Origin of the sequence: Kutzneria viridogrisea DSM 43870 (assembly GCF_000525635.1) — a bacterium.
Classification (GTDB): Bacteria; Actinomycetota; Actinomycetes; order Mycobacteriales; family Pseudonocardiaceae; genus Kutzneria; species Kutzneria viridogrisea.
In genome coordinates this window covers 4183109-4413794 of record NZ_CP007155.1, presented here as the reverse complement: position 1 = coordinate 4413794, position 230686 = coordinate 4183109, and the positions used below count along the sequence as shown (strand labels likewise).

Below are 230686 nucleotides of genomic sequence, written 5' to 3'. Positions count from 1 at the left end.
CCAGACCCACCACGTCATGGTGCCGGACGGCCACGCCCTTCGGCGTGCCAGTGGAACCGGATGTGTACTCGACGTAGACCAAGTTGTCCGGCCGGATCGGCACGTCCGGATCGGTGTCCGGTCCGCCGCACTCATCCTCCACCGAGAGCAGCAGTCTACTGTGGACCTTCTGCGCGGTGTCCCGCCACACGTGGTCGGTGAGCACCAGTGCGGCACCCGACTCGGCCAGCACCAACCGAAGCCGGTCCAGTGGTGCTCGCGTGTCCAGCGGCAGGTACGCGCCACCAGCCTTGATCACGGCCAACACCGCGGTGATCGACGCCACCGACCGGTCTGCCAGGATCGCGACCCGGTCCTCCGGCCGCACGCCGAGCCGGATCAGTTCGTGGGCCAGGCGGTTGGCACGTGCGTCGAGCTGCCGGTAGGTCATCGGCCCGTCCGCGCCGACCAGCGCAACGGCCTCCGGCGTGCGGCGCACCTGTTCGGCGAACACCTGGGGCACGGATGCCCCCGGCAACGCCCAGCTGGTGTCGTTCCACTCCGTCACCACCTGGTACCGCTCCTCGGCCGAGGCCCAGGGCAGCGTGCTGAGCCGCCGGTCCGGTGTCGCCACGACCTGCGTCAGCAGTGCGACCAGGTGGCCGACCATGCGCTGGATCGTGGCCTCGTCGAACAGATCGGTGCTGTACTCCACCGACCCGACGAGTCCGCCCGGCTGCTCCTGGAATTGCAGGGTGAGGTCGAAGTTCGCGGTGCTGCCCGCCAAGTCCACGGGCTGCGCGTGCAGTCCGGCGAACTCGGGCAACGCGCCCTGGCTGTTCTGCAACAGCACCATGACGTCGAACAGCGGGTTGCGGCTGACCTCGCGCTCGGTGCGCAGGGCGTCGACCAGCCGGTCGAAGGGCACCTCGTCGTGCGCGAAGGCGTCCAGCACGGTGTTCTTCGCCGCGGCGAGCAGCCCGGTGAAGGTCAGCGCACTGTCCACTTCGGACCTGATCACCACCGTGTTGACGAAGAAGCCGACCAGTTCCTTCAGCTCCGCGCGGTTGCGCCCCGAGGTCACGGTGCCCAGCGCCACGTCCCGCTGACCGCTGTACCGGGCGAACAGCAGCTGGCAGGCCGCGATCAGGACGGTGAACAGCGTGGTGTCGTTGGCCTTGGCCAACTCCTCCAGCCGGGCCGAGGTCCCCGCGGGCAGGCGGAAGTCGTGGTTGGCGCCCGCCGAGGTCCGCACCGCTGGTCGCGGCCGGTCCGCGGGCAACTCCAACGGTCGCAGCCCGGCCAGTTGCCGCTGCCAGTAGGCGAGTTGCTCGTCCAGCGCGCTGCCCGACAGGCGATCACGTTGCCACACCGCGTAGTCCGCGTACTGGACAGCGGGGTCGGGCAGTTCGCCGCCGTTGTAGAGCGTGCTCAGCTCCGTGGTGAGCACACCCATCGACCAGCCGTCGGTGACTATGTGGTGTGCCGTGAGCAGAAGAACGTTCTCGGTGTCGGCGACCCGGACGAGCAGCGCCCGCAACAGTGGCCCGGTGCGCAGGTCGAACGGGGTCGCGTACTCGGTGGTGAGCACGTGGTCCAGGTCCGCGGGCGAAGCGTGCACAGTGACGACCGGGAAGTCCCCAACCGGGTGCACGACCTGGACGGGCTTGCCGTCCACGTCCTGGAAGGTCGTGCGCAGTGCCTCGTGCCGGGCGACCAACCGGGCGACCGCGGCGGTCAACCTCGCCACGTCCAGCGGCCCGGTCAGGCGAAGGGCGAGCGCGCTGTTGTAGCCCACGTCGCCGGGGTGGAGCTGGTTGAGGAACCACAGCCGCTGCTGGGCGAAGGACAGCGGCAGCGGCGCGGTGCGATCGGCGGCCGGGATGGTCTGCGCGCGGGCCCGTCCGGCCAGGCGCTTGCGCAGCTGTTCCCGCAGGTGCGGCGGCAGCGCGGAGATCCGGTCCTGCTTCGACGAGGTCATGGCGGTGTCTCACACTTCCTGGTCGTCGGCGTCGCCGAGGGCAACTCGTTCCAGTTCCAGCAGGACCTTCTCCTCGATCAGCTCCGCGAGTGCCGAGACCGTTCTGGTGGTCAACACGTCCTTGGGCGTCAGCTCGATGTCGAAGGCGGTCCTGGCCATCGAGGTGATGTGCAGGCTGCGCACGGAGTCGCCGCCGAGGTCGAAGAAGTTGTCCTCGACACCGACCCGGTCCAGGTGCAGCACCTCGGCCCAGATCTCGGCGAGCACCTGCTCGGTGTCGGTCCGCGGGGCCGCGTACCCGGCGCCGGGCAGGTCGGTGGAAGCCGGTTCGGGCAGCGCGCGCCGGTCCAGCTTTCCGTTGGGCGTCAAGGGAAGTGCCGTCAGCGTGACGAACGCGGCGGGCACCATGTGCTCGGGCAGGCTGGTGGCGGTGTGCGCACGCAGCTCCGGCGCACCGGCCGTCACCACGTAGGCCACCAGCCGCCGGAGGCCGGGCTGGTCCTCGCGGACGATCACCGCCGCGTCGGCGACCTCGGGGTGTCGGCGCAGCACCGCCTCGACCTCACCCAGCTCCACCCGGAACCCGCGGACCTTGACCTGGTCGTCGGCCCGCCCCACGAACTCCAACTGCCCGTCCGCCGTGCGCCGCGCGAGGTCGCCGGTGCGGTACATCCGGGTGCCCGCCGGGCCGAACGGATGGGCCAGGAACCGTTCGGCGGTCAGCCCCGGCCGGTCCAGGTACCCCCGGGCCAAGCCCTCGCCCGCGACGTACAGCTCCCCGACGGCACCGAGCGGCACCGGCCGCAACTGGTCGTCGAGCAGGTGCACACCGGTGTTCCAGATCGGGCGGCCGATCGGCGGCACGGCCCCGGGCACCAGCGGATCGCTCCAAGCCGCCACCACAGTCGACTCGGTGGGGCCGTACGCGTTGATCATGGCGCGCCCCGGTGCCCACCGGTCGACCAGTTCAGCCGGGCAGGCCTCGCCGCCCACCACGAGCGTGCGCAGCGCGGGCAGGTCGACCTCGGGCACGGTGGCCATGGCGACCGGCGGGATCAGCGCGTGCGTCACCTGCCTGGCGGCCAGCACCGCGGCGAGGTGCTCGCCCAGCAGCGGCCCCGGGGGCGGCACGACCAGCGCGGCACCGGCGGGCAGGGACATGCACAGTTCCAGGACCGAGGCGTCGAAGCTCGGTGAGGAGAACTGGAGTACCCGGTCCCCCGGCCGCACGTCGAAGTGCGCGACCTCCGCCGCCGAGAAACCGGCCAGCCCCGCGTGGCTGACCATCACGCCCTTGGGCTGCCCGGACGAGCCGGAGGTGTAGATCACGTACGCCGGGTTGGCCAGCCGCGCACGCGGTTCGACCGGCCGCGTGTCCGACGCACCGGTCAGGTCCCCGGGGCGCAGCACCAGCGCGGGTTTCGCGTCCTCCACCATGAAGGCGATGCGCTCCGCCGGGTACGCGGGGTCGACCGGCAGGTAGGCGGCGCCTGCCTTGAGCACGGCCAGTTGCGCGACCACGATCTCCACCGAGCGGGGCAGCAGCAACGCGACGACCTGCTCCGGCCCGACGCCCTTGGCGATCAGCTCACGGGCCAGGGCGTTGGCTCGCGCGTCCAGTTCGGCGAAGGTCAGCTCGACCTCGTCGGAGAGCACCGCCACCGCGTCCGGCGTGCGTTCGGCCTGTGCCTGCACCAGTTCGGGCAGGGTGGCCGGGGCGACGGGATGCTCGGTGGCGTTGAGCTCGACCACCAGGTGATCGCGTTCCGCCTGGGTCAGGATGTCGCACTGCCCCAGCCTCGGGTTGTCGACGATCACCGTCAGGGCACGGACGAGGTGGTCGGTCATCCGCTCGACCGTCGCGAGGTCGAACAGGTCGGGGTCGTGGCCCAGGCCCAGCGACAGCCGCCGCCCCGGTGCCGCCACCACGGTGAGCGGGTAGTTGGTGGTCTCCAACGCCTGCAACTCGCGCAGCGCCAACTCGTTCGTGCTGTCCACCGGGTAGTTCTCAAACACGACGATGCTGTCGAACAGCGCCACACCGCCCTCGACCCCGCTCCAGGACTGCACCTTCGCCAACGGCACGTGCTCGAACCGCCGCGCGTCGGCCTGTGCGTCCTGCAACCGGGACAGCCAGCTCACGGCGTCCGCGGTGTCGCCCACGCGCACCTTGACCGGCAGGGTGTTGATGAAGATCCCGGTGATGTCGTCGGCGCCGGGCAGGTCCACGGGTCGGCCGGACACGGTGGAGCCGAAGCAGACCTGCCGCTGACCGCTGTACCGGGACAGCACGAGCGCCCACGCGCCCTGCACCACGGCGTTCACGGTCAGCCGATGGCGCCTGGCGAACTCGTTGAGCCGCTGGGTGGCCTGCTCGGTCAGTTCGGCGGAGTGCCACCGCGCGGAGCCGGTGCCGTGCGCGCTGCCCGGCCTGCGGTCGAACGGCAGCGGCGTCGGTTCGGTGACGTCGAGAAGTTCCTGGCGCCAGTACTGTTCCGCCTGCCACTCGTCCTGACCGTGCAGCCACTTCACGTAGTCGCTGAACGGACGCCGGTTGGGCAGCACCGGTTCGGTGCCCGCGCGCAGCGCCGTGTAGCTGGTGACCACGTCGGAGAGCACCTGGAACACGCTCCAGCCGTCCAGCAGCACGTGGTGGAACGTCCACAGCACCTGCACCTCCTGGGCAGGCAGCCGGGCCAGGTTGATCCGCAGCAGCGGCGCGGCGGCCAGGTCGATGCGCACGCCCCGGTCCTGGTCGAGCAGTGCCGCCAGCGCGGCAGCCCGGTCGGCCTCCCGCCAGTCGTGGTAGGTCACCGGCACGGTCACCGCCCGGTTGACCACCTGGAGCGGCTGGTCCACTCCCTCCCACACGATGTGCCCGCGCAGCACGGGCGTGCGGTCCACCACGTGCTGCCACGCACGTCCGAGCAGCTCGGGATCGGGCACCCCGCCGAGCACGAAGCTGACCTGCTCGAAGTAGACTCCTTGCTGCTGCTGGGAAACGCTGTGGAACACCATCCCGGCCTGCATGGGCGTGAGCGGGTGTACGTCCTCAATGGACTTGCCGTTCCCAGCGATCCGGTCCACCTGGTGCTGCGCCAGACCGGCCAACGGGAAGTCGCTCGGCGTGCGGCCCCCAGCGGTGGGCTCGGCGCAGTGCCGGATGATCTGCCGCAGCGCCTCGGTCAGCTTCCCGGCGAGCGCTTCCACGGTGCTCCTGCGGTGCAGGTCCGGCGAGTGGTACCAGGCCAGTTCCAGCTGTCCGTCGACCACCTGGCCGACGACCTCCAACTGATGGGCCCGAACCTGCTCCGGGCTGACGCTCGATCCCAGGCCGCCGCCGCTGGCGAACTGCCCCAGGTAGTTGAAACTGATCAGCGGCTGGATCGCCGGGGCGGTGCCGGTCAGGTAGCGCAGTGCGCCGTACCCGATGCCGCGGCGTGGAATGCCGCGCAACTGCTCCTTGACCGCCTTCAACCGCGCGCCCCAGTCGCCGCCCGCGGCGTCCAGTGCCACGGGGAAGATGCTGGTGAACCAGCCCACGGTCCGGGACAGGTCCACGTCCTCGAACAGGTCCTCCCGGCCGTGGCCCTCCAGGTCCACCAGTACGCGGCTCTGCCCGGTCCACTCCCCCACCACGCGGCCCAGCGCGCTCAGCAGCACGTCGTTGATCTGCGTCCGGTACACGCCCGGAACCTGGTGCAGCAGGGCGTGCGTCTCGGCCGAGTCCAGCCGTGCGGTCACCGCACTGGTCGTCCGGACCAGGTTCGGGCCGTGGCCGTCAGTGGGCAGCATCGGTTCGACGTCACGAACTTGTTGCCAGTGAGGCAGTTCGTCGTCAAAGCCACCGGCGTGTGCGTGCTCGGCCAGCCTGTTCGCCCACTCGCGGAACGAGGTCGTCTTCGCCAACAGCGGACGCTGATGGTAAGCGGATTCCAGGTCCTCCAACAGGATTCGCCAGGACACACCGTCGACCACCAGGTGGTGCACGGTCAGCAGCACCACGTTGGGCGCGATCACCTCCGCCCTGAGCAACGGACCTGCCGCCAGGTCGAAGGTGGCATCCGCGAGCGGATCGGCCTGGTCGGTGGCGGCGTTGTACTGGCGCCAACTGCCGTCGACCAGCTCGAAGCGCATGCGCAGCGCGTCGTGGTGTGCAATCACGGTGCCGAGCGCGCGCCGCAGTGCGGGCACGTTCACCGGGTCGGGCCACTCGATCCGCATCGACTGGTCGAAGTGCTCCGGACTATCCGGGTTCGGGTCCAGGAACCAGTGCTGCACCGGCGTTAGCGGAACCGCACCCGTCACTGCCCCCTGCTCCGCAGTGGTCATGGCGGCCTTGGTGGCGTTGACGGCCAGGTCCGCCACCGTCTGGTGGGCGAACAAGTCGCGCGGCGTGAGGTTCAGCCCTGCCTGGCGGGCCCTGGACACGACCTGGATGCTCAGGATCGAATCCCCACCCAGCTCAAAGAAGTTGTCCTCCACCCCGACCCGAGACACGCCGAGGACCTCGGCCCAGATCTCGGCGAGCACCCGCTCGGCCTCGGTACGCGGAGCCACGAAACCGGCAGCCGACTCCCACTCCGGCACCGGCAACGCCCGCCGATCCAACTTCCCGTTACTACTCAACGGCAATGCATCGAGCGCGACAAAGGCGGCAGGCACCATGTAGTCAGGCAACCGGTGCTTGAGCCATTCACGCAGATCCGCCGACCCGGTGGTCACGACATAGGCAACCAGGCGTTTGCGGCCACCCTCCTCGTTGACCACCACAACGGCCTCAACCACTTCAGGATGAGCAGCCAGCGCGACCTCGACCTCACCCAACTCGATCCGGAACCCCCGAATCTTCACCTGATCATCAACCCGACCCACGAACTCCACCACACCAGTCGGCAACCACCGCACCACATCACCAGTGCGATACATCCGCCCACCGAACGGACACGCGATGAACCGCTCAGCTGTCAGACCGGGTCGCCCGATGTAGCCGCGCGACACTCCATTGCCAGCGATGAACAACTCACCGGCGATACCTGGCGCGACTGGCCTCAGATCGTCATCCAGTACGTAGACCCGCATGTTGTCCAACGGGCGCCCGATCGGCACCACATCCGGCACATCCTCCACAGTCGACATCGCAAACGACGTAGCGAACGTCGTCGTCTCCGTCGGGCCATAACCATCCACCACCGTCAACCCCGGATTCACCGCCAACACCCGACGAACCGCAGCAGCCGGAACAACATCACCACCCGTCCACACCCACGACAACCCCGCAAAACACCCCGGCGACTCCTGCGCCAACAACCGAAACAACCCAGCCGTCAACCACAACCCCGACACACCACACCCCACCGCCCACCGCACCACACCCGCATCCACACCACCCAACGGCGCAACAACAACCCGACCACCACCCAACAACGGCACCCACAACTCAAACGTCGACGCATCAAACGCCACCGCCGAATGCAACAACACCACACCACACCGCTCAAACCCAGAATCCAACGCCAAACCCACCACATCACACTGCCGAACCCCCACACCCTTCGGCACACCCGTCGACCCCGACGTAAACATCACATACGCCAAACTCCCACCATGAACCCGAACCACCGGAGACGTCTCGGGCTCGTCCAGCTCGGCGGACACGACCAAGCAAGGTCCACTGTGGACGTCGTTCGCAAGGGATTCCCGTGCTGTGTCGACCAGCGTGGCCACAGCCCCGGACTCGGCCAGCACGAGAGCGATTCGATCAGCAGGAGCCCTCAGGTCCACCGGCACGTAGGCAGCACCGGCCTTGACCACGGCCAGTTCGGCCACGACGAGGTCCGCCGAGCGCTCCACCAGCACGCCCACCCGGTCCTCCGGCCGCACGCCGAGCCGGATCAACCGGTGCGCCACCTGATTCGCCCTGCGGTCCAGTTCAGCGTAGCTGAGGGTCGAGCCCTCGGTGACCACTGCCTCCGCGTCCGGGGTCCGGCGCACCTGCTCCTCGAACAGGCTCGCCAGCGTGCCTGCCGGGAGCGGCCGTTCGGTGTCGTTCCACTCGTACAACACCTGGTGCCGCTCGGCAGGGGTGAGCAGCGTGAGGTCACCGACCAGTCCGTCCGGGGCCGCACTGATGCCGTCGAGCAGCATTTCCAGGTGCTGGGCGATCCTGCGCACAGTGGCGGCGTCGAACAACGACGGGTCGTAGTCGAAGGACACCGACAGCCGCGAACCAGGCGCGACCACCACGCTGAGCGGGTAGTTGGTCGGTTCGAGGTCACGCACCGCGTGCATGCCCATCCCGTGTTCGGCGATCGCGTCCTCGTCGAACGGGTAGTTCTCGAAGACCAGGATGCTGTCGAACAGCGGGCCGCCTGCCCAGTTCTGCAACTGTGCCAAGGAGACGAAGTCGAAGCCGCGCGACTCCACCTGCGCCTGTTGCAGTTCGGCCAGCCACCCGGACACTGTCTGTCCACGTTGGACTATGATGCGGGTGGGCACCGTGTTGATGAACATGCCGACCATGGATTCGACCCCGGGCAGGTCGGCGGGGCGCCCGGACACCGTGGTGCCGAACACCACCTCGCTCTCGCCGCTGTGCTGGGACAGCAACAGTCCCCAAGCGCCCTGCACCACGGTGTTCACGGTCAGCCCGAGCCCTTGGGCGACCTCCCTCAGCCGAGCGGACACCGTGCTGTCCAGTTCGACCTCCACGCTCGCGGAGGACCGCGCGCGGTGCGCCTCGACGGGTTGCCGGTCGAAGGGCAACGGGGTCGGCGCCGCGAACCCGGCGAGCGCTTCGCGCCAGTAGCGCTCGGCCTCGGACCCGTCCTGCTCGTCGAGCCAGCGCAGGTACTCGCGGAAAGGCGGCCGGTACCCGGAGGAGACCGGGCGGCCGGTGGTGATCGCCGCGTACTGCTCGCACACCTCGCCGAACACCTGTGCTGCGCTCCAGCCGTCGAGCAGCACGTGGTGGAAGGTCCACACCAGCAGCACTTCCCCGGCCGCCAGCCGGGCGATGCTGACCCGGACCAGTGGCGCGGCAGCCAGGTCAAAGCCCGCCGCCCGGTCCCGGTCGAGCAGTTCCCGCAGCAGTGGCGGCCATTCCTGACCGGTCCAGTCCAAGTGGGTGACCGGCAACTCGACCTGGCGCTGCACCACCTGCACCGGCTCGGCCAAGCCCTCCCAGAGGATTCGGCTGCGCAGCACCGGGTTCCGGTCCAGCACCCGCTGCCACGCGGTGCCGAGCGCCACCGGGTCGGTGACCCCGGTCAACCGGAGTTGCACCTGGTTGAAGTACGCGCCCGAGGAACCGTCCACCAGGCTGTGGAACACCATCCCGGCCTGCATCGGGGTCAGCGGGTACAGGTCCTCGACCGCCCGTCCGCCGCCGACGAGCCCGTCCAGCACCGCCTGGTCCAGCCGTGCCAGCGGGAAGTCACTCGGTGTGCGACCACCGACACCGGGCAGCGCACAGTGCGCGATGATCTCGCTGAGCGCCCGCACCACCCGATCGGCGAGCTGCCGCACAGTTGCCTCGGCGTGCACAGCCGTGGAGTAATGCCAAGTCAGTTCGAGCTGCTTGCGTTCCACCTTGCCCACCACGTCCAGCAGGTGCGGCCGGAGCTGCCCGGGAGCCGCCGACCCGCCAAGGCCCTCCGCGAGCGGTCGGAACAGGGCGCTGTCCCACTCGAACTGGCCGAGATAGTTGAAGCTGACCTGGGGCTGGATCGCCGGGGCGGCCCCGGTCAGGTACCGCAGCGCGCCGTAGCCGATGCCACGCCGTGGCACACCGCGGAGCTGTTCCTTGACCGACTTGAGCCTGCTCCCCCAGTCCGCCGCGGCCACGTCGAGCGCCACCGGGAAGACGCTGGTGAACCAGCCCACCGTCCGGGACAGGTCGACCCCGTCGAACAGGTCCTCCCGGCCATGGCCCTCCAGGTCCACCAGCACCCGGCTCTGCCCGGTCCACTCCGCCAGCGCGAGCCCGAGTGCACTGAGCAGCACGTCGTTGACCTGCGTCCGGTACACGCCCGGAACCTGGTGCAACAGGGCGTGCGTCTCGGCAGAGTCCAGCCGCACGGTCAACGAACTGGTGGAGCCCATCGTGTTCGTGCCCTCGGCGTCGACCGGGATCTTCGTGGCCCCGCTGATCGCCTGCCAGTGTGGCAACTCGTCCTCGAAGCCACCGGCCTGCGCGTGCTCGACCAGCCTGTTCGCCCACTCGCGGAACGAGGTCGTCTTCGCCGACAGGGGCTGCTGCCGGTAAGTGGTCTCCAGGTCCTCCAACAGGATTCGCCACGACACACCGTCGACCACCAGGTGGTGTACCGCGATGAACAGTTCGGACCCGTGCAGTGACGCCCAGATCAGTGGCCCATCAGCGAGGTCTACCGGCATCGAGCCGTCCAGCACCTGCGTGGGGTGGACCGGTGCGTTGTGCTGCGACCACCCATGCTCGTTGTGCTGGAACCGCATCCGCAGCGCGTCATGCTGGGTGAGCAGTTGCTCGAACGCGTTCCGCAGTGCGGGCACGTCCGGTTGCTCGGTGAGTTCCAGCAGCATCGACTGGTAGAAGTGCTCTGGCTGCACCGGGTTCGGGTCCAGGAACCAGTGCTGTACCGGCGTCAGCGGAACCGCACCCGTCACCGGCCGCTGCTCGGCTGCGATCTCCGCCGCCACGGTCGCGTTGGCCGCGAGCCCGGCGACGGTCGGGTGGCTGAACACATCACCGGGCATCAGTCCGAGCCCTGCCTGGCGGGCCCTGGACACGACCTGGATGCTCAGGATCGAATCCCCACCCAGCTCGAAGAAGTTGTCCTCCACCCCGACCCGAGACACGCCCAGCACCTCGGCCCAGATGTCGGCGAGCACCCGCTCGGCCTCGGTACGCGGAGCCACGAACCCAGCAGCCGACTCCCACTCCGGCACCGGCAACGCCCGCCGATCCAACTTCCCGTTAGCACTCAACGGCAACGCCTCAAGCGTGACAAAGGCAGCAGGCACCATGTAGTCCGGCAGACGGCCCGCCAGGTACGCCCGGAGATCCGCCGACCCGGTGGTCACGACATAGGCCACCAGCCGCTTGCGGCCACCTTCCTCGTTGACCACCACGACCGCCTCAACCACCGCAGGATGAGCAGCCAGCGCGACCTCAACCTCACCCAACTCGATCCGGAAACCCCGAATCTTCACCTGATCATCAACCCGACCCACGAACTCCACCACACCACTGGGCAACCACCGCACCACATCACCAGTGCGATACATCCGCCCACCAGGAACACCGAACGGACAGGCCACAAACCGCTCAGCAGTCAGTCCAGGCAATCCCACATAACCACGAGCCACACCGCTACCCGCGATGAACAACTCACCGCACGCCCCCGGCGGCACAGGAAGCAGATCGGCGTCCAGCACGTAGACCCGCATGTTGTCCAACGGGCGCCCAATCGGCACCACATCCGGCACATCCTCCACAGTCGACATCGCAAACGACGTAGCGAACGTCGTCGTCTCCGTCGGGCCATAACCATCCACCACCGTCAACCCCGGATTCACCGCCAACACCCGACGAACCGCAGCAGCCGGAACAACATCACCACCCGTCCACACCCACGACAACCCCGCAAAACACCCCGGCGACTCCTGCGCCAACAACCGAAACAACCCAGCCGTCAACCACAACCCCGACACACCACACCCCACCGCCCACCGCACCACACCCGCATCCACACCACCCAACGGCGCAACAACAACCCGACCACCACCCAACAACGGCACCCACAACTCAAACGTCGACGCATCAAACGCCACCGCCGAATGCAACAACACCACACCACACCGCTCAAACCCAGAATCCAACGCCAAACCCACCACATCACACTGCCGAACCCCCACACCCTTCGGCACACCCGTCGACCCCGACGTAAACATCACATACGCCAAACTCCCACCATGAACCCGAACCACGGGGCAGGTGTCCGCGACCCCGTCGTCCACCACGAGCACAAGTCCACTGTGGACCTCCCGTGCCCTGTCGGCCCGCTTCTCGTCGGTGACCAGCACCGACACTCCAGCGAGCTGCGACCGGATCCGGTCGGCTGGCGACCGCACGTCCACCGGCAGGTACCCGCCACCTGCCTTGAGCACAGCCAGTTGCGCGACCACGAGTTCCAGCGAGCGGTCCACCAGCAGGCCGACCGCCTGCTCGGGCCGTACGCCGAGAGCGATCAGCCTGTGCGCCAGGTGGTTGGACCGGCGATCCAGTTCGCGGTAGCTCAGCGAACCGGCGTCGCTCTCCACGGCGACGGCATCCGGGACGCGACGCACCTGCTCGGCGAAGCGCTGCACGATCGTGTCGGCGGGCACCTCCCGCGCGGTGTCGTTCCACTCCACCAGGACCCGACGCTGTTCGCCACCGGTGAGCATGTTCACCCGCCCCAGCGGGCGATCCAGGTCGCAGGCCATCTCGGTCAGCAGCACCCGCAGGTGCACGGCGAGCTGCTGGATCGTGCCCGCGTCGAACAGCGCGGGGTCGTAGCCGAAGGAGAGCGACAGCCGTTCGCCAGGAACGGCCACCACGCTCAGGGGGTAGTCGGTGGTCTCCACTCCGCGCAGCTCGCGAAGTTCCAGCCCGAACTCGGCGGCGGCCGCATCGTTGATCGGGTAGTTCTCGAAGACCAGGATGCTGTCGAACAGCTTGCCGCCGTTGAGGTTCTGCAACCGGGACAAGGGGACGTGCTCGAACCGCCGGGACTGGGCCTGCCCCTGCTGGAGATCCCTCAGCCAGCCGAGCAGATTGGCACGAGCATCCACAGTGGCCAGAACCGGCAGCGTGGTGATGAACATGCCGGTGATCTCCCCCGCGCCAGCCAGCTCCGAAGGCCGACCCGAAACCGTGGTGCCGAAGCAGACCGAGCGCTGGCCGCTGTACCGGGACAGCAGCAGCGCCCAGGCGCCCTGGACCACCGTGTTCAGGGTCAACCCGTGGCCCTGCGCCACCTCGCGCAGCCGGGCAGCGGGCAGCTCGACCTCGATCCGCGCGGTCGACTCGACGCGGTGATCGGCCAGCGGTGTGCGGTCGTAGGGCAGCGCCGTGCTCTCCACCCCGTCGGCGAGCACACCGCGCCAGTACAGCTCGGCGGCCTGCTGATCCTGCCCGGCCAGCCAGTGCAGGTAGTCGCGGAACGGCCGCCGGGCGGGCAACGTGGGCTTCGCGCCACGGTCGAGTGCCGCGTGGCTGGTGAACACGTCGGACAGCACCTGGAACAGGCTCCACCCGTCCAGCACCAGGTGGTGGAAGGTCCACAGGACCTGCACCTCGGTGCTGGACAGCCTGGCCAGCACGAGCCGCATCAGGGGCGCGGTGGTCAGGTCGAGCCCGGCGAGCCGGTCCTCCGCCACCAGTGCGGCGAGTTCCGCGCGCCGCTCTTCCTCGGGCAGCGAGGACCAGTCCCGGTGCCGCACGGGCAGCTCAACCTGGCGTCGCACCAACTGGACAGGCTCGTCCACGCCCTCCCAGACGACCTCGCTGCGCAAAGCCGGAGTGCGGTCCAGCACGTGTTGCCACGCCTGGACGAGCACCGCCGAGTCGGTGACCCCGCCGAGCACGAAGGTCAACTGCTGGAGGTAGGCGCCCTGCCCGTCCCGGGACAGCCGATGCACCAGCATCCCGCTCTGCGTGGGCGTCAACGGGTACACGTCCTCGACGGCCCGGCCATCCCCGACAATCCGGTCCACGGCGGCCTGGTCCAGGCTCGTCAGCGGGAAGTCAGAGGGCGTGCGGCCACCCGAGCCCGGCTGCGCGCAGTGGCTGATGATCGCTCGCAGCACCCCGGTCAGGTTCCCGGCCAAGGCGTCGATGGTCTCGGCGTTGTGCAGGCGGTCGGAGTAGAGCCAGGTGAACTCCAGGCAGCCCCGGTCGACCCGGCCGATCACCTCCACCTGGTGCGGCCGGACCGCGTCGGGACTCTGCGACAGGTCCAGTTCCCGGGCCAGGCCGTCGTACAGACCGGTCGACAGGTCGAACTGGCCGAGGTAGTTGAAGCTGACCGCGGGCCGCACCTCAGGCGCCGCACCGTGCAGGTAGTGCAGCGCACCGTAGGACAACCCCCGCTCGGGGACGGCACGCAGCTGTTCCTTCACGGCTTTGAGCGCGCTGCCCCAGTCCTTGTGAGTCATCTCCAGCGCGACCGGGAAGATGCTGGTGAACCAGCCCACCGTCCGGGACAGGTCGACCCCGTCGAACAAGTCCTCGCGGCCGTGCCCCTCCACCTGCACCAGCACGCGCTCGCGCCCGGTCCAGTCGCGGAGCACCCCGCCCAGCGCGGTGAGCAGCACGTCGTTGACCTGGGTCCGGTACACGCCGGGAACCTGGTGGAGCAACGCCTCCGTCTCCTCGGCCGTCAGCCGGACCGAGACCGAACGCGTGGACCCGGCGAGGTTGGGTCCGGTGCCGTCCAGCGGCACCGTGTTGTCACACTCGGCGGTTGCCCGCCAGTGGTCCAGGCCAGTGGACTCGTGCTGCGTCAGCCGCCGCGACCACTCCTGGCAGGATGTCGTCCGCCTGCCCAGTTGGACCGCCTGGCCCCGTACCGCCTGGCGGTAGGCGTTTTCCAGGTCCGCCAACAGGATGCGCCAGGACACTCCGTCCACCACGAGGTGGTGCACGGCCAGGGACAGCACCTCGGGCTCGACCAGCACAGCGCTGATCAGCGGCCCGGTGGCCAGGTCGAACTCCTGGTGCCGCCGGTGCAGCACCTCGACCGGCTCGAACGGCGGGACGACCTGCCGCCAGCCGGAACCGGTCCGTTCGAACCGCGTCCGCAGCGCGTCGTGCTGCCGCACCAGCGCGGTCAACGCCGTCCGCAGCGCCGCCTCGTCCGGCTCCTCGGTCAGACGTACCGCGAGCGTCTGGACGAACTGCTCGGGCCGCTCCGGCTCGGCGTCCAGGTACCAGTGCTGCACCGGGCTCAGTGGCACGTCACCGGTGACCGGTCCCTCGGGCGCCCGCTGGTCGGCGGCCGGTACGGCCACCGGCGCGAGCCCGGCGATCGTGGGATGCAGGAACACGTCCTTGGACAGCAGCCGCAGACCCGCCTCGTGCGCCCTGGACACGACCTGGATGCTCAGGATCGAATCCCCGCCCAGCTCGAAGAAGTTGTCCTCAACGCCCACCTGCGGCAGGCCGAGCACCTTGGCCCAGATGTCGGCAAGAACCCGTTCCACTTCGGTGCGCGGCGCCACGTGACCGGCGCGGGTGTCCGCGGCCCAGTCCGGAGCTGGCAGCGCACGCCGGTCCAGTTTCCCGTTGGGGTTGAGCGGAAGCCGGTCCAGCAGCACGAACGCCGATGGCACCATGTGATCCGGCAGCGTCTGGCCGAGAAAGCCGCGCAGCCCGGCGGAGTCCGGTCGGGCACCCGGCGTGGCCACCAGGTAGGCGACCAGCCGCTTGTGCCCGGACTCCTCCTGCCTGGCCACGGCGACGGCCTCGGCCACCTCCCCATGCCGCAGCAGGGCGTTCTCCACCTCGCCCAGCTCGATCCGGAACCCGCGGATCTTGACCTGCTGGTCGGCGCGGCCGAGGTAGTCCAGCTCGCCCTCAGCGGTCCAGCGCACCACGTCCCCGGTGCGGTACATGCGTGCCCCCGGCGCACCGAACGGGTCGGCGACGAACCGTTGCGCGGTCAGGCCCGGCCGGTCGAGGTAGCCGCGGGCCAGCGACAGGCCGCCCAGGTGCAGCTCGCCGGGTACCCCGGGCGGCACCGGGCGCAGGCCGCCGTCGAGCACGTACGCGCGGGTGGTGCCCAGCGGGCGGCCGATCGGCGGGTTCCGGTCCAGGTCGGCGCCGTCGGAGTACCAGGCGGTGGCGTACACGGTGGCCTCGGTCGGGCCGTAGATGTTGGCGATCCTGCTGCCGGGCAGGGCTGCGCGGATCTCCCGCACGGCGCGGGCGGTCAGCGCCTCGCCGGCCAGCACGATCGTGTCCGGTGCGACCGACACGGTGCCCTGCGCCAGCAACGTGGCGAAGGCCGAGGGAACGCCGCTGACCAGGCTGGCCGGCCACTCGGTGCCGGGGCGCTCGCCCAGCGCCAGCACGTCGCGCACCAGCTCGACCCGACCGCCGCACATCAGCGGGCAGAACAGCTCGAACACGGACACGTCGAAGTTCAGCGAGGTGGAGGCCACCACCTGGGCGAGTCCGGTGGCGCCGAACTCCTTGACGGCCCAGGCAACCAGGCCCACCGCGCTGCGATGCGCGACGACGACACCCTTGGGCTTCCCAGTCGACCCCGAGGTGTAGATGACGTAGGCCGGGTTGTCCGGTCGCAGCCCGACCTCGCCCAGATCCCCGTCGCAACGGTCGTCCAGCACCTGTTCGTCCACGGCCAGCCTCGGCACACCGTCCACGGCTGCCAGCCCGTCGCTGGTGGTCAACAGTAGTACGGGCCGGGAATCCGCCAGCATCACGGCGATCCGGTCCGCCGGGTACCTCGGGTCCACCGGCAGGTAGCCCGAACCCGACTTGAGCACCGCGAGCAGCGCCACCAGCAGGTCCGCGGTGCGCGGCATCGCCAGCGCGACGAACCGTTCCGGGCCAGCACCGAGTTCGACCAGCAGCCGCGCCAACCTGTTCGCACGCCGGTTGAGCTCCACATAGGTCAGTTCCCGGCCCTCGCACAGCACTGCGACCGCGTGCGGAGTCCGCCGCACCTGCTCCTCGAACAACCGGGGCAGCGTTGTCGACGGCGCGATCAGGCCGGTGCCGTTCCAGTCGGTGAGCACCTGGCGCAGCCCGGCGCCGTCGAGCAGCGGCAGTTCGCCGACCGTTCGGTGCGGGTCGGCGGCGATCCCCGCCAGCAGGGTCAGCAGGTGACCAGTCATCCGCTCGATCGTGGACGGGTCGAACAGGTCGGTGTTGTACTCCACGGCCACCGCCAGCGAGTCCCCGCGCGGCAGGAACTCGACCACCAGGTCGAACCGGCTCCTCGGGCGGGGCAGGTCCTGCTCGCCGATCCGCAGGTCGCCGACCTGCCCGGGGTGAACCATCCGTGGTTGCAGCACCACCAAGGCCTGCACGAGCGGGGTGCGGCTGGGGTCGCGCTCCGGTTGCACCGCGTCCACGACCTGGTCGAACGGCAGCTCACCGTAGGCGAACGCCTCCAGCACGGTTTCCCTGACCTCACCAAGGAATTCGCTGAAGGGACGCGCCGGGTCCACCCACGACCGCAGCACCAGGGTGTTGACGAAGAAGCCGACCACCTGTTCCAGCTCGGCGTGCCCCCGGCCGGAGACCGCGGTACCGACAGCGAGGTCCTGCTGGCCGCTATAGCGCGCCAGCAACACCTTCACGGCCGCGGTGAGCGTCATGAACAGGGTCGCGCCCTGCTCCTGGCCGAGCTCGGCGAGTCGGCGGACGAGGTCCGCAGGCAGCTCGCGGCGGTGGACCGCACCGGCTGTGCTGCGCAGCTGCGGCCGGGGCCGGTCGGTGGGCAGCTCCAGCGGCCCCAGACCGGCGAGCTTGCGCCGCCAGTACAGCAACTGCCGCTCACGCAGCCGGGCGTCCAGGTGTTCCCGCTGCCAGCGCGCGTAATCCGGGTACTGCAAGGACAAGGTCGGCGGGTGGGCACCGGTGTAGCGCGCGATCAGCTCGTCGACGAGCAGGCCGACGGACCAGCCGTCGGTGACGATGTGGTGCTGCGCCAACAACAGCACGTGGTCCTCGGCGGCCAACCGGACCAGCAGCACCCTGGTGAGCGGGCCTGCGGTCAGGTCGAAGGGCAGGTCGAGCTCGTCGGCGAGCACCTGGTCCAGCACCGAATCGTCCACAACGGACAGTTCGCGCAGCGGGATCGTCGGGTGCTCAGCAATCAGCTGCACCGGTTGCCCGTCAACGGTGTCGAACGTGGTGCGCAGGGAGGCGTGCTGTTCGGTGAGGCCGTGCAACGCGGTACGCAGCGCCTCGACGTTCAGCGGGCCGGACAGCCTGAGCCCGATGCCGGTGTTGTACTCGGTGCTGCCGGGAGTCAGCTCGTGCAGCAGCCAGAGCCGGTGCTGCGTCGGCGAGAGCGGGAGCTGCCCGCCGTGCGGTGTGGCGACGATCCGTTCACCTGAACTGGCCGCGGGCTTCGGGGGCAGCAGTTCTGCCAGCCCCGCAACGGTTCTGACGTCGAACACAGCTCTCGGCGACAGGGCCACGCCGAACTCGGACCGCACCCTGGACAGCAGCCGGGCGCCGAGCACGGAGTCCCCGCCCAGCTCGAAAAAGTCCTCGTCCACGCCGATCCCGGTCACGCCGAGCAGGTCGGACCAGATCCGCGCCAGCGCCCGCTCACCCTCTGTGCGCGGGGCCAGCCACCCCGTCCCGCGCCATTCCGGCGCGGGTAGCGCTTTCCGGTCAAGCTTCCCGTTCGGGCTCAGCGGCAGGGCGTCGAGCCGCACCACGGCCGCGGGCACCATGTACTCCGGCAACTGGGCCGCCAGCGCGGCGCGGAGCCCGGCTGGGTCGACCGTGCCGGGCGCCACCACGTAGGCCACCAGCCGTTTGACCCCAGGCTGATCCTCCCTGGCGATCACCACGGCGTCCCCGATCTCGGCGCGGGCCCGCAACAACGCCTCGATCTCACCGGGCTCGACCCGGAAGCCGCGGATCTTCACCTGGTGGTCGGCCCGGCCGACGAACTCCAGTTCGCCCCCGGCGGTCCACCGGACCACGTCCCCCGTGCGGTACATCCGCGACCCCGCCGCACCGAACGGGTCGGCCACGAACCGGTCGGTGGTCAGCCCGGGCCGCGCCAGGTAGCCGCGGGCCAGTCCGCAACCGGCCACGTGCAGTTCGCCCGCGACCCCCGGCGGCACCGGACGCAGGTCGGGGCCCAGCACGTACACCCTGGTGTTCCAGATCGGCCCACCGATGGTCACCGGTTCGCCGGGCACCAGCGGACGGCTCCAGGTGGCCACCACGGTGGACTCGGTCGGACCGTAGGAGTTGATCATCCGACGGCCCGGTGCCCAGCGCCGCACCAGCTCCGGGGTGCAGGCGTCCCCGCCGACCACCAGGGTCCGCAGGTACGGCAGCGGCGTGCTCGGCAGGGTCGCCAGGGCAGCCGGCGGGATCAGTGCGTGCGTCACCCGGTGCTCGGTGAGCACCTCGGCCAGGTGCTCACCGAGCAGGGGCCCGCGCGGCGGCACGACCAGGGCCGCACCGAGCGGGAGGGACATGCACAGTTCCAGGATCGAGGCGTCGAAGCTGGGTGAGGAGAACTCCAGCACCCGGTCGCCGGGCCGCACCTGGTACCGGTCCTCCTCCGCGGCCGAGAAGCTGGCCAGCCCGGCGTGCGGCACCAGCACGCCCTTGGGCCGCCCGGTGGAGCCCGAGGTGTAGATCAGGTACGCCGGGTGCGCGGGCAGCAGCGGCCCCAGCCGGTCGGCGTCGGTCGGGTCGTGCTCGGGGCCGTCGACCGGGTCCTCGAGCAGGACCGGCGTGCTGCACGGCAGCGAAGCGGCGAACTCGGCGCTGGTCACCACCAGCACCGGCGCGGCGTCCGCCAGCATGAACGCGATGCGGTCGGCCGGGTAGTCCGGATCGACGGGCAGGAAGGCGGCCCCGGTCTTGGTCACGGCCAACTGCGCGGTGACCAGTCCCGCGGACCTGGGCAGGGCCAGCGCCACGACGCGTTCCGGTCCGGCGCCGAGGGCGATCAGCCGATGCGCCAACAGGTTCGCCCGGGTGTTGAGCTCGGTGAAGCTCAACACGCCGTCCACGCCCACCAGCGCCGGGGCCTGCGGGGTGCGTGCGACCTGGCGCTGCACCAGCTCGGGCAGGACCGCCGGGGGCACCGGCCGGTCGGTCGCGTTCCACTGGTCGTGCGGAGCCATCGCTCTCGAACCTTTCGGGCGCAAATGATCGCCAGGGCTCGCCTGAGCCGCTGGAACGGACGGACCGGGGGGTGACTACTGGCGGCGGGCGAGCCGGCCGCTGAGCTGCATGCCGGTGATCCGCGCGGTGAACTGGTCGCGCAGGAAGCGCCCGGCCGGGATGCGTTGGCCGGTGCCCAGTTCGGTCAGGGTGAAGGTGAGGCAGTCGTGCACGGCCAGCTCGGCGATCGGGTTGCCGTCCACGACAAGCCGGGGCGGACCACCGGGTTCGGCGACCACGGTGTACTCGGTGTCCCCGTTGAGGTAGCGGCCGACGCACTCGACGGGCAGCGGGATCGCACGGCCCCGTCCGGGTGGCTCGGTGTACCGACCGGCAGGCAGTCCCAGCTCCGGCAGCTCCGACACCAGCGCCTCCCACAGGGCCAGACCTGTGGTGGAGTTCGTGGTGAGCGCGACAACCGTGCCCGCGGCCGGGTTGATCCGCAGGTGGCACCAGGTGCCGTCGGAGGTGCCGTCATGGCCGAGCCATTCAGTGCCGCCCTGGCGGAACAGGGCGAACCCCAGTCCCCACCCATCGGCAAGGCCGAACGGTCTGGCCCGCTCCACCGGCTCGCGCATCTCCTTGGCCACCGCGGCGGACAGCAGTTCCCCGTCGGTGTCGGCCAGGTGCAACCGCCCGAACGCGACCAGGTCCAGGGCGCTGAGCGCGAGGGCGCCCGCGGCCGCCTCCGCGGGCGCCAGCACCTGGTCCACGGCGCGGACCGAGCCCGTCACCAGGTTCACCGAGTGGCCGGTCACGATCGGCGCGGTCGGCCGGGCCGCGGTCGGTCCGGCGATGAACACCGGGTCAATTCCCAGTGGCCGCAACAGGATCGTGTCCACCGCCTCCCACCAGCTCATCCCGGTTGCCGCCTCGATCAGCCTGCCGACGAGCACGTACCCGGCCGTGGAGTAGGAGAACGACCGGCCGGGCTGGTCCACCAGTGGCAGGCGCTCACAGCACTCGGCGACGTAGCGGCGCGCGGAGAGGGTCAGTGCGAACTGCTCGTCCAGTTCCCCGGCCAGCCCACCGGTGTGGCCGAGCAGGTGGCGCAGGGTCAGCTGGTCACCGAGCCCATGGCCGAGTTCGGGCAGCGGGCCGTTCACCGGCTGGTCCAGGTCGAGATCCCCGTCGGAGACCAGGATCATCGCCAGGGTGGCGGTCAGCGCCTTGGTGATCGACCCCACCGGCACCTTGTCGTCCCGGCCGAGGTCGCGGCGGGTGGCGTGGTCCTGGACCCCGAACTGCGCGTGGCGCAGCCGTTCCCCGTGCAGCACCGCGAGTTGGGCGCCCGGCACGCCGTGCCGGGCGCCCAACTCGGCGAGTCTGGCGCCCAGGAGGTCCTGGTCGGTTCCATCCGGACGGTCCGCATCCCGCTGGGCAGCGGGCAGGCCCGAGCATGACACGTTCGACAACACGGAATACCTTCCCCAAGAGGTGGTCAAATCGCCGGACAGTCAGTGAGCTATTCACCACTGACCCCCAGGGCACTCGTCGGCCGTGACGATTACCTCGCCAACGGTCCGCCTCACGCCTTCATGCCCAGCGATCCGCACTACCGACAGTTGGGGCCACCACAACCGTCGCCGTCCACTTTCCACAGTCCCGTGCCGTTTCCTTGAGCGCTACCGCCGAACGGTGGAAATCGCTGCGCGAATAGCACATCTCAGGATTTCGCGACGCAAGTTGCTCCAGTCGGGTGGTTTTATCGCACGAAAACCGCATCCATGCAGGTAGTGACTCCGCAGGCATTCACAGCGACACTCCGTGCAGCGCAGGTCACATGAAGCCAACTTGACATCGACCAATGACGAGCAGTACTCGGAATTGTACCCCGTCAACGGTGAATGAGCGCCACTATTAGTTCCGAGGTGAACATTGCGTACCAGAACCGCACCCACCGCTTTCACCCGCAACCGCGAGCGCAGACTTCCGGAACTAGCCCGACCAGGATTCGTCAAGGAAGCGGGTGATTGATTCGAACACATGGCGAGTTTGAGCGGAACCCGAGGCGATTCCAGCGACACCCGCCCCGGGCCGCCACTCGACGAGTTCCCGCCGACCGTTGCCTAGTGGGCATCCGCCCACTAGAGTGGGCACATGCCCACTATGGAGAGCGAGCCTCATCGCGCACGGAAGATGGCGGAGTCGTTCGGGGTGGACGCCGACCGCTACGACCGGACCCGTCCCCACTACCCCGACGCACTGGTGGAGCGGATCACCGCCACCAGTCCCGGCACCGACATCCTCGACGTGGGCGCCGGTACCGGTATCGCCGCGCGGCAGTTCCAAGCGGCCGGGTGCACGGTACTGGGCGTCGAGCCCGACGCGCGGATGGCTGACTACGCCCGCCAGCGGGGACTTGAGGTCGAGGTCGCCCGCTTCGAGGACTGGGATCCCGCCGGGCGCGTGTTCGACGCGGCCATCGCCGCCACGGCCTGGCACTGGGTCGACCCGGTCGCCGGAGCAGCCAAGGCGGCCCAGGTGCTGCGTCCCGGCGGCAGGCTGGCGGCGTTCTGGAACGTGTTCCAGCCGCCGCCCGAGGTGGTGACGGCCACCGCCGAGGTCTACCGCCGGGTGGTGCCCGACTCACCGTTGAGGTTCAACGCCCAGTCGGCGGGGCAAGACTCGAACCCGTACCAGGCACTGCTCGACAAGGCCGCCGACGGGATGCGGCAGGCGGGCGGGTTCGGCGCCCCGGAGCAGTGGCGGTTCGACTGGGAGCAGAACTACACCCGGGACCAGTGGCTGGACCAGGTCCCGACCCACGGCTCCGCCACGCAACTCCCGCCGGACAAGCTGGCGGAGGTGCTGGCGAGCATCGGGGCCGCGGTCGACGCGGTGGGCGGCAGCTTCACGATGCACTACACCACGGTGCTGATCACCGCGGCACGAACCTGAGTGGCTCGGGTACGAGTCAGCCGTCCTGGTCCACCGCGGTGATCACGGCAACGCGGTCGGTATCCGAGGGATCCTCGGCTGCGCTCAGCACGGCGCCGCGAGTTGGAGGGCGGCAGCGGCCCCGTCGGCGTCGCCCAGCAACTCCTTGCAGAACGGCGCACTGCCAGTGGCCGACCTAGCATCGCTGGCCCGCCGCTGGCGGACAGGGAATACCACCTGATCCCGCGGCTGTTGAGCGGGAAGTGAGATCAACGCGGTTCTCGGTGCTCGACCGGTCCCTGGTCCGGCAGGGCCAACCGCCCGCGCAGGCCCTGCGCGACACCGTGCGGTTCGCCCAGCAGATCGAGGACCTGGGCTACCACCGGTTCTGGGTGTCCGAACACCACAGCGTGCCCGGGGTGGCCGGATCGGCGCCGACCGTGCTCGCGGCGGCGGTCGCCTCGGCCACCGCCACGATCCGGGTCGGGACCGGTGGGGTGATGCTGCCCAACCACCAGCCGCTCGTGGTGGCCGAACAGTTCGGCGTGCTGGAGAGCCTGTTCCCGGGGCGGATCGACCTCGGGCTGGGCCGGTCGGTGGGCTTCACGGACGGGATCCGGCGCGCGCTGGGGCGGGACAAGGCCGCGGCGGAGCAGTTCGGGACGCAGGTGGCCGAACTGCTGGGTTACTTCACCGGCGACCAGCGCAGCCATCCCGGCGTGCACGCGGTACCGGCCGAGGGGCTGTCGCCGGAGGTGTTCGTGCTGGCCACCGGGGCCGGGGCCGACCACGCGGCCGTGCTCGGGCTGCCGCTGGTGATCGCCGCCGTCGGCGACGAGCCGCGCATGCTGCGACTGATCGACCAGTACCGCGACCGGTTCCGGCCCGGCCCGTGGTCGGCGCAGCCGTACGTGGTGGTCAGCACCTCGGTGGCGCTGGCCGACACCGCCGAGCGGGCCTGGCGGATGTTGCTGCCCGAGGCCTGGTCCACGGTGTACTCGCGGACCCACGGGGTGTTCCCCCCGCTCCTGCCCGCCGGGGAGGTCCTGGCCTCGCCGATGACCGGCCGCGAACGCGAACTGCTCGACGGGGCCGTGCGCGGACAGGTCCACGGCACCGAGTCGGCGGTGGCCGCCGCGCTCGACGGGCTGATCAGTCGCAGCGGTGCCGACGAGGTGCTGGTCACCCTGTCGACCTTCGACCAGCAGGAGCGGCTGGAGTCCTACCGCCGACTGGCCTCGCTACTCCCGGAACTGCCAGGGCCACAACCACCGTCCAGGTTGGCGCTCGACACCCGGCCCGGTGTCCGGTGAGGCAGGGATGATCACCAGCGGGTGATCGACTGCGCTGTTCGGTTGCGGCTCCGGGTGATCCACCTCCTGGCCGCCCCACGCTCCCGGTGAGACGGCCAGGGTGAAGCCGACACGTCCCGGATTCCTGCTGGGACGGTGGTGAGGAGGATCCGCATGGTGACAACCAGGTTCGCCCGAGCGATCACGGCCGCCGCCGTGGCCCTCGCGACTGCCTTCACCGTCACGACAACACCAGCGCACGCCGACCCCGCCGCCGCCACGACACCAGTAACGACCCGGCAGCTCCCACCTCCCCCACCCGCCGCCACCGCGCGCACGGAGCTGGCCGAGTTGGTGATCGAGCCGCCGCATTCGATGGCCGGGTACTCGCGAAGCCGGTTCCCGCACTGGAGCAGCCAAGGCGGTCGCTGCGACACCCGCGAGGTCGTGCTCGCCCGGGACGGGCAGGACGTGCGGACCGACGCCGAGTGCCGCGCCGTGTCGGGCACCTGGTGGAGTCCCTATGACGGCAAGACCCTCACCTCGGCCTCGCAGCTGGACATCGACCACATGGTGCCGTTGGCAGCGGCCTGGCGCTCCGGTGCCGACACCTGGACCACCGACCGCCGCAAGGCCTTCGCCAACGATCTGGTGCACTCCCAGCTGATCGCGGTGTCGGCCAGCTCGAACCGTGCCAAGGGCGATCAGACACCGGACTCCTGGCGGCCGTCCAACACCGCCTACTGGTGCGAGTACTCCCGCGCCTGGACCGACGTCAAACACGTCTACGGCCTGTCGATCACGGAACCCGAGTATGCCGCACTGGACCTGATGCTCGGCTTCTGCTGAGCAACCGTCGGGAAGGCACTGGTTCGGCTCGTCCGTGGCGCCGCGGCTTGGCGTCACGGACGAGCACCACACAGGCTCGTCAATGGCATCATCCTCACCTGGAGAGGACAACCCGAGGCAGCAGACGGAGAGGGCCCCAGGTGGACAGACGCGCCGCGCTGTTGTCGACCAGCACTGTGATCGCGGTGGGGCTGCTCGCCGGATGTTCCCCGTCAACGCAGCCACCCGCCGCACCCACGGCACCACTCGCACTGCCCGGCGACGCGCGGTTCGACTACCAGCTCGGCGGGGCCTACCCTCCGCCCTACGGGACCCAGCTGGTGGTGCGCGACAGCACGGCCACACCGGCTGCTGGGCTGTACAACATCTGCTACGTCAACGGGTTCCAGAGCCAGCCCGCTGACCGCCGGGACTGGCTGGAACAGCGCAGGGACCTGGTCGTCAACGGGGTCGATGGTCAGCCGCTCGTCGACGAGAAGTGGCCCGAGGAGCTGATCCTGGACACCTCCACCGAGGCGAAGCGCAAGCGACTGGTCGAGGTGGTCGAGCGCGGCGTGAAGGTGTGCGCGCAGAAGGGCTTCCGGGCCGTCGAGATCGACAACCTGGACTCGTACAGCCGGTCCGGTGGCCAGCTCAGGGCCGAGGACAACCTGGCGCTCGCCACGGCGCTGGCGCAGGTCGTGCACGCAAACGGCATGGCGATCGGGCAGAAGAACGCCGCCGAGTTCAGTGCGAAAGGCAAGCAGGCCGGGTTCGACTTCGCGGTGGCCGAGGAGTGCGTGCAGTTCCAGGAGTGCGGTTCGTACACCGAGGTCTACGGCGACCACGTGATCGACATCGAGTACACGGACAACCTCGACGGCGAGTTCAGCCAGGTGTGCGGCCGACCCGGCACGCCGAAGGCGACCATCCTGCGGGACCGCAAGCTCGTCGCGGCGGGCGACCCGGCCCACGTGTACCAACGCTGCCACTGACCTCGCGGTGACGTCCGGGTGACGGTCCCGGTGAACGCTCTCCCCCGTGTCGACGGACACCAGTGCGTTGCGGGGAGGTCGGAGTCGCCGTGCCTGATCATGAGCCACCACGACCGGCCGACCACCTCCGAGCAGGCACCCCGGGGACACCCCGCACCCCGGCCTCCGCGTACGAAGCCAGCCGGATGGCCCAGGAGCTCTCCCGTGTCCTCCCGCCCCGCCCGGCGGCCGACATCGCCGCCACCACCCCGGCGGAGGTCAAGCGGGTCGAGGACTTCACCGGGATCTCGGATGCCAACCGGTTCCAGCTCATCCAGGTGCTGCTGGACCAGACCTGGGTCGGACCCTACGACGAGGCGGCGCTGGAACGCCTGTGGGACGGACTCGACGAGGCCGGGCTGATCCGGTTCACCGCGGCCCACCCGGGTCTGTGGCGCGACTGCGTCGACCGCGGCGCCGAACTGACCGAGCTGCGCGTCTACCGCGCCATCCAGAACCGGTTCCGTGAGGACGTCACCGCGCTCGCCCGGCACTACCTGTCCGGCAACGAGACGCTGGTGCACCACGAACTGGACGCGCTGGGCCCAGGCGAGGTGCGCCCCGGACCGCAGCAGACCAGTCGGATCAGCGCTGTGCAACAGGTCGCCGCCTCGGTGGCCAGGTTGCAGCACGCCCAGGAGGCCGCTCGCCAGGCGCGGGTGGGCTGGCGGATCGGCGACGGCGGCGAGGTCGACGCGGACTGGACAGGTCGGCAGGTCAAGTACCAGGTGCCGTTCCAGCCCGGCGCGCCCCCACCGCTGACCGTCGAGCCGGAGGACCTGCCCTACGGGGATGTGCTGGTGTACCGGATCAAGCCGTACGAGGAGCTGAACCGGCGCCACGCCGAGGCTTCCGAGCAGATCGGCAGGCTGGTGGGCGCCAACCCCGTGCTGTTCGGCCTGGCCCGCGAGCGCTCCAGCGCGGCGACCGGCGCCTTCGTCACCGAGTCCGACCCCGCGCGGGCCAGGAAACTGGTCACCGAACCGCTGCGCAAGGTCCTCGCCGACATCGCCGCCACCCGCACGGCTCTCGGCGGCGACCTGGACCCGCTCGACCTCACCCCGCTGCACCAGCAGCTCTACCGCGGTCAGGCCGCGGTCGGCGGTTCCACCTGGACCGAGGGGTTCCGGCACCAGGTCGCGGTCGACACCGTCGCCGAGCACGCCGTGCACCGTGCGCTGGTGCGGCAGCTGTTGCAGGCCGGGGAGCAGCTGGTCTTCGCCATCGCACTGGTCACCGGCCCGGTGCTGGCCCTGCTGCTGGTGGGTCTGGGCACCGCGGCCGCGGGCTGGCAGGCGCTCGACAGCTACCGGGAGGCCCAGGCGGCGACCGCCGCCGAGGGCACGGCCGTGCGGCCGGGTACCGAACTGGTCGACCCCGGCAGTGCGGAGTTCGCGCGGATGACCGCGGAGGCCGACGCCGTCGCGTTCGCGCTGGCGGTGCTCGCCCTGGGCGCGACCGCCGCGGCGGCGTGGGCCGCGCGCCCGGGTGTGCTGTCGCCGCACGAGCAGTTGCGTGCACGGTTCAAGCAGGAGGGGCTGTACACCGCCCCGGTGGGGCAGCTGTTCGCCGAGGCCGATCCTGCCATCATGGCCGCGGTGGAGCGGACCCTGGACCTGCCCGCCGCGCAGCGGGCTCCCCGGCTCGACGCACTGGTCCGGTGGGCGAGGAGTCGGCCGCCGGTCCCGCTGAACCTGGAGGAGGGCACCGTGTTCGGCAGGGGCGGCACGGGTTCGGTCGCCGAGGTACGCGGCCGACCCGACCTGGCCAGCAAGTTCGGCGCCGGTCGGGCAAGCAACGAGGCGCGGGCGATGGTGGAGCTGGAGCTGGCCGGGATCCCGACGGTGTACGTGGCGGAGGGACGCACCGCGACCGGTGCCCCGCGCCTGATCCTGCGCAGGATCGACGGGGTCGGCAGCAAGGAGATCATCGGACGGCTCAGCTCGCCCGCGGCCGATCCCGAACTGGCCCGGGTGAACGCCCAGTACGTCACCGAGCGGACCATCGCGGACCTGGAGAACATCCACCGGAAACTCAGCGAGGTACCGATGAACGTCGGTGACTTCCAGTTCATCATCCGCAAGTCCGACGGGGCGGTGTTCGTCAACGACCCGGTCGCGATCACCCTGGGCAGGCCGCCCAGCCCGAAGATCCGCGACATCATCAACAGGTTCCGCAGAGTGCTGCGACTGCGCAGGGAAGGGCAGGCACCGTGACCACGGACGCACAGCTCGCCGACCGGCTGCCGCTGGCCCGGCGCGAGCTGCTCGGCAGGGCGATCGGCCGCAGCCTGGTGGAGGTCGAGCGCGTGACGGCGACCCCGGTGGAGGAGTTCGTGCAGGACGGTGGTGCGGCGCCGGACTACCTGGCCAAGCTCTCCGGCCCGACCCAGCTGACCTTCTCCGGTGGCCTCGTGCACAGCCTGGCGGTCTGGCCGAGCCAGCTCTCACTCCTCGTCGAGGACAGTCCCCTGCCGGAGGACCCGTACGCCGACCGGTACCGGTTGTCCGAGCTCGGGGCGCCGTCCTGGTTGCGCGCGTTGGTCGGGCTGACCGTTCGTGACGTGCGGGTACACCTCTACCAGGACGAGGTCCCCTCCGACGAGGCCAGGCAGGCCGCGGTGTCCTACGTCTTCGACGAGGGCACGGAACTGTACTACTGCGTCTACCTGCACGGCCGCATGGACGGGGACGAACTGCTGCTGCCCGGCGAGGTGATCCCGGAGGCGGTCGCACGATCGGTCTCGTTGTCCGCCAGCACGAACTCACCGTGAACGGTCCGCGGGCACCGGCGGCCAGCGAGGATTCGCCGTGATCCCGAGCCGGTGGGCGGTCGAGCGGACGTTCGCCTGGCTGACCCCGCACCACCGCCTGGCCCGTGACTACGAACGCGACCCCGCCATCTCCGAGGCCATGATCCGCTGAGCCGCGATCAAAGTACCCTACCTCCTGATCGGCCGACTGCTGGCCCGCTGATCTAGTGTCATGCCAGTTCAGCGGGCCTTGGTGCCTCGAACCGCGTGACCGGAGGAGTCGATGCTGGGATGACGGCAGGGCGACCGATACCCACACAGGACGACGTGCTCGGGTACTTCGACACGCTGTCGAACTGGGGACGGTGGGGCGAGGACGACGAGCTCGGCACTCTGAACCACATCACCGACGACGTCCGGCTGGCGGCGGCGCGGGCCGTGCGCCACGGCAGGAGCGTGTCGTGCGCATGGGAGGTTGCCGTACCGGAGGACATGGAGCGGTCGACGACGACGTGCCCGTGCGCCGCCGACATGCCCGGTGCCGAGGACATGCCGCTGCCCGGATTCCGCAACGACCGGCGCTGGGGCTTTTCGCACGAGCGGCTCGGCATCACCTTCCACGGCAACACCCTGACCCACGTCGACTCGCCGTGCCACATCTTCTGGGACGGCACGATGTACAACGGGCGGTCGCACTCGTTGGTCGACGCCGCAACGGGATCGGCGTGGGCGGCCGTCACGGCGGCGGCGAACGGGATCATCACGCGTGGTGTCCTGCTGGACATCGCGAGGGTCCGCGATGTGCCGTGGTTGGAACCGGGGCAGGGTGTGTTTCCCGAGGATCTCGAGGAGGCCGAGCGTCGCCAGGGTGTGCGGGTGCGCTCCGGCGATGCGGTACTCCTGCGGACCGGCTATGGCCGGTTCCGGCACGAGGCCGGTGCGGCCAGCGGTGTCACGCAGGCCGGCTGGCACGCGTCCTGCCTGCCGTGGCTGCATGAACGGCAGGTCGCGCTGATCGGCGCTGACACCCCGCAGGAGGTTCAGCCGTCGGGGTACGAGGACGTGTTGATGCCGGTTCACGCCGTGAGCCTGGTTGCGATGGGTCTGTGGCTGCTCGACAACTGCGACCTGGAGGTGTGCGCGAGGACGGCTGCCGAGCTCGGCCAGTGGGACTTCCACCTCGCGGTCGCGCCGGTCCGCTTCGCCGGTACGTCCGGCAGCCCGGTCAACCCGATCGCCACATTCTGACCGCGGGACTCGCACCCGAGGGGTCGGCGCCCTTCACCGTCTGGGGGAGAACTCGCACATGCGTCACGCACTGCCGCTCGTCGCGGCCGTCGCCGCCCTGGTCCTCACCGGCTGCACCAACCTAACGGTCATCAGAACCGATGGTGCACCGAACACCACGACCGCGAAGACACCGGCGAGTGCTGAGGTGCCAGTGAAGTTCCACGACGCCAACAGCCAGGCGCCGTGGTTCCACAAGGTAAAAGCGGTCTCGGTCGACGGTAAGGGCGTGCTGGTGAGGACCATGCTCGACAAGGGCGACACGGCGACGGCGCTTGCCATGTGCGAGGCCGCGTACCAAGCCGCCAGGACCGCAGGCGCCGACTTCGTCAGCGTCACCGTGCGCTCGTCGGGAGACTCCTCGATCGCGTCCCGGAACGAGCTACGCAAGGATGCGGCGTGTAGCTAGCGATCTTGAAAGATCGGGGTCACGGCGGTGCTGAGTCGAGTGTCAGCCCGGTCTGGGCGAAGAAGGCACCAGCCAGCTCGGGTCGATATTGGCTGCGCTCGAGATGCGACCAGACCCGCTGGACCGGGTTGAGATCCGGGGCGTAGGCCGGCAACCGGATCACATGCAGCCAGTCCCGCGCCGGGATCAGCGCCTGCTCAAGATCTGTAAGGGGCGCCTGTACAAGGCCGGCTGGCAGACCGGCAGTAGGATTGGCCAATTCACCCCGGTGACCTAGACGAGTAAGTCCTAACTGATCAGTGGTCGTAGGCGATCAGGGATCGGGTGACGGGCTGGCCGGTGGCCCGGTTGTGCCAGATCGCAGCGGTCAGTGCGAGCAGGCGTTGGGCGATGCGCGCGGTCACGCCGTCGATGGTGCGGCCGCCATGCAACTCCAGGTCGAGCTGACCTTTGAGGCTGTCGTTGACCGACTCGATCAACTGCCGGACGGGTTTGAGCAGGTGCTGGGCCGGATGCGGAGTGCGGTTGCGATACGACGGGCGCAACAGCCGCACCCCGCGCTCGGCCAGGTAGGCGTCCAGCTCGCGGGAGACGTAGCCCTTGTCCGCGATGATCAGCAGACCGGGTCGGTCGGCCAGCACGGTGGGGTCGTGGTCCAGGATCGCCATCAGCACCTGGCGTTCGTCGAGCTTCGGATGCGCCAGCGCCCAGGTGATGGGGAGTCCTGCCGGGGTGCAGATCAGGTGTAGGCGCAGTCCCCAGAAGAACCGCGAGTGGCTGGAGCAGTAGCCGTAGCCTGCCCAGCCGGCGAGTTCAGAGCGTTTGGTGGTCTCGCGGGAGCGGCCGCACTCGACCGGGGTGGAGTCGACAATCCAGGTCGCGTCGGTCCACAGGTCGGTGTCCAGGGCCAGCAGCCGGATGATCCGTTTGAGCAGCGGGACGGCGGTGCGCAGCCGCTTGTTGTAGCCGGACTGCTGGGGCAGATACGGGAAAGCGCCGGGCAGGTGGCGGGGCAGGAACCGGAGCCAGCGGGCCTCGGAGCGGATGCCGAGCAGAGCCTGGGCCACGGCCAGAGTGAGTAGTTCGGCGTCAGTCAGCTTGGGCGGGCGTCCGGTCCGGGCGGGCCTGCCGAGGTGGTCATCGATCTTGACGTAGAGTGCGGTCAGAAGGGTGTTCAGGTCGGTCCTCACAAACTGATCTTGAACACCCTTCGTCCGTCTTCAGCCACCGCCCGGACTTAGGACTTACTCGTCTAGGTGGTTGGCATGGACGTGCGGATCCGCACTCTCGTCGAGTCGAAGGGCGAGCTGGTTCGCCTGGACGATGCCACCCCTGAGCTGCGCTTGCGGCGCTCTGAGCACTTTGACGGTGTCGTCTTGCTGCAGGTCAAGGATCGGCCAGTGATCGACGAGACCGTGGTGGATGACGTCGACTGGTTCTGGGGCGTTCTGTGGACCGCGACCAAGGACTTCGTCAACGGCTCCGACGTGAAGGTCGGGATGCCAACATTGCCGTACGAACTGGAGTTGATTCACCTGGCGGAAGGGAACGCGAAGATATCCTTCTCCGGTCGAGATGCCTCGGTGCAACGGTTCTGTGTGGCCAAGACGCTCGTCGGGGCCGTCACCGCCGAAGCTGATTCGTACTATCGGAACATGATCAGGTTGGCGAAGAAGCAGCAGCGGATCTGGCATGACATGCTGGATGAGATACGGACACTTCGAAGTTACTGAACTTGAACTGGTGATGGCGGTTGGTGTGATCATGACGGTATCTCGGTGATCAGTCCGGTCTCGGCCAGGCAACCCGCCAGCGACTGTGGCCGGTGCTGGATCTTCTTCAGCTTGCGTTTCACGACCCGCACCAGGTGGTCGAGGTTGGCGGCGGTGAAGTTGGCCAACGACCGTTTGACCAGCGACCACACCCCCTCGGTTGGATTGAGGTCGGGAACGTAAGAGGGCAGACGGAACACCCGCAGCCGCTCACCAGCGCGGCCCCGCCACAGGCGCAGCCGAAGCCACGTTGACCGAGGCGGCCCGCTGCGAGGGAATCCTGGTCGGTCGTAGTCAAGTGCGGCGGATCCTGTTGGCGGAAGGGGTGCGATGACGGATCGGTCACCTCAAAGGGCCGCATCATCTCGTTGCCCTCGTGCTCCAGTACGTGACAGTGCCAGACGAACAGTCCTGCCCGGTCGAACCGAGCCCTCACCTGGGTGATCTCCTTCGGCAGGGCGATGACGATGTCCTTCAGCCCGGTCGCCGGTCTGCGACACGAGCGCCCACCAGCGGCAGGTACACCTCGTCCACGATCTCGAGGATGACCTCGTCGGGCACGGACTGCATCCCGCGTGTGACGTACTCGTTGCGCAGCAATACCACGGCCACCGTGGCAACCCGAGGATGACAAGCTTCGGGCAGTGCCTCACCTCGTGCCACAGCGCGTTCGAGCATGGTCAGCCACATCCCACTCCCGCCGTCGCCGACCAGTTCCTGCAACTGAGCGAACAGTTCGGGATCCTCGCTGGCACTTGCCATCAGGCCACGGGCGATGTCGGCCCTGGGCGAGGACAGATCGCGGTTCATCTGCCGCAGCACCGTGAGCACATCGGCGCGCAGTTCACCCGTGTCGGGTGGCCCCAGCCTCTCTTCGACCAGTTGTCGGTAGGCGGCCACGCCGAGCGCGGCGCGGTTGGGCCACCGGCGGTAGATCGTGTTCTTGTTGGTCCCGGCGCGCCTGGCGACCCGGTCCATCGTCAGACCGGGATACCCGGACTCGGTGAGCTCCTCGACCGCCGCGCGCAGTATCGCCTGCTCCAGGACGGCCCCGCGCCGTCTCACCTGAGCCATGTCACCTCCCAGTTGCGTACACGCAGTACCTTAATCGGTTGATGAGGTACTGCACGTACCTTATGGTCGCGGTCATGCGAGCCAACGGCATCACCTACGACACTGGCTTCGTCAACGCCGGGATGATCACCCACGATCCCTTCGACCCCGAGGTCGTCAAGCGCGAGATGCAGATCATCCGCGAGGACCTGCACTGCACCGCGGTGCGGGTCACCGGCGGCGATCTCGACCGGCTGGAGATCGCCGCCACCCACGCGGCCGACGTCGGCCTCGAGGTCTGGTACTCCCCGTTCACCTGCGACCTGACCACCGACGAACTACTCATTTTCCTCACCGACTGTGCCCACCGCGCGGAGCGATTACGCCGTCAAGGAGCCGAGGTTGTCTTGCTCACCGGCGCGGAACTGAGCATGTTCACCGTCGGATTCCTGCCCGGTGAGACCATCACCGAACGGTCCGCGATCCTGGCCACACCCGAGCGACTGGGCGCGGCGATGGCGGGAGTTCCCGCTCGCCTCAACGACTTCCTCGGTCAGGCCGTGCGGGCTGTCCGCGAACGGTTCGGCGGAAAGGTCAGCTACGCCGCGATCCCCTCGTTCGAGGGCGTCGACTGGACGCCCTTCGACTTCGTCTCCTACGACCTCTATCGGTCGATCGAGTACGCGGACACATTCCCCGCAGCTGTCCGCGGCCTGGTCGCGGGCGGAAAGCCGGTAGCCGTCACGGAGTTCGGGTGCTGCACCTACCGCGGCGCCGCGGATCGGGGCGCGCACGGCGTGATGATCGTCGAATGGGAAGGCCCCATCGCGGCCCGGCTCGACGGCGACTACCTCCGTGACGAAGCCGAGCAGGCCACCTACATGTGCGAACTGCTGGACATCTTCAACGCTGAGGGCGTGGACTCCGCGTTCATGAACACCTTCGCGTGCTATCACCTGCCACACCGAGAGGGTCCACGTGCGGACCTGGATTTGGCCAGCTCCGGCGTGGTCATGGTGTTCGAAGACCGCCTCGGCGAGACCTACCCGGACATGGCGTGGGAACCCAAGGCCGCCTTCGCTGCGCTCGCAGACTACTACCGCCGCTGAGGAACTGGCCTGTCTGTCATAGACAGGCCAGCCAGCCTCAGGTTCGCGGCTGGCGGGGTGTCCCTTCCACCGCGGAACCCGCGGGCGCCTCCGCCAGCGGAACGAGCCGTACGAATCCACCCAACGCTCATGCCGCATTGAGCGCGTTCGCCGAACGTCCGACGTGGCTGTTGATCGCTGGGCTGGTGTGTTGACGGTCCGGTGGCCGCAGCCGGTTGATCTACCGGATCCTGGTTCACCACGGACGCAAGGGCGAACGACCTAGCGTCCCCGAGACCGGGCTGACACCCGACCCGGCACCACCGCAACCCCAATCTTTCAAGATCTGTAGCTACACGCTGCATCCTTGCGCAGCTCGTTCCGCGGCGCGGTCCGTGTCATGAAAGTGCCTTTCAGGACACCGGATGTCCCGAACGGCACTTTCATGACACCGCAGCCTCGGCCCGGATACCAGGTCAACGATGCGCGCCGCGCCACTAGTGTCCTGCGCCGGAAATCCGCCTACAAAATCGGGCGAGTGACTCGAGGATCTCTTCGGCGGTCTTGGTCCAGATGAACGGCCGTGGATGGGTGTTCCAGTCAGCGATCCAGACGCGGATGTCCTTCTCCAGCGCTTGGACGCTGCGGTGGGTACCTCGGGTGATCTTCTGGTCGCTGAGAAAGCCGAACCAGCGTTCGACCTGGTTGATCCACGATGATCCGGTCGGGGTGAAGTGCATGCGGAACCTGGGGTGCTTGGCCAGCCAGGCCTTGATCGCCGGGGTCTTGTGAGTGCCGTAGTTGTCACAGACCAGGTGGACGGCCAGCTCCGCCGGGACCGTCTTGTCGATCGTGATGAGGAACTTCTTGAACTCGGCGGCCCGGTGCTGACGATGCAACTCGGCGATCACCGTGCCATCGGCGACGTCGAACGCGGCGAACAGGCTGGTGATGCCATTGCGGGCGTAGTCATGTGTGCGCCGCTCAGGCATACCCGGCATCATCGGCAGCACCGGCTGGGAGCGGTCCAGTGCCTGGATCTGACTCTTCTCGTCCACGCACAGCACCACCGCCCGCTCGGGCGGATTGTGGTACAGGCCAACGACATCGACGACCTTCTCCACGAACAATGGATCGGTCGAGAGCTTGAAGGTCTCGGCACGGTGGGGTTTGAGCCCGAAATCGCGCCAGATCCGGCCGATGGTCGACTTGCTCAGCCCGGACTTCTCCGCCATCGACGCCCGAGACCAGTGTGTGGCGTTGCGCGGGGTCTCCTCCAGAGTCGCCACGATCACCTCTTCGACCTGGTCCACCGTGATCGACGGCGGACGGCCCGGCCGTTCCTCATCGACCAGGCCCTCCAGCCGATGCTGGAGAAATCGCCTGCGCCACTTGGTCACCGTCGACGGGTGAACCCGAAGATCCTCGGCGATCTGCTTGCCTGGCAGGCCGTCCGCGCACGCCAGCACAATCCTGCACCGCTGTGCCAGCACCTGCGACGACTTCGCCCGCCGCGCCCACCGTTCCAGCGTTACCCGCTCCTGCTCGGTCAACGTCACCTCAGCAGGAGGACGTCCAATCCGCGCCATCAACCCAGACTAGACTTATGTGGCGGATTTCCGGCGCACGACACTAGTTCGACGCGATCTGGTGGCCGTCGGGGTAGTCGGTGGAGCGCGACAGCTCCGCCCACTCCTGCAGGTCCTGCTCGACTGCCGAGCGGCCGGCCGCGACCAGTCGCAGCGCGTCCGAGCCCAGCACGAGATGCACAGGCGGATTCTCCGCCTCGACGATCTTCAGGACCGCCTCGGCCGCTTTGGCCGGGTTGCCCAACTGGTTGCCGCTGGCCGCCTGCCGAGCCGCGCGGATGGGCTCGAACAGCTCGTCGTAGTCCGGGATGGAGCGTTCCGTGCGTACCATCGAGCGGCCCGCCCAGTCCGTGCGGAACGAGCCGGGTTCGATGACCGTCACGCGCACGCCGAAGCCCGCGACCTCCTTGGCAACGGTCTCCAGGATGCCCTCCACGGCGTACTTGCTGCCACAGTAATAGGCCAACCCGGGCACGGTCATCAGTCCACCCATGGAGCTGACCGCGAACACATGCCCCGCGCGGCGCTTGCGCATGAACGGCAGTACCGCCTGCACGGTCGCGGCCACACCGAACACATTGACGGCGAACTGCGCTCGCAACTCGGATAGCGGCGACTCCTCGAACACACCCTCATGTCCATAACCGGCGTTCGCGATGAGCACGTCGATCGGTCCGACACCCGCCTCGACCTCGCCCACGACAGCGAACACCGCGTCGTCGTCGGTGACATCCAGTTGCCGCGCGTGCGCGCGTCCGGGTGCGAGCGCTTCGAACGCCGCGAGGTCCTCGGGCCGGCGGACCGTGCCGACGACGGTGTGCCCGGCATCCAGCGCCCCTTGGGCGAACGCCCGGCCGAGGCCGCTGCTGACACCGGTGATCAGGAAGAGCACGGGTTTCCTCCAGGTAGGACGCGGCACCAGATCTCGACCATCGTCTCGGTCATGTGGTCCAGGCCGCCGGGTTGTGTTGACGCGTGGTAGAAGTTGCGCTCGGTCATCCAGCACAGGGCCTGCGCGAGCGCCGCGGCACCGGTAGGACCGTCCTCATCGGGTAGCCCGGCCCGGACCAGGACCCGAGCCATGACCTTGGTGTTGTTGGCGATGGTGTCGCGCCACAGTTGGCCGATCTCTGGCACCTCTGGGCCGAACTCGACGGCCGCCCGCATCACGGTTGCGTGCTCACGCCACGTGCGGGCCGTGTTCCGCACAGCCTGTCGCACGATGTCGCGTACTGGCGCGTCCAGGTCGGCGGCTGGATCCTCCATGTGCAACTGGGCGACGGTGCGCGCGACCAGTGCCGCGAGCACCTCCTGCTTCGACCCGAAGTAGAAGTACAGCGAGCCACGCAGGATTCCCGCGCCCTTGGCGATCGACTCGACCGTCATCGGTTCGGCACGCTCCCGTTCGAGCAACACCTCGGCGGCGTCCAGGATCGCCTGGACTCGCTGGTCGCCCTTGCTCGGTGCGTCCCGACGCTTCGCTGCCATCACACCACTATGACACAGTGCAGAGAAAAATCTGCACTGTGTCGAAATTTTTCTGCGTGACGTAGAACGGAGCGAGGCGCCGGCGTGCACGCCGGGGCGGACCGGCTTGGCGGTCCGCGTGTCGCCTGCCCCGGTCTGGCCGCCGCACTGGCACGATCACGGCATGGAACGCGTGCTCGGAATCGGTGGCTACTTCCTCCGCGCTTCGGACCCGGCGGCTCTGGGCGCCTGGTACCGGGACTGCCTCGGCCTCGATGCCGATGAGAACGGCGTGTGGCACCAAGAGGCGGGCCCCACCGTCTTCGCGCCGTTCGAGGTTGGGACCGACTACTTCGGTTCCCGTTCCCAGCAGACCATGCTCAACTTCCGGGTCCGCGACCTGGACGCCATGCTCACACAGCTCCGCGGCAAGGGCGCCGACGTAGCCGACGAGACCGAGGATATGGCAGGCGTCGGCCGCTTCGGCTGGGTCACCGACCCCGAGGGCAACCGCATCGAGCTCTGGCAGTCCGCCTAGTACGCTGACTACGCACGTTGACCGGGTTTGATCATGCTGCTGTGGGGGCGGGGCCGGCCCCAGCGTGGTTGGCGTTGGCTGCGGATGCCGTGGGTACGGTGGTAGGTCGCAGGCACCCGGGCGGGGTGCTTCTCACGAGTCCAGCAGGTGCCCCGAACTGGTCGAAGGTGAAACACCGGTTGGGGAACCTGCTGGTCACCTCCTCGATCCGGTCCAGTTTGGCGTTCTTGCCGGGGCCCCTGGATTCCCTCCAGGTGCGGGTGCGCTGGAAGGAGATCCCGCGTTTGCGCAGGATCTGCCGCAGCCGTTCCCAGCCGATCTTCCTCTGTCGGGTCGGGTTGTCGGCCAGGTAGTCGGCGAGCTTCCGGAAGACCTGCTGCCGTTGGTCAAGGCGCGCATGGACACCGCCGGCGGCAGCCCGGATCCGCGGGCCCGCGCGGTGATCGCCTGCCTGGAGGCCGCATCAACGACGTGGGTCGAGATCATGGACCTCTACGACGAGTGCCTGGCCGCGGTGCGCGGCTGATCACCGGTCGAGCCAGCGCCGCACCGGCAGGGCGGGGACCCGGCGTCCGTACCGGCCGGCCATCTCCTGGTTGGCGGCCAACGCGTTGAGCACCGCCTCCTCCACGGCCTGCACCACGGCTTCCAGGAACGGGTCGATCCGGCCCCAGGGCACGAACCGCAGGCTCTCGTACTCTGCCTCGGCGGACCGGGGGAACCGGCTGCTCAGCGCGCCGGAGTTGGCGGTGGAGAAGGCGAGGAACAGGTCACCGGAGAAGTGCGAGCCGGTGGTGCCGGTGCGGGCCAGGCCGAGCGGCACCCGCCGGGCCAGCGCGGCGCACTGGCCGGGCAGCAGCGGGGCGTCGGTGCCGAGGACCACGATCACCGAGCCGGCCCCGGGCGGCCCCGGCCAGGGCTGTTGCTCCATCGGATTGTCGGCGAGCAGTTCCCTGCCGACCGGTTCGCCGGCGACGGTCAGCTCCCTGCGGGCGCCGAAGTTGGCCTGCACCAAAGCGCCCACCGTGTAGCGGTCGCTGCCATGGCGGACCAGCCGGGAAGCGGTTCCGGTGCCGCCCTTGTAGCCGTAGCAGGTCATCCCGGTGCCGCCGCCGACCGAACCCTCCGGCACGGGACCGCTCGCGGCGGCGTCGATGGCGGCCACCGCGTGCTCGGGTCGCACGGTGGGGGCGTTGATGTCGTTGAGGTAGCCGTCCCAGGTCTCGGCCACCACCGGCAGCAGCCATTCGGCGGCCACGTCGGGGCGTTCCCGCACCACCCAGTCGATCGCGCCGCGGTGGCACGGGCCGACGGCGTGCGTGTTGGTGATCAGCACCGGCAGGGTCAGCGATCCGGTCTCGGCCAGCCAGGCGGTGCCGGTCATCTCCCCGTTGCCGTTGAGCGCGTAGGTGCCCGCCGCGCAGGGCAGGTCGAAATCGGTCCGGCCGCGCGGCAGGATCGCGGTCACCCCGGTGCGCACCGAATCGCCCTCGATCAGCGTGGTGCAGCCGACCTGTACCCCGGGCACATCGGTGATCGCGTTGTGCGCGCCGGGTTGGCCGGGCAGCGAGATGCCCAGGTCGCGAGCACGGGTCATGACAGCTCCTCCAGGTCGCAGCGGGTCGCGGTGCGCGCGTAGGACAGGATCAGCGACTCGGCCGTGCCGGTGTCCATGACCGGCACGGCCAGGGTCAGGTGCAGGCCGTAGCCGTCCTCCAGGGTGACCAGGTTGCGCGCCACGGTCAGCGCCTCAGCGGTCAGCTCGAACACCCCGGTGGCCACGCCGGCCTCCAGGATCCCGGCGTAGATCCGCACCTGCCGTTCGAACAGCGCGATGTGCCGGGCAGCGTAGGCGGGGTCGCGGCGGGCGATGGTGCCCAGTTCGTAGAGCAGCACGCACAACTCGTCCTCCGGGCCGCTGGGCAGCCCGCTGCGGATCATCGCCAGCAGCCGCGCACGGGGATCGGACCGCGCGCTCGCGGCCTGTTCGCGGTCCGCGCAGAACCGCTCGACGGCCTCCCGCTGCACCTCCTGGAGCAGGTCCACCAGGGTCGGGAAGTAGTAGAGCACCGAGCCCGAGGACATCCCGGCGCCCTCGGCGATGTCGCGCAGCCGCAGGTTGAGCACCCCGCGCTCGACCACGGCCCGGCGGGCCACGGCCACCAGCTCGGCCCGGCGCTGCGGGGCCCTGCTCGGTCTTCCCATGTCCCCAATTCTTCGAAGAACGTTCAGAGAACGCAACCGGCGCAACCCAACCGTAACCCAGTGACACCTTGACCTGTGAGCAAGAGCACCCTTTGATACGTCCACCGCTGATTTTCGAAGGAGCTTCAAACAACTACCCACCTGGAGGCCAGCCGTGGCCGTGCCCGCCCTGCGCCGAGGACTGCGAACCCTCGGCACCCTGCTCATCACCCTGTCCGCGATCAGCCCCGCGTCCTCGGTGTTCATCATCGCCCCCGGAGTACTCGCCGGCGCCGGCTCGGGCGCCTTCCTCAGCTTCCTGGCCGCCGGCGTGGTCGGGGTGTTCATGGCCTTCGTCTACGCCGAGCTGTCCTCGGCCTTCCCGCTGTCCGGCGGGGAGTACGCCATCGTCGCCAGGACCCTGGGCAGGCTGCCCGGGTTCCTGGTGCTCGGGATGATGATGATCACCCAGCTGCTGATCGTGGCGGTGATCGCGCTGGGCGTGGGCACCTACCTGTCGGTGCTGCTGCCCGGACTGCCCGGCCCGACCGTGGCCGCGGCGACCTGCGTGCTGGCCGCCGTGGTCGCCGTGTTCGACATCAAGCTGAACGCCTGGGTGACCGGGATCTTCCTGGCCGTGGAACTGCTGGCACTCGGCGTGGTCAGCGCCCTCGGCCTGCTGCACCCCGCCCGCGCCTTCGGTGAACTGGTCAGCCACCCGGTGACCAGCACCGGCCCGGCCACGATCGGGGCCATCGCGATCGCCACCTCGGTGGCGATCTTCGCCTACAACGGCTACGGGTCGGCGGTCTACTTCGGCGAGGAGACTCAGAACGCCTCGCGGGGCATCGCCCGCGCCATCCTGCTGGCACTGGGCATCACCGTGCTGGCCGAACTGGTCCCGGTGACCGCGGTGCTGCTGGGCGCCCCCGACCTCGGCGCGTTGTTCGGCGCGGAGAACATGATGTCCTACTTCATCAGCACCCAGGGCGGCAGCACCCTGGACACGGTGATCAGCCTGGCCATCGCGCTGGCGATCGTGAACGCGGTGCTGGCGATCGTGCTGATCAGTTCCCGGCTGGTGTTCAGCAGCGGACGGGACCGGGCCTGGCCGGCCGCGGTGAACCGGGCGCTGTCGGCGGTGCACCCGCGCTTCGGCACGCCCTGGATCGCCACCCTGGGCACCGGACTGATCGCGGCCCCGCTGTGCTACGTCGACCAGCAGCTGCTCGTGGTCGTCACCAGCACCTCGATCGTGGCGGTCTACCTGGCGCTGTGCCTGTCGGCGATCCGCGGCCGGCGGACCGGCGCCACCGCGCATGCCCAGTATCGGATGCCCTTGTTCCCGGTGGCGCCGGTGCTCGCGTTGGCCGCGTTGGCGTTCGTGGTGTACCAGAACGCACTGGACGAGAAGGTCGGCCGGCCCAGCCTGATCGTGACCGTGGGGATGGTCCTGCTCGCGCTGCTGTACTACGTACTCGTGTTGCGGCGCAGGGGTGGCTGGCAGCTGGTCGAGCCGGAACAGACCTAGCTCGCGGAACCAGCCCACTGGCGCAGCGCGGCTTCCAGGCCGGCGGCACGGCCAGCGGTGTCATGAAAGTGCCGTTCAGGACACCCAGTGTCTGAAACGGCACCTTCATGACAGGTTCGGTCAGGAGTACGAGGGCCGCTCTACTACCTGACCGGCAGCCCGGACGAGGTGTCCGTTGACATTTGACACAGTATGATCACCGACGAGGTCCACTATGGACTGTCGGTGCCCCCGCTCCTGCCGAGCCGATCGGAGCAACCCTCCGTTTGGCGGAACCGCCCTGGTCTGTCTGACCCTGTGGCCGTCCGATCAGCCGGTGATAGCGTCGAATTTGTTGGTAACGAACAAAATTCGGGAAGCTGGCGCGAACAGAGGCAGGATTCCTTGTCCACGAACACATCCACGGTGACCACCGAGGTCCCGGACTACCCCTTCAGCGTCGCGAGGGCGTTGAAAGTCGACCCGGTCTACTCGCGCCTGCGGGCCGGTTCCTCGCTCACCAGAATCCGGCTCCCCTACGGCACCGGAGTCGTGTGGCTGGCAAGCACGTACGCGGATGTGAAGGCGGTGCTCGGGGACCCCAGGTTCAGCATGGCGGCCGCGACCAAGCCGGACACGCCGCGGAGCACGCCCTGGCCGATGAATTCCGACGGCCTCATGGGCAAGGACGGGCAGGAGCACGCACGGTTGCGGCGCCTGATCGGCAAGGCGTTCACCCTGCGCCGCGTCGAGGCACTCCGACCGCGGATACGAGGAGTCGTTGAGAACTGCTGTGATGCGATGGTCGTCCACGGAGCACCGGCCGACCTGGTGAACCTCCTCGCGCTGCCCGTTCCCGTCACCGTCATCTGTGAGCTGCTGGGAGTTCCGGTCGAGGACCGCTCGGTCTTCCGCGCCTTCGCGGAGGCGGCCGTGTCCAGCACCAAGTTCAGCCCGGAGGAGGTCGGCAAGCTCCACGCCGAGTCCGAGCGCTACATGGCGGAACTGGTCAGGCGCCGTCGCCGCGCCCCCGCCGAGGACCTGCTCAGCGCGCTCGCGCAGACCGAGGACAACCAGGACCTGCTCTCCGAGAAGGAACTGGTCGAGATGGGCTTGGGCCTGCTCGTCGCCGGCCACGAGACCACCGCGAACCAGATCGGGAACTTCGTCTACACGCTGCTCAGTCACCCGGGGCTCTACCAGGCACTGTGCGAGGACCCGTCCCGCATCCCGCAGGTGGTCGAGGAGCTGTTGCGGTGGGTGCCGCTCAGCGCGTCCGGCGGCCACGTGCGGGTGGCCACCGAGGACGTGCGGCTTCCTGGCGGCCTCGTGCGCGCTGGCGAGGCCGTGTTCGCCCAGCTGGCCTCCGCCAACAGGGACGAGTCGGTCTTCGAGGAGCCGAGCCGGATCGACTTCGACCGCCCCCGCGGGCAGCACGTGTCATTCGGGCACGGCCCGCACGCGTGCCCCGGCGCACACCTGGCCAGGCTGGAACTGCAAGTGACCCTGGAGGTCCTGGTCACCCGCTTCCCAGGACTGCGCATCGCCGTGCCCGAGAACGAACTCGACTGGCGCACCGGCGTCCTGCTGCGCGGCCTGGAGACATTCCCCGTCCAGTGGTGAGCCCCCCTCGCGGACCGTCCACCAGCGACTGGAACGCGAGCGTGTCTCATTGGGGCTGGGCGCCAGGCCGCTACTCCAGAGCGCTGAGCAACGACAGGGACAGGTCGGTCAAGTGGTCCACCAGCTTGTCCGGCGAGTCCGTCATGCCCCGGTGGAGCCAGTCGATGACCACCTCCGACACGCCAGCCACCAGCGCGAGGAGCAGCCGCTCGTACCGGAGCTTGTCGCGCTGCCTGCCCACCGCGCGCCGGATGAGGCGGCCGAACACCTCGGCATCCCTGCGCAGGACCTCTCGGCGGCGCAGCTCCATGCGAGGGGCGTTGACGTAGATGACGCGGGCGCGGTCCGGATGCTCGAACAACATCCGGACCAGCGCCCCCATCATCGGCCGTAGCTGCTCCTCGAGGTCCCGGGGCTGCTTCGGCGTCGCCGCGGCGATGCCCGCCAGCAGCCACTCGTTCTGCTCACGGTGCACGGTGAGCAGCAGGTCCGCGCGGTCGGCGAAGTGCTCGTAGAAGTAGCGCTTGGACACCTTCGCCCGCGTGCAGACCTCGGCGACGGTGATCTCCTCGTACTCGCGCGCGGCGAACAACTCCACCGCCGAGTCCACGATCCGGCTCCGCCGCTGGGCCGCCCGTTCCTCGCGCGACTGCCCGCCGTAGGTGTCCCCGCGCCTGGCCTGCTCGTTCACCGCGCACCCGTCCCCGTACTGGCTACGGTCGCACAGCATATCGGCGGACCACCCGGCCAGCCCGTCACCCGATCTGGAACCGGCGTGTTCCGTTCCGGTCCGACTTACACCGACAGCGTCACCCGACGGTCGCCGGGCGGTTCACCGGACGCCTAACCTCGCCCTCGTGCGACAACTCCGAACCCGATTCCCCTTCCAGGCAAACCGAATCCGGCCGCTGGTCCGCCGAATGGCCAAGGGCGCCGTGCTCGCCTCGAGTGCGGCCCTCGCCGTGTCCTGCGCCGCGGCCGACGCACCGGCGGTGAGCCGGACGGCGGCGGACCAGTCGGGGTGGCCACCAGCCCCGGTGGTCGCGCTCACCGACCAGCCCGAACCGTCCCTCGTGGTGGACACCCCGCTGGCCGACCAGCTGGCCATGGGGCTCGTGGTGATCCGCTACCGCGCCGAGAACCTGCACATCGTCCCGGTCTACGGCACCAACGCCGTCGACGTGTCACCGCGGATCGGCCACATCCACGTCACCGTGGACGACGCGCCCTGGCACTGGGCCGATGCCAGCGGGGAGCCACTGATCATCCAGGGCCTGCCGCGCGGGCCGCACAAGGTGTGGATCGGGCTGGCCAACCCCATGCACAAGGTCATGGACAGCAAGACCGTGGAGTTCACGATCCCCTGATCACAGCTTGTCGGCCTCGATGACGGCCTTGGCGAACTCCTCCGGTGCCTCCTGCGGCACGTTGTGGCCGATGCCGTTGAGCAGGCGGTGCGCGTACTTGCCGGAGAACTTCGCCCGGTAGGCGGCCCCGTCGGCGGTCGCGCCGTCGAAGTCGCTGCCGATGGTGATCGTGGGCACGGAGATGACCGGCGCCTGGGCGAGCTTCTGCTCCAGGGAGTCGAGCTTGGGGTCCCCCTTGGCCAGGCTCAGCCGCCACCGGTAGTTGTGGATGACGATGCTGACGTGGTCAGGGTTGTCGAAGGCCGCGGCGCTGCGGTTGTAGGTGGCCTCGTCGAAGTTCCACTTGGGCGAGGCGATCTGCCAGATGAGCTTGTTGAACTCGTGCCGGTTCTGCGAGTAACCGAGCACGCCGCGTTCGGTGGCGAAGTAGTACTGGTACCACCAGCCCCGCTCCGCCGCCGGGGACAGCGGCTGCTGGTTCGTGGCGAGGTTGGTGATCAGGTATCCGCTCACCGAGACGAGGGCCTTGCACCGCTCGGGCCACAGCGCCGCGATGACGTCGGCGGTTCGTGCTCCCCAGTCGTAACCGGCGAGGACCGCCTTGTCCACCTTGAGGGCGTCCATCAGGGCGATGACGTCGAGCGCGATCGCCGACTGCTGGCCGTTGCGGAAGGTGTCCTTGGACAGGAACCGCGTCGAGCCGTAGCCCCGCAGGTACGGCACGATCACGCGGTAGCCCGCCGCGACCAGCAGCGGCGCGACGTCGACGTAGCTGTGGATGTCGTAGGGCCAGCCGTGCAGCAGGAGCACCACTGGACCGCCAGCGGGTCCGGCCTCGGCGTAGCCCATGCTGACCTCACCGGCGTCGATCTGCTTCAGCGGGCCGAAGGAGGTGTTCTTCCCCGTGCTGGGGCTGGCGGCCGGGATGGCTTGCGCGGAGCAGCCAGCGAGTGAGGCCGTGGCAGCCGCCGCGGCCAGGACCTGGGAGAACTGCCTTCTGCTGATCATCGGAACTCCTCCTGCGTGTGGCACGGAGGGGAAGGTAGGTGCCCGGCGCAGGACGCGGCGACCGTCGGATGACGCCGTCGGTGTAAGTCACCCCACGTCGAGGGCCGCCCCGAGCTCGGTGCGGGAGCTGATCCCGAGCTTGGGGAAGATCCGGTGCAGGTGCGTGCTGACGGTACGGTGCGACAGGTGGAGCCGCTGGCCGATCTCCCGGTTGGCCAGCCCTTCGGCCGCCAGCTGGGCGATGCTGAGTTCGTGCGCGGTGAGCCGGTCGCGTGCGTCCGGGTCGCGTCGAGGGCTCGCCTCGCCCGCGGTGCGCAGCTCCCGGCGGGCCCGCTCGCCCCACGGCACCGCGCCGAGCGCGTCGAAGGCGTCGCGAGCCGCCCGCAGGTGCGTCCGGGACTCCACCGCCCGCCGCTGCCTGCGCAGCCACTCGCCGAAGGCGAGCTGGACCCGCGCGCGTTCGAGCTGCCACCCGGTCAGGTCCGCGCCCAGCGCCGCCTCGAACAACCCCTCCGCCTCCGTGCCCCGAGCGAGGACCGCCCGCACGCGGCGCAGACCGATGTGCAGGGCCGGGGACGGGTTGGCCGGCGCGAACCCGGCTCCACGCCTGTACGGCCAGCCCCTGGTCAGCAGGCCGAGCCTGCCCTGGGCGCGCAGTCCGGGCAGCGCGGCGGCGGAGACTGTGGCAGCGTCTGCTGGACCCATCCGGGCAATCTGAGCGGGACCCACCTTCGACCGTGGTTGGCAACTGTCTGGTTGCTCGCGGTGGAGGTTGCGGACGACGTCACGGGTGGAGCTGTTCGCGACGATCCGGCGCGATGCCCGGGTCGAGGGACTCTCGATTCGAGCGTTGGCGCGCCGGCACGGGGTCGGGCGGCGCACGGTTCGTCAAGCGCTGGCGAGGGCGGAACCGCCTCCGCGTAAGCCGCGGGTGCACACGGCGCCGCGGCTGGACCCGTTCAAGGCGGCGATCGACGCGATGCCGATCCAGGACACGACCGCCCCGCGCAAGCAGCGGCATACCGCTCGGCGGATCCACGCCCGGCTGGTGAACGAGCTCGTGGAGGCCACCAACGAGAAGATGCTCGCCCGCTACGGCCGCGTCGACCTGCTCTGCATCGACAAACATCGCGATCGCCAGCAACCAGGCCTTCTCTGGCTGGACCAGGACGTTCACCGACCCACGCCTGTGCGCCACCATCGTCGACCGGCTCATGTTCAACGGGAACATCATCGAGACCGGCACCGACTCCTACCACCTGGCCCACACCTAAGACCAGCAGGAGCGTCGATCCGAAGCCGCGGCCTGGCACTGAGCTCCGACTACAGACTACACCGCCGTCGCCGACAAGCGCGATGTCGCCGAGTACAGACAGCACCCTGCGATGGTGCCAAGACCGCGCCGAACCGGTACACGCCTCACGGCTACGGGCGCTATGTCGCGCGTCCCGAGGCCTGTCCGCACCTCCATCGGTAGGCCACTACTCACTGACAGGTCCTGGGCGATCCTCCTGTTTACCAGCGGTCCCCTGCTCGGTCCGGACACGGTCCTCAGCGAGAGCAAGCTGGCTGCGTGCTCGCGCGACGACTTGTTCGGCGCGCCGCAGTTGGGACAGCGCCCGATCGAGCCCCGCCCGGCCCAACTCCGCCGCGCGCTCGGTACTAGGCGGGTCCCGTCGAGAGAACTCGGCCTCGCGCTCGTTGGCGGTTCGCTCGCGTTGATCGGCCCGCACGTCGCGCTGATCGGCCCGCATCTCGCGTTGATCGGCCCGCACGTCACGTTGACCGACCTCCGCGGATTGCATCTCGACAGCCGTCTCCCGCATCTCAAGCGCGATCTCTCGGGCATCGGCGGCGGCCTCGCGCGCCGCGACGACCGCCTCGCGGAGCGTCACTTCCCGCTCGCGCCTCAAGGCCCGCCGGTCCTGCTCATTCAGATCATCCTTGTCTGGCTCAGGCGCGACCGGCATGCCTCTCAATATGGCCCTTGCCCTGGTGGGCTGTCGAGTGGGCCGCGCGGCCACGATCCACCCATCGGCATATCCGGACGATTCAACGCGGTCTCGATCGAGTCGAGTCGACACCGATGTCACGCTGACAGCCCGAACCCGCACCCAGGTGGGTCCCGCCTAGGTTGCCCAAGTTGACATTCCCAGCTGGGCAGCCGGTCGGCCACCGCCAGCAGGGCCTTGCGCGCCGACGGACCGGGCTCGGTCCAGAAGCAGCGCATGCCCGCACCCCAGAGGATGCGCATCGCCAGCTCGGTGTCCCCGTCCGCAGCGACCGATTCCGCCGCGCGGCCAGTTCCAGTGACCCTGAGGGGTCCTCGCGCATCCCGTCGTCGAAGCTGCTCACCAGCCACGCGGCCACGGCGTGCTGGCGCGGTGTGAGCTCGCACGTCCGCACCTCGCGCAGTAGCCGCTCGACCACGTCCAGGCGGCCGGACTCGACCGCCAGCTCAGCCGCCCGCAGCAGCCGCTCGGCCCGGGGCCTCACTCAGTCGCGCCGACTGCTCCAGCGCGGCGGTCGCGGCCGAGACGCCACCCCGTCGCTCGGCCCGGTCCGCGGCCAGCCCCAACTCGGCCGCGAGGCCCTCGTCCTGCCCGGCGGTGGCCGCCGCCCGGTGCCAGGCCCGCCGGTCCGGCTGGCCGTCCAGGGTCTCGGCCAGCGCCCGGTGGGTGTCCTGGCGCTCGCCGGGGCTGGCGGCCCACGGGATCGCCGAGCGCATCAGCGGATGGCGGAACCTCAGCGTGCCGGGGCCGAGCTCGACCAGCTGGGCGTCGACTGCAGGGGCCAAGGTCGTCACGTCGGCGCTGGTCGTGAGGGCGATCGTGGCGGCGTCGAGCGTCTCGACCAGTGAGGTGCTGTCGTTGAGCGCGGCGATCAGCAGACTGGTCCTGGCCGGCGCGACCCGCCCGGCGAAGGCCCGTTCGAGCCGGTCCGTCAGCGGCAGGACCGGGTCGGCGGCGTCCAGGTCGCGCGCGGTCCCGGGCAGCTCGGTCAGCGCCAGTGGATTGCCCGCGGCCTCGGTGAGCAGCCGGGCCCGGACCGCCGGGGGCAGGTCGGGCGCGACCGCGTCGAGCAGTTCCCCGGCGAGGTCTTCGGGCAGCCGATCGAGGGTCATCGTCGGCAGCCCCACGTCCTCAAGTGGCGAGCGCGGCTCGTCCCGGACGGTCGCCACCAGCACGACGGGCTCGGACTCCAGCCTGCGAGCCACGAAAGCCAGCAGGTCGGCACTGGCGCGGTCCAGCCAGTGCGCGTCCTCGGCGATCAGCAGCAGTGGCCTCTCGGCCGCGGCCTCGGCCAGCATGCCCAGCACGGCGAGCCCGACCTGGTACACGTTCGGCGCCGCCCCGTGGGCGAGGCCGAGCGCGGTGCGGAGCGCGTCGCGCTGCGGGGCGGGGAGCGCGTCGACACCTGCCCGCACCGGGTACAGCAACTGGTGCAACCCGACGTAGGGCAGGTTCTGCTCGGCCTCCGCCCCGGTCGTGCTGAGCACCCGCACACCCGATCGCGAGGCCTCGGCCAGCAGCGCCGACTTGCCGATCCCGGCCTCACCCCTGACGAGCAGGGCGCCGCCACGATCTCCGACCCCGTCGATCAGCTCCGCCAGGTGCTTACGCTCCAGGTCCCGACCGACAAGCGACATTTCCTCGCACTCCGCCCTCGAGCCGTGGCCACTGGGGCCAGGCTGCCCGATCTCCGGCGGAGGCGTTCACCACTGCTAGGTGCGCATCCGCAGGTTGTCGCGGGTGACGTGCCGGGCCGCGCCGAACAGGCCGACCGAGGTGAGCAGTACCGCCAGCGGGATCACGATCAGCAGGCTCAGGTGCAGGCCGTGGGCCGCGGCCTGGGGCCCGCTCAGCCCGGTCGCCGAGGCGGCGAAGCGGTCGGAGAGCGCGCCGGTGATCAACGGGCCCACCGCGCCGCCGAGCAGGTAGAAGGCGGCGAAGTAGATCGAGACCGCGGTGGCGCGCAGGCGGGGTTCGACCACGTCGGCGACGGCGGGGTAGGCGGCGGTGTAGTACATGTACTGCAACAGCCAGCCCGTGGTGAACAGGGCGACGAACAGGCCGACCGCCTCGGGCCCCAGCAGCAGCGCCCCGAGGATGAGCGGAGCGGCCAGCAGCAGGGCGAAGGCCCCGGTGTAGACGCGCGCCGCGGGCGACCACCGGCTCGCCCGGTCGGCGATGCGCCCGCCGAGCAGCAGGCCGACCAGGCCGCTGAGGCCGACCGTCACGCCGGTGAGCATGCCGCCGACGGCCAGGCTCGTGCCGAAGTAGCGCTGGAGCAGCGGCACGCTGAAGGTCGACACCGAGTAGGAGGCGATCTGCGAGCCGATACCGGCGAGGATCAGCCACCACAGGGTGGGGATCCGCAGCACCGACCGGAACGGGCGGTCGGCCCGCCCCGCCGACGTGCCGACCGGGTCCACGGCGCCCCGGCTCGGCTCGCGGATGAACAGCAGCAGCACCCCGATGACCAGGCCGGGAACCGCGGCGAGGAAGAACGGGGCCCGCCAGGTGCCGAACGCGTTGGTGATGGACCCGACCGTGAAGAAGGCGAGCACCAGGCCGACGGGCAGGCCGAGCTGGAGCAGGCTGGTGGCGCGAGCTCGCCGGTCGGCGGGGTACAGGTCGGCGAGCAGGGAGTTGGCCGCCGGGGCGAAGCTGGCCTCCCCCACCCCCAGCAGCAGCCGGACGAGGACCAGCGCCAGGAAGCTGCCCGCCAGGCCGTTGGCCAGGGTGAGCAGGCTCCAGACGACCAGGCCCACGGCGAGGATCATCCGGCGGGAGCCCCGGTCAGCCAGTCGCCCCAGCGGGAGGCCGAACAGCGCGTACACCACGGTGAAGCCGGTGCTGAGCAGGCCGATCTGCGCGTCGGACAGGGAGAACTCGGCCTTGAGCGGTTCGACCACGATCGCCGGGATCGCGCGGTCGAAGAAGTTGAGCAGGTTTCCCGCGAACAGCAGGACCAGGATCCACGAGGCCCGTGACACGAGCCCACCAGCGGCGGTGGCCACGGCTGCCGGACTGTCCTTGGTTGCCATGGGTCCTCCCGAGGGCCGGGCCGACATCAGCGGTGTGGCGTGGACCACGTTGGGAACGGCAGTGTTCCACATCAGTGCCGGTGCGCGGAAGGTGCGACCCGAGCCGATCGAGGAGGACCTACGGCTCAACAGGTCCGAACTCGGCCTCCAGTTCCTCGATCTCGGACTGGTCCAGGTGCGCCAGGGCGAAGTCGGGCGAGTCGGCGAGCTGGCGCAGCACCTGGAACCAGAGCTCGGCGAACTCGCGGACCTCGGGCTCGCCGAGCAGGTCACCGGGCCAGGTCCAGGTGGCGACGAGTTCGAGCGAACCCGCGGAGTCCTCGGCGTGCGCGTTGACCTCCAGGACGTGCGCCAGCGGCATACCGGGGTCGCTGCCGGGCGGCCCGGACAGGTCCTCGGCCACGCTCCACGCGGTGTCGGTGGTGGTGAACCGGCCCAGGTAGTTGAAGCCGATCTGCGGGGTCGGCGCACCGGCCAGTGCCGCACGGGTGGCGGGGTTGAGGTGGCGCAGCAGCCCGTAACCGATCCCGTCGTCGGCAACGGCACGGACCTGCTCCTTGACCAGGCTCACGGCGGTGCTGGTCCGCTCGCCGGGGTCCAGGCGCACCGGGAACAGGGTGGTGAACCAGCCGACGGTGCGCGACAGGTCCACTCCCTCGGCGATCCCGGTGACGCGGCCATGACCTTCGAGGTCCACGAGCACCTGGCTGTCGGCGCTGATCCCGCGAGCACGCCGCCAACGGGCAATGGCGAGGGCGAGACCGGCGAGCAGCACGTCCTGCACTCCGGCGTCGTACCGGGCGGGCACGGAGGTGAGCAGGGGCGTCGCGTGCGCCGCGGGCAGGCACAGGCGCAGTTCCGCGGCGGTGCCGGTGACATCGCGCTCCGGGTCCAACGGCCGGGTGGTCAGCGGCGGGTCGGGGGTGGCGGCCACGGCGAGCCACCGCTCCAGTTCGGCGACCCGCTCGGGGCGCCGGGCCTGGCCGTGCAGGTGCCGGGCCCAGGTCCGGAACGAGGTGGGCACCGGGGCCAGGTCACCGGCCCGCCACGCGGTGGCCAGGTCCTCGACCAGGATCCGCAGGGAGATGCCGTCCACGACGAGGTGGTGGGCGACCAGGAGCAGCCAACCGGGCTTGCCCGCGCCCGCGTCGAACCACACCAGCTGACTGAGCGGTCCGGCGCTCAGGTTGAGCCGGTCGCGTGCGGCGATTCCCTGTGCGGCAACGACTTCGTGCACGTCCTGCGCGGTGACGGGCACGCGGGTGATCTGCTCGGTGGCGTGAACCGCGCCCCGGTGGGCTACGACGAGTTGCCCGTCACGCAACACGGCGCGCAACATGTCGTGCCGGTCGAGCACGGCCTGCCACGCCGTGACCAGGCGCTCGCGGCCGAGGTCTGCCGGTACCCGCAGCACCAGCGACTGGGTGAAGCCGCCGACCGGTCCGCCGCGCTGCCAGAGCCACTCGGAGATCGGCGTGCCGAGCACCGGGCCCAGCCCTGCCTCGGCGGGCTCGACCACAACAGGACGTGCCCGGTCGGCCGCGGCGGCCAGGCCGCGGGCGGTGCGGTGCAGGAACACCTCGCGCGCGGTGATCACCCGCCCGGCGGCACGGGCCCGGGACACCAGCCGCAGCGAGAGGATGCTGTCCCCGCCGAGTTCGAAGAAGCTGTCGTCCACGCCGACGCCGGGCAGGCCGAGCACCTCGGCGATCAGTGTGCGGAACAGGTCCTCGGTGGGCGTGCCCGCCTCTCCCCCACTCGCCGCGACGACCGGGGCAGGCAGCCCACTGCGGTCGACTTTCCCGTTGGGCAGCAACGGAAGCGCGTCCAGCGGGACGTACACCGAGGGCACCATGTAGCTCGGCAGCACGCGCGCGAGGTGTGCGCGCAGGTCCGCTGGCCGCGCCTCGCCGACCACGTAGGCCACGAGGCGATCGGTGACGGCAGCCTGGACCACGCCGGGCGCCCGCGTGAGCGCGGACTCGATCTCGCCCAGTTCGATGCGGTACCCGCGCAGCTTCACCTGCTCGTCGGTCCGGCCCAGGAACTCCAGCTGACCGTCCACGGCCCACCGCACGAGGTCCCCGGTGCGGTACATCCTGCCGCCGCCGAACGGGTTGGCCACGAACCGCGTCGCGGTCAGGCCGGGCTGCCCGGCGTACCCGCGCGCCAGCCCCGGACCGCTGACGTACAGCTCCCCCGCCACACCTGGCGGGACCAGCCGCAGCGCGGGATCGAGCACGTACACCTTGGTGTTGGTGATGGGCCGACCGATTGGTGTGTCCGAACTGGACAGTGGGTCGCTGATGGTGGAGCAGACCGTGGCCTCGCTCGGGCCGTACGCGTTGAGCATGCGGCGGCCCCGCGACCAGGTCTCGGCCAACGCGGGCGGACACGCCTCACCGGCCACCACCAGGGTGACGCCGGGGTCGAGGCTGTGCTCGGGCAGCGCGGACAAGGCTGAGGGCGGCAAGGTGAGGTGAGTGACGCCGTGTTCGGCGAGCAGCACCGGCAGCGGCTCACCGACCAGTCGATCGACGGGACCCAGCACGAGGCAGGCACCGGTCAGCAGCGCCACGCACAACTCCGACACCGAGGCGTCGAAACTGGCGGAGGCGAACTGGAGCACGCGGCTGCCCGGTCCGATGCCGAACGCATCGGCCTGGGCGCGCACCAGGCTGGCGATGCCCTGGTGCGTCACGACAACACCCTTGGGGCGGCCCGTCGACCCGGAGGTGTAGATCACGTACGCCGTGTTGGCGAGGTCCGCGCTCGGGAGTTTCCCGCCGGGAGTGGTCAGTGTGGGCATTTCGGTGAGCACGACCGCGGGCCGCGCGTCCCGCAGCATGAAGTCGACCCGCTCAGCGGGGTAGTCCGGATCAACGGCGAGGAAGCCGCCACCGGACTTCTGCACGGCCAGGAACGCCACGACCAGGTCGATCCCGCGCGGCAGGGACACGGCGACGAGTCGCTCCGGGCCGACTCCACTCGCGACCAGCCAGTGCGCCAAGCGATCCGCACGCCGGTTCAACTCCCGATAGGACAGTTCCTCGTGCTCGAACACCACGGCCGCGGCGTCCGGCGTGGCGCGCACCTGCCGCTCGAACAGCTCTGCCACGGTCGCCCGCGGCACGAGCCGATCAGTGCGGTTCCACTCGACGAGCAGCCGGTGGGTCTCCTCTGGTGAACACACCTCGACCGCGCTGATCACAGCGCCCGGCTCGGCGACCACGGCGGTGAGCACGCGCACGAACCGGTCCGCGATGGCCTGCGCGGTGGCCGGTTCGAACAGGTCGGTGGCGTATTCGAGCACCCCGCCCATGCCGCCGTCCCCGCGGGTGAACAGGGTGAACGCCAGGTCGAACTTGGCGACCCCGGTGCCGACACCGACCGCGCGCACCTCGGCGCCAGGCAGCACGAGCCTGGCCGGACCGTCCTGCGCGACAGTCAGCATCACCTGGAACAGCGGGTGGTGCGCCAGCGAGCGCTCGGGATTGACGAGGTCGACGAGCCGCTCGAACGGCACGTCCTGGTGGCTGAACGCGGCCAGATCGGCTGCGCGGACCCGTCGCACCAACTCCGCGAACGGCGGATCGCCCGCGGTGTCCGTGCGCAGGACCAGGGTGTTGGCGAAGAAGCCGATCAGGTCTTCCAGCGCCACGTCGGAGCGACCCGACACGGGAGTGCCGATCGGGATGTCCGTGCCACAGCCAAGTCGGGACAACAGCACGGCGAGACCGGCCTGCACCACCATGAACTCCGTGCTGCCGGTGGATCTGGCCAGCTCGGTGATCCCGCGGTGCACGGACTCGCCCAGCTCGAACTCCACGTGGTCGCCGCGGTGCGAGGCCACGGCGGGTCGCGGGTGGTCGGTCGGCAGCGTCACCGCCTCGGGCAGTTCGGCCAACTCGGTGCGCCAGAACTCGACGTCGGGGTCCGGAGCGGTCCGCTGCCACAGGGCGTAATCCGCGTACTGCACGGGCAGATCAGTCCATTGTGGCGCGGAGCCGCCGAGCCGGGCCGCGTACGCGGTCGACAGGTCGCGCACCAGCGGTCCCTCCGAACCGCCGTCGCTGGCGATGTGGTGCATCAACAGCAGCACCACGTGCTCGCCGCCGGTGGCGAAGACCGTGACACGCAAAGGCAGTTCCGCGGACAGGTCGAACCCGTGGCCCAGGTGCTCGGCGAGCGCGCGGTCCAGGTCCTCGGTCTCCACCACGGTGAACTCGGGCGAGGCGTCGAGAACCACCTGGCGGGCCTCAGCCTCGCCGCGGATCACCGTGCGCAGGACCTCGTGCCGGGCAACAAGGTCGCGGACCGCCGACCGCAGTGCGGACAGGTCCAGGTCACCGGTCACCCGGAACACCAGCGGCAGGTTGTACGTGCTGCTGGGGCCTTCCAACCGGTGCAGGAACCACAACCTGGCCTGGGCGTAGGACAGCGGCACCCGGTCGGGGCGCGGCCCGGCGAGCAACCGCGGCCGGGCGCCTGCCGCCCCGGTCAGGCGGTGGGCGAGCGCAGCCGGGCTCGGGGCGAGGAACACGTCACGGATCGCCAGTTCGCAGCCGAGTGCGGTGCGGACCCGGTTGGTCAGCGCGCTGGCCAGCAGGGAATGGCCGCCCAGCGCGAAGAAGTCCTCGCCCACCCCGACCTCGGGCAGACCCAGCACCTCGGCGAACAGCCCGCACAGCACCTGCTCGCGCCCGGTCAGTGGTGCCCGGCCCGAGGTCTCGGCCCGTTCCGGATCGGGCAGGGCGGTGCGATCGACCTTGCCGTTCGGTGTCATCGGCAACGAGTCCAGCACGACCAGCGCGGAGGGCACCATGTAGTCCGGCAGCCACCCGCGTGCCTGCGCCAGCACCTCCTGCACCGGCACGTCCGTGCCCTGGAGGTAGCCGACCAGCCGCGCGCCACCACGCACGACGGCCACCGCCGCGGACACTCGCGGGTGGCGGGCGAGCACGGCTGCCACCTCGCCGAGTTCGATGCGGAATCCGCGCAGCTTCACCTGGTCGTCGACGCGGGTGACGTACTCCAACTGCCCGTCACCGCGCCAGCGGGCGAGATCCCCGGTGCGGTAGAGCCGACCGCCACCGAACGGGTTGGCCACGAACCGCGTCGCGGTCAGGCCGGGCTGCCCCGCATACCCGCGCGCGACCCCGTCACCGGCGAGGTAGAGCTCGCCGGTGACCCCGGTCGGCACCGGTTGCAGGGCACCGTCCAGCACGTACGCCCGGGTGTTGGCGATGGGCGCGCCGATCGGGGGCGCGTCGGCGTTCTCCGTGGTGATCGTGGCGGCGGTGGACCAGATGGTGGTCTCGGTCGGGCCGTACAGGTTGGTCACCGGCGCACCGGAGGCGGTGAGCCGTCGGGCCAGCGCGGCGGGCAGCGCCTCACCACCGGTCAGCACGCGGACCGGGTCGTGGCCGTGCTCGTGCAACGCCTGCCACAGGCCGGGTGTGGCCTGCGCGACCGTGACCCCGGCCGAGGAGATGAGCGCTGCGAGGGCGGCGGGTTCGCGCACGGCCGCGTCCTCGGCGATGACCACGGCGGCACCGGAGATCAGGGGCAGGTAGAGCTCCAGCGCGGCGATGTCGAAGGCGATCGTGGTCACCGCCAGCACCCGGTCGACCGGGGAGAGCGGCACGACCTCACGCATCGCCGCAAGGAAATTGACCAGGTTGCCCACCGTGACGAGCACGCCCTTGGGACGTCCCGTCGAGCCCGAGGTGTAGATCACGTACGCGAGCCGGTTCTCGGCGGCGGGCACCGCCAACTCCCCCGCCGGGTACTGCTCGATGGCGGGGTCCTCGGGGTCGACCACCAGCACGTCACCGGCCTCGACCCGGGCATCGGTGATCAGGCACAGCGGTCGCGCGTCGCCGAGCACGTAGGCGATCCGTTCCGCCGGGTGCGCCGGATCGATCGGCAGGTAGGCGGCGCCGGTCTTCTGGATCGCCAGCAGCACGACCGGTACGTGCGCGGATCGGCGCAGCGCCAGTGCGAGCACGCGTTCGGGACCCGCGCCGAGGGTGATCAGGTACCGGGCGAGCCGGGTCGCCCGCCGGTCCAGGTCCGCATAGGACAGAACGGTGTCGCCGCAGATCACCGCCGGGGCGCTGGGGGTTCGGCGCACCTGCTGGCCGACCAGTTCCGGCAGGGACAGGCCGGGTACCTCGCGGTCGGTGTTGTTCCGCGCCACCAACAGTTCGTGACGCTCCACATCGGACAGCAGCGCGAGCCCACTCAGCGGGGTGTCCGGGCTGAGCACGGCATGGCTGAGCAGACGGACCAGTCGCGTCGCGAGCGCCTGCGCGGTGTCCCGGTCGAACAGGTCCACGGCGTACTGCAGGACACCGTCGAGCCCGGCGGGTGATCCGTCCGCCGCGTGCTGCTCCACCAGGTCGAGTTCGAGGTCCACCTTGACCGTGCCGGTGCCGACATCGGTCACGGCGGCCTCGACCCCGGGCAGCCGCAGGGCCGCGGCACGGTTGTTCTGCAGGATCAGCAGCACCTGGAACAGCGGGTGCCTGGCCAGTGACCGCGCCGGGTTGAGGGCCTCCACCAGCCGCTCGAAGGGCAGGTCCTGGTGGGCGAAGGCCGCCAGGTCGGTGTCGCGGACCCGGGTCAGCAACTCGGCGAAACCGGGATCGCCGCTGGTGTCGGTGCGCAGCACGAGGTTGTTCACGAAGAAGCCGACGAGCTGGTCCAGCGCCTCGTCGGTGCGGCCCGCCACCGCGGTGCCGATCGGCACGTCCGTGCCCGCGCCCAGGCGGGTCAGCAGTGCGGCGAGACCGGCCTGCACCACCATGAACAGGGTGGTGCCGGTGTCGCGGGCCAGCCCGAGCAGGCCCCGGTGCAACTCCGCGTCCACGTTCAGACTGATCTGCTCGCCCCGGTAGGAGGCGACAGCGGGACGTCGGCGGTCGGTGGGCAGGTCCAGTTGCTCCGGCAGGCCCGCGAGCGTGCCCCGCCAGTAGGCCAACTGCCGGTCGTCGGCCAGCAGTTCCCGTTGCCACAGCGCGTAGTCCGCGTACTGCACCGGGAGGTCGGGCCACTGCGGTTGCGCGCCCTGCACCCGGGCCGCGTAGGCGGCGGCGAGGTCTGTCCACAGTGGATCCATGGACCAGCCGTCACCGGCGATGTGGTGCAGCAGCAGGAGCAGCACGTGCTGGGACGGACCGGTTCGGAACAGGGTGACCCGGATCGGCGGCTCGGTGAGCAGGTCGAACGGGGCACGCGCGGCCTCGGCCACCTGCTCGGGACCGCCATCGACCACCACCATGCCCGGGACCTGGTCCAGGACCTGCTGGTACGGGGTGTCCCCGTCGAGCGGGAACACCGTGCGCAGGCTCTCGTGACGGGCCACGAGGTCGCCGACGGCGAGGCCGAGCGCGGGCACGTCGAGGTCACCGGTGAGCGACACGGCCAGCGCGATGTTGTACGTGGCGCTGGGACCGTCGAGCCGGTTGAGGAACCACAGCCGGTGCTGGGCGAACGACAGCGGCAACCGCGCGGGGCGCGCACGGCGGGTCAGCGCGGGCCGGGCGCTTCCGGTGCCGGTCAGCCGGGGCGCCAAGCCCGCGGCGGTCGGCGTCTCGAACAGCGCGCGGATGGGCACTTCCACGCCGAAGGCCGTCCGGATGCGGCTGATCAACTTCGTGGCCAGCAGCGAGTGCCCACCCAGTTGGAAGAAGTCGTCCCGCGGGCCCACCTCGGCGATCCCCAGCACCTGGCCGAACAGCGCGCACAGCACGGCCTCCTGGGGCGAGGCCACACCCAGCGGACCGGCGGCCACAGCGGGCTCCGGATCGGGCAACCGGGCGGGGTCGAGCTTGCCCGAGGGCTTGAGCGGCAGCTCGGGCACGGGCACGAAGCTCGTGGGCACCATGTACTCCGGAAGCCGATCCCGCAGTTGCGCGCGCAGCTGATCCAGGTCGACCGGCTCGGCCGCCGGGACGACGTAGGCCACCAGCCGCAGCTCACCGAGGTGGTCCCGGCGTGGGAGAACGGATGCCCGCGCCACCTGTGCGCTGCCGAGCAGGCACGCCTCGACCTCGCCCGGTTCCACCCGGAAGCCGCGGATCTTCACCTGCTGGTCGGCCCGGCCGAGGTGTTCGAGGGCGCCGTCACGGTTCCACCGGGCCAGGTCTCCCGTGCGGTACAGGCGCTCGCCCGCCGGTCCGAACGGGTCCGCCACGAAGCGCTCGGCGGTCAGCCCAGGGTTGGCCGCGTAGCCGCGCGCGAGTCCGGTACCGGCGAGGTACAGCTCGCCGGTGACACCGGGCGGCACCGGCCGCAACCAGGCGTCCAGCACGTGGCAGCGGGTGTTGTCCATCGGCCGCCCGATCGGCGGTGCGGCCTCGGCCAGGTCGACCTCGAAGGCGGTGGCAAAGGTCGTGGCCTCGGTGGGGCCGTACACGTGCCCGATGCGGGTGTCCGGGCAGCGCGCGAGCATGGCACGCATCGCGTGCGCGGAGGCGGCCTCTCCCCCGGTCCAGATCCGGCGCAGCGAGGGCGGTGCCGTGCCGGGTTCCTCGGCCAGTACGGCGAACAGCGCGGTGGTCAGGAACAGGTCGGTGACGCCGTAGCGCTCGATCTGCCGCCACAGCGCCGCGGCGTCGGGGTGCCCGGTGTGCGCGGCGAGCACGACCTGCCCGCCGTTGAGCAGGGTCGTCCACACTTCGTAGGTGTTGGCGTCGAACGCCGTCGAGGAGTGCAGCAGCACCTTGCCCGGGTCGCTCATCCGGCGGTCGGCGGCGAGGTGCACGACGTTGCGGTGGGTGACGGTCACACCCTTGGGCAAGCCGGTGGACCCCGAGGTGTGCATGACGTAGCAGGCATTCGCCGGGGCCACCGGCACCTGCGGGCTCGTGGCGGGCAGGTCGGGTACCTGCTCCACGAGCACCACGCGTGCGGGGACCTCGGTGGGGCGGTGCCGCTGGTCGGTGAGCAGCAGGCTGATCCCCAGCCGCGTCAGCACGAGGTTCGTCCTGGCGACGGGGTGACGGGTGTCCAGCGGGACGTAGGCGCCGCCCGCCTTGAGGACCGCCAACTGCGCCACCACCAGCTCCACGGAGGGCGCCAGCAGCAGTGCCACCGGCTGCTCCGCGGTCACGCCGAGCGCGATCAGGTGATGGGCGAGCCGGTTGGCCCGCCGGTTGAGTTCGCCGTAGCTGATCTCCTCCTCGCCGTCGCACAGTGCCACGGCGTCCGCGGGCTGGGCCTCGACCAGTTCCGGGATCGTGCGGTCCAGCACCGGCCGCGCGGTGTCGTTCCACTCGCGCACAACGAGTTCCCGCTCAGTGGCGGCGAGCAGTTCGGCACGGCTGATGGGCGCGTCCGGGTCGGCGGACACGGCTCGGAGCACGCGGATCAGGCGGTCCGCCAACTCCTGGGCGGTCTGCCGGTCGAACAGGTCGGTGGCGTACTCCAACTCCCCGTGCAGGCCGGCCGCTCCGTGCTGCTCGCTGAGCGCGAAGGTCAGGTCGAACTTGGCCACCCAACTCGCCGGGGCGACCTCCCGCACGCTCAGGCCGGGCAGTTCGGGATCGGGCTCGGTGTCGTGCTGGAGTACGAGCATGACCTGGAACAACGGGTTGTGCGCCAGCGAACGGGCGGGGTTGAGCACCTCCACCAGCCGCTCGAAGGGCACGTCCTGCTCGGCGTACGCGGCCAGGTCGGCGTCCCGCACGCGGGCCAGCAACTCGGTGAAGCCCGGGTCGCCGCTGGTGTCGGTGCGCAGCACGAGCGTGTTCACGAAGAACCCGACCACCTCGTGCAGCGCCTCGTCCGGGCGTCCGGCGACCGGCGTGCCGATCGGGATGTCCGCACCGGCGCCGAGCCGGGTCAGCAGCACCGCCAACGCGGCGTGCACGACCATGAACAGCGTGGTGCCCGAGCTGCGCACGAGACGGGTCAGCGCGGCGTGCAGCTCACTGTCCACTGTGAACTCAATGGTGCCGCCCTCGTGGCTGGGTCTTGCGGGGCGCGGCCGGTCGGTGGGCAGGTCGAGCAGTTCCGGCAGGTTCGCCAACCGCTCGAAAGCCGAGTCCGGCAGCGCGGGCTGCCTCAGCACGTGGTCCGCGTACTGCACGGTGAGTGGCGGCCAGTTCGGCTCCTGACCGGCACACCGCGCGGTGTACGCCGTCACCAGGTCGCGCCGCAGCACGGCCTCGGACCACCCGTCGGTGACGAGGTGGTGCATCAGCAGCACGAGCACGTGTTCGGTGTCGCTGGCGGCGAACAGGGTTGGCCGGAACGGGACCTCGGTCTCCAGGTCGAAGGCGTGCCGGGTCTCGGTGAGCACCGCCGCGGCCAGATCAGCCGTCTCCACAAGGGAAGTCCGCACCGGGGTGTGCTCCAGCACCGTCTGCACGGGTTCGCCGTCGACCTCGGAGAACGCCGTGCGCAGTGTTTCGTGCCTGCGCACGAGGTCGTCCACCGCGGCGCACAACGCGGCCCGGTCCAGGGCACCGGTCAGCTTCAGGGCCAGCGGCACGTTGTAGGTCGTGCTCGGCCCGGAAAGCCGGTGCAGGAACCACAGCCTGCGCTGCGCGTGCGACAGCGGCAGCTTGTCCGGTCGAGGGAGCTGGCTCACCGGGCTCGCGGCACGGGTGACGGTCGTCAACTGGGCGGCCAGGCCCGCGGCAGTGGGCGCCTCGAACAGGGCGCGGATCGGCAACTCCACGCCGAACACCGCGCGGACCCGGCTCAGCAACTTGATCGCCGACAGCGAGTGGCCGCCCAGCTCGAAGAAGCTGTCCCCAGCGCCGACCGAGTCGTGGCCGAGCACGTCGGCGATCAGCCCGCACAGGATCTCCGCCTGCGGCGTGTCGACCGGTGCGGCGGGCGTCTCGGGCAGGACGGCCACGGGTAGGCGGGGCGCGGCCTCGACCGGGTGCCGCGGGTCGGCGAGCACCTGGCCCAGCAAGCCGGTGAACCGGTCCGCCAGCCTGGACGCGGTGCGGCGGTCGTAGAGGTCGGTGGCGTACTCGATGACCCCGTGCAGACCGGCCGGAACCTCGTCCGCGTAGCGCTCGGTGAACCGGAACTCCAGGTCGAACCGGGCCACCGCGGCGTCGACCTCGACCGGTTCCACCGCCAGCCCCGGCAGCGACAGCTCACCGGAGGGCTGGCTTTGCAGGCTCAGCATGACCTGGAACCACGGGTGGTGCGCGAGGGACCGGGTCGGTTTCAGGGCCTCCACCACGCGGTCGAAGGGCACGTCCTGGTGCGCGTAAGCGGCCAGATCGGCCTTGCGCACCCTGGCCAGCAGCTCGCGGAAGCTCGGGCTGCCGGACAGGTCCACGCGCAGCACGAGGGTGTTGACGAAGAAGCCGACCAACTCGTCCAGTGCCAGGTCGGAGCGCCCGGCCACCGGCACGCCCACGGCGATATCGGTGCCCGCGCCGAGTTCGGCCAGCAGCGCGGCGAGTGCCGCGTGCAGCACCATGAACGTCGTCGTGCCGCTGGCGCGGGCCAGGTCGAGCACGGCCTTGTGCAGACCGGCGTCGAGGGCGAACTCGATTTCCGCGCCGCGGTGTGAGGCCGCTGCTGGCCGGGGCCGGTCGGCGGGCAGCTCGACGAGCTCGGGCAAATCCGCCAGCGCGACGCGCCAGAACTCCAGCTGCCGGGACATCAGGCTGCTGGGGTCCTCCGGGCTGCCGAGCAGTTCTCGTTGCCACAGCGTGTAGTCCGCGTACTGCACGGACAGATCAGTCCACTGTGGAGCCGCACCGGCCCGCCGCGCCGCGTACGCACGGGCCAGGTCACCGGCCAGCGGCGCCATCGACCAGCCGTCGCTGGCCACGTGGTGCACGAGCAGGAGCAGGACGTGCTCGGTGGGCGTGTGCCGGACCAGCGAGCACCGCAGCGGCGGCTCGGTCGCCAGGTCGAAGGCGTGGCCGGGCTCGGCGTCGTGCAGCCGCGGGCTGGTCGGGGGCAGGACGAGCTGATGCGGCTCACCGTCCTGCTCGGGGAAGATCGTGCGCAGGGACTCGTGCCGGGCCACCACGTCGCCGAGCGCCGCGAGCAGAGCGGGCCGGTCCAGCTCGCCGCGTAGACGCAGCGCGAGCGGCACGTTGTAGGTGGTGGCGGCGCGGTCCACCCGTTGCAGGAACCACAGGCGCTGCTGCGCGTAGGACAGTGGAACCAGTGCGGGCCGCGGCATCGGCCGCAGCCGGGGCCGTGCCTGCTCGGCCCCGTCGATCCGGTCGATCAACTCCGCGACGGTGGGCGCGTCGAACACCGCCGCCACCGGCAGGTCCACCTCGAAGGCGGCCTGGACCCGGCCGATCAGCCGCACCGCGAGCAGCGAGTGCCCGCCCAGCTCGAAGAAGCCCTCGTCCACGCCGACCTGTGGCAAGCCCAGCACCTCGGCGAACAGCCCGCACAGCACCTGCTCGCGCTCAGTCCGCGGCGCACGACCCGGCTGGCTGCCGGTGGTGTCGGGGGCGGGCAGCGCCGCGTGGTCGAGCTTGCCGTTGGGGGTCAACGGGAGCGCGTCGAGCACCAGGACCGCCGAGGGCACCAGGTGCTCGGGCAGCGTGCTCGCCAGGTACTCACGCAGTTGCCGGGGTTCGGTGCGGCCGCGGGCCACCACGTAGCCGACGAGCCGCCGGTCACCGGGCCGGTCCTCGCGGACGACCACCGCGGCCTGCTCGACCGCGGGATGCGTGCGCAGCGCCGCGGTGATCTCCCCCAGTTCGACGCGGAACCCGCGCACCTTGACCTGGTCGTCCACGCGGTGCAGGTACTCCAACTGGCCGTCCGCCCGCCACCGCACCAGGTCTCCGGTGCGGTACATGCGACCGCCGTCGAAGGGGTTGGCCACGAACCGCTGGGCGGTCAGCGCCGGTCGGCCCAGGTAACCGCGGGCCAGGCCGTCGCCCGCCACGTACAGCTCTCCGGGCACGCCGGGCGGCACCGGGTTCAGCTCGCCGTCGAGCACGTGCACCCGCGCGCCCGCGATCGGCCTGCCGATCACCTCGGGGCGGTCCGCCCAGGTGACGTCCACGGTGGCCTCGGTGGGGCCGTAGGCGTTGACCAGCAGCCGATCCCGCGACCAGACCGCCGCCAGGTCCTCGGGGCACCGCTCGCCGCCGGTGATCAACACTCGCAGCTCGGGCAGCTCGGCGGGCGGGACCGTGGCCAGCACCGAGGGCGGTACGTGCACGTGGGTGATCCGCTGCTCGGCCAGGGCCGCGGTCAGCTCGGCGCCGAGCACGGGGCGGGGCGGTACCACGAGGCAGCCGCCGTGCAGCAGCGCCAGGCACAGCTCCGCCACGGACACGTCGAAACTGGGCGAGACGAACTGCAACACCCGCGCCTGCTCGTCCACCCGGTAGGAGCGGGCCTGGTTGCCGACCAGGTTGGCCAGGCCCCGGTGAGTGACGGCAACCCCCTTGGGCAGGCCGGTCGACCCCGAGGTGTAGATCACGTACGCCAGGTCGTCCACGGACCCGCGCGCCCCGAGGTCCCCGTCCTGCCCACGGGTCGGCGCGGAGTCGATCAGCAGCCGGGGTGTGCCGTCCTCGGGCAAGGTGGCGGCCCCGGTGGGGTCGGTGATCACCAGTTCCGGCCGCGAGTCGGCCAGCAGGTGGGCGATGCGCTCAGCCGGGTAGCCCGGGTCCACGGGCAGGTAGGCGGCGCCCGCCTTGAGCACCGCGAGGATCGCGACCACGAGTTCGACCGAACGCGGCAGCGCCACCGCCACGATCCCGGCACTGGGCAGGCCGCGCGCCAACAGGTTCGCCCGCGCGTTGAGCTCCCGGTAGGTCAGCACGCGGTCCGCGCACTCCACCGCCGCGTTGCCCGGCGTACGCCGCACCTGCTCCTCGAACAGCTGCGGCAGGGTCTTCGATTCCGCACCCGGCCCGCCGTTCCACCCGCGCAGCACCCGGTACTGCTCCGGCGGGCTCAGCACGGGAATCGCCGTCACCGGACGGTCCGGGTCGCGCAACACCTCGATCAGTACCTGGTGGTACCTGGTAGCCAGCGCCTCGATCGTGGCCGCGTCGAACAGGTCCGTGGCGTACTCGATCGAGGTGCGCAGCTCGGTCCCGGCCACTTCCTCGACCACGAACGACAGGTCGAGCTTGGCCATGCCGGTCGTGACCTCCTGGATCCGCGCGTCCAGGCCCGGCATGGTGAGCTGGCCGTCCTGGTTGTTCTGCACCACGAGCATGACCTGGAACAGCGGGTGCCGTCCGGTCGAGCGGGCCGGGCGCAGGGCCTCCACCAGCCGCTCGAAGGGCAGGTCCTGGTGGGCGAAGGCCGCCAGGTCGGTGTCGCGCACCCGGGCCAGCAGCTCGCGGAAGCTGGGCCGGCCCGACAGGTCCGCGCGCAGCACGAGGGTGTTGACGAAGAAGCCCACCAGGTCGCTGACCGCGTCCTCGGTGCGCCCGGCCACGGCGGTGCCGACGGGGATGTCCTCGCCCGCGCCCATTCGCATGAGCAGCACGCTCAGCGCCGCCTGCAACACCATGAACAGCGTGGCGTTCGACTCCCGCGCGAGATCGGCCAGCGCGCCGCGCACGGCCTCGTCGACGAGGAAGTCGTGCTGGGCACCTCGGTAGGAGGCCACGGCGGGGCGGACCCGGTCGGCGGGCAGTTCGAGCTCGTCGGGCAGTCCGGCCAGCGCCTCGACCCAGTGGGCCAGTTGGCGTCCCGCCTCGCTGCCCGGGTCCTGCTCGTCACCGAGCAGTTCTCGTTGCCACAGCGCGTAGTCCGCGTACTGGACCGGAAGTTCGGGCAGGTGTGCCGCGGACCCGCCGCGGCGTGCGGCGTAGCAGGCCGACAGGTCGCGGACCAGCGGCGCGAAGGACCAGCCGTCGCTGGCGATGTGATGGCGCAGCAGGAGCAACACGTGCTCGGTGGCACTGTGCGCGAACAGCGTCGCGCGCAGCGGCAACTCGGTGGACAGGTCGAAGCCGTACCGGATCGCCTCGTCCAGGTCACCCGAACCGTCCACAACGGACATTTCCAGCAGCGGTCCGTCCGCGGGCAGGATGTGCTGGTACGCAATGCCGTCCACGTCCGGGAACATCGTGCGCAGCGACTCGTGCCGCCGCATGACGTCCCGGATCGCCTCCTGCAACGCGGCGCGGTCCAACGCCCCGGACAGGTGCAGCACGAGCGGGATGTTGTAGGTCGGGCTCGCGCCTTCCATGCGGTACAGGAACCACAGGCGCTGCTGTGCGTAGGACAGCGGAACCCGGTCCGGCCTGGGCGCGGCCACCAACTGGGGCCGGACCCGACCGCCGTGGCGCAGTCGTGGTAGCAGCTGGGCCGCGGTCGGGGCCTCGAACACCGCCCGCACGGGCAACTCCACGCCGAACACCGACCTGATCCGACTGAGCAGCCGGATCGCTGACAGCGAATGCCCGCCCGCCACGAAGAAGTCGTCCAGCGGATCGATCCTCGCCACACCCAGCACCTCGGCGAACAGCGCACTCAGCGCGCGGTGCTCCTCGGTCCACACCTCCTGCCGGACAACGGGTTCCGCTGGTTCGGCCTCGACCGCCAGCAGCGGCTCCCCCGCCACGACGACCGCGTCCGGGTCGGCGCAGAACCGCGCGAGCAGGTCGACCAGCTGCTCGACGAGGCGGGCGGCGGTGTCCCGGTCGAACAGGTCCGTGGCGAAGTCCAGCACGCCCTCGATGCCCGCGGGCGAGCCGTCGGCGGCCCGGTGGTCGCGCAGGTTCAGTTCGAGGTCGAACCAGGCGGAGGTGCTCGGCGAGTCGAGCTGGTCCACGCTCAACCCGGTGAAGCCTGTCAGCGGGGCGGATTCGTGCTGGAGGATCAGCATCACCTGGAACAGCGGGTGGTGCGCCAGCGAGCGCGCGGGGCGCAGCAGCTCGACGAGCCGTTCCACCGTGACGTCCTGGTGGGCGTAGGCGCCGAGGTCGGTCTCCCGCACGCGGTCCAGCAGCTCGCGGAAACTCGGCTGGCCGTCCGTGGACGTGCGCAGCACCACGGTGTTGACGAAGTAGCCGACCAGTTCCTCCAGCACGGGCTCCGGGCGGCCCGCGGTCACCGTGCCGATCGGGATGTCGGTGCCCGAGCCCAGTCGGGTCAGCAGCGCCGCCAAGCCCGCGTGCAGCACCATGAACACGGTGGTGCCGGTGGTCCTGGCCAGGCGCAGGACCTCGCCGTGCAGCCCGGCCGGGATCCGCACGGGGACCGAGTCGCCGCGGTGGCTGGCCACGGCCGGGCGCGGGCGGTCGCCGGGCAGTTCGATCCTGGTCGGCAGGTCGTGCAGCACTTCCTGCCAGTACTCGGTACCGGTGCTGGGCAGTTGGCCCTGCCAGAGCACGAAGTCCGCGTACTGCACGGGAAGCGGCTCCCAGTCCGGTGCCGTCCCGGCCACGCGGGCGGAGTAGGCCCGCGCGAGGTCGCGCAGCAGCGGTCCCTGCGACCAGCCGTCGCTCACGATGTGGTGGGCGGTGATCAGTAGCAGTCCGTCGGACAGCGCGAACCGGATCGGCAGATCGGTACCGAGGTCGAACGGCCGCCGAGCCTCGTCCTGATCCTGCTCCAGCACCACCTCGGCCTGCTCCGCGGGCATAATCCGTTGGTACGGCACGCCGTTGACGGCCGGGAACAGGGTGCGCAGGCTCTCGTGTCGGCCCATCACGTCGTTGGCCGCGGCTTGCAGCGCGTCCCGGTCGACCGCGCCGCGCAGGCGCAGCAGGACCGGTGAGGTGTAGGTGCCGCCCAGCCGGTCGCGGAACCAGAGTCCACTTTGGACTGGCGCGAGCGGGATGAGCTCGGGGCGGTCCACCGGCCGCAGCTGGGGACGCGCGGACTCACCCTCGCGCAGCAGGTCGGCCAGTTGCAGGACCGTCGGCGCGTCGAACAGCGCGCGGATTGGCAGGTCAGCGCCCAACTCGCCGCTGACCCGGCCGATCAGGCGCATGGCCAGCAGCGAATGTCCGCCCAGGTCGAAGAAGTTGTCGTCCACGCTGACCTGCCCCACACCGAGGACGTCGGCGAACAGCGCGCACAGCACCCGCTCGCGCTCGGTGCGCGGCGCGCGCCCAGTGGAGCGGGCACCGAAGTCGGGGGCGGGCAGGGCCGCGCGGTCGAGCTTGCCGTTGGGGGTCAGCGGAACCGCTGGGATCGGCACGAGGATCGCGGGCACCATGTGTTCGGGCAGGCGGGTCCTGGCGTGCTCGCGGAGGTCGGCGGCCCGCCCGGGGCGCAGCACGGGGTAGGCGATGATCCGCCCGTCACCGGACACGACCACCACTGCGCGCTCCACTGCCGGGTGCTCGGCGAGCACGTGTTCGACCTCGCCGAGTTCCACGCGGTGACCGCGGACCTTGACCTGGCCGTCCGCGCGACCGACGAACTCCAGCAGCCCACCCGGGGTCCACCGGACCAGGTCGCCGGTGCGGTACAGGCGCGCACCGGAGGCGGCGGCCACGAACCGGGTCGCGGTCAACCCGGGCCGCCGCAGGTAACCGCGCGCCAGTCCGGAACCGCCCACGTACAACTCGCCGACCACGCCGACCGGCACCGGGCGCAGCCATGCGTCGTACACGTGCACGGAGTTGCCCGGGATCGCCCTGCCGATCGGCACCGGACCTACCGGTACGGGCGTGCCCGGCTCGATGCGGTGCTCGGTGCAGTTCACGGTGGTCTCGGTGGGGCCGTACGCGTTGATCACGGTGACGTCCGGGTGCGCGCGGCGCCAGTCCGCCAGCGCCTCGCCGCGCAGCGGTTCACCGCCCAGCACGAGTTCCGCGGTGGGCGAGCAGCGGTCGTCCAGCATCGGCAGGTGGCTCGGGGTGGCCTTGAGCAGGGTCCCGCGCTCGCTGGTGGCCTCCAGCCTGGCCATGCGCACGCTGCCGCCGCAGACCAGTGGCGTGTAGAGGGCGGTCACGGTGAGGTCGAAGGCGATCGAGGAGTGCACGGTCGCGGTTCCGCGCGCGCTCGGGTAGGACCGGCTGGCCTGCTCCAGGTAGGCGACCACGGAGCGCTGCTCCACCAGCACGCCCTTGGGCGTCCCGGTCGAACCCGAGGTGTAGATCAGGTACGCCGGGCACCGCGGGTCCCGCGCCACCACCGGGTTCGCGTCCTGCTCGGGAAGTTCCGCCTTGTCGATCAGCAGCCGGGCGACCCCGGTGTCGGGAACCCGCGCGGCGCGAGCGGAGTCGGTGAGCAGGAGGGCGGGTCGGCTGTCGGTGAGCAGGAACTCGGTGCGCGCGGCCGGGTAGTCCAGGTCCAGGGGGACGTAGCCCGCGCCGGACTTGAGCACCGCCAGCAGCGTGATCACCAGGTCGGCGTCGTGCGGCAGGGCAACGGCCACCAGGTCCTCGGCCCCGATGCCCAGGCTGATCAGCTTGTGCGCCAAGCGGTTCGCCCGCCGGTTCAGCTCCTCGTAGGTCAGCTCGTCCAGCACCGCCACGGCGTCCGGCGTGCGTTCCACCTGCCGCTCGAACAGGTCGGCGACCGTGTCCGCCGGGCGCGGGTCCGCGGTTGCGCCGCACAACTCGGCCAGCTCGCGGCGTTCCTGCGGCGCCAGGTGGTCGATCCGGCTCACCGGCTGCCCGGTGTCCTTGGCGAGGCTGGACAGCAGTGCGTGCAGGTGCTCGACCAGTCGGTCCACCTGCTCGCGGGCAAGCAGGTCGGGGCGGAAACCGATCCGCAGCCGGAGTTCGTTGCCCGGCAGCACCATCAGGCTCAGCGGGTAGTGGTCGGCGTCGCGGTCGGACACGCCGGTGACGCGCAGCAGCTCGTCCGGTGTGGTGAAGCCCTCCGGGTAGTTCTCGAACACGAGCAGGGTGTCGAACAGCTCCCCGTGTCCGGCGAGGGTGTGCACCTGGGTGAGCCCGATGTGCTGGTGGGCAAGCAACTCGGCCTGCTCGTCCTGCACCCTGCGCAGCAGGTCCCCGACCGACTCCGACGGGCACAGCCGCACCCGGACCGGCACCGTGTTGATGAACAGGCCCACCATGGACTCGACCCCGGGTAGCTCAGGCGGACGGCCGGAGACCGTCGCTCCCAGCACCACGTCGGACCGCCCGGTGTGCACGCCCAGCAGCAGCGCCCAGGCCACCTGGAACACCGTGTTCAGCGTGACCCCGCTGCGCCTGGCGCACCCCGTCAGGTCCGCGGCAAGTTCCTCGTGCAGCGTCACGAGGAACTGCTCGGGATGCGCCCCGCCAGTGCGCTCGGCGGCCACCAGCCGGGTGGGCTCGTCCAGACCTGCCAACGCGTGCCGCCACGCGTGCTCTGCCGTGTCGCGGTCCTGGGCGGCCAGCCACTCCAGGTAGGTCCGGTAGCTCGGCGGCTCGGGCAGTTCACCGCGGTGCAGTGCGAACAACTCGCGCAGGAACACCTGCGTGGACCAGCCGTCGAGCAGCACGTGGTGGCAGGTGAAGATCAACCGGTACTGATCCGCCCCCAGGCTGATCAGCAGGAACCGCAGCAGCGGCGGGCGGTCCAGGTCGAACGGGCGGGCGCGCTCCTCGGCGGCGGCGCGGTCCACCTCGCCCGCGGCCAGGTGCACGTGCCGCCACGGCAGTGCCGCCTCGCCGGGGATCACCTGCACGGGGCGGTCCAGCCCCGAGGTGTGGAAGCTCGCGCGCAGGTTCGGGTGACGGGTCAACAGGGTGCGCGCGGCCTGGTGCAGCCGTTCGGGGTCGAGGCGGCCTTCGAGCGCGATGTCGTACTGCACCGCGTACACGTCGGCGGCGCTCTGGTCGTAGCGGGCGTGGAAGACCAGCCCCTCCTGCAACGGGGTGAGCGGCAGGAGGTCGACCAGGCCGGGGTGCGCGTCCTCAAGCCGCTCGACCTCGCCCTGGGACAGGCCGACCAGTGGCAGGTCCGAGGGGGTGCGGCGCGGCCTCGACGCGCCGGTGACCGCGGCGATCTCACGCAGCGCCGTGAACCAGCGCTCGGCCAGCTCGCGGATCTCCCGCTCGGCGAACAACTCCCCCGGCCAGGTCCAGGTCACCGCCAGCCGCGGGCCGTCCAGCGTGATCGCGTTGACCTCCAACGCGTACCGCAGCGGAGCGTCCGGGTCGGCGCCGCTGCCGATCCCGGCGGAACCAGTGAACCGGCCGAGGTAGTTGAAGCACACCTGCGGGGCGGCCAGCGGCGCGAGCTCCGCGCGGCCCTGCTCGTCGAGGTGGCGCAGCGCGCCGAACCCGGTGCCGCCGGAGGGAAGTGCCCGCAGTTGTTCCTTGACGCGCTTGAGCGCCTGGCCCGCGTCGCCGGTACCGGGGTCGAGCAGCGCCGGGTAGATGTTGGTGAACCAGCCGACGGTGCGGTGCAGGTCCAGCTCGGCCGCCGTGGCGTCGCGGCCGTGCCCCTCCAGGTCGACCAGCACGGCTCCGGTGCCACGCCACCCGCGCAGCGCGAGGGCGAACCCGGTGAGCAGCACGTCGTCCACCCCGCCGTGCACCCAGGCCGGTGCCGTGGTCAGCAGCGGTTCAGTGTCCGATGTGGACAGAGTGAGGGTGAGTTCGCGCGCGGTGGCGAACACGTCGCGGGCCGGGTCGAGCGGCCGCTCGCCCAGTGGCGGCTCGTCCCGTTCGAGCAGCTCGCGCCAGAACGGCAGCTCCTCGCGCCGTGGCCGGTCGCCGAGCAGTTCGGTCCAGCGGCGGAACGAGACGCCCACCGGCGGCAGCTCGACGGGCCGCCCGTGGGCGAGTGCGGTCCACGCCGAGTCCAGGTCCTCGGCGAGGATCCGCCACGACACCCCGTCCACGACCAGGTGGTGCAGCACGAGGTCCAGGTGTTCGGCGCGGTCCCACTTGGCCAGCACCACAACGCCGTCCTCCGGGCGCAGTTCCTCGGCGCCGAAGCACTGGGCCGCCGTCACGGCACCCGGTTGGGCGATGTCCAACGTCCAGTCCCCGGTCAGCCGCGCGCGCAGTACGTCGTGCCGGTCGAGCACGGCCTGCACGCCAGCGTGCACCTGGTCCTCGGTGAGCCCCTGCGGCACGCGTAGCCGCGCTGACTGGTGGAACCCGGTGATCGGACCGCCGGATTCGCGCAGCCACTGCATCATCGGGCTGGTCGAGGTCCGGCCGGTCCCGTCATCCACAGTGGACACTTCGGTGGTGGCGAGCCTCGCGACGGCCGCGAGCCGTGCGGCGGTGCGGTGCCGGAACACCTCGCGCGGGGTGATCACCAACCCGGCGGCCCTGGCCCGCGCCACGAGCTGGATCGAGGTGATGCTGTCCCCGCCCAGGTCGAAGAACCCGTCGTCCACGCCGACCTCGGGCAGGTCGAGCAGTTCGGCGATGAGCGAGCACAGCACCCGCTCGGTCGGCGTGCTCGGGTCGCGGTGCGTCGTGGCGAGGACCGGCTCCGGAAGCGCGCTCACATCGAGCTTTCCGTTGCGGGTCAATGGTAGGGCGTCGACCACCACGAACGCGCTGGGCACCATGTAGTCCGGCAGGGCCGCCGCGAGGTGCTGGCGCACGCGGTCGACCTCGACCGCACCGACGAGGTAGGCCACGACCCGTTCCGCGCGCTGCACGACGGCGGCCTGCTCCACCCCGCTGTGGCCGCGCAGCACGGCTTCGACCTCACCGAGCTCGACCCGGAACCCCCGCACCTTGACCTGGTTGTCGACCCGGCCGAGGAACTCCAACTCGCCGCGGGCGGTCCACCGGCCCAGGTCCCCCGACCGGTACATGCGGCTGCCGGGCGGGCCGAACGGATCGGCCAGGAAACGCGTGGCAGTCAGGCCACGCCGGTTGAGGTAGCCGCGGGTCACCAGCTCGCCCGCGATGTAGAGCTCGCCGCGCACACCGGCCGGCACCGGCCGCAGCGCCCGGTCCAGCACGTACATCCTGGTGTTCCAGACCGGCCTGCCGATGGGCAGGATCCCCGTGCGGTCCGGTGCCCCGGGTGGGATGACCAGTTCCGTGCAGCCCACGGTGGTCTCCGTGGGGCCGTACTCGTTGACCACGGTGACGCCGGGGTTGGCGGACCGCCACTGCCGCAACTGCTCGCCCGGCAGGGGCTCGCCGCCCAGGACCAGTTGCCCGCTGGGCGAGTACTCGGCGGGCAGGGTGCGCAGCAGCGCCAGGTGGCTGGGTGTGGCCTTGACGAAGCTGGGCCGGTCCACCGGCTCGGGGCCCTCGGCGAGGTCCACCAGGTGCACGCACCCGCCGGTGGTCAGCGTGCCGAACAGGCCGGTGGCCGTGAGGTCAAAGGCGACCGGTGAGTGCAACAGGGTCCGCCCCGCCGTGCTCGGGTAGGCCGACCGCGCCCAGGCCAGGTACTGGGTGAGCGAGCGGTGTTCGACCACGACGCCCTTGGGCCGCCCGGTCGAACCGGAGGTGAAGATCACGAACGCCGGGTTGGCGGGCAGGCAGGTGACCGGCAGCGGCCCGTCGGACTGGTCGAGCGCACCGAGCTCGGTCAGCACCAGGACCGGGTCCACGTCCTCGATCAGCGCGGACAGGCGCTGCGGCGGGTGGCTCGGGTCGAGCGGCAGGTAGGCGGCGCCCGACTTCAGCACGCCGATCAGCGCCAAGACGAGGTCCAGCGAGCGGGGCAGTCGCACGGCGACGAAGCGCTCCGGGGCCGCCCCGCGCCGGATCAGCTCGCGGGCCAGCCGGTTCGACCTGGCGTCCAGCTCCCGGTAGGTGAGCTGGCCCGTCCTGTGCACGACCGCGACGGCCTCGGGCGTGCGCGCGGCCTGCTCGGCGAGCAGGTGCACCACCGTCGTGTCGGGCACCGGGTGGGCGGTGGCGTTCCAGTCCACCAGCAGCTGGTGGCGCTCCTGCGCGGACAGGACCTCCAGCGCGGACAGCGGCTGGTCCGGGTTGGCCACGGCACCGCGCAGGACGCGCAGCAGCTTGTCCACGATCCCGGCCGCGGTGGACTCGTCGAACAGGTCGGTGGCGTACTCCAGGTGCCCGCGCAGCCCCGCCGACGGGTCGTGCCGCAGCCTCAGGTCCAGGTCGAACTTGGCGGTGCCGGTGAGCAGTTCCTCGGCGTCGAAGGCGGATCGGCCCTCGGGCACGTCGTCCAGCGTGAGCATGACCTGGAACAGCGGGTGGTGCGCGGCCGTGCGCGCGGGGTTGAGTGCCCGCACCACGCGGTCGAAGGGCACGTCCTGGTGGGCGAACGCGGCGAGGTCGGTGTCCCTGGTCCGCCGCAGCAGCTCGCGGAAGGTCGGGTCCCCCTCGCTGTCCACGCGCAGCACCAGCGTGTTGGTGAAGAAGCCGACCAGCCCGTCCAACGCGGGGTCGGTGCGCCCGGCGAGAGCGGTACCGACCGGGATGTCGCTGCCCGCGCCCAACCTGGTCAGCAGGGCGACCAGCGCCGCCTGCACCACCATGAACACCGTGCTGTCCGTGGACCGCGCCAGCGCGGACAAATCCCCGTGCAGCAACGAGTCCAGCTCCACTGGCACCGCGCCGCCCCGGTTGCTGGCGACCTCCGGCCGTGCACGGTCGGTGGGCAGCACCAGGCATTCCGGCGCATCGCGCAGAGCCGCCCGCCAGTACGCCAACTGCTGACTGGTCAGACTGCTCGGATCGGACTCGTCCCCGAGCAGATCCCGTTGCCACAGCACGTAGTCCGCGTACTGCACGGGCAGCGCCGACCACTGCGGCGCCCGCCCCACACGGCGCGCCTCGTAGGCCAGCGTGAGGTCCGCCGTGAGCACCCGTTCCGACCAGCCGTCGGTGATGACGTGGTGCGCCAGCAACAACAACGCGTCCTCGAACAGCACGGCGCGGAAGGCCGGTTCACGTTCCAGGTCGAAGGGCTGCCGTGCCGCCTGCCGCACGGTGCCCTCACCTGTGGACACCCCAGCCCACGGCACGATCCGCTGGTGCGGCACACCATCGGTCGCGGGGAACGCCGTGCGCAGGATCTCGTGCCGCTGCACGAGGTCGTCGACCGCGGCGCACAACGCGGGACGATCCACCTCACCGCGGAACCTGAGCAGCAGCGGCACGCCGTACCCCGCGGTCTCGGCCTGGTTGAGGAACCACAGGCCCTGCTGCGCGAAGGACAGCGGCACCTGGCCGGACCGCGGTGTGGCGACCGGCGAGGTGCGGGCCGCACCGGCTCCGTCCAGGCTCCGGGCCAACTCGGCCACCGTGCGCGCCTCGAACACCTCGCGCACGGTGAGCTCGGCGCCGAACTCGGCGCGTACCCGGCCGACGAGCCGCGTGGCCAGCAGGGACTGCCCGCCCAGTGCGAAGAAGTCGGCGTCGATGCCGACGCTGGCGAGTCCGAGCAGGTCGGCGATCAGGCCGCAGAGCTGGTGCTCGCGAGGTGTGCGGGGCGAGCGGCCCTGGGCCAGAGCCGCGAAGTCGGGTGCGGGCAGGGCCGCGCGGTCCACCTTGCCGTTGGGCAGCAGCGGCAACTCGGCCAGGGCCACCACGGCCGCGGGCACCATGTGCTCCGGCAACCGCTCGGCCACGTGCTCGCGAATCGCCGCCGGGTCGGCCTCGGCCACCACGTAACCGACCAGTTGCTGGCCAGGCCGCACCACCACTGCGGCCCGGCTGACGGCCTCGTGGTGCAGCAGCGCCGCTTGGACCTCGCCGAGTTCCACTCGGAAGCCGCGGATCTTCACCTGCTCGTCCGCGCGACCGACCAACTCCAGCGTGCCGTCGGCGCCACGCCGCGCGAGGTCGCCGGTGCGGTACATCGTGCCGCCGCCGAACGGGTTGGCCACGAAGCGCTGGGCGGTCTGCGCGGGCTGGTGCAGGTAGCCGCGCGCCAACCCGGCGCCAGCCAGGTACAGCTCGCCCACCTCGCCTTCGGCCACCGGGCGGAGCCGTTCGTCCAGCAGGTGCGTGGTGGTGTTGTGCACCGACGTGCCGAGTCGCTCACCAGCCGGGGCGAACAGGCTGTCGCCGCTGGCCTCGGAGCACCCGTACAGGTTGAGCAGCACGGCGCCGGGCAGGTGCTCGGCGAACCGCTCGGCCAGCGCGGTGGGCAGCGCTTCCCCGCTGCTGATCCACAACCCGCACGAGGCAAGCTGCTCGGGGCCGCACACCTCCAGGAACTCCGCGATCAGGCTCGGCACCACGGTGATGCGGCCGATCCCGTGCTGCGCGATGGCCTCGCCCAGTTCCACCGCGCTGCGTGCGGTGGCGGCGTCGGCCAGCACCACCAGGGCTCCGTGCAGCAACGGGCCGAGCAGCTCCGTGGACCCGTCGATGAAGCTGATCGAGCTGCGGGCCAGCACCGGCTCCTCGGCGTGGAACGGGTACGACTCGGCCATCCAGGCCAGCCGGTTGACCAGTCCCCGGTGCAGTCCGAGCACCCCCTTGGGCCGCCCGGTGGACCCCGAGGTGTAGACCACGTGGGCCGGGCTGAGCGGGGTGAGCGGCCGGACGCGGTCCGCGTCGGACGGGTCGGCGGTCGGCTGGTCGCGGGCGGCACGCACCTCCTCGGGGCCCAGCACGCACGCTGGCGCCGCGTCGGCCAGCATGAACTCCTTGCGGCTCACCGGGTACGCGAGGTCCACGGGCAGGTAGGCGGCGCCCGCCTTGAGCACGCCGAGCAGCGCGACGACCAGGTCCACCGACCGCGGCAGCACCAGGGCCACCACGTCCTCCGGGCCGATCCCGCGCGCGATGAGGTGGTGCGCGACCTGGTTCGCGCGCGCGTTGAGCTCGGCCGCGGTCAGCGCGCTCGCGCCGCACACCAGCGCCCGCGCCCGCGGTTCTCGCGCCACGCGGGCCTGGAACACCTCGGGCAGGGTGAGACCCCGCGCGCGCACAACCGACACCTGCTCGCCCCCAACGTTGATCAACCTCAACGGCGGAGGGTACGAACAGGTGATTTCTTCTCGTTATCGCCGAACCCGGCCCTGCTCACCAGTGCCGGACGCCGTGCTCGAAGCCGTAGATCACCAGTTGCACCCGGTCGCGGCAGCCCGGTGAACGGTCGGCCGGCAAGTAGGTTCGCGGGGACGAGCCGGGGTGGGCACTGGGCAATCCGGTGGGGAATTCCGGTGGTAAATACCGCCGAGGCAGCAATTCCCCTGGGCCTGTCGGAGCAGGCGGGGCCAGGGGCATTCCTCGGATGGCCGTAGCGATCGATTCTGACCGGTCAGTAACCTGCCCACGTGTCCTCGATCACAGCGGTGTTGGCGGCTCGGTGCCACCGCTTTGGTCCTGCGTGTGTCTACTGTGGAATTCCGGTGCTCCTGAACGACGAACCCGAGCACCCGGGGCACGTCTCCATCGGTGACCACCTGGGCCGGACGGCGGATGCACTCCATTCCGATCGGGTCAACGTTCCCGTTCTGCACCGATTCTGCCTGGAACGGCTGAACTGTGGCGACGAGCATTCCTGCCTGGGCTACGGGCTGGTCCTGCGGCGCGCCCACCTGGGCTGGGCCACCGAGCAGTACGAGATCGGCAGTTCCCAGCGGCAGTACCTGCTGCTGGGCATGCAGGCGGTACCGCTGCGCAACCCGGAGCTGTACCAGCGGTACTGGCGGGTGCGGAAGATGCGCTACGCATGCAAGGCATGCAGGTATTACGTCGGCTGGTTCTGATGCGACTGGAGCTGAGGACACGTGCTCGTTCGCCTCATCATCGGACTCCTGATCACCGCAGTCGGTCTGGCCGTCGCCGGTCGACGCGTGGTGTGGTTGATCCGATTGATCAGCAGCGGCCAACCGGCGAACGGCCGAATGGACGGGATCGGAACCCGCCTGCTCGCACAGGTACGTGAGGTCTTCGGTCAGCGCAAGTTGCTGAAATGGTCGATACCGGGCATAGCGCACTTCTTCACGTTCTGGGGATTCGTGTTCCTGTTGTTCACGATCCTGGAGGCATGGGGAGCGCTGTTCGAACGGGATTTCGCGGTGTGGTGGATCGGGCGCGAGCCCTGGCTGGGCTTCGCCGAGGACTTCTTCGCCGTGGCCGTGCTGCTGGCCATCGTCACCTTCGCGGTGCTGCGGCTGCGCGACTCGGCCGCGCGCAAGCAGCGCGCCTCCCGGTTCTACGGCTCGCACACCGGGGCGGCCTGGCTGGTCCTGGCCATGATCAGCGCGGTGGTGCTGACCCTGCTGCTGTACCGGGCCGCGCAGGTCAACACCGGCTACTTCCCGTTCGGCGACAGCGGGTGGCCGTTCGCCTCCTGGCTGCTGGCACAGCCGCTGGCCGGGCTGGGCACGGCCGTCAACGGGGTGCTCGAGACGGTGTTCCTGCTCGCCAACATCGCCGTGATCATGGGCTTCCTGGTGTTCGTCGTGCACTCCAAGCACCTGCACATCTTCCTGGCCCCGCTCAACGTGAGCACCAAGCGGCTGCCGGACGCGCTGGGCCCGCTGCTGCCCGTGGAGTCCGGCGGCAAGCCGGTGGACTTCAGCGATCCCGGCGAGGACGACCTGTTCGGCCGGGGCAAGGTGGAGGACTTCACCTGGAAGGGCATGCTCGACTTCGCCACCTGCACCGAGTGCGGTCGCTGCCAGAGCCAGTGCCCGGCCTGGAACACCGGCAAACCCCTGTCCCCCAAGCTGGTCGTCATGGACCTGCGGGACCACCTGTTCAGCCGCGCCCCGTACCTGCTGGGCGGCACCGAGAACGGGCAGGAGCCGCCCCCGCTGGTCGGCACCGCCGAGGCGGGCGGCGTGATCGACCCGGACGTGCTGTGGTCCTGCACCACCTGCGGGGCCTGCGTGGAGCAGTGCCCGGTGGACATCGAGCACGTGGACCACATCGTGGACATGCGCCGCTACCAGGTCATGATCGAGTCCGCCTTCCCCACTGAGCTGGGCGCGATGTTCCGCGGGCTGGAGAACAAGGGCAACCCCTGGGGCCAGAACAACTCCGAGCGCCTGGACTGGGCCAGGGACCTGGACTTCGAGGTGCCGGTCGTGGACGGGCAGCTCGGCGAGGACGTGGAGTACCTGTTCTGGGTCGGCTGCGCGGGGGCGTTCGACGACGAGGCCAAGAAGACCGTGCGGGCCACCGCGGAGCTGTTGCACATCGCCGGGGTGGACTACGCCGTGCTGGGCACGCGTGAGCGGTGCACCGGCGACCCGGCCCGCCGCTCCGGCAACGAGTTCCTCTTCCAGCTGCTGGCCGGTGAGACCGTGGACCTGCTCAACGGCACGTTCGGCGACCGCGAACCGGCCCGCCGCAAGATCGTGACGACCTGCCCGCACTGCATGAACACGCTCGGCCGCGAGTACCCGCAGCTGGACGGCAACTACGAGGTCGTGCACCACACGCAACTGCTGAACCGGCTAGTGCGCGCGGGCAAGCTGACCCCGATCCGGCCCGCCGACGAGTCCTCGCAGCCGATCACCTTCCACGACCCGTGCTACCTGGGCCGGCACAACAAGGTGTACGCCCCGCCCAGGGAGCTCGCGGGCGCGACCGGCGCCACCCTCCAGGAGATGCCCCGGCACGCCGACCGGTCCCTGTGCTGCGGCGCGGGCGGCGCGCGCATGTGGATGGAGGAGCGCATCGGCAAGCGCATCAACCTCGAACGCGTGGACGAGGCGCTCGCGACCGGCGCCGGGACCATCGCCACCGCCTGCCCGTTCTGCCGCGTCATGCTCACCGACGGGCTGGTGCAGCGGCAGAGCGAGGATCTGGCCAAGAACACCGTGGTGCGCGACGTGTCCCAGTTGCTGCTGGAGGCTGTTCGGCGGGAGCCCCTCACCCCGTGAGCCTGCCCAGCAGCAGGTCCAGTCGTGCCTGGTGCTGGGCAGGGCGCAGGCGTTGCCCGCTGGTGAGGGTGGCGAGGCCGTGCAGGGCGCTCCAGACCACTTCGGTGAGGGTTTCCAGGTCGTGCCCGCCCGCGAGGGGTTGGACCGCGGTGAGGATCTCCCCGAAGGCGGCTCGTAGTGGGGCGGGCGCCTCGCTGGTGCCGAAGGCGAGGTCGGTCGGCCGCACGAACATGACCTCGTACAACGCGGGCCGGGCGCTGGCGAAGTCCAGGTAGGCGACGGCCAGTGCGCGCAGCGCCGCGGCGGGTTCGGCGTGTGCGGTGCGGGCGGCGCGCAACTGCTCGGCGAGCACGCCGAAGCTCTCGATCGCGACGGCCCGCACGATGGCGTCCTTGCCCTTGAAGTGGCTGTACAGCACGGGTTGGCTGTATTCGACGCGCTCGGCGAGGCGGCGGGTGGTGACGGCCTCCCAGCCCTCGGTCTCGGCGAGTTGCCTGGCCGCGTCGACGATCAGCTGGTGACGTTCGGCGCGTTCGCGCTCCCGGCGCTGCTGGATGGCCACGCCCCCGATGCTAGCACTGCTAGACATGCGGGCACGGCTAGCTTAGTGTTGCTCGCGCAGCTAGCACTGCTAGATCCTTCGAGCGGGGGAAGAACACCATGTCTCTCAAGCGGGTCACCACGGTCCTCGCCGCGCTGGTCGTCCTGGCGGGCTTCGGCTTCGGCCTAGACTTCCTGCTCAACCCGCAGGCGGCCGCGGGCTTCGGCATCACCCCGTGGCCCCAGGGCGAGGCCACCGGCTACTTCGTGGTCAAGGGCGTGCGCGACCTCGCCTACGGGCTGGTCGCGCTGATCCTGCTGCTGCACGGCCAGCGCCGCCTGCTGGGCTGGGTCGTGCTGGCCGACGCGATCATCCCGCTCGGCGACTGCCTGGCCGTGATGACGCACGGCGGCACCGTGGGCTACGCACTGGCGGTGCACGGTTCAGCGGCGGTCCTGGTGCTCATCACCGCGGCCCTGCTGCTGCGCGAGAAGCCCCAGGTGGTCAGCGCACAGTGATGATCCGCCGGTAGGCCGCACAGCCGTGCGGCTCACCGACCGGCTGGCCGTCGACCTCCACCCAGGCGTGCGCGCCGAACGGTGCGGTGCGCACGCCGGAGCACCACGTCGGCCACACACCACGCAGGCGGCACAGCAAGGCCGTGGCCAGTGACCGCTGGAGGCAGAACTGGCCAGCGCACAGCAGGCTGACCGCGACGACATCCTCGCGAGCGGCAAGGGCCTGCGCAGCGGTGGCGGGCGCGGCGCGGCGGCGGACGAAGCCCAGCACGGCCCGTATGCGCCGCGGAGAAGTACGGGCCAGGGCGCGGGCGGCGAGCACCGCGAGCCACGGAAGGACACGACGAGTGGGCGGCAGCTTCCTCTGCTGCGACAAGGACATCGGGACCGTCATGCGTGCACCAGACCGGCCTTGACGAGCGTGTCGACGATGCGGGTGACGTCGCCCTGCGCACGGGCAGCGGCATCAGGGTGCCACTGGCTCAGGCAGTTGGCCGCCGAGGTGGCGGTGCCGCCGTCGAGCAGGTGGCGCAGCACGAGCGTGGCGGAGCGGTTGAGCTGGAAGTACTTGCCGAGGTGCTCGTCGAGCAGCACCGCCCCGTCCTCGGTCTCGGTCATGGCCACGTGGGCGCGCAAGGTCCAGGTCACGGCTCCTCCAGGGTGCGCAGCCAGCTCTCGCAAGCCAGCGTGGGGTCGAGCTGGATGAACGAGGACGGCGCGTGGTGCACGGAGACGAGCAACTCGCGGACGAGCCGGTCATCGATCAGGCCACGTCGGGCCAGCACCGAGTCGGCGAACAACTCGGCAAGGCCCGCGCGGTGGGCGCGGAAGCCCGCGTACACCTCGGCGCTGAACTCGCCCTTGCTCCTGCGGTCGAGGATGAACCCGGGCACGATCCCGCGCATCGCCTCGGCCAGCACCGGCTTGAACTGGTGTGGCGCGCCTCGGTCCTCGATGCGCACGGCGAGCGCTGCCGCCACGACGCTGTCGTCCAGCAGCGGCACCTCCAGCGGTACACCGTGTCGCCGCATCAGCCGGTCCGCCTGACGAACCGCCGCACTCGCGAGCCGCGCCTCGTGCAGGGCCCGGTGCTGCGCGCGATCGGCGGCCAACTCCTCGACCTCCCCGGCGACCTCCCCGTACAGGGCCCGCGCCGCCTGCACGGCCACGCGAGTGGCCCACGGCGGCATGCGCCCCTCGATCGACCACCCGAAGTCGGGTCGCTGGCCGCGTGGCCACGGTGAACCCAACAGATCGGCGCCGACGCGGAGCGACTGCCGGTAGGTCGAGCGGTCCCGCAACCCGGCCAGCACCGAGGTCAGCGGCCAGCGCCCCATGGCCCGGTAACCGCGGAGCCTGCGCAGACTGGCCAGCGGGCGGTCACCGACCAGGCCGTGCAGGTGCGCGACGGGCAGGCTGAACAGCTCGTCGCCGCCGTGCCCCGCGAGGTGGACGCGGGCACCGGAACCGGCAACCACCTCGCCGAGGTGAGCCAGCTTCTGCCGACCCCGGATCCAGGGGAACGGCAACTCCGGATCGGTCCACTCCCCCGCGCCGGGCGCGAGCCCGGCGAACATCATCGGGCGGCTGCCCGCGGCGAGCACCCGGTGCTCGGTGTCCACCTGGCGTGCGGCGCGAGCGGCCCACAGGATGTCCTCGTGCTCGGGGTCACGAGGTTCCTCCACCACCGACACCACCCGCGCGGCGCCGTGTGCGGCGATGGCGCACAGCGAGGTGGAGTCCATACCACCGGAGAGATCGGCGCTGACGGTGCCGCCGGGCCGGGTGCGGACCGACACGGCTGCGGTGAGCGCGTCACGGACCTCACGGGCGCCTTCGCCCAACGGGAGAACCGGGTCCGGGGCAGACCACCAGCGCACGGTGCTGCCGCGGCCATCCCGCTCGGCGAGCAGGTACCTGTCAGCGGGAACCGAGTGCACACCCCGCCAGGGCGACAGGTCGGACAGCCCGTGCGGCAACGCGGGCGCCACGAGCCTGGCGGCGAGCACTCGTTCGTCGATGCCGGCGCCGATCGCGCGGGCCAGCACCTCGCCGCGGTCAGCGGCCACTGTCACGCCCGCGACGCACGCGTGCCAGACCCGGCGCACCCCGGAGGCGGTTCCCCGTACCCGCAACCGCCCGTCCAGTGCGGCGATCAGGTGGAAGCTGCCCGGCACCGCGTCGAACGCGCTCGGGTCGCCGCAGCGGGCGAGCTTCCTGGCCAACTCCTCGCCGGTGATCCCGGCGAACCCGAGGAGGGCGACGGCCGCGGTCCGCGTCCGTGCGTGCAGGATCTCTTGCGGGGACCAGGAACCCAGCAGCCAGGGGCGCCCCGACGGGTGGTTCAGCACGCACCGGGCCGAAGGCCTGAGGACCAGCGCGGCGGGTCGCGCCCGCTCGCAGTCGGGCAGCGCGGCGAACCAGGAATCCCGCGGCGACTGCACTGCTGCTCCCCTCTCGTGTGCGCGGAAACCACCTGTGTGCCCGGGACAAATCCGTCCCGGACACACAGGTCCTGTCCCGGTTACGGGATGGGCGTGAGGCCCCAGGTGTCGAAGACGGTGCCGACCCCGCCCATCGTCAGCTCGGCGTAGTCGCCGATCTCCACCACCGCGGGTGGTTCGTAGAGGTCCTGTGCTTCCACGTGTCCTCCTCTTCTTCCTCCCGGGCGCGGCTCCGCACCCGAAGTCCACATTGGACACTCAATCGACTGCCTCGGCGATCACGGAGGCGAGCAGGTGCGGCGCCGTCACGTGGGCGAGGTGGCCCTGCCCCGCCAGCCGGACCACGCGTGCGGCGGGCATCACCCCGGCGAGGATGGCGAAGTCCGTGCCGAAGGGCGGGCTGCCCTCGTTGAGCGCGCCCACCACCAGCGTGCTCGGCACGGAGATCCCGGCCCAGTCGGTGAGAACCGCTTCGTGGCCGTTGATGGCGGCGATCTCCTCGACCACCGCCGCCACCAGCGGTCTCACCGAGGGCCACTGCTCGGCAGCCAGCATCGGGGCCACCTCGGTCTGGGACAGGCCCGAGATGTCCAGGGTCACCGTGCGCAGTACCTCGACCAGATCACCGCGCCGCGAGGCAGACACCAGGTCCGCGAACCGGTCCGCCCCGAACGGTCCCACGCTGGGTTCGTAGAGGACCAGCGCGCGCAGGTCAGTGCGCGACCTGGCCACCTCCAGCGCGATGAGGCCGCCATAGCTGTGTCCGAACAGGACACACGGCTCACCGAGGGCGTCGAGCACGGCGTGCAGGTCCTCGACCTCCGTGCGCAGCGTGTAGTCCGTCCCGAGTGGACCGCTCGGCGGGCGGCCCCGCCGGTTGACCACGATCACCGGGTTGGGCAGGACGATCGCCTCCACAACGGACCGCCACCCGGTCGCGTCGGCGATCGCCCCGTGTACCAGCACGATCGGCGGCCCCTGCCCGGAGCGGACCGTCGCGGCCAGCGCGGTACCGTCCGCACCGGTGAACACCCGCTCGGCCGTGGCGTGCTCAGCCACGAGCGACCAGTTCCGGTGGCAGTTCACGGCCCAGCGGGTGGTTGTCCAGCACCCGCACCCGCCCGAGGTCCGCGGCCACCACGACGAGCGAGCCGGAGTCCGCCGTCTCCCGGTCGTCGAAGGAGTCCTTGTCGACCACCGTGGCGTAGTCCAGCCTGGCCCCGGGCTGCTCGGCGATGCGGGCACGGGCGACCGCGGTCAGTGCGCGCACGTCGCGCTCGCCCGCGTCGTAGCGCAGCTTCGCCAGGCGAACCGCGTCCACCACGCACAGGGCGGCCGCACGTTCGGCTTCGTCCATCAGCGCGTTGCGCGAGCTGACCGGCAGGCCGTCGGCTTCCCGCACCGAGGGGCAGGGCACCACCTCGCAGGACCACCACAGGTCCCGCGCGAGCCGCTTCATCACCGCCACCTGCTGTGCGTCCTTCTCCCCGAAGTACCAGCGGTGCGGAACGCAGATGTGCAGCAGCTTGGTGCAGATCGTGGAGATGCCGGTCAGCATGTTGGGCAGCCTGGCCGCCTCGTAGCGGCCCTCCAGTTCGGGCAGGGTGATCCGGGTGACGTGGCCCGGCGGGTAGACCGCCTCGCGCGGGGGCACCACCACGGCGTCCACCCCGGCGGCCTCCAGCTTCGCCAGGTCTCCCTCGTCGTCGGAGGGATACCGGTCGGCCTCCGCGGACTCGTTGAACATCAACGGGTTGACGAAGATGCTGCTGACGACCACGTCGTTCTCCGCCCGTGCGCGGTCCACCAGGCTCAGGTGGCCGCGGTGCACGGCGCCGAGCGTGCCGAACATGCCGATGCTGCGACCGCTCTCCCGCAGCTTCTCGTTGTGCGCTCGGAACTCGATCGGGTCGGTGAAAACCTTCATCGGGACTGACCTCCGGTGCGACCGAGGGGACTACTTGATGGCCAGCGGGTTGATCGGGGAGCCCACGGCCCTGGTGAACTTCAGCGGCGAACCCGCGTAGAAGAACTCGTAGCGGCCGTCGGCCGCGCAGGACCTGGCCAGCTCCTCCAGGTCCAGGATCTCGGCCAGGGTCACGCCCATGTCCCTGATGAGCACCATGTGCAGCTCGAACATGCTGTCAGGGCGCTCGCCGGGCACGACCTCCACCGCGAAGTTGTCCGCGCCGACCACGGCCACGTCCCGCTCGCGCAGCCAGGGCAGGCAGCGCAGGCCGAGTCCGGGTTCGTTGCCGGTGAACGCCACCGGGTCGCGGTCGTGCAGGAACTTGGGCCACCAGCCGGTGCGGATCAGCAGGATGTCGCCCTCGCCGACGGTGACCCCGTGGGCCCGCTCGGCCGCCTCCAGGTCCTCGGGCGTGATGACCTCGCCGCCGTCCATCCAGTGCACCCCGCGCAGCCGGGCGAGGTCGAGCAACACCCCTCGGCCGACGATGCCCTTGGCCTGGGTCTCGATCCCGCACCGGGCCGCGCCCTTGCTGGTCACCTCGTGCCCGGGGTGGCCGTTGTACAGCTGCCCGTCGTAGTGCACGTGTGCCAGCGAGTCGTACTGGCTGCCCGCCTGCAACGGCATGAACACGTAGTCGTCGGCCCAGGTCAGACCGCCGGGCAGGTCCTGCTCCTGGCCGTTCTCCGACATCAGCCGGACCGGGTTCTGCCGTCCGCCGCCCGGCTGGGGGCCCTCGGCGTCCAGCGGGATGCCCAGGTCGAACACCTGCCCGGTGCGGATCAGCCCGGCCGCGGCGACGATCAGCTCCGGGGTGATCAGGTTGGTGGTGCCGCGCTCGTCCTGCGCGCCCCACCGCCCCCAGTTGCTCAGCTCCGCGCCCAGGGCACGGACCTCGGGCAGGTCTTCGGTCATCGCTGTCCTCCGCGGTTTCCGGGAAGGGGAATCGACACCACACGGGAAGCGGGAGCCCATTCCGAAGCGCGTTCGGAAATTCTCCCGGACGAGGACGTTACGCAATCAGGGCCGTGCACGGCGGAGCCGTTCCGGTCAGCTTGGTCAGCGACAGGTGAAGCTGGTCAGATTCGGTGAACCAGCCTGAATTCAGGGGGTCAGATCGGGCGTCACCGATGCCGCCGACAACCGCGCCCGCAGGGTGTCGGCCACTCGGCGGGCGTTGTCCGTGCGGTGCTCGCCGCTGAGCAGTTCGTCCCTGGCCGCGCGCAGCCCGAGCCGGACCTCGTTGATCAGCTGCTCCGGGGCCAGGTCCAGCACCGGGCCCAGCACGCAGAGCCCGCGGCACAGCTCGCCGCCCCGCAGCAGCGCCCGCATCAGGTCGATGCGGATCAGCGCCTCCACCGCGTAGGACCGCCCGCTCGTGGGCAGGCGGTGGCACCAGTCCAGCGCGTCGGTCAGCTCGGTCAGCGCCCCGTCCAGGTCGCCCAGCGCCAGCAGGGTCCGGCCGGCCAGCTGCGCCTCCCCGTCCCGGTCCAGGTGCGGCACACCCCGTCGGCCGCCCTCGTTGCGCTCCCGCAGGGCCTCGGCCTTGGCCAGCGCACGACGTGCCTCCTCGGCCAGCCCCGCCTCCGCCCACGCGCGGGCCGCCACCAGGGTCAGCACGGTGTCCAGGCCGTCCTCGGCCGGGCAGGCCAGCCCCTGGGTCGCCAGGCGGGCCGCCTCCAGGTGGTGGCGCGCGCCGTGCGCCAGGCGGGCCTGCGCGATGCGGGCCCAGCGGCGGGCCTCGTTGTCCTCGGCCAGGTCGGCCAGGTCCCAGGCCGCCGAGGCCTGGTTGTAGGCGGCGTTGCCGTCCCCGAGGTCGTCGGACATCCACGCGAGCAGGGTGCAGAACTTGGCGCCGAGCACCAGCAGTTCACGGCGCTCGGCGGGCCGCTGGTGACCCTGCAACAGGCGGGCGACGCGGTCACGGCCCATCGCCGCCCGGTAGATCAGTGCCGAGGGCGGCACGTGCAGGTAGGACAGCGCGATGCCGTGGAGCTTGCCGCGCACTTGGGCGAGGGTGGACTCGTCGGCGTTGGTCTGCGACACGCTCTGCACCAACCGGGCGGAGGCGCAGGAGTCGCTCACCAGCGGGGTCAGCCTGCGCTGGCCCACCGCGCCGGGCGAGGTCGGGGTGCGCGGGGACCCCGGCCAGACGGACCCGATGTCCACGTTCTCGTGCAGGTGCTCGGACAGCACCGCCACCACGGTCTCCGGGATGCCCTTGCGCGGGTAGGAGCCGCGCAGCCAGTGGTAGGGCGCCTTGGGGCTGACGGTGCCGTCACCGCGCAGCCGGTTGATCTCCCGCGCCAGCTTCTCCGGCGACCAGTTGAGCCTGGCCAGGAAGTCGGCCAGTCCCGTGGCCTCAGCCATGTCCGCGATCAGCTCCCCCACACCTGCCGAACACCGCGTTCGGTACCGAAGTCCAGGAATTCGTTACCGTACTCCCGGCGCGAGTGCGGATTGACCAGCGGTCCGCGCCGTTATTCACACTTACCAAGTTGACCAGCTCCTGACCAAGTTGACCGAACTCCCCTCTTTCCCGAAATCGGAACGACCCGCTCCAATATCTCCCGAGCGACTGTGCGTGCAGCCGAATTCCGATGACAAGCAGTGGGAGTACACCGGCGTGATCAACGAAGCCAGCAGGAAATGGTGGGTGCTGACCGGGGTCAGCATCGTCAGCTTTCTCGGCTGCATCGACCTGACGATCGTCAACACGGCCGCTCCGGACATCGGCCGCGACCTGCGGACGACCGTGACGCAGATGCAGCTCATCGTCAACATCTTCGTGGTCGCGCTGTCGATGTTCATGGTGACCGCGGGCCGGCTCTCCGACATCCTGGGCAGGCGCAAGGTGCTCTACGCGGGCACCGCCCTGTTCGGGCTCGCCTCGCTCGGCGCGGGGCTCGCGCCCAACATCCCGCTGCTGGTGGTGTTCCGGTTCCTGCAGGGCGCCTCCTGCGCGGTGCTCTACACCAGCTCCAGCACCATCGTGTCCAACGCCTTCCCCGAGTCCCAGCGCGGCAAGGCGATCGGCACCCTGTTCGCGGTCAACGGCATCGGCCTGGCCATCGGCCCGATGCTGGGCGGGCTGATCGTGGGCGCACTGAACTGGCACTGGGTGTTCCTGGTCAACGTGCCGCTGGTGGTCATCGCCCTGGCGATCTGCTCGGTCAGCCTGACCGAGTCCAAGGCCGACACCGACGTGGAACTGGACTGGCCGGGGCTGGTGCTGCTCGCGCTCGGACTCTCCGGTGTGATCTTCGCCTTCACCTTCAACGACACCTTCGGCTGGGGCTCCTGGCAGGTGCTCGGCACGCTGGCCGTCGGCGTGCTCGCCCTCGTGGTGTTCGTGATCGTCGACCGCAGGCAGCGGTTCCCGCTCATCCCGTTCAAGCTGCTGGCCAACAAGCTGTTCCTCAGCGCGGTGACCGCCGAGTTCTCGCTCGCGTTCTTCTACACCACCGCGCTGTTCCTGATGCCGCTGTACCTGAGCACGGTGCGCCACTACGACGAGCTGACCATCGGCCTGATGATGCTGCCGACCACCGCCACCGTGGCGGTGCTCTCCCCGCTGGTGGGCAGGCTGGTCGACAAGGTCGGTCCGATCATCGTGCTGACCACCGGGTTCGCCGCGTTCACCCTGTCCGCCGTCCTGCAGTCCCAGTTCGACGCGCACAGCGGGATCGGGTACGTGGCCGCCGCCTTCGTGCTGATGGGCATCGGCTGGGCGTTCGTGCTCGGGCCCGCCGCGGTGGCCGCCCTGTCCGCGGTGCCCCAGCGGCTGTCCGGGCTCGCCGTGGGTGCCACCTGGACCTTCCACAACTTCGGCGGGGCGGTCGGCCTGGCCCTGGGCATGACCCTGTTCCGCGGGTTCGGCGAGAGCGCCCTGCGCGGTGGCCTGGCGACACAGGGCGCGACCGCGGGGCCGTGGACCGCCGAGGTCGTGGCCAAGCCCGGCTCGGCGGCGGACCTGCTCCAGCAGCACGCGGGCCTGGGCCAACCCGCCGCGGGCGACCTGGTGGACTCGCTGTTCGCCGCCGGGGACCGGGCGGCGATGCTGCTGCTGGTCGGCACCTCGCTGGTCGCGATGGTGACGATCTTCGTGCTGGGTCGGCTGCGCGGCCGCGACCAGGGGCAGGTCGCCGAGACCGCCCAGGAGGAGCCTGCGGACCTGCCCGCCTCCTGAGGCGGGTCCGCGTACCGGCCGCCCGGCCACCCCTCGGCCGGGCGGCCCTCCCGCGTTCACCCGCGCACCGGGTGCACCTCGGTGGCCGTGCACCAGGTGCCCGCCTGGGCGAGGAGCTGGATCGCGTTCTGCGAGGGCGAACCGGCCTCGGTGGTGTGCGCGATCAGGGTCTGCTCCGGGGACCGGGCGATGGCCAGCGCCTGCTGGGTGACGGTGATCCGGCCCACCAGCGGGTGGCGCAGCTCGTAGTCGGCGGCGTCGCAGGGCCGGATGCGGTGGTCGGCCCACATCGTGACGAACTCGGGGCTGCGCACGGTCAGCTCGCCGATCAACGCCGCGAGCAGCCCGTCCTCCGGGTGCTTGCCCACGGCCAGGCGCAGGTTGCCCACCAGGGCGCGGGCCTTGCGCGGCCAGTCGGCGTACAGCTCGCGGCTGTGCGCGTCGAGGAAGATCATCCTCGCCGCGTTCGGGCGATCCGAGGGGCGCTCGGGACTGGTCGGGTCCACGTGCCCGGCGAGCAGCGCGTGGCCCAACGGGTTCCAGGCCAGCACGTCGGTGCGGCGGCCCTGCACCACTGCGGGCACGTCACCCATGAGCCGCAACAGGTCCAGTGTGGCCGGGCTGACCCGCTCCGGCCTCGGGCGGCTGGCCGCCACCGTGCGCGAGACCGCCGCGGCCAGCCGCCGCAGGTGCTCGCGCTCGTCCTGGTCCAGCAGCAGGGCGGTGGCGATGGCGTCCAGCACCGCGGGCGAGGCGTTGAGCGACTGCCCCTGCTCCAGCCTGGTGTAGTACGAGGCGCTGATCCCGGCCAGCTGGGCCAGTTCCTCACGGCGCAGCCCGGGTACCCGGCGTCTGGCGCCCGCCGGGCAGAGCCCCACGTCCTCGGGGCGCAACTGGGCTCTTCGTGCCTGCAGGAACTCACCGAGCTGACCGGGTCCACCCATCCGTCGAGTATGCGCGCTGCGGACTGCCCGCAGCCACACCCCAGCAGGGATAGGAAAACCCGGGGCTGGCTGGGACACCGCAAGATCGGCAGAGTGGGCGGCGAGGTTTGTGCGGCAACAACAAACAGGGGGGATCATGGTGCGGCAGATCGTGCTGGGCGACGTGAGCGTCACCAGGGTGGGCGAGTACTACGGCTCGGTGCACCTGGCCCCCCAGGCGTTCTTCCCGGAGGCACCCGACGGGGCGTGGCTGGACCACAAGTCCTGGCTGGCGCCGGACTTCTGGGACACCGACGCCAACCACTGCATGACCGCCGTGCAGACCTGGCTGCTGCGCAGCGAGGGCAGCACCATCCTGGTCGACACCGGGGTGGGCAACCACAAGGAGCGGCCGGACTCCCCGCTGTGGACCGGCCTGCGCACGAGCTTCCTGGAGGACCTCGCCACGGCGGGCGCCCGGCCGGAAGACGTGGACATCGTGATCAACACGCACCTGCACGCCGACCACGTCGGCTGGAACACCCGGCTGGACGGTACGGACTGGGTGCCGACCTTCCCCAACGCCACCTACCTGATCCCCGAACGCGAGTTCCACCGCTGGAACCCCGAGGGCGAGCACTACGACGGTGGCAACCAGAACGTGTTCGAGGACAGCGTCACGCCCGTGCACCGCGCCGGTCAGGTGCGGCTGTGGGACCTCAGCCACCGCATCGACAAGAACCTGCGGCTGGACCTGGCCCCCGGCCACACCCCGGGCTCCTCGGTGGTGACCCTGGAGTCGGGCACGGACCGGGCGGTGTTCGTCGGCGACATGATGCACAACCCGTTGCAGTTCGTGGAACCGGACACCAACAGCTGCTTCTGCGAGGACCAGGCGGAGGCCAGGGCCACCCGGCACAAGGTGCTCGGCTGGGCCGCGGACAACAACGCGCTCGTCCTGCCCGCGCACCTGGGCGGTCAGGGTGGGGCCGAGATCGTGCGCGACGGCGGCAAGTTCGCCATCAAGCAGTGGGCCCCCTTCGCCCGGATCTGAACCCGTGCCCAGACAGAGCGGCGCAGAGGCGCCCGATCCGGCTCAGCGGGCGGTGCTGCTCGGCACCCTCGCGGGCACCGTGGTCGAATGGTACGACTTCAGCATCTACGGCTTCCTGAGCGTGGTGCTGGCCCAGCACTTCTTCCCCGCCGGGGATCCCACCGTGAGCCTGCTGGGGGCCTACCTGTCCTTCGCACTCGCCTACGCCGTGCGCCCGATCGCGGGTGTGGCGCTCGGGCGGCTGGCCGACAGCGCCGGGCGCCGGGGTGTGCTCGCCGGGATCATCCTGCTGACCGGGTTCGCCACCTTCGCGATCGGTCTCGTGCCCGGCTACGAGCAGATCGGCATCGCCGCGCCGGTACTGATCGTGCTGCTGCGCGTGTTGCAGGGTGTGGGGGCCAGCGGCGAGTGGACACTGGGCACGACCTTCCTGCTGGAGAGTTCGCCGCGTGCGCGGTGGCCGGTGCTGGGCTCGTACATCTCGCTGACCTACTACATCAGCCTCACCCTCGGCACCGGCCTGGCCGCGGCGCTGTCCGCGGGCATGGGCCCTGCCTTCGGCACCTGGGGCTGGCGGATCCTGTTCCTGCTCACCGCGCCCATGGCACTGGTCGGGCAGTACATCCGCAAGCGGCTCGACGAGACCCCGGAGTTCCGGCGGATCAAGGCCGAACGGCAGGACGAGCCGCGGCTGCCGCTGCTCGGTGCGCTGCGCACGCAGTGGCGGCCGATACTGGCCTACATCGGGGTGTCCGCCCAGCAGCGGGTGGCCCAGTTCGCCCTGTCCACCTTCGTGATCACCGCACTCGTCGAGGCCGGTCTCGGCCAGTCCGGCGCGTTCCTGGTGAGCACCCTGACCTACGTGCTGTCCATCCCCCTGGTGCTGATCGGCGGCCGACTCGGCAGGCGCTGGGGTCCGGTGTTCCCGATGGCGCTGGGCATGGGCTGCCTCGCCGTCACGGCCGTGCCGACCTTCCTGCTGCTGGACTCCGGCCAGTTCTGGTGGACCCTGCTCGCCGAGACCGTCTTCTCCTTCGGCGTGGTGGTCGGCTCCGGCCCGAGCGCGGCGCTGATGATCAGCATCTTCCGGCCGGAGGTGCGCGGGGCGGCCACGGGCCTGAGCTACAACGTGTGCACCGTCCTGTTCGGGTCCACCGCCCCGCTGGTCGCCACCTGGCTGCACGGGTGGACCGGCAGCAACCTCGCCTTCGCCTGGTACACCGCCGGGATCAGCGTGCTCGGTGTGCCCGCACTGCTGGTGTGCCGTCGGTACCTGCGGGTGCGGGAGCGCGAGCCCGAACTGGTCGAGGTGCCCGGCTGAGCTCAGTCCAGGGCGGACAGGTCGGCGCCCCGGGTCTCCGGCATGGTGAGCACGGCCAGGGCACCGAGCAGACACAGCACGATGATGTAGCAGGTGAACACCCAGGACAGGTGCTGGGCCTCGAGCAGTTCACCCAGGTAGGGAGCGGTGCCGCCGAACACCGCATTGGACAGCGAACTGGCGATGCCGATGCCCTTGCTGCGGGACCGGGTCGGCAACAGCTCGGAGACCACCGCCGGGTAGACCGAGGCCACCGCGGCCCACAGCACCGAGGCGAGGAACTCGGCGGCGAACAGCGTCCAGCCCGCGTCGGTGACGATCCCGGTGATGGGGAAGGCGAGCACCGCGGAGCCCACGGCGAACACCAGCACCACCGGTCGGCGGCCGATCCGGTCGGACAGGCGGCCCCACAGCGGGAGGGCGAACAGCACGAGCAACTGGGCGAGGAAGGCGGCGAGGAACGCCGTGCCACCGGGCATGCCGTGCCTGCTGACCGCATTGCCGACACCGAACACGATCCACGAGTAGTACATGACCCCAATGCCCGCGCTGATCACCACGATGCGCACCCCGGAGCCGAGCAGCCGAGCTCGCGACCACTGTGGACTGTCCACTACGGACGATGACTCGAAGACCTCGCTCTCCACGGCGGTGCGGCGCAGGTGCAGCGCGAACAGGCCCAGCAGCCCGCCGAGCAGGAACGGCACGCGCCAGCCCCAGGTGGCGAGCTGCTCCGGTGGCAGCACCGCGGTCAACAGCGCGCCGAGCCCGGTGGCCAACAGGGTGCCCGCGGAGACGCTCAGGAACACCGAACTCGACCACAGGCCACGGCGTTCACGCGGAGCGATCTCGGCCACGTAGGCGTAGGCGGCCGAGGACTCACCGCCGTGCCCCATGCCCTGAGCGAGCCGCGCCAGCAACAGGATCACCGAGGACCAGGTGCCGAGGTGCCCGTAGTCAGGGACGAGCCCGACGACCAGGCTACTGCCCGCCGTGGTGAGCATCGTGACCACCAGCACCGCACGGCGGCCGATCCGATCAGCCAGCACGCCGAACACGACCCCGCCCAGCGGCCGGGTGACAAAGCCGACCGCGAACACCGCGAAGGTGCTCAGCAGCGCCGAGACGTGGTCGGCCTGGTTGAACAGGGCTGAGGCCAGGTATGCGGCGAACACCGCGTAGACGTTCCAGTCGTACCACTCCAGCGCGTTGCCGAACACGCTGGCCGCCAACGACCGGACCCGGCCCCGCGCGACCACGCCTGCCGAACGCGCTTGCCGCACAACGACATCTGCCATCTCATTCCCCCACGAGCAGTTCAGCCGTCAGGCGCGCGGCCAAGCTCCGGATAAGCAGCACTGGACCGCCGAACACCCCGGCCGCGACCGCGCGCATCTGCTCGTCGAAACCGAAGCAGTCCAACACCACCAGGTCGCACTGGTCGGCGATGCCCGCCACCGCGGCGGCCAACTCCCCTGGCGCCGCGTCGAACGGGTTGACCACCGCAGTCGCGAGCTGATCGGTGCCCAGCACGCGGCACCAGGCCCTGCGCGCGGGCTCGACCTGATCGGCCAGCGGTCGCAGCACCCCGATCCGCAGCCCCTTGGCGAGCCCGGACACCGCGTGCTGAGCCAGTTCTTCGGTGCGCAGCAACGGTTTTCGGTGCTCGATCTCGCCGAAGGACCCGCCGCAGGCCAGCAGCACCACGTCGGCGCCCGCACTCTCCGCGCGCCGCACGGCCGCGGCCACCAACCCCTCGGCGAGGTCGTGCCGGTACACCACCGCCCTGCCGTCCGCGAGCCTGGTGGTCAGCGCTGGCTCGCCGGGGCTGGGCGCCATCGCGGCGATGGTGTGCTCCGCCAGTCCGTCCAGCGCACCGTGTTCGAGGATGCGGCACGGCGGCAGCAGGGCGCGCAGCTCGGCCACGAGGTCCACGCGCGGTGTCTGCCCGATGGTCACCAGGCCCAGTGTCCGCATCCCGAGCTCCCGTCACCGCAGTCCCGGCGGGTTGACCTGGGACTGCCGGATGGCGGCCGACTCCAGGCCCCACTTGGCCATGATCTTCTGGTACGCCCCGTCGTCGATCAGCTGCTGCACCGCCAGGCGCAGGGGCTCGCTCAGCGGGGAGTCGTGTTTGAGCACGAAGCCGACGTGTTCGTCGTAGATCTTGTTGACGTAGGTCATCCGCCCGCGCTGCCGCTCGGCCGCGTACTGGAGGAACACGCTGGAGGAGACGAGCACGTCCATCTTGTTCTGGGACAGCGCGAGCATGCTGTCCGCCGTGCTGCGGTACACCGACACGTGGTAGTCCGCGCGGGACCTCGCCGCGCACTCGCCCACCCGCTGGTGCAGCACCTGCTCGAAGCTGGTGCCCGCGGTGGTGCCCACCCGCAGGCCGCACAGGTCCGCGGGGCCCTGGATGGGCGGCTGCTGGCGCCCCGCCCTGACCAGGAAGCCGAAGCCGTCGTCGTAGTAGGTCACGAAGTCGACCAGCTTCTTGCGCTCCTCGGTGACCCCGAAGTTGCCCTGGCCGAGGTCGTAGCGGCCGGACCCGAGCGCGGGCAGGATCTCGTCGAAGGTGGCGTCCTGCGAGTCCATGCGCACGCCGAGGACCCGGCCGACCGCCTGCTGAAGGTCGATCTCGACGCCGATCAGCTTGCCGTTGGTCTCGGAGTAGTAGCGGATGGGCGGGCTGCCCTTGGCCGCGGTCGCCACCCGGATCCGGCCGCTCGCGCGGACCTGTGGTGGCAGCTTCGCGGCGATGGCGGGGTTCGGCGCGATCCCGGACACCACGTCGGCGACCGGATCGCCCTCGGCACCGGTGTCTCCCGACCCCGCGCAGCCCGCCGTGAGCAGGGCTGTGCACAGCACGGCGGCCAGCACACGGCCCCTCACCGGTCGACCTGCACCCGGGACAGGAACGCGCGCGTCCGGGGCTGCTCGGGGTCGACCAGCACGCGCTGCGGCGGGCCGCTCTCCACCACCTCGCCGTCGTCGAGCAGCACCACCGTGTCGGCGACCTGCTTGGCGAAGCTCATCTCGTGAGTCACCACGACCATGGTCATGCCGCTGGCCGCGAGGTCCCGCATGACCGCGAGCACCTCACCGACCAGTTCGGGGTCCAGGGCACTGGTCGGCTCGTCGAACAGCATCAGCTTGGGCTCCACCGCGAGCGCCCGCGCGATGGCGATGCGCTGCTGCTGCCCGCCGGAGAGCTGCCGCGGGTAGGCCTGCTCGCGGCCGGTGAGGCCGACCCTGGCGAGCAGTTCGGCCGCGGTGCGCTCGGCATCGGCGCGGGAGCGGCCCCGTACGGCGATCGGCGCCTCGACGAGGTTGTCCAGCACGGTCATGTGCGGGAACAGGTTGAACCCCTGGAAGACCATGCCGATCTCGGCACGCCTGCGGGCGATCGCCGACTCCTTCAGCTCGTGCAGCCGGCCCCGGTGGCGGCGGTACCCGATCAGCCGACCGTCGATCTCGATCTCCCCGGCGTCGATCTTCTCCAGGTGGTTCAGGCAGCGCAGCAGCGTGCTCTTGCCCGAGCCCGAGGGGCCGATCACGCAGGTGACCTCCCCGGCGTGCACGTCCAGGTCCACCCCGCGCAGCACCGGGACCGCACCGAAGTTCTTGACCACCCCGCGCGCCCGCACCATCAGCGGTGCCGTCTCGTTCACGGATCATCCCTCCCACTGGGCGCCGGTCGCCGCGGTGCGGCCAGCACGGCCCGCCACCGCGAACGCAGCCGCTGCACCGGGGTCGGCGGCAGCTGGCGCAGCGCGCCCCTGGCGTAGAAGCGTTCGACGTAGTACTGCACCACCGAGAGCAGGCTGGTCACGATGACGTACCACAGGGTCGCCACCAGCAGCAGCGGGATGATCCGGTAGTTGCGGTTGTAGACCAGTTGCACGGTGTAGAGCAGGTCCTCCACGGCGAGCACGCTCACCATCGAGGTGCCCTTGAGCGTGCCGATCAGCATGTTGCCCGCGGCGGGCACGATGGAGCGCATGGCCTGTGGCAGCACGACCCTGCGGAAGGTGCGCCACGGGCTGAGCCCCAGTGCCTGCGCGGCCTCGGTCTGCCCCTGGTCCACCGACAGCAGGCCGCCGCGCACGATCTCCGCGGCGTAGGCGGCCTCGTGCAACACCAGCCCGATCACGGCCGCCGCGGTCGGGCCGATCAGGTTGACCATGTCGATGGTCTGCAGGGTCGGTCCGAACGGGATGCCGATGGACAGCGTGGGATAGAGCGCGCCGATGTTGAACCAGAACAGCAACTGCACCAGCAGCGGGGTCGACCGGAACAGCCAGACGTACCCCCAGCTGAGCGAGCTGAGCACCGGGTTGCGTGAGACTCGCATGACCGCGAGCACCGTGCCCAGCACGAAGCCCACGACCACCGTGACCACGGTCAGCCACAGGGTGACGACCAGGCCGTCCAGCACGGCACCGGAGGCGAAGTAGCGCGCCACGAACGGCCAGTCGAAGTTGGGGTTGGTCAGCACCGAGTGCAGCGCGAACCCGCAGCACAGCAACGCGATCGTCGCGGCGATCCACCTGCCGGGGTGCCGCAGCGGCACGACCTCGCGCGGGGCGGGCCGCCGACTGTCCGGTGGTCGCGGCGGATCGGCGACGGTACCGCCGATCGCGCCGCTTGCGATGTCCTCTGCCACGGGCTACTCCTCGGGACTGTTCTGGGCGAGCGTGGCCGCGAGCACCGGGCCGATCACCGCGAGGGCCTCCGGCCGCATCATCCGCCCGTGCGGGCTGGGCACGTCGTGCGCGCGCACCTGGCCGTCCACGTGGTGCCGCCACTCGGCGGCCAGGTCCCGGACCGCCTCCGGCGGCGTGACCGACCGGAACAGCAGCAGGTCACCGGTGTACCGCTCGGGCCGGTGTTCCTGCTGCAAGCGGTAGTTGCGGCGGATGACGCCGAGCAGGGCGGTGAGGGTGCGCTCGTCCTGGAAGAGGTCGGCGAGCACACCACCGGCCTCCCGCACGGCCCGTGCGAAGCCGTCCAGCCCGGCCTCGCCCAGCGGCAGTTCGGTGCTGTCCACGCCCAATGCTTCGCAGAGCAGAGCCAGCACCTCCTCGTCACCGGGGTTCGGATCACGGTTCGGGTCACGCACGACAGGTCCCGCGTCGACCACGGCGAGCAGTTCGACCCGCTCCCCCTGACTGGTCAACAGGACCGCGGCGGCCTGGGCGAGCACCCCACCGAAGGACCAGCCCAGCAGGTGGTACGGACCGGTCGGCCGCACGGACCGGATCTGCGCCACGTAGTCGGCGGCCATCTCGGCGATCGACTCCGGGGCCGCCCCGCACTCGGTGATTCCCCTGGCCTGCAAGGCGTACACGGGGCGGTCCCGGTCCAGGTGCGGCAGCAGCCCCGCGTACGGCCAGCCCAACCCGCCGAGCGGGTGCAGGCAGAACAGCGGTGGCAGCTCGCCACGGCTGCGCAGTCCGAACAGGACGTTCAGCCCGTCACCGTCCTCCGCCGCGGCCAGCCTGCGCGCCAGTGCCGCGCTCGTCGGCGCCTCGAACAGCGCGCGGACCCCGATGTCCGCGCCGAAGGTCACCCGCACCCGGTCCACCAGCCGGGTCGCGAGCAGCGAGTGGCCGCCCAGGTCGAAGAAGCTCTCCTCGGCGCCGACCGAGGGCAGCCCGAGCACCTCGGCGAACAGCCCGGCCAGCACCTGCTCGACCGGGGTGCGCGGCTGCCGCGACCGCCCGGTGGCGCCGAACACCGGTGCGGGCAGCGCCTTGCGGTCGATCTTCCCGTTGGCCGTCAGCGGGAGCTCGTCGAGCACCACGACCACCGAGGGCAGCATGTACTCGGGCAACCGCCGCGCGGCGAACTCCCGCGCCACGGTCCCGAGCCGACCGAATTCCTGTGACGCCGCAGGGCTGTTCGTGTGCCGCTGGGTGCCGTCCACGACCGCGACCGGCCCGCTCCGCTCGGTGAGGAAGTACGCGTCGAACCGGCCCACGCCCGCCTGCGACACGTGGGTGCTCACCCGGTAGCCGAACCGGGCGCCCACCTCGTGCAGGTCCTCGGGCAGCACGCCCTCGACCCGGGCCAGCGCCGCGAGCACCTCGGGCAGCGGCCGCCCCTCGGCCAGCACGCTGCTCGCGGCCACGTCACCGGCCAACCTCCGGTCGGGCAGGCCGACGAGCCGGAACTCGCCACGCTGCCCGGCGCCCAGCCAGTCCACCAGCTCGCCGATGCCGCCCACCCGAAGTTCGGGAATATCCATTGTGGACACCACGTGCGGGGCCTCGGTGTGCAGTACGACGTCGTAGCGGTAGCGGGACAACTCGTTGTCGTACCGGCCACGCTTGAGCGCGACCTCGGCAGCGGCGATGCCGGGTACCGCACGGCTCAGCGCCGCGAAGAACTCCGGCGCGATCAGCAGTTCGTTCTCACGGGGCAGCCGCTGTTCCACCGCCCTGCGCACCTGCGCGGGGTCTTCGTCGCCGGTGCACCGGTGCAGCTGGGTCGCGGTGTGGAACAGCGGCGCCAGCCGCAGGTCGCGCACGTCGCCGACGAAGACCCGGCCGCCGGGCGCGAGCAGCGAGGTCACCGAACGGAGCACCCCGGCCAGGTAGTCACCGCTGGGGAAGTACTGCACGACCGAGTTCAGCACCACCGTGTCGAAGTAGCCCTTCGGCAGCTCGTCAAGCTGGTCGGCGGGTCCACAGCTCAGTCGAACGCGCTCCCGCAGCACGGGGTCGGCGGCCACCCGGTGCTCCAGCGCCTCGATGACCGCGCTGGACAGGTCGATGCCCCAGTACTGCTCGCAGTCCCCGGCGAGCCGGGACAGCAGCAGCCCGGTGCCGACACCGATCTCCAGCACCCGGCGCGGCCGCAGTTCGCGGATCGAGCCGATCGTGCGGTCCAGCCACTCGCGCATCTGCGCGAGCGGGATGGGTGCGTCGTCGAAGCTGGAGTTCCAGCCGGAGAAGTCCTCGCCGAAGGCGGCCGTGTCGGCCGACCGGTAGGCGTCGTCCCAGATCCGTTGCCAATCCTGCAACTGCTGGGACTGCTGCTCCTCGGCCGCCGCGCCGTCCCCGCCCGGCACGACGTAGCCGATCAGCCGCTGATCGCCGAAGCTGTCGGGCCGGGCCGTCACCACGGCGCGCGCCACGCCGGGGCAGGCCGCCAGCGCGGACTCCACCTCGCCCAGCTCGATGCGGAAACCACGCACCTTGACCTGATCATCAGCCCGCCCAACGAACTCCAACTGACCATCAGCACGCCACCGCACCAGATCACCAGTCCGGTACATCCGTTGCCCCGCAACAAACGGACACGGCACAAACCGCTCCGCCGTCAACCCAGGACGCCCCAGATAACCGCGGGTCACGCCCTCGCCCGCGATGAACAGCTCGCCGACCACGCCGACCGGGACCAGGGACAAGCCGCTGTCCAGCACGTACACCTGGGTGTTCCACAGTGGACTGCCGATGACCACCGGCCGGTCCGCCAGCACCTGCGCCGCGCTGGACCAGATCGTCGTCTCGGTCGGGCCGTACAGGTTGGTCACCCGCGCACCCGCCGCGCACAGCTCCTGTGCCAGGTCGGCGGGCAGCGCCTCGCCGCCGACGAGTACGCGCAGCCGGGACAGGGTCGCGGTGTGCTCGCCGACGAGCGTCCGCCACAGCGAGGGCGTCGCCTGCATGATCGTCACGTTCTGCTTGACCACCGCCTTGGCCAGCGAACTCGGATCGCGCACGGTGTCGCGGTCGGCCAGCACCACCGCGGCACCGCAGATCAGTGGTAAGAACAGCTCCAATCCCGCGATGTCGAACGAGATCGTGGTCACCGCGAGCCAGCGGTCCTCCGGCACGAGGGGGAACCGCTCGGCCATCGAGCCGAGGAAGTTCGCCAGCGCCCGGTGCGGGACCACGACTCCCTTCGGCACCCCCGTGGACCCCGAGGTGTAGATCACGTACGCGGGGTTGTCCGGGCGGGCCGCCACGCGCACCGGTGCCAACGGGCCGGACAGCTCGCCGTCCTCCCCCAGCACCGACCAGGACGCACCCAGCTCGCCGAAGCCGGTGACCAAGTCCGATGTGGACAGAACGAGTGCGGGATCCGCGTTGTCCAGCACGAAGCGCACCCGCTCGATCGGGTAGTCCGGGTCCACCGGTACGTAGGCGGCACCGGCCTTCAGCACGGCCAGCAGCGCCACGATCAACACAGGTCGGCGCGGGAGGACCAGGGCGACCAGGCGTTCCGGTCCGAGGCCGCGGGCCACCAGCGCACGGGCCAGCTCGTCCGAGGCGGCGTCCAGTTCGGCGTAGGAGATCCACTGCTCGCCCACCACCACGGCGACCGCGTCCGGGGACTGCTCCGCCCTGGCCCGGAACCACTCGTGCACCAGGCCCGTGGGCCGCTCGACCCTCGGCCCCGCCCACTCGTGCACCACCTGCTGCCGCTCGGCGGGCGTGAGCAGATCCACCTGGTCCAGCACCCGGTCAGGCTCCTCCACGGCGGCGCGCACCAACCGTTCCAGCCGATCGGTGATGCCCTCGACCGTGGACCGGTCGAACACGTCGGTGTTGAACTCGACCAGGGCCTCCAGCCCCAACGGCTCTCCACCGTCCGCCCGGTGCTCGAAGAAGTGCAGGGTCAGGTCGAACTTCGCGGTGCCGTTGTCCACGAACACCGGCGTCACCTCGGCACCGGGCACGACCAGTTCACCACGGGACACCTGCCAGGCCAGGCTGACCTGGAACAGCGGGTGGTGCGCCAGCGAACGCGTCGGGTTGACCGCCTCGACGACCTGCTCGAAGGGCACGTCCTGGTGCGCGTAGGCGTCCAGGTCGGTCTCCCGCACGCGGGCGAGCAGCTCGCGGAAGCTCGGCCCGCCACCGGTGTCGACCCGCAGCACCAGGGTGTTGACGAAGAAGCCGACCAGGTCGTCGAGCGCCTCGTCCAGGCGGCCAGCGGTCGGCCCGCCGATGAGCACGTCCTCGCCAGCGCCCAGCCGCGACAACAGCGCGGCCAGCCCGGCGTGCACCACCATGAACAGGCTCGCGTCGCACTCCCTGGCCAACTCGGACAGCCGCGCGTGCAGTTCGGGCTCCCACCTGACGGGGAACGTCTCGCCCTGGTAGGACATCACCTCGGGGTGCGGCCGGTCCGTCGGCAGTGACAGTCGTTCCGGGGCCCCGGCCAGCTTCGTCCGCCAGTAGTCCAGCTGGGACGCGCCCGCCTCACCGAGGACTTCCTGCTGCCACAACGTGTAGTCCACGTACTGCACGGGCAGCGGGGTCCAGAGCGGGGCCTGGCCCGTGATCCGGGCCGTGTAGGCGGTGGCGAGATCGCGCCACAGCTTCTCCATCGACCAGCCGTCACCGGTGATGTGGTGCACCGCCAGCAGCAGCACCTGCTCCGGTTGGCCGTCCGCCACGCGGAACAACGTGCCGCGGATCGGCAGTTCCTCGCCGAGCCGGAAGGCGTGGCGGGCCGCGGCGCGCAGTTCACCCTCGAGGTCGGCGGCCCGCACCCAGGTGGTCAGCAACTCCGGGCGTGCGGCCGCACCGGTGCGGATCTGCTGCCACGGCACGCCTTCGTGCTCGGCGAAGACCGTGCGCAGGCTCTCGTGACGCCACACGAGGTCGGCCAGCGCCTCAGTGAGCGCGGGCAGGTCCACCTCGCCGGTCAGGCGCACGGCGGCCGTGATGTTGTAGGTCGGGGAGGGACCTTCCATGTGGTGCAGGAACCACAGCCGCGCCTGCGCGAACGACAGCGGTGGCCGCTCGGGCCGCGCCATCGGCCGCACGGCGGGGCGTGCGCTGCGCGCGCCCGCGAGCCACCGGCCCAGCGCGGCCACGGTCGGCGCCTGGAACAGCTCGCGGATGCCCAGTTCCACGCCGAACACCGACCGCACCTTCGCGGCGAGGCGGGTCGCCGACAGCGAGTGCCCGCCCAGGTCGAAGAAGCTGTCCTCCACCCCCACCTCGGTCAGCCCCAGCACCTGGCCGAACATGCCCGCGACCACCTCCTCCACCGGGGTGCGCGGCCCGGTGGAGTGCACGCCGAAGGCAGGCTCCGGCAACGCGCGCCGGTCCAGCTTGCCGTTCGCGGTCAGCGGGAGTTCGTCCAGCACCAGCACCGTGGACGGCACGAGGTGCTCCGGCAGCCGGTCCCGTACCAGGTTGCGCACCGCGACCGGGTCCACGGACTCGTCTGGCCCAGGCACGACGTAGCCGATCAGCCGCTTGTCCTCGGCGGCGTCCAGGCGCACCGCCGCGGCGGCGTGCGTGACGCCGGGGCAGGCCGCCAGCGCGGACTCCACTTCGCCCAGCTCGATGCGGAAACCACGCACCTTGACCTGATCATCAGCCCGCCCAACGAACTCCAACTGACCATCAGCACGCCACCGCACCAAATCACCAGTCCGGTACATCCGTTGCCCCGCAACGAACGGACACGGCACAAACCGCTCCGCCGTCAACCCAGGACGCCCCAGATAGCCGCGCGCCAGACCGGGGCCGGCGATGAACAGCTCGCCGGTCGCGCCGACCGGGACCGGCATCAGGCCCGCGTCCAGCACGTAGAGCCGGGCGTTGGTCAGTGCTCGCCCGATGGGTGGGACGCCTGCGGGCTCCTGGTCCAGCGGCCCGCTCATCGCCGAGCACACGGTGGCCTCGGTGGGGCCGTACACGTTGATCATCCGTCGGCCGGTGGACCACTGCCCGGCGAGCGCGGCCGGGCAGGGCTCACCGGCGACGCTGAGCGTGATGCCGGTGGGCAGGCCGTCCGGGGGCATCGCGGCCAGTGCGGTCGGCGGCAGCTTGAGGTGCGTGACCTCGTTGCGCCGCACCGTTTTGGTCAGCGCGGGACCGGGTAGCAGTTGGTGTGGCGCGGCGAGCACGAGCGTCGCTCCGGTGCACAGGGCGAGGAAGATGTCGGACACGGAGGCGTCGAAGCTGGGCGAGGCGAACTGCAACACCCGGCTCCCCGGGCCGATGCCCAGCCGAGCGGCCTGCGCGGTGACCAGGCCGGGCAGGCCGGAGTGCGTCACCACGACGCCCTTCGGCACACCCGTCGACCCCGAGGTGTAGATGACGTACGCCGGGTGCCCGGCGCCCGCACGGCGCGGCGGCGGACCCTCCGCACCTGAGGTGCGCGAACGTGTTGTCAGCCAAGGGATCGAGTCGTCACCGAACCGCTGCTCGTGCTCGGGTTCGGACAACACCAGCGCGGGCCCGGCGTCGGCGAGCATGAACCGGACCCGCTCGGCCGGGTAGTCCGGATCGATCGGGAGGTACGCGGCCCCGGACTTGAGCACCGCCAGCGCCGAGACGATGAAGTCGATCGACCGCGGCAGGACCAGTCCCACCACGACCTCCGGACCCGCACCGCGCGCGGTCAGTGCCCTCGCCAGTTCGGTCGACCACGAGTCCAGCTCCGCGTAGGTCAGCCGCTGATCACCGAACACGAGGGCCTCGGCCCCCGGTTCCCTTGCGGCACAAGCCGTGAACCACTCGTGCACCAAGCCCGTCGGGACCTCGGCGGCGGATCCGCTCCAGTCCTCCAGGACCTGCCGCAGTTCCTCCTCGTCCAGCAGGCCCGCCTGTTCCAGTGACGTGCCCGGCTGTCGCGCGACAACGCTCACGAGCCGCTGAAGTCGCCGCCGGTGCGGCTCCACCTCACCGGGCGCCTCGAACACGGTGTCAGTACCGGACATCGTGACGAGCAGGTCGCCCGGCTCCTCGGTGGACACCTCGCGGGAGGTCACCGGCACGCCGCCCAGCCGCAACTCCGCCTGCTCGTCAAGCAGAACCACGGTCGGACCGGCGAACTTCCTGATGTCGCCGTGGATCCCGGCGTCCCTGGCCACGTCCTCGCCCCGGTACCGCTGGTGGCACTCGGCCTCACGCAGCAGTTCGGCCACCTCGCGCACGAGCAGGCCAAGGCTCGTGCCCGGTCGCACCGGAACCCGCAACGGCACCGTGTTCGCGAACGTGCCGGGCAACTGGGCGAGCACCTCGCCCGGTCGGGCCGGCAGGGACACGCCGATCACGACATCGGCACTGCGGGTCAACCGGTGCACGTAGCCCACCACCGCGGCCACCAGCACGTCGCACGGCCGCACCCCGGTCCGGCGCGCGGCCGTGGCCAGATCGGGCAACCCGGTGGCGACCCGGGTCCACCCGGCGCCGGGCCGCCGATCGACCAGTCCCACCGGTTCCGGGGCCGGGGTCATCCGGTCCAGCCAGTACTGGCGGTCGGTCCGCGCCGTGGTCAGCGCGTAGTCGTGGTCGGCCTCGACCATCGCCCGCAGCGAGCCGAACCACGGCCGGGGCGGCTCCTGCCCGGTGAGCAGGGCGCCGTACAACTCGGCCACCCGCCGGGCGAGCAGCGACAGGGTCGCCTCGTCGGCCACCAGCCGGTGCGCGCCCTGGAACCAGACGGAGGAATGCGGCCCCAGCAGCAACAGCGCGAAGCCGAACAGGGGCTGGCTCGCCGGATCGGGCAGGCGGGCCAGTTCCGCGCGCACCCACTCCTGGGCAGCCGCACCGGGATCGTGCTCCGCGGAGAAGTCGATCACCGGCAGCTGCCAGTCCGGGTCGGGCTGTACCCACTGCCGTGGCTCGTTGGCCGCGTCCGCACCGAACCTCGCGTGCAGTGGCTCTGCCTCGGCCACGGCCTGACGCAGCGCCGCCTCGAACAGCACGGGTTCGATCGCGCCCTCGAACTCCAGGCACCGGCCGACGCGCTGCGCGGCTCTGTCCGGATCCAGTTGCAGCGCCAGCCACACCTCGCGCTGAGCGCTGGTGAGCGGGTACCGCTGTACGTGAGGAAGGACTGAAGTCACCTGTCACCCCAGAAATCGACGCATGGCGAGGATCGCGTCCACCCCAAGGACGCGAAGGGACGTGCGGAACGCCGCGGCTCAGCTCCAGTAGACGAGCGGCTCGTCCTCTCCGAGGTAGCCGATGAAGGTGCCGATGGTGATGCGCGTGGTGTCCCCCGATGGACGCACGGCGTGGATCAGCCTGGGGTTGAGCAGTGCGAGGTCCCCCGGCTCGGGCTTGATGACCGCCGTGGGCTCGGGCAACTTGTCGCGCTCGATGCCGTAGCTGCGCCCGGCGACCAGCCGCTGGTACTCCTCCTCGGCGGGCTCCATGTCCCACATCTCCAGCTCGCCGCCGACCTCGGGGATGTTGACGTAGATGTTGGTGGACAGCTGGGCCTGTAGGCGGGACTGGTAACCGGCGGGCAGGAACCGCTCGACCTTGTCGGTGTGCGGCACGAGGTCCACGTTGTTGCCCTGGAAGCGGCACACGCCCACGAAGCACTTCTCGCCCCGCACCCGCATCAGCTCGGCGCCCGCGCGCCACCGCTCGTCGAGCAGCAGGCGCAGCTCGTCCTCCGGGGAGGCGTAGGGGGCGAACATCTCGCGCAGCCGCGCGATGCTGGACAACGCCTCGTCGTGGTACCGGCGACGCGTGGCCTCGTCCTCGATCTCGGAGTAGGGGAAGCCCATCCGCCAGAACTGGCCGTCGGTCGTCGACCTTTCCCGCGAGCGGTACGCGGTGAGTTTCTCCTGCGCGACCTGGAGGACCTCGGGCCGACAGAATCCCTTGACAAGAACCGCGAAGTTCTCCTTCTTCGCGACCGAAACAATGTGCTCGTGGGAGAACTCTTCCCGGGTCGTGAACAGCACGCGATCCATCGCACTCCGATCTATCTGTTGTCGGTGACACGCCCCCCACGGACGCGAACGGCCTTTCTGGAATATTCAACGCCTGCACCACCTGAGGAACAACAGCACTCGGGTCAACTTCGTCAGGATCCAGTCAGCTTGGTTAACTTCGACGAACCGCGCTAACGGGCAGGTGGACTGCCCCAATGGGCACAGCAGAAAGGCCCGCCCACCAATGAAGGTGAACGGGCCTATCGGAGCGGAGAGTCAGCCTGCCCGGCCCGCGATCGGCTCGACAACCGATGCGGCGAGGAATTCCTCGATTCTTCCGACCAGATCGCGGGCCTGTGCGTCGCAGCGGGCTTCCCGGAGCAGTTCCGCGGTGGCGGTGCGCAGCGCGATCGAGATCGTATTGATCATCTTGTCGGGTTCGAGCCCGAACACGGGGACGAGCACCTCACTGATCCCGGTCAGGTCCCCCAGCCTGGCCCGTGCGCGCACGATGTCGATCCGCGCCAGCACCTCCAGCGAGTACGACCGCTGCTCCACAGGCAACACGGCCATCAGCTCCAGCGAGCTGCGCAACTCCCGCAGCGCGCCCGCCGGGTCGCCGAGCAGCAGCATCGTGTGCCCGGCGAGGTAGGACTGGCGGTCCCGTTGCAGGCTGAACAGCCCGATCCCGCAGACCAGGTCCCGTTCCGGGTGCTCGCTCCACTCGTACAGCGCGCGCCTGGCCTCGACCTGCATGCCCGCCGCCGCCCACGCGCGCGCCGCCATGAGCTTGAGGAACACCCCGAGCTCGTCCTCGGCGTGCCAGCCCATCCCGTCCACGGCGAACTGCGCGGACTCCACGAAGTTGCGCAGCCAGTAGGACTGCCTGGACTGCGCGAGGCGCACCCAGCGGCGCGCCTGGTTGTCCTCGGCCAGGTCGGCCAGGTCCCAGGCCGCCGCGGCGTGGTTGTACGCGGCGTTGCCGTCGCCGAGATCCTCCGACATCCACGCCAGCAGCGTGCAGAACTTGGCACCGAGTCCCAGCAGTTCACGCCGCTGGGCCGGCTTCTGGTGCCCGCGCAGCAGCCTGGCCACCCGGTCGCGCAGCATCGCGGCGCGGTAGACCAGCGGGCCGGGCGGCACGTGCAGGTAGGAGCTGGTCAGGCTGCTCAGCTCGCGGTTGAGCTGCTCCAGGGTGGTGTGGTCGGCGTTGGTCTCCGAGACCTGCTGAACCAGCTTGGCCGAGCTGCACGAGTCCTTGACCAGCGGGGTGATCTCCGGGACCTGGGCGGGGCCAGTGTCGACCACACCGGCCCCCGGCCAGATCGAACCGACCTCGACCGGCTCGCTCAGGTGCTGGGAGAGCACCCTGGCCACCGCCTCCGGGATTCCCCTGCGGGGATAGGCGCCGCGCAGCCAATGATAAGGAGCCTTCGCGCTGACCGTTCCCGGCCCGCAGAGCCGGTTCACTTCCCTGGCCAGCCGCTCGGGCGACCAGCTCAGCCGATCGAGGAATTCCGCGAGCTCGGTAACCACAGCCATGATGAAGACCGTCACCCCCTGAAACCCAGTCCCCGTACAGCCTGAGCAGCCTAACACGCGACATCACACGCCTCGGGACGCCGCGTGACGTCCCAGGGACGAAAATGGGTCCGACACCGCCAACCGCAAGGCCGTGAACTGCGGAAATGCCTGGACGCTCCGCCAGCCGGACGCAGCGTTCAGGCAGATCGGCGGATCATCCCACCTATTGGGACGGCCGTGACCACAATTAACCGGCTCGCAGGCACACCGGACGCAGGTCCACCCAATTCCGCCCGATGCGCTCCGGGCATTCGGCTTTGGCGCCGGTCATCCCGTCGGGTCGCCACCCGGGCGGCCGATCCCGATCGGCGAACCAGATCGAGTACTGTTCCTCGTGATTCGCGAACACGGTGCGCTTCCGCGAGCATTCCTCGGACATCGGGAATACCTCCGGGCGAGGTGAGGTGAATTTCCGGGAGCCCGCACCGCGCTGGGCTCGGTCGGCGGCAGCAGCACTCACATTCCGGTCCACAGTGGACAAATTGGGGGGCGTCATCAGAATCACCGAGGGCACCAACTTCTCCGCCGCCGTCGCACCGGACGGTTCGACCCTGGTGGTCGACCTGCTCAGCAGGCTGTGGATCCTGCCGGTCACCGGCGGCCCGGCCACGCCGCTGACCGGGGAACTGGGTGACGCGACCGCACCCGACTGGTCCCCGGACGGCACGCGGGTGGCGTTCCAGTCCTACCGCACGGGCAACTTCCACCTCTGGACCGTCACTCCCGGCGGGCAGCCCAGACAGCTGACCTCGGGCCCGTACGACCACCGCGAACCCGTGTTCTCCCCCGACGGGACCCGGCTGGCGTTCTCCGCGGACCTGGGGCGCGGCTACGGCATCCACGTGCTGGACCTGGCCACCGGGCGCATCACGACCTGGGCCGACAGCGCCGCGGAGGAGGCCGCGCCAGCCTGGTCCCCGGACGGCACCAGGCTGGCGTTCACAGTGGACGGTGCGGCGGTCGACGTCGTTGACGCGCACGGAAACCGGGAGCGGGTGGTCGAACCGACCGGTGCCGTGATCGCCGCGCCGTTCTGGACCCCGGACGGTCACGGCCTGGGCTGCACCCGGTTCGAGGGCGTGCTGCCCCGCAGGCTCGCCGGGTACGCGCGTGCCGCCAACCTGGTCGTCGGGGACAGGGTGGTGTCCACACCGGACGAGGACGTGTTCGGCTTCCGCGCGCACTGGCTGTCCCGCACCGAACTGCTCTACACCGCCGACGGCCACATCCGTCGGCGCGATCTGGCCACCGGCACCGTGTCCGACATCGGCTTCGAGGTGCACGCCCCGCACGAGCGCCGCACCACCCCGAGCCGGTGGCAGCCGCCGACCGGGCCACGTCCGGTGCGGGGCATCGCGGGCCCGGCCCTGTCCCCCGCGGGCGACCGGGTGGCGTTCTGCGCCCTGGGCGAGCTGTGGCTGATGCCGATCGGCGCGCCCGCCCGGCGGCTCACCCGGGACGGCTTCCTGGTGGCCGATCCCGCCTGGTCGCCGGACGGGCGGCAACTGGCCTACACCACTGACCGGCTGGGCAATCCCGACCTGTGGGTGCGCGAACTCGCCACCGGCGCCGAGCGCAGGATCACCGACCCGGTCCGAGCCGCGGTCGCCCCGGCGTGGTCCCCGGACGGCGGCAGGATCGCCTTTCAGGACCAGGACGGCGCCACCTTCGTCACCACACTGGACGGTGATCTCCAGCAGGTGCTCGGCCCCCAGTGGTACCCCGGCCGCGTCAGCTGGTCGCCGACGGGCACCGCGCTGGCCATGGCGGTGGCCCGGCCGTACTCGACCCGGTTCCGCGAGGGCACCAACCAGATCCTGGTGCTGGACCTGCGTTCCGGCGAGTTCGTGCTGCACGAGCCGGCGCCGCACCGGTCGCTGAGCTCGCGCGGGCTGGACGGCCCGGTGTGGTCCCCTGACGGCTCGCACATGGCGTTCACCACGGGCGGCCGACTGCACGTGCTGGCCGTGGACGCCGAGGGCAAGCCGCTGGCTGAACCGCGGTGCGTCGTCGACGAGATCGCCGACGCCCCCTCGTGGAGCGGGGACGGCAGGCGGATCCTCTACCTCAGCAACGGAGTGCTCCGCCTGGTCGAGGTGAGCAGCGGCCTGGCCGTCACCGTCGAGGTGCCGCTGACCTGCGCACCGGCCAGGACCACCGGCCACACGGTGATCCACGCGGGCCGGTTGTGGGACGGCCGCTCCCCCGCGCTGCGCGAGGACGTGGACATCGTGGTCGAGGGCGACCGGGTGATCGAGGTCGGTGAGCACCGTCAGGACCGGCCCGGCAGGTACGTGGACGCCTCCGCCTTGACGGTGCTGCCGGGTCTGGCCGACATGCACGTGCACAACCGCCTCAAGGGGCGGTTCCTCGGCGCGCGGCAGGGCAGGCTCTGGCTCTCCTTCGGCATCACCACGATCCGCTCGGCGGGCGACCCCGTCTACGAGGCGTTGCAGGAGCAGGAGGCCCTGCTCGCGGGCAACCAGTTGGGGCCGCGCTGCTTCGCCACCGGAGAGCCGATCGACGGCAGCCGCGTCTACTACGGGTTCATGCGGCCCACCACCTCCGCCGAGGAGGTCGACCGGGAACTGGCACGGGCTCAGGCCCTGGGGCACGGGCTGCTGAAGGCGTACGTGCGCCTGCCGGTCAGCGGACAGCGCGCGCTGGTCGAGGCCGCGCGGCGCACCGGCAGGCGGGTGAGCTCCCACTACCTGCACCCGGCCGCGTGGCTGGGGCTGGACGGGGTCGAACACCTCGGTGCGTCAACCAGATTGGGCTACTCGCAGACCATCACCCGCCGCGGCCGCACCTACGCCGACGTGGTCACCGCGCTCACCGCCACCGGCATGTCGCTCACCCCGACGCTGTTCGCCGCCGCGGTGCTGCTGGCCGACGGCGCCTGGCTCGCCGACCGGCGCATCCGAACCCTGTTGCCGCACTGGGAGTACAAGGCGCTGGCCGAGCTCACGGAGATCGTCTCCGACCCCACCGTGCGGGCGACCCTGCACGAGGTCCTCGCCTCCGCCGTGCACACGCTGCGCCGGGTGCACGAGGGCGGCGGGCTCGTCGCCGCGGGCACCGACGCGCCCATCGACTTCGTCGCGCTGAGCCTGCACCTCAACCTGCACGCGATGGTCGCCAACGGCATGAGCCCGCACACGGCCCTGTCCACGGCCACGGTCAACGCGGCCCGAGTGCTCGGGGCGAGCGAGGACCTCGGCGCGGTCGCCGTGGGCAGTCTTGCGGACCTGGTGTTCGTCGAGGGCGATCCGCTCACCGACATAACCGCCGCGGCCGCGGTCCGCAAGGTGATGCTGGGCGGGGTGTTGCACGAGGCGAGCGACCTGCTCCGCGGCTACCCGTAGCTGGCCAGTGCGAGCGGATCGCAGGTTCCAATCGATACCAGAGTTTCAGCGACTCGTAGCAGCCCGAGCGGTTCCTCGCGCACGTCGAGAAGGGCTGGCGACCTCCCAGGCCGCCTCGATCATCCGGAAGATCTCGTCCACCGCGGCCTCCGGATCGGCCGCCTCACGGGCCAGCGAGTAGGCGTCGATCACGAACCTCGCGATCGTTCGGCAGGCCGTTGTGGTCTGTGGCAGGTCGGGATCGGCGGCGATGGCCGTTGCCAGCGACTCCGCATGGCGCAGCCGCATCGACTCCTCGTACTCCCGCAGGGCGGGTGATTCCTCGATCATGCGCCAGGTCGGGGCGGCGCCCTCCGCCGTGCAGTGTCGCACCAGGGCGTGGATCTCGCGGCGCAGCGCGGGCATGAGCGGCTCGTCCGGCGCCCGGCCGGTGACCGCCTGGGTGAGGCGATGCTCGAAGTCCTCGTCCTGCTCGAACACCAGGGCCTCTTTCGAGGCGAAGTGCGAGAAGACCGTGGTGACGGCCACGTCGGCCTCAGCGGCCACGTCACGGATGCCCACCGCGTCGTACCCGCGTTCCAGGAAGAGCCGCATGGCGGTGTCAGCGATCTTCTGGCGGGTCGCGGCCTTCTTACGCTCACGGCGCCCGGGCGGCACGGTCATCCGCTGATGCTATCAGACGCAAAAGTGTGACGGTTGTTTAATACTAACCGTTAGTGTTACGGTCGGCGGCCTGAGGAGAGTGAGCCTCGCCGAGTTCGGCGGCCCAGACGCTCCGCGACTCGTAGCCGCCGCCGAATCGCACCGACAACAGGAGGAGCAGGGTCATGCGTACTGTCATCGTCGGAGGCGGCCTGGTCGGGCTGACCGCCGCGGCCTCGCTGCGCCAGAACGGACACCAGGTCACAGTCCTCGAGCAGGCTCCGGAGATCCGGGCCGTTGGGGCGGGTATCGGCCTGTGGCCCAACGCGCTTCGCGAGTTCGACCGGTTCGGGATCGGTGCCGAGGTCCGGGCGATGGGCCACGAGATCGACGCCTGGTTCTTCGACCCCACCGGCCGCGCGCTGCGGTCCGCGGGCTACGAGGACTCCGCCTACCGGTACCTGCTTGTCCCCCGCCCACAGCTCAACTCCGTGCTCGCCGATGCCATCGGCCGGAACCGGATCACCCTCGGCGCGCGGGTGAGTGGCTACACCGAGACCGAGGACGAGGTCGTGGCCCACCTCGACAACGGCGAGAACGTACCCGCGGACCTGCTCATCGGTGCCGACGGCGTCTACTCCCGGGTGCGCGCACAGCTTCTGCCCGGAACAGAGGCACACTCACATGCGGGCAACTTCGCCTGGCGTGCAATAGTTCCGGCGGGCGACGAGCGGCCCGAAGGGACCGTTCTCACGATCGGGCGGGAACGCACCCGCGGCGGGTATTCCCGCGTCACCGAGAGCCAGACCATGTGGTTCGTCAACCAATTCGAGGCCGGAACGCTCACCGGCAGCAAGCGGGACCGCGCACTCGAGCGCGCGCGCAACCTCGCCGAAGACGGTTGGCACGAGGACCTGCTGCGCATGATCGCCGCCACCCCCGAAGAGGACATCCTGGAGAACCAGATCATGATCGTGCCGGCACTGCCGCGCTGGACGAGTCACCGCGTCGCGCTGATCGGCGATGCCGCACACGGCCTTTCACCGCACATCGCCGCCGGCGGCACCCTGGGCATCGAGGACGTCGGCGTGCTCCGCAACGCGCTCGAGACCACGCCGACCCTGAGCGAGGCACTCACCAGCTACGAACAGCTGCGCATGCCGCGCTTCGAGCAGGTACGCAAGCTGGCGGACGAGGTCGCAAATGCCGACGGCCCAGAGGAATCCGCGGAACGATACGCGGCGTTCAGCCACTGGATGCTCACCACCGCCCCGACCGCGTAACCGACCCTGAGCCTCGAAACCCGCCTCCGCTGTGCGGCGGGAGTCGTTGCCGCAGCGCGGTGTCGGCGATCTCCCGGCAGGTCGCGGCCTTCCTGGGCGCATGGCGTCCGGACGGCACGGTCATCCCGTAGCACTACCAGCTACAACGTCATCACTGTTGTTAAACACTAACCGTTAGTGTTATGGTCGACGACATGAAGAGAGTGAGCTTCGCCGAGTTCGGCGGTCCGGACGTTCTGCGACTCGTGGACGCCGAGGAGCCGCACGCGGGCCCCGGTCAGGTACGCATCGCCGTGCGGGCGGCGGGTGTGAACCCCGTCGACTGGAGGATCCGTGAAGGCCAGTTCCAGAAGGTCCATCCGATCGAGTTGCCCGCCGGAGTCGGGCAGGACGCCTCCGGGGTGGTGGACGAGGTCGGCGAGGGCGTCGACGGGGTCGAGGTCGGCGACCACGTGTTCGGCGAAGGCTCGAGCGCCTATGCCGAGTTCGCCGTGCTGTCGGCCTGGGCCCGTATGCCCGAGGGGCTGACGTTCGAGGAGGCGGCCGGGTACCCCTCCGTGGTGGAGACCGCGCTGCGCATCCTCGGCGAGGTCGGAGTGCGGTCCGGACAGACGCTGCTGGCCAGCGGTGCGTCCGGCGGAGTCGGATCGGCGGTGCTACAGATCGCCCGCGACCGCGGGATCACGGTGATCGGCACGGCTGGGGCCGCGAACCAGGACTATCTGCGCAGCCTGGGTGCCGTCGCCACGACGTACGGCGAGGGCTGGGTGGAGCGGGTGCGGCAGCTCGGCCGGGTCGACGCGGCTCTCGATCTGGCCGGCTCGGGTGTGATCCGCGAGCTTGTCGAGCTGACCGGGGATCCGCGGAAGGTGGTCTCCATCGCCGATCTCGATGCGCCGGAGCTCGGTGTCCGGTTCTCCGGCGTGGCCGGGAGCATGCCGGACGCGCTGGCCGAGGCCGTCGACCTCATCTCGCGGGGAAAGCTGCACATCCCAGTCGAGAAGTCGTACACGCTCGCCGAAGCCGCGGCGGCGCACATCGACAGCCAAGCCGGTCACACGCGCGGGCGCCGGGTCGTGGTCGTCTGAGCCGTTCCCACGCAGCGGCACGGTCCGAGGCTGCGGTGCCATGAAAGTGCCGTTCGTGGCGTCAGGTGCCACGAACGGCACTTTCATGGCACGGCCTGCGCCCGGCTGGAGCTGCGCGACGCCCCGCCGGACCGGGTGCGCCAAGGCCAGGTACAGCGTGCTCGACGCGCTCGGCAAGGTCACACGGTCAGTGTGCTGAGGGCGCCCCACAGCAGCGGGGAGTGCTCGATCCGGCCGTCGGCTCGCCAGCGGGCGAGCTGACCGCGCTGCCAGTCGGCGAGCTGCCGCACGGGATCGGCCTGGTCGTGCGCGGAGTCCACGGCGAGGACCAGTTCGGTCAGCGGGCGGCTCGTGGCGGGCAGCCCGGCGAGCCGGTGGAAGGCATGCGAGGTCGGCACCGGCCAGCGGGTGGCCGTGACCAGCTCGGCCCCGTTGTGGATCATCGCGGAGGCCAGTCCGAAGGGCTCGGCGAAGCGCAGGTCCCCGCCGCTCTCGCAGGCGATCAGCGCGACCCGCGGCGGGGCGGGCCAGATCCGCGCCCCGGCAACCCCGTCGGCCCGTGCGGACAGGGTGCCGAGCAGCAAGTCCTTGGCGGACAAGGGCCGGTGCCCACGCACCACCTCGGCGAACCCGGTGGTGGCCGGGCCGCAGGACAGGTGCAGCTGCGCGTCCTCGCTCTGGCCGCCCTCGACCGGCGCCGAGCTGACGTGCCCGACGTACACCAGGCGGCGCGCGCCCCTGCGCAACTCGGCGCCGAGCCAGTCACGGTCCACATCGGACAGTCCGATGCCGCGACCGCCGTGCCGCCGGACCAGTGCCAGCAGGTCCTCGTCCGGCTGCCCCAGCACGGAACCCAGCGAGCCACCGGGCACGCGCGGGTCGAGCACCAGCACGACCTCGTCCGAGCCCGTGGTGGCAGCGCCACGACGCAGCGACAGCGGCACGGCGATCGAGACTTCAGCCAGGTCGACGAGCCGGGTGTCCGCGTCCACAGCGAGCAATTCCCAAGGCACCTGCGCGACTCGCGGCGAGGGCTGGATGCGGACCAGTGGGCGCGCACCGAGCGTGCTGGTCACCTGGCGGATCTGCTCGGTGAGCTGCACCGGCCACAGGGCATCGGCGAGGGCGTCCGCCAGGCGCAGCTCACTGTCGTACGCCCGCAGCTGGCTGTCCTCGAAGGCCCGGCGCATACCCGCGCCGCCACTGCCAGGCAGCGCCCCGGCCAGCAGGTCGGTGACACGGGTGAGGTCGGCGCGCGGCACCTGGCCGGTGCCATAGCCCTGCACCCCGGCGATCCACCGCCAGGTCAGGTACATGTCCCCGGCATCGGCCATGCGGACTTGCACGATCGGGGTCACCACGAGGCCACCGACTCCTCACTCACGATCCGCCGCCGGTAGCGCTGCTCGGCGGCCTCGATGTACTCGCTCAGCGCGACCCGCCCGGAATCCGCCGACATCAGCACCTTCGGCGGCAGGGTGACGCGCAGTCCCACGGTCGCCGCGATGTCGGCGGCGACCCCGGACAGCTCGGTCGCACCCGGTGCCGTGTCGGCGACCCTCGCCGCGGGATCGGGCAGCCCACCGGGTTCACCGACCACGCCGACCGCGCGATCCAGTGGGACGCCCGCGCAACGGAACTCCACCAGCTCGAAGATCAGGCCCGGATCCCCGCGGCGCGCGGCGAGCCGGAACGCCAGGCGCATGGCCTCCTCCGCGAAGGCGAGCCACTGCGCGCGGGCGTGCCCGGTGGCGAAGTCGCACCGCATCGCCTCCAGCGCCAGCGCGGCGGGGATCGCCAGCGCGAGCGCCGAGTCGATGGCCTGGGCCTCGTGTTCGCCGTACGCGGAGCGGGCAAGCCCCTCCTCGATGCTGGCGGCCATGATGAAGTCCGTCTGCGCACAACGCTCGTAGACGCCCCGCGATTCGTAGACCCCGCGGGCCTGCTCCGCCAAGCGCACCATCTCGTGCACGTCCCCGCGTCGGTACGCCTGCTGGCTCGCGGACAGCGCGCTGTCGGCCGCGGCGATCGCCAGCCCGTGCTGCTCGAAGGCCGCCATGCTCAGCGCCATCAGGTCGGCCGCCCGCACGGCATTGCCCCGCAACGCGGCCAGCAGGCCGCGCGCCTGCTCGCACACTGCCAGGTCGGCTGCCTGCCCGCGCTGCTCGAACAGCACCGAAGCCTCGGTGTAGAGCCGTTCCGCCTCCTCGAACTCACCCCGTCGAAGGGCGACGAAACCCCTGTGCCCCAACAGCTGCGGGGCGTCACCGAGCAGCTCCCCCGCCTGCGCGAGGTAGTCCTCGGCCAGGTCGTAGCGCCCGGTGGACGCGCAGATCACCCCGAGGTTGGTCAGCAGGTAGGGCACGGTCGACACGGTTGAGTCCGTCGTGGACAGTGTGAGCGCGGCGATCTCCTCGGCCGCGGCCCACTCCCCGCGCGACATGAGCACGCTGGCCCGGGTGTTGCCCAGCTCGGCGGCTCGCGTGCCGTCACCCTCGAACCCGGGCAGCAGCACCGCGGCCTCGTTCAGTCCGGCCAGCGCCGAATCGAGATCACCGGCCTTGCGGCACAGGTCCGCGCGGCCGATCAGGGCCTTGAGCATGAGGTCCAGCCAGAACTGCTGGGCCAGCGGGTCCTCGGGCTCGATGCGGTTGAGCAGCGCGATTGCCTCGTCGTGGCTGGCCGCGCCCGCCGCGAGATCGGCGCACTCGACCTGCACCATTCCCAGGTTGGCCAGCAGGTACGCCCGCAGGAACGGGTCCTCGGCGAGGGGCAGCAGCTGCTGGTAGATCGCCCGCGCGGCAAGCAGTTCCGCGGCCTGGAGGTGCTGTTCCACTGTGGACAGTGCACTGTCGAACGGCTCGCCGAACTCCAGGGTGGTCATCGGTCGGCGGCCACGATCTCGGCGAGGAACCGGTCCTCGGCGGCGAGCCTGCGCCTGGCCAGCTCGCGGACGGCCGCGCGCTCGGCACGTCCATCCTCGGAACTTCCAGGATCGAATCCCGGCAGCAGGACCCCAACATCCACTTGGGACGAAGAGGTCGCCGGGACCTCGGCGCCGCCAGTCCACTCCGCGTCACCGCGCGCGAGCACGACCCGCTCCACGGGCGAGGCGTCCACCCGGACCTCGGCGGCCAACCGCACGCCCGGCGCAGGCTCGACCTCGCCCGCGGCCGCGAGGATCTCTATGCGCCGCCGTGCGCCCACCGCGCGCACGGCCCAGGTCACCGCGTCCTCGGCGGCGTCCACGAAGCCAGGCGGGTAGCGGCGCCAGTCGTTCACGCCCACCCCGCTGACCACCACCCGGCCGGTACCGGTACCCGGTTCGCCCGCGGCCAGGGCGAAGTCCTCCTGTGTGGGGAAGGACGCCGCCAGCTCGGTGGTACCTGGTCCGTCGAGCGCGGATCGAAGCTGGCGCAACGGTTCCCCGTCCAGCCCTGCCGCGTCGGCGGCCTCGTCGATCGACCGCAGCACGCGCTCGGCCGCACTCGATCCGCCAGCGCGCCACCACTGGATCAGCGGCTCCAGCGCGCCCTGGTGCTGCTCGATCAGCTCGGCCGCCTCGGGCGAGTCCGTGAACAGTTGCTGGCACTCGTGAGTCAGCGCGGCCAACTCCAGCCCCAACAGGTCCTCCGCGAGTGCGGGAATGGCGTCGATGCGGGACGCGGGCCACCAGCGGGCGGCCCAGTGCCCGTAGGCGAGTCGCGCCACGAGCCGCCCCAGCCCGGTCTGCTCGGACTCGACCGAGGCCTCCGCGATCTCGCCGCTGGCGCACGCCTGCACGGCCAGCGCGACCGGTTCCCCGTACACCGCCCAGATCCACTGCTGGGCGTCGGCCACGTCCTCGATCTCCGCATCGGGCACGCCGAGATCGGTGACATCGGGCCAGCTGAGCACGGCACCCGCCACGTCCAGCACGGCACGGGTGAAGTCCACCCCGCCTCCTGCCGAACCCGTGATCCGGACCGCCCCGTGGTCCACCCGGCTGACCCGCACCATCACGCACCCCCTGCCAGCGCCCGCAGCGCCGAACGGACCTTCGCGCGGTGGTCCATCATCACCGAACGCGCCACCCCGTCCAGCACCTCCCGTGCCTGCTCGCGGTCGGTTACCGGATCGGCCCGCACATCCCGGCCGTGCAGCCGCACCCACAGCCGTCGCGTGTAGGCGGCCCACGGGCTGCGCAGTTCCTCGGCGAGCACGGCCAGTTGGCCACCGGCCGGGTCGGGCGAGGTCGTCATCCGCCGCGCCCGCAGCGCGGAAGCCTCGCGCTGCCAGCGCCGGTTGACCGCGCGGTGCGTGGCCGTCGGCGCCGCAGTGCCGCTGCCGAGCGGGTCCAGTCCCGCCGCGAGCCCACCGCCGAGCACCATGACCACGCGCAGGCTCTCCCCGTCGAGGCCGAACGGGGCACAGCTGCGGCCGACCTCCGACCGCACGAGCTGCGGGACCTCGGGCAGTTCCTCACGTCGCGCCGAGGACGCCTGCAACTCCACGAAGACCCGCTCGAACAGCGTCCGGTCCAGCGGAGCGGGCATCGCCGCCGTGGACGCCCCGTCGCCGACCAGCGGCCGGGGTGGGGTCGGCTCCGCGGTCAACCCGAGGTGGCTCGGCACGCCTTCGTTGCCCCACGGGAGGTTCGCGTCTGTCCACAGTGCACTTCCCACGGCGCTGCCGCACTCGGCGTCGACCATCTGCTCGTAGGTGTCGGCACCGTCGAGCACCTGGACCGCCAGCTCGATCGCGGCCGTGACCGCACCTGCCGGTCGCCGCCTGCGGGCCCACCGCTCGGCCAGTTCCCCGTCCAGCTCGGCCTGCCGTTCGAGGTCACCGAGGTGCTGCCGCAGCGCCTCCACCGTGCGCCCGCCCACCGATTCCGCCAGCTCGCGGAGCACCTCCTTGGCCAGCTCCGCCGCGTGCGCGGGCGGCTGTCCGTGCTCGGCGGCCAGCTCGTAGCAGCGCTGGAAGTACAGGTCCTGTGGGTTGCCCGCCACGATGCCCATCGCACGCCGTGCCCGCTTGAACACCGTGAACCAGGACGCCGTGGCCCGCAGCCGGGGTCCCGCCTGCGCGATCAACTCCCCGAACCGGGCCGCCTGCTCCGGGTCCAGCAGGTCACCGGCCAGCTCGGGGCGCAGCGAGGGCCTGATCACCAGCGGGACCAGGATCAGCTTGACCGTCCTGGTCAAGGGGGCGCCGCCGGGGCCGCTGAGCGGCTCCAGCCCCGGGCCGAGCTCGCGCCAGGCCAGGTCGGCCAGTGCCGCGCGGGGGCGGCGGTGATCGGACATGGCACGACCCTACGCGGTGGCGAACCTGGGACCGGTAGGCGGCCGAGGGCCCATAACTTCCTCCTCGTCAACAGGAAGACGGAGGTGGGACCGGTGATCAGGACGTTCATCCGCGTGATCGTGCTGCTGGGGGTGGTCGGCGCGGTCGGCCTGTACGTGTGGCTCGGGCTGCACACCCCGGACAGCGAGTTCTCCACCCCGTGGGACGACTACGTGTGGCTGCCGGTACTGGCCGGGTGTGTGGGCGCACCGATCCTGCTCATCAGCATCATGGCCGGGCCGGACCTGAACAGCCGGGCCTTCCGCGAGGCGCCCATCGGTGTCGGCACGATCACCGAGGTCCGCCAGACCGGGCTGTACATCAACGACGAACCGCAGTTGGCCCTCACCATGACCGTGCGGACCGAGGACGGGCAGAGCTTCCAGTCCGTGGCCAAGCAGGTCGTGCCGATGACCGACCTCGCACTGGTCGCGCCCGGTGTCGTGCTGCCGGTGCGCTACCTGCCCGGTCGCACCGACCGGGTGGAGATCAACAAGGGCGGGGACCCCGCAGCCGTCCAGGCCGTGTACGACCGCGTGATGATCAGGGCCGGTCTGAGCAGCGAGCGCGCCGTGGCCATCGCCGCGCGCGGCACCAAGTCCTCCGCCGTGGTCTCCGCCGTCCGCGCCACCGGACGCATCGTCGAGGGCAACGGCGAGCTCAGCTTGACACTGCTCGTCAAGCGCCCCGACGGCAGCACCTTCGAGGCGACCTCGGAGAAGGTCATCCCCGGCAACCTCCTCGGGTTCGTGCAGCCGGGTCGCGTGCTCACCGTCTTCTACCTACCCGCCAGCGAGCAGGAAGTCGTCCTGCACCTGCCCGCCAACCCCTGAAACTGGGAGGAACACCATGGGACTGTTCGGAAACCGCAAGAGCCGCGAGGAGCGCGGCCGGGAGATCGCCAACAAGGTCGCCAGCGGCAAGGGCTTCTACGGCCGCGCCACCCGCGCCTTCCTCGGCGGCGAGGACTTCGCCAAGGTCCAGGAGTCCATCGGCGCCTTCAACTCCGGCATGGAGGTCCAGGCCCTGCTCGCCGCCGGGGCCCCCGTCGTGCCCGCCGTGCTCGTGTCGATCACCGACACCGGGCGGCTGGTCAACCACGACCCCATCGCCGCTCTGGTCGTGCGGCCCGCGGGCAGCGACGAGGACCTGCACCTGGAGGCGATCGTGTCGAAGTTGCAGGTCCCCCGCGTCGGCGACCAGGTGCGACTCGTCGCCGATCCCCGTCGGCCCGGCAGCTACCTCTACGCCGGTCTGGCCTGACCGACCGCGCCCGGTACCCCACCGCGGGTACCGGGTGCCTTAGGATTCGACCGTGAGCTACCGCTTCGAGACGGCACAAGCCGTTGTGCGCCAAGGAGTTGTCGGCATCGTCCGCACGCCCGACGCGGAGAGCGCGGTGGCGGCGGCCGCCGTGCTGCTCGACGCCGGGCTGCACACGGTGGAACTGCCGCTGACCAACCCCGGAGCGCTGCGGGCCATCGAGCAGCTCGGCGCGCGCTACCCGGAGGCCGTGCTCGGCGCGGGCACCGTGCTGGACGAGTCGGCGGCGGTGCTGGCGATCCGGGCCGGTGCCCGGTTCCTGGTGTCGCCGAACCTGAACACGGCGGTGATCCGCACGGCGAGCCGGTACGGCGCGGTCAGCGTGCCGGGGGCGGGCACCGTGACCGAGGTGGTCCAGGCGCTGGAGGCGGGCGCCGACCTGGTGAAGGTCTTCCCGGCCTCGGCGATCACCCCGCAGTGGGTCCGCGACCTGCGGGCGGCCGTACCCCAGGCCCCGCTCGTGCCCACCGGCGGTATCGGCCCGGACGAGGTGCCCGACTGGCTGGCGGCTGGTGCTGTCGCATGTGGCCTCGGGTCCGCGCTGACCAAGGGCACGCCCGAGCAGGCCCGCGAGCGGATCACGGGGCTGCTCGGGCGACTGCGCTGAGGACCACCGGGCCCCGCCCGCGTACGGCTCAGGCCGTCAGGAACACCGCGACTCGCACCAGGCCGGTGCCCGAGGTGCGCCGGGCCTGCACCGACACGGCACCGCCCGCGATCGGCACCGTGTCCGTGCCGCGCTCGGCGCCCGCGGTGAGCTCCCCGCCGACCTGGCTGCCGTCCAGCAGCACGCGCACCGAGCCGGTGGTGCCCTCCTCGGCGGTCCAGCGCAGCTCCAGCACCCCGCCCCGGGTCGTGGCGTCGAACAGGTCCTCCCAGTCCGGGGAGGTGGTGGCGGGCCAGTCCACCGGGCGGGTGGGCGGCAGGGCCAGCGCCGCGGCGGGTTTGGCGGCGACCTTGGCCGCTTCGAGCAGCCTGAGTCGCCGTTGCAGCTCCCGCAGGTCGGTGAGCAGCGTGTCCCGGTGGTTGACCCGGCTCATGAGGACTCCTCAACACTGGCCACGGTCAGCTTGACCTCCTCCTCGCCCTGGTCCCCCGGGGTGACCTCCAGGCTGAGGATGCGCATCGTCACGTCCAGCTGCCGGTGCGGGAAGAACAGGTCGTCCACCACGACGCGCGCGGTGTCGCCCACCGAGTAGGTGCCGACCAGCGGGTCCAGGTCGGCCCGCACGGTGATCTCCGGCAGCGCCACGGGCCGCCGCTGGGCCGCCAACGACCCGGCGGCCCAGGCGTCCAACAGGTCCTGGTTGGCGGTGTCCAGCTGGCTGGAGGTGGCCTCCAGCAACGGCCAGCCCAGCCTGATCGCCTCGTCCTCCTGGGCGAGGGCCATGACCGAGCTGCTGTCCCCCGCGGCGCCCTGGGCGAAGACCCGGGTCGCCATGGTCGAGCCGTCCAGCGGCCACACGAACCGCACCAGGTTGGCGCCGAACTCCCACACGTAGGGCGCACCGGGCTGGCCGAGCGCGGGGTGGCCGATCCGCAGGGTGCGTTGCGGGCGGCCGTCGCTGCCGTAGCGGACGTCGACCACGAAGTCGAAGCCGTGTTCGGCGTTGGCCAGGTCACGCAGGGCGTCGGCGACCGGCTTGAGCTCGCTCGGCGCGTAGCTGACCGTCCTGGGCACGCCGGAGGCCGCGGGCCCGAGCACGCGCAGGCCGATGTCCCCGCCCGGGTGCGACTGGGTGAGCCGCACGAGCTCACGTGCGATGTCCACCTGGTCCACTCCCGTGAAGGCCACCGGCGGGGTGTTCGGCACGGGTTTGCTCACCGGGTAGCCCAGCACGTACCGGTGTTCCAGGTAGGACAGGAAGTCCGAGGCGCCGATCTCCAGCACGCCGGTGGACACGTCGTAGCGGGTGGTCCAGATGATGCCGCCCCACACCAGTGTCCCGTCCCGGTCCACGTAGAGCGCGGTGCGGCCGGGCTCGGTCAGCGCCCTCGGGTCGCGCACGCTCACCTGCGGGTCGGTCACCTGCAACTGGGCGCGCAGGCTGCCGGTCTCGTTGAGCTTGCTGTCGAAGGTGACCTGGGTCAGCGGCAACTCGTCCACGATCGCGCCGGTCCGCACGTCGGCGATCAGGTAGGTGTAGCTCACGACGCCTCAGCCGGGTCGTCCACCAGCCAGGAGGTCTCCAGCGAGATCCAGAAGTTCTTGGGCGCGGGCTGCGGGTTCTTGAACTGCAACTGGACCACGTTGGTCACCACGGCGATCTGGATCCAGCCGCCGTCCGCCGTGCTGGCACCGGTCACCCTCGGCTGCGCCGCCGCGATCAGCAGCTTCGGGTAACTGGGGGCCATCGTGGTGGGGAAGGTGCCGATGTGCGGGCTCGCGTCGCTCAGCGCGGGGAAGTCCACCGTGGGCTGCACCATTCCGCGCAACTGCACCAGATTGCCCACGCGACGGACCTGTGGCGGCGGGAACTGGTCGGGAACGAAGGGCACCCAGTTGGCGCTCAGGGTCAACGGGACCCACCCGCTGTTGGTGGTGTTCACCGCGGTGCGCCAGCGGGTGCCGTCGTGGAACTCCAGGTTGTTGCTGTCCAGGCGGTGCAGGTACATGCCCTGGTACGGCGCCTGCGGCCGGGTGGCCGCGCCCGCCACCGGCAGGATGCCGCCGAGGGCGGTGGTCAGCGGGACCTGCTGGTCCACCTTGGGCTGGGACCCGTTGGCGAACACGGTCACCTGGGCCAGCACCAGGCTCGTCGGGTTCGGCAGCGCGGGCCGTTGCGGCGGGCTGGCTGGCGTGCCGGTGACCAGGTGCACGGAGAACCCGGTACCGGTGGTGGTGACCTCCGCGACCACCAGGTCGATCCGGTTCAGCGAGGCCGCGGGCGGGTCCGGGGTCAGTTCCACCACCGAGTCCAGGGTCACCAGGTACGCCCCGCCCGCGGCGCTGCCCTGGTCCTGGAGCACGGCCTGGAACGGGTTGAGCGTCAGCTTCACCGGGTTGCTGCCCGGTTTGACCGCGACCAGACCGGGTGCGCCGGGTGCCGGTCGCAGCCCGGTGAGCGCCCGCACCGGGCTGGCGTCCGGGGCGATGAGCAGGCCGGTGGCCAGGCGCGCGTCGGAGTCGGTGATGCCGGTGACCCACCCGGGGTGTCGTTCGGCCATGGTGTGTTCCCCCTTGCTGTGCGGTCAGATCCACGCGTCGGACCAGTAGGCGGTGAGCTGGGCGGTGCCGCTGGGCGCGGCGGCGCTGAACGCGATGGGTGTTTGCTGGTACGCGGGCAGTCCGAACCAGATGGAGCCCGGCCGCAGGGTCGCGCGGCGGTTGGCCCCGCCCAGCGTCACGGTCCGGGCCGCGACGTCCACCTTGAGCGGCTCGCCCTCGCCGAGGGTCAGGTCGAAGGCCAGTGACCGGCCGGTGGCGGTGTTGGTGATCACCGGGTAGTCGCAGGGCCCGTAGATCCACCACTGCGGCAGGGAGACCGCCGAGCCCTGGTTGGTCAGCAGCAGCGATCCTCCCGCGCCGCTGCCGAAGTCCAGCGGGAAGTGCGCTGGGAAGCTCAGTCCAGGTCCCTGCTGGGCCAGTCCGCAGCTGGCCTGGTAGGTCTGCGCGGACAACCGCACCGGGTTGGGCGCGGTCAGTTGCAGGGACCACTGGAAAGTGGTGCGGGTCCGATCGGCCATCTTCGCCGGACCGGACAACCTCGCCCGCACCTGGCGGGTGAACAGCTGTTCCTGTACCCGCAGCACGCCCAGCGTGGTGGCGTCGGCCAGCACGGCGGCCAGCCGGTTCTTGGCCATCTCCCTGGCCTCCCACCTCGGCGCCAGCGCCACCCCCTCCAGTGTGATCACCCGTGGCGCCCGGTAGCCCGGCGCGTCGAACGCCCCGTCGGCCCGCGCCTTGTTGACCAGGTCCAGCCGGATGTCCGGGGTGCTGGACCAGCCCTCCTCCCTGGTCACCCACCACTCGACCCCGTCGGGGTCCACGGTGTTGCCCGCCCACTGGTCCACGGCGAACACCGGCAGTTGCAGGGGTGTGTACGTCACTGCTGAGGTCATCGCTTCCCCGCCCAGGCCACCTCGCGGGCGGTGATCCGCCCGATCTCGTACTCGGACTGCCCCGGCTGCGGGTTGACGTAGACGGCCACCTGGCTGCCGCCCGCCGCCTGTGCCGCCGCGCCCAGCGCCCCGACCCGGGCGCCCAGCGCGCCGAACGAGGAGGCCGCCATGCCCGCCAGCGCCGGGATCGCCACACTGGCCTTGGGCACCGGCACCAGCTTGGACATCGCCTTGTTGACCAGGTCCCCGCTGCCGTCGATGCCCTGCGCGAGGCCCTCCCCGATGTTGTGCCCGAACTCCGACATCAGCCTGGACGGGGAGGAGATGCCCAGGATGCTCTTGATGGGTCCGGGGATGTGGTCGAGCACGAAGTTCTTGATCGAGTTCAGCAGCTGGCCCGCCATGGAGCCGATGCCCCGGATCAGCCCCATGATCAGGTCCTTGCCCGCGTTGAACAGCGTGCTGCCGAAGTCGCCCAGCGCGCCGAGCACCCGGCCGGGCAGCCCGCCCACCCAGCGCACGACCTCGCCCAGCGCCCCGCTGACCGCGTCCACCGCCCGGCCGAAGGCGTCCTTGATGATCTGCCACACCTGGCCGATGCCGTGCACGATGCCGATCACCGTGTTCACCGCGCCGGTGATGATCGCCTTGATCCCGTTCCACACCACCTCGACCACCGTCCGCACCGCGTTGAACACGGTGGTGATCACGGTCTGGATGAACTGCACGGCGCCCTGCACGATGCCGACGATGGCCGGCCAGACCTTCTGGAACAGGGCCTGTAGGAAGGTGATCACGCCCTGCACGATGCGCTGGACGGCGGGGAACACGGTGCCGATGATCGTGCTGATGATCGACACCGCGGTCTGGATGATCTTGGAGATGATCGGCCAGGCAGCGGTGATCACCTTCTCCACGATGCCCATCACGGTGGTGATGACCTTCTGGATGATGGAGAACGCCTTCTCCACCGCCTCGCGCACCTTGCTGTTGTGCATCACCAGGTTGATCAGCAGCGGCAGGAACTTCTGCACGATCGCGATCACGAAGCCGATCGGGTTGGACCGGAAGGCCACGTTCACGCCCTGCTGCGCGATCTTCCAGGCGTTGGTGACCTCCTTGAGCGCGCCGAGGGTCCTGGGCAGCTGGGTGAGCTCCTTGCCCATGGCCCCGACCTGCTTCATCGAGGTCATGGCCTCCTTGCCGATCCTGGCGAGGTCCGGGCCAGCGCTCTTGAGCAGCTGGCCGAAGTCCCGGACGCTGCCTGGCAACTGGCGCAGCGTGCCGAGCACGACCCGCGAGTCCCGGTCGATGCCCTGCACGGCGGCGGAGGCCTCGCGCAGCCCGGCACTCAACTGCTTGACCTGGGTGCCCACCAGTGCGGCGAAGCTGGACTGGATGCTCTGCGCGGCGCGGTTCATCGTCGCCACGACCTGCTCCTGCACGTTCTGCACCAGGGCCTGGGTCTGCGCCTGGATCTGCGCCGCGGGATCAGCCGCCGCACCGGCCACGGGACACCCCCTCGTTCATCGCTTAACCACCCGGCCCGCCTCGTTCCGCGACCGCGCCGGTGCTCGCACCGCGGCGCCGATTCTCGTGCTGGTGAACCGCCGCGGATTGATCACGAGCTCCCCCGTCTCACAGCGTGCTGAAGAAGGCGCCGATCTCCTCCGGGGTGGCGGACCGCTCCCGGTCGGGCACCGGGTCGATGCCCGGTCGCGGCAGCGGGTCCGGCCGCGGTGGCCGGTCCGCATCCTCGGCGGAGTTGGCGCTGACGAACAGCCAGTTGCCGATCGCCAGCTGGTCCACGGCGGTGGCCAGCAGGTGCTCGCCAAGGCCCCACTCGGCCTGGTCCCCGTACAGCTCGCGGACCAGCGCCGACTCCTTGGGCAGGTGCCTGATCAGCACCAGCAGCCGCCGCGCGGTGAGCCCGCCCCGGTACCGGTCGAGCAGGTCGACCCCGTAGAACCGGAGCAGGTCCGCCTCGATCGCCTCGGCGTGCTCGGTCAGGAGCCCGTCGAGGCCGACCCTTCCCCCAGCGACATGCCGGTGTCCCTGCCGTAGGCCTCCAGCAGCGCCTGGACGTCCTGCACGCTGGTGGCGTGCCCGCTGAACCGGGTGAACTGCTCCTCGCCCAGCAGCGCGGCCAGCAGCCCGTCCAGGTCGGTGGGGTCCAGCTCGGTCAGCGTGCGGACCGTCCGCGTGGACAGCTCGGTGGGCAGGGTGAACGGCTCGCCGTCCAGTTCGAACTCCCAGGTGCCGCCGACCGCCTCCAGGCGCTGTGCCCGCACCGCGTTGACGTTGTACCGCCCCATGTCCGCGTTCCTCCCGCGATCAGGCCGAAGCCGGGCTGAGCGTGTTCATCGACCAGGTGGCCAGCGAGCCGCCCGCACCGAGCAGCGCCACGAAGGTGACCCCGAGCTTGATCGGCGCGGTGCGCATGATCGCGGTGTCCTCGGTCTCGGTGACCGCCCCGCGCGGGATCACGATGCGGTGCGTCACGGCGGGCCCGTCGGTGAACTCGATGCCCAGCGCGCGCTCCTGCACGTTGGGCAGGCCGGAGATCACGTAGTTGAGGTTGGTGTCCAGCGAGCCGCCGCCGAAGAAGAACGGCACGGTGTCCGCGTTGAGCTGAACCAGCTGGAACTTCAGCGACAGGTCGCGCTGGGCGTGCACCAGGCGGACCGGGGCCACCGCCTGCCAGGTCTCCACCGGGTCGAACTTCTCCTTCTTGACCAGCTTCACCCCGTCCTGCGTGGTGAAGCCGAGGTCGTGCCACGTGGCGCTGTCCCAGCTCTTGGTGAAGTCGGCCGGTGGCACCGCGTTGACCGCGGCGACCAGGATGCGACCGACACCTGCGATCCGGATCTCGCCGGTGTTCTGCCCTGCCATGGCTCCTCCTCGCGTCTCAGGCGCTCTTGTGTCCGATGTGGACGAACAGCCGGTACCTGCTCAGGTAGCGCGGCGCGTCCCCGTGCTTGGTGTCCAGGAACCACTGCGGCCCGTAGTCCTCGGTGATCCAGCTCACCACCACGCCACCGGCGTGCGCGGCCTGCGTGATCAGCGGCATGACCCCGCGCACCGCGCAGCACAGGTCGTGCGCGGCGGTCTTGGTCGCGCCGTAGGTGTCCACGCGCAGGAACGCCTGGTCCACCTGCTCGTCCTCGTCGTACCGCCCGCCCACCCTGATCAGGTACACCGCGGGCGCCTTCGGGTTGCCCGGGAACTCCGGCCCCACCGGCACGCCCTTGAGCTCCGGCCGTCCGGTGAGGTAGGTCGTGACGAGGGCCTCCAGGTTCGGGAAGGCCAGCGGCCCACCCGTGAACGAGTCCGCCATGTTCTTCCCCCCGTCGTGCCCGCTGGCTACCTCCGACCTTGCCCTGGGCCGGACTCGGCCTGCGCGACCTTTCGGTCAGGGCCGAAGTGGGCTGGTGCGGTGGGGTTCGCCCGCAGCAGGGCGGCGCCGATCGGGGTCAGGCCGTGCAGGCTGGTCCGGCCCCGGCGGCTGGTGCTCAGCAGACCGGCCGCCCGCAGCACCGAGACGTGCTCACTGGCCGAGGACTCGGAGATCGCCGCCAGCCTCGCCAGTTCCCCGGTGGACGCGCCCTCCCGGGCCAGCAGCAACAGGGTTGCCCTGGTCCGGCCCAGCAGGTGGGTCAGCGATCGGCCGCCGCGCGCCACCGCGGGCCGCGGGCCGCACAGCAGCCAGTCGGGCCCCCGGTCCACCGGGTAGAGCAGCACCGGAGCGCGCCCGGTGTCGACCACCAGCAGTGGGACCGGCGGTCCGAACACCACCGGGAGCAGTACCAATCCGTTGCCGGACAAGTGGACCTCGCGGTCGGCCCCGCCCTCGATGCCCAGCACCGGGTGCCGCCAGTCCAGGTCCGGGGACAGGGTGGCCATCAGCCCGTCCAGGCCCGCGTTGAGCAGCGTCCGCGCCCGCACGGCCCGGTCCAGGTCCACCCGCGCGGCCACCGTGGACCAGTGCGCCTGCACGGCGTGGGCGTGGTAATCCCGCAGCGCCTGCGCCATGCGCTCCAGTGGGGCGCTGTCACCGTCGCCCAGTGCGCGCAGCAAGCTCGGCGGCGGCCGGTGCTCACGCAGCACCAGGTGCGCCGTGGCCGGGGACATGCCGGTCAGCATGAGCGCGGCGTGCTCGACGTCCTGTCCGCGCCCGATGGCACTGAGCAGACCTGCCGCCGTGCACAGCGGCAGGAGGAGTCGTACCAGCGGGGCGTCGGGCATCGCCGCCAGCAGCTCACGGGCCCGCGCCCGCCAGTGCCGGAACGGGGCGTGCGCGCTTTTACTGTGCAGCACCTGGAGGCTGAACAGCGTCTCGCCAATGGGATCGGGTGCGGCGGCCACTCTGGTCCGCCCGAGGTCCTCCGGTCCGAAGTGCACTGTCAACACGGTGTTCCCCCCGGTGTGCGTGCGGGCACGCGGGAGGATCGCACCGACCCGAGGAGCGCTCAGCTGACCGCGGGCACGCCGAGACAGGCCTGCCCCCAGGCCGTCCCAGCGAAGAAATCCCCCCGAATTCCCCCTGGTACCACGGTATCCGTGGTCAATGGCCACGGTACGCCCGCAACCAGTCCCCGATGTGGGGCCAACACCGGAACACCCGATCGGCTCAGCAGCGCGACTGCTCGACGGCTACGACCGACAGAAGTAAAGTGAGACTCACATCTCTATCGAGACGCGCGTATCACTTCCAGTTGGCGAGCCGGGACTCCAGGGCGGCGAACACGTCAGGCGCGGCGCGCAGGCCGGTGTGCGAGCTGCGCACGGCCACGCACTCCGCGTACGGGTCCAGGCACAGTCGCCACGGAGCGATGCGGTCGCGCAGGGAGTACAGCGCCAGCGCGGGCAGCCGCGGCGGCAACGGTGCGGCCAGCGCCAGCGAGTTGGTGCGGAAGCACGAGCCGGTCAGGCAGTCGGCGGTGAGCAGCCCGCGCAGCCCGATCGCGGAGAGCCAGGTGAGCCCGCGGGCAAGGCCGACCACGAAGCGGTTCGCGCCGAGCACGTCGCGCACCGGGCTGCCCAGCATGACCAGCCCACGCACCAACTCGGGTCTGCGCAGCGCGACGAGCCGGGCCAGCGCCCCACCCCTGCTGTGCCCGAGCAGCACCACGGGTCCGCCGGTGGCCTCGGCGTGCGCGACCAGTTGGCGTTCGACCAGCGCGACGAGTTCGTCGGTGCAGCCGAGGTTGCGGCCGATGCTGGCGTGTGCGGGTTCGTAGCCGCAGGAGCGCAGCCAGGCGTCGGTCGGCGCGAAGTAGCCTGGGCCCGAGCCGAATCCGGGCACGAGCAGCACACCTCGGGACAAGGGCACCTCCACCACGGCGTTCACTCGGTGCGCGGGAAGCGCACGAGCACCTCTTCTTGCTCGACTTGTTGTTCGGTTTTCGCGTAGGCCGTGTACGCACGCCGGTCGGCGCTGGTGAACGGCCCGGTGCCGGTGAACGGGGCCAGCAGGCTGCGTGGCCACAGTCGCAGCACCCGCACCGCGTTGATCTCGGCGCCGAACACCGCCACGGTGGCACCAACGTACAGCCAGGCCAGCAAACCGAGCACCACACCGAAGGCGCCGTAGGTGGCGCTGGCCCCGCGCAACTGGTGGCTGACCAGGTAGGTGCCCGCCTCCAGGAACACCTGCCACAACACGGCCGCGAAAGCCGCCCCGGGCCACAGTCCGCGCAGGGCCACGTCCACCGCGGCCAGTACCCGGTAGGCCACCAGGAACAGCGCGAAGTTGACGCCGACCGCCAGCGCGGTGGCCCCGCCCCGCACCAGCGGGCTGGTCTCGGCTCCGACGATGGAGGCAGTGGTGGTCAACGCGGTCAGGCCGGTGGTCAGCAGCACACCGACGCCCAGCGTCACGAGCAGCAGCAGGCTGCGCAGGTAGAACAGGACGAAGGTGGGGCGCCGCACCCTGGGCACCGCCCACACCTTGTTCAGCACGGTCTGACCGGCACCAGCCACGCCCAGGGCCCCATAGGCGGCCACCACGATGCCGACGACCAGACCGAAACCCGAGCCCTCCAGGGAGTGCACGTTGGCGCCGATCTGCTGGCCGATCACCGGGAACTCCCGCAACGCCGAGTGCAGCACGGCCTGTTGCAGCTCCACGTTGCCCTGCAAGGCAAAGCCGAGCGAGGTCACCAGCAGCAGCAACAGCGGGAAGAGCGAGAGGAACCCGTAGTACGCCAGCAGTGCGGCCAGGTAGTAGCCCTGGTCGTCGACGAACTTGTAGACGACGGCCAGCGGCACGGCGGCCCAGGGGTGCCGCCGCTGGAACCGGTCCAGGCGCGATGCCAGCACGCGCCCCGGGTACCCGGGGCCACAACCTGGCAAAACGCAAGCCCTGGTTCCCCTTTTGGCGGGGACACTCCTTGACAGCACCCCGACATGTCCGTTTCCGGTCGGCCGCACGGTTTACTGAATCGATCCACACCCGAACACCCAGGGCGTTGTAGCCCATTCGGATGGCGAGGTCACGAGGTTACGAATGGGCCACAGGCTTGCTATGGTTGAACTGGGAGTTGATTGCTGGGGAAAACTTCCACAGGCTGAATCGACCATGGGGGGTCGAATTGTTCGTCGGCATGCTTGGCGCGTTCGAGGTGCGATTGACGTGCGGCACCGTCACACCTTCAGCGCCAAAACCACGCACGGTACTCGCGCTGCTGGCATTGAACGCCGGATCAGTGGTGCACCTCGATCAACTGGTGGAGGAGTTGTGGGAGCACCGACCACCGGGCAGCCCATCCACCACCTTGCAGACCTACGTCTACCAACTCCGCAAGCTGTTGACACCTGGATCGCGTGGCGGCACAGCCCTGCAGACCAAGCCGCGGGGCTACCAGTTGCTGCTCGGGGAGAACGCGCAGGTGGACGTGCGCTCCTTCGAGGCCCTGCTCACGAGGGGCCGCAAGAGCCTGGATGCCGGCGCGCACCTCGAAGCCGCGGGACTGCTGCGCGAGGCGCTCGGGCTCTGGCGCGGCCCGGCGTTCGGCGGAATCGTGCAGGGCCCCGTGCTCTCCGCGTACGCCACACACCTGGAGGAGAGCCGCAAGAGCGCCATGGAACTGTGCTTCGAGGCCGATCTCGCCCTCGGTAGGCACCGTCACGTGGTGGACGAATTGTCCGGTGTGGTGCGGTCACACCCTACTCATGAAGGATTTTCAGCAAAGCTGATGACCGCTTTGTACCGGTGCGGGCGCAAGGTGGAGGCGCTGGAGGTGTTCCGGCGGCTGCGAGCGGAGTTCGTGGACCAACTCGGGCTGGAACCCTCGGCCGCGTTGCACGATCTGCACCAGCGCGTGCTCACCGACGATCATTCGCTGTCGCCCGCTTCCGAACCCGAAACTGCGGTGGAACCGGCACAAGTCCCAAGAATCGTCACCGCACCGCCGCAGAACGGTTCGACACTGGCACAGATACCGCCCGCGAGTTTCCACTTCGTGGGACGGCAGGCCGAACTGGGCCTGCTGGTCGGGCTGTTCGGCCCGGCCGAGGCCGAACGGCGGCCGGGACTGCGCATGGCGGAGGTCACCGGCCCGCCCGGGGTCGGCAAGTCCACGCTGGCGGTGACCGTGGCGCACCAGGTGCGGCAGAGCTACCCGGACGGCCAGGTGTTCGTCGACCTGACCCCGGTGAACAACGGCACGGCCACGCTGGCGCAGGTGCTCACCGGTGCCATGCGGGCCGCCGCCGTGCCACTGCCCGAGGGCGAGTCCGACCCCGCCGCGCTGGCCTACGCCTTCCGCGGCTGGAGCGCGGACCGCCGGGTGCTGGTCGTGGTCGACGACGTGATGTCCACCGAGCAGGTGCACTGCCTGCACCCGAGCGGACCGGGCAGCGGGTTGCTGGTGGCCAGCCGACGGCGGCTGCACTCCCCCGGCGCCACCGCCGTGGTGGACCTGGCCCCGCTGCCGGTGGCCGAGGGGGTGCACATGCTCGCGGCGATCATCGGCGAGCAGCGCGTGGCGGCGGAGCTGGACAGCGCCGTGGAACTGGTGCACGCCTGCCGGGGTCTGCCGCTGGCCATCCGGGCCGTCGGCGGGCGGCTGGCCTATCGCACCCGCTGGACGCTGGCGGGCATGGTGTTCCGCCTGTCCGAACACCCCGACTGGCCGCTGCGCGTGTCCGCGGGCGCCGTGCCGCTGCGCGAAACCCTGCTGGGCAACTACACCAGCCTGCCCGAGGCCGCGCGCGGCGCGTTCCGCACGATCGTCGAACGCGGTACGGACGAGGTGACGGCGCAGTGGCTCGCCGGGGCGCTGTGCCTGGACCCGGTCGACGCCGAGCAGCTGCTGGAGGCGCTGGCCGACTCGTTCCTGCTGGAGGAGGTCGTGGACACCGGCCACCGGTACCGGCTGCCCGCGATGGCCCGCCTGCTGCGCGAGGCCGACATCCCGCTGACGCGGCAGACCGAGTACATGGACCTGCCCCGGCAGTGCACGGCCTCACCAGCCTGACCCGGCCTGACACATGCCATGAAAGTGCCGTTGCTGGCATTCAGCGCCAGCAACGGCACGTTCATGACACCGGGGGTGCCCCGACGCGCTCAGTCCTGGGCGAGGATCTTGGCCAGCACCCGGTCGAGCGTGCCCGGCACGTCCTTCGGCGCCGACTCCGAGCGCCAGCCGACCACCCCGTCCGGCCGCACCAGCAGCGCGCCGCCCGCGCCGATGCCCGCGGTGCGCCGCCACCGCTCGTCGCTGACCCGCCGCACGGCCAGGTCGATCCCGGCCCGCGCCGAGGCGTCCACCGCCGCCTGCGCCCAGTCGGCGCCCGACTCCGCCGTCACCAGGGCGAACCCGGTCCGGTCCACTGTGGACACCTCGGTGCCGTCCACCCAGCCGTGCGGCACGCGACTGCCCGGTGAGCCGTCGATGTCGCGCTCGATGTCCTGCCGCGAGGGCGGTTCCACGCAGCCACCCAGCACCGCGGCGGACGCGTACCGGTAGCCCAGCTGCACCACCATGGCGCTGGCCATGCCCAGCCGCTCGCGCTCGGCGGACCGGGTGTGGTCGTAGTGCAGCTCCGGGCGCAGCACCCGCAGCAGGGCCTGGTCCACGGTGAAGCGCGCGACCGGCCGCCGCTCGGCGTCGTAGGTGTCCAGCAGCTCCGGCGCGGCGGCACCCCGCAGCACCAGCGCCAGCTTCCAGGCCAGATTGTGCGCGTCGGCGATCCCGGTGTTCATGCCGAAGGCACCCACCGGTGGCACCACGTGCGCCGCGTCCCCGGCCAGGAACACCCGCCCCACCCGGAAAGTCTCCGACAGCTGTGCCGCCGACTGCCACGGCAGCACGCTGAGCACCTCGACCGCCAGCTCCGGCAGGCCGATCGCGGTGCGCACCAGCTCCGCGCAGCGCTGCGCGGGGAAGTCCGCCGCCGACTGGCCCCGTTCGGGGTCGTAGGCGAGGTGGAACACCCACCGGCTCGCGTTGTCGATCGCCACCAGGCGGCCCGTCGCCTCCGGGTGGGTGATCTCGCAGACCGCGAACTCCTTGCCCCGCAACAGATCACCGAGATCGGCGCGGAACAGCACGTTGATCGCATGGCTGCCCAGCACCCCGGGCCCGACCGTGCGCACGCCCAGCGCCTGCCGCACCGGGCTGCCCGCCCCGTCGGCCGCGACCAGGTAGGCGCAGCGCAGGACCTCGCAGCGCCCGGTCGCCACCTCGCGGACCGTGGCGCTGACCCCGTCCTCGTCCTGGACCACCTCGACCAGTTCGGTGCCGAACCGCACGGTGGCCCCGCGCTCGGTCGCCGCCGACAGCAGCAGCTCGTCCAGCCGGTCCTGCGCGCACAGCGCCCAGCTGGCCGGGCTGATCCGGTCCACGGTCGGCGCGTCGGCCGCCGGGTTGGCGTTCTGCGCCCCGCTGTCGAACGCCTCCGCCAGGGTCCGCGCGCTGAACCGCCCGCGCCCCTTGCTGCGCGCCAGTTCCCCGGCCGCCTCCCGCAGGCGCGCCGCCAACCCGTGCGCCCGCAGGATCTCCACCGTGCGCAGGCCGAGGCCGGTGGCCCTCGGGTGGATCGACAGCCCGGCGTGCCGCTCCACCACGAGAGCCGGAACCCCTTGGTGTGCCAGGAACAACGCCGCCGCCAGCCCCACGGTGCCGCCACCGGCCACCAGTACCGGCGCGGTCACGGCTGGTCGTCCCTGCTGATCACCCGCTGGCTGATCAGCCACCCGTCCTGGGACGGCACCAGCAGGTCCTCGAACACCGCTGGCCGCACCGGCACCGAGCCGCCACCGCGCTCGGTCTGCACCACGACCCCGTAGGAGCGCACCGCGAGCGAGCCGTCCTGCCTCGGGTCCACCGTCACCATGCCCAGCCAGCGCCGGTGCACCAGTCCCTTGTCGGTCAGCACCTGCTGGCCGCGCCGCCCGCCGTCCGCGATGGCCGCCCGCCCGCGCAACGGCTCGCTGTGCGAGGACCCGCCGAAGGTCGCGTCCTCGGTGAACGTGCGCGCCCAGCCCTCGAAGTCCTCGTCTCCCAGCAACTGCATGTGCCTGGCGTAGAACATCTCCACCTGCGTGTGCAGATCCACGTCCGCCCCCATGTCCTGACCTCACACCCGCTCGGCGACGAGGATCGAGAAGTCCTGCGGCAGGGCGTGCACCTCGCGCAGGGCGAAGCCGGACTTCTCCATCAGCTCGCGGTGCTCGTCCTTGGTGCGGGCCCGCCCACCTCCGGTCACCAGCAGCATCAGCACGTCCTGGGCCAGTGACAGCCTCGGGTCGGTGTCGGGCAGGATGACCCGCTCGATCACCAGCACCCGGTCGCCCGGCTTGGTGACGGCGGCGCAGTTGCCAAGGATGGCCAGGCAGTGCTCGTCCGACCAGTTGTGCAGGGTCCGCGAGATGACATAGGTGTCGCCGCCCGCGGGCACCGACCGCAGGAAGTCGCCGCCCACCAGGGTGCAGCGCTCGGTGAGGCCGCGCGCCGAGAGCTCGGCCTCGGCGGCGGCGACCACGTCGGGCCGGTCGAACACGACCCCGCGCGGGCCTTCGGCCGAGGCGAGGATGGTGCCGAGCAGTTCGCCGTTGCCGCCGCCCACGTCGACGATCGTGCCCGCACCGGAGAAGTCGTAGGCGTTGGGCACCTCGTTGAACAGCTTGACGCTGCCCGACATCGCGCGGTCGAAGGTCCGCGAGGCCTCGGGATTGCTGTCCAGGTAGCTGAACAGGTTCGTGCCGTGCACGTGCTCGAAGGCCTGGCCGCCAGTCTGCGCGGTGTGCACGACCTGCGACCAGGAGCGGTGCCACTCCTCCCCGGACAGGATCACGAAGTCACGGATGGAACCGGTGACCTCGGTGCGCAGCAACTGGCCCATCTCGGTGAGGCCGAACCCGCGCTGCTCGTCCCCGTCGAGCACCTCGAGCCCGGCCAGGTAGCGCAGGATGCGGCGCAGCGCCTCGGGGACGGCGCCCAGCTCGGCGGCCAGGTCCGCGCTGGTGCGCCGCTGCCCGGCCAGCAGGTCGGGGATCCGCAGCTTCGCCGCGGCGTAGACGGTCCTGGCCGCCCACTCCCCGATGACGATGTTCAGCAGCGCCTTGGGTGCGGCAGGCTTGTTCATCGGCTGGTGCTCTCCTCTGCGATTTCCCGGACAGGTCGGGGACGGGGTCGGGCGAAGCGGGTCATGAAGGGCTGTTCCACGTACCGGTGCAGCAGCCCGGCGGCGAGGACGGCGGCCAGCAGGCAGACCACGATGAACGCCGTGCCACCGGGCACGCTCCACACGGGGCCCTTGCCGAAGGCGAGCAGCAGGTAGCCGGTGACCTGGCCGCCGACCAGGTACAGGGCGAAGGAGACCTCGCCCAGGTAGGTCATGACCCGGTTGCGCAGCGGCGAGCGCTGGCCGCGCAGGTCGGCGACGGCGGCGGCGGGCACCAGCAGGGCGAGCGGGATCACCGTGGCGGCGACCAGGCTCCACACGTAGGGCACGACCATGCCCAGCAGGTAGCCCAGCAGCGCCAGCCCGGCGGCGGGGCCAAGGCGCAGGCCGATCCACCGTCCATTGCGGACGATCAGCGCGAGCAGCATGCCGAGCAGGAACTCCAGCAGCCGGGTCGGCGGGAAGATGTAGGTGGCCCACAGCGACCACACGGCCACCGAGTCGTTGCCGGGTTCGGGCCAGGCGGGCTGTTGGGGCAACAGGTTCGCCAGGAACGGCACGCACCAGATGGCGGCCATCAGTGCGATCGCGCAGGGCCAGAGCCTGCGCGGGTCCAGGCGCAGCAGGCCGCGCAGCAGGAACGGGAACAGGAAGTAGAAGAACACCTCGCAGGACAGCGACCAGGCGAGCTGGTTGACGCTGAAGAAGATGTCCGAGTTGGGCGACCAGGACTGCACGAGCAGCAGGTTCGGGATCGCGGCGGCCACGGTGACCACGCCACCCGTGCTGAGCATCAGCACGATCGTGACGGCCCACATCACCACGTGGTTGGGGTAGATCTTGCAGGCCCTGCGCCGCCAGAACAGCCGCGGCGGCTCATCCCGCCGCGCGGACCAGGTGAGCACGAACCCGCTGAGCACGAAGAAGAAGGACACGCCGATGCCACCTGTGCGGCCCATCACGTCCAGGAAACCGTTGTTGACGGCCTGGTCGCGGAAGACGTACTGCCGCGAGACGTGGTAGACGAACACGACCGCGGCCGCGAAGAACCGCATACCGGTCAGGGAGGGCAGCCTGGAGCGGGCTCCGACCTCCGGGGCCGTTGTGCTCACGATCGCTCAACTCCTCGGGTGGGGCTCTGTGGTGCTGCCCAGCCTGGGAATCGGGCCTTGAGGAAATCTGAAGGAGTCGTGAAGCGCCCCCTGACGTGCGAAGGTGACCAGGTGCGCAGGAGGCCCTGGCACAACGGCCCCTTGCCCCAGGGACCTCCGGCCCCTTTGCCGAGGGACCTATCGGACATCTGTCACCGTAGTGGCATGACAACACGTGTCTTCCTCGTAGACGATCATGAAATCGTCCGGCGCGGGATCGCGGACCTGCTCCGGGGCGAGGAGGGCCTCGTGGTGGTCGGCGAGGCCGCCTCCGTGCAGGAGACGATGGTTCTGCTCCCCGCGGCACGGCCGGATGTCGCGGTGCTGGACGTGCGGCTACCCGACGGCAACGGCGTGGAGCTGTGCCGCGACCTGCTCGCCGCGCACCCGGCGCTGCGCTGCCTGATGCTGACGTCCTATTCGGACGATGAGGCGCTGTTCGACTCGATCCTGGCGGGCGCCTCGGGTTTCGTGCTCAAACAGGTGCTCGGAGTGGACCTCGTGCACGCCGTGCGCACCGTGGCCGCTGGGCAGTCCCTGCTCGACACGAGAACCACCAAGGCACTGCTGGACAAGCTGCGTCGTGACAACGAGACAGCGGACCCGTTGCGGCAACTGTCCGCGCAGCAGCGCGCGGTGCTCGACCTGATCGGTGAGGGCATGACGAACCGGGAGATCGCCGAGCACCTGTTCCTGGCGGAAAAGACGGTGAAGAACTACGTGACGCAGATCTTCGCCAAGCTCGGTGTGCAACGGCGCACACAGGTCGTGGCGCTGGCAACCACCCAGCGCAGGCCGGGAACGCGGAATTCGCCCCAGTCCGATGTGGAGCAGGGCCCTGTCCAATAAGGACCTTCGGCCGTGTTCGTGACGCCCGCTCGTGGCGCACCGTGGAACCAACGCGCACGACGAACAGGACGAACTCATGAGCAGCTCGGTCCCCGGCTCCCTCCGGCTCACTCCCGAGGAGGTGATGACGGCACTGCTGGCGGCGGGTCGCGCACCCTCGCTGCACAACACGCAACCGTGGCGGTTCAGGGTCTTGTCCAGCCGCATCGAACTGCACGCCGACACCAGGCGCAGTCTGCCGGTGACCGATCCTCACGACCGCGAACTGCGGATCGCCTGCGGCGCCGCGCTGCTGAACCTGCGCCTGGCGATCGAGGCGCTCGGTGTGGAGTCGGTGCTCACCCTCGCGCCGAGCACGCGGGAGCAGGGGTTGCTGGCGGTCGTGCGGCACACTACGCGGAATCTGGCCACCAGCAAGGCGTTGTGGCACTTCGATCTGATCGGCCGGCGGCGGACCTGTCGCGGCCCGTTCAAGGACGTGCCGGTCCCCGCCGAGCACGTGCTCGCGCTGGCCCGCGCGGCCCGGGCCGAGCGGTGCTGGCTGCACGTGGTGACCGACCCGTCGCAACGGCGCGAGGTGCTGTCTTTGGTGCGCGAGGCGCACCAAAGACAGGTGACCGACCCCGCCTATATCACGGAGATGGCAGGGCTGAGTGCGCTGAACGGGGCCAGTGGTCCGGAGACCCAGAACGAGCGCACGCGTCGTGACTACCACGGTGCGTCGACGCGAGCGCAGCCTTCCCCGCGGGAGCCGCTGCTCCTGGTGCTCTGCTCCTACCTCGACGACCAGCTCGGTGAGCTCCAGGCTGGGCAGGCAATGCAACGCGTGCTGCTGGCCGCGACCGAACTGGACATGCGCGCCGCGTTCCTCTCCCAGCCCACCGAGGTACCCGAGTTGCGGGCGCGACTTCGCCGCGCGGTGGACCCCACCCTGACGCCGCAGGTCGTGTTGCACATCGGGTACGGCGAGCCCGCACCGCCCACACAGCGGCGCCCCGTGGCGGACCTGGTGATGGACACCGGAGGTGCTCCGTGACCGACACCGTCCTGGCGGGGATGACACTTCCGCACCACCCACCTGCCATGGTGATGTGGGCCGCCGAATACGCCGCCCGCACCGGCAACCCGCTGCGCGTGATCCTCAGCAGGGCGGGCAGGTGCAACCCCGACCCGGCCATGCGGGCGGTGCGCAGCGCCGTGGCCGGTGTGGGCGCCCGCTACCCGGCGCCGCCCCTGCGCCTGACCCTGGACCCGCGCCCGCTGTTCAGCGCGTTCGCCGATGTGCCGGATGCCGGCCTGGTCCTGGTCGACCGAGACGCGCACCGGTGGTCGGCCATCCGCGGATTGGCCACCAGGCGGGCCGGTCCGGTGGCGGCGGTCGGCGCCGACTCGTGGTGGACCCAGAAGGTCCAGCCACTGCTGGTGGGCACGGACGGCACCGCCAGCTCTGAGCCCGCTCTGGAGTGGGCTTTCGCCGCGGCAGACTGCATCGGCTGCGGGGTCCGGGTGGTGTTCAGCCCGGCCGCGGCGACCGAATCGGCCAAGCTTCGCGAATCGATGCTGACCACCGTCACCGCGCTGACGGCGCACCACCGCGCGCTGGACGTACGACTGCACAGCCGGGACAGTTCCCTGCTGGAGGCACTGAGCTGGCACTCACAGTCCGCCAGCATGACGGTGCTCGGCCCCAGGAACGGGACCGTCACGGCCGCCACCGAGCGCGTGCTGTTGCGCTCCAACTGCGCGATCGTCCTGGTGCCGCAACGCGGCGCGGCTCCCACGGCGAATCGCTCCACTATGGACTCACGCGTGCTGCCCCGGCACGCGTGAAAAAGCGGGTGGGATCCCAACTCCTCCCCCAAGAAATGGGATCCCACCCGCGCTCACTCAGCCAGCGAGAGTGCCTGGCTCGGGCAGATGTGCACGGCCTGCCGCGCCTTCTCCACCAGTTCTCCCTCGGGGGTGTCGTTGAGGACGATCACGGTGCCGTCCTCCTCGCTCTGGTCGAACAGCTCGGACTCGGTGAGCACGCACTGCCCGGCACCGACGCACTTGCCGGTGTCCGCGATGATCTTCATGTGGTGGGCCTCCTACCAGGTGACCGGCAGCCGGTACAGGCCGTAGATCGAGGCGTCGTCCTTGAACGGCAACTCGTCCACGGGAACGGCCAGCTTCAGGTCCGGGATCCTGCGCAGCAGCGTATCGAAGACGATCTGCAGCTCCATGCGGGCCAGGTTCTGCCCAAGGCACTGGTGCGGGCCGAAGCCGAAGGCCACGTGGTGCCGACCGCCGCGCTCGATGTCGAACTCGTCCGGGTCGGGGAAGGCCTCCGGGTCGCGGTTGGCGGCCAGGCCCACCGCGAGCACGCCTTCACCCGCGCGGATGGTCACCCCGCCGATCTCCACGTCCTCCACGCACAGCCGCGCCGTCGCGGCGTCCACGATCGTGAAGTAGCGCAGCATCTCCTCGACGGCGTCCAGGGTGCGGCCGGGGTCGGCCTTGACCGCGGCCGCCTGCTCCGGGTTCTCGATCAGGGCCAGCGTGCCCAGCGAGATCATGTTCGCGGTGGTCTCGTGCCCGGCGACCAGCAGCAGGAAGCCCAGGCTGACCAGGGCATCGCGCCGGTAGGTGCCCTCCTCACGCAGCTTGACGATCTGCCTGCCGAGCAGGTCGTCGGTCGGCTCCGCCTCCTTCTTGGCGAGCAGGTCGCCCATGTACGCGCGGACGGTCTCGAACGCCTCGCGACGCCCCTCGGCGCTGGTCGTCCGCTTGATGAGCCTGGACGTGTGCTCCTGGAAGAACTCGTGGTCGGCGTAGGGCACGCCGAGCAGCTCGCAGATCACCAGCGAGGGCACCGGGAGGGACAGGGCCTCGACCAGGTCGGCGGGCCTGGGACCGGCCAGCAGGTTGTCGATCAGCTCGTCCACGATCTGCTGGATGCGCGGGCGCAGCTGCTCCATGCGCCGCACGGTGAACTCACCGAGCACCGCGCGGCGGGCGGGCCCGTGCTCCGGGGCGTCCATCGCGATCATCGAGCGCTCGGACTCCGGCCGGTTGCGCAGGGCGTTGCCGCCCTCGACCAGCACCGGGAAGTCGGGGTGGAACCGGTTGGCGCTGAAGCGGCGGTCGTTGAGCACCTGCCGCACGTCCTCGTGCCGGGTGACCACCCACATCTGCTTACCTTCGGGGGTCCGGACCTTGGTGACCGGCGCCTCCTCGCGGATCTGGCGGTACTCGGCCGGCGGCGAGAACGGGCACTCGCGGACCAGCGGGAACTGCAGGGCGGGCTCTTCTGTGGTGGTCATTGGTGTCCCCTTCACCAGTGGCGCGGAAGTATGTGGAGGTTTACATTCCGCTTCACTGCCACGGTACCGAAACGGAGGGTTGTCGTCCACTCACTTCCCGGTGAGCGTGCGAGAATCGGGCACCGCCACACCGGGAGGACGAGAAGGGCATGACCGCCGATCCCCAGGCGCCGCTGCGGGCCGACGCGCAGCGCAACCGCGATCTGATCATCGCGGCCGCGCGCGCGATCTTCACCGAGCACGGGCCCGAGGTGCCGATGGAGGACATCGCCCGCGCGGCCAAGGTGGGCATCGGCACGCTCTACCGGCGCTTCCCCGACCGGGACGCGCTGATCCGCGCGGTGGCCGTGGACAGCTTCGCCCGCCTGCTCGCCGAGGTCAGGGCCGCGGCCGTCGAGGAGCCCACCGCCTGGGACGCACTGGTCCGGATCATGCACCACTCCACGGACCTCCAGCTGACCGCGCAGCTGGCGATGCTCTCCGCCAAGGCGTTGCAGATCCTCAAGGAGGACGAGGCCGTCTGCGAGCAGCGCGAGGAGTTGCTCGTCGAACTCGAACGGCTCATGGTCCGGGCGCAGGCCGCGGGCCAACTGCGCCCGGACGTCGGCGCCGGGGACATCGCCGTGCTGATCGCCATGGCACTGCGGCGGCCGCCAGCCAAGACCCCGGAGATCGGCAGGCTGTCCACCGACCGCTGCATCGCGATCATGATCGACGGCCTGCGCGCACACCCCGGCACCCCGCTGCCCGGCCGCCCGCTCGTCCGGGACGACCTGCGCAGGTGAGTGTTGTACGATCATGGTCGTACAACACTCAGGGGGGCGCACCGTGATCCAGCAGACCGAACGCCGCTACGGCCTGGACTCCACCGACCGGCTCACCGAGGCCACCGCGCCGGGGCCGGAGGGCGCCAGGGCCGCGCTGGAGTCCTTCTACTACGCGCTCAACAGCCGTGACGGCGCGGTGCTCAGCCAGGTCTGGGCCGACAATCCGCTGGTGCAGCTGAACAACCCGGTCGGCGGCATCCTGCACGGCAGGCAGGCGGTCGACGAGCTCTACGCGCGGATCTTCCGCGGTGCGCTGCGCGTGCGGGTCACCTTCAGCGAGGTCGTGGAGTACCTGGGCGAGCGGCACGCCGTGTTCGCCGGGCGCGAGCTCGGCTCGTACGGGGACGGCGTGCCGCTGGCCATCCGCACCACCCGGTACCTCCGCTACGACCAGGGCCGCTGGAGCCAGTTCCACCACCACGGGAGCATCGACGACCCCGCGGCCCTGCTCGCCTACCAGCGGGCCGTCAGCGGCTGAGCGAGCCCACCCAGGCGTCCACGGTGAGCACCTCGGACCGGATCAGCCTGCGCGCGAATGTCATGAAGGTGCCGTTTGAGACACCCAGTGTCTCAAACGGCACCTTCATGACTTCCGAGTCGACCGGGCCCGCACGTGCAGGCGCTCCCCCTGCGGCCCGAACAGGCTGAGGATCTCCAGCGGGGCGGGGCCCGCGTTGCCGAACCAGTGCGGGGTGCGGGTGTCGAACTCGGCGGCCTCCCCGGCGCCCAGGGTCAGGTCGTGCTGCCCGAGCAGCAGCCGCACCTGGCCGGACAGCACGTACAGCCATTCGTAGCCCTCGTGCACCTGCTGCTCCGGCTTACCGCTGGCCGCGCTCGGCGGATAGATCATCTTGTACGCCTGCACCCCGCCCGGCCGACGGGTCAGCGGGATCATCGTGATCTGACCGCGCTGGATCGGCCGGGCGTAGACCCGGGGGTCACCGGTGGCCGGGGCACCGACCAGGTCGTCCAGAGTCACCTGGTGCACCCTGGCCAGGGGCATCAGCAGTTCCAGGGTCGGCTTGCGGCCGCCGGACTCCAGCCGGGACAGGGTGCTCACCGAGATGCCGGTGTCCTTCGCCAACTGGACCAGGGTGACCCTGCGCCGCCGCCGCAGGGCGCGCAGGCGGGGTCCGACGCCGTCCAGGTCGGTCTGCTCGTTCTGCTCGGTCATGAGGACAATTGCTACTCCGGCAAATTTTTTTGTCAAGTCCGCAGGAGGTGGCACACCATCGGAACATGCACGAAACGCAGAAGCTCTACGACGTGGTTGTGGTTGGTGGCGGGGCAGCAGGACTGGCCGGGGCGCTCTCGCTGGGACGTGCCCGGCGCAGCGTGCTGGTGGTGGACGGTGGGCAACCGCGCAACGCCCCGGCCGCGCACATGCAGAACTACCTGGGCAGCGACGGTCTGCCACCGGCCGAACTGCTGGCCAGGGCGCGCGCCGAGGTCACCGGGTACGGGGTGCGGATCGCACCGACCGAAGTGGTCGGGGCCCGCAGGTCGGCCGACGGCCGGTTCACGATCGACCTGGCGGACGGCTCGACCGTGCGGGCCAGGCGGCTGCTGATCGCCACCGGGGTCACCGACGAACTGCCCGCGGTGCCCGGCGTGGCGCAGCGCTGGGGCCGTGACGTGCTGCACTGCCCGTACTGCCACGGCTGGGAGGTGCGCGACCAGCCGATCGGCGTGCTCGGCACCGGCCCCATGGCCACGCACATCGCCCTGCTGATGCGGCAGTGGAGCGCCGACGTCGTGCTGTTCCGGCACACCGCCCCCGAGCTGTCCACGGAGCAGGCGGCCCAAGTGGCCGCACGCGGTGTGTCCGTTGTGGACGGTGAGGTGCGCGGGCTTGAGGTGCACGAGGACCGGCTCACCGGGGTGCGACTGCGTTCGGGCGAACTCGTGGAACGGCAAGCCGTTGTGGTCACGCCCCGCATCTCGCCGCGGTTGACCGGGCTGGACGGGCTCGGGCTCGTCCCGTCCGAGAACCCGGCGGGCACCCACCTCGCCGCCGACGCCAGCGGGGCCACCGCGGTGCCCGGGGTGTGGGCGGCGGGCAACGTGACCGACCCGATGGCGCAGGTGATCATCGCGGCCGCGGCCGGATCGAAGGCGGGCGCCATGATCAACGCTGACCTGATCACCGAGGACATCGACCTGGCCATGGCCCCGGAGTTCTCCGCACGGGCCGAGGCGCAGGTGTGCGAGCGGGTGCTGGCGGACAGCAGGCACGGCCTGTGAAGGAATGGGTCTTTGACCAGACTTCACCCCCATGCCCACCGACGCTCACCTCGGACGCGTAGTCCTGACCGAATGCGCAGAACCGCGACCGCCACAGCCGCCGTGCTCGCACTCCTGGCGTGCACGGCCCCGCACGCCGGGGCCGCTCCCCTGCTCACCCGCGACCCGGTGAGCGTGATCTACGACCACGACCACGCACTGCACCTGCTCAACAACGGGGCCACCGACGACGAGCTCCAGTACCGGACGGGGGTGCTCGCGGGCAGCGCGTGGGCGTTCTTCCGGGGCACCTCCCCGCTGTACTACCGGGACCTGGGTGAGCTGGCGCCCTCGGCGTACGCCACCGCGGCCGGGGACGTGTGGATCACCGGCGACGCCCACCTGGAGAACACCGGCGCCGACCGGGGCGCGGACAACACCGAGCAGTTCGCGATCACCGACACCGACGACGCCTGGCGTGGCTCCTGGACCTGGGAACTGCGCCGTGAGGCGGTGTCCATCGTGCTGGCCGAGCGGGCCAACGGCCGCAGCGCGAGCCAGATCACCACCGACCTGAACACCTTCGTCGCCGAGTACGCGCAGTGGATCGGCAAGTTCCACGGCAACGACGAGGAGTTGAGCTGGCGGCTGACCTCCGGCAACACCTCCGACCTGGTCAAGCAGCTCATCGCCGACTCGCACTCGGACAAGCGCGCCGACCTGCTGTCCAAGTGGACCACGGTCAGCGGCTCGACCCGCACCTTCAAGTCCGACTCGAAGTTGCAGGCCGTCTCCGCGACGACCCGTGCCGACGTGGTCAACGCCGTGGCCGCCTACCGCAGCACCGCCGGTGCCCCGCTGTCGGCGAGCCAGGCCGTGGTCAAGGACGTCCGGCGCAGGCTGGACGCCGGGACCGGCAGCCTGGGCCGCTACCGCTGGTACGCGCTGATCGAGGGCGACACCAGCAGCACCTCCGACGACCGGATCCTGGAAATCAAGCAGCAGGTGGACCCCGCGCCGAAGCAGCTGGCGCCCTCGGCGACCACATTGACCGGCGGCCAACGGTCCGCGCTGGCGCTGCGCTGGCTGGCCAACCAGTCCGACCCGCTCGCGGGCTGGGCCAGCGTCGGGCAGGTCCCGGTACTGGTCAAGGAGAAGTCGCCGTTCGCCGAGGACCTGGCGATCGGCGACCTGACCAGCTCCGCCACCTGGGACGACACGGTGCGCGACGTGGCCAGGCTGCTGGCCGCCGCGCACTCCCGCGCGGACAAGGACATCGCGGGCACCGGCGTGACCTACTCGGCCGATGCCGCGATCGACGGCGCGATCACCTCGGTGCCCGGGCTCCAGTCGGAGACCCGCACCTTCGCGACCAGCTACGCCGACCAGGTCACCACCGACTGGCAGGCCTACGTCACCGCCAAGAACAACGGCCGCCCCCTGTTCTGACGTCACGAAGGTGCCGTTCATGACGTTCAACGTCCGCAACGGCACCTTCATGACGGCGCCGCGCCCCGTGCTGCCGCGCCCCACTGGCCCGCCACCGGTGTCAGGAAGGTGCCGTTCATGACGTTCAACGTCCGCAACGGCACCTTCATGGCACCGCGTCCACCTAGACTCCGGCTTGCGAGTTGGGTTCTCCAGGGAAAGGTGGCGTGGTGACCGGGTCACAGGAGGCGGCCAGGCGCAGGGCGCGCACCCGGTTGTTGCAGAAGTACCTGATCAATCCGCCGTCGAAGCTGCTGACCACGCTCGGGTTGCTGCGCGGGCACATCATCCTGGAGACCACCGGCCGCCGTTCCGGCAAGCGGCGGCGCACCGTGCTCGGCGCCCAGCGCGCGGGTTCGGTCCTGTGGGTGGTCGCCGAGCAGGGACGGCACGCCGGGTACGTGCGCAACCTGATCAGCCAGCCCCGGGTCCGCGTGCGGGTGGACGGCCGCTGGCACGACGCCCGCGCCACCGTGCTGGACCAGGACGACGTGGACGCGCGGCTCGCCTCCTTCGAGGACCAGAAGCACGTGGCGATGGTCCGCCGCTTCGGCACGTCCCTGCTCACGGTCTCGATCGAACTCGACGGGCACTGACCCCGGACCGCCGAGTTCCGGCAACACCGCCCGCGGGCAACGGCCCACGGCCTACCCTCCAGGCGTGGTCGGTGTCCTGGTCCGAATGAAGCTCAACCTCGTGCGGCACTCGATGACCAGCCCACGGGCCAGGCTGCTGGTCCTCGGCGCCGTGCTGGGTCTACTGCTGGCCGCGGGCACCCTGGCGGTGGGCGCCACCGCCCTGTTCTCGACGACCGTCGCAGCCGACCTGATCGCCGCCGCGCTCGCGGTGTGGGCGGTCGGCTGGCTGCTCGGGCCGCTGTTCGCGGGCGGCGGCGAGGGCGACCTGCGCCCCGAGCAGTTCGCGCTGCTGCCCGTCTCGCCGCGACGACTGGCCACCGGCCTGCTCGGCGCGCGGCTGGGCGCCCTGCCGGTGCTGGTGGCCCTGCCCGCGGTCCTCGCCCAGCTGGTGATCGTCGTGCTGGCCTCGCGGGTGGTGGTGGGCCTGCTCGGTGAGGTGATGCGGTCACGGCTGGGTGCCGCACTGGTCGCCGTGCCCTGGGCAGTGATCATCGCAGCGGTGTGCGACGGCGGGGTGCTGCTCTATGCCCTGGGCCAGAACTCGGTGCTGACGCGCGGGTTCGACCCGTGGCTGGGGTCGCTGCTGCGGGCGTTGCCCTCGGGCTGGGGGCTCGTGTCGGTGGAGACCGCGGGCGGCACGGCCTGGCCGCTGGCCTTCGGGGTGCTCGCGGGCATGGGTGTGCTGGTCCTCGCGCTGCTCGCGGTGTGGTCGGTACTGCTGGGCAGGCGGACCACGGGGGCGCTGGCGGCGCGGGCCCGCGTCGGCGGCACAGCGCTGGGCCGTGGGTTGCCGCGGACTCCGCTCGGCGCGGTCGTGGCCAAGGAGTTGCGGACCTGGTCCCGTGACATGCTGCGCTCGTACTACTGGTTCTTCGCGCTGGCGTTCAGCCTGGCGCTGTGTCTGCTGCCGCTGGTCGCCGGGCTGACGATCTACCTGCCGTGGGCGGGCAGCCTGGTGGCGATCATGGCGGCGGCGGTCGGGGTCAACCTGTACAGCGCCGACGGCAGCGCACTGTGGATCTCGCTGATGACCCCCGGCGTGCTGCGCGCGGACCTGCGCGGCAGGCAGCTCGCGTGGCTGCTGGTGGTGGCGCCGACCAGCCTGGTGATCACGGTGCTGGGCCTGGCCCTGGGCGCTGACCCTCAACGCCGTGGCGATCGGCGCGGGCGTGGGCCACATGGCCCTGCTGGCGGTGTTCGCGCCGCCGCGCCTGCCTGACGCGCACCGGCGCAGCCCCAACCCCGCGGTGGACGGCGGCAACCTCACCGGCCTGGCGTGGGCGATGATCGGGCTGATCGCAGCGACCTCGGTGCCACCGGCGCTGATCGTGCTCGCGGGCACGCTGCTGGACAGCCCCGCGCTGCGCTGGGCCGGGGTCCCGGCGGGTGTGGCCGTCGGCGCGCTCGCCGCATGGTGGCTCGGCCGGATCGCGTACCGGCGGCTGGAGACGGGCGGTCCCGAGCTGTTGCTGCGGCTGCGCAGCGGTACCACGGTCAAGGCGCCACCGGTGGTGGCACCAGCCAAGCCCGCGCGAGCCAAGCTCGCGCGGGCACGAGCCCCGAGGCTGGTCATCGCGCTGTGCCTGGGTTCGGGTTGGATCCCGCTGCTGGCAGGAGTGCTGTCGTTGGTCAAGGCGTTCTCCGGGCAGAGTTCGCAGACCGGTTGGACCTTCGTGCTCGCGCTCCCGCGACCGCTGTGGATCCCGGTCAGCGCCGGGTTGATCGCGTTGTGGCTGCTGCTCTACTCGATCGCCGGGTGGACCGCGCTGCGACTGCGCCGCCGCCGATCCTCCGACCATTGACACGGCCGCCCGGCCACGCGATTCTGAGAGCGCTCTCACGCCGCCACGCAGCTCCGCCTCCCACCCTGCCGCTCCCGAGGAGGACAGCACGTGTCAGCTCTGCGGAAAGCACTCACCCTGCTCGCCGTGACAACGGCACTGGCCGCGGGCCTGCCCGCCGCCGCGGACGCCGCCGTACCGGCCACGATCCCGCTCAAGATCACCAACAACTCGGGCCGCTCCGACCCGGTCTACCTCTACGACCTGGGCACCCTGCTGGCCAACGGCCGACAGGGCTGGGCCGATGCCAACGGCACCTTCCACGCCTGGCCCGCGGGCGGCAACCCGCCGACACCGGCGCCGGACGCCTCGATCCCCGGCCCCGCCAACGGCCAGTCGATCACCATCCGGATGCCGAAGTTCTCCGGCCGCCTCTACTTCTCCTACGGGCAGAAGCTGGTCTTCAAGCTGACCACGGGCGGCCTGGTGCAGCCCGCGGTGCAGAACCCCAGTGACCCCAACCGGAACATCCTGTTCAACTGGACCGAGTACACGCTCAACGACGCCGGGCTGTGGATCAACAGCACACAGGTGGACATGTTCTCGGCGCCCTACGCCGTGGGTGTGCAGCCCACCGGCGGGGCCACCCGCACCACTGGTCACCTGAAGCCGGGCGGTTACAACGGTTTCTACTCGGCGCTGCGCGGTCAGCCGGGCGGCTGGGCCAACCTGATCCAGACCCGTTCCGACGGCACGGTGCTGCGCGCGCTCGCGCCGGGGCACGGCATCGAGGCCGGTGCGCTGCCCAGGACGGTCATGGACGACTACGTGAACCGGGTCTGGTCGAAGTACAGCGGCTCAACGCTGACGGTGACGCCCTTCGGCGACCAGCCCAACACCAAGTACTACGGGCGCGTCTCCGGCAACACGATGAACTTCACCAACGGCTCGGGCGCGGTCGTGACCTCGTTCCAGAAGCCCGACGCCGACAGCATCTTCGGCTGCTACAAGCTGTTGGACGCGCCGAACGACCTGGTGCGCGGCCCGATCTCCCGCACGCTCTGCGCGGGCTACAACCGGGGCACACTGCTGGTCAACCCCAACCAGCCGGACAGCAACCCCGGCGGTTTCTACAAGGACGCGGTGACCAACCACTACGCCCGCAAGATCCACGCGCAGATGGCTGACGGCAAGGCGTACGCCTTCGCCTTCGACGACGTGGGCAACTACGAGTCCCTGGTGCACGACGGCAACCCGGCGCAGGCCTTCATCACGCTCGACCCGTTCAGCTGAGAGCCCGGCACCGGCGATGTCATGAAGGTGCCGTTCAGGACGTCAGACGTCCTGAACGGCACCTTCATGACCGTCCGCCCCGACCCGTTCGCGCGGGCCGGGGCGCGCCTGCTTGCTAGGGTCGGCGCCATGTTCGTCAAGGTGTGCGGCCTGCGGACCGAGGGGGACGTGGCCACCGCCGTCTCCGCCGGTGCCGACGCGGTCGGCTTCGTGTTCGCCCGCAGTCCACGACAGGTGGACCCCGACCTGGCCCGCGAGCTCGTGGCCGGGGTCCCGTCCCAGGTGCTGACCGTCGGGGTCTTCGCCGGGGTCGAGGCCGCCGAGGCCGCTCGCATCGCGCTGGACACCGGGATCGGGGCGGTGCAACTGCACGGGGACTACCCGCCGGAGGCGTTCGCCGAGCTGGCCGGGTTGCCGGTGCGGCTCGTGCGCGCGACCACGCTCACCGCCGACACCGACGTGCGGACCGGGGCCTACGGCGAGGACCTGCTGCTGCTCGACTCCCCCGTCGCCGGCTCGGGCGAGCGCTGGGACCTCACCACGCTGGACCAGGCACGGCCGCGGGGGCAGTGGCTGCTCGCGGGCGGCCTGAACCCCGACAACGTGGCCGGGGCGATCGCCGCCGCCCAACCGTGGGGCGTGGACGTGTCCAGCGGGGTGGAGTCCAGCCGGGGCGTGAAGGACCACGGGCTGATCCGCGAGTTCGTGGCCGCGGCCCGGGGCGCAACGGTCCGGTGACAGCACCTCCCTGATGCTGGTGCTCCGGGAGGTGCTGTGCGATGACGCCAGGTCGAGCGGGTGGGATGGCCCGTACCGGGGCACCTGAGGAGCGGGCGGAGCACGTGCGCCACAGCACGTCCTCCAGCGGCACGCCGCTGCCCGAACCGATCAGGGGCCCGATGGAACGTGCCTTCGGCGCCGACTTCTCCGGGGTCCGCCTGCACACCGGGCCCGCAGCCGACGCCGCCGCACGCGAGATCGGCGCACTGGCGTTCACCTCTGGACGCGACATCGTCCTCCGCTCGGGCGCGCTCCAGCTGGGCACCCCGGCAGGCACCAGGCTGATCGCCCACGAACTCACCCATGTCCTGCAACAGGGTCGCGGCAGCGGCCAGGGTGGTTCGCGGGTCAGCCACCCGGACGACCCGTCGGAGCGCGAGGCAGCGGCCACCGCCGAGCACGTGCTCGCGGGCGAGACCGCCCAGCCGGTGCGGGAATCGGCGGGCGCCGGGCTCGTGCAGCGCGCTGGGGAGGACCTGTGCGGTGGCCCACGCACCTGTGCCTCGACCACGTGCGCCGACCCCGATCCCGGGCACGGGGGCGACGGCCACCTCGTGGACCCTGCGGGTGATGATCGACATCGAGGCACCCTCAGCGGAGGAGGTCACCGTGAGCACGATCGGCCACACCTACGTCGAATTCAGCGACTCCACCGGCCGCCGCTTCACCTACGGCTTCTACCCCGACGGTTCCAGCATGCCCGATCCGATGTTCCGCCCGCGGGTCAACGGCTGCGTCGTGCACCCGGACACGGCACACGAGCGGTGCACGGACTACCGCGAGAGCTTCGCGCTGACCAAGGAGGAGTTCGAGGCAGCACTCGCCCTCGCCCAACTCCACTGCACGGCTCGGCCCAAGTACGACCTGCGCACCTTCAACTGCACGACCTTCGCGCGCCTCATCGCCGAGAAGGCAGGCAAGAGCCTGCCACCGATGCGCGGCAAGGTCGGCGGCTCCACCGGCATAGTCGCGGACAACCCCAACACGCTGTACGAGGGCCTGAGCAGGCGTGACACCGGCCCCACCTACCGCCTGGACTCGGACACCGAGCTCCGCACCACGATCGCCGCGACTCCCGCCCCCGAACTCGGCAGGATGCCGACCTCGGAGAGGATCAGGGTGGTCAACCGCCTGCTGGACGGCTGGGTCTCCGAGGGCGACATGTGGGCCATCGAGCAGGTCTGCGCGAGCATCACCGGCCAAGCCGAGATGAAGGCACTGCGCGAGGCCGTGGGCGGTCGTGAGTCCGCACTGTGGAACGACGGTCACAAGCGCCGGTTCCACCTGGCGGTCAACCGGCTCTGAACACGGCGAGCGGGGTCCACGGCGTCCTGGGCCAGCACGAGCCGGTCCCCCACGCGGCGGCGACCATGGGCCTGGGGTAGGGCCAAGGTCAACCCAGGGTCTGATGACGGCTTACGCCCGCCCGGCAGATGATCAGCGCCGCCGCCAAGACGTTCGATTGGGGAGATCGATGAGACGGGTTCTGACGTTCGCGCTGGCCACAGCGGTGACCGCGACCGTGGCCGCTGCCGTACCAGCGCAGGCCGCATCGCTGACCTGGCAGGCCTGCGGGAACTCCGGCGCCGAGTGCGCCTCGCTGAAGGTCCCGCTGGACTGGGCCCACCCCTCCGGGCCGCAGATCACCCTGGCGGCCAGCCGGGTCCGGGCCGCCGACCCGCAACACCGGATCGGCACACTGTTCGTGAACTTCGGCGGGCCGGGCGGTCCCGCGATGCCGATCGTGCGCGACGGGGCGGCGATGGTCTTCCCGCAGCAGTTGCGGGACCGGTTCGACATCGTGGGCATCGACCCGCGCGGGGTCGGGGACAGCACGCCCACGATCGCTTGCGAGCTGCCCACCTCGGACCCGCGGGTCAGCCGCTTCCCGAGCAGCCGCGCGGAGTACGACCGGCTCGTGGCGTACAACCGCGAGGTCGGCGAGGGCTGTCGGCGCGCGACCGGCCCGCTGATCGACCACGTGGACACGATCAGCGCGGCGCGGGACTTCGAGGCGGCACGCATCGCGCTGGGCGAGAGCAAGGTGAGCTGGCTCGGCCTGTCCTACGGCACGCTGCTGGGCGCCACCTACGCGCAGTTCTACCCGAACCGCGTGCGCTCGGCCGTGCTCGACGGGGCGGTGGACCACACCATCGGCTCGTGGCGGTTGGCCAGTGACGAGGCCAAGTCCGCGGAGGGCGTGTTCGCCAAGTTCGCCGACTGGTGCCGCACCACCGACAGCTGTGCCATGCACGGCCGCGACCTCACCGGCGAGTACCGTGCCCTGCTCAACCGCGCCAGCCACAAGCCCGTGCCCGCACAGGGTTTCCCAGCGGGCGCCAACGCGGAGCAGATCGGCTTCGTGACCTACTCGACCCTGGCGACGCCGCCCGCGCGGTGGGCCGAACTGGCCCAAGGCATCAGCGATGCGGTGGCGGCCACGCCCAACGCGGCCTTCTTCGCCGGGCCCTCTGCCAGCGAGGCCGCCTACCGGGTCATCGGCTGCCACGACTTCCCCAGTGACGTCAGGGGTTACGCCGATCTCGCCGCGCGGATCCGCGAGGTGAACCGGATCGCGCCGAACATCGGTGGCTACACGGAGGGCTGGGACGTGCAGGCGGGCTGCCTGGGCTGGCCGGTCCCGCCCGCGAACCCGTGGGCGAGCACGCCCGTGCGCGGCGCGAGCAACGTGCTCGTGGTCACCGGCTCGAACGACCCCTCGACGCCTCGCCCGTGGGCGCTCGGGCTGGTGAGCCAGATCCAGGGCGCGAAACTGCTGGAGTGGAACGGTGTCGGGCACACCGGTTACTTCAACGACGGCCCCACCAAGCAGCGCGAGGTCGACCACCTGCTCACCAGCCTGGGGCGGTGACCAGGACCGATCGTTGAACACGGCGAACCGCGTGCTGGGCAGGCGCTTCGCCGTGTTCAGCCACCCGGCCCCGGCCGACCCTCAGGTCACGAGCCTGGTGGACGGTCTGGTCGGCGGCCGGGTGGTGCGGCTGGACCACGCTGTCCACAACGGACTGTCGGTCAGGCCTTGCGCACCAGCAGGAACGGGATCGCCATGCCCGCGGCGATCGAGGCGATGAACACGCCGAGCCCGACCCAGAAGCTGCCGAACGGGATCAGCAGGCCGCCCACCAGGAACAGGAAACCCAGGTGCGCGCCGTACATGACGCGCATCAGGTCGAAGGAGTCCAATTCGGCGTACTGCCCCCTGCTCCCGCGCAGCGCGAAGGTCAGTGCGAGCACCGCCACCACGTAGCCCACGATGGCGGCGAGGAAGTACAGCCAGGGCACGTCCCATCGCCGGACGAACGCGATGCCCACCGCGGCGAGCACCAGCGCGACACCCAGGACACCGTGCCAGTTCACGCGGACCTTCTCGTTCATGGGCGTGCTCCTCCAGGACGAAGTCAGCCATCCCTTCGGAACCGGGCAGTACCCCGTTACAGGGTCAGTGGCCCTCGGCCAGCGCGGCGCCGATGTAGTGCGCGGTCAGCATCGTGAAGACGTAGGCCTGCAACACCTGGATGAGCAGTTCCAGGAAGCTCAGGCCGACGGCGAGCAGGAAGGCCACCGGCGAGAGCAGTTTCAGCCCGATGACCGACTGCTCCAGGAAGTAGACCCCGCCGGTGACGAAGACCAGCAGCATGATGTGCCCGGCGAACATGGTCGCGAACAGCCGCAGCGCCAGGGTGATCGGCCGCAGGATGAAGGTGGACAGCACCTCGAACGGGGCGTAGATGAGCCACACCAGCTTGGGCACGCTGGGCGGGAACAGGGTCTTGCCGAAGTAGTGCAACACCCCGTGCCGCCGGATGCCGACCGCGATGAACAGCACGTACACCAGCCCGGCCAAACCCGCCGGGAACGCGATGTGCGCCATCGTCGGCAACTGGAAGAACGGCAGGAATCCGAACAGGTTGTTCACCAGGATGAAGGTGAACATGGTCAGCAGCAGCGGCAGGTAGCGCAGCATGTCGGCCTTCGCGATCTGCTCCCGGCCGATGCCGTTGCGGACGAATTCGTAGAGGAATTCCGCGCCGAACTGCACCCGGCTCGGCACGAATTTCAGCCGGCCGGACACGAGAACCGAGACCACGCCGATGAGCAGCACCGCGAGCAGGATCTGGAGCACGGGCTTGGTCAGCCCCGGAAGCATTTCCGGGTACAGGAAGCTCTGCGGCCCCGGTGTGTCGAACTGTGCGTCGGCGCGTGCGAACACGGCAATTCCCCCTACGTCACCCGGCTTGCGGTCAGCCGATAAACGACTGCTCCCAGTCCGAGAACCGCGGAACCGGCCAGCACGGAACCGATTGGCAGGGCACCGGCGAGCAGTACGCAGCCGAGAATACCGAGCACGGGCACACAACGCGAAAGCCAAACCTCACGTGGCGTGAGGTTCAGTGCGGAGGCGTTGGCGATGGCGTAGTAGGCCAGCACGCCGAACGAGGAGAAGCCGATCGCGGCGCGCAGGTCCACCGTGGCGGCGAGCAGGGCGGCGACCGCGCCGACGGCCAACTCCGCGCGGTGCGGCACACCGGTCCGCGGGTGCACGACGGCGAGGACCCGGGGCAGGTGCCGGTCGCGTGCCATGGCGAAGGTGGTGCGCGAGACGCCGAGCAACAGCGCGAGCAGCGAACCCAGTGCGGCGATCGCGGCGCCCACGCGGACGACCGGGGCCAGCGCGGGCACACCGGCCGCCCGCACGGCCTCGGCGAGCGGATCGACGGCCGAGGCCAGGCGCTGCGGCCCGAGCACCAGCAGCACCGAGATCGCCACGGCCACGTAGACGACCAGCGTGCAGCCCAAGGCGATCGGCACCGCGCGTGGGATGGTGCGGCGCGGGTCGCGGACCTCCTCGCCGAGTGTGGCGATGCGGGCGTACCCGGCGAAGGCGAAGAACAACAGCCCGGCGGCGCGCAGCACGCCCAGCGGGTCGGTCCCACCGCCCAGCAGGGGGCTCGCAGTCCCTGCGGACAGGCAGGCGACGACCACCGCCGCGAGCACCGCGAGCACCAGCGCGACGATCACCTTGGTGAGCCAGGCGGCCTTCTGCACACCGGCACAGCTCACCGCGGTCAGCACGAGCACCGCGGCCACCGCGACCAGGTGCGCCTGTTCGGGCCACAGGTAGGCGCCGACGGTGAGGGCCATCGCCGCGCAGGACGCGGTCTTGCCGACCACGAAGCCCCACCCGGCGAGGTAGCCCCAGAACGGGCCGAGCCGTTCCCGGCCGTAGACGTAGGTGCCGCCCGAGGACGGGTAGCGCGCCGCGAGCCGCGCGGAGGAGGTGGCGTTGCACCAGGCCACCAGCGCGGCCAGCGCCAGGCCGAGCAGCAGCCCGGACCCGGCTTCCGCCGCCGCGGGGGCCAGCGCGGCGAAGACCCCGGCGCCGATCATCGCGCCGAGTCCGATCACCACGGCGTCACCGACGCCCAGCTCGCGCCGCAACCGCACCGGTCTTCCTCCGCTGAACACGTGGATGGGGCGGCCACCGGTCGGTGGCCGCCCCATCCTCCCGCCTGCTAGGCGTTCTGCAACAGCTGGGTGGCCTTCACCGCGTTGGCCACCTGGGTGCAGTCGGCGGTCGTGGTGCCCGCGACCCCGGTCCTGGCGTTGGTGGTGCACGCCGTGTTCAGCGCGTTGCCCAGGTCCTTGAACGTGGCCGAGGAGCGCAGCAGGTTCTCCACCTTCCACCACAGCGCGATCGACTTGTTCTCGCCGAGGCCCCGGACGGTCTGCCCGTTGAAGGTGTCCCCGTCGGTGATCAGGTAGTCCACCTTGCCGACCACTCCGGCGTTGATGTGCTCGTCACCGTCCGGGCCGACCCAGTACTTGCCGTTGACCCGGTCCGGGCCGGGGCCCTCACCGGAGTTGGCCGGGTTCTTCATGTCCCGGACCTGGCCGATCGAGGAGCCCACGCCGAGCAGCCAGCGGTTGGCCCCGGTCGCGTTGGGGTCGTTGGCCTTGATGGCGATGAACTTGCCGAACACGTCGGACATGCCCTCGTTGATGGCCTGCGCGTAGCCGCCCTTGAGCCCGTTGACGTGCTGGGTGACGCCGTGGGTCAGCTCGTGGCCGGTGATGTCCAGCGTGGTCACGCCCTCACCGAAGGCCATCTGCTCGCCGTCCCAGAAGGCGTTGGCCCACGGGCACTGCGTGTGCCGCAGGCCGTCGTTGCCGGTGCTGATCTCGCACATGCGCACGGTGCCGCGCAGCGCCTTGCCCCGGCCGTCGTTGTAGTTCGCGCCGATGTTGGCCGTCAGGTCGTAGCCGGTGTAGGTGCTGTAGAACGACTGCGCCGAGCCGAAGTAGTCGTACACCTTGTTGACGTCGGCGGTCGCGGCGGCGGCCTGGCCCTCGGCCCTGCTGACGCCGAACGCCTGCCCGGTGCCGCAGCGGATGTCGGCCAGCGTGGCCGTGTCCAGGTCCACGATCTTGCGCTTGGCGTCGCACACCACGCGGTTGGTCGCGTGCCGCGCCTCGCCCCAGACGGTCAGCACCTGGTTCGTCTCGGCCCGCACCACCACGGTCCACTTGTCCTCGGGGTCCGCGCCGTGCACCGGCACGAAGTAGGCCGGGACCGCGGTGGCGCTGGTGCCGTCGGTGCCCAGGCTCGCGTCGTACCAGTAGTTCTCGGCAGCGTCCGCGCGCAGGGCCTTGGCGGTGCTGTCCTTCTTGGCCACGGCGTCCACGGCGGCCTTGCCCGCCTTGGCCTTCGCGGCCGTGCTGTCGGCGGGGAAGCCGCCCTCGCTGCGCTGGCTGGTCTTGCCGACGGCGGCGAGCAGGGCGCCCGAACCGTCGAGGTCCTGCACGATCTGCGCGCCGAAGACCGGCACGCCGCCGATCCGCTGTTGCAGCTTGGCGATGCTGCCGCCGGGCAGCTGCCGCACCTCGGACAGCACCAGTTCGCCGACCGGCAGGCCGAACTGCCTGGCCAGCCGCGCGGTGTGCGACTGGGCGGCACCGGCCGTGCTCGCGCCCTGTGGGGCGGCGACCGGGGTGGTCGGCTCGACGGCGATGACGCGGCCCGAGCCGTCGGTGCTGAGCTGGTCGGTCTGCGCGGATGCCGTTGCGGCACCGCCGATCCCGCCCGCGATCAGCGAGGAGGCTGCCAACGCGGCCGCGATCGCGGCCGTTCTCCTGGAGGACATTCGGTGGAACCTTCCGCAGGGAGGTCAACTGACGTGACCCGTGCGGGAATCCTCCGTAAACACCGACAACTGTCAAAGAGCAGAAAGTCGGTCACACACCCCCCGAACGGCGGGTTGCGGACACAGGGCACGTACCCATTGCGGCGTCAACGACCTCCGCCACCCGCCCCGCGCCGTCCTCCTGGGCGATCCGCCGCGCGATGGTCTCGGCACGGCGGCGGTGCGCGGGCGCGCCAACGGCCTGGGCCAGTGCGGCACCGAGCCGGTCGGCGCGCAGACCTCGCAGCGGCAGCGCCGCGGGCGCCACGCCCAGTTCCACGAGTCGGCGCGCCCAGAACGGTTGGTCGTGCGCGAGCGGAACGGGTACCGCGGGCACACCGGCTCGCAGTCCGGCGGCGGTGGTTCCCGCGCCCGCGTGGTGCACCACGGCCGACACGTGGGGCAGCAACCACTCGTGCGGCACGTGGTCCACTGTGCACACGTTCTCGCCGGACGCCGCCAGCTCTGCCCAACCGCGGTGCACGATCGCGCGGAATCCCGTGCTGCGCAGGGTTTCCCGCACGACCTGGCCGAGCCGTTCGCCGCGGCCCACGCCCATGCTGCCGAATCCGATGTAGACCGGGGGCGGGCCCGCCGCGAGGAAGTCGACCAGTTCCGGCGAGGGCCGCCAGTCGGCCGGGGTCGGTGGCCACCAGTAGCCGACGACCTCCATGCCGCGCGGCCAGTCCGGTGGGCGGGGCACCACCGTGGGGCTGACCCCGTGCAGCACCGTCCACCGCGCCGTCGTTGTCCGCGCGCGCCGGGAGAGGCCCAGTTCGGCGCGCAGGTCGCGCACGACCCCGCCGAACAACGCCTGCCCCAGCAGCCCGAACGCCGTGGCACTGGCCTTGTTCGCCCACGGACCGAGGTCGCGCCCGCCCAACGGTGACGGTGGCAGGTACCGGGTCGGCGCCGAGGTCTGCAACGGCACGGCGAGGAACCGGCTGCCCTGGGCCTCGGCGATCTGCGCGCCGAACAGCAGCGTGGACAACGAGCACATGATCACGTCCGCGGTGGAGCAGGCGGCGATCATCTCCGGGATCTGCGCGCGCAGGACGTCCACGCCGATGCGCATGACCGAGGCGGTGCCGCGCGGACCCGAGGTGTTGGCCGCCTGGCCGCGTTTCGTGGCGGCGACAGCGCGTGGATCCTGCTGCGACAACGGGTGGAAGTCCAAGCCAGCACTGGTGATCAGCGGCCCGAACCGGTCCGCCGCGGCGATGCCGACCTCGTGCCCGGCCGCGCGCAGGCGTGCCCCGAGTCCGGCGTAGGGGGCGACATCACCGTGGCTGCCGCTGGTCATGATGAGGATGCGGGTCATGTCGGCCTCCTCGTGGCCAGGTCGAAGGTGGTGACCAGTTCGGCGGCGAAGGCGCGCACGTCGAAACCGGGGTCGCGGGCCAGGCAGCTGCCCGCGCTGTCGATGGCGCTGCGCACCGCGATGCCCATGGCCGCCGGTTCGAACTCGCGGAACTCCCCGCTGCGCAGGCCTTCCTGGAAGATCGGGAGCAGGTCCAGCGCGGCCAGTCCGTGTGGCAGCGGCATCGCCTGCTCGGCCAGCTGGTCCAGGCGCAGGCCCTCCGGGGTGCGGTAGCTGCTGCCGAGCTCCACCAACGCCAGGGCGTCCAACCGGTGCGCGGCGGTGAACTCCAGGTTGGCGCTGATGTAGGCGCGCAGCTTGCCCGATGCGGAGTGCTCGCGGCTGACGGCCGCGCCGATGGCCGCCGCGCCGCGCTCGTAGACGTCCCAGATCAGCGCGCGGATCAGCGAGTCCTTGTCGGTGAAGTGGTACAGGATCACGCCCTTGCTGACGCCGATCTGCCGGGCGATCCGCGCCAGCGAGGTCTTCGCGTACCCCAGTTCGGCGATCACCTCGGCGGTGGCTCGCAGGATCTGGGCCCGCCGCGCCGCCTCCAGGAACGTCTGACCGTCTGGTTCAGTGTCTGACCGCACGGTCAGAGCATGAACCATGCGGTCAGGAGGCGTCAACACCTACACTCACCGCCCATGACCGACCTGGACGAGCACGGTCGCCCGCACCCGCCCTCAGCCGGCGACGAGACCGCGACCCTGCTGGGCTTCCTGGAGATGCAGCGCGCGACCCTGGCGTGGAAGTGCGGTGGCCTGGACGCGGCCGGGCTGCGGGCGAGCCTCACGCCGACGTCGATGACCCTCGGCGGCATGCTCAAGCACATGTCCTACGTGGAGGACCACTGGTTCTCCCACTGGCTGTACGGCCAGGACCCGCAGCCCCCATGGGATTCGGTGGACTGGAAGGCCGACCGCGACTGGGACTGGAACTCCGCCGCCGAGGACACGCCCGAGCAGCTCCACGCCCTCTGGCAGGGCACCGTGGCCCGCTCGCGCACCCTGGTCGAGCAGGCGCTGGCCAACGGCGGCCTGGACCAGTTGGCCCGGCGCTCCAGCCCCGACGGGCAATCCCCCAGCCTGCGCTGGATCCTGTTCCACATGATCGAGGAGTACGCGCGGCACGTCGGCCACGCCGATCTGCTGCGCGAATCGGTGGACGGGCTCACCGGGGAGTAGCCCGGTGGGGCCCGGACAGCCTGCCCGGCCGGGTAGCTTTTGACCTCACCGGGCAGGTTGTACGGTTCCCCGATGCGCCTGCTGTTCTCCTCCGGTGCCGGGCACAGCCACATCGTGCCAATGCTGCCGCTGGCCGTGGCCGCGCGGGACGCCGGGCACGAGGTGGTGTTCGTGACCGGGCCGACCGCCGTCGAGTTCCCGCAGGCTGCCGGTCTGCACACCGTGGCCATCGGCTCGGCGGTGACGGCCCCGCCTGCCGGGTCGATTCCTCCGGACTTCGGCGAGATGTCGGCCGAGCAGCGGCTGTCGCACATCGTCGCGCACTACATGGTCGGCATCGGCGCCGCTGCCCGACTCGACGACATGCTGGCCTTCGTGCGCGAGTGGCGGCCCGGCCTCGTGGTGGCCAACCTCGCCGAGCGGGCCGCGGTCATGGCGGCGGCGCTGGCGGAGGTCCCCTACGCCATGCACGCGATCGGCCCGCCGAAGACCGCCGCCGTGATGGCCGAGGCCTGGCAGGTGGCCGAGCGGCTCGTGGGCGAACGCGGACTGGACGGGCAGCCCAGCCGCGATGCCGTGCCGTACCTGGACATCTGGCCGGACGGCCTGTGCCCGGCCGGGGTCGAGTGGGAGTACCCGACCCGGTGGCCGCTGCGACCGGACACCGTGCTGCCGCAGCCCGGTGACCGGCCCGCCGTGCTGCACGGACTGCCGCACCGGCGCACGGTCTACCTCACGCTCGGCACCACCCACAACACCCGGCCCGGTGTGCTGGAGGCGATGGTCGAGGCCCTGCACGGGGAACCGGTCAACGTGATCGTCACGATCGGCCACAACGGGGACCGCGCGCGTTTCGGCGCCCAGCCGGGCAATGTGCGCATCGAGCACTTCGTTCCCCAGTCGCGGTTGCTGCCCCACGTGGACCTCGTGGTCTGCCATGCGGGTGCGGGATCGGTGCTGGGTGCGCTGGCGCACGGTGTGCCGCTCGTGGTGTCCCCGTTGGCCACCGACCAGTTCGACATGGCCGACCAGGTCGTGGCCGCGGGTGCGGGCCTGCACGCGAGTCCGGACCAGGTGGGCGTGGCGGCCCGCCAGGTCCTGGCCGACACGTCCTTCCGTGCCGCGGCAACGGGGATCGGCGCGCAGCTCCGCGCGATGCCGTCCCCGGCGGAGGTGCTGGAGCGCCTGCTCACACGGTTTTGATCACGCCGCCGTCGACCAGGTAGTCGGTACCGGTGATGTTCGCGGCGTGCGGTGAGGCCAGGAAGGCCACCAGCGCGGCGGTCTCCTCGGGCTCGGCGAGCCTGCCGGTGGTGATGCCCATGCTGGCGGGCAACCGCTCCAGGAAGGTGTCCAGGTCGAGGCCCTGCTCGCGGGCCAGGTCGCCGGCCATGCTCGCAGGGTCCGACCAGTTCCGCGTGCGGGTGGGCCCGGGACTGACGGTGACCACGCGCACGCCCAGCGGCCCCAGTTCCTCGGCCAGCGCCTTGCTCAGGTTGGTCAGCGCGGCCTTGGCGGCCCCGTACTCGATCGGCGGGTGGGCGAACCGCGCGCCGATCGAGGAGATGTTCACGATGACGCCACGCCGCCGCACCAGGCTGTCCACTGTGGACCTGGTGACCCGGACGGTGCTGAACAGGTTGAGCTCGAAGGTCTCCTGCCACGCCTGGTCGGTGATCAAGGCGAAGCTCTCCCCGTGCCTGATTCCGGTGCGCACCCCGCCGAGGTTGTTCACCAGCAGGTCGATCCCGCCGAGTGCGGCCAGCGCCTCGGTCACGGCGGCGGCCGGACCGTCCGGTGTGGACAGATCAGCACGGACGGCCGTGACCTGCTCGCCCAGCGCGAGGAGTTCGGGCGTCACGGTGCGGGCCACGGCGGCCACCCGCACGCCCTCCTCGACCAGGCGCCGCACGACGGCGAGCCCGATGCCCTTGCTCGCACCGGTCACCAGGGCGGTCCTGCCGGTCAGCCGAAGGTCCACGATGATTCCTTTCTGGAACTCTAGTTACAGGATTTGGGTAAAAAAACACACTCAGAGCAGGCGCAGCGCGGTGTCGGCGAGCCGCGACAGGCGCGCGGGGTCGGGATCGGCCTTGGCGAGCACGCGGATGCCGTTGATCGTCGCGAGCAGGGCTGAGGCCAGCGCCCCGGCGTCAGCCGCGCGGTCGATCTCCCCCGCGAGCTGGCCTTCCTCGATGGCGCCGCGGAAGGCGGCCTCCTGGCGGTCGAACACCCGCCGCACCAGGTGGCCGACGATCTCGTCGGTGCCGCCGAACTCCACCGCCGCGTTGGCGATCATGCAGCCACGGCCGCCGGAGTCCCGCAACGAGGCCGTCACCACCAGGTCCAGCGCCGCCCGGATCCGGTCACGGGCCGGGCCGTGGCCGTCCAGGACCTCGATCAGCCGCGCGGTCTCGCTCTCCTGGTAGCGGCGCAGCGCCCGCTCGTACAGGGCATGCTTGCTGGTGAAGGCGTTGTAGAGGCTGCCACGGCCAATGCCCAGCGCGTCGACGAGTTGCTGCGGAGTGGTCCCGGCGTAGCCGTTGGTCCAGAAGACCTGCATCGCCGCGTCCACGGCCGCCTCGGTGTCGAAGCTCTTCGCCCTGGCCATGGAGCGAGGCTAGCCAGTTCTGTAACCACAAGTCAAGAACTGGCTAGTGGCGCGGCGGTGCCGCGTCCCGCTGGCCCCATGTCATGAAGGTGCCCTTCACGACGTTGAACGCCCCAAGGGGCACCTTCCTGGCATGGCGGCACGGCCCAGAGCAGGCTCGCCGGTCCACATGCCGGTGTCAGGAAGGTGCCCTTCATGACGCTGACCGTCACGAAGGGCACCTTCAGGACTCAGAAGCCGTAGATCTGGAACTTGAAGCTGGCCGAACCGCTGGTGCCGTTGGCCTCCTTGGCTGTCACGGTGACCGTCGTGGTGCCCGCAGTCGTCGGCGTACCGGAGATCAGACCAGAAGAACTGATCGTCACACCGGCGGGCAGACCCGTCGCGGAGAAGGTCAGCGCACCACCATCACTGGCAGTGGCCTTCACCTGAAGGTCCTGGAACAGCTTGTACCCCTTGAAACCCCACTGGTCACCAGGGCTGGTCACCGTCACCGTGCCGGTGGGCGGGGCCGTCGTCGTGCTGGTCGGCGGCGTGGTGGTGGTCGTCGGGGTCGGGCCAGAGCAGGTCGGGTCCCCGCTCTGCGCGGGCACGCTCACCGCGTCCCAGGCGGCCTTGACGGTGTTGAACGCGGTGCAGTCCTCGGGGAACACGGTCTTGGCGGCCTGCAGGGTCCAGGTCCGGTACTTCAGGTACGAGGAGCTGGAGGTCTTCACCAGCATCGCGTTGTACATGATCTTGGCGGCGTTCTGGATGCCCAGACCGGTGACGCTGGTGTTGTTGCAGGTCGGGCTGGTGGGCTGGCCGTTGCTGGGGTTGGTGCCCTCGGCGAGCAGGTAGAACCAGTGGTTGCCGGGACCGGCGGCGGCGTGCACCTCGGAGTTGGGCACCGAGCTGGAGTAGCAGTTGGCGTGCCCGGCCTTGGACGGGTCGTACATGTAGCGGATCGGGCCCCTGCCCTGCAGGTTGATCGTCTCGCCCACGGTGAAGTCGGGGGTGTCGTAGGGCGCGGACTCGTTGGCGTACCACTCGGTCTCCGCGCCGAAGGTGTCGGCCACGAACTCCTGGGTGCCGTTGCCGGAGATGCCGCCGGGGGTGTGGTCGTCCACCCCGTGGCCCATCTCGTGGCCGACCACGTCCATCGCGCCGATCCACTGGTTGGCCGTGTTGTGGCCGATGCGCACGGAGTTGCCGTCGTAGTAGGCGTTGATGTCGTCCAGGCCGACCTGGATCGGCCACGCGCCGCCGTTGCCGTCGGCCCCGTCGCGGCCCAGCCAGTCCTTGAGCATCTTGTGCTCGGTCTGCGCGGCGAACAACGAGTCCACGCAGTCGGTTTCCTTGCTGGTGGCCTTGCCGTCACCCCAGGTGTCGGTGGACTTCTCGAACACCTGGCCGCTGCTGTAGTCCTGGCAGGACAGGTTGGCGATGTTCGGGTCCTGAAGGGAGTAGCTGCTGCCGGAGTGCGTGGTGTCCAGGTGCAGCGGGGACGGCCCGTTGTAGGCCCCGTTGCCGTCACCGTGCAGCACGTGCTCCCTGGTGCCCTGCACCGAGCCGTTCGCCGCGTCCACGTACACCGACAGGCTGGAGGGCTCCGCACCGCTGTTGCCGGTCACGCGGGTGTCCCAGACCAGTCGCGGGCTGCCCGTGGCCAGCACCGACAGCACCGGCTCGGCCACCGAGTCGACCCGCTTGAGCTGGCCGCGCGCGACGCTCTTGGCCCGGTCGGCGCCCAGCACCGGCGAGACCGAGCCCAGCGTGATCACCTGGTCCTGCGCGACCGAGGTGTAGGTCGGGTGCCCGGCGTTGTCCGTGGCAACGACGAAGTCGCCGCCCACCACCGGAAGGCCCTTGTAGGTCCGGTCGTAGGGCACGTACTGCGCGTTCTGGCCGGAGATCACCGCGTGCTGCACGAACTTGTCGTCGGCGCTGGCGTGCAGCGCGGCGGGGCGGGCGGCCACCAGCGCGTTGGCCGCGCTCACGGCCTGCGCCCGCGCCGAGGGAACCGCGTCGGGTGTGGTGGCTTCCGCGCTGGGCAGCACGGCGGCGGTCGCGGCGACCACCAGGCCCGCGGCCAGCGCGCCACCCACGGCGAGCGCGCGTCGGGAAAGGGATGTCAAGGCGTGCTCCTTCATCCGGTCACCGCTTGCCGCGCGATTCCCGGAAACGCAGGGACAAAACAGTTGTCCGGCCGGGACGGCGGTGCAGGGGCGTTCCGGACCGTCGAGCGAGGGAACGTTAAATCCGGGTCAAGGCAAGCGACAAGACCCGGCAGTACCGAATACTTAACTCGTAACAAGGGGCACTGGAAGCCAGTGTGGTGCCACTACTGGCGATCAGCGCGGGGTGGGCAGGCCACAGCTCGCCCCGTCCTCGTTGTCGTCGAGCAGCGCCAGGTCCGGCGGCACCAGCGTGGTGGACAGCAACAGCTCACTGATCAGGTTGTGGTTGAGCATGTTGCCCACCGGCTCGCCGACCTCCTCGCGGGTCAGCCCGGACACCCCGTCGCGTGCCAGCCGCGAGCGCACGGCCACCACCGTGTGCTCCACCCGCTTGGCGGTCCAGCCCTCCTCCGGCCGCAGCGCGGCGAGTTGGTCCGCGACCTGCCGCCACGACAGGGGTTGCGGGTGCAGTTCGTGGAACAGGTAGCGCTGCCCCAACGCCACCAGTGCCAGCCGCTCGGCCGGGCTGAGCCGCCACTCGCGGGGCGGCTGGGTCACGTACGCGTGCCTGCTCGGCGGACGGCGGCCGTCCGCACCGGCGACGTAGAGCTCCAGCAGGTGCTCGCGGCCGTGACTGCCCCGGACGAACACCGGGGTGTAGCCGGTGTCCAGCGGCAGCGCCTGGTCGTCACCGAACAGCAGGCGCGAGCCGGGCAGCCGCACGGGCAGCCGCCCGGTGTTGCTGACCCACCAGTGGCCGCCTCGGCAGGTCAGCGTGCCGTGCTGCCTGCTGACGCGCTGGTCGTCCTCGCCGATGCACACGTGCACCTCGGGCCGGTTGCGGCCGAACACCACGCAACGCCCCTCGCGCGGGCCCACCGCGATGCCTCCGGCCACGCTCAACGCGAACAGCGTGCCCGGAGCCGACACCGGTACCCCACTGGCGAGACTGCCCCGCGCGGGCAGCGGCACCGGGCCGTCCGAGTCCACTGTGGACCCCCTTCTGCTGAGGTTCACCTGCTGGCCACAGTCTGCGCCGTGCCGCGTGGGAGGGCTCCCCGTGTGGCGCTGAGCGGCCGGTACCGGCTGGCTGGTGGCCGCCTAACCGGGCAGTTTGGCGGCGACCGCGGTGGCCAGATCGGTGGCGGTACCACACAACTGGTTGCGCACCTTGTCGCCGGTGACCTCCAGCAGCAGAAGCTCGGCGGTGGGCGGCCCCTGCGGGCTGCCATAGGTGCGGTAGGAGACCCGGATCGCGCAGCTGTTGGGGCCGTCCTCCCCCGGGGACAGGTAGCCGGGGCGGCTGCCGACCTGGACAGGGGTGCCGTCGTTGGCGGACAGCGGCTGGTTGCGGTCGAAGCGCAGGTCGACGGAGGTGTTGGCGGAGGGGCTGTCCCAGCGGCACTGCCAGTCGCCGAACCCGGGCTGGCTGTGCGCGGCGTCCACCTCGGGCAGCCTGGCGAGGGCCCGGGCGTCGAGCAGGTCGCAGGAGGTCAGCTTGGCCAGTGACCTGTCGTCGAAGGGCTGTGGGCGGCGAGCGACCGGCCCGGCGTTGAGCCGGTCCACGGCTTGGTCCGTGGCCGCGTCGGCCATGGCACACAGGTCGGCGGGACCGCTGTCGCGGCCCAGGCGGCCGACGACGACAACGAGGTTGCCGTCGGCGAGCACGAGCGTGCGGCGGCACTCCTCGCTCTCGCGCACACCGCGGACGATGCCGACCGCGCCGATCTTCTGCGCGCCGCCGGTCAGCGGATCGGCCGAGGTGGGGGGATTCTGGAACTGCACCTCCAGGTCGACCCGCATGGAACCGTTTTGCACCAACACGTCGCAGCGGTCGAAGTTGCCGTAGGCGGTGTCCAGCTCGGTGTCGCCGAACCGCGACAACACAGCACGGTCGAGCAGTGAGCACGGGTCGGCGCCACGCGGCTCGCCAAGCACGGCGCGCGGGCTCTGGGCCGCGGGCGAGGTCGCGTGGGAGGCAGACATGAAGCCGAGTATCACCAACGCGCACACGGCGAGCCCGGCGATGGTGGCGGCGGAGACGTGTCGCCGCGCGGGCTTGGGCGGCACGGGATCGAAGGTGCTGGTCCTGCCGTAGTTGCCCGCGATCGTCCGCAGCATGCGGCGCACGTTGGCCGCGTCGGGGCGGTCGTCGGGCTCGGTTTCGAGCATGGCGGTGAGCAGCGGAGCGAGGTCACCCGCGTTGCGCAGCGGCTTGCGGTCCCCCTCGGGCGAGGGCACCGCGCCCTCCACGGCCGCGTACAGGGTGACGCCCAGGGAGTACACGTCCGAGGCGGGCACGGCGGGGGCCGAGCGCACCTCGGGCGCCATGTACGGCGGGGTGCCGCGCACCTTGTGGTTGCCGGTCAAGGTGATCGCGTTCCACTTGGAACGGGCCACGCCGAAGTCGGTGAGCTTGGCCGCGTCGTTCTCGGTGACCAGCACGTTGTTCGGGGTGATGTCCCCGTGCACCACCTCGCGGGCATGCACCTCCTGCAGGGCGGCGGCGATCTGCGCCCCGATGTGCGCGGCCCGGTCGGGCGGCAGGGTTCGGTGCTTGCGCAGCAACTCGGACAGCGTGCAGGAGGGCACGTGCTCCATGACGATCCACGGGCTGCCCAGGCCGTCGTCGATCAGGTCGTAGACCGAGACGATGTTGTTGTGCTGGAAACCGGCGCCGATGCACGCCTCGTCGCCGAGTTGCCTGGCCTCGGTGCCGGTGGACCGCTTCATGGCCACCACCCGCTTGAGCACCCGGTCCCAGCCCTGCCAGACCTCGCCCATCCCGCCCGCGCCGATGCGCCGCACCAGCTCGTAGCGGTCACTGATCAGCTGCCCCGTCATGTCCTCAGCCATCGAGGCAGCACGGTACTCCGGTTGCCGCAACGGCGAGACCGGGCTCACAAGATCATGGCCGGCGTCCCCGTTCGGCCCAGTGAATCCTTCCGGCGATCGGAATGAACCCCGCGCCACTCCCCTGCGTAGCGAGATTTCCGCCGACTCCGGTAACACCCGGGTAAACCGGTTGACGAATCAATCTTCCCCGCCTGTAGCCCAGCTCACAATCGTCGCCGCCTTTGTCAACCGGGGCCAGATCCCCAGGTCCAGCGTTGACACCAGCCGACAGACACGCTTTTCCGCAGGAGCCCGGATACCCCACGCCGGGGATATTCGCCCTCGCGCATTCCGGCGTTCACCGCCGCACCTCTAGCGTCCGTTTCGGCCTCGGACCCTCGAGCAGAAATCGGAACAACTCATGGCGAAACCTCGGCTAGTCATCGCCGCCAGCGGCCTGCTCGTGGCAGGCCTGATCGGCGGCCCCGTGCTGGTGGCCTCCGCGCACCAGGGCGAGGACCACAGCCAGTCCCAGCAGGCCCAGCCCACGCAGGCCCAGCCGAGCCCGGTCGCCACGGCGGCCCCGGAGGGCGACAACGGCAAGGACGTGCCCGCCCCGGCCGCACCCCAGCACGGCAGCCCGGTGTCCAAGGCGAGCAAGCTGTTCGGCACCGGGGTGGGCAACGTGTACCCGGACCCGGTGGACGGGCGCACCTTCGACCGCTACCCCGGCGAGTGGACCCAGGACCGCAGCAACGAGGTCTGCCAGTTCGCCATCTCCTGCTCCGCGGTGGACGGGTTCTGGTTCTTCGCGGGCACCAACGGCATGCTGCGCGCCCAACTCGGCGGCTCCAGCGAGGCCAGCGGCACGCTCACTCACACCTGGACCTCCCCGAAGTTCGAGTACAAGGGCAACGACGGACGCCAGCCCGCCGAGAACGTCATCCAGTACCGGCTGCGCGCCAACCGGGACAAGTTCGCCGACCAGGAGATGACCGGCGGCAGCTTCAAGGTCCAGGTCGTGGACGAGGGCGGCAGCGTGGTCGCGCAGAACAGCGGGCACGAACTGGTGCCACACAAGGACTGGAAGGCCACGAGGTTCTCCGTACCGGGCAACGCCTTGCGGGTGGGCGGCACCTACCAGCTGCGCGCGATCACCCAGATCCCCAAGGTGGGCGGGCACGCCACCGGCGGAACCGTGGACTGGGACTGCGTCGCGGTGACCGCGCGCAGCGGGGTGATGACCGGCACCGAGGGCTGCGGCGCGGGCGACACCCCGCCGGACCCGGGCGAGGTCGTGGAGGGCGGCGGCTCCAGCCCGGTCTGCCAGTCCACAGTGGACCCGCTGACCGGACCGCTGCTGGCCACGCTGCGGCAGCTGTTCACCGGCCCCAACCAGCTCAGCGCGGGCGTGGGCAGCAGCACCAGCGAGGTGGTCGACGCCCTGCTCGACCCGGCCCGCCCGCTGGGCACCGCGATCGGCGACCTCACCGGCACCTTCGCGGCCACCGGCAACGGCCTGTCCGGTCCGACCGGTGAGCTGGCCAGGCGGTTGCAGCCGTTCGGCGAGGGCATCCTCAAGGCGGTGGGCCCTGGGGCGAACGCGCTGTCCGGGCTGCTCACCCCGCTGGCCAAGGTGCTCAGCGACACCGCGGGCACGGTGACCAAGCCCGCGGGCGCACTGGTCGCCGGCGTGCTCAGCCCCGCCGGTGAGCTGGCGGCCCCGCTGGTGCCGGTCTACAACGCGCTGGTCCGCCCGATCACCCAGCCCTTCGTGTCCACGCTGATGAACAACCTCAAACCCGCGATGGTCAACGCGCTGGGCCCGGAGGGCACCAGGACCCTGGGTAGCCTGCTGATCCCACTGGAGGAGGCCGCACGCGGCACGGCGGGCCCGTTCACCGCGGCGATCGGCACCCTGCACCCGGTGCACGCCACCCTGGTGAACCTGCTCGACCCGATCTACACCGGCTACCTGACCGCGCTGGGCCCGGACGCCGAGCAGTACACGAAATTCGTGCGCAGCGCCTACGTGCACTCCTTCAAGGGCTTCTGCCCAGGACAGGCCGACACCGACTCGCCGCCGATGCCCGGTCACGACCACTGAGGGGAGTTCCCTGGTGAGCAGAGGAAACCCGGCGGCGGGCACCGGTCGGCACCGGCTGGTCTCCCGGCGCTCGGTGATGAAGGCGACCGCAGCGGCGGCCGTGGTCTCGGCGACGGCCTGGCAGCCCGTGGCCTCGGCCGCGACCACGCTCCAGGCCCCGCCGGGGTTCCCCCAGTCGCTGGAGATCCGGCAGCGGGCGTTCCGCAACTGGTCCGGGCAGGTCAGCGTGGACCAGGCGTGGACGTGCAGCCCGCGCACCGCCGAGGAGGTGGTGCGGCTGGCCAACTGGGCGCACGCCACCGGCTGGACCCTGCGCCCACGCGGGCAGGCACACGGCTGGAGCCCGTTCGTGCTGGCGCCCGGGCACAGCGCCAGCACGATCCTGCTCGACCTGCGCGAGCACTTCACCGCGCGGCGGGTGGACCCGGCGGCCGCCCCCACCGTGACGGCCCAGGCGGGCGTGCTGCTGGAGGACCTGCTCGCCGACCTGGAGCGGGCCGGTCTCGGGCTGGCCGCCCACCCCGCTCCCGGGGACCTGACCATCGGCGGGGTGCTGGCGATCGGCGGGCACGGCACCGGCATCTCCACCGGCCCCGGCGACACCGCCCGGTACGGGTCGGTGAGCAACCTCGTGCGATCCCTGCGCGCGATCGTCTGGGACCCGGCCAGCCAGGGCTACCGGGAGCGCGAGTTCGGCCGGGGCGACCCGGAAATGCCCGCCCTGCTGGTGAACCTGGGCCGGGTCCTGATCACCGAGGCCACCCTGGACGTGCAGCCCAACCGGCGGCTGCTGTGCCGCAGCGTGCTGGACGTGCCGGTCGGGGAGGTGTTCGCCGCGCCGGAGCACGCCACCGAGCGCAGCTTCGCCAACCAGCTGGCCGCCACCGGGGCCGCCGAGGTGATCTGGTTCCCCTACACCGAGTTCCCCTGGACGAAGTACTGGTCGGTGCGGCCCGAGGCCCCGCGGTGCGCGCGCCGCGTGGCCTCTCCGTACAACTACGGCTTCTCCGACAGCCTGCCCGACTCCGTGACGGCGGTGGTCGGCCAGGTCACCGCGGGCGCCTGCGCGCTGACCCCGGCCCTCATGCACGCACTGATCACCGTGGCCTCCACGGGATTGCTGGCCACCGGCACGCTCGACGTGTGGGGCTGGGCCAAGGACGTGCTGCTCTACGTGCGGCCGACCACCCTGCGCGTCACCGCCAACGGCTACGCCGTGCTGACCCGCCGCGCTGAGGTCCAGCGCGTGGTCAGCGATTTCCACCAGGCGCTGGAGCAGTTGCTGGGTGACTACCGCGAGCGGGGCGAGTACCCGATGAACGGCCCGCTGGAGGTCCGCGTCACCGAACTGGACGAGCACGCCGCTCCCCCGCTGCTGTCGGCGATCAAGCCGTGCCCGGGGCGGCCGGAGTTCGACGTGGCGGTGTGGTTCGACGTGCTGACCGTGCCGGGGACCCGTGCAAGCGGCAACTTCTTCCGGGACCTGGAGGAGTGGGCGGTCGACCACTACTGCGGCGACTACGCGCTGGTCCGTCCCGAGTGGTCCAAGGGCTGGGCCTACGGCGCGGGCGGGGCCTGGTCCGACGAGCACTTCCTGGCCACGACGATCCCCGCCGCGCACGGGCGCGCCGACTGGGACCGGGCCGCCGCGCTGTTCGAGCGGATGGACCCGCACGGGGTGTTCGCGGGCCCCTTGCACCGCACGCTGTTCCCCACACCGTGACGGCCTGTCGGCTTGGCCCGGCGCCCGCTGGGAGGTAGGCATGGGCCATGCCGCAGACCATCACACCGTTCCTGATGTTCGAGGGCGACGCGCAGGCCGCGCTGACCTTCTACACCGGACTGTTCCCCGACGCGGAGGTGGTGTCGCTGACCCGTCGCCCCGACGACACCGTGCTGCACGCCGTGTTCTCCTTGGCGGGCCAGCGGTTCATGTGCATCGACAGCGACGTCCACCACGAGTTCGGCTTCACGCCGTCGATCTCGCTGTTCGTGCAGTGCGAGTCCGAGCAGGAGGTCGACCGCCTGTTCGCCGCGCTGGCCGAGGGCGGCCAGGAGCTGATGCCCTTGGGCGACTACGGGTTCAGCGCGAAGTTCGGCTGGGTCAACGACCGGTTCGGGGTGTCCTGGCAGCTGAGCCTGCCGCTCGCGTGAACGCGGGCCGGGGGCGGGACGCCACGCCCCCGGCCCAGGTTCACTCAGCCCGCCGTGGTGGTCCGGATCCAGTCCAGCACCGTCGACACGTCGCCGTAGATGGAGTTGGTCTTGCCGCAGGTGTCCGCGCCGGGACCGTCCGCGCCGCGGCTGTCAACGCCGACCACCTTGCCGTCGACCACGGCCGGGCCGCCGGAGTCGCCGTAGCAGTCGGTGGCCCTGGTGCTCGTGTCGAAGCACAGCTCCACCGAGCCCTGGATGCCGCCGCACTGGCTGTCGGCGACCACCTTGGTGCCCACCGACTTGAGCACCGAGCTCATGTCACCGCAGCCGCGGGTGGCGCAGGTCTGGCCGTTGCCGTACAGCGTGACCGAGGCCCCGCTCGCGGGCGAACTGCTGGCCAGGGTCGCGGGCGCGTTCGACACCGGCGCCGACAGCTTGTACAGCGAGAAGTCGTAGCCGGTGGAGTACTTCGGGTGGCGCACCCACTTGGACACGTTGGCCAGCGTGCCGCCGCTGGTGGTGTTCTTCGAGCCGATGCGGATCACCTTGCCGCCCTCGCAGTGGGCCGCGGTGAGCACCCACTGCTTGGCGACCAGGGTGCCGCTGCACCACATGTCCGAGCCGCTGGTGCCGACCACCGCCGTCCAGGACGGGGCCGTGGTGACCGGGCTGCCGCCGACGATGCTGGGGCTGGCCGTGCTGGTCGGGCTCGCCGCGGCGGGCACGCCCGCGACCGCGATGGCCGCCGCCGCGATGGCAACGCCGACGGGCAGGGAGATGCGCTTCATCGTTCCGCCTCCAGTGCAGGGTTTCTGTGAGCGGGTCGGGTGCTCACGCTAGGCACACACCGGACATCAGCGGAAGATCCGGTCGTCGGGTTGACGTGACCAGCCCCGATCCGCTAAGCGCGCCTTGCCACGAGTCCCGGTCTGGCGCACGCGAGCCCCGGTCACTGGTCGGCGAGTCCCGGTCTGGGGAGCGCGAGTCCCGCCCTGCGGTCCGCGAGTCCCGGTCTCCTGCACGCGAGTCCCGGTCGCCGGTCGCCGAGGCCCGCCCAGGTGCACGCGAGTTCCGTCCTGCGGAGCGCGAATCCCGTTCACTGGTTCGCGAGTCCCACCCTGGCGCACGCGAATCCCGTCTTGGGGAGCGCGAGTCCCGCTCTCTCGTCGCCGAGTCCCACCCTGGCGCACGCGAATCCCGGTCGCCGAGTCCCGCCCAGCGGTCCACGAGTCCCATCCTGCGGAGCGCGAGTCCCCGTTACCGGTCCGCGAGTCCCGTCCTGGCGCACGCGGGTCCCAGTTACCTGCACGCGGGCTCCGGTCTCCGTTCGCCGGATCCCGCCCAGGTGCCCACGAGTCCCGTCTTGCGGAGCGCGAGTCCCGATTACCTGCACGCGAATCCCGGTCGCCGGTCCGCGAATCCCGCCCAAATGCCCGCGAGTCCCGATTACCAGTCCGCGAATCCCGGTCACCCGTCGCCGAGCCCCGCTCTGGTGCGCGGGAGTCCCGCTCTCCCGTCGCCGAGTCCCGTCCTGGTGCCCGCGAATCCCGGTCAGCGGTTCGCGAGTCCCGATTACCTGCACGCGAATCCCGGTCGCCGAGTCCCGCTCTCCGGTCCGCGGGTCCCGCCCTCTCGCACGCGAATCCCGTTCTCCCGTCACCGAGTCCGCTTTCACCCATACCGCAACCGCCAACACGCCGTACCGGTACGTCCGACACGCGGTACCGGAAACGCCGACACGCGCCGCAGAGCGGGACTCGTCGTCGGCTGGGCGGGACTCGCGCGGGGTTAGCCGGTGGTGCGGAAGCGGGCGGCGTAGGCCGAGGGCGTGGTGGACAGGTGCCTGGCGAACGCCCTGCGCAGGGTCTCGTCGCTGCCCAACCCGCTGCGCCGTGCCGCCGAGGTGACCGGCTCACCGCCCTCCAGCAGCATCTTGGCCGCCTCCAACCGGACCGCCTCCACGTGGGCGGCCGGGGTGGTGCCGAGCTGCTCGCGGAACAACCGGGTCAGGTGGCGCTGGCTGAGCCCGGCGCGACGGGCCATGGCGCCCAGCCCGTGGTCGGCGGCGGGGTCGGCGGCCACGGCGTCCAGCAGCGGGCGCAGCACGGGGTGCCGGGTCGGCGCGGTGCGCGAGGCGGCGGCGAACTGGGACTGGCCGCCGGGGCGTTGCAGGAACACCACCAGGTCCCGGGCCACGGTGCGGGCCAGGTCGGGGCCGTGGTCCTGCTCGACCATGGCCAGGCACAGGTCGATGCCCGCGCTGACCCCGGCCGAGGTCAGCACCGGCCCGGCCCGCACGAAGATCTCGTCGGCGGCCACCTCCACCGCGGGGTAGCGCCGCGCCAGCGCCTCGGCGTGCTCCCAGTGCGTGGTGGCGCGGCGCCCGTCCAGCAGTCCCGCCTCGGCCAGCACGAACGCTCCCGTGCACACCGAGGCCACCCGCCCGGCCCGTGCCGCCAGCCCGGCCACGAGCCCGATCTGGTCAGCGCGCCCCAGGAAGCCAGCCCAGTCCGCCGGCCCCGGCACGACAAGCGTGTCGACCCGGTCCACCTCACTTGCCGCGAGGTCGGCGTGCACGCGCAGGCCCGTGGAACTGCGCACGCCGAGGCCGTCGCTGGTGCAGACCCGCACGGTGTAGCGGCCCGCCGTGCCGAAGACCTCCAGCGGGGCGGCGAGGTCGAGCAGCCGCACCCCGTCGAAGGCGTAGACGATCACCTGGTGCACAGGGTCGAGGCTAACCGCCGTGTCCAGATCTGTGGGGTACCTGTCGCTGTGGACATGGCCGTGCGCACCGCACCGGAGCAGGCTCAGTGCCATGACCACTGACGTCGCCGGAGTGCCCGTTCCCGACAGCAAGCTCGCCGTGCAGGCCACCGAACTGGTACGCGACTGCACGGACGAACTGATCTTCCACCACTCCAACCGGGTCTACCTGTTCGGTGCGCTACGGGGCCGCAACCGGGACCTGGACTTCGACCCCGAACTGCTCTACGTCGGCGCGCTGTTTCACGACCTGGGGCTGTCCGAGCGGTTCCACGGCAGCGGTCGGCGGTTCGAGGTGGACAGCGCCGACGAGGCGCGGAGCTTCCTGCGCTCGCACGGGGTGGACGAGGACGCGGTGCGCCGGGTGTGGACGGCGATCGCCCTGCACACCACGCCGGGCGTGCCGGAGTACATGGAGCCGGAGGTCGCCCTGGTCACCGCCGGGGTGGAGTACGACGTGCTGGGCATCGGCTACGCCGACATCAGCGCCGCCCAGCGCGCGGAGATCACCGCGCGGCACCCGCGCCCGGACTTCAAGCGCCGGATCCTGGCCGCGTTCGCCGCGGGCGTCTCCCCCAAGCCGGAGACGACCTTCGGCAACGTCAAGGCCGATGTGCTGGCCCACTTCGTGCCCGGCTTCACCCGGGGCGACTTCGTCAGCACGATCCTGGAATCGCCCTGGCCCGAGTAGGTTCCGGCGCCGGGTCAAGTCGCATACCCACCCGATGACCGGCTGGCACATCGCGTGCCGCGAGCGTGACCACAACCCGCCCGTCGTCGTCAATCCCAGTGGCCAGTTCATGCTCCACACCACCGGGCTCCAGTCCGATCGCTTCGTAACACACCGCGAGTCCAGCGGGTAGGACCACCGAATAGCGGAGGTTCGGCAGCGGGTTGGCGAAACTGCGAGCGAACTCCTCAACGCTGCCCCCACGAGCCAGCGGCAGGCACTTGGCTGGCCAGAAAACGCTGATGTCGAAGCTGGCCTCGTCGCCGTGGCGGAGCGATCTCGGCAGGTGGATCGCACTCGCGACCGCGTTGTCGGAGATCCAGAAGTGGACCAGATCCGGTCGTGTGCCGCCCTGATCGCCCCGCATCGCCGTGCGTGCGGTGACCTGGAACCGTCGCTGGTGGCGCCGAGGCCAGTGCCACCCCGCGCCCGACCAGAAAACGAATGACTCCACTTGATCACCCTCGACGATCCCGGTCAGACTGATCGTCTCGATGGTGTCGCCGTTCTGCTGGACCCTGATCACATGGCGCCAACTCGTGATGCGCCAGTCAGGGAGCGTGTGCCGGTCGAGCATCGAGTAGCACCGGCGCACTGTCTTGCGCATCAGTTCCAGTTCGCGCCCCATGCGCGACTGCCTGGCGAACAGGATCGCCATCAGCCCGAGTACCCCGAGCATCGCGCCGACCAGGATCCCGGCTCTGATGCCGCTGTCCCCGAACAACACGCTGAGGAGCCCACCGAAACCGAGCACGCCGAGCACACCCTGGACCAAGCCGGTGACACCCTCCGAGCGTGTGTAGTCCTCAAGCCACTCGACGAATGTGGCCAGCATCGTGATGCGCCGTGGCTGCTTGCTCCTGCTCCCCATCAGTTGCCCCTCTCCCGACGGTCCTCACTGAAGCAGCACAGCCACGGGCAGGGCAATTCACCTGCTGCATGGATGGCGGATGAGAACCGTTGCGCCAAAAGGGGGTTCACCGACGAGCATGCACTCGAACGGCGGTGTGCCGTCCACAGTGGACGGCACACCGCGGCTGCTCAGCGCCAGGCGCTGACGGGGTTGCCCTGCCAGCGGGTCCGGGCGGGCAGTTGCTCGTCACGCATCACCAGCGACACCGCGCCGACGGTGGTCGACTCACCGACCCGGGATCCGGGCAGCACGATGCTGTGCGGCCCCACGGTGGCGCCGCGGCCCAGTTCCACCTGGTCCAGGCGCATCAGCCGGTCGTGGAACAGGTGGGTCTGCACCACGCAGCCCCGGTTGACGCTGGCGCCCTCACCGATGCTGACCAGGTCGTACTCGGGCAGCCAGTGGGTCTCGCACCACACGCCGCGGCCGATGCGCGCGCCGAGGGTGCGCAGCCAGCCGGTGAGCAGCGGGGTGCCCTCGGCGAGACGGCCCAGCCAGGGCACGCCGAGCTCCTCCACGAAGGTGTCGGCCAGTTCGTTGCGCCACACGAAGGAGCTCCACAGCGGGTGCTCGCCGCGCCGGAACCTGCCCAGCAGCAGCCACTTGACGCCGCTGGTCAGCAGGCAGGCGACCAGGCCCGCGGCCAGCAGCACCAGCCCGGACGCGGCCAGCGCCCACGCGCCCCCGGCCAGGACGTCGACCGACTGCAGGGCAATGGCCACCGACTCGGCGAGCACGGCGGCCAGCAGCAGCGGCAGCACCCGCAGCGACTCCACGGCCGCCCGGGCCAGCACCAGGCCGCGTGGTGGTTCGAAGGTGCGGGTGGGGTCGGTGGTCTCTGCGGTGCGGGGCAGGCGGATCGCCGGGCGGCCCAGCCAGGAGGAGGACGTGTTCGCGGCCTCGGGGGCCGTGGACAGCACGCCGATCAGCGCCTGGTCACCGACCTGACGGTCGGCGCCGACGATGCCGGAGTTGCCGACGAACGCGCGCCGCCCCACGCGGGCGGTGCCCAGCCGCAGCCAGCCGCCGCGCAGTTCGGCGGGGGCCAGCAGGCAGTCGTCGGCGAGGAACGCCCCGTCGGCCACGTGCAGCAGGCTGGGCGCGGTGTGCACGGTGGACGCCTCGACCCGGCGGCCGATCTTGGCGCCGAGCAGCCGCAGCCAGTGCGGGGTGAGCAGCCCGGCGTAGAGCGGGAACAGGGTCTGCCGTGCGGTGTCGGTGAGCTTGGTGGTCAGCCAGGCGCCCCAGGCGGTCCAACCGTCGCTGGGGTGCGTTCCGGGGCGGACGAGCCTGCCGAGCAGGCGGACCGCCAGCGCCAGCAGCGCGGCGTAGCAGAGCACGGTGAGCAGGGTCGCGGGCACGACCGACTCCAGCAGGTTGACCACGACCTGGCCCAGCGTGCTGTCCTGGTTGACCATCACCCAGGTCAGCAGCAGGCCGGGCAGCACGGCCAGCATCGGCAGCAGGCCCAGCAGTTGCAGCGAGGTGGTGTAGAGCCAGCGCAGACCCGTGGACCGGTCGGCCCGCGCCTGCGGCCAGGTCCCAGCCGGTTCGTCCTGCGCGGTGCCGGTGACGCAGGTGCCCGGCGCGACCTCGGCGCCCTGTGCCACAACGGATCCGGGCATCAGCGTGCTGCGTGTGCCGACCCGGGCGCCCGCGCCGACGCGCACGGTGCCCACGTGCAGCACGTCCCCGTCCAGCCACCAGCCAGCCAGGTCCACTTCGGACTCCACAGAGCAGCCGTCACCGAAGCTGCCCAGCCCGGTGACCGGCGGCAGCGCGTGCAGTTCCACGTTCTCGCCGACCTGGCAGCCCAGTGCCCTGGCGTAGCGCAGGCACCAGTGCGTGCCGGTGATCTCGGCGAGCCCGCCCAGCAGCACGAGCCGTTCCGCGGTCCACAGCCGCAGGTGCGTGGCCCCGCCTCGGCGGTGCTCGCCGGGGGCGATGCCCTTGGTGAGCAGCCGGATCGCGAGGACCGTGGTGGCGAGCCGACCGGGCAGGGTGATCAGCAGCGCCCAGCCCGCGAGGACCAGCGGCCACGGCGCCGTGGGCGCCCACTGGTCCGCGCCGAACAGCCAGGTGACCACGTTGTCGAACAGTGCCAACAGGGTCAGCCAGCGGGCGCCGCGCACGGTCAGCAGTGCCACCAGGATCAGGGTCTGCGACACGCCGACGTGCCGGGGCACCGGGCGCACGGCGCGCGCGCTGGCGGTGGTCGCACCGAGCTCGTCCAGGCGGGCGGTCAGCTCGCCCAGTGTCGGGCACTGGTAGAGGTCGGCCACCGACAGAGCTGGGAACCGTTGGCGGACAAGGGAGACGAGGTGGGCGGCGGCCAGGCTCGCGCCACCCGCGGCGAAGAAGTCGGTGTCGGCGGTGACCGGCACACCGAGGACCTTGGTCCACTGCTGGGCCAGCCAGGACTGCTCCCCCGCGCCGGTGTCGGGCAGCGGCCACGGCAGGGCCGAACGGTCCACCTTGCCCGAGGCCCTGGTGGGCAGGTCGTCCAGCACCGCGATCAGCGGCACCACCGCGGCGGGCAGCCTGCGGGTGATCAGCGTGCGGTCCAGTTCGGTGACCCCGTCGGCGAGGATCACGTAGCCGACCAGGACCTGTTGTCCCGCTTCGGTTGTCTGCACGGCGGTGACCGCGGCGGCGACCCCGGGCAGTGCCAGCAGCGCCGCGTCCACCTCGCCCAGTTCGATGCGGCGGCCCCCGATCTTGACCTGGCCGTCCTCGCGGCCAAGGAACACCAGCCCCTCGGGGTCGGCGCGGACCAGGTCCCCGCTGCGGTAGGCGCGGTCCCAGCCCAGTGCGGGCAGTGGTGCGTACTTTTGCGCGTCCTTGACCGGGTCGAGGTAGCGGGCCAGCCCCACCCCGCCGATGACCAGTTCCCCGGTCTCGCCCCAGCCGACGGGTTCGCCGCGCTGGTCGACCACGGCCAGGTCCCAGCCGTCCAGCGGCAGGCCGATGCGCACCGGCTGCCCGGCGTGCAGGCGGGTCGCGCAGGCCACGACGGTGGCCTCGGTGGGGCCGTAGGTGTTCCACACCTGCCTGTCCGGCCCGTCCAGGCGCGCGGCCAGTTCCGGCGGGCAGGACTCGCCGCCGAGGATGAGCAGCCGGATCCCGGACAGCGCTTGCACGGGCCACATCGCGGCCAGCGTGGGCACGGTGGACACCACGGAGATCCGTCTGCTGGTCAGCCAGTCCCCGAGGTCGGCGCCGCTGCGCACGACCGAGCGGGGTGCGGGCACCAGGCAGGCTCCGTGCCGCCAGGCCAGCCACATCTCCTCGCAGGAGGCGTCGAAGGCCACGGACAGACCGGCCAGCACCCGGTCACCCGGGCCGATCGGGTTGCGCGGCAGGAAGAGCCGGGCCTCGGCGTCGACGAAGGCCGCGGCGCTGCGGTGGCTGACCGCCACGCCTTTCGGGGTGCCGGTGGAGCCCGAGGTGAAGATGATCCAGGCCTCGTCGGCGGGCCGCGGCCGGTCCGCCGACCCGGTCGGGGCGCCCAGCCGGGTCAGCTGCCCGCCGGTACCGGCCACCGCGCACACCCCGGCCTGTGCCCAGACCAGTTCGGCGCGGTCCTCGGGGTCCTCGGCGTCCACCGGCACGTAGGCCGCGCCCGCGGCCAGCACACCGAGGATCGTCACGTACAGCTCGGCGGTGCCGGAGGCGATGCGGATCCCCACCCGGTCACCGCGCCCGATGCCCGCCTGGCGCAGCCGCCGCGCGGTGTGCTCGGTCCCGGCCACCAGTTCCCGGTAGGTCAGCACGCTGGTGCCGTCGTCCAGCGCCTCGGCGTCGGGGCAGGCCGCCGCGGTGGCGTCCAGCAGGTCGATCAGGGTCCTGGGTGCGGCCGCCTCGCGGCCCTGGTAGATCGCGCGGGTGCCGATGTCGATCGAGTCGACCGAACGGTCCGCCCCCCAGAGCGTCTCGCTCATCATTTCCTCCACGGACTGCGGGTTACGCATTCAATCTGTACTACGAATTCGGCTTCAGTAGATCTTCAGGAATTAACAGCCTGAACGTGATGTGTCAGCCAACTGAAAGTTCGCTGGGAATTCCCCGGACAACACAGGCGAATTGCCCGCCGCTCACAGCCGACACACAGACTCGTTCGGCCGACGGCGTGATTTGCTGTGACATGACCGACAATCCCGCAGGTCCGCGATGCTTCTCATACGTTCACGTGAGGTTCACGCGCAGGGGCTGGTCGTGCACTGCTCATCCGATTCGTGTGATCTCACGTGTTCGCCCGAAGCGCCCGCACACCCCCGCGCGGTTGTATTGCCGCAGTCGCAGAACAACCGAGCCGGAACGAGGCAGGACGATGAGTGAGAAGCAGACCACGGTGGTCCTGGTGCACGGCGCGTTCGCCGACGCGTCGAGCTGGTCGGTGGTGGTCAGCGGGCTGCGTGAGCGCGGGGTGCCCGTGCTGGCGGTGGCCAACGAGCTGCGGGGCGGCGCCTCCGACGGCGCACGGGTGGCGGCGCTGGTCCGCGAGATCGACGGCCCCGTGCTGCTGGTGGGCCACTCCTACGGTGGGGTGGTCATCACCGAGGCGGCCTCCCGCGCCGAGAACGTGGTCGGCCTGGTGTACGTGACCGCCTTCGCGCTGAAGGAGGGCGAGGCGGTGCAGGAACTGCTCAGCCACTACCCCGACAGCAGCCTCGGCGCCGCGCTGGTGCCGCACGAACTACCCGGGCAGGACGTGGTGCTGTCCCTGCGCGAGGACGCGTTCGGTGCGGTGTTCGCCGCCGACCTGCCCGCCGAGCGGACCTCGGTGCTCGCGGTCAGCCAGCGGCCGATCGCGGCGGCGGCCTTCGGTGAGAAGGCCGGTCCCGCGGCGTGGCGGACCCTGCCCAGCCACTACCTGGTGGCCACCGCCGACCAGGCGATCCACCCGCAGGCGCAGCGCGGCATGGCCGAGCGGATCGGTGCCACCGTGCGCGAGGTCGACGCCTCGCACGCGGTCGCGGTGTCGCGTCCCGACGCCGTGCTGGACCTGATCGACACCGCGCTGAAGGTGACCCGATGAGGATCACCGGACTGGCCACGGCCCTCGCGCTGACCGGCGCGCTGGCCCTGGCCGCGGGCACGCCCGCCACCGCCTCGGCGCCGGTCGAGCGGCACGCCAAGCCGACGATCGTGCTGGTGCACGGGGCGTTCGAGGACGCCTCGGCCTGGAGCGGGGTGACCGCTCGCCTGCAACGCGAGGGCTACCAGGTGTTCGCACCGGCCAACCCGTTGCGGGGCCTGGCATCGGACGCGGAGTACCTGCGTGCCGCACTGGCCGGGGTGAGCGGCCCGCTGGTGCTGGTCGGCCACTCCTACGGCGGCATGGTGATCAGCGAGGCCGCCGCGGCACTGCCCTCGGTCACGGCGCTGGTCTACGTCGCGGCGTTCATCCCGCGGGCCGGGGAGAGCGCGCTGGCGCTGAACTCCCGCTACCCCGGCTCGCTGCTGGGGCCGGACACCACGCGGACCGTGGACTACCCGGCCGGCACCGACCTGTACGTCAGGGCCGACAGCTTCCGGACCCTGTTCGCCGCCGACCGCGGCGCCGCGGAGGCAGCCGTGGCCGCCGCGGGGCAGCGCCCGATCGCCCCGGCCGCGCTGAACGAGCCCGCCGCGCACGGCGCTCCCCCGGCACCAGCCAAGTACGCGCTGGTCGCCGCGGCGGACCGGGCCATCCCGCCCGCCGCCGAGCGGTTCATGGCCCAGCGGGCCGGTGCCCGCACCACCGAGGTGCCGGCCGCCCACGACCTGCCCGCCTCCCAGCCCGGCGTGGTCGCCGCCACGATCGAGCGCGCCGCCCGCTGAGGGGTGGCGTGAAGGTGGCTTTCACCGCACCCAGCGCAGTGAAAGCCACCTTCGCGGCGTTAGTCCGGACGTTGCGTCAGTCCGGGCGTTGCAGCACCAGCTTGGCCAGTTGCACGCGGGAGTTGACCCCGAGCTTGGTGAAGACCGCGCGCAGGTGGGTGTTGATCGTGCTGGGCGAGAGGGTCAGTTCCTGCGCGGCCGAGCGGTTGGTGTGCCCGTCGGCGATGAGCAGCGCCACGGTCCGCTCCATCTCGGTCAGCGCCGCCCAGCCGGTCTCGGGACGGCTCGGCGCGGGCACCCAGCGGCGGCGGCGCACCCCGGCGCCCTGCAACAGCCGTTGCACGCGAGCGGCGGACGCGACCGCACCCATCTCGGTGTAGGCGTCCCACGCGGCGTCCAGCGCCTCGATCGCGGCCTCACGGTCGGCGCCGCCCAGCGTGGCGCGGCCGAAGTCCTCACGGACCTGCGCCAGCAGCAGCGGCCGGTCGGCAGTGGCCAGCAAGTCCACCGCACGTGAGTGCTCGCCCAGAGCCAGCGCGCGGGTCGCCTCGAACACCGCCACTCCGGGATTGCGCGCGGCCAACTCCGCCAGCTGCTCCGCGGCGGCCTCGTCCCCACCGCTGCGGCGCGCGGAACACAAGGCGTGCACGAGGATCTCCTCCCGCCACGGCGTACTTGCCGCCAGCGCCACCAGATCCGTGGGCGAGTCGGCCAGCAACGCTTGCAGCACAGGGATTTCCCCGGCGTACTGACGAGCCGCCGCATGGTCGCCGCGCAGCAGCGCCGTGACGACGAGCACGAGCAGCACGTGGGCCCGCGCGACCTCGTCGTGCAGGTCGTCCATCAACCGCAGGGCCCGCGCCGCCTCCTCGGCGGCCTGAGTGAGCCGCCCGCGCACCAGGTGCAGGTGCGCCCGCAGCCAGGCGACCTGGGGCGCCAGCCAGGACTCGGCGGCCCCCGCGTCCAGCACGGCGGCGAGCCGGTCGGTGTCGCCGAGGTAGGCGCCGACCAGGACCTCGCGCAGTTCCAGGTGGCCGCGGTCGGGGGCGCCGACCTGCCCGGTGGCCGCCTCACGGGCCTGGGCGTACCAGTGCACGGCGGCGGCGAACTCCCCTGCGGTCTCGGCACGTTCTCCGTGCACGGCAAGCACAACGGGGTCGGCGGCCGCGGGGACCTCGCCGCCGCCGAAGGCCCGGTAGGCGGCGAGCCGGGTGGCCAGCTCGGGGTCGGCGCCGGGGATGTCGGCGGCGTGGCGCAGCAGGTCCTGGTGGCGGCCGGTCAGCCACAGCCGGGGCGCCAGCCGCAGGTGCACGCGGGCGGTCGTACCGGGGTCGAGCGGCCCTTGCAGCAGGTGGTCGGCGAACTTCTCGGCCTCGGCGAACTGCCGTGCGGCCAGCAGGATCGCCACGACCTCCTCGCCGACCTCGGGCCAGCGCGGGTCCTGCGGGGTGAGCAGGTCGAACGCTTGGCGGATCAGGTCCATCGAGGTGATCGACATGGTGTCCAGCACCTCGTGCGCGGCCCGGCGCAGCACGTCCACGGCGAAGGCGTCACCGGAGGTGGCGGTCGCGCTGACGTGCGGGGCGGCCTCGGCGGCGGGCCGCCCGGCGGCGAGCAGGTACTCGGCGACCGCCCGGTGCGCGGCCCGCCGTGCCGAGGGCGGGATGTCCCCGTACACGGCCTGGCGCAACAGGTCGTGCCGGAAGGCGATCGCGGTGCCCTCGTCGCGCAGCAGCCCGGAGTCGATCGCCTCCCGCAGTGGATCGGCCAGCCGCGCGGGGTCCTGGCCACCCAGCGCGGCGGCGTCCTCCAGTCGGAACCGGGCGCCCAGCACGGCGCCCTGCCGCAGCAGCGCCCGGCAGGACTCGGAGGTGGCCGCCACTCGGCGGCGAACCCCGTCGAGCAGGTCCTCACCGGGGTTGAGCAGGCCGTCCACGAGTTGCACCACCAGGAACGGCACGCCACCCGCGGCGATCAGCTGCCGGGCCAGCGCGGGGTCGGCGCCGTGGCCGAGGCGGTCGGCGGCGATGTCCAGCGCCGCGTCCTCGGCCAGCGGCCCGAGGGTGGTCCGGTGCACCGGCACGCCCCGTTCGGCGACCTGCGCGATCTGGTCCACCGGCCCGCCGGGCTGCTCGCGGCTGGCCAGCAGCCACACGATCGGCGCGGCGGCCAGCCGGATCGGCAGCATGCGCAGCACGAACGCCGACAGCGGGTCGGCCCACTGCACGTCGTCCAGGGACAGCAGCACGGGCTGGTCCCGCGCGCGGACCTCCAGCAGTGCCGCCAACTGCTCGGCCAGCCACAGCGGCTGCTCGGCCAGTGGGGCCAGCGCCAGGAACTCCGCCGAGCTGATCAGCGGATCGGGCCCGAGCCGCAGGGCCGGCCCGAGCGAGGCCAGTGGCGTGACGTTGTCGGCCTCGTGCGCCGCCGCGCTGCCGGTGCGGTACCCCATCCGGGCGGCCTGCTCCGCGGCGGCGTCGACCAGTGCCGTCTTGCCGATGCCCGGTTCGCCGCGCACGACGAGCACCGCCGCCGAGCCCGCTCGCAGCACGCGCAGTACGAGGTCGAGTTCGGCCGCGCGCCCGCGCAGCGGAGGGGTCACCACCAGCGCAACCTACCGAACGACCGATCATCAGCCCAGACTGGACAGTCTGAACTGATAAGTCTAGGCTGAGCACATGGCGGAGGACACGGAGGGCGTCTCGGAGTCGGCGGTCCGCGCGGCGCAGGACGTGCGGGCGGTGTTCAGCCGCCTGCGACGTGCCCTGCGCGGGGTCCCGGTGACAGCTGACGGGCTCACCCCCTCGCAGACCTCGGTGCTGAGCAGGCTCAGCAGGGACGGGGCGGCGTCGGCCAGCGCGCTGGCGGCGGCGGAGCGGGTGCGGCCGCAGTCGATGGCGGCGACCCTGGCGGCGCTGGAGCAGCACGGGCTGATCCGGCGCGACCAGGACCCCGAGGACGGCCGCAAGCAGCTGGTGACCCTCAGCGCGGCGGGTGTGCAGCGGGTCCAGGGCGACCGGCAGGCCCGCCAGGAGTGGCTGGCCCGCGCCCTGCAGGAGGGCTACACCGAAGCCGAACGGGCCACGATCATCGAGGCGCTGGCCCTGCTGGACCGGCTGACACAATCGTGATCGGCGCACCGGCACGGGCGCAGGGCTTCGACCGCCGACTGATCGCGCCGATGATCCTCGGCTCGGTGCTCAACCCGGTCAACTCCTCGATGCTGGCCGTGGCCCTGGTGCCGATCGGGGCCGCCTTCGGGGCGCCGCCCTCGCAGACGGCCTGGCTGGTCTCCGCGCTCTACCTGGCCACCGCGGTCGGGCAGCCGGTGGTCGGCCGCCTGGTCGACACCTACGGCCCGCGCCCGCTCTACCTGATCGGCACCGGCCTGGTCGGCATCGCCGGGGTGCTGGGCGCGCTGGCGCCCTCGCTGCCGGTGCTGGTCGCGGCACGGGTGCTGCTCGGGTTCGGCACCTGCGCGGCGTACCCGGCCTCGATGCACCTGATCCGCGGCGAGTCCGAGCGCACCGGCCAGGACAGTCCCAGCGCGGTGCTGGCGGCGCTGGCGGTGGCCAACCAGACCATCTCGGTCATCGGCCCCACCCTCGGCGGCCTGCTGATCGGGCTGGGCGGCTGGCACACGATCTTCACCATCAACGTCCCGCTGTCGCTGGCCTGCCTGGTGCTGGGCGCGCGGCGGCTGCCCAGGCTGGCCGCGCGGCGGCGCACGGTCACCCGCGTGGACCTGATCGGCATGGTGCTGTTCGCGGGCATGCTCACCGCGCTGCTGCTGTTCCTGATGAGCCCGCAAGCCGGGCACTGGTACCTGCCGGTGCTGGCCCTCGCGGCGGGCGCCGGCCTGACCTGGCGGGAACTGCGCGTGGCCGAACCGTTCATCGACCTGCGGGTGCTCGGCGGCAACCTGCCGCTGCTGGCCACGTTCCTGCGGCAGGTCCTGGCCTACGTCACCGCCTACGCCTTCCTGTACGGCTTCACGCAGTGGCTGGAACAGGGCCGCGGGCTCAGCGCCTCGGTGGCCGGCCTGGTGCTGTTGCCGATGTCGCTGACCGCGGTGGCGATCACCGCCGTCACGGGCCGCCACGAACAGGTCTGGGGCAAGCTGCTGGTCGGCGGGCTGACCCAGCTCGCGGGCTGCGCCGCCCTGCTGCTGGTCGACCAGGCAAGCCCGATCTGGCTGCTGTGCGGGCTGGCCCTGCTGATCGGCATCCCGCAGGGCCTCAACGGGTTGGCCAACCAGAACACCCTGTACCACCAAGCGGATCCGGCACGCATGGGCTCCTCGGCCGGACTGCTGCGGACCTGCACCTACCTCGGCGCCATGATCGCCTCCGCGGCCAGCGGCGCCTTCTTCAGCCGGGGCGCGGACACCCCGGGCCTGCACGAGCTGGGCCTGTTCACCCTCACCGTCGCCGCACTGTTCCTCGCGGTGACCCTGCTCGACCGCTCAGTGCGCCGCATCGGATCGGCGCAGCACCACTGAAAGGACACTCGTGGCACTCACCACGCTCGACCCGCGCACCGCGCTGGTCCTGATCGACCTGCAGAACGGCATCGCCGCCGCACCCACCGTGCCGCACACCGGGCCCGAGGTGGTCGCCCGCGCCGTGGAACTGGCCAACGCCTTCCGCGCCAACGGATCCCCCGTGGTCCTGGTGCGGGTCAGCCTCGCCGAGGACGGCTCGGACGCTGCCCCCGGACGCACCGAGGCCGAGGGCGCGGGCGGCCCGCGGCCCGCCGGGTGGGACCTCATCGTGGACGAGTTGTCCGGGCACGACGGGGACATCACCGTGACCAAGCGGAACTGGGGTGCCTTCCACGGCACCGACCTGGACCTGCACCTGCGCCGCCGCGGGGTCAGCCAGATCGTGCTGGCGGGCATCGCCACCAGCATCGGTGTGGAGTCCACCGCCCGCGCCGCGCACGAGCACGGCTACCACGTCACCCTGGTCACCGACGCCATGGGCGACATGGACCTCGACGCCCACGACAACAGCGTGCGGCGGATCTTCCCCCGGCTCGGCGAGACCGGGACCACCGCCGAGGTGCTGGCCCTGCTGGGCTCAGCCGCGCGGTAGGAACTCCCCCAGGGCCTGGGCGACCAGCTCGGGGCGCTCCAGGGTCTGCATGTGCGGGGTGCCGGGCAGCTCCCGGTAGGTGGCGCCGCTGATGGCCCCGGCCAGCCCGGTCATGCTCTCCGGGGTGGCCGAGACCTCGGCGGCGCCCGCCAGCACCAGGGTCGGCCCGGGGAAGTGCGCGAGCTTGCCCCGCACGTCCAGCGTGGCGTACGCGCCCCAGAGGGCGGCCCAGTCGGCCGGGTCGAAGCGGCGGACCTGCTCACGGGCGTAGCGCACACCCCAGCCGTCCTCGGCCAGCGGCCCGCCGAACGCTCCCCCGACCAGCTCGCCGGAGATCTCCGGCGAACGCTGGCGCATCGCGCCGACCAGTTCCTCGGGCGTGCCGCCCAGCAACCCCCGGAAGGCGCGTCGTCCCCGCTCGTCACGATTCACCCCCGGCCTGGCACCTATCGGGTGAATTCACATCCTGGCATTCGCACTGACCGGGCCTGACGCGTCAATGATCTTCGACACGTCGCGCTGGGCCGCTAGGCTGCGCCAGGCGTGACGCGGAGACTTCGGAGGTGTGCGGTGGCCCGGTCTGGTGGGTGGATCCCCGACAGTGTCGACGTGAACGTGCCCGCCGCGGCCAGGGTCTACGACTACCTGCTCGGCGGGGGCCACAACCTCGACGCCGACCGCGCGGTGGCCGCGAAGGTGCTGCAAGCCCTGCCCGACGGCAGGCAGGTCGCCGCCTCCAACCGCGCCTTCATGCGCCGCGCCGTGCTGTACATGCTGGAGCAGGGCATCACCCAGTTCCTGGACCTGGGCTCGGGCATCCCCACCGTGGGCAACGTGCACGAAGTAGCCCAACAGGCCAACCCCGAGGCGCGCGTGGTCTACGTGGACTACGACGAGGTCGCCGTGGCGCACAGCCAACTGCTGTTGCAGGGCAACTCGCTGGCGACCGTGGTGGAGGCCGACCTGTGCCGCCCCGAGAAGGTCCTCAACGACCCCGGGGTGCTCGGGGTCCTCGACTTCGACAGGCCGATCGGGCTGCTCATGGTGGCGGTGTTCCACTTCGTCGGCGAGGACCGCAAGCCCCGCGAGATCGTGGCCAAGTACCGCCAGGCCTTGCCCCCGGGCAGCATGATGGCGCTGTCGCACCTGACCGCCGACCACAAGCCCGCCGAGATGGCGGTGGTCGTCGAGGCCATGAAGAACAGCCGCGACCCCATGTACTTCCGCAGCCACGCCGAGGTCGTGCCGCTGTTCGAGGGCTTCGACCTGGTGGAACCCGGAGTCGTCGGCGCCCCCTCCTGGCACCCCGAGCTCGGCGCCCAACAGTCCAGCCCCGAAGGGGTCTACGTCGGCCTGGGCCGCGTGCGCTGACCCCACATGGGCAGACCCACGACCGGCGTCCCGCGCTACCCCTGCGGATCCCCCACCGGGTAGGGCACGAACGTGGACCGGTTCTCGTCCACGTGCAGCGCCCGCCCGATCGGCGGGGCCGCCCGCTGCGGGCACAGCGGCCGGTCACAGGTCTTGCAGCCGGGCCCGATCGGGGTGGCCGCCGACACCTCGTCCAGGTCCACCCCCGCCGAGTACACCAGCCGACCCGCGTGCCGGATCTCGCAGCCCAGCCCCACCGCGAAGGTCTTGCCAGGACCGCCGTACCCACCCCGGCTGCGCGACACGGTCCGCGCGATCCACAGGTACCGCTGCCCGTCGGGCATCGCGGCCACCTGGGTCAGCACCCGGCCCGGCGAGCCGAACGCCTCGTAGACGTTCCACAGTGGACACGTGCCACCCGCCCGCGAGAAGTGGAACCCCGTCGCCGACTGCCGCTTGGAGACGTTGCCCGCCCGGTCCACCCGCACGAACGAGAACGGCACCCCGCGCGCACCGGGCCGTTGCAGGGTGCTCAGCCGGTGGCAGATCGTCTCGTACCCCACCGCGAACCGGTCGGCCAGCAACTCGATGTCGTAGCGCAGCCGCTCGGCCGCCTCGTGGAACACCCGGTAGGGCAGCACCAGCGCCGCCGCGAAGTAGTGCGCCAACCCGATCCGCGCCAGCGACCGCGCCTGACCGCTGGGCAGCTCCCCCAACGCCACGATCTCGTCCAGCAATTCCTGGAATTCCAGCAACGCGATCTGCGTCGCCATCCGAAAAGCCTGCTGACCAGGACGCAGGTGAATTGACAGGTGCAGGGTCCGCGTCCCCGGCTCGTAGTGGTGCAATTCACCAGTCGTCGCGGCGTGCGACAGCTCACCCTGCGTGGTCACCACCCGCACCCCGTGCCGCTGCCCCAGGTGACGGCTCAACGCCGCCCGCACCTCCCCCTGACGCACCCGCACCCGCCCCGCCAGCGCCTCCGCCGCCTCGTCCAGCCCCGGGAAGTAGTTGCGGTGCCGGTACACGAAGTCACGCACCTGCTCGTGCGGACTGGCCACCAGCTCCGCCGCCCGGTCCCCCGTCACCGCCGACAACTGCTCGTCCACCTGCCGGAAACGCCGGTGCAACGCGATCACCGCCTCCGCCACCTCCGGCATGGACTCCGCCACCTCCCGCAGGTCAGCCACGGACAACCGGGCCCGAGGCGCCCCCGTCAACAACGCCTCCCGCAGATCGGCCAGCAACCGCGCGGTGTCCTGACCAGCGAAGAACGCCGCATCCACCCCGAAGGTCTCGGTGATCCGCATCAGCACCGGCACGGTCAGCGGCCGCGAGTCGTGCTCGATCTGGTTGAGGTAGCTCGCCGAGATCGCCAACAGCCGCGCCAACTCGACCTGGCTCACCCCACGCTCCTCCCGCAGCCTGCGCAACCGGGCACCCGCGAAGGTCTTCGCCATGCCACCCAGCGTAGCGCCCACCTGCGAAGCCAACCTTTCGCAAAGTTGGCAAAAATGGCCAGGAAGATTTTCAACAATTCGCCGATTACGTATCTCGACACCCACGGTTCCACGCTGACAGGCTCCATTCGAACAGGACACGAGAGGAGCCGAACAAATGCTCAGCGCCACCGAGATCGAACAGCAGTGGGCCAGCGACCCCCGCTGGAACGGAGTGCACCGCAGCTACACCGCCGCCGAGGTCGTACGACTGCGCGGCAGCCTCCAGGAGGAGCACACCCTCGCCCGCCGCGGTGCCGAGCGCCTGTGGAACCTGATCAACAACACCGACTACGTGCACGCCCTCGGCGCCCTCACCGGCAACCAGGCCGTGCAACAGGTCCGCGCCGGACTCAAGGCCATCTACCTGTCCGGCTGGCAGGTCGCCGCCGACGCCAACCTCTCCGGCCACACCTACCCCGACCAGAGCCTCTACCCCGCCAACTCCGTACCCGCCGTGGTCCGCCGCATCAACAACGCCCTGCTGCGCGCCGACCAGATCGCCACCGCCGAGGGCACCGACCCCGGCCTGGACTGGCTCGCCCCCATCGTCGCCGACGCCGAAGCCGGGTTCGGCGGCGTGCTCAACGCCTACGAACTCATGCGCGCCATGATCGCCGCGGGCGCCGCGGGCGTGCACTGGGAGGACCAACTCGCCGCCGAGAAGAAGTGCGGACACCTCGGCGGCAAGGTCCTCATCCCCACCGCCCAGCACGTGCGCACCCTCAACGCCGCCCGACTGGCCGCCGACGTCGCAGGCGTGCCCTCCGTGGTCATCGCCCGCACCGACGCCCAGGCCGCCACCCTGATCACCACCGACACCGACGAACGCGACCGCCCCTTCATCACCGGCGAACGCACCGCCGAGGGCTTCTACCGCGTCCGCAACGGCATCGAACCCTGCATCGCCCGCGGCCTGGCCTACGCCCCACACGCCGACCTGCTCTGGATGGAGACCTCCCTACCCGACCTGGAGGTCGCCCGCACCTTCGCCGAAGCCGTCAAGGCCCAGTACCCCGACCAACTGCTGGCCTACAACTGCTCCCCCTCCTTCAACTGGCGCAAGCACCTCGACGACGCCACCATCGCCAAGTTCCAACGCGAACTCGGCCACATGGGCTACAAGTTCCAGTTCATCACCCTCGCCGGGTTCCACGCCCTCAACCACTCCATGTTCGACCTCGCCCGCGGCTACGCCGAGGACGGCATGACCGCCTACGTGCAACTGCAGGAACGCGAGTTCGCCGCCGAAACCGCCGGCTACACCGCCGTCAAGCACCAGCGAGAGGTCGGCACCGGCTACTTCGACCTGGTCTCCACCACGCTCAACCCCACCGCCGAGACCACCGCACTGCGCGGGTCCACCGAGGAAGCCCAGTTCGCCTGAACCCGAAGGGAACCCGCACCGTGCACGCACACAGCAGGACAGAGATCACCGGCACGATCGGCCACCGCTACCAGGAAGTCCTCACCCCCGAAGCACTGGCCTTCGTCACCGCACTGGACGACCAGTTCGCGCAGAGCCGCACCGAACTGCTGGCACAGCGCCGCGAACGCCGCGAACGCTTCGCCGCCGGTGAACTGCCCGGGTTCCTGCCGGAGACCAGCGCGGTGCGGGCCGACCCGCACTGGCACGTCGCCCCACCCGCCCCCGGCCTCACCGACCGCCGCGTCGAGATCACCGGCCCGCCCCACCCCAAGATGGCCGTCAACGCCCTCAACTCCGGCGCCAAGGTGTGGATGGCCGACCTGGAGGACGCCACCTCCCCCAGCTGGCACAACATCATCACCGGCCAGCTCACCCTGCTCGACGCCGCCGCCGACCGCCTCGACCTCACCACCGAGGGCGGCAAGCGCTACTGGGTCGCCGACAACCCCGCCACGATCGTGGTCCGCCCCCGCGGCTGGCACCTGGTCGACAAGCACATCCTCATCGACGGCCGCCCCATCTCCGCCAGCCTGCTCGACTTCGGCCTGCACCTGTGGCACAACGCCCGCCGCCTCCTCGACCGCGGCACCGGCCCCTACTACTACCTGCCCAAACTCGAAGGCCACCGCGAAGCACGGCTGTGGAACGAGGTCTTCTGCCACGCCCAGGACCAACTCGGCCTACCACGCGGCACCATCCGCGCCACCGTGCTCATCGAGACGATCACCGCCGCCTTCGAGATGGAGGAGATCCTCCACGAACTGCGCGAGCACAGCTCGGGCCTCAACGCCGGACGCTGGGACTACATCTTCAGCGTCATCAAGAACTTCGGCCACCGCCCCGAATTCGTCCTGCCCGACCGCGCCGACGTGGCCATGACCGTGCCCTTCATGCGCGCCTACACCGAACACCTCGTCGCCACCTGCCACCGGCGCGGCGCCCACGCCATCGGCGGCATGGCCGCCTTCATCCCCAGCCGCGACCCCGAGACCAACACCCAGGCACTGGCCAAGGTCGCCCAGGACAAGCAGCGCGAGGCCGCCGACGGCTTCGACGGCTCCTGGGTCGCCCACCCCGGACTCGTCGCCACCTGCGAACACGCCTTCGACCCCGTACTCGGCCTGCGCCCCCACCAACTCGACCGCCAGCGCACCGAGGTCACCACCACCGCCGAAGACCTGCTCGCCGTCAACCGCACCCCCGGCCGCGTCACCGAACCCGGCCTGCGCAACAACATCTCCGTCGCACTGCACTACTTTCACGCCTGGCTCAACGGCTCCGGCGCCGTGGCCATCAACGGACTCATGGAGGACGCCGCCACCGCCGAGATCGCCCGCTGCCAGGTCTGGCAGTGGCTGCACCACACCACACCCCTGGCCGAAGGCGGCACCGTCACCGAACCACTGGTCCGCGCACTGGTCGACAAGGAACTGCTCGACCTGCCGCCCGAGCACCGAGACGCGGCCCGCGCCCTGTTCGAGCACACCACCCTCACCGAGACCCCACCCGCCTTCTTCACCACCACCGCCTACGCGACCCACCTGGCAGGCACCCGATGACCACCATCGCGCGCATCGGCGTCGTAGGCGCCGGACTCATGGGCTCCGGCATCGCCGAGGTCTGCGCCAAAGCCGGACTCGACGTACTCGTCGCCGAAGCCGACGCCGCCTGCCTGCTCGCCGGACGCAACCGCGTCGACCGCTCCCTGCGCCGCGGCGTCCGCCACGGCAAGCTCACCGAGGAACAGGCCCAACAGGCCACCGACCGGCTCCGCTTCACCACCGACCTCGACGAGTTCACCGACCGCCAACTCGTCGTCGAAGCCGTGGTCGAACACGAACAGGTCAAAAGCGAGGTACTCACCCGACTGGACAAGGTCCTCACCGACCCTGAGGCCATCCTCACCACCAACACCTCCTCCATCCCCATCATGAAACTGGCCATGGCCACCGACCGCGCCGACAAGGTCATCGGCCTGCACTTCTTCAACCCCGTCCCCGTCCTGCCCCTGGTCGAGATCGTCGCCAGCCTGCTCACCAGCCTGGACACCCGCACCCGCGTCGAAGGCTTCGTCACCGGCACCCTCGGCAAACAGGTCATCCGCTCCCAGGACCGCGCCGGGTTCGTCGTCAACTCCCTGCTCGTGCCCTACCTGCTCTCCGCCATCCGCATGGTCGAATCCGGCTTCGCCTCCGCCGCCGACGTGGACACCGGCATGGTCCTGGGCTGCGCCCACCCCATGGGCCCACTGCAACTGACCGACCTCATCGGCCTGGACACCACCAAGGCCATCGCCGAATCCATGTACGCCGAGTTCAAGGAACCCCTCTACTCCCCACCCCCGCTGCTGCTGCGCATGGTCGACGCCGGACTGCTCGGCAAGAAGACCGGCCGCGGCTTCTACCTCTACGACGGGAGCTGACACACCGTGGGCTGGTCCACCGCCGACCTCGCCGACCGCGAGGGAACCGAGGTCCGCAGCTGCGACACCCAGTTCCGCCAGTACGGCCGACGACAGGCGTTCACCGGACTGGTCCGCACCGTCACCTGCTTCCAGGACAACGCCCTGCTCAAGAAGGTGCTCTCGCAACCAGGCGCCGGGCAGGTACTGGTCGTCGACGGGGGCGGATCCCTGCACACCGCCCTCGTCGGCGACCACATCGCCGAACTCGCCCGCGCCAACGGCTGGACCGGGCTGGTGCTCAACGGGGCCGTCCGCGACACCACCGCACTGTCCACACTGGACATCGGCATCAAGGCACTGGGCAGCAACCCCCGCAAGTCCACCAAACACGGCACCGGCGAACTCGACACACCCGTCACCCTCGGCTGCGCCGTGTTCCACCCCGGCGACCTGCTCATCAGCGACCCCGACGGGATAGTCCTGCTGGCGCCCGCCCACCAGGGGTAGTCTCGGACCGGTGCCGATCACCGACCCGCTCCACGCGCTCTACACCCGCAGGCTCCGCAAGCAGGTCCTGGCCCGCACCCGCCCCCAGCACGTCGGCCTGATCATGGACGGCAACCGCCGCTGGGCCAGCCAGATGGGCATCGCCGACACCCGCCTTGGCCACGAACACGGCGGCAGGCACGTCGAACACGTACTCAACTGGTGCGAAACCCTCGGCATCGGCCACGTCACCGTCTTCGTCTGCTCCACCGAGAACCTGCTCCGCCGCCGCGAGGACGAGGTCGCCTTCCTCATGCAGGTCGTCGAACAGGTCGTCACCGAACACCTCACCCGCCCCGACACCCGCTGGCGCATGCACGTCGCCGGACTGCTCGACGTCCTGCCCGACACCACCGCACACGCCCTCAAGCAGGCCGTCGAGACCACCCGCCACCGCACCGGCCCCGTCGTCACCCTCGCCATCGGCTACGGCGGCCGCCAGGAACTCGCCACCGCCCTGCGCGACCTGCTGCACGAACGCGCCGCCGAAGGCCAGACCCTCACCGAGATCGCCAACGACCTCACCCCCGAGGACATCGCCAGCCACCTCTACACCGCGGGCCAGCCCGACCCCGAACTGATCATCCGCACCAGCGGGGAACAGCGCTCCTCCAACTTCCTGCTCTGGCAGAGCGCCAACGCCGACCTGCACTTCTGCGAGGCCTACTGGCCCGCCTTCCGCGAGATCGACTTCCTCCGCGCCCTGCGCGCCTGGGCCGACCGCCGCACCGCCCGGTCCTGAGCCCACCCCGCTGCCGCGAAGGGACCGTTCACCGCTTTCAGCGCAGCGAAAGCCACCTGCACGCCACCGGCCCGACTTTCGGCTCTGCCCGGGCAGGTCCGGTACTTCCTAGCGTCGGCAGACATGTGGAAACGCGCAGCACTGACCGCCGCGGCGGTCCTGTTACCCCTGCTGACCACCCCGCCACCGGCCACCGCCGCCGACTCGGCCACCGTCGTCCCGATCAGCATCACCGGTGACCCCGGCAAACGCTTCAACGTGGTGATCATCGGCGACGGCTACACCGCCGCCGACATGCCCAAGTTCCGGGAGAACCTCAACCGGCACGTCAACGTGCTGATGACCCTGGAACCCTTCAAGTCCTACCGCAGCTACCTCAACGTCTACGCGGTCGAGATCCCCTCGCACGACTCGGGCGTCAGCTGCGACCCCGGCTTCAACTCCCCACACCGCGACACCCCATTGCACATGGGCTTCTACAGCGGCTGCACCGACGCGAGCATCCAACGGGCACTGACCGTGGACAACAGCGCCGCCACCAAGTACGCCAACCTCGTCACCGGCACCAACTCCGGCAACCGCCAGGTCCTCACCATCGCCAACAGCACCACCTACGGCGGCACGGGCGGCACCTGGGCCACGGCCTCCGGTGGCAACGCCATGTCCGCGCTGATCACCCCGCACGAGATGGGCCACTCCCTGGGCGGGCTGGACGACGAGTACGACTACTACGCCCGCGGCGAACGCGGTGCCGCCTACACCGGCGGCGAACCCGACTCGCTGCACCACACCCTGCTCACCGAGCAACAGATGACCGCACAGCACGCCAAGTGGTGGCGCTGGCTGGGTGAACCCAGCGAGTCGGGCGGCACCATCGGCCGCTACGAGAGCGGCCTGTACAGCAGCACCGACGTCTGGCGGCCCAGCGCGCACTCCATGATGAAGACCCTCGGCTACTACTTCGACCAGGTCAGCCGCGAGCGCATGACACAGCGCATCTCGGCGAAGACCAACATCCTGCAGGACGGCACACCCACGACCGCACCGATCGGCGCCGACCGCGTGGTCTGGGTCGACACACTGCACCCGGCCAGCCACCAGCTCACCACCAGCTGGCAGCTCGACGGCAAGGCGCTGACCACCAACGGCAGCCGCAGCCTCGACCTCACCACGCTGCACCTGGCCGCGGGCAAGCACACCCTGACCGCCAAGGTCGTCGACCCCACCGAGTTCGTGCGCGACCCGGCCGTGCGCGACTCCGCCGCGCTGACCCGCACCCGCACCTGGACCATCGACACCTCGATCAGCACCACCCGCGTGCCCACCGCCCCCGACTTCACCGCCTCGACCCCCACCAACCGGCCGGTCGGCGGCCAGGACGTGCTGTACGCCGAGGCCACCCACCCCGTGGACCGGATCGTCCCGATCAGCTGGGCACTGGACGGCAAGCCGGTGCCCACCCCGGGCAACGACCGCGACCTGGAACTGGGCCGGTTGGGGCTGACCGGCACGCACACCGTCACCGCCTCGGTGCCCGGGCACACCCTGACCTGGCAGGTGGACGCCACCCCGCCGAGCACGAGCTTCCAGCTGTCCAAGGCGCTGTCCACTGTGGACAAGCCGGGTCAGCCCCCGGAGTACGTGTTCAACGCCCCGTTCACCATGCGGCTCACCGCCAGCGACAACACCCCCGGCTACGACGTCAGCGAGTTCCGCACCGACGGGGACGGCTGGTTCAACTACTTCGGCTGGCCCACCGACGCCAGCGCCCCGTTCCTGTTCACCGCCAACGGAACCGTCATCGACAACCTGGTCTACGGCAAGCTCGGCAAGCCCAGGCTCTCCCCCTGGGACACCCCGCCCGCTGGCTACGGCCGCCACACCGTCGAGTACCGCTCCACCGACCCCAGCGGCAACACGAGCGCGGCGGGCTCCTTCGTGGTCACCCTGTTGCCGCCGCCGCCCACGTGCACCAGCACCGTCACCGGCCACCGGGACGGGCCGCTCGTGATCGGGTCCGGCGTCACCTGCCTGGACGGCGCCGAGGTCGCCGGCCCGGTGACCGTCGCGCCCGGGGCGTCCCTGGTCGTCACCGGCGGATCGATCAACGGCCCGGTCAGCGCCAGTGGGGCCGCCACCGTGCAGTTGCTCAGCACCACGGTGCGCGGACCGGTGTCGATCGCCGGCACCACGGGCAACGTCACGGTGCTCGGCACCCAGGTCTTCGGCGCGGCGAGCCTGCTCGGCAGCCACACCGCCGACCCGGCGATCTTCGCCAACTCCACCGTGCACGGCCCGCTGGTCTGCACGGCGAATTCCCCGGCACCGCAGGACTTGCAGGCCGCCAACTCGGCCTCGGGGCCGGTTCTTGGTCAGTGTTCTGGTAAGCATTGATTTCACTCATCACTGAAGCAATAGTGATATAAGTACCGGGAGTGCCGTGCGGGCTCAGCGGCGGCACTCCCGGGTAGTACGCTCAGGGCAACCAATCAGCGGCGAGAGGGCGCACGAAGGCATGACCTCGGTGATCGTCGGCGGCCAGCACTGGTCGCGGCCCGCGGCTGCCCCCAGGCGGCTCCCCCGGTGAACCAGTTCTCCTACACCACCGCGCACGAACCCGATTGCGTGCTGATCACCCTCACCGGCCCGCTGGACATCCGCTTCGCCGACGAGTTCAAGCCCCGCGCCGTCGACCTCGCCGACACGGGGCTGGACCTGGTGTTCGACCTGACCGCGCTGACCGGCATCGACTCCAGCGGGCTCACGGTGTTCATCGCCGCCTACAAGCGGGCGAGCCAACACGGCCGCCGCGTCCGCCTGGTCGCGGTGCCGCCCTTCGTCGCGCGCATCATGACGGTGACCTCGCTGGACCAACTCATCGAGGTCACCCACCGCTGAGCCCCTGTGGGCCTCCCGGTGGCAAGGCCGAAAACCCAAACCGGACTCCGTGGCCAGGCGGCGCCGCGGCCGAGACTGGCCACCACACCGTGATCCTCCGAGGGCCACTCGGAACCGGCGTGGTCAATGACGGGCACCAGGCTGATGGTGTCCGTGTCCGCGCTGGTCAGCAGAGCTGCGGCGGGGTCGACGGAAGCCAGGTCGCCCCGGGCCCTCGTCCACCGACGGGGACCAGTTCGTCGCCTGGTGCCTGGAGGTCGAGCCGTACCTCCTCGCGGTCGGCGTCCGCAGGAGGTTCTGGCCGGTAGCCTGAGGCGCCGTTTCCGCGTGTGCCCATGTGAAGGCGTGAGGTCCTCATGTCGAAGAGCACAGGCCAGAACCTGCCGGGGCCGTTGGAGCATGTCACGGCCTCCTACGACGATCCAGCCTCGTGGTCCCGCCTGATGCGCACGGCAACGCACACGCAGAGCGCCACGCAACTGGCCGGCTACATCGATCTCAGCCTGGATGAACCGCGGGCGGTCCAGAACATGCACGAGGCGGCCGCAAGCCTGCAGGATTGCCCCGGACTGGCCGCGGTGCTGCCCAAGGTCCTCGAGAGCGCGATGTCGCTCATGAGCGCGGAGGCCGGGAACATCCAGCTCCTGGATCCACGCGAGGGCTCGCTGGTACTGGTCACCCAACTCGGTTTCGGCCCCGAGTTCGTGGACCATTTCGCGGTCGTCGACGACGGCAGTTCTGTCTGCGGACGAGCCGCATCGCAGTGCACCCAGACGGTCGTGGTGGATGTCCACGAGGACCCGGCCTGTGCACCGCACCGGAACGTCTTCCGCGACGCGGGCGTTCGCGCGGTCCAGTCCACCCCCTTGCTCGACCACACCGGCCGGATGATCGGCATGGTCTCGACCCACCTGCCACACCCCGGTCGGCCAGCCGATCGAGACCTGCGGATCATGGGGCTCTACAGCCAACTCGCTGGCGAGGTCATCGCGCGGCACCTGCGCAGGACCTCCCCTGGCGCTCCGTGTGTCCCCGCGCCCAGGGACGCGAAGCCGGCACCGCGCAGGCCAGCGCTGAGCCAGCTCCTGGCCGACACGATCAATCGGATCTTCGACGCGGGGCTGAGGTTCGCGGGCGCCCAGTCATTGACCACCGACGAGCACGTCGCACAACGGGTGCGGGCCGGTATCGCCACGCTCGACGACACGGTCCGCATGGTCCGCATGGTCCAAGTGGCCCTGCTCGACCACAACCTCGGCGAGCACCGCAACGAGCACGACGCGACCGTGCCCAGCGGACCGGGCCGGCCGGGAGGTCCGCAGGACGCCACCGCGGGACCAGCGCCGACACACGACGCGGACGACAGTCCGGCGGGACTGGGGTTGGCCAGCCACTGCCGCATCCAATGACGGATCTCCGGCAGTTCCCGCGCACCGACCATCGTTGGTTTTTCGGCCGTTGCCACCGGGAGGCCCTGTGGCCGGACAACCGCCGCTACCATCGGTGGTGGCCGACGTTCGGGGGGACGCATGGGTGAGGACGTGTCGGCGCGGGACCACGTGCTGGTGGGGTTCACCGCGTTGGTGGGCGATCTGTTCGACGGTCAGCGCGGGCGGACCGCCGCGGAGCGGCTCAAGGTGTTGCTGGGACCCACCGCCCCACGTGCCAGGGACCCGTTCCAGGTGCTGCGATTCGCCGCGTCCTGTGGCCGGACCGCGGCCAACGTGGTGGAGCGCCAACTGTGCAGGCTCGAGTCCGAGGCGCTGCTCGCGGCCGAGGACCTGCCCGGCTCGCAGGAGGCATTGCGCCACCTGGCGAGCAAGGGCTGCACGCTGACAGTGATCACCAACCACGGGATCGACTGCGTGCGCAGCTACCTGACGATGCGCGACCTCACCGGGCAGGTACGACGGATCAGCGCCCGCGTCACCGCCGACCCCGAACGGCTGCTCCCGGGCCCGCACCTGGTGCAGCAGGCGATCCGCGCGCTGGCCACGACCGCCGAGCACTGCGTGCTGATCGCGGGCTCGGCGGCCGAGTCGGCGGCGGCCCGAGCGGCGGGAGTCGCCTGTGTGCGGGGCATGGAGGCGATATGCGGGTGAGGCCAGGCGAGGCTCCTGCTAGCGTCCAGGTCATGCGCCCGTCCAGCTCACAGCCGATGATGCCCCGCTCGCGGGGCCGCTGACGCTGCACGGATGACGATGCGCGGGCCCCACACACCGGGGCCCCGCCACAGGGATGCCGGAGCCCCGCCGCACGCACGGAGGTTCTGATGACCACGTCCCGCTTCTACGTCACCACGACGATCCCCTACGTCAACGCCCGACCACACCTGGGCTTCGCCCTGGAGCTGGTGCAGGCCGACGTGCTGGCCCGCCACCACCGTGCTCGCGGCGAACAGGTGCGGCTGCTGACCGGTACCGATGACAACTCGCTGAAGAACGTGCTCGCCGCGCAGGCCCAGGGCGTGCCGACGCAGGAACTGGTGGACCGGAACGCGGCGGCCTTCGCGGCGCTGCGCGAGCCGCTGGCGCTGTCCACGGACGACTTCATCCGCACCAGCCGGGACCCGCGCCACCGGGTGGGTGTCGAGCGGCTCTGGCGCTCCTGCGCGGAGGCCGGTGACATCTACCGCAAGCACTACGAGGGCCAGTACTGCGTGGGCTGCGAGCAGTTCTACACCGCTGCCGACCTGCCTGGCGGCCGCTGCCCGGAGCACCGCGAGCCGCCCAGGCTCGTGTCGGAGGAGAACTGGTTCTTCCGGCTGTCCCGGTACGCGGACCGGCTGCACGAGGTGATCAGCAGCGGGCGCCTGCGGATCGAACCGGCCGTGCGCCGCAACGAGGTGCTCGGCCTCATCTCGGCCGGGTTGCCGGACTTCAGCATCTCCCGCTCGCAGGGACGTGCCCGCGGCTGGGGGATCCCGGTACCCGGTGACCCCGAACAGGTCGTCTACGTGTGGTGGGACGCGCTGGGCAACTACGTCACGAGCCTGGGCTACGGCCAGGACGGCACGGACTACCAGCGCTGGTGGGCGGGCCGGTCGCGGCGGGTCCACGTGGTCGGCAAGGGGGTGTTGCGGTTCCACGCCGTGTACTGGCCCGCGATGCTGCTCTCCGCGGGCCTGCCGCTGCCCACCGAGGTGCTCGTGCACGACTACCTCACCGTGGGTGGTCACAAGATCAGCAAGTCGGCGGGCACCACCGTGGACCCCACGGAGCTGGTGCGGCGTTACGGGGTGGACGCGCTGCGTTGGTGGCTGCTGCGCGAGGTACCCCTCGTCGGTGACACCGACTTCACCACCGACCGGCTCGTGGCCCGCGCCAACAGCGAGCTCGCCGGTGGACTGGGCAACCTGGTGAACCGCGTGGTCAGCATGATCCACCGCTACCGAGGCGGCGAGCCGCCCGCGGCCGGCAAGGCGGGCGCGAACGAACTGGCCGCGGCGTGCCGGGCCGCCCCGCAACGCGTGCACGAGGCACTGGACGCGTTCGACTTCCGCCGGGCGACCGCCGCGGTGTTGGCCGTCTCGGAGCAGGCGAACCGGCTCATCGGCCGGGTCCGCCCCTGGCAACTGCCACCAGCCGAGCGCGACGCCACCCTCGGCCAGTTGCTCGAGGCCTGCCGCACGCTGGCGGATCTGCTCACGCCGTTCCTGCCCGACGCAGCCGCTCGGATCGCCGCGCAGTGCGCGGCACCGGACGGGCGGTTGCCCACGCCAAGCCCCATACTTCCCCGGCTGTGAACCAGGAGGACACCCCATGACGGTCGAAGACGCCACTCGCGGCGCCCTGTGGATCGGCGGCGGGCAGTGGGCGGGCAAGTCCACGGTGGCCAGGCTGCTCGCCGCTCGGTACGGGCTGACGGCCTACCACTACGACTACCACGACGCCCGAGGGCACAACGACCGCAGGATCGCCCTGCGCGCACGCCGGGGCGAGCCGATCGACGGTCCGGACCCGGAGCAGGTGTGGGTGCACACCACTCCGGAGCGGATGGCGGCCGCGACGCTGGCGGGCTTCCCGGAGCGGTTCGCGTGGGCGCTGGACGACCTGCGCGCGCTGACCTCCGGCCGCCCGGTGCTCGCGGAGGGCTGGGGCCTGCGGCCGGAGTTGGTGGCGCCGCTGCTGGACTCGCCGCGCCGGATGATCGTCATGGTGCCCACCCCGGAGTTCCGCGAGCACCAGGCCCGCACCCTCCCCCGCGCCGGCCGCCTGGGTCAGCAGCTGAGCGATCCGGTCCGGGCGCAGCGCAACAGGCTGGCCCGCGACGAGTTGGTGGCCCAGGACGCCGTCGACAGCGCGCACCGGACGGGCATCCGGGTGCTGGCCGTCGACGGGTCCCGGGACGCCTCAGCGGTCGCCGAGGTGGTGGCCGACCACTTCAGCCCCTACTTGGCCGAGGCCCCGCAGTGGTCGTAGTCGTTCAGGCAGATCCGGAACGGCTGGCTGAACACGAGCGGCCAGCTGGAGACCTTGATGGCCTTGCTGCCCACCCCGCACTGCGACTCCGACCTGTTCGGCGGGTAGTTGCCGCCGGGCACGGCTTCGACGAAGAAGCAGCCCTGGGCTCGTGTGCTGGTGAGCGTCAACTCGGCGAGGACTATCCCGTTGCCGGGATTGCCGTCGAGCTTGACGGTTCCGGTGGCGGTGGCGCCCTGGTAGCCGGGCAGGGTGATCGGTCGACCCGGTCCCCCGGCCGCTTGGGCACTGCCTGCACAGCCGAGCAGGCCGAGCCCGGCCAGCAGTAGTGCGGCGAATGTCTTGCGCATAGGTCAAAACCCCCATGTGGTGTGTCTGAGCGCTCGACGTTAGGGAGTCCTGTTATCCGGGATTTATTGATCTTCGGCAGGGTCCGTGAGCGTTCACTTCAATTTCCACTGACGTCACAGTGCTTCATATTCGCTACAGTGATCGCATGGCCGCCGACGAGCAGTCCCCAGAGCCGGTCCTCGACGTGGCGCTGCCGCCCCAGGAGATGATCGGGGTGGAGTTGGTGCCACGCCAGGTCATGCACGGCGCGCGGCGGGACCGGCTGGTCGGCCGGGTGAGCCTCGGCGTGCCCCACGTCAAGGCCCTGGACTCCGATGCGTTGGCGGACCTGGGTTTGCGCCACCACGAGGGCGGCGAGGACCGGGCGTACTGCCTGCTCGCCTTCGCGGTGAACTTCGCGGTGAACCACCCGGACCCGGTCCTCGACGCGACCGTCGGCGTGGTGCTGCGCAACGACACCGCGCCGGGCAGCGCCCCGGTCGCCCGCTCCCTCGACCCGCTGCGGCTCGCGCGGGCCCGCGCCCGCACCTCGACCATCGGCATCTCCGCCAAGCTGGGCATCGTCGAACCGCAGGTCTCCCGTGGGGTCACCGATTCCGGCGGCGAGCCGTTCCTGATCGCCGACGGGCTCGGGTCCCACGAACCGGCCTGGTCCTTCCGGGCCACCCACCACCAGGACCTGGTTGGCCCCTACCAACTGCTGATGGTCGTGGAGTCGCCGCGGGGCGCGAAGACCAGCGCGCTGCTCGCGCTGGCGGCGACCGTGCGGCACTCCCTGCTCGGGGTGATCAGCTACCGCGCGGAGGTGCCACCGGACCTGGCCCTCGTGCCCCTCACCGCGTAGCCGCCCTACCGCCAGTCGCCGATCAGCACGAACGCACCCCAGTCCCGGTAGGCGGGGAACTCCTGGCGGGCGACCAACTGCGCGTGCCGGAACGCCTCGCGCTTGGTCCTGCCCGCGGCCAACTCCGCGAACAGGCAGGAGAAGAACCGGGTGGCGACCTCCGGGGCCACCGGCCAGAACGTGCCGACCACAGTGGACACACCGGCCAGCAGGAGCGCGGCGGGCAGGCCGCGCACGTTGTCGTTGCGGTCGAACCGGCCGAGCGCGGTCTCACAGGCGCTCAACCCGACCAGGTCCACACCGCGCAGGTCGGCGCGCAGGATGTCGTGCGCGAACAACCGGCCGTCGTTGTCCGGATCGGGATGCAGGTACAGGCACTGGAACCAGGCGGCCTCGGTGTCGTGCGAGCCGTGCGTGGCGATGTAGAGGTACCTCGCCCGCGGGGCGGCGGCCAGCACCCGCCGGGGCGTGGCCTCGGCACCGACCAGCACCGTGCCGGAGCCGAAACCGGCGGCGACCTCACGGACGTGCCGTTCCACCTCGGGCTGCGCGGGCAGGCCGAACGCCTTGCCGCCGTCGTTGAGCCCGGCCGCCAGCAGGGTGGGCGAGGGGTGCGGCGGCAGGGGTGGACGGGTCAGCACCGTGAGCGAGGGCACGGTGCTGACCGTCCAGTCCTCGGCGAGCGGGCGGCCCTCGGTGTGCAGCAGGTGGATCGGCGCGAGGTGCAACGGGCCGTGCGGCCAGAAGCACAGGTGCGTCTTGCCCGCCGCGCGCCACTTCCCCAGGTACTGGGGCAGCGGGCCGCCGAGCTTGTAGTAGCAGTCGGCCAGTTGGCGGGCGGCATGCGCGGTGACCTCCCGGTGCAGGGGGTCGGCGTTGACCGCCTCCCGCAGTTCGGCGATCAGCCAGCCGAGTCCGTGGACCGTGAACGTCTGGCCGCCGCCGGGGGCGATGAGGCGGAGGATCCCGCCGTCGGCCCGCAGGTTCGTGGCGGTGACCTCGTAGTCCTCGGCCGTGACCAGCACCGTCGTCAGCCGGGCCCGGACGTTCTCGGCATCGGTCGGCTCGTCGCCGTGCACACCGAGGTAGTGCGAGATCAGCACGGTGTCCGGGGGCAGCACCGCCTGCAACTGCCGCGCGTCCCCGATGCCCAGCCCCGGGTCGTGGCGCACGATGGTCCCGTGCGCACTGGCCTGCTCCATCATGGTCCGGGTCAGGTTGGCGTCCACGCTGCGCCGGAGGTTCGCGACCCTGCCGTACCGCGTGCTGCCCGGCTGGGCCTCGTCCGCGCTGGCGTAGCACAGCACCTGCATGCCGCTCGGGCGTGCGATGGGGAACTGGTCGGCGGCCTCGGGCCGGTAGGGCTCCGCCGCCTGGGCGTGGTCGACCTCGGCGAGCAGGTTCTCGGTGTACCCGTCCCACTGGCGCGGTCCCGGCTGACCCACCAGCAGGCCGAAGTCGGCCCCCTTGAACAGGTAGTGGTGGTGCAGCATGAGCAGCTGGGACTGTAGCGGGGGTCGCACCAGCACCTGGTCGAAGCGCTGCCCCACCTGGCGGACGAACTCCGCTTGGCTCTCGTAGGCCCCTGCCCCGAGCGGGAACAGAGCGGTGTTGGCGACCGAGAGGGCCGCCCCGATGGTGAACAGGGCGTCCGCCTCGTCCGGTTCGAGTTCCTCCACGCAGGCCAGGCCCTGCTCCGCCAGTTCCGCGCAGAGCACGCTCACACCCAGGCTGGTCGCCGCGTGTGAGGCGAGCAGATAGAGCAGCGTGGCCTGTTCCCGCTCCCCCGCGGCACGCAGCGCTGCCCCGCCTCGGAACGCGAGCGTCACGACGAGGTAGTTCAGCGGGGACGCGTGGTCCGCGGCGAAGTCCTGGTCGAGGATCTCGATGCGGTCCAGGACGTCGATCGCCGCCCGTTCCTGCCCGTTGGCCACGTGGGCGGCGACGTGCACCAGCGTGGCCGCCAACTGCCTGGTCGTCATCTCCCCCGCCGCGTGCACCTGTTCCAGTTGGGCCCGCACCGCCTTCACCGCGACGGTCCCGGGCTGGCAGACCATGCGGTCCCCGGGCAGGCTGTGCACCGCCACAGTCCAGAACTGCCTGGCGTCCGGCCACCCCAGCTGCCCGGCCAGCGCTTCGCCCGCCGCCCACAGGCCAGCCGGTGGCGTACCGGCCTTGGTCAGGTCCATCGTCCGGCAGATCAGACTCAGCGCCAGGACGGGTCCGTACCTGGCGGCGAGTTCCCCCGGCTCCGCGGGCAGCACCCGGTCGGCGGGCAGGGTGGCGGGCAGCCGCCCGGCCCGCACCAGCTCCGCGAGCACGTCGAGGTACTCCACCGGCGCGCGCTCCCGGTCCAGCAGGGGGAACGCCTCAGCGGCGAGTTCCCGCCTGCGGCCCCGCAGGACCTCCCCCGCGCCGGGGTCGATCACGGTCAGCACCTCGAGCACGTACAACTGGGAGACCAGGCAGAGGCCGCGAAGGTGTCCGCGCGCGATCCGCACCGCCTGGTCCAGGTAGTCCAGGGCGTCCTTGGCCGCGTCCATCGGAGCGGGCATGAGTGGCTGGTCGCCGTCCTCGGGGCGTCCCATGCCGATCTGCGCCCTCCGGAACCGCCAGCGCTCCAGCGACACGAGGTGGTCCGGACCGTCGAGGTTGGCGTAGTACGGCTCGTACAGCAGCAGGGCGGCGGCCATCAGCGTGTCGGCGAGTTCGTCCCGCTCACGCGGGCGGCCGAGCAGTCCCCGATCGGCGCGCAGCAGGCTGATCTGCTCGTCGACCACCGCGCGGGCCGCGGCGAGCCGCTCCCCCGCGGGCATCCTGTGCAGCGACCGCATGGTGCAGTACACGAACATGTCCGCGGCCAGCCACCACGGACTGTCGCGGGAACGGCCGTGCGCCGCCTCCGCCGCCACGAGCACCAGTTTCGCGAACATGAAACAGTCCGCGCCCCGGGTGTCCTCGTCGTGCACCACCCGGCACGCGATCTGGACATCGGCCTCGCTGATCGCGTAGCCGCCGCTGGCGCGGATCTCCCCGACGGCCTCCTCCTCCGTCGTCACCCTCTTCTCCACGTCGGCGGCGAGGAAGAAGACGGTGCTGATCGGCGGCCCCACGTGCAAGGTGCTGTCTGCCACGCCGGGTACATCTGTCCGCCGCGCGGTGGTGTGAGCGGCCGATCGGGTCTGGCTCAGGGCCCGCTCGGTTGAATTTTAGTCGACACTGAAGTCATAGTGTTATATGACTTGGCGGTGAGCCAGGCGTAGCCGGGCATGACCAGCACGGCGGCGACCAGCGCGGGCCAGGAGGCGTCGGCGGCACTGCCCTCCCCGCCCAGCCCACCGAAGGCCGCCGCCAGCAGCAGGGCCACCAGGTTGTTGACCACGTGCAGGGCGATCGCGGCCTCCAGCCCACCGGTACGCACGGTCAGCCAGGCGGCCGTGGCGCCCCACAGGATCAGTTCCAGGAAGCCGCCGGGCTGGCCGAAGCCGTGCAGCAGGGAGAAGACCAGCCCGCTGGCGAGGATGCCGGGCCACGGGCTGCGCAGCCAGCCGCCGAACCACTGCACCAGCCAGCCGCGACACAGGAACTCCTCCCCCGCGGCCTGCAACGGGCAGAGCAGCAGCACGACGAGGGCACCGGCCAGGAAACGCGGCCAGCCCTGCCACTCGCCGAAGTCACCGTCCCAGGTGTCCTGGCTGCTGGCGATGGCGAGCCCGATGTGCAGCGCCAGCAACAGCACCACGGCGGGCAGCGCGATCAGCACGCAGCGCGCGAGCCAGTTCCAGCGCAGGCGGCCCCGCACTGAGCAGACGGTGCCAGCCGGACGCCGCTCCCCCAACGACACGGCCAGCAGCACGGCCGGGATGAACATGGCCAGGGTGAACAGCTGCACGGCAGTGTCGGCGACCGGATCGGCGAACACCGCGCTGCCCTCGCCGCGGGCCAGCCCGGTGATCAGGCCGACCGCGTAGGCCACGACCACCGAGCCCATGAGCAGCAGCGTGCCGAAGCCGAGCAGCAGCAGGGCGCTGAACAACGGGCGCCACCACCGGTACGGGCCGGTGTGCGCCATGCGGTGGTACGGCAGCACGGCGGTCACGGCGCCTCCCTGGTCTCGGTGCGCGGTCCGGCCCCGTGGGCCAGGGTGGCGGCTGCCTGCGCCCGGTTGGCGCAGTCCAGCTTGGTGCGGATCCGGCCGATGTGCGCCTTCACGGTGCCCGCGCCCAGGTCCAGCCGCGCCACGATCTCCGCGTTGGACAAGCCGGTTCCGACGTGTCTGAGCACTTCTCGCCCCGCGCCGGTGAGGGCGCCGACCCGGCCTCGTGCCACCGCCGAGGTGTCCAGGATGCCCGCGCGCAGGAGCGCCTCGTCGGCGGCGACCAGCACTTGGATCACGCGGCCCAGCATAGGAGGCGGATCAGCCGGCACGTGGGAGATCCAGCACGACGGCCTGCGCCGTGCCGGGCAGCGGGGCCTCCCCCGCCACCGCGCGGAGCGACCGCACCATGGGCTCATCGTGCCTGGTCGCCGGGCTGGGACACCAGCGCCGACCGGCCAGCTGGGCTGGCCGGTCGGCCACGGTTCACTCGCCGATCCGCCCGTCGGCGAGTTCCCGCGCCACGTCCAGGTGACCGGCGTGCCGCGCGTACTCCTGCAACACGTGGAACAGGATCCAGACCAGCGTGGGCCGGTCCCCTTCACTGGTGAACCGCCCACCCAGCCGGGCCAGGTCGGTCAGCTCGGCGTCCGCGACGATCTCCCGTGACCGCTGGCACTGCGCCAGGAAGAACGTCCGCACCTGTTCCGCGCTCTGCTCGGCGGGCACGTGCCACCGATCGCGGTCCGGATCCCGGTCGCCCCAGGGCCGGTCGACCGGTTCGGCGGCGAAACCCCATTGCAGCCAACGGCGTTCCACGTGCGCCAGGTGCAGGAGGAGCTCCAGCGGGGTCCAGCCCGAGGGCACCTGGCTGCGCCGCAGGTCCTCTTCGGACAGACCGTCGACCTTGCGCAGCACGGCATCCCGGTAGAAGTCGAGATAACCGGCCAGCAGGTCGCCGGGCGCGGTGAGGTGGATCGGCGGTTCTTCGGGCGGTTCGATCTCGGTCAGCACGCCCGGGACCCTAACCGAGTTCGGGCGCGGGCCCCAGCGCATTGAGCGCCGCGACCACGGTCCGCTCCTCGTGGTCGAAGTGGGCCTCCAGCTCGGCGCTGAGCCGGTCCAGCTCCGCCCGCAGCCGGTCCGGGTCGGACTCGGTGTCCACCAGCTGCTGGATCCGCTCCTGGAGGCGGGCCACCACCACGTGCTGCTCCCCCAGCTCGTCCAGCACTGGGGCCAGCTCCGGGAACCGGTCCGCCAGCATGGGGAACGCTCCCCTGTCCTCGCCGGTGTGGTGCTGGGTCAGCGCACCGCAGAACCGCGCGCAGTGCGCCCGCAGCTGTGCGGCCAGTCCGGGCTCGGCCTGCGCGCGCAACTCGGCGAGTTCCTTGCGCAGCCAGGCATGCACCTCCACGAGGAAGTCGCCCAGCCCCTTGACGCGGTGCAGCGTCACCACGGGGATCACCCGCGTGGTCCTCGCCTGGTAGTCCGCGTAGCCCGGTGCCTGCTCGACCGCCGCGGCGAACAGGGCGTCGCGCTCGGCGCCCTCCGGTACGGCCGCCACCGCCTGGTACGTCTCGGTCCCGGTCTCCACCACGACCTTCGGGTCGCACAGGATGTTGTGGTACCAGGCGGGATTGCCTGGCGCGCCGCCCGCCGAGGCGATGACCAGCGGCTGCCCGGCCACCTCCAGGTAGCCCAGCGGAACCGTGTGCCGCCGGCCGGTGCGCGCGCCGGTGGTGGTGAGCAGGGCCAGGCGCGCGCCGGCGAACATGCCGCCGACCTCGCCCCTGTTGGCGCGGAACTCCGCGATGACGTTGCGCTGGAACTGGTTGAAGTCGAAGTGCTCTGACATGTGGTCCTTTTCGCGATCCGAGGTGATCGGAGGGCGGACGCCACGAAGAGAAGGCACGACAAAGCCCCGCTGGCCTGAACGCAGGAGAGACGGACCCGTTCCGTTCTCAGGTGGCTGAAGTAGCCGCTACCTCCATGCGTAGGCCCATCCGGGGCTCGTCTTCGACGGTAGCACACGTTAGGCTGCCGCCGTGCGCAGTCAGCGATTTAGCCGCCCCCTGGCCCCTTCCGGGCGCCACCGGGGTCAAGGCCGCGCGCGCTGAGCCGACCTCGCCGGGCGAGTCCACGGGCCAGGGGGTGCTCCCCCAAACCCGTACTCGTGCCAGGAGGCCGACATGCCCACTCTGCTCAGCCCTGACCAACTCGCCCGCGACCTCGCCGTCCGGGACCTGACCGATCCCGCCGCCGGGCCGCACGCCATCCAGCTGGTGGTCGACCGCGCGGTGACCGCGCTGGCCGAGCGTTGGGGCTGCGAGGTCCGCTGGTGCCGCGGCGACCGCGTGGTGACCGTGGCCGACAACTACGACAACCTGGGCTACGCCGCCGAGGACGTCACCCGCGACGCGCGCTACACCCGGTACGTGACGCCGGACTCCGTGCTGCGCAGCCATTCCAGCGCCCTCGTCCCCGCAGCCCTGCGCGCGCTGGCCGCCGACCCGTCGCCGGACGTGCTGCTGGTCTGCCCCGGGGTGGTGTACCGCCGGGACGCCATCGACCGGTTGCACAGCGGCACACCGCACCAGCTCGACCTGTGGCGGATCTCCCGCCGTGCCGACCTCGACCTGGACGAGATGGTGACGATCCTGGCCGGGGCCCTGCTTCCCGGCACGGCGGTCCGCTGCCAGCCGCGGGCGCACCCGTACACCCGGCACGGTCTCCAGGTGGACCTCGCACGGGGCGCGGAGTGGGTGGAGATCGCCGAGTGCGGGCACGCCCACCCCGAGGTGCTCGCCCGTGCGGGACTGGACGGGTCCTGGCACGGGTTGGCCCTGGGCATGGGGCTGGACCGCGTGGTGATGCTGCTCAAGCGGATCGGGGACATCCGGGTGCTGCGCTCGGCCGACCCGCGGATCACCGAGCAGCTGGGCGACCTCAGCCCGTACCGGCCCGTGTCGACGATGCCACCGGTGCAGCGGGACCTGTCCATCGCGGTGCCCGCCGAGGACGTGGCCGAGGACCTGGGTGATCGCGTGCGGGACGCGCTCGGCGCCGAGGCCTCCTGCGTGGAGTCGGTGCGGATCCTGGACCGGACGCCCTGTGCCGACCTGCCCGAGCGCGCGCTGGCCCGGCTCGGCGCCACCCCGGAGCAGCACAACCTGTTGGTGCGCATCGTGTTGCGCCACCTGGACCGGACGCTGTCCGACCACGAGGCGAACCTGGTGCGGGACCGGATCTACGCGGCCCTGCACCGGGGTTCGGCGCACCAGTGGGCGGTCACCAGCTGAACGGCCCGGCCCAGATCGGTCGGCGGCGACACCCGGCGGCTCGTCCCAGAGCCGGGTGTCGCCGCTCCGGGTGTAGTGCGGGCGAACCCGGCCCAGGCCGCCCACCGCGACACGCCGAGCCGCCCGTCACAGGTGGACACGTGCTGAACTGGCTAGACTCGCCACCGCCGTCACGGTCAGCGCCCCGTTCGACGTGCCACTGCCACGCCGGACCAAGCAAGGATCGATCATGGTGGAAGCCAGTCCGAAGATCGTTGTCGTCGTGCCCACGTACAACGAGCGGGAGAACCTGCCCGTGCTCGCGGGCCTGCTCGCCGAGCTGGAGCTGCCGAACCTGCACCTGCTCGTGGTGGACGACAACTCCCCCGACGGCACCGGGGACCTGGCCGACGAGCTGGCCGCCGCCGCCCCCGACTCGGTGGCCGTGCTGCACCGCACCGAGAAGGACGGGCTGGGACGCGCCTACGTGGCCGGGCTCACCCGCGCGCTGGAGGACGGCGCCGAGGTGGTGGTCCAGATGGACGCGGACCTGTCGCACCCCGCCTCGGTGATCCCCACCATGGTGCGGACCCTGCTCGACGGGGATGCCGCCGTGGTGCTCGGTTCCCGTTACGTGCCAGGCGGTTCCACCGCGGCCGAGTGGCCCTGGCACCGCAAGGCCCTGTCGGCGTGGGCGAACTTCTACGTCAACACGATCCTGCGGCTGGGGGTCAGGGACGCCACCGCCGGGTTCAAGGCCTGGCGGGCCGAGACCCTGCGCGCGATCGACCTGCCCTCCATCCGCAGCAACGGCTACTCGTTCCAGGTGGAGATGAACCACCGGGTCGTCCGCGAGGGGCTGCGCATCGCCGAGGTGCCGATCACCTTCGAGGAGCGGGTCGAGGGCGCCTCGAAGATGAGCCTGGGCGTGCAGTTGGAGTCCGCCCTCACCCCGTGGAAGCTCCTGTTCGGCAAGGGATCCCGCAAGTCGTGAAGTGCCCGGCACACCAGCGTCCACATGGGACTGACGCGCCGGCTCGGCCGCGCCTCCCCGTGGCGTGAAGGTGGCTTTCACTGCGCTGGGCGCAGTGAAAGCCACCTTCACGGCGCCTATTTCGCCAGCGAGAGCTGGTGCACGTCCAGGTAGCCCGCGCGGAACCCGGCCTCGGAGTAGGCCAGGTAGAACTCCCACATGCGGCGGAAGGTCTCGTCGAAGCCCTGGGCCGCGACCTCCTCCCAGTTGTCCAGGAACCGCTTGCGCCACAGCCGCAGGGTCAGTGCGTAGTCCTGGCCGAAGGCGCGGTCCTGCACCACGCGCAGCCCGGTGTACTCGCTGACGGCCTCGCCGATGGACTCCACGGAGGGGATCAGCCCGCCGGGAAAGACGTACTTGTGGATCCAGGTGTACGCGTTGGCGGCGGCCAGCATCCGGTCGTGCGGCATGGTGATCGCCTGCAGGCCGACCTTGCCGCCCGGCTTGAGCAGCCGGTCCAGGGTGCCGAAGTAGGTGGGCCAGTACTGCCTGCCCACCGCCTCGATCATCTCCACGCTGACCACGGCGTCGTAGTGGCCCTGTGCCTCGCGGTAGTCCCGCATCAGCACCTGCACCCGGTCGGCCACCCCGGCCTCGGCGATGCGCCGCTCGGCGAGCTTGCGCTGCTCGGCGGAGATGGTCAGCGTGGTGACCCGCGCCCCGCGCTGGGCCGCGCGGATGGCCAGCGCGCCCCAGCCGGTGCCGATCTCCAGCACGTGCGACTCGGGGCCGACCGAGGCGAAGTCCAGCACACCGTCGATCTTGCGCAGCTGGGCGGCGTGCAGGTCGGTCTCCCCCGGGCCGAACAGGGCCGAGGAGTAGGTCATCGACTGGTCCAGGAACGCCGTGAACAGCTCGTTGGACAGGTCGTAGTGCCGGTGGATGTTCTCCCGGGCACCGGGCAGCGTGTTCTCCTCGGTGTCCGGCTGCACGCGCTCGGCAAGCCGCCGCAGCGACTGCAGGCGGCGCGGGATCAGCGTGGACATGCGCGCCGCGAACGGGGTGAGCAGGTCGGCGGGCTCCGGGCTGGTCCAGTCGCCGACCATGTACGCCTCGCCGAAGCCGATCTTGGCGTCGGCGCCGAGCCGGTGGAAGAACGCGGCGGGCCGGTGCAGGTGCATCACCGGCGCGTCGGGGCCACCGGCGCCGAGCACGCGGCCGCTGGGCAGCACCACGCGCACCGGCAGACCGCGCACGGCCCTGCGGAACAGCGAGGCGGCGATTCTGGCGCGCAGCGGGGAGTTCGGGACCTCGGTCAGTCCCGGCCACACACCCTGCTGCGGGATGGGGATGTGCCGTGCCGACCGGGACCTGCGGCGGGTGGAGCTGGCGGTCATTGGACACCTTCCTGGGGCTGGTGCTTCGGGCGCCGAAGGATGGGGATCCGACGTAGCCACAACGTGATTCCGTGCCTGCGGATCAATGCCGACACGCGGTGGGTGATCAGGGGCCTGCGCAGCAGCAGCCGCACCAGGGCCCCGTTGCTCAGCGGCTGCCGCCGTCCGCGCAGCACCGCGGTGAGCGGGGTACGGCCGTCCTGGCGCAGCGCGATGGTCACCGACAGCTTCGGGCCCGGCTCACCGAAGCGCATCTGGTACTGGCCGCCCATCTCCAGGAAAGGCGAGACGTAGAAGCACTTCTCGGTCCGCGCGCGGCCGGACTGGTCGGGGCGCAGCAGGTAGCAGTGGCGCTCGCCGTAGGTGTTGTGCACCTCGGCGACCACGCACTCCAGCTCCCCGTCGGGCCGGTGGCACCAGTAGACGGTCAGCGGGTTGAACACGTAGCCCAGGCACCGCGCGTTGGCCAGCATCAGCACCCGGCCACCGGCCAGGTCGACGCCCTGCGTGGCCAGCCAGGCGTCCAGGTTCTGCCGGATCGTGCGCTCGGGCGAGCCGAGGTGATCGCGGGCCTCGAACCGGGCGAAGGGCCGCAGCGGTGCGGGCAGCTCGGGCAGGGCGTCCACGTCGACCAGCCAGAGGTACACCTTGTGCGCGAACTGGTAGTCGATGCGCTCGCGGCGGACGTGCACCACCTCGGCGTCGTACAGCGCGGGCGCCTGGTAGCCGGCGGCCCGCCCGGTGGGCCGCGCGGCCGGGGCTACCACGGCGCCCCCAGCGACTCGGCGGCGCGCACCCCGGAGGCGCAGCCGTCCTCGTGGAAGCCCCACCCGTGGTAGGCCCCGGCGAACGCCGTGGTGCCGTCGGCCAGCTCGGGCAGCCTGCGCTGCGCGGCGAGCGACTCCGGGGTGTAGACCGGGTGCTCGTAGACCATCTTGGCCAGCACCGAGTCCGGGGCCACCCGCCCGGTGGCGTTGAGCGTGACCACGTACGGCACGGGCTCACGCAGCCGCATGAGCCGGTTCATGTGGTAGCTGACCAACACCGGGCCACCCTCGTCGCGGCAGGAGGGCTTGAGGTAGTTCCAGGAGGCCCTGGCGCCCTCGGCCACCGGCAGCACCGAGGTGTCGCTGTGCAGCCAGGTCTCGTTGCGCGAGTACTGGAAGGCGCCCAGCACCGCGGACTCGGCGGCCGTCGGGTCGGCCAGCAGCCGCAGCGCCTGGTCGGGGTGGGTGGCCACGACCACCTTGTCGAACTCGTGCGCCTGGTCGGACTCGTCGCGGACCTCCACGTGGTCCGCGCCCCGGCGCACCGCGCGCACCGGCGTGGACAGCTGCACCGCGGACAGGCCCTTGACCGCACGCTCCACGTACCGCTTGGAGCCGCCGACCACGGTCTTCCACCTCGGGGTGCCGCCGACCGACAACATGCCGTGGTTGTCCAGGAACTGGAACAGGTACCGGGCCGGGTAGCGCAGCGACAGGCCCTCCCCGGAGGACCACACCGCGGCGACCACGGGCACCATGAAGTGCTGCACGAAGTAGTCGGAGTAGCCGCCCAGCGCCAGGAAGGCGCCCAGGGTGACGTCCCCGGCCTCGGGACGGTCGATCACCCGGCGGGCGTGCCGGTGGAACCGCGTCACCTCGGCGAGCATGCGCAGGTAGCGCCCGCGCAGCAGGTTGGCGCGCTGGGCGAACAGGCCGGGCAGCTGCCGGGCCCCGGCGTACTCCAGGCCGCAGCCCTCGCAGCGCACGCTCATGGACATCTCCGAGTCCTGGGTCGCCACGCCCAGCTCGCGGAACAGCCGCAGCAGGTTGGGGTAGGTCCGCTCGTTGTGCACGATGAACCCGGAGTCCACGGCGGTGAAGCCCCCGCTGGGCGTGGGCAGGTCGTGGGTGTGCGCGTGCCCGCCGAGACGGTTGTCGGCCTCGAACAACACCACGTCGTAGCGGCGTTGCAGCAGGTAGGCGGCGGTCAGCCCGGACACCCCCGAGCCGATCACCGCGACCTTGCCACGAGTCATCGCACAGCCCCTTTCAGCGGTACCCGCAGCCCGTTCGGGGCGGGCTCACACATGGCGTTCGTGATCACCGGGGGCATCGGTTCGAACCCGAGGCAGCCCAGCGTGAAGCCGGTGACCAACCTGGTCCACTCCGGGGCGCGGCGCAGCATGGCGTGGCCGTCGCCGTGCACGTCGAAGCGCGCCACCTCGGCGATCCGCCTGGCGCGCAGCGCGTACTGGTAGGACAGCGCGGGGTCGGTCCACCGCTCGCGGTCCCCGTGCGCGATCAGCAACTGGCGGCCCGCCAGCGCCTCGACCGGCTCCTCCGGCTCGGTCCACGGGGCCAGTGCGCAGACCCCGCGCACGGCCGGGTCGTCGGCCACGCGGAACGCCGTACGTCCGCCCATGGAGTGGCCGACCAGCACCGCGGGCACGCCGGGGTGCCGCTCGTGCAGCCGGTCCAGCGCCCAGCGCGCGTCGCGGACCGGGTCCAGGTCAGGCGCGTTCCAGCCCCGGTACCGGTAGCTGAGCAGCCACACCGCGAGCCCCTGCCCACCGCCCGCCCGGTGCAGGTCGCGGGCGAAGGGCACCATGCGCAGGTAGGTCAGCCGGCGCCGGTTCGCGGCGCCGTGGCTGTGCGAGCGACCGCCGTGCAGCAGCAGGGCGACCGCGGTGACCTGGCGGTCCTCGGCAGGGGCCCACTCGGTGAGCTGGGGAGTGCGAGGGCTCGGGGGCATCGGGCCTCGTCCTGGTCGGCAGTGGGTGACGTGAATGTCTTCGTGCCTGGCCTTCCTCCGGTTCACCGCAGGTTGCGCGGGACAAGTGTGACTTCGAGTACCCGTCCGGTCACCCGAACCGGTTCAGATGTCGTGGCAGTGTGGAGAAGGTGTCCAGGGGGTGACGCGAGGGCCAATCACGGCCTGCGGCATTCTTGATCATGAGGCGACGGAAGGCGGTTGGGTGAACTACGAGATCTTCAGCGTGATCAACGGGCTGGCGGGCCAGTCGTCGGTGCTGGACGCACTGGGCGTGTTCGCCGCCAAGTACCTGATCTACCTGTTCTTCGCCGGGGCCGCGGCCGTCACGCTGCTGCGGGCCCGCGAGGACGGCTGGTGGCCCGCGGGTGCCTGGCGGATCGGCCAGGTCGGGGCCACGCTGGCCATCGGGTTCGCCTTCTCGGTGGCGGTCCGCATGCTCGGGCTGTCGCTGCGCCCGTTCCAGACCCACCAGGTGCACCAGCTGATCGAGCACGCCCCGGGCACCTCGCTGCCCAGCGACCACGCCACCGCCTCCTTCGCGGTGGCCATCGCGGTGTGGTTCTTCGTCTCCCGCAAGTGGGGCCCGTACTTCATGGCGGTGGCCGCGGTGATCGCGGTGTCCCGGGTGTTCGTGGGCGTGCACTACCCCGCCGACATCACCGCGGGCGCCCTGCTGGCGACCATCGCGGGGCTGCTGGTCTGGGGCGCGACCCTGGCCCTGCGCGAGCGCGTGCTGCCCCCGGCGCGGCAGCAGTGGGACGAAGATCAGCTCACCGAGGACCGGGCGCTAGAGTCGACCAAGTGATCGAGAACATCCGCATCCCCACCCCCGCCGGGACCTTCGACGCGCTGGCCTGCGGCGAGCAGGACGGACGCGCAGTGCTGCTGCTGCACGGCTTCCCCGAGGCGGCGGCCGAGTGGGAGTTCCAGCTCAGGGCCCTGGGTGGGGGCGGCTGCCGGGCGGTGGCCCCCGACCAGCGCGGCTACTCCCCCGGCGTGCGGCCCGAGCACGTCACCGACTACCAGGTCAGCGAGCTGGTCGGCGACGTGGCGGCCATCGCCGACGAGCTGGGCTGGCAGCGGTTCGACCTGGTCGGCCACGACTGGGGGGCCATCGTGGCCTGGGCAACGGCCGCCGCCCTGCCCGAGCGCGTGCGCAGCCTGACCGCGGTGTCGGTGCCGCACCCGGTCGCCTTCACCACGGCCCGTGCCGAGGACGAGGACCAGGCCGAGCGCTCCCGGTACATCTCGGTGTTCCGGCAGACCGGTGCGGCCGAGCGCAGGCTGCTGGAGGACGATGCGCGGGCGCTGCGCGGGATCTACCAGTGGAAGGTGCCCGAGGAGCGGGTCGAGGACTACGTGCGCCGGTTCAGCGAGCCGGGCGCGCTGACCGCGGCGCTGAACTGGTACCGGGCCATGGACCTGATGCCGGAGGTGGCCCCGGTGTCGGTGCCCACCCTGTTCGTGTGGAGCACCGAGGACGCCGCGATCGGTTCGGCCGGGGCGCTGGCCACCGAGAAGCACGTCACCGGCCCGTACCGGTTCGAGATCATGGACGAGGTCTCGCACTGGATCCCGGAGGAGGCGCCCGAGCAGCTCACCCGGATGATCATGGAACACCTGCTCGCGCACCGGGTGTGAGAGGCTGCGCCGTGCCCATCGAGCAAGTGCAAGAACTGGTCGCCGAGGCCGGAGCGCACGCGCGCCCGCTGCGCGAGATCCTCGCCGAGCTGACCGAACGCCCGCACGACCTGGCCTCCCTGGTGCGGACCAGTGCCGTGTCCCGGCGCACGGTCGAGGCCGTGCTGGCCGCAGCCGGGGAGGACCTGGTGGAGTCGGCGCAGGGCGTGCGGCTGCGACCTGAACGGGTACCGGCCTACCGCGAGCTGTTCCGGTACGAGCAGGTGCGGAGCACCGCGCTGACCGATCCGCTGGCCGCCCGGCTGGCGGCACACGGGGACCTGGTCGAGGAGATGGCCAAGCTCATCGCCGCGGCGCCGAAGTCCAGGCAGGCGCTGGACCACGTGTCGGCCACGGCGGAGACGGCCGTGCGCCGTGCGCTGTGGCTGGACGCCACGTTCGACCTGGACGGGGCGAACCTGCTGTGCGTCGGCGACCACGACCTGACCTCGCTGGCCGTCAAGCGGGTCAACCCGGCGGTGTCGGTGACCGTGGTGGACCTGGACGAGCGGATCCTGGAGTTCATCGACGGCCAGGGCCTGGACGTGCGCTGCCTGTTCACCGACCTGCGGTTCGGCCTGCCCACCGCGGTCACCGGCTGGGCGGACCTGCTGTTCACCGACCCGCCCTACACCCCGGAGGGCGTGCGGCTGTTCCTGGCACGCGGCCTGTCCGGGCTGCGCGACCGCGAACTGGGCAGGCTGGTCATGGCCTACGGCTTCGGCGAGCGGCAGCCCGCGCTGGGGCTGAAGGTGCAGGAGGCGGTGCAGGACCTGCACCTGGCCTACGAGGCGATCCTGCCGCACTTCAGCCGCTACGACGGCGCGCAGGCCGTGGGCAGCGCCAGTGACCTCTACGTGTGCCGCCCCACGGCACGCAGTTGGAAGGCCCTGGACAACCCCACGCGCGGCTCTGGGACTGGGCCGAACATCTACACGCACGGCCCGCAGTCCCTGGAGGGCGCGGGCGAGGCGCTGGACCCCGCCGCGGTCGAGGCGATGTCCGCGGCTGCGGTGGGCGAACGGGGCCTGCCGCTGGTGACCGTCGCCGAGAGCTGGCACCCGGCGAGCACTGGGCTCGGTCATGTCAAGCTCAGCACCCTGCTCGGTTCCGGACTGCCCACCGGCATCGCCCGGCGCCGCCCGTACGGGGTCGCCGTGGACCTGTCTGCCGATCCCGGCGCGTGGCTGCTGCGCGCGCTGCTCGCCGTGAACGCCGACCGGGTGGCACTGCTCGTGCCGAACAACCACCCGGACCTGGCCAGTTCGGCGAGCCAGCGCGAGTTGTCGGAGTTGGTCGCGGGCAAGTACGCGCTGCGATTCCTGCGCAACACGCCCGATTCCCGGTACGCCTTGGTGGTGGCCGAGCTGGTCGCGGAGCCCTCGCTGGTGCTGGAACGGGCGCACGGCAAGGTCGGCAACGCCTGGCGCGAGGCGCTGGTCCGGGCCGGTCGCGACCTGCCCGACGGGCCGTTGACCAAGAACCAGGCCCGCGCGCTGATCCAGCAGGCCGTGCCGCGCGCCGAACTGCTGGACGCCTCGCTGCTGGAGCTGCCGCGCCACCAGATCCGGCTGGTCCTCGACGGCGTCCGGGATTGTCAGGGGTAGGTGCGATGCTCCCGGCATGAGCGATGACGACGACGCCTACTCGGCGGTGTGGGCCGGGGACACCAGGAGGACTCCCCCGCTGGTCGGGGACGAGCGGGAGGTCCTGACCTCCTACCTGGACTGGCACCGGGAGACCTTCGAGCTCAAGTGCGCGGACATCGCGCGGCGGCGGCTGTCCGAGCGCAGTGTGCCGCCGTCCACGATGTCCCTGCACGGCCTGGTGCGGCACCTGGCCGCCGTCGAGCGCTACTGGTTCGCCCAGCAGTTCGCCGGTCAGCAGTTACCTGACCTGTACTACACCAGGGACGACCCCGACCAGGACTTCAACGACCTGGCCGGGGACGTGGACGAGGTCTTCGCCGTGTGGCGCGAGGAGTGCCGCCGCTCGCGGGAGATCGTCGCCGCCGCTGAGCTGGGGCAGACCGGGGTGCACCGGCGCAGCGGGGATCCCGTGTCGCTGCGCCGCATCCTGGTGCACATGATCGCCGAGTACGCGCGGCACAACGGTCACGCCGATCTGCTGCGCGAGGCCCTGGACGGGCGGGTGGGCATGTAGAAACCTCTTGTGAGCAGCACACACCTCACCGGCGCGATCCAGCTGCCCGACGGGGCCTGGATCCGCGGCCGGGGACTGCGCGACCCCGCACCGGGCGACCCCTCCCCCGAGTACGGCCTGTACCTCGGCTCGCACCGGCTCCGTGCCCGGCACGACCCCGTGCTGCGCTGGCCGCACGACTGGCTCGACTGGCCTGACTTCCTGCTGCCACGCGACTTCCAGCGCGCCGTAGAGCTGATCCACGCCCTGCACGACCGGGCCCGCTCCGGGGCACGGGTGGAGGTCTGCTGCGGCGGCGGGGTCGGCCGCACCGGAACGGTCATCGCCTGCCTGGCGGTCCTGTCCGGACTCGACCCCGCCGCGGCCCTGACCTGGACCCGCGCCCACCACAACCCCCGCGCCGTCGAAACCCCCTGGCAACGCCGCTGGATCACCCGCTTCGCCCACGCCTGACCCGCGAGTCCCGCCCCGGGGCGCACGAATCCCGCTCTGACACACGCGAGTCCCGCTCAGGGGCGGACGAGTCCCGCCCTACGGAGCGCGAGTCCCGGTCTGCCGTGCGCGAGTCCCGGTCTGCCGTGGGTGAGTCCCGCCCTGGGGCGGACGAGTCCCGTCCTGCCGTGCGCGAGTCCCACCCTGGGGCTGGCGAGTCCCGTCCTGCCGTGGGCGAGTCCCGCTCTCCGGTGCCCGAGTCCCGCCCTGCGGAGCGCGAGTCCCGCTCTGACACACGCGAGTCCCGCTCTGGGGGCGGGCGAATCCCGGTCTGACACACGCGAGTCCCGCTCTCCGGCGCGCGAGTCCCGCTGCAAGGCAACGAGTGGCTCCGTCGCGGACGAACCGGGCCCCGAGGGGCGCACGGCTGAACGGGACTCACGCGCCCCTGAACGGGATTCGCGGTCGGGAGAGCGGGACTCGCCGGGTCAGGAGTGCAGGCGTTCGGCGAGTTGCTGCTCGTAGAGGCTGGCGGGCACCAGGTGGGTGCCCGGCGAGACGATCTCGCCCTGCTGGTGCCCGGCGGTGGGCGGGTCCACCTTGCCGGTGCAGCCGAACGCCCAGTTGTGCGCGGTCGGCGGGTTCTCGACGTGGGCCGTGCCGACGGCGCAGTTCCACAGGACCGAGTTGGCCCCGGCCCAGCCCTGGCCGCTGCCCATCCACTGGCGGTCCTGCAACTCCAGGTACCCGTTGCCGCTCAGGCTCACCGAGTCGTACAGGGTTCCGGTGGCCCAGCGCTGGTGCGGGCCGGCGTCCAGTTTGCGGCTGCCGGTGTTGGTGGCCGAGCAGTGCACGACCACGTTCGGCCCGGGCACCCGGGCCTGCGTGGCCCAGGCGTGGAAGTTCGAGCCGGTGGACCGGCACCCGTCGATCAGGGTCTGCTGGCCGGAGATGGTGTACTCCACCGGCTGGGCGCTGATGTCCTGCGGCACGGACACATCCAGCGCGGCGGTGTCGAGCACGCTGACTCGCAGCGCGTTCTCGCCGACGCCGAAGGCAGAGCCGAAACGGGTCGCGGTGACGTCGCGGACCCAACTGTCCTGCGCGGCGCCCACACCGACCAGTGCGGAGGCGAAGTAGCCGCCGTCGTGCCACTTCGGGTCCTGCTCGAACGCGGCGCCGTTGCCCGCGAGGTGCTCGACCCCGGCGCCGGTGATCCGCCCGGCGAAGCCGTAGCGCCACACGGTGGCGTGGGTGTACTGGCTTTCCAGCGCGTTGGTCAGCGGCACGTCCACGGTGAGCGTGTTGCCGGACACGACGGTGATCGTGCGGTCGGCGAGCAGCCCGGTGTTGGGTGTCCACTGGGTGCTCGGCGTGCCGTCCGGCCTGGGCGGGATGGCGTCCATACCGATCGCGTGGATCCAGTTCTTCTCCTGCGGGCGCTGCACGATCACGTGATCGCCAGCGTGGAAGCCGGAGCCGTCGGCCACGTGCAGGATCCGCGCGCCGACCGGCACGTAGCTGTCGGTCACGGCCTGGGCGGTGCCTATCTGGCTGCGGCTGCCCGTGCCGCCGAGCTCGACCAGCGTGTGCGCGGCACCGGTGCCGACCAGGTTCGTCGTGGTCCCGGCACCGCGCAGCACCACCCCGCTGGCCGCGATGCGCACGGTCCCGGCCAGGTGGTAGGTGCCTGCGGCGAGCAGGACGGCGCCCGGCTTGCCGGTCGCAGCCACCTTGTCGAGGGCCTGTTGGATCCGCGCGGTGTCGTCGCCGCCGGTGCCCGCCGACACCGTGTTCGCCACCGGCATCTGCGGCGGCGCTGCCTCGCCCGCCCGGTAGCCGACCTGCGAGAAGTCCGGCACCCGGTTGCCCTGGGTGTCGGCGCCGTAGACCAGCTTGCCGCCGCTCAAGGTGATCCACTCTGGGCTGGCCGCCTGCGTCGGGATCAGCGCTCCGATGACTGCCGCCACAGTCAGGAGAGAAATCCTTGTCATGCCGCGCATCCTGGCCCATCCACCGGCAGAGCGCCATGATTCATCGGAGTTTTCAGGCAGGCTTCAGGTCGAAGCAACCACCTTGAGCAATCGCTCAAACTCCTGCTACCGTCCAATTTGAGCAACCGCTCAAACCTTGGGGGGACGATGCGCAGGCTCTACGTGGAGGCGCGGATCCACACGGATCTGGACACGCTGTGGCGGCACACGCAGGACCCGGCGACGCACGCGCGCTGGGACGGCAGGTTCGGACGAATCGAGTACCAGCCGGGCACTGACCCGCAGCGCTTCACCTACGCACTGTTCGGGGTCGGCGGGGTCGGCGTCACCGTGGGCGAACGCCACAAGGCGGACGGCACGCGCACCTCGGCGCTGCGGTTCAGCAGCGCCAACCCGCTGTCGCCGATCCGCCGGGGCGCCGGGCACTGGCGATACGTCCCGGAGCGGACCGGGGTCCGGTTCCTCACCGGCTACGACTACGAGCCAGGCTGGGGCAAGGCCGCCGACCTGTTGGTCAGGCCGTTCATGGGCTGGCTCACGGCCTGGTCCTTCGACCGGCTCAGGCTGTGGCTGGAGCGGGGCATCCCGCCCGAGCGCAGCCGCAACCAGGCACTGGCCGAGCTGCTGGCGAGAGCAGTGCTCACAACAGTGGGCAGTGCTCACAGCCTGCTGGCGGGCCTGGCAGTGGCCGGACTCGTCCTGCTGATCCCCCCGCTGACGACCACCCCCGCCGCGCGCCGCTGCCTGCGCAGCGCACCGAAAAGCAGCACCCCGAAGGCCGGCGACAAGGCCAGCGCCCCAAGAAGCACCAACCCAAAACCCAGCGCCCCCGATCACATCCCGACCACCCTCGACCTCCTGGAGCAGCCATGACATCGATCTTCGAACGGGCGATGGGCACAGCGGAGTTCGGCCGGCTGCACCCGATGGTGCGCGAGCGCTTCTCAGTGGGCCTGAGCAGCGGTACGGCGAGCATCGCCACGGGCGTGATGTCCCAGGTCTGGTGCGGGGCCGCGTTCACCAAACCGTTCCTGCACCTGGGCAAGACCAGGCACATCCTGTTCCCGGAGACGGGCACGGACGTGCCGTTCACCATGGAGAACTGGCCCTACCTGGACCGCGCGGGCCGCGAGGTGGTGACCTTCACGCGCACCTTCGAACTGCCCGGCGTGCGGCGCAGGTTCGACGCGACGATGGTGGTCGAGCAGCACACCAACCGCCTGATCGACTACCTGGGCACGCACCAGCACGTCGGCGTGCAGCTTCACCTGCGCGCGGGCGCCGACGGGGCACTGGTGATCCGCAGCGGCGAGCAGCGCTTCCGGATGGGACGGCTGGACTTCCGCGTGCCCGCCATGCTCACGGGAACGGCCGCCGTGCGAGAGTGGTTCGACGAGGACACCGAGCGCTTCGGCATCGAGGTGCGCGTGGTCAACCGGCGGTTCGGGCCGCTGTTCGGCTACCAGGGCGGGTTCACCGCCCGGTACCTGGACACCGGCGTCATCCCGACCCCGGCCTCGGTGAAGCCGACAAAGGAAGAGACGAGGACCTAGCACCGCCATGGCCGCAGCCGACACCCGTGACCGACTCATCGCCGGAGCGCTGGAGACCGTGCGCGAACTCGGGGTCACCGGCGTGTCGGCGCGCACGGTGGCCACTCGTGCCGGGGTCAACCAGGCGCTGGTGTTCTACCACTTCGACAGCGTGGACAACCTGTTGGCGCAGGCGTGCCTGGCTGAGAGCGCGGCGCGGGTGGCGGTGTACCGCGAGCGGTTCGCGAGGACCGGCTCACTGCGCGAACTGCTCGCGGTGGGCCGTGACCTGCACGCGCGCGAACAGCAGGGCGGCAACGTGGTCGTGCTGGCCCACATGCTCGCCGCCTCGCACGCCAACGACACGCTGCGGGCGGCGACCGCGCAGGCGCTGCGCATGTGGACGGCCGAGATCGAGCCGGTGCTGGCCAGGGTGCTCGCGGCGGGCCCGCTCAAGGACCTGTTCGACCCGGCGGCGCTGGCGCACGCGGTGGCCGCCTCGTTCATCGGCCTGGAGCTGTACGGGGATGTGGACCCGGCGGCGGGCGCACTGGCGATGGGCGAGCTGGACCGGCTCGGGGCGCTGGCCGAGGCACTGGACGGGCTCGGGCCGGTGGCGCGCAAGGCGGCGCGGGCCAAGCTCGGCAAGGTGTTGCGGGGCTGAGGCACACTGCCCTGATGGGCTTGTTCGGCGAAGCGACGGGTCAGGGCTGGACGCAGGTCGGCGAGTTGCTCGCGGCGCTGGTGCTCACCACGCTGATCGGGCTGGAACGGGAAGTGCGGCAGAAGAGCGCGGGCCTGCGCACGCACACCCTGGTCGGCCTGGGTGCCGCGCTGATCATGCTGATCAGCAAGTACGGGTTCACCGACGTGCTGACCTCCGGCGAGATCGTGCTGGACCCGTCCCGGGTTGCCGCGCAGATCGTCTCCGGCATCGGGTTCATCGGCGGCGGGCTGATCTTCGTGCGGCGCGACGCCGTGCGCGGGCTGACCACGGCCGCGGTGGTGTGGACCAGTGCGGCGGTGGGCATGGCCTGCGGGGCGGGACTGGTCCTGCTGGCCACGGTGGTCACCGCGATGCACTTCGTGATCCTGTTCGGCTACCCGCCGCTGGTGCGCTGGCTGACGCGATCCCGGCAGCGGGCCTCCTCGGTGCGGGTGGCCTACCAGGACGGGCGCGGTGTGCTGCGCCAACTGCTCAGCGCCGCCACCGGGCAGGGCTTCGTGGTTGCCGAGGCCGACACGCACCGCCGCCAGGACGAACACGTGGTGGACCTGGAGCTGCGGGTGATCGGCGCGGGATCGCCCGCACAACTGGCCGCGGCCTTCTCGGAACTGGACGGGGTACTCACCGTGCACACCGGGGACGGCGAGTGACCCTTGACGATGAAAACCTTTCCACTACCGTGAGGTGTCGTCACACACCGAGCCTCACCGCCGCGGGCTCACCCCGAGAGGAGCACCATGCTCAGCCCGCGCACCAGACTCGTGCTGACCGCACTGGTCAGCTTCGCCCTGCTGCTGCCCAGTACCAGCCAGGCCACGGCCGCCGCGCCGCCGACGGACTGGTCCAAGGCGGTGGTCGACTCCACGATGAAGCGGTTCACCCCGGCCAAACTCGGCGGCTGGGGCTACCAGACCGGCCTCTACCTGTACGGGCAGTACCTGGTCTACAAGCGCACCGGGGACAAGGCGTACCTGGACTACATCAGGAGCTGGGTCGACCGGTTCGTGGACGGCAAGGGCGGCATCTCCAACAGCTTCAACAACCTCGACTCGATGCAGTCGGGCAACCTGCTGGTGCTGCTGTACCAGGAGACCAAGGACCCCAGGTACAGGACGGCGGCGACCAAGATCCGCAACCGGCTGAACAGCTACCCCAGGACCGCTGACGGCGGGTTCTGGCACGCCACCAGCCGCGAGCACCAGCTGTGGCTGGACGGCACGTACATGGTGCTGCCCTTCCTGGAGCGCTACGGGCACGCCTTCGAGGACGCGGCCTACTCCGACGCCGAGGCGGGCAAGCAGCTCACCGTGTACGGCTCGCACCTGGCCGACTCCTCCGGACTGCTCTACCACGCCTACGACGAGTCGGGCACGCAGAGCTGGGCGGACCCGAAGACGCACCACTCGCCGGAGTTCTGGTGCCGCTCCATCGGCTGGTACGGCATGGCCAGCGTGGACGTGCTGGACTACCTGCCCTCGACCAGCCCGTACCGGGCCAAGATCGTCAACTACGTGCGCAACCTGGCCCAGGCCGTGCGCACCTACCAGGACCCGAAGACCGGCCGCTGGTTCCAGGTGCCGGAGAAGGGCTCGCTCAGCGGCAACTTCACCGAGACCTCCTGCTCGGCCATGTTCACCTACATGCTGTCCAAGTCCGTGCAGAAGGGCTACCTCGACCCCAGCTACCAGGCGGTGGCCGACAAGGGCTACCAGGGTGTGCTGGCCAAGGTGTCGCTGGGTTCGGACGGGCTGACCACCATCTCCGACATCTGCATCGGCACCAACGTCGGCGACACGAAGTTCTACCTGGACCGGCCCAGGGCCACCAACGACTTCCACGGGCTCGGCGCGTTCCTGATCATGAACGAGCAGTTGGCGAAGCACACGTAGGCTGCACGCCATGACCGTTGTGGCCGGACTGGTGCTGGCGGCTGGCGCGGGCCGCCGCTACGGCAAGCCCAAGGCGCTGGTCCGCCACAACGGCAGGCTGTTCGTGCAGTCCGCGGCCGAGGTGCTGCGGGCCGCCGGGTGCGAGCCGGTGATCGTCGTGCTGGGGGCCGCCGCCGAACAGGTGCGCGCGGCCGACCTCGGTACGGCGGTGCTCGTGGACAACCCGGACTGGGCCACCGGCATGGGTTCCTCACTGCGGGCCGGGCTGGCCGCCGCCGAGGAGGTGGCGGCCGACGCGGTGGTGGTGCTGCCGGTGGACCTGCCCGGGGTCACCGCCGAGGCCGTGCGGCGGGTGGTCGACCTGGCCGCCGTGGACGCGCTGGCCGCCGCCAGCTACGACGGGGTTCGCGGCCACCCCGTGCTGCTGGGCCGCGCGCACTGGCCGGGTGTGCGCGAGGTGGCGGTCGGTGACGCCGGGGCCCGCGCCTACCTTCGCGCGCACCGCGTGCTGGACGTGCCGTGCGGGGACGTGGCTTCGGGGCTGGATGTCGACCGCCCATCGGACCTGCCGCGCTGAGCGGGCACGAGGTAGCGTGCCGCGCCATGAGGTGGATCACCGGGCTGACCGCCCTCGCCCTGGCGCTGGCCGTGCCCGCCACGGCCCTGGCGCAGACCGCGCCGACCTGGACGTTGAGCAGCACTACTGTGGACGCCAGGCTGCGCGGGCTGTCCGCCGTGAACGGGCAGATCGCGTGGGTCAGCGGCAGCAAGGGCACGGTCCTGCGCACCGAGGACGCGGGCCGCACCTGGCTGTCGGTGCCGCCGGAAGGCACCGCGGCGCTGGACTTCCGCGACATCCAGGCGTTCGACGAGCACCGCGCCCTCGCGCTGTCGATCGGGCCCGGTGACCAGTCGCGGATCTACCGCACCACCGACGGCGGCAAGCACTGGGCCACCGTGCGGACCAACACCGACCCCGCCGCGTTCTACGACTGCATGGCGTTCTTCGACGAGCGGCACGGGCTGGTCGTCGGCGACCCGGTGAACGGCAGGATCCAGGTGCTGGCCACCGACGACGGCGGGCGCAGCTGGCAGGTGCTGCCCGCCGAGGGCATGCCCGCCGCGCAGCCGGGCGAGGCGCAGTTCGCGGCCAGCGGCCAGTGCGTGAGCACCGACGGGGACCGCGACGCGTGGATCGGCACGGGCGGTGGCGCCCACGCGCGGGTGCTGCACTCCGGGGACCGTGGGCGGACCTGGACCGCGGTGGACACCCCGCTGGCCAGCAGCCAGTCGGCCGGGGTCTTCTCCGTGGCGTTCCGCGACTGGCGGCACGGGCTGGCCATCGGCGGGGACTACGCCACGCCCACCGCGACCGGCACCGCGCTGGCCCTGACCTCGGACACCGGCGCGCACTGGCGGGTACCGGCGCAGGCCCCGCACGGCTACCGGTCCGGGGCCTCCTGGGCGCGCGGCAACTCGGTGGTGGCGGTCGGCCCCACCGGCAGTGACCTGAGCCGGGACGGGGGCAGGCACTGGCAGCAGTTCGACACCGGCAGCTTCGACACTGTCGACTGTCAACAGTTGACTGTCTGCTGGGCCGCCGGAGAACACGGCAGGATCGGCCGCCTCCGCCTAGCCTGAGCCGAATGGGGTTGCTGCACTGGACGTTGGCGGCGCTGACCACGCTCGGGCTGGCCGCGCCGCCAGCCGACGCCGGACCGATCGCCCGCACGACCAGTGGACCAGTTCGGGGCGCACACCTGGACGCGGTGGACAGCTACCAGGGCATTCCCTACGCCCAGCCGCCCACCGGTGAGCTGCGCTGGCGCGCTCCGGTGCCTCCGCACCCCTGGTCGGCGGTCCGTCCGGTCACGAAGTCGGGTCCGGCGTGCGCTCAGAACAACGCGACCGGCACCAGCGAGGACTGCCTGTACCTGGACGTCGTGGCGCCACGGGCGAGCACGCACCGGCCGGTCATGGTGTGGATCCACGGCGGCGGCAACACCACGGGCACCGGGGCGCAGTTCGACGCGGCCCGCATGGCGGCGCGCGGGGACGTGCTGGTCGTGACGATCAACTACCGGCTCGGCGTGTTCGGCTTCTTCGGCTACCCGGGGCTGCCCGACTCCGGCACCTTCGGCTTGCAGGACCAGCAGGCCGCGCTGCGGTGGGTGCGGGCCAACGCCGCGGCCTTCGGCGGCGATCCCTCGGACGTCACGGTGTTCGGGGAATCGGCCGGTGGCGTGGACGTCTGCGCGCAGCTCACCTCCCCCGGCGCCCGCGGCCTGTTCGACCGCGCGATCATGCAGAGCGGCTCCTGCCTGACCCGCGTGCCGACCTACGCCACGCCCGGCGGGCCGGTGCACGTGAGCACCTCGGGCTTCTGGGGACCGGTCGCCGACCGGGAGGCCACCGGCCAACAGGTCGCGGGCAAGGTCGGCTGCGGCACGCTGGAATGCCTGCGCGACAAGCACTTCGAGGACCTGCTGCGCTACGAGGCCGGGTTCGGCCCCGCCTACGGCACGCCCACGCTCCCGCAGGACCCAGTGCTGGCGCTACGGCGTGGCGAGGTGAACCGGGTGCCGGTGTTGTCCGGCAACACCCGTGACGAGGCCCGGCTGACCACCATGTACTCCGAACTGCTGGCCGGTCCGTTCACAGTGGACGGTTACACCTCCTTGCTGCGCACCACCTTCGGCGAGGAGCGTGCCGCCGCGATCGAAGGCGCGTACCCGGCCGGGGCCGATCCTGGCCTGGCCTTCGCCACGATGGACACCGACCGGGTCTTCGCCTGCCCCCAGTTGGCCACCAACCGCGAACTCGCCCGCGTGACACGGGTGCACGGCTACGAGTTCGCCGACGAGGACGCGCCGACCTACAGCCAGTACTTCGGCCCGCGCCCACCGGGGGCCGCACACGGCTCCGAACTGGCATACCTGTTCGACCTGCGTGGCGGAGCGCCCTACCGGGGCACGCAGCACGCCGAACTCACCGCGCCGCAACGAGAACTCGGCGACACGATGATCGACGCCTGGACCGGTCACACCCCGTGGCCGCAGTGGCCGTACGTGCAGTCCCTTGCCCCGCAACGGATCGGGCCGGTGGACGGCTGGGCCGAGCACCACTGCGACCTGTGGGCCGACCACCTCACCTGAGGAAGCGCGCCCCGAGCGCGACCACGGCGCTGAGCAGCGGCAGCAGCCCGAGCGCCAACGGCAGCGTGCTCGCCTCGGACAGCAGGCCGATCACCGGCGGCCCGAGCAGCATGCCCGACCAGCCCGCCGTGGACGCCCCGGCGATCGCGGCGCCCGCGTGCAGTCCGGGCACCGCGGCGGCGGCCCGGTAGACCACGGGCACGATGCACGAGAGCCCGAGCCCGAAGGCCACGAAGCCGACCAGCGCCGCCCACGGGCTGCCGATCACCAACGCGAGCGCGAACAGCACGGCACCGGCCCCGGCCAGGCCGCCGACCACCCTGTGGTCCCCGAACCGGCTGACGAGCCAGTCCCCCATCGCCCGGCCCGCGAACATCGCCACGGCGAACACCGCGTAGCCCGAACCGGCCAGCTGGGCGGGCGCGTGCAGGGACTCGCGCAGGTAGAGCGCGGTCCAGTCGCCCATCGCGCCCTCACAGAACAGGCCCGCGAACATCAGCGCGCTGAGCACCACCAGTGCGCGGTTGCGCCACGGCAGGGCGAACTTGTGCTCCTCGGAGGCGATGTCGTTGCGCAGCATGGGCTTGGTCAGCGGCCAGGCGAACGCCGCGATCACCAGCCCGAACGTCAGCATCTGCCAGGTCAGGCCGATGCCCAGGGACACGGCCAGCGTGCC

At 71.1% G+C, this 230686-nt stretch carries 172 protein-coding genes and 4 pseudogenes (2 of these 176 cut by a window edge); 84 read left to right on the top strand and 92 right to left on the bottom strand.

The window, feature by feature from the left end; all coding sequences use genetic code 11:
• The 3 genes from KALB_RS19485 to KALB_RS19475 form a co-directional block, all read right to left on the bottom strand.
• On the bottom strand, positions 1-1960 hold the beginning of the coding sequence (locus KALB_RS19485) for a non-ribosomal peptide synthase/polyketide synthase (RefSeq protein WP_025357393.1). It extends 17270 nt beyond the left edge of the window; the window shows 1960 of its 19230 coding nt (coding positions 1-1960); the start codon lies at positions 1958-1960; its stop codon lies beyond the left edge, outside the window.
• Between the two features lie 9 nt (positions 1961-1969).
• Positions 1970-19837: a non-ribosomal peptide synthetase gene (locus KALB_RS19480; protein WP_025357392.1), complete on the bottom strand. Its 17868-nt coding sequence runs from the start codon at positions 19835-19837 to the stop codon at positions 1970-1972.
• A 75-nt stretch (positions 19838-19912) separates the two neighbouring features.
• Positions 19913-21283, bottom strand: a complete 1371-nt coding sequence (locus KALB_RS19475; RefSeq protein WP_236650363.1) for a serine hydrolase domain-containing protein — start codon at positions 21281-21283, stop codon at positions 19913-19915.
• A gap of 694 nt (positions 21284-21977) precedes the next feature.
• Here KALB_RS19475 and KALB_RS19470 point away from each other — a divergent pair.
• The 8 genes from KALB_RS19470 to KALB_RS19435 all read left to right on the top strand — a co-directional run bounded on the left by KALB_RS19470 (position 21978) and on the right by KALB_RS19435 (position 30359).
• Positions 21978-22778: a class I SAM-dependent methyltransferase gene (locus KALB_RS19470; protein ID WP_042220557.1), complete on the top strand. Its 801-nt coding sequence runs from the start codon at positions 21978-21980 to the stop codon at positions 22776-22778.
• 242 nt (positions 22779-23020) lie between these two features.
• Complete coding sequence (locus tag KALB_RS19465; RefSeq protein WP_025357389.1) at positions 23021-24070, top strand: LLM class flavin-dependent oxidoreductase; 1050 nt, start codon at positions 23021-23023, stop codon at positions 24068-24070.
• A gap of 153 nt (positions 24071-24223) precedes the next feature.
• Positions 24224-24898: an HNH endonuclease family protein gene (locus KALB_RS19460; RefSeq protein WP_025357388.1), complete on the top strand. Its 675-nt coding sequence runs from the start codon at positions 24224-24226 to the stop codon at positions 24896-24898.
• Positions 24899-25038: 140 nt separating this feature from the next.
• Positions 25039-25872, top strand: a complete 834-nt coding sequence (locus KALB_RS19455; protein ID WP_025357387.1) for an endo alpha-1,4 polygalactosaminidase — start codon at positions 25039-25041, stop codon at positions 25870-25872.
• Between the two features lie 185 nt (positions 25873-26057).
• Positions 26058-28127: a hypothetical protein gene (locus KALB_RS19450; RefSeq protein ID WP_025357386.1), complete on the top strand. Its 2070-nt coding sequence runs from the start codon at positions 26058-26060 to the stop codon at positions 28125-28127.
• Positions 28124-28684: a hypothetical protein gene (locus tag KALB_RS19445; RefSeq protein WP_025357385.1), complete on the top strand. Its 561-nt coding sequence runs from the start codon at positions 28124-28126 to the stop codon at positions 28682-28684. Before KALB_RS19450 ends, KALB_RS19445 begins: the two co-directional genes overlap by 4 nt.
• Positions 28685-28990: 306 nt before the next feature.
• Positions 28991-29911 (top strand): cyclase family protein, encoded by a 921-nt coding sequence (locus KALB_RS19440; RefSeq protein WP_236650280.1) that lies wholly within the window; start codon positions 28991-28993, stop codon positions 29909-29911.
• A gap of 58 nt (positions 29912-29969) precedes the next feature.
• Positions 29970-30359, top strand: a complete 390-nt coding sequence (locus KALB_RS19435) for a hypothetical protein (protein WP_148309534.1) — start codon at positions 29970-29972, stop codon at positions 30357-30359.
• Between the two features lie 19 nt (positions 30360-30378).
• Here the strand turns inward: KALB_RS19435 and KALB_RS45425 are convergent, their stop codons facing one another.
• Positions 30379-30618 carry a transposase gene (locus KALB_RS45425; protein ID WP_201771939.1) on the bottom strand — a complete coding sequence of 80 codons (240 nt, stop codon included), beginning with the start codon at positions 30616-30618 and terminating at the stop codon, positions 30379-30381.
• Positions 30619-30655: 37 nt separating this feature from the next.
• Positions 30656-31549 carry an IS982 family transposase gene (locus KALB_RS19430; protein WP_025357383.1) on the bottom strand — a complete coding sequence of 298 codons (894 nt, stop codon included), beginning with the start codon at positions 31547-31549 and terminating at the stop codon, positions 30656-30658.
• Positions 31550-31624: 75 nt separating this feature from the next.
• On the opposite strand from KALB_RS19430, the gene KALB_RS19425 reads away from it, so the two are divergent.
• Complete coding sequence (locus KALB_RS19425; protein WP_025357382.1) at positions 31625-32092, top strand: hypothetical protein; 468 nt, start codon at positions 31625-31627, stop codon at positions 32090-32092.
• 29 nt (positions 32093-32121) lie between these two features.
• On the opposite strand, the pseudogene KALB_RS45420 reads toward KALB_RS19425, so the two are convergent.
• Positions 32122-32337, bottom strand: a pseudogene (locus tag KALB_RS45420) (IS630 family transposase); the annotation flags it as partial.
• Positions 32338-32605: 268 nt separating this feature from the next.
• The gene (locus KALB_RS19420; protein WP_025357381.1) at positions 32606-33205 is read right to left on the bottom strand and encodes a TetR/AcrR family transcriptional regulator; all 600 of its coding nucleotides are present in this window, start codon (positions 33203-33205) and stop codon (positions 32606-32608) included.
• 74 nt (positions 33206-33279) lie between these two features.
• Here KALB_RS19420 and KALB_RS19415 point away from each other — a divergent pair, with 74 nt between their 5' ends.
• The gene (locus KALB_RS19415) at positions 33280-34293 is read left to right on the top strand and encodes a glycoside hydrolase family 113 protein (protein WP_025357380.1); all 1014 of its coding nucleotides are present in this window, start codon (positions 33280-33282) and stop codon (positions 34291-34293) included.
• A 476-nt stretch (positions 34294-34769) separates the two neighbouring features.
• Here KALB_RS19415 and KALB_RS19410 read toward each other — a convergent pair whose 3' ends face one another.
• From KALB_RS19410 to KALB_RS19400, 3 genes are read right to left on the bottom strand one after another with little or no spacing between them, the layout of a single operon-like run.
• Positions 34770-35861, bottom strand: coding sequence for an IS630 family transposase (locus tag KALB_RS19410; RefSeq protein ID WP_025353938.1), 1092 nt, complete (start codon positions 35859-35861; stop codon positions 34770-34772).
• A 43-nt stretch (positions 35862-35904) separates the two neighbouring features.
• Positions 35905-36753: an oxidoreductase gene (locus KALB_RS19405; RefSeq protein WP_025357379.1), complete on the bottom strand. Its 849-nt coding sequence runs from the start codon at positions 36751-36753 to the stop codon at positions 35905-35907.
• Positions 36741-37349 carry a TetR/AcrR family transcriptional regulator gene (locus KALB_RS19400; RefSeq protein WP_025357378.1) on the bottom strand — a complete coding sequence of 203 codons (609 nt, stop codon included), beginning with the start codon at positions 37347-37349 and terminating at the stop codon, positions 36741-36743. Before KALB_RS19400 ends, KALB_RS19405 begins: the two co-directional genes overlap by 13 nt.
• 163 nt (positions 37350-37512) lie before the next feature.
• On the opposite strand from KALB_RS19400, the gene KALB_RS19395 reads away from it, so the two are divergent.
• Together KALB_RS19395 and KALB_RS49855 are read left to right on the top strand one after the other, a co-directional pair.
• Positions 37513-37866, top strand: coding sequence for a VOC family protein (locus KALB_RS19395; RefSeq protein WP_025357377.1), 354 nt, complete (start codon positions 37513-37515; stop codon positions 37864-37866).
• Positions 37867-38263: 397 nt separating this feature from the next.
• Positions 38264-38392, top strand: a complete 129-nt coding sequence (locus KALB_RS49855; protein WP_268872257.1) for a hypothetical protein — start codon at positions 38264-38266, stop codon at positions 38390-38392.
• Here the strand turns inward: KALB_RS49855 and KALB_RS19385 are convergent, their stop codons facing one another.
• Positions 38393-39463: a DmpA family aminopeptidase gene (locus tag KALB_RS19385; protein WP_025357375.1), complete on the bottom strand. Its 1071-nt coding sequence runs from the start codon at positions 39461-39463 to the stop codon at positions 38393-38395.
• Entirely contained in the window at positions 39460-40071 is a 612-nt protein-coding gene (locus KALB_RS19380) for a TetR/AcrR family transcriptional regulator (RefSeq protein ID WP_025357374.1), read from the bottom strand. The genes KALB_RS19385 and KALB_RS19380 overlap by 4 nt, the downstream gene beginning before the upstream one ends.
• 154 nt (positions 40072-40225) lie before the next feature.
• On the opposite strand from KALB_RS19380, the gene KALB_RS19375 reads away from it, so the two are divergent.
• Together KALB_RS19375 and KALB_RS19370 are read left to right on the top strand one after the other, a co-directional pair.
• Positions 40226-41581, top strand: a complete 1356-nt coding sequence (locus tag KALB_RS19375) for an APC family permease (protein WP_025357373.1) — start codon at positions 40226-40228, stop codon at positions 41579-41581.
• 384 nt (positions 41582-41965) lie between these two features.
• A complete protein-coding gene (locus tag KALB_RS19370) occupies positions 41966-43183 on the top strand; it encodes a cytochrome P450 (protein ID WP_236650289.1) in 1218 nt (405 codons plus the stop codon).
• A gap of 70 nt (positions 43184-43253) precedes the next feature.
• Here KALB_RS19370 and KALB_RS19365 read toward each other — a convergent pair whose 3' ends face one another.
• Positions 43254-43913 carry a TetR/AcrR family transcriptional regulator gene (locus KALB_RS19365; protein WP_025357371.1) on the bottom strand — a complete coding sequence of 220 codons (660 nt, stop codon included), beginning with the start codon at positions 43911-43913 and terminating at the stop codon, positions 43254-43256.
• 127 nt (positions 43914-44040) lie between these two features.
• Here KALB_RS19365 and KALB_RS49250 point away from each other — a divergent pair, with 127 nt between their 5' ends.
• Positions 44041-44550 (top strand): DUF6130 family protein, encoded by a 510-nt coding sequence (locus KALB_RS49250; RefSeq protein ID WP_236650288.1) that lies wholly within the window; start codon positions 44041-44043, stop codon positions 44548-44550.
• On the opposite strand, the gene KALB_RS19355 is transcribed toward KALB_RS49250, so the two are convergent.
• Both KALB_RS19355 and KALB_RS19350 read right to left on the bottom strand, forming a co-directional pair.
• Positions 44551-45558 (bottom strand): alpha/beta fold hydrolase, encoded by a 1008-nt coding sequence (locus tag KALB_RS19355; protein WP_025357369.1) that lies wholly within the window; start codon positions 45556-45558, stop codon positions 44551-44553.
• An 87-nt stretch (positions 45559-45645) separates the two neighbouring features.
• Positions 45646-46149 (bottom strand): annotated as a pseudogene (locus KALB_RS19350) (helix-turn-helix transcriptional regulator); the annotation flags it as partial.
• A 181-nt stretch (positions 46150-46330) separates the two neighbouring features.
• On the opposite strand from KALB_RS19350, the pseudogene KALB_RS49245 reads away from it, so the two are divergent.
• A pseudogene (locus KALB_RS49245) lies at positions 46331-46615 on the top strand (IS21 family transposase); the annotation flags it as partial.
• A gap of 70 nt (positions 46616-46685) precedes the next feature.
• On the top strand, positions 46686-46832 hold the full coding sequence (locus KALB_RS50045; protein ID WP_338033869.1) for an ATP-binding protein: 147 nt from the start codon (positions 46686-46688) through the stop codon (positions 46830-46832).
• A gap of 207 nt (positions 46833-47039) precedes the next feature.
• Here KALB_RS50045 and KALB_RS44040 read toward each other — a convergent pair whose 3' ends face one another.
• The 4 genes from KALB_RS44040 to KALB_RS19325 form a co-directional block, all read right to left on the bottom strand.
• Positions 47040-47528: a hypothetical protein gene (locus KALB_RS44040; protein WP_025357366.1), complete on the bottom strand. Its 489-nt coding sequence runs from the start codon at positions 47526-47528 to the stop codon at positions 47040-47042.
• A gap of 488 nt (positions 47529-48016) precedes the next feature.
• Entirely contained in the window at positions 48017-49207 is a 1191-nt protein-coding gene (locus tag KALB_RS19335; protein ID WP_052360469.1) for an AAA family ATPase, read from the bottom strand.
• A gap of 75 nt (positions 49208-49282) precedes the next feature.
• Complete coding sequence (locus KALB_RS19330) at positions 49283-50608, bottom strand: MFS transporter (RefSeq protein ID WP_081789406.1); 1326 nt, start codon at positions 50606-50608, stop codon at positions 49283-49285.
• 118 nt (positions 50609-50726) lie between these two features.
• A complete protein-coding gene (locus KALB_RS19325) occupies positions 50727-76367 on the bottom strand; it encodes a non-ribosomal peptide synthetase (RefSeq protein WP_081789405.1) in 25641 nt (8546 codons plus the stop codon).
• A gap of 384 nt (positions 76368-76751) precedes the next feature.
• Between KALB_RS19325 and KALB_RS19320 the strand changes: the two genes are divergently transcribed.
• Together KALB_RS19320 and KALB_RS19315 are read left to right on the top strand one after the other, a co-directional pair.
• Positions 76752-77111 carry a hypothetical protein gene (locus tag KALB_RS19320; RefSeq protein WP_051913316.1) on the top strand — a complete coding sequence of 120 codons (360 nt, stop codon included), beginning with the start codon at positions 76752-76754 and terminating at the stop codon, positions 77109-77111.
• A gap of 21 nt (positions 77112-77132) precedes the next feature.
• Positions 77133-79238 carry a (Fe-S)-binding protein gene (locus KALB_RS19315; protein WP_025357363.1) on the top strand — a complete coding sequence of 702 codons (2106 nt, stop codon included), beginning with the start codon at positions 77133-77135 and terminating at the stop codon, positions 79236-79238.
• Here the strand turns inward: KALB_RS19315 and KALB_RS19310 are convergent.
• Positions 79228-79800: a TetR/AcrR family transcriptional regulator gene (locus KALB_RS19310; protein ID WP_025357362.1), complete on the bottom strand. Its 573-nt coding sequence runs from the start codon at positions 79798-79800 to the stop codon at positions 79228-79230. The genes KALB_RS19315 and KALB_RS19310 overlap by 11 nt on opposite strands.
• Positions 79801-79898: 98 nt before the next feature.
• On the opposite strand from KALB_RS19310, the gene KALB_RS19305 reads away from it, so the two are divergent.
• Complete coding sequence (locus tag KALB_RS19305; protein WP_025357361.1) at positions 79899-80297, top strand: DUF4267 domain-containing protein; 399 nt, start codon at positions 79899-79901, stop codon at positions 80295-80297.
• Here KALB_RS19305 and KALB_RS19300 read toward each other — a convergent pair.
• The 8 genes from KALB_RS19300 to KALB_RS19270 form a co-directional block, all read right to left on the bottom strand.
• Positions 80284-80691, bottom strand: a complete 408-nt coding sequence (locus tag KALB_RS19300; protein WP_025357360.1) for a lasso peptide biosynthesis B2 protein — start codon at positions 80689-80691, stop codon at positions 80284-80286. The genes KALB_RS19305 and KALB_RS19300 overlap by 14 nt on opposite strands.
• Positions 80688-80945, bottom strand: a complete 258-nt coding sequence (locus KALB_RS19295; protein WP_025357359.1) for a lasso peptide biosynthesis PqqD family chaperone — start codon at positions 80943-80945, stop codon at positions 80688-80690. The genes KALB_RS19300 and KALB_RS19295 overlap by 4 nt, the downstream gene beginning before the upstream one ends.
• Entirely contained in the window at positions 80942-82741 is a 1800-nt protein-coding gene (locus tag KALB_RS19290; RefSeq protein WP_025357358.1) for an asparagine synthase-related protein, read from the bottom strand. The genes KALB_RS19295 and KALB_RS19290 overlap by 4 nt, the downstream gene beginning before the upstream one ends.
• 80 nt (positions 82742-82821) lie before the next feature.
• Positions 82822-82941 carry a lasso RiPP family leader peptide-containing protein gene (locus tag KALB_RS47630; protein ID WP_158510770.1) on the bottom strand — a complete coding sequence of 40 codons (120 nt, stop codon included), beginning with the start codon at positions 82939-82941 and terminating at the stop codon, positions 82822-82824.
• Positions 82942-82999: 58 nt separating this feature from the next.
• Positions 83000-83800 carry an alpha/beta fold hydrolase gene (locus KALB_RS19285; RefSeq protein WP_025357357.1) on the bottom strand — a complete coding sequence of 267 codons (801 nt, stop codon included), beginning with the start codon at positions 83798-83800 and terminating at the stop codon, positions 83000-83002.
• On the bottom strand, positions 83793-84668 hold the full coding sequence (locus tag KALB_RS19280; RefSeq protein ID WP_025357356.1) for a 4-phosphopantoate--beta-alanine ligase: 876 nt from the start codon (positions 84666-84668) through the stop codon (positions 83793-83795). The genes KALB_RS19285 and KALB_RS19280 overlap by 8 nt, the downstream gene beginning before the upstream one ends.
• 30 nt (positions 84669-84698) lie before the next feature.
• Positions 84699-85625, bottom strand: coding sequence for a cyclase family protein (locus tag KALB_RS19275; RefSeq protein WP_025357355.1), 927 nt, complete (start codon positions 85623-85625; stop codon positions 84699-84701).
• A 189-nt stretch (positions 85626-85814) separates the two neighbouring features.
• Entirely contained in the window at positions 85815-87080 is a 1266-nt protein-coding gene (locus tag KALB_RS19270) for an NsdA family TPR-like regulatory protein (protein WP_148309532.1), read from the bottom strand.
• Positions 87081-87336: 256 nt separating this feature from the next.
• On the opposite strand from KALB_RS19270, the gene KALB_RS19265 reads away from it, so the two are divergent.
• Positions 87337-88899 (top strand): MFS transporter, encoded by a 1563-nt coding sequence (locus KALB_RS19265; RefSeq protein ID WP_201771938.1) that lies wholly within the window; start codon positions 87337-87339, stop codon positions 88897-88899.
• A gap of 56 nt (positions 88900-88955) precedes the next feature.
• Here the strand turns inward: KALB_RS19265 and KALB_RS19260 are convergent, their stop codons facing one another.
• Positions 88956-89843 carry a helix-turn-helix domain-containing protein gene (locus KALB_RS19260; protein WP_025357352.1) on the bottom strand — a complete coding sequence of 296 codons (888 nt, stop codon included), beginning with the start codon at positions 89841-89843 and terminating at the stop codon, positions 88956-88958.
• Between the two features lie 139 nt (positions 89844-89982).
• On the opposite strand from KALB_RS19260, the gene KALB_RS19255 reads away from it, so the two are divergent.
• Both KALB_RS19255 and KALB_RS19250 read left to right on the top strand, forming a co-directional pair.
• Positions 89983-90876, top strand: coding sequence for an MBL fold metallo-hydrolase (locus KALB_RS19255; RefSeq protein ID WP_025357351.1), 894 nt, complete (start codon positions 89983-89985; stop codon positions 90874-90876).
• Positions 90877-90880: 4 nt separating this feature from the next.
• Positions 90881-92197, top strand: coding sequence for an MFS transporter (locus tag KALB_RS19250; RefSeq protein WP_158510769.1), 1317 nt, complete (start codon positions 90881-90883; stop codon positions 92195-92197).
• Between the two features lie 2 nt (positions 92198-92199).
• Here the strand turns inward: KALB_RS19250 and KALB_RS19245 are convergent, their stop codons facing one another.
• The 9 genes from KALB_RS19245 to KALB_RS19200 form a co-directional block, all read right to left on the bottom strand.
• Positions 92200-93495: an MFS transporter gene (locus KALB_RS19245; RefSeq protein WP_035967592.1), complete on the bottom strand. Its 1296-nt coding sequence runs from the start codon at positions 93493-93495 to the stop codon at positions 92200-92202.
• Position 93496: 1 nt separating this feature from the next.
• Entirely contained in the window at positions 93497-94174 is a 678-nt protein-coding gene (locus KALB_RS19240; protein ID WP_025357348.1) for an AroM family protein, read from the bottom strand.
• Positions 94175-94186: 12 nt separating this feature from the next.
• Entirely contained in the window at positions 94187-95092 is a 906-nt protein-coding gene (locus KALB_RS19235; RefSeq protein ID WP_025357347.1) for a transporter substrate-binding domain-containing protein, read from the bottom strand.
• Complete coding sequence (locus tag KALB_RS19230; protein ID WP_025357346.1) at positions 95089-95850, bottom strand: amino acid ABC transporter ATP-binding protein; 762 nt, start codon at positions 95848-95850, stop codon at positions 95089-95091. Before KALB_RS19230 ends, KALB_RS19235 begins: the two co-directional genes overlap by 4 nt.
• Before the next feature lie 17 nt (positions 95851-95867).
• Positions 95868-96866 carry an amino acid ABC transporter permease gene (locus KALB_RS19225; protein ID WP_025357345.1) on the bottom strand — a complete coding sequence of 333 codons (999 nt, stop codon included), beginning with the start codon at positions 96864-96866 and terminating at the stop codon, positions 95868-95870.
• Between the two features lie 3 nt (positions 96867-96869).
• Positions 96870-105026 (bottom strand): non-ribosomal peptide synthetase, encoded by an 8157-nt coding sequence (locus tag KALB_RS19215; RefSeq protein WP_081789402.1) that lies wholly within the window; start codon positions 105024-105026, stop codon positions 96870-96872.
• A gap of 78 nt (positions 105027-105104) precedes the next feature.
• On the bottom strand, positions 105105-105878 hold the full coding sequence (locus KALB_RS19210; RefSeq protein ID WP_025357343.1) for a 2OG-Fe(II)-dependent halogenase WelO5 family protein: 774 nt from the start codon (positions 105876-105878) through the stop codon (positions 105105-105107).
• Between the two features lie 246 nt (positions 105879-106124).
• On the bottom strand, positions 106125-107390 hold the full coding sequence (locus tag KALB_RS19205) for an NsdA family TPR-like regulatory protein (RefSeq protein ID WP_148309531.1): 1266 nt from the start codon (positions 107388-107390) through the stop codon (positions 106125-106127).
• A gap of 229 nt (positions 107391-107619) precedes the next feature.
• Complete coding sequence (locus KALB_RS19200; RefSeq protein WP_025357341.1) at positions 107620-107811, bottom strand: MbtH family NRPS accessory protein; 192 nt, start codon at positions 107809-107811, stop codon at positions 107620-107622.
• 103 nt (positions 107812-107914) lie between these two features.
• On the opposite strand from KALB_RS19200, the gene KALB_RS19195 reads away from it, so the two are divergent.
• Positions 107915-110797 (top strand): amidohydrolase family protein, encoded by a 2883-nt coding sequence (locus KALB_RS19195; RefSeq protein ID WP_025357340.1) that lies wholly within the window; start codon positions 107915-107917, stop codon positions 110795-110797.
• 45 nt (positions 110798-110842) lie between these two features.
• Here the strand turns inward: KALB_RS19195 and KALB_RS19190 are convergent, their stop codons facing one another.
• The gene (locus KALB_RS19190; protein ID WP_025357339.1) at positions 110843-111460 is read right to left on the bottom strand and encodes a TetR/AcrR family transcriptional regulator; all 618 of its coding nucleotides are present in this window, start codon (positions 111458-111460) and stop codon (positions 110843-110845) included.
• Between the two features lie 164 nt (positions 111461-111624).
• Here KALB_RS19190 and KALB_RS19185 point away from each other — a divergent pair, with 164 nt between their 5' ends.
• Together KALB_RS19185 and KALB_RS19180 are read left to right on the top strand one after the other, a co-directional pair.
• On the top strand, positions 111625-112722 hold the full coding sequence (locus tag KALB_RS19185) for an FAD-dependent oxidoreductase (RefSeq protein WP_025357338.1): 1098 nt from the start codon (positions 111625-111627) through the stop codon (positions 112720-112722).
• Positions 112723-112916: 194 nt separating this feature from the next.
• Positions 112917-113810, top strand: coding sequence for an NADP-dependent oxidoreductase (locus KALB_RS19180; RefSeq protein WP_025357337.1), 894 nt, complete (start codon positions 112917-112919; stop codon positions 113808-113810).
• 179 nt (positions 113811-113989) lie between these two features.
• Here KALB_RS19180 and KALB_RS19175 read toward each other — a convergent pair whose 3' ends face one another.
• From KALB_RS19175 to KALB_RS19160, 4 genes are read right to left on the bottom strand one after another with little or no spacing between them, the layout of a single operon-like run.
• Positions 113990-115168 (bottom strand): CHAT domain-containing protein, encoded by a 1179-nt coding sequence (locus KALB_RS19175; RefSeq protein WP_201771937.1) that lies wholly within the window; start codon positions 115166-115168, stop codon positions 113990-113992.
• The gene (locus KALB_RS19170; protein ID WP_042220552.1) at positions 115165-116694 is read right to left on the bottom strand and encodes a tetratricopeptide repeat protein; all 1530 of its coding nucleotides are present in this window, start codon (positions 116692-116694) and stop codon (positions 115165-115167) included. The genes KALB_RS19175 and KALB_RS19170 overlap by 4 nt, the downstream gene beginning before the upstream one ends.
• Positions 116691-117809 carry a hypothetical protein gene (locus KALB_RS19165; protein WP_042222269.1) on the bottom strand — a complete coding sequence of 373 codons (1119 nt, stop codon included), beginning with the start codon at positions 117807-117809 and terminating at the stop codon, positions 116691-116693. Before KALB_RS19165 ends, KALB_RS19170 begins: the two co-directional genes overlap by 4 nt.
• A complete protein-coding gene (locus KALB_RS19160; RefSeq protein WP_042220550.1) occupies positions 117809-119095 on the bottom strand; it encodes a hypothetical protein in 1287 nt (428 codons plus the stop codon). The genes KALB_RS19165 and KALB_RS19160 overlap by 1 nt, the downstream gene beginning before the upstream one ends.
• Positions 119096-119188: 93 nt before the next feature.
• Between KALB_RS19160 and KALB_RS19155 the strand changes: the two genes are divergently transcribed.
• Genes KALB_RS19155 through KALB_RS19145 form a run of 3 tightly spaced genes read left to right on the top strand, consistent with a single transcriptional unit; the run spans position 119189 to position 121065 of the window.
• The gene (locus tag KALB_RS19155) at positions 119189-119968 is read left to right on the top strand and encodes a hypothetical protein (RefSeq protein ID WP_052360468.1); all 780 of its coding nucleotides are present in this window, start codon (positions 119189-119191) and stop codon (positions 119966-119968) included.
• A gap of 16 nt (positions 119969-119984) precedes the next feature.
• Positions 119985-120398: a hypothetical protein gene (locus tag KALB_RS19150; RefSeq protein ID WP_025357333.1), complete on the top strand. Its 414-nt coding sequence runs from the start codon at positions 119985-119987 to the stop codon at positions 120396-120398.
• Between the two features lie 52 nt (positions 120399-120450).
• Positions 120451-121065 (top strand): bifunctional 4-hydroxy-2-oxoglutarate aldolase/2-dehydro-3-deoxy-phosphogluconate aldolase, encoded by a 615-nt coding sequence (locus KALB_RS19145; protein WP_025357332.1) that lies wholly within the window; start codon positions 120451-120453, stop codon positions 121063-121065.
• Between the two features lie 28 nt (positions 121066-121093).
• On the opposite strand, the gene KALB_RS19140 is transcribed toward KALB_RS19145, so the two are convergent.
• The 12 genes from KALB_RS19140 to KALB_RS19085 all read right to left on the bottom strand — a co-directional run bounded on the left by KALB_RS19140 (position 121094) and on the right by KALB_RS19085 (position 130841).
• Complete coding sequence (locus KALB_RS19140; RefSeq protein WP_025357331.1) at positions 121094-121498, bottom strand: hypothetical protein; 405 nt, start codon at positions 121496-121498, stop codon at positions 121094-121096.
• Positions 121495-122610, bottom strand: a complete 1116-nt coding sequence (locus KALB_RS19135) for a hypothetical protein (protein ID WP_025357330.1) — start codon at positions 122608-122610, stop codon at positions 121495-121497. The genes KALB_RS19140 and KALB_RS19135 overlap by 4 nt, the downstream gene beginning before the upstream one ends.
• On the bottom strand, positions 122607-123626 hold the full coding sequence (locus tag KALB_RS19130) for a hypothetical protein (protein ID WP_025357329.1): 1020 nt from the start codon (positions 123624-123626) through the stop codon (positions 122607-122609). The genes KALB_RS19135 and KALB_RS19130 overlap by 4 nt, the downstream gene beginning before the upstream one ends.
• Positions 123627-123650: 24 nt before the next feature.
• A complete protein-coding gene (locus tag KALB_RS19125) occupies positions 123651-124508 on the bottom strand; it encodes a phage distal tail protein (protein WP_025357328.1) in 858 nt (285 codons plus the stop codon).
• Between the two features lie 8 nt (positions 124509-124516).
• Positions 124517-126031, bottom strand: a complete 1515-nt coding sequence (locus KALB_RS44035; RefSeq protein WP_025357327.1) for a phage tail protein — start codon at positions 126029-126031, stop codon at positions 124517-124519.
• Between the two features lie 127 nt (positions 126032-126158).
• Positions 126159-126428 carry a hypothetical protein gene (locus tag KALB_RS19115; RefSeq protein ID WP_025357326.1) on the bottom strand — a complete coding sequence of 90 codons (270 nt, stop codon included), beginning with the start codon at positions 126426-126428 and terminating at the stop codon, positions 126159-126161.
• 98 nt (positions 126429-126526) lie between these two features.
• Positions 126527-126835, bottom strand: a complete 309-nt coding sequence (locus KALB_RS19110; protein ID WP_025357325.1) for a hypothetical protein — start codon at positions 126833-126835, stop codon at positions 126527-126529.
• Between the two features lie 19 nt (positions 126836-126854).
• Positions 126855-127412 (bottom strand): phage tail tube protein, encoded by a 558-nt coding sequence (locus KALB_RS19105; protein ID WP_025357324.1) that lies wholly within the window; start codon positions 127410-127412, stop codon positions 126855-126857.
• A gap of 16 nt (positions 127413-127428) precedes the next feature.
• Positions 127429-127857 carry a hypothetical protein gene (locus KALB_RS44030; RefSeq protein WP_025357323.1) on the bottom strand — a complete coding sequence of 143 codons (429 nt, stop codon included), beginning with the start codon at positions 127855-127857 and terminating at the stop codon, positions 127429-127431.
• A 26-nt stretch (positions 127858-127883) separates the two neighbouring features.
• On the bottom strand, positions 127884-128921 hold the full coding sequence (locus KALB_RS19095; RefSeq protein ID WP_148309530.1) for an ArsR/SmtB family transcription factor: 1038 nt from the start codon (positions 128919-128921) through the stop codon (positions 127884-127886).
• Positions 128922-129225: 304 nt separating this feature from the next.
• Positions 129226-129870 carry an alpha/beta fold hydrolase gene (locus KALB_RS19090; protein ID WP_025357321.1) on the bottom strand — a complete coding sequence of 215 codons (645 nt, stop codon included), beginning with the start codon at positions 129868-129870 and terminating at the stop codon, positions 129226-129228.
• The gene (locus KALB_RS19085; protein WP_025357320.1) at positions 129867-130841 is read right to left on the bottom strand and encodes a YihY/virulence factor BrkB family protein; all 975 of its coding nucleotides are present in this window, start codon (positions 130839-130841) and stop codon (positions 129867-129869) included. The genes KALB_RS19090 and KALB_RS19085 overlap by 4 nt, the downstream gene beginning before the upstream one ends.
• A 164-nt stretch (positions 130842-131005) precedes the next feature.
• On the opposite strand from KALB_RS19085, the gene KALB_RS19080 reads away from it, so the two are divergent.
• Complete coding sequence (locus KALB_RS19080) at positions 131006-133000, top strand: BTAD domain-containing putative transcriptional regulator (RefSeq protein ID WP_081789399.1); 1995 nt, start codon at positions 131006-131008, stop codon at positions 132998-133000.
• Positions 133001-133089: 89 nt separating this feature from the next.
• Here the strand turns inward: KALB_RS19080 and KALB_RS19075 are convergent, their stop codons facing one another.
• The 4 genes from KALB_RS19075 to KALB_RS19060 are packed head-to-tail and all read right to left on the bottom strand — an operon-like array spanning position 133090 to position 137263.
• Entirely contained in the window at positions 133090-134679 is a 1590-nt protein-coding gene (locus KALB_RS19075) for an FAD-dependent monooxygenase (protein WP_025357318.1), read from the bottom strand.
• Positions 134676-135095 (bottom strand): nuclear transport factor 2 family protein, encoded by a 420-nt coding sequence (locus KALB_RS19070; RefSeq protein WP_025357317.1) that lies wholly within the window; start codon positions 135093-135095, stop codon positions 134676-134678. The genes KALB_RS19075 and KALB_RS19070 overlap by 4 nt, the downstream gene beginning before the upstream one ends.
• 9 nt (positions 135096-135104) lie before the next feature.
• On the bottom strand, positions 135105-136112 hold the full coding sequence (locus KALB_RS19065; protein ID WP_025357316.1) for a methyltransferase: 1008 nt from the start codon (positions 136110-136112) through the stop codon (positions 135105-135107).
• Positions 136109-137263, bottom strand: a complete 1155-nt coding sequence (locus KALB_RS19060) for an acyltransferase family protein (RefSeq protein WP_035967684.1) — start codon at positions 137261-137263, stop codon at positions 136109-136111. Before KALB_RS19060 ends, KALB_RS19065 begins: the two co-directional genes overlap by 4 nt.
• 204 nt (positions 137264-137467) lie before the next feature.
• On the opposite strand from KALB_RS19060, the gene KALB_RS19055 reads away from it, so the two are divergent.
• The 3 genes from KALB_RS19055 (at position 137468) to KALB_RS19045 (ending at position 139981) form a co-directional block, all read left to right on the top strand.
• Positions 137468-138151, top strand: coding sequence for a response regulator transcription factor (locus KALB_RS19055; RefSeq protein WP_025357314.1), 684 nt, complete (start codon positions 137468-137470; stop codon positions 138149-138151).
• Positions 138152-138227: 76 nt separating this feature from the next.
• On the top strand, positions 138228-139187 hold the full coding sequence (locus KALB_RS19050; RefSeq protein WP_030108154.1) for an Acg family FMN-binding oxidoreductase: 960 nt from the start codon (positions 138228-138230) through the stop codon (positions 139185-139187).
• Positions 139184-139981: a hypothetical protein gene (locus tag KALB_RS19045; RefSeq protein ID WP_025357312.1), complete on the top strand. Its 798-nt coding sequence runs from the start codon at positions 139184-139186 to the stop codon at positions 139979-139981. Before KALB_RS19050 ends, KALB_RS19045 begins: the two co-directional genes overlap by 4 nt.
• 53 nt (positions 139982-140034) lie before the next feature.
• On the opposite strand, the gene KALB_RS19040 is transcribed toward KALB_RS19045, so the two are convergent.
• Both KALB_RS19040 and KALB_RS19035 read right to left on the bottom strand, forming a co-directional pair.
• Positions 140035-140229: a ferredoxin gene (locus KALB_RS19040; RefSeq protein ID WP_025357311.1), complete on the bottom strand. Its 195-nt coding sequence runs from the start codon at positions 140227-140229 to the stop codon at positions 140035-140037.
• A 12-nt stretch (positions 140230-140241) separates the two neighbouring features.
• The gene (locus KALB_RS19035) at positions 140242-141456 is read right to left on the bottom strand and encodes a cytochrome P450 (RefSeq protein ID WP_025357310.1); all 1215 of its coding nucleotides are present in this window, start codon (positions 141454-141456) and stop codon (positions 140242-140244) included.
• A gap of 149 nt (positions 141457-141605) precedes the next feature.
• Between KALB_RS19035 and KALB_RS19030 the strand changes: the two genes are divergently transcribed.
• Both KALB_RS19030 and KALB_RS19025 read left to right on the top strand, forming a co-directional pair.
• Entirely contained in the window at positions 141606-142241 is a 636-nt protein-coding gene (locus KALB_RS19030) for a TetR/AcrR family transcriptional regulator (protein ID WP_025357309.1), read from the top strand.
• A gap of 43 nt (positions 142242-142284) precedes the next feature.
• Complete coding sequence (locus KALB_RS19025; RefSeq protein ID WP_025357308.1) at positions 142285-142761, top strand: YybH family protein; 477 nt, start codon at positions 142285-142287, stop codon at positions 142759-142761.
• A 105-nt stretch (positions 142762-142866) separates the two neighbouring features.
• Here KALB_RS19025 and KALB_RS19020 read toward each other — a convergent pair whose 3' ends face one another.
• Positions 142867-143457: a helix-turn-helix domain-containing protein gene (locus KALB_RS19020; protein ID WP_025357307.1), complete on the bottom strand. Its 591-nt coding sequence runs from the start codon at positions 143455-143457 to the stop codon at positions 142867-142869.
• 65 nt (positions 143458-143522) lie between these two features.
• On the opposite strand from KALB_RS19020, the gene KALB_RS19015 reads away from it, so the two are divergent.
• The 10 genes and pseudogenes from KALB_RS19015 (at position 143523) to KALB_RS18975 (ending at position 153358) form a co-directional block, all read left to right on the top strand.
• Entirely contained in the window at positions 143523-144527 is a 1005-nt protein-coding gene (locus KALB_RS19015) for an NAD(P)/FAD-dependent oxidoreductase (protein WP_025357306.1), read from the top strand.
• A gap of 72 nt (positions 144528-144599) precedes the next feature.
• A complete protein-coding gene (locus tag KALB_RS19010; protein WP_025357305.1) occupies positions 144600-145955 on the top strand; it encodes a DUF2252 domain-containing protein in 1356 nt (451 codons plus the stop codon).
• Positions 145956-146164: 209 nt separating this feature from the next.
• Entirely contained in the window at positions 146165-146590 is a 426-nt protein-coding gene (locus tag KALB_RS19005; protein ID WP_025357304.1) for a nitroreductase/quinone reductase family protein, read from the top strand.
• A gap of 85 nt (positions 146591-146675) precedes the next feature.
• Positions 146676-147851: a hypothetical protein gene (locus tag KALB_RS19000; RefSeq protein ID WP_025357303.1), complete on the top strand. Its 1176-nt coding sequence runs from the start codon at positions 146676-146678 to the stop codon at positions 147849-147851.
• Positions 147784-148434 carry a hypothetical protein gene (locus KALB_RS18995; protein ID WP_025357302.1) on the top strand — a complete coding sequence of 217 codons (651 nt, stop codon included), beginning with the start codon at positions 147784-147786 and terminating at the stop codon, positions 148432-148434. Before KALB_RS19000 ends, KALB_RS18995 begins: the two co-directional genes overlap by 68 nt.
• A 90-nt stretch (positions 148435-148524) precedes the next feature.
• Positions 148525-149706, top strand: a complete 1182-nt coding sequence (locus KALB_RS18990; RefSeq protein ID WP_025357301.1) for a glycoside hydrolase family 64 protein — start codon at positions 148525-148527, stop codon at positions 149704-149706.
• Between the two features lie 21 nt (positions 149707-149727).
• The gene (locus KALB_RS18985) at positions 149728-150444 is read left to right on the top strand and encodes a phosphoribosylanthranilate isomerase (RefSeq protein ID WP_338033864.1); all 717 of its coding nucleotides are present in this window, start codon (positions 149728-149730) and stop codon (positions 150442-150444) included.
• A gap of 41 nt (positions 150445-150485) precedes the next feature.
• Positions 150486-150800 (top strand): annotated as a pseudogene (locus KALB_RS50200) (eCIS core domain-containing protein); the annotation flags it as partial.
• Between the two features lie 256 nt (positions 150801-151056).
• On the top strand, positions 151057-151791 hold the full coding sequence (locus KALB_RS49240; RefSeq protein ID WP_236650286.1) for a C97 family peptidase: 735 nt from the start codon (positions 151057-151059) through the stop codon (positions 151789-151791).
• A 169-nt stretch (positions 151792-151960) separates the two neighbouring features.
• On the top strand, positions 151961-153358 hold the full coding sequence (locus KALB_RS18975) for an alpha/beta fold hydrolase (RefSeq protein WP_025357298.1): 1398 nt from the start codon (positions 151961-151963) through the stop codon (positions 153356-153358).
• A 161-nt stretch (positions 153359-153519) separates the two neighbouring features.
• On the opposite strand, the gene KALB_RS18970 is transcribed toward KALB_RS18975, so the two are convergent.
• The 6 genes from KALB_RS18970 to KALB_RS18945 form a co-directional block, all read right to left on the bottom strand.
• A complete protein-coding gene (locus KALB_RS18970; RefSeq protein WP_025357297.1) occupies positions 153520-153882 on the bottom strand; it encodes a hypothetical protein in 363 nt (120 codons plus the stop codon).
• 64 nt (positions 153883-153946) lie between these two features.
• Positions 153947-154717 carry a F0F1 ATP synthase subunit A gene (atpB, locus tag KALB_RS18965; RefSeq protein ID WP_025357296.1) on the bottom strand — a complete coding sequence of 257 codons (771 nt, stop codon included), beginning with the start codon at positions 154715-154717 and terminating at the stop codon, positions 153947-153949.
• Positions 154718-154728: 11 nt separating this feature from the next.
• Positions 154729-156009 carry an APC family permease gene (locus KALB_RS18960; protein ID WP_025357295.1) on the bottom strand — a complete coding sequence of 427 codons (1281 nt, stop codon included), beginning with the start codon at positions 156007-156009 and terminating at the stop codon, positions 154729-154731.
• 11 nt (positions 156010-156020) lie between these two features.
• Positions 156021-157649, bottom strand: a complete 1629-nt coding sequence (locus KALB_RS18955) for a M4 family metallopeptidase (protein WP_025357294.1) — start codon at positions 157647-157649, stop codon at positions 156021-156023.
• 91 nt (positions 157650-157740) lie between these two features.
• Complete coding sequence (locus KALB_RS18950) at positions 157741-159009, bottom strand: glycosyltransferase (RefSeq protein WP_025357293.1); 1269 nt, start codon at positions 159007-159009, stop codon at positions 157741-157743.
• The gene (locus tag KALB_RS18945) at positions 159006-159641 is read right to left on the bottom strand and encodes a TetR/AcrR family transcriptional regulator (protein WP_025357292.1); all 636 of its coding nucleotides are present in this window, start codon (positions 159639-159641) and stop codon (positions 159006-159008) included. The genes KALB_RS18950 and KALB_RS18945 overlap by 4 nt, the downstream gene beginning before the upstream one ends.
• Before the next feature lie 54 nt (positions 159642-159695).
• Here KALB_RS18945 and KALB_RS18940 point away from each other — a divergent pair, with 54 nt between their 5' ends.
• Positions 159696-160235: a DinB family protein gene (locus tag KALB_RS18940; protein WP_025357291.1), complete on the top strand. Its 540-nt coding sequence runs from the start codon at positions 159696-159698 to the stop codon at positions 160233-160235.
• A gap of 72 nt (positions 160236-160307) precedes the next feature.
• Entirely contained in the window at positions 160308-161438 is a 1131-nt protein-coding gene (locus tag KALB_RS18935) for a glycosyltransferase (RefSeq protein ID WP_025357290.1), read from the top strand.
• Here the strand turns inward: KALB_RS18935 and KALB_RS18930 are convergent.
• The 5 genes from KALB_RS18930 to KALB_RS18910 form a co-directional block, all read right to left on the bottom strand.
• Entirely contained in the window at positions 161425-162216 is a 792-nt protein-coding gene (locus tag KALB_RS18930) for an oxidoreductase (protein WP_025357289.1), read from the bottom strand. The genes KALB_RS18935 and KALB_RS18930 overlap by 14 nt on opposite strands.
• Positions 162217-162267: 51 nt before the next feature.
• On the bottom strand, positions 162268-162846 hold the full coding sequence (locus KALB_RS18925) for a TetR/AcrR family transcriptional regulator (RefSeq protein WP_025357288.1): 579 nt from the start codon (positions 162844-162846) through the stop codon (positions 162268-162270).
• A 230-nt stretch (positions 162847-163076) separates the two neighbouring features.
• Positions 163077-164963, bottom strand: a complete 1887-nt coding sequence (locus tag KALB_RS18920; RefSeq protein WP_338033863.1) for a M4 family metallopeptidase — start codon at positions 164961-164963, stop codon at positions 163077-163079.
• A gap of 216 nt (positions 164964-165179) precedes the next feature.
• Positions 165180-165995, bottom strand: coding sequence for an FHA domain-containing protein (locus KALB_RS18915; protein WP_025357286.1), 816 nt, complete (start codon positions 165993-165995; stop codon positions 165180-165182).
• A 111-nt stretch (positions 165996-166106) separates the two neighbouring features.
• Positions 166107-167861, bottom strand: a complete 1755-nt coding sequence (locus KALB_RS18910; RefSeq protein ID WP_148309526.1) for a serine/threonine-protein kinase — start codon at positions 167859-167861, stop codon at positions 166107-166109.
• A gap of 400 nt (positions 167862-168261) precedes the next feature.
• On the opposite strand from KALB_RS18910, the gene KALB_RS18905 reads away from it, so the two are divergent.
• Genes KALB_RS18905 through KALB_RS18895 form a run of 3 tightly spaced genes read left to right on the top strand, consistent with a single transcriptional unit; the run spans position 168262 to position 172101 of the window.
• Positions 168262-169947, top strand: coding sequence for a hypothetical protein (locus tag KALB_RS18905; RefSeq protein ID WP_025357284.1), 1686 nt, complete (start codon positions 168262-168264; stop codon positions 169945-169947).
• Between the two features lie 13 nt (positions 169948-169960).
• A complete protein-coding gene (locus tag KALB_RS18900; protein WP_025357283.1) occupies positions 169961-171670 on the top strand; it encodes a cholesterol oxidase substrate-binding domain-containing protein in 1710 nt (569 codons plus the stop codon).
• Between the two features lie 47 nt (positions 171671-171717).
• Positions 171718-172101, top strand: coding sequence for a VOC family protein (locus KALB_RS18895; protein WP_025357282.1), 384 nt, complete (start codon positions 171718-171720; stop codon positions 172099-172101).
• Positions 172102-172145: 44 nt separating this feature from the next.
• On the opposite strand, the gene KALB_RS18890 is transcribed toward KALB_RS18895, so the two are convergent.
• Positions 172146-172892: a S1 family peptidase gene (locus tag KALB_RS18890; protein ID WP_025357281.1), complete on the bottom strand. Its 747-nt coding sequence runs from the start codon at positions 172890-172892 to the stop codon at positions 172146-172148.
• A 1000-nt stretch (positions 172893-173892) separates the two neighbouring features.
• On the bottom strand, positions 173893-174828 hold the full coding sequence (locus KALB_RS18885) for a GlxA family transcriptional regulator (protein WP_025357280.1): 936 nt from the start codon (positions 174826-174828) through the stop codon (positions 173893-173895).
• Between the two features lie 91 nt (positions 174829-174919).
• Between KALB_RS18885 and KALB_RS18880 the strand changes: the two genes are divergently transcribed.
• Positions 174920-175558, top strand: coding sequence for an HD domain-containing protein (locus KALB_RS18880; protein WP_025357279.1), 639 nt, complete (start codon positions 174920-174922; stop codon positions 175556-175558).
• Here the strand turns inward: KALB_RS18880 and KALB_RS18875 are convergent.
• A complete protein-coding gene (locus KALB_RS18875) occupies positions 175524-176432 on the bottom strand; it encodes a hypothetical protein (protein ID WP_148309525.1) in 909 nt (302 codons plus the stop codon). The genes KALB_RS18880 and KALB_RS18875 overlap by 35 nt on opposite strands.
• Before the next feature lie 206 nt (positions 176433-176638).
• Positions 176639-180451: a Pls/PosA family non-ribosomal peptide synthetase gene (locus KALB_RS18870; RefSeq protein WP_042222259.1), complete on the bottom strand. Its 3813-nt coding sequence runs from the start codon at positions 180449-180451 to the stop codon at positions 176639-176641.
• 389 nt (positions 180452-180840) lie between these two features.
• Here KALB_RS18870 and KALB_RS18865 point away from each other — a divergent pair, with 389 nt between their 5' ends.
• Complete coding sequence (locus tag KALB_RS18865; protein WP_025357276.1) at positions 180841-181548, top strand: alpha/beta fold hydrolase; 708 nt, start codon at positions 180841-180843, stop codon at positions 181546-181548.
• On the top strand, positions 181545-182333 hold the full coding sequence (locus KALB_RS18860; RefSeq protein WP_025357275.1) for an alpha/beta fold hydrolase: 789 nt from the start codon (positions 181545-181547) through the stop codon (positions 182331-182333). Before KALB_RS18865 ends, KALB_RS18860 begins: the two co-directional genes overlap by 4 nt.
• Positions 182334-182409: 76 nt before the next feature.
• On the opposite strand, the gene KALB_RS18855 is transcribed toward KALB_RS18860, so the two are convergent.
• On the bottom strand, positions 182410-184938 hold the full coding sequence (locus KALB_RS18855; RefSeq protein WP_025357274.1) for a helix-turn-helix transcriptional regulator: 2529 nt from the start codon (positions 184936-184938) through the stop codon (positions 182410-182412).
• Between the two features lie 73 nt (positions 184939-185011).
• Between KALB_RS18855 and KALB_RS18850 the strand changes: the two genes are divergently transcribed.
• Genes KALB_RS18850 through KALB_RS18840 form a run of 3 tightly spaced genes read left to right on the top strand, consistent with a single transcriptional unit; the run spans position 185012 to position 187429 of the window.
• Positions 185012-185464: a MarR family winged helix-turn-helix transcriptional regulator gene (locus KALB_RS18850; RefSeq protein WP_025357273.1), complete on the top strand. Its 453-nt coding sequence runs from the start codon at positions 185012-185014 to the stop codon at positions 185462-185464.
• On the top strand, positions 185461-186834 hold the full coding sequence (locus KALB_RS18845; protein ID WP_025357272.1) for an MFS transporter: 1374 nt from the start codon (positions 185461-185463) through the stop codon (positions 186832-186834). The genes KALB_RS18850 and KALB_RS18845 overlap by 4 nt, the downstream gene beginning before the upstream one ends.
• A 10-nt stretch (positions 186835-186844) precedes the next feature.
• A complete protein-coding gene (locus KALB_RS18840) occupies positions 186845-187429 on the top strand; it encodes an isochorismatase family protein (RefSeq protein ID WP_025357271.1) in 585 nt (194 codons plus the stop codon).
• Here the strand turns inward: KALB_RS18840 and KALB_RS18835 are convergent.
• Entirely contained in the window at positions 187415-187861 is a 447-nt protein-coding gene (locus KALB_RS18835) for an alpha/beta fold hydrolase (RefSeq protein ID WP_148309524.1), read from the bottom strand. The two genes, KALB_RS18840 and KALB_RS18835, sit on opposite strands and share 15 nt — an antisense overlap.
• Positions 187862-187972: 111 nt before the next feature.
• Here KALB_RS18835 and KALB_RS18830 point away from each other — a divergent pair, with 111 nt between their 5' ends.
• A complete protein-coding gene (locus KALB_RS18830; RefSeq protein WP_338033862.1) occupies positions 187973-188800 on the top strand; it encodes an SAM-dependent methyltransferase in 828 nt (275 codons plus the stop codon).
• Positions 188801-188835: 35 nt separating this feature from the next.
• Here KALB_RS18830 and KALB_RS18825 read toward each other — a convergent pair whose 3' ends face one another.
• On the bottom strand, positions 188836-190260 hold the full coding sequence (locus KALB_RS18825) for a short-chain fatty acyl-CoA regulator family protein (RefSeq protein WP_025357268.1): 1425 nt from the start codon (positions 190258-190260) through the stop codon (positions 188836-188838).
• A gap of 157 nt (positions 190261-190417) precedes the next feature.
• Between KALB_RS18825 and aceA the strand changes: the two genes are divergently transcribed.
• From aceA to KALB_RS18765, 11 genes are all read left to right on the top strand, one after another.
• The gene (aceA, locus tag KALB_RS18820) at positions 190418-191686 is read left to right on the top strand and encodes an isocitrate lyase (protein ID WP_025357267.1); all 1269 of its coding nucleotides are present in this window, start codon (positions 190418-190420) and stop codon (positions 191684-191686) included.
• A gap of 20 nt (positions 191687-191706) precedes the next feature.
• Positions 191707-193287 carry a malate synthase A gene (aceB, locus tag KALB_RS18815; RefSeq protein WP_025357266.1) on the top strand — a complete coding sequence of 527 codons (1581 nt, stop codon included), beginning with the start codon at positions 191707-191709 and terminating at the stop codon, positions 193285-193287.
• A complete protein-coding gene (locus KALB_RS18810; protein WP_025357265.1) occupies positions 193284-194150 on the top strand; it encodes a 3-hydroxybutyryl-CoA dehydrogenase in 867 nt (288 codons plus the stop codon). The genes aceB and KALB_RS18810 overlap by 4 nt, the downstream gene beginning before the upstream one ends.
• Positions 194151-194156: 6 nt before the next feature.
• Complete coding sequence (gene rraA / locus KALB_RS18805) at positions 194157-194639, top strand: ribonuclease E activity regulator RraA (protein WP_025357264.1); 483 nt, start codon at positions 194157-194159, stop codon at positions 194637-194639.
• A gap of 10 nt (positions 194640-194649) precedes the next feature.
• Positions 194650-195420: a polyprenyl diphosphate synthase gene (gene uppS, locus KALB_RS18800; protein WP_025357263.1), complete on the top strand. Its 771-nt coding sequence runs from the start codon at positions 194650-194652 to the stop codon at positions 195418-195420.
• A gap of 123 nt (positions 195421-195543) precedes the next feature.
• The gene (locus tag KALB_RS18795) at positions 195544-197814 is read left to right on the top strand and encodes a M64 family metallopeptidase (protein WP_025357262.1); all 2271 of its coding nucleotides are present in this window, start codon (positions 195544-195546) and stop codon (positions 197812-197814) included.
• A gap of 189 nt (positions 197815-198003) precedes the next feature.
• The gene (locus KALB_RS44025) at positions 198004-198318 is read left to right on the top strand and encodes an STAS domain-containing protein (RefSeq protein WP_025357261.1); all 315 of its coding nucleotides are present in this window, start codon (positions 198004-198006) and stop codon (positions 198316-198318) included.
• 356 nt (positions 198319-198674) lie between these two features.
• Positions 198675-199727 carry a GAF domain-containing protein gene (locus KALB_RS18780; RefSeq protein ID WP_025357260.1) on the top strand — a complete coding sequence of 351 codons (1053 nt, stop codon included), beginning with the start codon at positions 198675-198677 and terminating at the stop codon, positions 199725-199727.
• Between the two features lie 120 nt (positions 199728-199847).
• Positions 199848-200420, top strand: coding sequence for an HAD hydrolase-like protein (locus KALB_RS18775; RefSeq protein ID WP_025357259.1), 573 nt, complete (start codon positions 199848-199850; stop codon positions 200418-200420).
• A gap of 170 nt (positions 200421-200590) precedes the next feature.
• A complete protein-coding gene (gene metG / locus KALB_RS18770) occupies positions 200591-202063 on the top strand; it encodes a methionine--tRNA ligase (protein WP_025357258.1) in 1473 nt (490 codons plus the stop codon).
• 16 nt (positions 202064-202079) lie between these two features.
• The gene (locus KALB_RS18765; RefSeq protein ID WP_025357257.1) at positions 202080-202739 is read left to right on the top strand and encodes a hypothetical protein; all 660 of its coding nucleotides are present in this window, start codon (positions 202080-202082) and stop codon (positions 202737-202739) included.
• Here KALB_RS18765 and KALB_RS18760 read toward each other — a convergent pair.
• Complete coding sequence (locus KALB_RS18760) at positions 202709-203089, bottom strand: hypothetical protein (protein ID WP_025357256.1); 381 nt, start codon at positions 203087-203089, stop codon at positions 202709-202711. The genes KALB_RS18765 and KALB_RS18760 overlap by 31 nt on opposite strands.
• 146 nt (positions 203090-203235) lie before the next feature.
• On the opposite strand from KALB_RS18760, the gene KALB_RS18755 reads away from it, so the two are divergent.
• Positions 203236-203934 carry a hypothetical protein gene (locus KALB_RS18755; RefSeq protein WP_025357255.1) on the top strand — a complete coding sequence of 233 codons (699 nt, stop codon included), beginning with the start codon at positions 203236-203238 and terminating at the stop codon, positions 203932-203934.
• A 5-nt stretch (positions 203935-203939) separates the two neighbouring features.
• Here the strand turns inward: KALB_RS18755 and KALB_RS18750 are convergent, their stop codons facing one another.
• From KALB_RS18750 to KALB_RS18730, 5 genes are all read right to left on the bottom strand, one after another.
• Complete coding sequence (locus KALB_RS18750) at positions 203940-207068, bottom strand: CHAT domain-containing protein (protein WP_025357254.1); 3129 nt, start codon at positions 207066-207068, stop codon at positions 203940-203942.
• Positions 207069-207121: 53 nt separating this feature from the next.
• On the bottom strand, positions 207122-208033 hold the full coding sequence (locus KALB_RS18745; protein WP_025357253.1) for a CPBP family intramembrane glutamic endopeptidase: 912 nt from the start codon (positions 208031-208033) through the stop codon (positions 207122-207124).
• A complete protein-coding gene (locus KALB_RS18740) occupies positions 208030-208329 on the bottom strand; it encodes a response regulator transcription factor (RefSeq protein WP_236650284.1) in 300 nt (99 codons plus the stop codon). Before KALB_RS18740 ends, KALB_RS18745 begins: the two co-directional genes overlap by 4 nt.
• Before the next feature lie 187 nt (positions 208330-208516).
• Positions 208517-209044, bottom strand: a complete 528-nt coding sequence (locus KALB_RS18735; RefSeq protein ID WP_025357251.1) for a DinB family protein — start codon at positions 209042-209044, stop codon at positions 208517-208519.
• Between the two features lie 10 nt (positions 209045-209054).
• On the bottom strand, positions 209055-209885 hold the full coding sequence (locus KALB_RS18730; RefSeq protein WP_030111271.1) for a nitroreductase/quinone reductase family protein: 831 nt from the start codon (positions 209883-209885) through the stop codon (positions 209055-209057).
• Between the two features lie 334 nt (positions 209886-210219).
• Here KALB_RS18730 and srmL point away from each other — a divergent pair, with 334 nt between their 5' ends.
• Together srmL and KALB_RS18720 are read left to right on the top strand one after the other, a co-directional pair.
• Positions 210220-211329, top strand: a complete 1110-nt coding sequence (gene srmL / locus KALB_RS18725; protein WP_025357249.1) for a PheS-related mystery ligase SrmL — start codon at positions 210220-210222, stop codon at positions 211327-211329.
• A 229-nt stretch (positions 211330-211558) separates the two neighbouring features.
• A complete protein-coding gene (locus tag KALB_RS18720; protein ID WP_025357248.1) occupies positions 211559-212302 on the top strand; it encodes a polyprenol monophosphomannose synthase in 744 nt (247 codons plus the stop codon).
• Between the two features lie 116 nt (positions 212303-212418).
• Here the strand turns inward: KALB_RS18720 and KALB_RS18715 are convergent, their stop codons facing one another.
• Genes KALB_RS18715 through KALB_RS18700 form a run of 4 tightly spaced genes read right to left on the bottom strand, consistent with a single transcriptional unit; the run spans position 212419 to position 216417 of the window.
• The gene (locus KALB_RS18715) at positions 212419-213678 is read right to left on the bottom strand and encodes an SAM-dependent methyltransferase (protein WP_025357247.1); all 1260 of its coding nucleotides are present in this window, start codon (positions 213676-213678) and stop codon (positions 212419-212421) included.
• The gene (locus KALB_RS18710) at positions 213675-214445 is read right to left on the bottom strand and encodes a DUF1365 domain-containing protein (RefSeq protein WP_025357246.1); all 771 of its coding nucleotides are present in this window, start codon (positions 214443-214445) and stop codon (positions 213675-213677) included. The genes KALB_RS18715 and KALB_RS18710 overlap by 4 nt, the downstream gene beginning before the upstream one ends.
• Positions 214439-215701, bottom strand: a complete 1263-nt coding sequence (locus KALB_RS18705; protein ID WP_025357245.1) for an NAD(P)/FAD-dependent oxidoreductase — start codon at positions 215699-215701, stop codon at positions 214439-214441. The genes KALB_RS18710 and KALB_RS18705 overlap by 7 nt, the downstream gene beginning before the upstream one ends.
• Positions 215698-216417, bottom strand: a complete 720-nt coding sequence (locus KALB_RS18700) for an alpha/beta hydrolase (protein ID WP_025357244.1) — start codon at positions 216415-216417, stop codon at positions 215698-215700. Before KALB_RS18700 ends, KALB_RS18705 begins: the two co-directional genes overlap by 4 nt.
• A gap of 223 nt (positions 216418-216640) precedes the next feature.
• Between KALB_RS18700 and KALB_RS18695 the strand changes: the two genes are divergently transcribed.
• Genes KALB_RS18695 through KALB_RS18675 form a run of 5 tightly spaced genes read left to right on the top strand, consistent with a single transcriptional unit; the run spans position 216641 to position 220734 of the window.
• Positions 216641-217243 (top strand): phosphatase PAP2 family protein, encoded by a 603-nt coding sequence (locus KALB_RS18695; protein WP_025357243.1) that lies wholly within the window; start codon positions 216641-216643, stop codon positions 217241-217243.
• Positions 217240-218079: an alpha/beta fold hydrolase gene (locus tag KALB_RS18690; RefSeq protein ID WP_025357242.1), complete on the top strand. Its 840-nt coding sequence runs from the start codon at positions 217240-217242 to the stop codon at positions 218077-218079. The genes KALB_RS18695 and KALB_RS18690 overlap by 4 nt, the downstream gene beginning before the upstream one ends.
• An 11-nt stretch (positions 218080-218090) precedes the next feature.
• A complete protein-coding gene (locus KALB_RS18685; protein WP_148309523.1) occupies positions 218091-219725 on the top strand; it encodes a bis-aminopropyl spermidine synthase family protein in 1635 nt (544 codons plus the stop codon).
• A 16-nt stretch (positions 219726-219741) separates the two neighbouring features.
• Positions 219742-220281: a DinB family protein gene (locus KALB_RS18680; protein ID WP_025357240.1), complete on the top strand. Its 540-nt coding sequence runs from the start codon at positions 219742-219744 to the stop codon at positions 220279-220281.
• A gap of 9 nt (positions 220282-220290) precedes the next feature.
• Positions 220291-220734 (top strand): phosphatase domain-containing protein, encoded by a 444-nt coding sequence (locus KALB_RS18675; RefSeq protein ID WP_025357239.1) that lies wholly within the window; start codon positions 220291-220293, stop codon positions 220732-220734.
• 467 nt (positions 220735-221201) lie between these two features.
• Here KALB_RS18675 and KALB_RS18670 read toward each other — a convergent pair whose 3' ends face one another.
• Entirely contained in the window at positions 221202-222683 is a 1482-nt protein-coding gene (locus tag KALB_RS18670) for a pectate lyase family protein (protein ID WP_025357238.1), read from the bottom strand.
• A 171-nt stretch (positions 222684-222854) separates the two neighbouring features.
• Here KALB_RS18670 and KALB_RS18665 point away from each other — a divergent pair, with 171 nt between their 5' ends.
• The 8 genes from KALB_RS18665 to KALB_RS18630 all read left to right on the top strand — a co-directional run bounded on the left by KALB_RS18665 (position 222855) and on the right by KALB_RS18630 (position 230010).
• The gene (locus KALB_RS18665; RefSeq protein WP_025357237.1) at positions 222855-223580 is read left to right on the top strand and encodes an SRPBCC family protein; all 726 of its coding nucleotides are present in this window, start codon (positions 222855-222857) and stop codon (positions 223578-223580) included.
• A complete protein-coding gene (locus KALB_RS18660) occupies positions 223577-224260 on the top strand; it encodes a DUF4166 domain-containing protein (RefSeq protein ID WP_025357236.1) in 684 nt (227 codons plus the stop codon). The genes KALB_RS18665 and KALB_RS18660 overlap by 4 nt, the downstream gene beginning before the upstream one ends.
• Before the next feature lie 7 nt (positions 224261-224267).
• On the top strand, positions 224268-224903 hold the full coding sequence (locus KALB_RS18655; RefSeq protein ID WP_025357235.1) for a TetR/AcrR family transcriptional regulator: 636 nt from the start codon (positions 224268-224270) through the stop codon (positions 224901-224903).
• A gap of 14 nt (positions 224904-224917) precedes the next feature.
• The gene (locus tag KALB_RS18650; protein WP_030109208.1) at positions 224918-225616 is read left to right on the top strand and encodes an MgtC/SapB family protein; all 699 of its coding nucleotides are present in this window, start codon (positions 224918-224920) and stop codon (positions 225614-225616) included.
• Between the two features lie 87 nt (positions 225617-225703).
• On the top strand, positions 225704-226855 hold the full coding sequence (locus KALB_RS18645; protein ID WP_025357233.1) for a glycoside hydrolase family 88/105 protein: 1152 nt from the start codon (positions 225704-225706) through the stop codon (positions 226853-226855).
• Between the two features lie 10 nt (positions 226856-226865).
• Positions 226866-227432 carry a nucleotidyltransferase family protein gene (locus KALB_RS18640; protein ID WP_025357232.1) on the top strand — a complete coding sequence of 189 codons (567 nt, stop codon included), beginning with the start codon at positions 226866-226868 and terminating at the stop codon, positions 227430-227432.
• Between the two features lie 26 nt (positions 227433-227458).
• Entirely contained in the window at positions 227459-228496 is a 1038-nt protein-coding gene (locus KALB_RS18635) for a WD40/YVTN/BNR-like repeat-containing protein (RefSeq protein ID WP_025357231.1), read from the top strand.
• A gap of 5 nt (positions 228497-228501) precedes the next feature.
• Complete coding sequence (locus KALB_RS18630; RefSeq protein ID WP_025357230.1) at positions 228502-230010, top strand: carboxylesterase/lipase family protein; 1509 nt, start codon at positions 228502-228504, stop codon at positions 230008-230010.
• Here the strand turns inward: KALB_RS18630 and KALB_RS18625 are convergent.
• Positions 230003-230686: the 3' portion of an MFS transporter gene (locus tag KALB_RS18625; RefSeq protein WP_042220524.1), read on the bottom strand. It continues 462 nt past the right edge of the window; the window shows 684 of its 1146 coding nt (coding positions 463-1146); its start codon lies off the right edge, out of view; the stop codon is at positions 230003-230005. The genes KALB_RS18630 and KALB_RS18625 overlap by 8 nt on opposite strands.

Excerpts from the sequence above, each read along its gene's own strand:
- KALB_RS19480 (WP_025357392.1), bottom strand. The coding sequence starts at position 19,837 with ATGGCTCCGCACGACCAGTGGAACGCGACCGACCGGCCGGTGCCCCCG.
- KALB_RS19470 (WP_042220557.1), top strand. The coding sequence starts at position 21,978 with ATGCCCACTATGGAGAGCGAGCCTCATCGCGCACGGAAGATGGCGGAG.
- KALB_RS19460 (WP_025357388.1), top strand. The coding sequence starts at position 24,224 with ATGGTGACAACCAGGTTCGCCCGAGCGATCACGGCCGCCGCCGTGGCC.
- KALB_RS19450 (WP_025357386.1), top strand. The coding sequence starts at position 26,058 with ATGGCCCAGGAGCTCTCCCGTGTCCTCCCGCCCCGCCCGGCGGCCGAC.
- KALB_RS19435 (WP_148309534.1), top strand. The coding sequence starts at position 29,970 with ATGCGTCACGCACTGCCGCTCGTCGCGGCCGTCGCCGCCCTGGTCCTC.
- KALB_RS19425 (WP_025357382.1), top strand. The coding sequence starts at position 31,625 with ATGGACGTGCGGATCCGCACTCTCGTCGAGTCGAAGGGCGAGCTGGTT.
- KALB_RS19420 (WP_025357381.1), bottom strand. The coding sequence starts at position 33,205 with ATGGCTCAGGTGAGACGGCGCGGGGCCGTCCTGGAGCAGGCGATACTG.
- KALB_RS19415 (WP_025357380.1), top strand. The coding sequence starts at position 33,280 with ATGCGAGCCAACGGCATCACCTACGACACTGGCTTCGTCAACGCCGGG.
- KALB_RS19410 (WP_025353938.1), bottom strand. The coding sequence starts at position 35,861 with ATGGCGCGGATTGGACGTCCTCCTGCTGAGGTGACGTTGACCGAGCAG.
- KALB_RS19400 (WP_025357378.1), bottom strand. The coding sequence starts at position 37,349 with ATGGCAGCGAAGCGTCGGGACGCACCGAGCAAGGGCGACCAGCGAGTC.
- KALB_RS19395 (WP_025357377.1), top strand. The coding sequence starts at position 37,513 with ATGGAACGCGTGCTCGGAATCGGTGGCTACTTCCTCCGCGCTTCGGAC.
- KALB_RS49855 (WP_268872257.1), top strand. The coding sequence starts at position 38,264 with ATGGACACCGCCGGCGGCAGCCCGGATCCGCGGGCCCGCGCGGTGATC.
- KALB_RS19385 (WP_025357375.1), bottom strand. The coding sequence starts at position 39,463 with ATGACCCGTGCTCGCGACCTGGGCATCTCGCTGCCCGGCCAACCCGGC.
- KALB_RS19380 (WP_025357374.1), bottom strand. The coding sequence starts at position 40,071 with ATGGGAAGACCGAGCAGGGCCCCGCAGCGCCGGGCCGAGCTGGTGGCC.
- KALB_RS19365 (WP_025357371.1), bottom strand. The coding sequence starts at position 43,913 with ATGCTGTGCGACCGTAGCCAGTACGGGGACGGGTGCGCGGTGAACGAG.
- KALB_RS19355 (WP_025357369.1), bottom strand. The coding sequence starts at position 45,558 with ATGATCAGCAGAAGGCAGTTCTCCCAGGTCCTGGCCGCGGCGGCTGCC.
- KALB_RS44040 (WP_025357366.1), bottom strand. The coding sequence starts at position 47,528 with ATGCCGGTCGCGCCTGAGCCAGACAAGGATGATCTGAATGAGCAGGAC.
- KALB_RS19335 (WP_052360469.1), bottom strand. The coding sequence starts at position 49,207 with ATGTCGCTTGTCGGTCGGGACCTGGAGCGTAAGCACCTGGCGGAGCTG.
- KALB_RS19330 (WP_081789406.1), bottom strand. The coding sequence starts at position 50,608 with ATGGCAACCAAGGACAGTCCGGCAGCCGTGGCCACCGCCGCTGGTGGG.
- KALB_RS19305 (WP_025357361.1), top strand. The coding sequence starts at position 79,899 with ATGTCTCTCAAGCGGGTCACCACGGTCCTCGCCGCGCTGGTCGTCCTG.
- KALB_RS19300 (WP_025357360.1), bottom strand. The coding sequence starts at position 80,691 with ATGACGGTCCCGATGTCCTTGTCGCAGCAGAGGAAGCTGCCGCCCACT.
- KALB_RS19280 (WP_025357356.1), bottom strand. The coding sequence starts at position 84,668 with ATGAAGGTTTTCACCGACCCGATCGAGTTCCGAGCGCACAACGAGAAG.
- KALB_RS19275 (WP_025357355.1), bottom strand. The coding sequence starts at position 85,625 with ATGACCGAAGACCTGCCCGAGGTCCGTGCCCTGGGCGCGGAGCTGAGC.
- KALB_RS19270 (WP_148309532.1), bottom strand. The coding sequence starts at position 87,080 with ATGGCTGAGGCCACGGGACTGGCCGACTTCCTGGCCAGGCTCAACTGG.
- KALB_RS19260 (WP_025357352.1), bottom strand. The coding sequence starts at position 89,843 with ATGGGTGGACCCGGTCAGCTCGGTGAGTTCCTGCAGGCACGAAGAGCC.
- KALB_RS19245 (WP_035967592.1), bottom strand. The coding sequence starts at position 93,495 with ATGGCAGATGTCGTTGTGCGGCAAGCGCGTTCGGCAGGCGTGGTCGCG.
- KALB_RS19240 (WP_025357348.1), bottom strand. The coding sequence starts at position 94,174 with ATGCGGACACTGGGCCTGGTGACCATCGGGCAGACACCGCGCGTGGAC.
- KALB_RS19230 (WP_025357346.1), bottom strand. The coding sequence starts at position 95,850 with ATGGTGCGGGCGCGCGGGGTGGTCAAGAACTTCGGTGCGGTCCCGGTG.
- KALB_RS19205 (WP_148309531.1), bottom strand. The coding sequence starts at position 107,390 with ATGGCTGTGGTTACCGAGCTCGCGGAATTCCTCGATCGGCTGAGCTGG.
- KALB_RS19200 (WP_025357341.1), bottom strand. The coding sequence starts at position 107,811 with ATGTCCGAGGAATGCTCGCGGAAGCGCACCGTGTTCGCGAATCACGAG.
- KALB_RS19190 (WP_025357339.1), bottom strand. The coding sequence starts at position 111,460 with ATGACCGTGCCGCCCGGGCGCCGTGAGCGTAAGAAGGCCGCGACCCGC.
- KALB_RS19185 (WP_025357338.1), top strand. The coding sequence starts at position 111,625 with ATGCGTACTGTCATCGTCGGAGGCGGCCTGGTCGGGCTGACCGCCGCG.
- KALB_RS19180 (WP_025357337.1), top strand. The coding sequence starts at position 112,917 with ATGAAGAGAGTGAGCTTCGCCGAGTTCGGCGGTCCGGACGTTCTGCGA.
- KALB_RS19170 (WP_042220552.1), bottom strand. The coding sequence starts at position 116,694 with ATGACCACCCTGGAGTTCGGCGAGCCGTTCGACAGTGCACTGTCCACA.
- KALB_RS19165 (WP_042222269.1), bottom strand. The coding sequence starts at position 117,809 with ATGGTGCGGGTCAGCCGGGTGGACCACGGGGCGGTCCGGATCACGGGT.
- KALB_RS19160 (WP_042220550.1), bottom strand. The coding sequence starts at position 119,095 with ATGTCCGATCACCGCCGCCCCCGCGCGGCACTGGCCGACCTGGCCTGG.
- KALB_RS19150 (WP_025357333.1), top strand. The coding sequence starts at position 119,985 with ATGGGACTGTTCGGAAACCGCAAGAGCCGCGAGGAGCGCGGCCGGGAG.
- KALB_RS19140 (WP_025357331.1), bottom strand. The coding sequence starts at position 121,498 with ATGAGCCGGGTCAACCACCGGGACACGCTGCTCACCGACCTGCGGGAG.
- KALB_RS19130 (WP_025357329.1), bottom strand. The coding sequence starts at position 123,626 with ATGGCCGAACGACACCCCGGGTGGGTCACCGGCATCACCGACTCCGAC.
- KALB_RS19110 (WP_025357325.1), bottom strand. The coding sequence starts at position 126,835 with ATGGGGCGGTACAACGTCAACGCGGTGCGGGCACAGCGCCTGGAGGCG.
- KALB_RS19105 (WP_025357324.1), bottom strand. The coding sequence starts at position 127,412 with ATGGCAGGGCAGAACACCGGCGAGATCCGGATCGCAGGTGTCGGTCGC.
- KALB_RS44030 (WP_025357323.1), bottom strand. The coding sequence starts at position 127,857 with ATGGCGGACTCGTTCACGGGTGGGCCGCTGGCCTTCCCGAACCTGGAG.
- KALB_RS19080 (WP_081789399.1), top strand. The coding sequence starts at position 131,006 with ATGGCGAGGTCACGAGGTTACGAATGGGCCACAGGCTTGCTATGGTTG.
- KALB_RS19070 (WP_025357317.1), bottom strand. The coding sequence starts at position 135,095 with ATGGGGGCGGACGTGGATCTGCACACGCAGGTGGAGATGTTCTACGCC.
- KALB_RS19065 (WP_025357316.1), bottom strand. The coding sequence starts at position 136,112 with ATGAACAAGCCTGCCGCACCCAAGGCGCTGCTGAACATCGTCATCGGG.
- KALB_RS19055 (WP_025357314.1), top strand. The coding sequence starts at position 137,468 with ATGACAACACGTGTCTTCCTCGTAGACGATCATGAAATCGTCCGGCGC.
- KALB_RS19050 (WP_030108154.1), top strand. The coding sequence starts at position 138,228 with ATGAGCAGCTCGGTCCCCGGCTCCCTCCGGCTCACTCCCGAGGAGGTG.
- KALB_RS19040 (WP_025357311.1), bottom strand. The coding sequence starts at position 140,229 with ATGAAGATCATCGCGGACACCGGCAAGTGCGTCGGTGCCGGGCAGTGC.
- KALB_RS19035 (WP_025357310.1), bottom strand. The coding sequence starts at position 141,456 with ATGACCACCACAGAAGAGCCCGCCCTGCAGTTCCCGCTGGTCCGCGAG.
- KALB_RS19030 (WP_025357309.1), top strand. The coding sequence starts at position 141,606 with ATGACCGCCGATCCCCAGGCGCCGCTGCGGGCCGACGCGCAGCGCAAC.
- KALB_RS19020 (WP_025357307.1), bottom strand. The coding sequence starts at position 143,457 with ATGACCGAGCAGAACGAGCAGACCGACCTGGACGGCGTCGGACCCCGC.
- KALB_RS19015 (WP_025357306.1), top strand. The coding sequence starts at position 143,523 with ATGCACGAAACGCAGAAGCTCTACGACGTGGTTGTGGTTGGTGGCGGG.
- KALB_RS19010 (WP_025357305.1), top strand. The coding sequence starts at position 144,600 with ATGCGCAGAACCGCGACCGCCACAGCCGCCGTGCTCGCACTCCTGGCG.
- KALB_RS19000 (WP_025357303.1), top strand. The coding sequence starts at position 146,676 with ATGAAGCTCAACCTCGTGCGGCACTCGATGACCAGCCCACGGGCCAGG.
- KALB_RS18985 (WP_338033864.1), top strand. The coding sequence starts at position 149,728 with ATGAAGGTGCCGTTCAGGACGTCAGACGTCCTGAACGGCACCTTCATG.
- KALB_RS49240 (WP_236650286.1), top strand. The coding sequence starts at position 151,057 with ATGATCGACATCGAGGCACCCTCAGCGGAGGAGGTCACCGTGAGCACG.
- KALB_RS18975 (WP_025357298.1), top strand. The coding sequence starts at position 151,961 with ATGAGACGGGTTCTGACGTTCGCGCTGGCCACAGCGGTGACCGCGACC.
- KALB_RS18970 (WP_025357297.1), bottom strand. The coding sequence starts at position 153,882 with ATGAACGAGAAGGTCCGCGTGAACTGGCACGGTGTCCTGGGTGTCGCG.
- KALB_RS18960 (WP_025357295.1), bottom strand. The coding sequence starts at position 156,009 with ATGGGGCGGCCACCGACCGGTGGCCGCCCCATCCACGTGTTCAGCGGA.
- KALB_RS18955 (WP_025357294.1), bottom strand. The coding sequence starts at position 157,649 with ATGTCCTCCAGGAGAACGGCCGCGATCGCGGCCGCGTTGGCAGCCTCC.
- KALB_RS18950 (WP_025357293.1), bottom strand. The coding sequence starts at position 159,009 with ATGACCCGCATCCTCATCATGACCAGCGGCAGCCACGGTGATGTCGCC.
- KALB_RS18940 (WP_025357291.1), top strand. The coding sequence starts at position 159,696 with ATGACCGACCTGGACGAGCACGGTCGCCCGCACCCGCCCTCAGCCGGC.
- KALB_RS18935 (WP_025357290.1), top strand. The coding sequence starts at position 160,308 with ATGCGCCTGCTGTTCTCCTCCGGTGCCGGGCACAGCCACATCGTGCCA.
- KALB_RS18925 (WP_025357288.1), bottom strand. The coding sequence starts at position 162,846 with ATGGCCAGGGCGAAGAGCTTCGACACCGAGGCGGCCGTGGACGCGGCG.
- KALB_RS18910 (WP_148309526.1), bottom strand. The coding sequence starts at position 167,861 with ATGGCTGAGGACATGACGGGGCAGCTGATCAGTGACCGCTACGAGCTG.
- KALB_RS18905 (WP_025357284.1), top strand. The coding sequence starts at position 168,262 with ATGGCGAAACCTCGGCTAGTCATCGCCGCCAGCGGCCTGCTCGTGGCA.
- KALB_RS18895 (WP_025357282.1), top strand. The coding sequence starts at position 171,718 with ATGCCGCAGACCATCACACCGTTCCTGATGTTCGAGGGCGACGCGCAG.
- KALB_RS18890 (WP_025357281.1), bottom strand. The coding sequence starts at position 172,892 with ATGAAGCGCATCTCCCTGCCCGTCGGCGTTGCCATCGCGGCGGCGGCC.
- KALB_RS18880 (WP_025357279.1), top strand. The coding sequence starts at position 174,920 with ATGACCACTGACGTCGCCGGAGTGCCCGTTCCCGACAGCAAGCTCGCC.
- KALB_RS18875 (WP_148309525.1), bottom strand. The coding sequence starts at position 176,432 with ATGCTGGCCACATTCGTCGAGTGGCTTGAGGACTACACACGCTCGGAG.
- KALB_RS18870 (WP_042222259.1), bottom strand. The coding sequence starts at position 180,451 with ATGAGCGAGACGCTCTGGGGGGCGGACCGTTCGGTCGACTCGATCGAC.
- KALB_RS18865 (WP_025357276.1), top strand. The coding sequence starts at position 180,841 with ATGAGTGAGAAGCAGACCACGGTGGTCCTGGTGCACGGCGCGTTCGCC.
- KALB_RS18860 (WP_025357275.1), top strand. The coding sequence starts at position 181,545 with ATGAGGATCACCGGACTGGCCACGGCCCTCGCGCTGACCGGCGCGCTG.
- KALB_RS18850 (WP_025357273.1), top strand. The coding sequence starts at position 185,012 with ATGGCGGAGGACACGGAGGGCGTCTCGGAGTCGGCGGTCCGCGCGGCG.
- KALB_RS18825 (WP_025357268.1), bottom strand. The coding sequence starts at position 190,260 with ATGGCGAAGACCTTCGCGGGTGCCCGGTTGCGCAGGCTGCGGGAGGAG.
- aceA (WP_025357267.1), top strand. The coding sequence starts at position 190,418 with ATGCTCAGCGCCACCGAGATCGAACAGCAGTGGGCCAGCGACCCCCGC.
- KALB_RS18810 (WP_025357265.1), top strand. The coding sequence starts at position 193,284 with ATGACCACCATCGCGCGCATCGGCGTCGTAGGCGCCGGACTCATGGGC.
- KALB_RS18795 (WP_025357262.1), top strand. The coding sequence starts at position 195,544 with ATGTGGAAACGCGCAGCACTGACCGCCGCGGCGGTCCTGTTACCCCTG.
- KALB_RS18780 (WP_025357260.1), top strand. The coding sequence starts at position 198,675 with ATGTCGAAGAGCACAGGCCAGAACCTGCCGGGGCCGTTGGAGCATGTC.
- KALB_RS18775 (WP_025357259.1), top strand. The coding sequence starts at position 199,848 with ATGGGTGAGGACGTGTCGGCGCGGGACCACGTGCTGGTGGGGTTCACC.
- metG (WP_025357258.1), top strand. The coding sequence starts at position 200,591 with ATGACCACGTCCCGCTTCTACGTCACCACGACGATCCCCTACGTCAAC.
- KALB_RS18765 (WP_025357257.1), top strand. The coding sequence starts at position 202,080 with ATGACGGTCGAAGACGCCACTCGCGGCGCCCTGTGGATCGGCGGCGGG.
- KALB_RS18760 (WP_025357256.1), bottom strand. The coding sequence starts at position 203,089 with ATGCGCAAGACATTCGCCGCACTACTGCTGGCCGGGCTCGGCCTGCTC.
- KALB_RS18755 (WP_025357255.1), top strand. The coding sequence starts at position 203,236 with ATGGCCGCCGACGAGCAGTCCCCAGAGCCGGTCCTCGACGTGGCGCTG.
- KALB_RS18730 (WP_030111271.1), bottom strand. The coding sequence starts at position 209,885 with ATGTCAGAGCACTTCGACTTCAACCAGTTCCAGCGCAACGTCATCGCG.
- srmL (WP_025357249.1), top strand. The coding sequence starts at position 210,220 with ATGCCCACTCTGCTCAGCCCTGACCAACTCGCCCGCGACCTCGCCGTC.
- KALB_RS18720 (WP_025357248.1), top strand. The coding sequence starts at position 211,559 with ATGGTGGAAGCCAGTCCGAAGATCGTTGTCGTCGTGCCCACGTACAAC.
- KALB_RS18715 (WP_025357247.1), bottom strand. The coding sequence starts at position 213,678 with ATGACCGCCAGCTCCACCCGCCGCAGGTCCCGGTCGGCACGGCACATC.
- KALB_RS18705 (WP_025357245.1), bottom strand. The coding sequence starts at position 215,701 with ATGACTCGTGGCAAGGTCGCGGTGATCGGCTCGGGGGTGTCCGGGCTG.
- KALB_RS18700 (WP_025357244.1), bottom strand. The coding sequence starts at position 216,417 with ATGCCCCCGAGCCCTCGCACTCCCCAGCTCACCGAGTGGGCCCCTGCC.
- KALB_RS18680 (WP_025357240.1), top strand. The coding sequence starts at position 219,742 with ATGAGCGATGACGACGACGCCTACTCGGCGGTGTGGGCCGGGGACACC.
- KALB_RS18665 (WP_025357237.1), top strand. The coding sequence starts at position 222,855 with ATGCGCAGGCTCTACGTGGAGGCGCGGATCCACACGGATCTGGACACG.
- KALB_RS18660 (WP_025357236.1), top strand. The coding sequence starts at position 223,577 with ATGACATCGATCTTCGAACGGGCGATGGGCACAGCGGAGTTCGGCCGG.
- KALB_RS18655 (WP_025357235.1), top strand. The coding sequence starts at position 224,268 with ATGGCCGCAGCCGACACCCGTGACCGACTCATCGCCGGAGCGCTGGAG.
- KALB_RS18650 (WP_030109208.1), top strand. The coding sequence starts at position 224,918 with ATGGGCTTGTTCGGCGAAGCGACGGGTCAGGGCTGGACGCAGGTCGGC.
- KALB_RS18645 (WP_025357233.1), top strand. The coding sequence starts at position 225,704 with ATGCTCAGCCCGCGCACCAGACTCGTGCTGACCGCACTGGTCAGCTTC.
- KALB_RS18640 (WP_025357232.1), top strand. The coding sequence starts at position 226,866 with ATGACCGTTGTGGCCGGACTGGTGCTGGCGGCTGGCGCGGGCCGCCGC.
- KALB_RS18635 (WP_025357231.1), top strand. The coding sequence starts at position 227,459 with ATGAGGTGGATCACCGGGCTGACCGCCCTCGCCCTGGCGCTGGCCGTG.
- KALB_RS18630 (WP_025357230.1), top strand. The coding sequence starts at position 228,502 with ATGGGGTTGCTGCACTGGACGTTGGCGGCGCTGACCACGCTCGGGCTG.